Source organism: Chitinimonas taiwanensis DSM 18899, assembly GCF_900119825.1.
Classification (GTDB): Bacteria; Pseudomonadota; Gammaproteobacteria; order Burkholderiales; family Chitinimonadaceae; genus Chitinimonas; species Chitinimonas taiwanensis.
In genome coordinates this window covers 1-211,757 of sequence record NZ_FPKR01000009.1, presented here as the reverse complement: position 1 = coordinate 211,757, position 211,757 = coordinate 1, and the positions used below count along the sequence as shown (strand labels likewise).

Below are 211,757 nucleotides of genomic sequence, written 5' to 3'. Positions count from 1 at the left end.
ATTGTTGCGACAGAGGGTTAATGCCGGGCTCCCTTTTAAAATAGTGCCCTTGAGATCGAATGAGCCACCAGAGAGCGCAAGACACTTGGAAACACACTTGCCGCCCTGGTTAATTTCGCCGGGAGGGCAATCGACAGCGGTTTTAAGGCGGCGACAATAATCCTTATACGGGCTACTAAAATTTCCAAGCGCCCAGCCTTGAGATGTATCGCAAGAAGGACTGGCGTTGTAGTAAAAAACAATGACCTTGTTTTCATTAACAAGGGCTTGTGAACGTTTATTAAAGAGACTGCCTATCCAGGGCTGAAGTGTAGTGTTTTGGTATGCCGGGGGCTTTTGGCAAGGCTTTGTATCATCAGGGGATGGGCCGCCGCAATTGCCATAGACAAACCAATTTGGCTGATAAATATATTGGTAATTAGGGTCTTCTGCGGCAAGCGCAAAACCCAAAAACGCAAAGGCAAGAAATAAATAACGCATAGCCAATACCAAAATAAAAGGGGCCGAAGCCCCTTGTGTCACGCGCTGGCCACCTGCCAGAGGGCCGGCAGGACCATCAGGAGGAAGAAGTAGCCTTCCACCTATTAACGGCCACCGAAGGACAGCACCTTGGCGAATGCAGCCTTGGCCAAGTTCATGCCGAGCTTGGGCAGGAAAAGCGCGCCCATCAGGCCAACACCCCAGATCACCCAGGTATCAGCTTCAGCACCGGCATCAATTGTCGGCGGGGTAACTGCGGCCATAACTTGGCCGGTGGTAACGGTTGCGAAGGTGGCAGCAGCTGCCAGGGTTTTTACGAACTTACTCATTGCCTTGAGACCTTTCTTTCGAGAAGTCGAGCACTTGACGCATTACGGAGCCAATGAACCAAAGCAAGGCACATGCGGCTGCGTAAGTCCCCGCCTGCTCGACGGATAGCGGGGGTAAGCCTGAATAAGGTTGTTCGCCCGAGGCGTAGACGATGTAGCCGGTGCAAGGCTGCTCGTCTGTGAAGCGGGCGAAGCCATCGACGGTTTCGATCACGCATCTAGGCATGGTCGCCACCTGCCGCCATGTGCGGCGGCTGAGGCCGCCGCTCACGGCGGCAGCTGGCTGGATGAAAGGCAGACATTAGGCGGCCTGCCTGTCTGCCCAGAGGTCGAGCTGGTTGGTGTTGTCGACGACTAGGCGGAGCTTGTGTTGATGCGGCCAGTACCAGTCGGGAGCCCGGTCGATAGGCTTGATCTGGATGACGTTGATGGTGATCGGCTGGTAAGGCACAGACGGATCGTGCGGCTGCATGATGTCGATGCCGTAATCGCGCAACATCTTGGCGTGGCGCCAAAGCGTGGTACGCGACAGGAATGTTGAGGGAATGCCACCACGCAACCAGCTGTCAGCAGTGGCGCGCACTTTGGGCGGCAAGGTGGTTAAGTCGATAGATGCAACATCCGCTTTGGTGCGGCTCAGGATTTCGATCTCGTCGTGATAAAGGGCTTCGAGCTTGGACATGGTGATGTCTCCGAGGTAACGCAGGCCTGCATCGCGCAGCAGCAGGCGCTTGGCTTTAAGTTCGGCGCGCAGTACGCCGTTTTGGTGGCAGTACTGGTAAACGGGGTCTTCGAGGATTTCGGTTTTCTTGCGGCCGTGTGGGTGGGCCAGCATTTCGGGGGCTTTGAGGTAGAAATCCACCTTCTTGCGGGAGTTCTTGCCGCCGCCGAATGAGACGGTGGTAGGCCCTCCCCTGCCCTTTTTCACGTGCGACATGGACTGCGTGTTGAGCCAGTCGATTGCGGCCTGTGCAGCGGCCATCGAGCCGCATTCATGGTTTTGGGTGAGGTGGAGTTCGGAAACGACCGCGCCAGTCCAGGCGAAGAGAAGGCCGTGCTTCAGGTCGTGCTTGCTGGGATTGGGCGCCATGGCCATCTGGCCGGGCGTGAAAGGCGGCAAGCCGTGGAGCGCGCACAGGCGGTTGCAAAGGTCGATGGTGCGATCAAAGTCAAAGTTGAAGACATTGTCGGGGCGACCGTAGCGCCCGATATTGCCTTCAAGTGTGACCTTGTAGCCGTCGGAGTGAAGTACGACGAGGCTGTCAAAGCTGCCTTCGATATGGCGGCGGCTGGTGCTCTGCCACTCGCAATCAAGCTCGCCGGTTTCCTCGTCGCGGGTGTACTTGGTGACAAAGCCGGAATCGACGCGCGGGAAGGCCGGGCCGAATTCGCCGGAGTCGTTACGCACGCCGGGGTGCACCTGACTGATGCGGATGAAATCGACAAAGACGGTCATGACGCACCACCAGTTTTCCCATTTTGGGAAAAAAGACGGGGGGTCAGCGAGGGTGAAGCAGTCTCAAATTGAGAAAAAAGACGGGGGTTAGGTGACTGAAAACGGGGGGTCGAAATGGGGGCTTCTGTTTCAAAATGAAACAAAAGACGGGTGTTACCAGTCACCCGTCCAAAAACCGGCTCCCGGTTCTCGTGACTAGTCACGAAAACCGGTTGCGCGGATTGGCGGCGGCAGGTGCCGACGATGCGGAGCATGTCAGGCGGCCTGCAGCGCACGAATGCCGGACGAAGCCGACCAGTGCGACAAATCAATCGGGGCTTCAAGGTGCAGGCGACGATAGTCGCGCTCTCCGCTCAGCAGCTTTTCAGCGTCATTGGCGCAGGTCAGGCAGCCGCACAGGTCGCCACCGCAGGAGCAGGTAGCGTTTTCGTTGCTGGAGGGCTCAGAGATAGCCAAGCAGTCTTGGCAGAGCAGGTGCTTGGACATGTCACACCGCCTTTGCTGCTGCCGGAACCGCAGGGGTAGCCAGCGTGGCGTTAACGGCCTTCTTGCGGGTCTCCAGGGAGCCGCGGCGGCCTTTCACCATTTGTTCCTCGATCTGGACATCGAGGTCGCAGGGGTACGGGAAACCGTAGAACTTGGCGGCGAAGCTCGGCTCGACGTCGAAGGCAACAGCTTCCTTGCCGAAGGCGAGGCGCTGCATGTTGGCGTTCTGGTTGCCGCTCATATCCAGCTCAATCATCAGCTGGGCGAAGTCGTATTCCTTGCCAGTCTCTTTGGCCTTGCCCTTCATGTGGACGAAGCCGCGGCAGTGGAGGCGCATGGTAGTCATTGGTGTTTGCTCTCTGTGGTGTGGTCAAAAAAAGACCCGGGGCTTATGCCGGGTGAGTAGGAGGAAGCGTTTCAGGGGGAAAGAGCGGTAGACTTCGCAAAAACCGGTGTCAGATTTTCCTTTCGGAAGAAAAATCTGACGGAAAGTTACACGGCAGAAAATTCTTACGCAATGAAAATCTTACGGTGCGGACATGCAAACCCTGAATGACCTGCTCGAAGCGGCAGCGAAAAAGCTAGGAACAGACGAGAAGCCAATCAGCGAAAGTCGGCTTGGCGACGAGCTGGGGGCGTACAAGCAGAAGCTGTACGACTGGAAAAACGGACGAGGACAGCCGGACACCTATGCGGTGTGGCGCTTGGCTGAAATCCTGAAGATGAACCCGCTGGAGGTGTCGGCGATCATTGAGGCCGAGCGGGCAAAGAGCGACGAAAGGAGGTCATTCTGGGAGGACCAGGTGAAACGATTTCGGTCGTCGATTCAGGCGGTTCTTTTGGGGCTAGGACTGCTGATGGCTTACGGAACACTGCCCCACTCTGAGGCTAAAGCAGCTTTAATAACAAATGGTTATCAAACCGTTACCCCTAATAAGCAAATGTTTATTATGTCAAGTCGTGTACCTGGATAGAACCTTAAATCACCGAGGTGTCCGGCTTTGTAAACGCGCTTCTCCTACTCCTGAGTTGTTGTTCGCAGCAAAGCGAGCAATGAGTTTCCTGCGCCTGGGTTGCTTGGCCTGCTCATCTTCGCTATGCAGTGCGCTGTAGACGATCGTGCCCACCCTATGTGTCTTCCCCAGCGCTAAGTGCGCAGACTACCCGATGCAAATTTAGCGCACATGAAAAGCCACGACGGCCAAGGCCGTCGAGGCTTGCTTCACTTGCGCGTTGACTAAGCCAGCAATCAGCGCGACTACAGTGTTTCCAGGAAAGCAACCAAGGCGGCGCGATCTGTTGCTGGCAGCGCTTCAAACTTCCTGCGCGTGGCTTCCGCTTCGCCGCCGTGCCAAAGGATGGCTTCCATCAGCGTGCGGGCGCGGCCGTCGTGCAGGTAGCGTGCTTTATCGGCGCCGCCCTGGGTGAACTTCAGCGTGCCGACGCCCCATAGCGGCGGCGTGCGCCACATGGCGGGCATGGCCTTGTATTCCTGCACGGTGTCGGCCAGGTCCGGGCCCATATCGTGCAGCAGCATATCGGTGTACGGCCGTATGGTCTGGTTGCGCAGCTCCACAAAGGGATGGGTGTTGCCGGTCTTCAACTGTGCCGTATGGCAGCTGGTGCAGCCCGTGCTGTTGAAAACAGCTGCGCCGCGTGCCACGACTACTGGATCGACATCGTGCTCGACCGCGACCCGCATACCGGCCGGATAGCCGCTGCGAACGCTACGCTGCGCCGGCACGCCGAGCAGGGATAGATAGTGGGTCAGGCGCTGCAGCTCCGCTTCGCTCACGGCTGGCGCACCAGCACTGCTACGACAATCGGCTGCGCCACGCTGGCAGCTGTGCTTGGGGTAGCTGGTGGTGGTCACGCTCATATCGTTCATCAGCGCTTCGGCGGCCTGGTGGCGGATGCTGGCCTTGCCGGCCTTCCAGCCGAAACGTCCTACGCGCGGCTGGCCGGTATCCGGGTCGGTGACCAGGTTGAACACGCCACGGATGCCATCGCCATTCCTGTCGTCTGGGTCGGCCATGGCCACGATGGTCTGCTCGGGTAGCGCTTCCAAGAGGCCCATGCCGATTACCTGTGGCGCCTGGCGCACCGACATCAGCGCTGGCCGTGCGCCCTTGAATGCATACACCGGCTTGCGCAACTCTACCTGGGTGCCGTCCGGCAGCGTGCGTAGCTGAGTGTCGTACTGGATGATGCTCACGTCATAGTCATTGGCCTTGCCGCCATTGGCATGGTGTTGCACGTTCAAGCCGTAATCGGGGTGCGCAACGCGACGGCCTTCATTCATGGCGGTGCCGGTGGCAACCAGCATCATGTCCAGCGGTGAGCCAATCTCGGCTGCGCTGCTCCGCCCATTGTTCACATGGCAGGCAATGCAGCGTTCCTGGTTGAAGCGCGGCCCAAGCTGGCCGATATGGGCGCTGAATACCGGATTGGTGCGGTCGTGCTCGGAATGCGTGCCGTCCTTGAATGAGGTGTGGAACAGGCGACGGCCCTCCACAAAGCGTTGCAGGTTCTTGATGCCGATATTGTTGGCTGGCTGCTGGAATACCCGCATCGGCTCATCGGCATAGTTGTACGAGATGCTGGTGTCGCCACCCAGCAGGGTGTCATCAGGCAGCGGCTCGGAATCCAGATTTGGCGCAATCCCATACCAGGGACGCATGCCCTTCCCTACCACATAGAGCTGCTCCAGCGAGTAATAGCGGCTACCGCCGCCATCGATGATGGCCTTGCCACTCTTGGCCGGGTCGGTGGTGGCTTGCGAGTAGTAGCGATTGCCACTCTGCAGCGGCCAGCCAGCCTTCTTCGGGTCTTGGTTCATCTCCCAGCGTGCCAGACGCACGGCCGGTGCCAGCTCGATCTTATCGCCGATCTTGAGCGGGCTATGCGGATCGGTGCGCCAGTTCGAGGTGAACTCGATCATGCAGTCTTCTCGCGGCTGATCGGTGTGGCAGAAAGGCAGGCCCTTTTCGGTCGGATTATTGAAGCCGGTGTTCATCGACCAGCCGTAGTCGCGCACTTCCGGGTTCTGGATATTGCGGAACAAGCTGAAGGTGGTGCCATCGAAGCTGCCGCCATTGGCGCGCAGGAAGATCTGTATCTTGTTGCCGCCGGCCGGAATGGTGTCGCGGATTTCCAGGCCCAGGGTGCGGTTCTGGAAGTAAAAGGTCGGGAAAGTGAAATAAGCGCCCGGCCCACGGTCCGCCTCGAACCAGCCTTCGCCGCGCTCACGGGCGTGCCGGTCGGTAGTGCGAAAGCCTGCCAGCGTCACCAAGGTGCCGTCAGCCTCGCGGTACTGCAATTGCTCCAGGAATTTGGTGCCTTCGGGAAAGAGCGGCACATAGCCGTCTGCCGTGACCGTGCCCTTGCCGGGCACGCCCTCATTGGGCGTTGCGCCTATCGGTGTGCTGGTGCCTGGCGCATCCCCTCCTCCGCCGCCACAGGCGGAAAGCAGGCCAGCGCCCAGCAAGGCCAGCAGTGCGCTGCGACTTAGATATGCCGGTCTACTTCGGCCGGCCGTATGTAATGTGTGCATCGTCTTTCCCTCTGCCAGAGATTAGAAAGCCCCGCATCACTTCCCCTGATGAACTGCTTGATTTTATGCGGGCGGAATATACGCCAGCTCACTAGTAAAAACTCTAAAAGCAAATCAATTTTTGCTAATTTGTCGTTTTCCTACCCGTAGCCCGACCGTGGCGACTACAGAAAGGCCTATGTTCGCCAACTAGTCGAGCTGGAAACGGCGCGCGGCCTGCTCCAGGCGCGCCGCGCCGGCGCTCAGCCCGCTAGCTTGCCGCAAGGTGGCCTGCATCTGCTCGGCGGTGTCCTGCGCCAGGCTGTTGATTGCCTGTACATCCTGGCTGATCTGCCCGCTGGTTTGCGATTGCTCGCGCGTGGCCTGGGCAATGCTGTCCATGCGCTGCTGTACCTGCTCGGCCATGCGCTCGGCCTGCTGCATCAGCTGGGCAATCGTTTCGACTTGACCCAGCTCCTCCACCGCCAGCGATTCCGCCTGATCCATGGCCTGGTGGGCCTCATCCATGCTGGTGGCCAAGCCACTCAGAATCGTGCCGATTTCGCCGGTCGCGCCGGCGGTGCGCTCGGACAGCTTGCGCACCTCATCGGCCACCACGGCGAAGCCGCGCCCGCTCTCGCCCGCCCTGGCAGCCTCGATGGCGGCATTCAAGGCCAAGAGATTGGTCTGGCTGGCGATGTCCTTGATCAGTGCGCTGACGGCCGTCACCTTGCCCATGGCGCTACCCAGCGAAGTCAGCGTCGTACGGGCGCGCTGTACGCTGCCTTGCAATAGCTGCATATCGTGTAGCGCCTGGCCGCTGCGTTGTTCGGCCTGGCGTGTGAGCTGATTCGCGGCTTGCGCCGCCTGGTCCGCCGCCTGCGCAAAGCTGCCCACGGTATGCACCGACCCTGACAGCTGCGCGACCGCCGCGCCGATTTCACCCACCTCACGGCTTTGCTGGGTGGTGAACTGGCCGACCTGTTCGGCGCGCGTGCTCAGCTGGCCGGCTTCATGGCGGGTATGGGCCACTTCCTGCTGCACTTCGCGCAGCAGCTGGCTTAGCACCGTCACAAAGCCATTGAAGGCGCGCGCGAGCTGGCCCAATTCATCCTCGCCCTCGGGCAGACGATGACGCAGATCACCACCCTGCATGCGCAACGCCTCGGCCTCCATCTGCTTGAGGCGCCGCTTCAGGCGGCTGGCCAGCAAGAACTGGCCAGCAATCACCACCAGCGCGGCCAGCAGCAGCGGAATCAGCACGCCACGGAAAATCTGCTCGGTGGTCTGGACGATGCGGGCCTGCAACTGGGCGGCATGCTGGCGCTCGCGCCCCACCAGCGCATCCAGCGCGCTAATCATTGGTGCCAGCTGCAGTTGGTAGATCTGCTCGGGAATGCCCAAGGCATCCTGCGGGCTGCTCTCGGCGATGCGGGTCGCGCTGCTGAACTGGCGTATGTACTCAAGCCAGAATTGGTCGATCAGCCCCTTCACCTGCTTGGCCTCGGCATCGGACAGCAAGGGCTGCAGTGCTTGCGCCGCCGTACGCACGGCCTGGTCGGTGCTGGCCAGTTGCGCGGCGGTCTCGGCCAGGATGGGATCGGCGCGCGCCACCGAGAGGGCGCTGGCCTTGATCTCCAGCAGCAGATTCACACTGCGCTGCCCGGCCTCGTAGTGGCGGAAGTCCAGCCTGAGCGTACTCAGGCTCCAGCCGGTGAGCGCCAGAACTAAGCCGAGCGCCAGAGTGGTGAACAGATTCAGCAGCAACAACTGCCGGGATAAGGTGAGGCGCATGGCGATGTCGAGGGCTGATAAATTAGCCATCGATAATATGAATGCTCTGTGGCAGGGCGATGACAAGTGCCGACCGTTGATCGCCTCGGCATCGCCCTGCACTTTGCCTAACTGTGCGCCACACTCAGCGTGGGGCGCGGCGCAAACCCCGCCGCAGTTAGCGCCTCAGCCAGTTGCGCCTGTGTCAATTCGCTGACGATGGAGACCCGCCCCTGGGCGCGATCGACGTTGACCTGGGCGTCAGGATCGAGCTGATCGATGGCGCGCTGGATCTTGCCTACGCAACTGGCGCAGCCCATGCCCTCCACATTGAACTCATACATATCGCTACTCCTGTGTTTGCGGCCGGCTTGGCCGTCCACACAGGCTGGGGCTTGCTGCCGTGGCAAGGTCAAGCGTCGTGCGTATCGATGCTGTTGGGCAGATGTTCGTTGATCAGCTGTTCGAGCATCTGCGCGATGCTGAGCCGGGCTGCACGAGCCGCCTTGCGCAGGCGCGACAGGCTGATGGCATCCAGCTCACAGGAGAACGGCGTGGGAATCCGCGCTTGCAGGTCCTTTGATTGCAGACCGGCCAGCTTCTGCTGCGCACGGCTGCGTCGCTTGCGTTCGGCACTACTCATTGCCTGCTCGCCCAGGCTGGGGCGACCGCGGCGCGGTTTGGTGGGTGGGGTTGAGGTGGCGGGCTGCGACATGGTGGGCGTGGTCGATAATCGTTATGCGCAGTCTAGCCTTATTTTGTGACATGTCACATTAATTGCGACGTCCCTAGTCCAAACTCAGCGCTTGGGCGTATCAAGCCCATAGAACTTGAGCTTGCGGTACAGCTTCATGCGCGACCAGTTCAGCGTGCGCGCCACTTCCGATTTATTCCACTGGGTATCGATCAACAGGCTGCTCAGCTGACTTAGCTCATCCTGTGCTTGCGGTCGGCTGCTTGCCCAGCGCATCAGCTGTGGTGGCAGGTCGCTCAGGCCGATCTGTTGCCGCTCGCAATTGATGGCGGCGAGCTCAATGGCATTGCGCAGCTCGCGCACATTGCCGGGCCAGTGATAATCGAGCAGGGCTTGGCTCGCTTCTGCCCCCAGCTTGAGCGGCCGGCCGATGCGCTGGCAGCTCTCGCGCAGGAACTGCTCGGCCAGTAAGCCGATGTCCTCGGCACGTTCGCGCAGGCTCGGCAGTTCGATCGGGGCAACATTCAGGCGGTAATACAGATCGAGCCGAAAACGCCCCTGGCGGCATAGCTCGTCCAGAGGCTGATGGGTGGCGGCGATCAGGCGCACATTGCTGTGCTGTGCGCGTGTGCTGCCCAGGCGGAAGTACTCCTGATTCTCAATGACGCGCAGGATCTTGGCCTGTGCGCACAGCGGCATATCGCCGATTTCATCCAGAAACAATGTGCCGCCCTCGGCCGCGGCAAACTTGCCGGCCTGGCTGCTGTGGGCGCCGGTGAATGCACCGCGTTCGTAGCCAAACAGCTCCGATTCGACCAGTAGATCAGGCAGGGCTGCGCAATTGATGCTGATCATAGGCTGGCCACGGCGTGGGCTGGCGGCGTGTATGGCATTTGCCACGCATTCCTTGCCAGTGCCGGTTTCGCCGCTCAGCAGCACCGTGCTGTCATAGGCGGCAATGCGCTGTACGCGCTGGCGCAGCTGGCGCATGGCAATCGATTGCCCAAGCAGTGCGCTATTGCCGGCTGCTTCCGAGCCATGGCGCTGGCTGTGCTGGCGACACCAGCTGTCGAGCTCGCCCGGCCAGGCAATCACATCACCCAGGCCACGGCGCAGGGCCAGGGCGTAGTGGGCGGCTTCCGGTTCCGGGTGGATCAGCACCATGCCCCTGCCCTGCCCGGCCGTCTGCAGGCCCAGCTCATCGAACAGACGGCCCAGGCGCTCGGCGCTGGTGTGGCTGATCAATGCATCGCAGCCCAGGCTGTCGCGACCGAGCGCCTGTTCGCGCAGCTCGACCGCGCAGCTTTGCTTGCGCAGGCTGCGGGCAACACGGCCCGCCAGCGTCAGATCAGCCTGGGTGGCGGCCATCAAGGTGAATGAAGCGTTGTAGTGCGCAGCCATCGTGGCGGCCCTCACACGCGGCGGTTCTTGGACCGTTGCTTGTCTATCGTCCCCGCTGGGCCGGCAGCGCCTTGTTAGCGCCCTGTTCTGCCTGACCGCGGGCTTCCTCCTGCTCCGTGATGCATGCACCACGGCGAGACAAAGTGTCACATCGCCTGTTACAGCGCCGGCAGTACGCAAAGCCCCGCTGGCGAAAATATATAAGTTTTATGGCGTGTTTTGATGTTACACCCCGTCGTCTCAAATGCCATGACAATGCAATTAATTTTTGCGATTTGGTTTATTAACATGCTGATTTATTTGACATAGAACCTGTTGGTATCTTGCTTGCTAAGTAACGATCATGTCCGGGATGCATGGTCGTGAAAGCCATTGAGACGCCGCTAGCCCAATACGCCAACCAGTTCCGCATCGGTCACAACCAGAATGAGTTCGTGATCGAGTGCTGCCAGCAATATGCGGGCAGCCAGGAGGCGGCGCTGGTGTGCCGTCTGGTGCTCACCCCTACCTCGGCCGAGCAGTTGCGCGCGGTGCTGGACGACAGCCTGCAGCAGCATCTGCGTCTGATCAGCAAGCAAAAATCGGGGGGGCAGTAAGTCTATGTCGGGCTTTGCGGGCATCGCCGCAGTGGGAAAGAGCATTGAGCGTTTGCTCAATCTGGCCTTCAACGAGCGCCAACCGGTGAACGGGCACAACACCCGTGCAGTGCTGATCCGCACCGAAGACCTGATGCACAAGAACGTCCAGCAGGCGATAGGCACGTATGCGCTGTCCATCTATCTGTACCGCGTGGATTTCAACAAGGCCATGCGCGCGGCCTGGTCGGCGGTTGGCTCGGCCGACGGCAAGGGCCATCTGGCCCTGGACCTGCATTTCCTGCTGTCCGCCTGGGCCGATAACGCCGAGCACGAACACCTGATCCTCGGCCGTGCCATGCAGGCGATCGAATACACACCGGTACTGTCCGGCCCGCTGCTGTATGCGCCGGCCCTGGCGCCCGCGCTCGATGATGAGCCACAGCCTGGGGCCAGCGAAGCCGTGCAGCTGCTGCTGGAGGAAATCTCCACCGAGGCGCTGATGCGCACCTTTGATTCCCTGCCGGCCGATTACCGCCTGACCGTGCCCTATGTGGCGCGCGTGGTGCGTATCGATACCTTCGAGAGCCGTGCCACGCCGCCGGTAACCGATGCCGACATCGCCTTGCGGGTATCGGCATGAACGACATCCTGACCCTTGAACAGACCGTGCCGGTGATGAGCGTGCAGCACCGCCTGGCGCTGGGTCTGTCGTGCATCGATGCGTTGGCGCAAAGCCCCGCACATGGTGGCTTGCGGGTCGAGCTCGAGTCGATTGGCCCCTATCCGCTGCCCTACACGCTGGAACGCCATCGCGCCGACCGGCACGCCGCGCGCTATGCGGGCCAGATCAAGCGCGTGATGGCGCATGCGCTGGCCGAGGGCGTCGATACGCACTGGGTGCTGCGCGTATTTGGTGGCGCACTGGATGGCAAGCCCGCTTACCGGCCGGAAAGCGATGCGCGCCGCTATGTGCCGCGCCGCCTGGCCATTGAATTGAGCATGGATGGGCCGCTGCCGGCCGCCACGCCGCTGAATATCCGCACGCCCTGGCTATGGCCGGCGGCCGCCTATCCGCTGCCCGGCACGGTCAGCGCCGTGCGTGGCCGTGTGCTGCGTGGTGCCAGCCTGGCCAGTGGCCTGGCCGTGCCCTGGGCGCGGGTCATCGCCACCGTGCCGGCCGAGCAGGCTGATTTCACTTTGGCCAGCCGGGTTGGCCATGCCCATGCCGATGCGCAGGGCGAGTATGTGCTGGCACTGGATGCACGTGCGGTCAGTGGCGCAGCACTCAGCAACCCGGTGCGTGTGCGCCTGTGGGCGTTCGCGCCCGTGGCAGCCGTACCGGCTGACCCGCTCGACCCGCTGGCCGCCTTGCCCATCGAAGCCTGTGGCACGGCCAGCATCAACGATGTCTTGCGCGGCACCGCCGTGCCGGCGGCTTACACCGCCTCGGTATCCACAACTGCACAACTCAGGCTGGGCGAAGTGCTAAGCGGCAATGGCGCGGCGCTCCTGTTCACCTAGCAGCTCGCGATCGAACCGGAAATAAGGAGAAAGGCAATGCCAGAGTATCTTGCCCCTGGGGTCTACGTCGAAGAGGTCAGCTTCCGCTCGAAGTCGATCGAAGGCGTGCCCACCAGCACGACCGGCTTTGCCGGCTTTACCCGCTTTGGCCCGGTGCAGTATGCGGGCGGGCCCGCCAATGTGGGGCCGCGGCTGATCACATCCTTCACCGAGTTCGAGCGCGTGTATGGCGGCCTGGAGGAAATTGGCTTCCTGAACGGTGCACGCACCAACTACCTGGCCCATGCGGCGCGCGCCTTCTTTGCCAATGGTGGCAAGCGCCTGTATGTGTCGCGCGTATTCAAGGATGCGGTGGACGACCTGGCCAGCAGCCATGTGGCCAGCCTCAATGTGCCGCTCAGCACCGGCAGTGCCGACTGGCGCGCGCGCTGGCCGGGTGAGATGGGCAATGTGCTGGTCGATACCCGCGTGGTGCGCAGCAAGAACCTGGCCTTTCAGCATGCCGACGACCCAAACGACATCCTGAACCGCGATAGCTGGGGTGTGCAGGTGCAACGCGTGCGGCATGGCTCGGTGGTCGAAGTGCTGCCCAGTGCCGGGCCCTTCCCCAAGGACAACGACGCGCTGAACGAGGCCAATCTCTTCGTGGTGCAGATCGATAGCGATGGCCGGCAGACCTTCGCAGCCGTGGGCGGCGGTGTACCGGCGCCCTTCCCCTTCCTGCTCGGCGAGCGGGTGATCTTCCTGGTCGAGCTGCGCGTGCTGGTTTACGGCCCATCCGGTCGGCTCGACAGCTACGAGGAGCTCGGTGCCCATCCCGCCCAGCGGCGTGATATTGCCAAGGTGCTGGAAGCCGACGACCCGGAAGACGAGAACGCGATGGTCTACCTCGACTGGGCCTACGACCCGGCCGATCTGTTCGGTCCGGCACGGCTGATGGCCGGCTTGCGCAGCGTGCCGCAGAAGCGCCTCAGTGGTGGGCGCGATGGCAATCTGCCCGGCCCGGATGAGCTGGCTGGCAAGGAAGCCGACCCCGACCACGCCAATGTGCGTGCCACGGGCCTCGAGGCGCTGGCCGAGATCGAGGACATCGCCATCGTGGCCATGCCTGATGCGGGTGCCTATGAGGATGCCGATGTGCGCAAAGCGGCCGCCGACAAGCTGATCAGCCATGCCGAGCGCTGCCGTTACCGGATTGCGGTGGTCGATGGCCCAAAGGCCAGCTCGATCAGCGAAATCCGCGACTTCCGCGGTCAGTTCGACAGCAAGTACGCGGCGCTCTACCACCCGTGGATCGAAATCCTCGATCCGCTCTTCCCCATCGTGCCAGGCACGCCGCCGCGCAAGCTGCTGCTACCGCCTTCCGGCTTCGTCACCGGCATCTATGCGCGCAGCGATATCGAACGTGGCGTGCACAAGGCGCCGGCCAATGAGGTGGTGCGCGGCCTGACAGCCTTCGAGATCAATATCAACAAGGCGCGCCAGGATGTGCTGAACCCAGAGGGCGTGAACTGCCTGCGCTTCTTTGAAGGACGCGGCAGCCGGGTATGGGGCGCGCGCACCATGAGCTCGGACCCGGAATGGAAGTATGTGAATGTGCGCCGCCTGTTCATCTACATCGAGCATTCGATCGACAAAGCCACCCAGTGGGCGGTGTTCGAGCCGAATAACGAGCGGCTGTGGGCGAATATCCGCCGCACCATCGAAGACTTCCTCTTGGTGTTGTGGCGCGATGGCGCGCTGATCGGCGAAAAGCCCGAGCAAGCCTACTTCGTGCGCTGCGACCGCAGCACGATGACCCAGAACGACCTCGATAACGGCCGGATGATTTGCCTTGTGGGCCTTGCGCCAAGCCGGCCGGCCGAATTCGTGATCTTCCGCGTGGGCCAATGGACGGCCGACGCCAAGTCCTGAGCTGATTCAAGGAGCAGATGATGGCAACGCTACGCGACAACCCCTACGGCGCCTTCAATTTCCTGGTCTCGCTCGGCACGGGCGACGAGACCAGTGTGGTGGCCGGCTTTTCCGATGCCAGCGGCCTCGGGACCGAGATCAATTATTCCGAGTACCGCAATGGCAATGAGCAGTTCAACACCGTGCGCAAGGTGGCCAATACCTTCAAGCAGGAAGACGTGACGCTCAAGCGCGGCCTGGTCGGCTCGACCGATCTGTTCGAGTGGGTCAAGCAGGTGCGCGAAGGCGCCACCCTGCCGCGCCAGGTCACCATCACCGTGCTCGACGAGGCGCGCAAGCCGGTGCTGAGCTTTCGGCTGCGCAATGCCCAGCCGAAGAAATGGGTTGGCCCCACCCTGGCTGCCAAGGGCGGTGGCGAGGTGGCCATGGAGGAGTTGCACCTGACCCATGAGGGGATCAGCTACGAGTAAACCCGGTTGCCGGGCGGTCGACCCGGCACCTGCCTCGGAAGCCCACCATGCTGACTACACAACGCGCCCCGCTGGCCGCCCCCGGCGTCTATGCCCTGCCCGATGCGATTGCTGCCCGGCTCAACCCGCAGCATATGGATGTGTGCGCGTTTGTCGGCGTGGCACCGCGCGGGCCGGCCTATGTGCCGCTGGTCGACCATCAGCACCCGGCCGGCTGGCAGACCATGGCCGATCTGCAACGCCCACGCCTGCGCAGTGTGGCGGTGGCGGTACGCAGCTTCGATGAATATCGCCAGCTGTTCGGCGGCTTTGAAGGGCCAGGTCTGCTGCCCTATGCGGTGGCCATGTATTTCGAGCAAGGTGGACGCTTGGCCTGGATCTGCCGCATCGTGCCGCGCCAGAGCGGCCCGGCCGTGCCGGGTGAGCCACCCAATCTGGCCGGCCTTGCGCGGGGCGAGCTGCTGGGTGCCACCAGCACGGCGCTGCCGCTCTTGGCACGCAACCAGGGCAGCTGGGGCGACAGGCTGGCAGTCACCCTCGGTTTCGCCACCCAGGCAGTCGGCTTCAGTGCCGGCCCGATGCAGCAAATCATCGTCACGCGCGCGGGCGCCGTGCCCAGCGGCAGCCTGCTGCGCATCGTGGATAGCCTGGGCAACCGGCATCTACGCTTCTGCCGCGGCACCGTCGAGCAGCCCGATGCGTTGCTGCCGCGTTCGCGCTGGATGGTGCAGCTTGATGCACCGCTGCCCGCTGCGCCCGCGCGGCTTGAACTGATCAGCGCTTGGTTGGCGGTGGATGACGGCGACGGGCGCAGCGAGCGTTTCGAACAACTGGCGCTCAGCCCCAGCCACCCACGCTTTATCGCCAGCGTGCTGTGCGATGAGTCGCGCCTGCTCTGGCCAGCCAGCAGCTGGGCTGGTGCCGAGCTGTTGCCGGCCAGCCTGAATGTGGAAACCCTGCAGGGCCGCAGCCAGGGCTTTGGCGGGGGCGACGATGGCTATGCCGCACTCGGTTTCGACGACTTCTTCGACAGCAGCTGGTCGCCGGCCGAGGAAGGGCCGGGCGAAGGCATTTGCGCGCTGGCCGGCCTGAATGGCGTGAGCCAGCTGCTGGTGCCCGACCTCTATCTCCCCAGCCAGTGGGCGGGCGAGGAAAGTCTGCTAGAAACGCTGCAAAGCGAGGCTGGGCCGAGCTTTGCACGCTGCGTACATAGCCAGGCACAGCTGGCGAGCGTGAATGTGGCGCCGAATGCCCTGATCAACCTGCTGCTCGACCCGCGCAAGGCGGGCGACTTGCAGCAGGTGGCCGATTTGCAGGCACGCGTGGTCGAGTTCTGCGAAGCCACCCAGAACCTGATCGCCCTGATCGATGTGCCGCCCGGCCTGTCGCAGGGCCAGTTCGAACGTTGGCGCGCGCGCTTTGACAGCAGCTGGTGCGCGGCCTACCACCCGTGGCTGATCGCCTCGCGGCGTGCCTTCAGCTTGGATAGCCAGCGCACCGACAGCCTGCGGCCGATTCCGCCCAGTGCGGTGGCGGCCGGCATCGTGGCGCGGCGCGAGATCGCCTTTGGCATCCAGCATGGCCCGGCCAATGAGCTGGCGCGTGAAATCGTCAACCTGGCCGAGCCGCTCAGTGCCGAGCAAGTCGCGCAGCGCTTCCCACAAGGCGGCAACTGCTTTGTGCGCGACCCGGACGGCATACGCCTGAGCAGCGCGCGCACGCTGGCGCGCGATGTGCAGTGGCGCCAGCTATCGGTGCGCCGGCTGATGCTGATGCTGCGCCGCACCCTGCTGATCGAGACCCAGTGGGCGGTGTTCGAGCCGAATGGTCCCAAGCTGTGGCAGGACCTGCGTCACGCGATCGAGCATCTGCTGCGCCGCCTGTTCCGCGCCGGCGCCTTCGTTGGGAATAACGAGGGCGAGGCCTTCTTTGTGCGCATCCGTAACGAAGCGCCGCGCCTATTGAATGGCGAGCTGCTGGTCGAGATCGGCGTGGCACCGGCCGAACCGCTGGAATTCATCCTGCTGCGCCTGCGCCGTGATGGTGACGGCACGCTGACCCTGGAGGACTGAGCGATGGACAGCCTGCTGCTGAGCACCTTCAAGTTCGAAATCAGCCTGATCCAGTCGGCCCAGGTGGTGGCCGGCAGCCAGCGCCTGCACGATGGGCGCGACCGCAATACGCCGCCCAGCGGCCAGCAATTGCTTGGCAATGGCGCGTTCCAGGAATGCAGCGGGCTGGAAGTGGAAATGGACCTGCAGGACTACCAGGAGGGCGGGCGCAATAACGGCGTGATCCGCCGCGCCGGGCGGGCCAAGTTTCAGCCGCTGGTGCTCAAGCGCGGCATGTTCTACGAGGCGGGCGACGGCGAACAGCGTGCGAATGCTGAGCTCTGGCAATGGATGCAGGACGTGATCGACGGTGTGCGGCCGATACGGCGCTACGACGGCATCGTGTATGTGAAGAGTGCGGATAACCAGGTACGCGCCACCTGGGCGTTCGAACGTGGCCTGCCCGCCAAGATTCGCGGGCCGGAACTGAATGGCAAGACTGGCGAGCTGGCGATCGAGGAGCTGCATATCGCCCACGAAGGCCTGCGCCTCTTGATGCCCAATGGAGCGACTGCCTGATGGAACTCGCCAAGGCCAGCCTGTGTGAGATCAGCGCCGACGAAGCCTGTCGCCATGTGGGCGACCCGGTGGCGGTGCAGTTCAACCCGACCTCGCTACGGGTCTCGATCAGCAATCGTAGCGCGGGCGGCCAGCAGGCTGGAGCCCAGGCGCGCCAACGCCCCGGCACCGGCGAAATGCAGGTCAGCTTCGACCTGGTGTTCGATACCGCGGACCTCGGCAGCACTGAAAACCCGGTGCCGGTGACCGACAAGACTGTGCTGGTGGAGAAGTTCGTGCGCCCGCGCGGCAATACCGCCGCCCAGCAGACCCCGCCGCGGGTCGAATTCGCCTGGGGCAGCTTCCTGGTGCAGGGGGTCATGGAGAGCGCGAACATCGAGCTCGATCTGTTCTCGCACAATGGCACGCCCTTGCGCGCCAAGGTGGCGGTCAGCATCAAAGGCCAGGACCCGCGCTACCAGTACCAGCCCTCGCCCGCAGCCTCGGGCGCGCCGGCCAGCCAGAATGCGCCGGGCGCCGCCCTGCCGGCCGATACCCCACCGGGGACGCCGGGCACGCGTGGTAACCGGCCGGCGGCCGATGAATCGGGCACCGTGGCGCAGGCCATGCCGGGCGAGAGCCTGCAGCAGCTGGCGGCGCGCAATGGCCTGGACCCGGCGGCCTGGCGCGCGCTGGCGGCCAGCGTGGCCAATCCCCTCAATCTGCCGGCCGGTTTCGAAGTAGCTTTGCCAGCGGCACTCAGCCTTGGCGGCAGCGCTGGTGGCCAGGACGTGGCGGCCCAGGCCGCGCAACTGCCGCTGCTGGCCAGCCGCAGCAGCCCGCTGAACGATGCTACCGAACCAAGCAGTAAACCAGCCCAGCACAGTGCCGGCGCGGCCAGCCTGCGCGCAGGACTGGCGCTGAGTGCCCAGGGCGGTGCGCAAGGCGCCATGCGCCAGTTGCAGGGCCAACGCGAACAGGCCAGCCAGCAGACAAGCAAGCTGGGTTTTGGCATGGCACCTACATCCGCGCCAGCAGCGCAACCCTCGCCGCGCCCCTATGGCGCAGGTCTGCCCTTGCGCAGCCTGTATGGCGACGCCGATGACCGTCTGCCCGTCAGCAGCGACCCGACCCGTCCCGGCTGGGAGGCGCTGGCGCCCACGCCGGCTCAGACCAGCCGCGCGCTCGATCGCCTGCAGCCGCGCGACCCCTGCCGCTGCAACTGCGGCCCACGCAAAGCCTGAGGAGCAAGCCATGCCCGTCAATATCGATCAAGTCAGTGCCGAGGTGGAGGTGGCTGAGCCGCCAGCACCCGGTGGGGGCGCCACCCGCCCCTTGGGCAGCCAGGATGAAGCACAGCGCTGGCGGCTGGCCGAGCGCCGCATTGCACTCGACGAGGCCCGCACCCGGGCCGTGGACTTTGACGACTGAGGCAGACTGCCATGAGCGATTCGCGCGCCCCGTTGCTGTATGACTCGACCCCGGCCATCTCGGTGGGCGGCAGCGCACGTGGCGAGCTGAGCCGCGATGTGACCGAGCTGCTGATCGAGGAGGATGGTCAAGGCCTGCGCCGGCTCAGCATGCGCCTAAATGCAGTCGGCCCGCAGCGCCAGGGGCGCGATGAACAGCTGCTGTATCTGGATGGCGCGGTGCTGGACTTTGGCAGTGAGCTGAAGGTGGCACTCGGCGCCGGCGCGACCACGGTGTTCGAGGGCAAGGTCAGCGCGCTGGAACTGAGCATGACCCAAAGCGAAACGCCCGAGGTACGCGTGCTGGCCGAGGACAAACTGATGCTGCTGCGCATGCGCCACCGCTTCTGCACCTATGAGGACATGAGCGATGCCGACATCCTGCAGCAGATTGCCGGCCAGCATGGCCTGCAGGCCCAGGCCGATATCAGCGGGCCCAGCTATAAGACCGTGCAGCAGTGGAACCAGAGTGACCTCGCCTTTCTGCGCGAACGCGCGCGCCGCCTGCATGCCGACCTGTGGCTGAGCGGCAGCACCCTGCATATGGCGGCGCGGCCGCAGCGCAATGGCGGCCGCCTGACCCTGATCCAGGGCGCCGAACTGCTGGATGTGGAGATTCGCGCTGACCTCGCCCACCAGCGCAGCGAGGTCAAGCTCGGTGGTTTTGACGAGGTGGGCAAAGCGGCGATCGACGAATCCGCCGATGCCGGTGCGGTGGCCAGCGAGGCGAGCGGCGGCCGACATGGGCCGGGCATGCTGGCCAGCGCGCTGCAGGACTGTGCGAGCTACAGGGTGCGCGAGATGCCGTTTGCCACGGCCGAGGCCAGTGCGCTGGCCAAGGCCGAGCTGCAGCGCCGTGCGCGGCGCTTTGTCACCGCACGCGGTGTGACCAGTGGCAGTGCCACGATGACGGTGGGCAGCCAGCTCAAGCTCGAACGGGTGGGTCGTTTGTTCGAAGGCGATGGTTATTACGTGACGCGCGTTCAGCATCGTTTCGATCTCAAGCATGGCTTTCGTACCGAGTTCGAAGCCGAGCGCGCCTGGCTGGGGAGCGCGGCATGAGCATGCGCAACGACGGCGAAGGCGCCCGCTGGTTCGGCCTCTACCCAGCCTTGGTCACCGATCTGGTCGACCCGGACGGACGCGGCCGCATCGAGGTGAAATTCCCCAGCTTTGGCGAAGCGGGCCAGAGCGTGCGCGCCTGGGCCACCCTGCTCTCGCCCTATGCCGACAAGGACCAGGGCCTGCAGATCCTGCCCGAGGTGGATAGCCAGGTCGTGGTCGGCTTCGAGGCCGGCGACCCAACCCGGCCCTATATCGTGGGTGCCTGCTGGAATGGTCAAGCCAGCCTGCCCGAGACGGCCCAGGCGCCTAATAACAAGCGCCTGATCAAATCCCGCGCCGGCAGCCTGTTCGAGTTCGACGACAGCCAGGGCGCGGCCAAGGTCACGGTGTCGATGCAGAGCGGCCATGAGTTGGTGCTCGACGACGCGGCCCAGTCGGTCACCATCAAGCACAGCAATGGCTGCGAAATCGTTATGAATATCGCCGGCCAGGTCAGCATCACCGCCAATGCCACGGTGGAGATCACCGCCTCGGCCGTGAACGTGCATGCGCCCACCGTGATGTGCGACGGCATCGTGCAATGCACGACCCTGATCGCCACCTCGGTGGTTTCGTCCAGCTATACACCGGGTGCGGGGAATATATGGTGAGCGCCGCTCAAGCCCATCCCTGGAAGCTGGTCGGCCCCTGGTATCGCTGGGAGCGCGCTGCCCTGCCCAGTAGCGGCCGGCAGAGTGCGCCCGCGCTGCAGAAGTTTGCCGGTGGCGAGTTCATTGCCGACTTCCTGGCCCAGCCGCAACGCTCGCTCAAGTTCGACCCGCAGGTCGATGTGGTCTCGCATATCGGCCTCTTGCCGGCTGGGGTGGGTGCCGGCCAGCTCAAGGACAAGCTCAGTGCCTTGTTTCTGAGCCAGCTGAAGACCGAGAACGGCAAGACCCGCGAAGTGCCGATCAAGCCCACCGATGTGACGGCGGCGATCCTGAAGAATATCTACCGCAGCCGCCTGGTGCCCAGCACGCTGCGCAAGCTCTACCTGCCGCTGCACGACCGCCATTATCTGGTGGTGTGCGAGCTGCATTGCGATGTACCGGGCTTCCCCAGTGTGGCGCGCAATGAGGTATGCCAGGCCGGCTTCGTGGTGCGCCGCCGCCAGCGTGTGGTGCCGGCGCACAAGGCCAACCAGGCCGCCGCGCTGGCCCAGGCGGTGCGGGTTATCGAGGCTGAGCTGGCTGAACTGCAGGAACTGGCCCCGCTGCGCGACGATCTGGCCATGAAGCGCAAAGCCGCCATTGCCGCGCTCAAGCAGCTCGGGCAGTTCGAGGCGGTGCTGGCCAAGCTCGAACAGCAGCGTGCCGAGGCGGAAGCCACCATGCAGGCCTTCTTCCAGCAAGCCGGCATAGGCGTGCGCATCGAGGGCTGGTATCCGCGCTGCCAGGATGGGAAACCGAGCAAGACGCTCGGGCGCTGGCAGCTGGCCGAGGAAGCAGCGGCCGAGGGCGCGCTGGCCGGTGACGAGCATGTCTTCCCGCTCTTCCCGCTGGTGCCCGACCCGCGTGAGGCCGGCCACGACGCGGCCGGGCGCACCATTTACTACGGCGTGGTACCGGCCGATGCGCTGCAGTACGAACCCGATGGTCGCAAGCGCTTTGACGATGTAGCCACCTACCAGATCCAGTGCTTTGTGCGTCGCCACAAGCCGGGCCTCGCCAAGCATGTGGGCGAAGCCAAGTACTGTTGCTGCGAGCGGGTCTGGAGCGCGCCGACCGAGCCCTACCGGCTGGCCGCCAGCTTCGACAGCCTGGGCTGCGCGAATCGACCCATTACCATCAAGATGCCCGATCTGCGCGAGCTGGCCGCACAGGTGGCGGCGCGCCCGCGCGGCAAGCTATCGCCGGTGCGCATCATCCAGCCCCAGCAGCTCAAGCCCAAGGTGTCCGATACCTCGGTCAGCGGCGGCAGCCTGGAAGGTGCGGCGATCTGCTTCTTCTCGATTCCGCTGATCACCATCGTCGCGCTATTCGTACTGCATATCTTCCTGCCCATCGTGGTGCTGATCTTCCAGCTGTGGTTCCTGCTGCTGCTGCGCTTCTGCATTCCGCCGCGCATCCAGTTCGGCGGCGCGCTGGATGCCAAGCTGGCCGCCCAGCCACCGAGCATGGATTTCGATGCCGACTTCAGCGTGGCGATGAGCAATCTGCCCGCGGGCGATGTGGATTTTGACCTCAATGGCCAGGTGCTGGATGCGGCGGCGCTCAATGCGCGCCTGAAGACCCATCTGATCAAGCGCATGGCCGAGGACGGCCAGCTGCCCGAGGCCAAGATCGCGCTCGATGCGTTCTCCAATAACGCCTTGGTGCCACTAAACCAGAGCTACGAGGACGCCAAGAACCAGCCGCAGGATCCCGAACAGGCACCGGCCGGCAGCGATTTTGCCGCCGGGCTCGAATACGAGCCGCGCCGTGAACCTGAATGGGTACTGCAGGGAGGACGGGGATGAACAATAGCCTCGACAGGCTGGGCCGCGGCTGGGGCATGCCGCTCTCGCCCGATGGTCAGGGCCGCCTCGCCTGGGTGGCCGGGCCGGAGAAAGTACGCCAGGCCATCTTCATCATCCTCGATACCGAACCGGGCGAGCGGGTGATGCTGCCCGAGTTTGGCTGCGGCCTGCGGCGCTTTCTGATGGCGCCAAACAATGTTGGCACCCGTGCGCGCATCCAGCGCGAGGTTATGCAGGCCCTGCTGCGCTGGGAGCCACGCATCGCCGTCGCCAATGTGGATGTGCTGGCCGGCGAAGACCCGGCGCTGATCCTGGTCGAGATCCAGTACGCGCACACCCGCGATGGCCGGCGCGACTCGCTCGTCTATCCCTTCTACCTGGAGTAGCCGCCCATGCCGCTGATCGCACCCATCCTGGACGACCGCAGCTTCGAGCAGCTGCGCAGCGAATTGCTGGCGCGCATTCCGGTGTTCAACCCGGACTGGACCGATTACAACCGCAGCGATCCGGCCATCACCCTGCTCGAGCTGTTCGCCTATCTGGGCGAAGGCCTGCAGTTCCGCTTCAACCAGATTCCCGAAGCCAGCCGCATTGCCTATCTGAAGCTTTTGGATGTGCCGCTCTACCCGGCCCGACCGGCCCGCGCGCTCTTGCGCTGGGAGAGCCAGTATCCGGGCGGCGTGCAGCTATATGCGGGCGACCAGGTACGCGCCGGCAAGCTGCGCTACACGCTGGATGCCGATGCCCAGCTCTGGCCGCTGGACTGCGTGAGCATTGCGCGCCAGCGCGAAACCACCGCGCCCGAGCTGCTCGGCCCGGAATTGCAGGACACGCTGAAAGCCACCATCGACGCGGTCGCGCATGCCTATCCGCAGGCCGGCTCGGCGCTCGCCTACCGCTGTGTGCTGCTAGAAAGCGATGGCAGCAGCCCGCCGCTCGACTTCAGCGGCACGGTTGACCAGTCGGTGTGGATTGCCGTGCTGAAGGACCCGGCCGTGTCGCTGCAGCTGGCGGCTGGACAGCGTCTGAAACTCAATCTTGGCTATTCACCCGCCGCCAGCACACCCAGCCTCGATGCGCTGAGCCCCTGCCCCGGCGAGGCCAGTGCACGTGGGCCTGGCCTGGAGTGGCGTGCCAGCACGCCGCAACTGGTCAACGGCCAGCCACGCTATATCGCGCTGCGCCAGTCGGCCGACACCTCGCTCGGCTTCAGCAACGAGGGCGTGGTGCGCTTGGAGTTACCGGCCAATCTGGCCGAGCTGGGCCTGCCGCCCGCTCCGGACGGACTGGCTGGCACCGGGGATTTCCCGCCGCCGCTCGATGATGAGCGCGCCGAGCAGGTCTGGTTCTGGCTACGTGCCTGGCGCAGCGATGGCAGTGCGATTGGCCCAAGCCGGCTGATCTGCCTGAACGCGGTGGCTTGCAGCCAGACGGTGGCCGCCGGCAGCGAGTTGCTCGGCAGTGGTTCGGGCCAGCCCGGCCAGCAGTTTGCACTGAGCCAGCTGCCGGTGCTGCTCGACCCTGCCTGGCCCTGCCAGTTGCAGGTCGAGGAAGCCGGCGCCTGGACCGACTGGCAGCGCGTCGATAATTTCGATGCCAGCAGCGAGCGCGACCGCCATTACAGCGTGGATGCCGAAGCGGGCCTGGTGCGTTTTGGCGCGCGCTACCCGCAGATCGGCCAGCGCGTGCGCATGCGCGCCTATCGCCATGGCGGCGGCGCGGCCGGCAATGTGCCGGCCCAGGCCATCAATAAGCTGGGCGATCTGATCACCGGCCTCGAACCCACGCTGCCGCTCAAGCGCTTAGGGGCCGAGCAGGCCAAGTGCAGCAACCCGTTTCCCGCCAGCGGCGGCGTGGACAGCGAAAGTCTGGAAGCTGCACTGGCACGGATTCCGGGCGAGCTGCGCCGGCGCGACCGCGCGGTGACCCGCGATGACTTCGCCGAGCTGGCCCTGCTGACCCCGGGCGTGGAGCTCGGTCGGGCCGAATGCCTGCCGCTCTTCCATGCACCCGACCGCGTGGCGCCGCGCGCCGGCACCGTCAGCGTGGTGATCTGGCCGGCGCGCGACGCGCTGCACCCGAATGCGCCGCTGCCCGATGCGCTGCAGCTGAAGCGCGTCTGCCAGTGGCTGGATACGCGCCGCCTAGTCACCACCGAGCTATTCGTCATTCCGCCCAGCTACCGCCAGCTGGCCATCTCGCTCTCGCTCAAGGTGCGCGATGGCTATGGCCTGGATGCGGTGCGCGACTGGGTGGAGCTGTTGCTGCGCCGCTATCTGGCCCCGCTACCACCGTATGGGCCGGATGGGCGTGGCTGGCCGCTGGGCCGACGTGTGCTCGACCGTGAGCTGGCCGGCGTGGCCATGCAGGTCGAAGGGGTTGAATACGTGGCCGAACTGCGCCTGGCCGGGCGCAACGATGCCGGCAACTGGCAGGAAGCCAGCGTGGTCAGCATCGCCGCGTGGGAGGTGCCTGAAGTGGCAGCCATCGCTATCGTGGACGAGGGCAGCGCCCTGCCCGCCCCTGGCCAGCTGGTCGCACCACCCGCGCTGGGCATGGCCGTGCCGGTGCCGGTATTGCGCGAGGAATGCTGAGATGAACAGCCTGCGCGCCTCGCTAAGCCCTGCTGCCGAAGGCCTGCGCGAAATGCGTGGGCGCAGCCATTGGCTACGCTGCGGCTTTGTGCAGACTGCGCTGCAGGATGAAGTCGTCACGCTGGCGCCCGATGCGCTGGGTGCGCAAAGCCTCGATAGCGCGGCGTCGTTCAGCGGTGGCTTCGCTGGCCTGAGCTTTGATCGCCATTGCCGGGTCTTTCACCCGCTGGCGGACGGCCAGCTGGAATGGCTGGCCTGGGGTAAGCAGACCCAGCTTGGCATTCCCGCCGATATACCCAGCCCTTACCCGCTCAGCGGCGCGGAAAGCGAGAGCGGCGACTTCGGCAGCGCGGCACCGCTGCCCAAAGCAATCGTCGCCCTGGCCTGCGACGAGGCGGATTATCTGTATGCGGCCGATCCGCTTACCCCGGCCATCTGGCTGATCGACAGCTGGCAGGCCGAGATCGCCCGTCAGATCGCCACCAGCGGCAGGCCGCTCGATCTATGTGCGCAGCAGGGTCGCGTATATGCCCTGCTCGATACGCCGGCCTGGCTGTCGCTCAGCCCCTGCGATGCACCGCAGCTGCTGCCCTGGCCCCTGAGCCTGCCGGCGGCCGAGCGGCTGGATGTGGCCAGCGATGGACGCGCCTTCGTGCTGCTGCAGGCCGGCACCGCGAATGCCGAGCTGCGCTGCCTGCACGACCTCTCACTCAAGCTGCCTGTACCTTTCTGTACCGACTTCCTGATCGAAGCGCCCGAGGCCGAGCTTGGCATGCGCATGGTGTTTGCGCGCCGTCCGGGCGAGGACTTTCTGTGCCAGCGCCTCTTGGGTCGGCATTTCTCGCCGCTGCCCGGCCTGCATGCAGCCGGCTACGACGGACGCGGCATTGCCCGTGCGCCGGATGGTCGGATCGCCTACTGGACTGCGCGCGGTCTGCGCCATGCTGCACCGGCTCGTGCGCGCTATCACACCCAGGGGCGGGTATTCGGCTTTGCGCTCGATAGCGGCCTCGAACAGACCCGCTGGGGCTTGATACGCCTGCAGGCCTGCATCCCGCCCGGCACCAGCTTGCGCGTGCGCTGCTATAGCCGCGATGAGCTCGATGATCTACAGCCCTTGCTGCGCACGCCCCCAGCCGGCGAGGCGCTGCAGCCGATTGCCGAACCGGCACTGAGCCCGCTGCCCGAGCAGGCCATGCTCGATAGCGATGGCGGGCCAGGCCAGGCGCTCTATCTGGATAGCTCGGCCCGCCCGCTCAGCGCGCCACTGCCGGACGGCTTTGCCGATTACGAAGCGCCGGTCTGGTGCGCGCCAGGGCGCTATCTGTGGCTAGTGTTCGATCTGAGTGGCACGCGCAGCAAGACGCCGCGCCTGCGCCGCGCCCAAGTTGAGTACCCGGGCCATGGCCTGCTTGGCCAGCTGCCGCGCACGCTCTGGCGCGAACCGAGCGCGCAGGACTTCCTGCAACGTTATCTGGCGCCCATCGCCGCCATGCTGGGCGAATGGGGCGCTGTCAGCGAAGGGCGCCAGCGCCTGCTCGACCCACGCGTGGCACCGGCCGAGGCGCTGGATTGGCTGGCCAGCTTCGTGGGCTTGGCGCTCGACCCGGTCTGGCCCGAGGCGGCGCGCCGTCGTTTGATCGCCGAAGCGGCCGCGCTGTTCCGCCGCCGCGGCACGTTGTGGAGCTTGCAGCGCATGATTGAACTACTGATCGGTGCCCAGTCGGTGCTGATCGAAACCTACCGTCTGCGCGGTGGCGGCGTGGTTGGCAATGCCGAGGCGACCGCCTCGCGCTCGGTGCTGGGCAGCGGCTTCCGCGTGGGTGGCAGCATAGGCCGCGATGGTGAAACCGCCCTGCCGGCCGCGGCCGAGCAGCCCTTCGAAGGCTTTGCCCACCGCTTCAGTGTGACCGTGCTGGCCGATCTGGACGAGGAGGCACTGCGCGCAGTGCGCAAGCTGATCGAAACCCATAAACCCGCGCACACCCTGTTCGATGTGTGCACGGTGGCAGTGGGCACCCGGGTTGGCGTCGGCCTGCATCTGGGCCTGGCCTCGGTCATCGGCAAGAGCTCGGGTTTCGACCCGATGATTCTCGGCGACGCGGTGCTCGGCAAGGGCTATACCCTGGGCCGGCCCGAGCTGGATCGACGCGCGCCAGAGGCTGGTAGTTGGCAGGGAGACGGCCCATGAATACCGTGCAGATTACGCGCTGGCACAACCGCTATCGCAGTAGCACCCCGCTGCCGGCCGACAAGCTGGCGCGCTGGAATGCCGCCCTGGCGCAGATGGATGCCGAATTCGAACTGGGCATCGCGCCCGAGGAATACGTGCTGATCCGCCATCTGGCCTTGCGGCTACGCTGGGATGCCGAGCGCGGCGAGCTCGAGGCACGCAGCGACTGGCAAGCGGCCCTGCAGCGTGCCTTGCAGACTGCGCTGCGCGAAGGCGGCGACTCGGTGCTGCGCTACCCGAATCGGCGCACTGCGCTGGCCGATATGCTGTATCGCGCCGCCTGCAGCGATGGCAGCCGCAATTGGGCCTGGTGTCAGCTCGGCTGGTTGAGCAGTGCCGAGACCTCGCCCGCCCAGCAAAGACTGGCTGCCGTGCAGGCCCTGCTGGCCGAACCCGAGGCGATCTGGCCAGTACTGGCCCGCCTGATCGAGGCTGAGGACAGCAGCGGCGCGCTGAGCGCGCTGCTGCACAGCCTGCCCGCCGAGGCTTGGCTAACCCTGCTGGCCGCCTGCCCGCTGACCGAGGCCTATCTCCCCTTGCTGCCCCCGCTGGGCCGCCTGCCGGCACTGCTGCCGCCGCTGCCCGAGCAGCGCTTACTCTTGCGACTGCGAGCCTGCTGTCAGCGCAATCCTTGGTTGGCCCAGCGCCAACAGGCCGTGCTGGCCTTGCTGCATATCGCGGCGGCCTGGCCGCTCAGCCTGCCCAGGCATGCCGCTGGGCGGGATGCGCTATTGGCCGCGCGCGTGGCCAGCGCTTGGCTGGCCGTCCTGCCCGAGGCGCGATCGGGCGCGCCAGCCCGTGCCTCGGCGCGGGCCGCAAGTGGCTTGTCTTCCGGAGCCGGGGCAGAAGCCGGCAGCGCCCTTACGGCGCAAGCCTCCCACGATCTCGTCAGAACCATAGCGCCGGCGGAGTCAGTGCCCGCAGCCAGTACCGCGCCAGAAGCCATGTTGGACGATGCGCCCGCGGCCATCAGCGTCGATCTACCCAGTTTGCCGCCGCTGCCCGACGGCGCCGAATGGTGCGACAGCCAATGGGGTGGCCTGCTCTTGCTGCTGAATCTGCTGCCGGCCTGCGGCCTGCTCGAGCCGAGCAGCGCGCCCGGCGCGGCCGAGCCCGAGGATGTCGTCCTGCAGCGCCTTTGGCACCTGGCCACCGCGCTGCTTGGCGTGCCACCGGATGAGCCGGTGCTGCGCGTGTTCTGCGCGGGCTGGCGGCCGGAGACGGCCGAGCAGCCGCTGGATGTACAGACGCTCGACACTGCGCTGCAGCCGATCTGGACCCGCCTGCAAGCCTGGTTCGCCAGCGAGCTACCTACGATTGCGCTGCCTGCCCTCTGCCAGCGTCCTACGCGTTTGCGCATCGAAACGGCCTGGGTTGAGGCCTATTTTCCGCTTGATAGCGTGGACACCGCGGTGCGGCGCGCCGCGCTCGATATCAATCCCGGCTGGCTGCCCTGGCTCGGTTGCGTGCTGAGTTTTGTCTATGAATGACCGCGTCTCCAGCCAGCTGGCCAGCCAGCAAGGTCTACGCACCCGCACCCGCCTAGCCGCCGCGGCGGTGGCCCTACGCCTGGCCCAGACCGTGGCTGCGCGCGAAGGCCTGCTTGCCCAGCTTGATCCGGCGGCAGAAGCGGCCAGTGGCGGTCTGCCCGCCGCCTTGCAGTTCGTGCGCCGCCATGCGGCGGCACAGGGCTTGGCACTGTCCGAGATCACGCAATGGCGCGCGCAACTAGCCGAGCTGCAGCGCGCTGACCTGGAGCACCCACTTGCTCGCCTGCGTGCACTGGCCGCTAATGCCGATGAGGCTGCGTTGATCAGCGACCTGAGCCTCTTGGCCTGCCTGCCAGAGCTGCACGAGGGCTATGCCAGCCTGTTGCGCGAGCTGCACCCGAGCGGCCAGCCCTATGCCAGCGTGACCCTGGCCCTGAGCTGGCTGGAAGCGGAAAACCCGGCCGATGCCGGCCTGCGTGACCGGCTGGACAGCCTGTTGCATGACACGCCGCTGGCCAGCCTGGGCCTGCTGCGCCTGGAGGGTGACGGCCCCTGGCATGGCCGGCTGCTGCGCCCGGGCCCCGCGCTGTGCGAGGCCTTGCTCGGCAATCCGCCCCGCCTGGCCCAGGCCGAGCTGCTGCCCGGTTTTCGCGAAGTGCCGGGTCTGCAAGACTGGTTGGCCCAGCCCGATAGCCAGCGCGCGATTGCCGCCCTGGCGCGCGGCGAGGCCTGCGTGATTGCCCTGCTGGGCAGTAATGAGGCGATGCGCCACACGCGGGCGCGGGCGTTGCTGGGCGCGGCGCGCGTGGCAGCCCTGTATGGCCGCCTGCCCATTCAGGTGCCCGAACAGGCCGAGGCCCAACTGCGTGATCAGTGCTGCGCCGCGCTCGCTCATGCGGCCGTGCCCTGGCTGGCCCTGGGGGATGGCGAGGACAGCGCACCACCACCTGGCGGCAAGCGCCTGTACTGGCGCTTGCCGCTGCTGCTCGACGCACGTGCCGAGCAGGCGCTGCCCAGCTTCGCGCTGCCGCTGCTGACCCTGCGCGTGGAGGCGCTGCCGGCCACCGCGCGGCGCGCGATGTGGGCGAGCCTGCTGCCCAATCTGGCCAACCGCGCCGGCCTTTTGGCCGCCCGCTACCCCCTGGAACCGGATGAGGCGCGCGGCATTGCCGATGATCTGGCACTGCGCCAGCGCATCGAGGCACGCGCACTGGATTTGGATGATGTGGCCGACAGCCTGCGCGCACGCGTGGCCTGGCGTAATCGGCCCGGCGTGCAGCGCGTGCAGCCGCAAGCCGCCTGGCAAAGCCTGCTGCTACCTAGCCAAGGCCTGGCTCAACTGGAACAGGCGGTGCGCCGCGTGCACCAGCAGATTACCGTGCTGGACGACTGGGGCTTTGCCCAGGGCCGCGCCGGGCGGCGTGGGCTCAAGCTGCTGTTCCACGGCCCGCCCGGCACCGGCAAGACACTGGCGGCCGAAGCCATGGCCAAGGCGCTGGGCATCGACCTCTTGGTGGTCGATATCGCCAGCCTGGTCTCGAAATGGATAGGCGAGACCGAGAAGAACCTGGCGGCCGTGTTTGAAGTGGCCGAGCACGCGCGCGCACTGCTGCTGTTCGATGAGGCCGATGCGCTGTTCGGCCGGCGCAGCGAGGGCGGCGATGCGCATGACCGCTATGCGAACCTGGAAACCGCCTACCTCTTGCAACGCCTTGAGCGTTTCGAGGGCGTGGCGGTGCTGACCACCAATCTGCGCGCCAATCTGGATGCGGCGTTTACGCGCCGTTTTGACCATATCGTCGAGTTTCCCGAGCCCGACCTCGCCACCCGCTTGCAGCTATGGCGCCTGCATCTGCCCGCTGATGCGCCGCTGGCAGCCGATGTGGACCTGGCTGAGCTTGCTGACTGGTATGCCATCAGCGGTGCGCAGATACGCAATGCCACGCTGGCCGCGGCTTTTCTAGCCGCCGCCGACGCTGGGCAGATTGCCCAGCGGCATTTCCTGGCGGCGATTGCACGTGAATTCGAGAAGGCCGGGCGTGCCCATCCCGGCTTTCCCGCGGGGCGCCAGCATGGCTGAGCGCTCGCCCACCCAGGCCACCACGTTCCGCCCCGCCCTAGGCGCTGCGGCCCTGAACTGATAGCAATAGCAGGAGGAAGCATGCCCACCCCTACCACCCTGAATGGCTTCTGGAGCGAGGAAGTGGCGCGGCAGCAAGCCAGCCTGGCCGCGGCCCGCCTGCAGCAGATCCAGACCCAGACCGAGGAGCAGGCTGCGCTCGCGGCCTTTGCCGCCAGCGCCAGCGCGCTGCAGGCGGCCAAGGACAAGGTTGAAGCCTGCCGCAAGCAGCTGGCGGCCATTGCGCTGCCGGCCGATAGCGCGCCCGTGCTGGCCCAGATGCGCGCCGCGCTGATTGCCGCACGCCAGGCCGCGGCCAGCCATGTGCGCAATGCGGCGGCCCAGCGCCGCCTGGCCGAGCAGCGCCAGGCCCAGGCCGTGGGCGTGACAGCGGCCGAACAGGCGCTGGCCGCCGCCCAGCAGGAGAAGCAAGCGGCTGAAGCCGCCAGCGCCGTACGTCAGCCCTGGCTGGCTGGGGCACTGGGCGGCCTGAAAACCAATGCCCAGGCGGCGCTGACTGATCTGGAGACGGCCGCCCGCGCCAAGGTGGAGGCCGATCTGCCCAGCCATGCCAATGATGCCCGCAGCCTGCTCAAGCAGGCGCGCCTGCGTGCCGCGCTGGCCGCCACAGCCCAGACTGGGCAGGCCGAGCTGGCCGCCGGCGTACAGGACGCCAGCGCTGACTGGCAGGAAGCCAGCGGCCGCAAGGCCGACAAGCTGGCACGCCTGGCGGCCAGCTTTGCCTTGGCGGTGGCGGCGCTGGGTCGCTTTGCCCAGAGCCAGCCGAGCATCGATCAGGCGCGCGCCAGCCTGCAAGCACTGGCCAGTCTGGCCGGCTCGGCGCTGAGCGCCGCCCAACAGGCCGAGCTGTTCGACCCGGCCCAGCTGGCGGCACGCGAGGCGGCGCTGGAAAAACTGGCGGCCTGCGACGACAAGCGCCGCCTGCGCGATGCGGCGGAGAACGCCTACCAGGCCGGCTTGTTCAGTGCACGCTTTGCCGCGCCCGATAGCAGCGAGGCCGATCTGCAGGCCTTGCCACCGCTCAAGCCGCTGTTCGACGCGCGCAATACCGCCCAGGGCCAGCTCGATAGCGCTGAAACCGCGCTGGCCGCCGTGGCTGGCGTGCTGGAAAGCTGGTTCGCCGCCGTGCCCGAGCCGGTATGGGAGCGTCTGGAACAGCTCGATGCGGCGCTGGCCACGCTGAAGGCCATCAAGGACAGCAATATCACCGATCTGAAAGCGGCGGTCAGCAATGGGGAAAAAGCGCTGGCCGAGGCGCTGGATGCGGCCAGCCTGGAGCGGCGCCAGCTGGCCGTGCTGCACGACGCGCTGGCGCGCCGCGAGGCCGAAGCCCGAGCCGGCATGGATCTGCTGTCTGGCCGGCAAAGGGCTGCCCTACGCTTTATTGCACCTGTTTGATGCATGACTGAGACCCAAACCGGGTCTGGCTTAAGGAGAGCACGCGATGGGATCAGCCGAAATCACAGCCTCTGGTTGCGCCTGCGGCGGCAGCTGTGACAGCTGCGCTGGCAGCCTGCCCGATGCGCCCGACTGCGCCATCCACTACCACTTCGGCATGTTGCTGGGGGTGGAGGACTTTCGCGCTGAGCAGGGCTTTCACCTCGGTCATGCGCGCCGCCACCAGCGTGCCTTGCATGGCTATGGCGTGGTGTATGGCTACGCGGTCGAACACGATGCGGCCAAGCAGGAACTGAAGGTGCTGCCCGGCCTGGCAGTGGATAGGCGCGGGCGCGATCTGGCCCTGGATGCCGCCCAGTGCCTGAGTCTGCCGGCCTGGTGGGACAAGCATCGCGGCGACGATGCGTTTGCCGAGCTGCCCAATCTGGACGATGTCACGCTCGACCTGGAGGTGGTGCTTTGCTACGCCAGCTGCCTGTCGCGCCCGGTGCCCGCGATTGCCGACCCCTGCGCGGGCGACAATCAGCCCGGCATCGCCTATTCACGCATCTGCGAAGCACCGAGCCTGAGCCTGCGCCGTGCCCAGCCCGCGGCCGCCGCCAGCGCCCCGCCCTATCGGCTGTTGCGCGTGCTGCTGGGGCTGGCCGCGCCCGAGCCGGCCGATAGCTGGCTGAGCACCGCCCAGGCCGATATCGCTGCCCTGCCCCCGGACGAACGCGCGCCGGCCGAGGCTGCGCTGTGGCAGGCAGTGCTGGCGCGCGCCACGGCCCACACTGCCGACCCACTGGATGCCCTGGCCGATGATGACCCGGGTTGCCTGGTATTGGCCCGCTTGCATGGCCTGCATCTGTTTAAGGATGCGCAAGGCTGGCAAAGCAGCCTGGCGGCCGCGCCCGATATCGACCAGCGCCCTAGCCTGCTGCCCAGCCAACTGCTGCAAGCCGCCTTGCTGCGACCCGGCGTGGCTGCACCTGGCATCCCCCTGGGCGGACCAAGGTTGAAGCCGGGCGGGCTCAGCCGCAGCGGCACCAGTCTGCGTTTGGACTTCGACCAGGACCTGGCCGCCGCCAGCGTGAGCAGCAGCGTCTTCAGCGTGCAGGCCTTTGGCCCGGCAGGCTGGAGCCCGCTCGCCTATAGCGATCCACCCAGTTACAGCCCAGCCAGCCGGCGCGTGACGTTGAATCTGAGCGCCCCCGTGCCGGCCGATGCCAGCCTGATCCGCGTCACCGTGCGCGGCAGCGGCACCACACCGCTGCTGGGCGCCAATCTGCTGCCAGCCGGCGCCCCTAGCCCAGACCAGGATGGTCTGGATATTTCCAACCAGATTGCCGGGAGCTGACCATGCCCAACGACAAGGATACCCAGGCCCTCGCGGCCGCCGCTGGCGTGCAGGATGGCGTCGCCCGCATCGAACAAGGCACGCCGCTGACCCGGCTGCACTATTTCGATGGCAAGTTCCTGCGCGCCGATGCGCTGACCCTGGAGCAGGACTACCACCGCAAGCTCGTGCAGCTGAGCAATCTGGCCGGCGGCTGGGGCGTCGTGCATGGGCTGGGCATTAGCCTGGCCCAGGGCCAGCTGGCGCTCAGCCCCGGCCTCGCCATTACGCCCACCGGCAGCACCGTGCTGCTTAACCAGGGTTTCAGCGCCAGCCTGGCCGAGCTGATTGCTGCGGCCCAGCCCGCCCCCACGCATGGTCAGGATGACTTTGCCGACTGCGACTGCAGCGCGGGGCCGGGCGACGAGGGCAGCGCGGGCGAAACCTATTACGAGATCACCGTCGGGCCGCTGCAGGGCCTGTGCGGCAATGAGGAGGTGTATGGCAAGCTGTGCGAGGACGCCTGCGTGACCGATACCCAGCGCCCCTACTGGCGCGAGGGCCTGGTGCTGCGCCTGCGCCCATTCAGCCTGCCGCTGCCCACCAGCAGCAGCCAGCCCCTGGCGGCCATCCACGAGCGCAACCGGCTCGCCTCGGCCTATTTCAAGGCCGAACCCTGGCTGCGCGCCTCGCTGCTGTCGGCCAGCGGTCTGTCCGGCCCGCTCTGGTGCAATCCGGCCAGCCTGTACAACTGGGATGAAGTGCCGATTGGCCTGCTGGCGCGTCAGGGCGACAGCATCCGCTTCATCGATGCCTGGAGCGCGCGGCGCGAGCGCATGGACAGCCAGGCGCGCGGTTACTGGCAGGGGCGCATGCGCATGCGGCCATGGAATGTCTTCCTTGCCCAGATATTGCAGTTCCAGTGCCAGTTATCGGGCGTGTTCAAACCCGAGAGCGGCGACTTCGACCCCTTGGACGACGACTGTCGGCGCCTGCGCGAACTGCTGCTCGACACGCGCCGCCAGCTTGAACTAGCGCGCCAGCACTATGCCGAGGGCAACCAGCAGATACTGAGCATGCTGGGCGAGGAGTCGGTGAAGATCGACAGCGCGCTGAAGAAGCTCAAGCAAAGCGATAAGCAACTTGGCCACCTGGCCGAGCAGCTTGGCGATGGCAATGAGGCCGGCATGGCGCTGCCCAAGCAGCGCATGCTGCTCGGCGCGGGTTTCGTCGAGTTGCCGCCGGCCGGCTATCTGCCCGTGCAGCCTGGCAAGCAGCCGGTGAACGAGCAGCTGCAACGCATGTTCGGCGAAGGCGTGCTGCTGCACTTCTGTGCCGCGCGGCCCGATTTCATCCCGCACGAGGTGGAAGCCGCCCAGCATATGGAGCGCATCTCGCTCACCCGCGGGCTGGATAACCCGAACCAGAAGGAAGAGGTGGAGATCTTCGTGCCGAATGGCGAGGTGCTAGCCGCCCAGGGTCAGGCCGATGGCCTGTACTGGTTCGCCGATATCGACCTCAAGTTCATGGATGCCTTCAAGGTGGACAAGGCCGCGAGCGCGCTGAACGGCGAGCTGAAGGAAGCGGCCGGTGCCGCACCGATCTACAGCAAACGCATGCAGAGCATGGCCAGCCAGGCCGAGGCCGTGGATACCCAAACCGGCCTGAGCGGGCTGGCACGTAGCCGGTGCAAGGACAATGGCGGCGCCGAATTCACGCTGATCTGCCAGCAGAAAGTGCTGTTCAGCCGCAGCGTGGCCGCGCCCAAGGGCAGCACGGCTGGCGGCGCCGACGGCCAGATCGAGATGTGTGCCGGCCTGCCCGGCTTCTACCTGGGCCTCGATATCGATAGCGACCCGTTTGCGCGCCGCGAGGGCGAGATCGTCGGCGGTGATTTCGAGGCCAGGCTGGGCATGTCGCTGACCCTGGAGCAGCAGGAACGGGTATTCGGCTACACGCTGCAGGGGCCAGCGCGTCTGCGCATAGAAAGCGTGTTCCGTGCCGCGGCCGATGTGGATGCGGTGGCGGGCGAACTGAGCCTGTTCCCGCAGATGCTGGCCTTCAAGCAGGGCGAGGCCGACCCGGATGATGAACCCGACCAGCCGATCACGCTGGCCGTGCTGCTGTTCCGCCAGGGCGATGCTGGCCAGGGCCGGGTATGGATAGAGATCGATCTGCCGGCCGTGCAGCGCTTGGGTCTGCGCGGCGAGGCAAACTGGGGTGGCCAGCCCCGTCTGGCCGAAGTGGGTCTGCGCCGCCGTCTGGCCGCGCGTGAGCAGTACCAGGCCACGCATTACGCGAGTGGCTACACGGCTGGCCAGCAGCGCATGCTGGATGAGGATGGTGTATTCGCCCCCATCCTGACCCTGCGCGAGATGGCGGCACTGCCGGCAGCCGAGAGCCCGCTGCGCCTCGATGCGCTGAATGCGATTGCCACCCTGGCCGATTACACCGCCAACCCGGCCTTCCTGGCCCGCGCCAAGGCCAGGTTGTTTCCGAATGTGCAGGCCAGCGGCCCCTTGTTGGTGCGCGCCAGCGAGCCCTGGGTGATGTTCCGGCGCCGCCGCCACAGCAGCTGCGATAGCTGTTGCACCGCGGCACCGGCCAGCACGGTGGAAGCGTTCCAGACCTGGCATCTGCAGCTGGAGGACCTGGGCCAGCTGGCGGCACTGAGCGAGGCGATAGATCAGAACGATGTGGCGGCGCTGAAGGGCTACAAGTTCAAGCGCGTCAATATCCTGCACTACCTGGACGAATCGCAGACGCCGATCGAGCTGCAGCAAAGCGTGCGGGCCGACTGGAAGAAGGCCAAGCCGGCGCCGAATGTGCTGCTGGGCCGGGTATGGGAAAGCGCGCCGCGTACTGGCCAAGGCTGGCAGAACCACTACCGGCTGCGCCGCCTGGTCGGCTGGCTGGATGGTCTGCTGCAGCCACCGCAACGCGACACCATCCACGCCCTACCGCGCGCGCCCGGTCCGCTCGACGACAGCCAGTTTGATGGCGGCATGTTGTTGGTGACAGGTGGAAAAATACCGACTGAGCCCGTGGTCACCTTGCATCGCGTCATCCTCGTCCAGCAGGAGATCTATGCACGCGTACAGGCGCAGCTGAAGGCGAAGGACACGAAAGCCTGGGTTGAGTTGACCACGCCCATCTCACCCAAGCTCTTACGTGAGCTGACGGTGAAATTCATCGATGGCCAGTTGCCCGCGGCCGAAGCGGCAGCGCTGACTACTTTTGCTGCTGCGGCGGTGGGCATGGACGATGCCGTGCTGGTGCGCGATTCGGCCCTGCCGGCAGCTCAGATGCAGGCGGAACATGAGGCCATCATCAAGGCGCTGGATGCGGCTGGTGGCGGGGGCAACTTTGACCTCAATCTGGCCAATTTCGGCCAGCCCAGGGTCGCAACCCTGTTCCCGGTCGAGGGCCTTAACTAACCGAGCGCATCCACAGGCGCTGAGCGTGCAATATGAGGTAATGCCATGGGCAGCCAAGTCGCAAGCGAGGCCAAGAAGCCGGCCGGCAAGGCGGGGGGCGCCAGCCAGCCCGCTGCCGCCAAGGGAGGCAGTGACAAGGCCGCAGGGCCTGCCGGCAAGGCGGATGCCAAGTCGGCAGATCAGGCTGGCGCGAAGGCGGGCGGCGCCGGCGCCAAGGCAGCTGATGCCAAGGCCGGCGCGGCCAAGGGGGCGGAGGCCCAGCCTGGTGCGCAGGGCCCTGCAGCCAAGAGCGAGGGCGCGCAGCGCTTTGACCGTATGGCGGTACGCGCCAAGCTCAGTGTGAGCGAGCCGGGTGATGCGGTGGAGCGCGAGGCGGATGCCGTGGCCGACAAGGTGATGCGCATGAGCGAGCCAAGCAGCAAGCCAGCCGCCACCAGCAGCACGGCGCCGCAGCTGAACCGCGCCCCGGCCGCGCCCGACACCGCCGCCGGCGGCGCCAAACCGGCCAGCGCGCCGGCTGGCGGCGCAGCTGCCGCGGCGGGCGATAAAGCCGCCGCACCTGCTGCGGGCAAAACGCCTCAAGCCCCCAAGCCGACCAGCACCGGCGGCACCACGGGTGGCCGCGCCACCCAGGAGAATGCCGCGCCCGATATCCGCCGCGCGGCCGCCAGCGACAGCAAGGCCGATGCGCCCAGCGTGCCGGCCGACTTTGCCAGCAAGCTGGGCGAAGGCCAGGCGCTCGACCCGAATACGCGCAGCTTCTTCGAGCAGCGCCTCGGCCATGATCTGGCCGATGTGCGCATCCACCACGATGCGCAGGCCGATAGCGCCGCCAAGCAGATTCATGCGCGCGCCTTCACCTATGGCCGACATATCGCCTTCGCCGCCGGTCAGTTCCAGCCGGGCAGCCAGGAAGGCAAGCAGCTGCTCGCACACGAGCTGGCCCATGTGCTGCAACAGCGCCAGGACGTGGTGCCGCGCCAGATCATGCGCAAGCCAGCCGCCGCAGGCAGCGTGGATGTAAAAGGCGTGGCCATACCCGGCTTCAAGGCCCAGCACTACAGCGGCAAGGAATTCACCCGCCCGGCCGGCTACAACCGCAAGGAGGAAGGCTCCAAGCAGATATCCACCTGGCGCAAGGCCACCAAGGGCGCGCGTGACAATTTCGCCAAGGACCTGGGCCTGAACGAGGCCGGCATCTATGTGGCCGTGCCCAAGTCCAGCAAGCTCGACGCTGACAATAAGGAGGTGCTGGTCGGCCCGCCGAAGGAGATCGGCGAAATCGCGCGCAAGCCGCGCTGGGACGAGAGCGGCAAGGGTGAATCCTACGATGTCGACCATATCATCGAGCTGCAGATAGGCGGGCCCGACCAGGACGTCGAGTCGAATCTCGAGCTGCGCGATGCGTCGAGCAACCGCTCCTCAGGCTCCAGCATCGATGCCTCCATCACCGGCATCCTGAAAAAGATGAGCGATAAGGAAGGCGGCGACCCGGAGAAGATCAAGGCCAAATACGACCTCAAGTATTCCGACTTTGCCGCAGGTGCGGCCGGCGGCAAGAGCAGCTGCTGGAGCATCAAGCAGATCAACGACCAGGAGCCGGCCAAGAAGGGGCTGAATATCTACGACCCCGACCTGGCCGCACCCAGCGGCAGCGCCCTGCCCTGGCCGGCCGGCGTGGACAAAGAGCCCTTCTTCGGCGGGCCCGATCTGTTTGTGCTCTACCCGAGCAAATCGGGCGGCGCACCCAAGCAGATCAAGCTCGATGCGAGTGGCAAGCCCAAGGACAAGAGCATCCTGAATGCGGACTGGATCAAGGGCGTCAAGCTGTCGAGCTTCGATCTGAATTTGTCTGGTGGGGCGGAGAACGCTGGCAGCCTGAAGGCGCAGATTGATATCAGCCAGCTGCAGAACCCGAATGGCGGCAATGAGATCGACCTGACCATCAAGCGCCTGCCCGGCAATGGCGCCAGCCTCAAGCAGGCTGGCTATATCAATGTGATCGGCGCGGCAGGCAAGATCGCCAAGGCCTTCGCGCTGAAGGAAATGAGCCCGATCGATATCGTCGAGTTCGATATCCTGCCCAGCGGCCTGTTCATCCAAGGCGTGGTCAATCCCAGCCTTGGTCTTTTCCAGGGCACCACGCTGGACCTGATCGTGGAAGGCACCGATCTGCGCGTGCAGAAGACCTTCACCGGTGACGAGATCAAGCTGCCCGGTCCCTTCAGCATCACCAGCAGCAGCCTGACTGTGGCTCTCGGTACCAAGTCGGGTTTCAGCGCCACCGGCATCGTGTTCTTCCTGATCAAGGGCCTGGGCGAGGGCTCGCTCAAGGCCACCGGCAAGATGGCCAGCTTCGCCATCCGCGGTGATTTCGAGTTCGACAAGAAGCTGTTCGACGCCCAGGCCAAGCTCAGCCTCAGCTATGTGAAGGAAGGCGAAGCGGGCAAGTTCAGCGGCGAGGCCGATCTGAAGATCGGCAAGGACAAGATCAAGGGCATCAAGAGCGCCACGGTCAACGCCAAGGTCGAGAACGAGATCTTTACTGCGGTGGGCAAGGCCGAGACCGATATTCCCGGCATCAAGTCGCTGGGGCTCGCCATCGATCTGAAAGACCCTGAGCATTTCTCGGTGCAGGGCGATGGCGAGCTCGAGAAGCTGCCCGGCATACAGAGCGGCACGCTGACCATGAAGCTGGAGCGTAATGGCGAGAACTGGTCGATTTCCGGCGCAGGCGATATCTCGCCGGCCATTCCGGGCGTCAGCAGCAATATCAAAGGCACTTACAAGGACGGCATCGTCTTGCTCAAGGGCCAGGTCGGCTTCAAGTTCGGTGCGGGTGACCGGCTCAAGGGCGATATCACCATCGGGGTGACCAATGGCACGGTGGATGAGGCCGGCAATGTCTCGGGCGAAGGCGGCAAGAGTTTCAAGGCCTTTGGCAAGGGCGACCTGACGCTGAAGATCAGCGATGGCATCAGCGGCACGGTGACCCTGGTGCTGAAGGAGGATGGCTCGGTCGAAATCGGCGGCTCGGTCACCGTGGCCGACCGCGAGCTGTTTCCGCAGATTCCGGCCGGCGACAAGGCCAAACACAATCTGCTCACCATCAAGACCCCGGAAATTCCGCTCTGCGGCATCACCGTGGCCGGGGTCGGCGTGGCCATCGTCTTTTATGCCACCGGCTCGGTCGATGCCGAGGCCTCGGTCGGCCCAGGCAAGCTGAAGAACACCTCGCTGACCATTGCCCCATTCAACCCGGCCAATATCAGCATCGATACGCTCAAGCTATCCGGCAATGCCGACTTCGAAGTCCCGGCCAAGGCCGGCATCGCGCTGACTGCCACCGCCAATATCTCGGCCAAGGCTCTGGTGGCCGAGCTGGGCGGCGCGATCGGCATTACCGCCGAGGCCGGCATCCCGGCCGACCCGCCGCTGGTGAAGGCCAATGCCAAGTTCAGCTGGAGCCAGGCCGAGGGCTTCGACCTGGAAAGCTCGGCTGCGCTGAATTTCCAGCCACAGCTAAAGTTCTCGCTCAGCGGCGAAGTGTTCGCCAAGCTCAATGTGGTGGTCGACACCATCACGGTATGGAGCCGCAAATGGGAGCTGGGTAGCGCCTCCTTCAAGCTGCCGCTGTCGGTCACCGCCTCGGCCAAGCTCGGCTACAACAGCAAGACCGGCCTGCGCTTCGATCCGGCCAAGGACATCTCCATCCCCAAGCCCGAGCTGTCCAGCGACGACTTCCTCAAGCTGCTGAACAATGAACCGGCCACCGAAACGATACAGAACGAGCCGAAGGGCGATGGCCGTACGGTTCCGCCAGCCGAGGTCAGTGCGCCAGGCGCCACGCCCGACAGTGCCACGGATGGCAGCGCCAGTCGGCAAGTCATGCGCTCGGAAGCAGCGGCCAGCGGAACTGCTGATCTACCTACAGGTGTGGGTGAAAGCGATTTGGCGGCACTCGGTGATGGCCAGCCACTGGACCCGGATACGCGCAACTTCTTTGAGACACGCATGGATCAACCGCTGGATCAGGTACGCATCTATCTGAGCCCAGCGGCCAATCGTCTGGCGCAGAGGCTGGATGCGCGGGCCTTCACCGTCGGTCACCGGGTGGTCTTCGCTGCCGATGCCTACCAGCCGCAAGATCCGGCCGGCCAGCGCTTGCTTGCACATGAGCTTGCGCATGTGGTCCAGCAAGATCACGGCGTGGCACGCCAGATCATGCGTAACCCACCAGGCCACGGTAGTACTGGGACTTCGAGCGCCGGCGGCACAGCAGGCACGGCTGAGCCGCCTCCAACCGTGGAACAGGCGCAACGCCGCCTGACGCGCCTTGAATTGCCGGCGGGCAAACAGCGCCATATGCATCTGTATCGCCGCTGGAAGGACGAGGGGAAACTCAAGAATGGGCCCAATTATGATCGCGATAGTCACCCTTCGGCCCAGGTCAGTAAGTGGAATACCGCGGTTGGTAATCTTGATAGCTTGCAGACGGAATTCGACCGGCTGGGATTTAGTGGCCGCACCGGTACGACCCAGCGCACCTTGACGTTTAGCGGTGGTCATCAGGAAACGAAGTCGCAGACTGACTGGATCGACTTCTTCAAAGTGCCCAAATGGAACCGCCAGGGCGAATGGCAGACGCATCGACTGGAGGTGGATCATATCGTTGAGCTGCAGTGCGCGGGCTGGCATACCGACCCCTCCGGCGATACCGCGGAAAACTACGAGCTCTTGAACAAAAGTGTGAATGGGGATTCCGGTCGCACCATGTATCGCAGCATGGTGAACAACAAGCTTGATCTGATGCAGGCCGAGTGGCGCGCGGCGCGCGCGGCGGGTTCCAGTACCGGGGGCATGCCCACTTACGCACAGGCTCGCGAGCAACTGCGTACCGATGGCATCGTGTTCACCGATGTGACGGGTGGCGGTGGGCGCGGCGATGCGGGCACCACCTTCTTTACCGTGGACGATATCCGTAGCGGCGAACAGCTACGGGTGATCAATGCCGCGCCACCCCCGGCTGGCGCGGCCGGCTCGGCCACCAGCTTCGTGCTGGTGGCTGGTATAGGCGGAACCCAGATTGCCAGCTTCAGCAAAACTGCCAGCCAGACCAGTATCAATGTCAATGGCGTCGCCAAGCGGCGCTTGGCCGGTGTGTCTATCGATACCATTACCCTGAATGCCGACTACAGCTCAGCTGCCGCCAATCAGCAGATTGGCCAGCTCAGTGGCAATTGGGTCTTGCCGGCGGGCTTCACGCCGCAGAATGCCCCCTGTACCTTCAATCTCAATTCCGCCAGCCAGTACTCGGCCTATGTGGTGCCCACCGCCACGTTGGCGGTGGAAAATGCGGCGCTTTCACCCGTCCAGTTCAATGATATTTCGGTTGATGGCAACAGCATTGCCGCGCAGGGACAGCTCACGCCCAGCATTCCTTTGCTTGGCACTACGCCGATTGAGGTGATCTGGGCCAATGGCGAGATGGAGTTCGGTAAGACCTTTACGGCCAGCGATCTGAATTTCAGTTTGCCCGGCATGACCATCGATGAAGCAAGCTTGGGGGTGTTTTTCAGCCGCAGTGGTTTTCGTGCGGAAGGCGGGCTGGACTTCACCCTGAACCAACTCGGGCGCGGTTCGCTCAGCGCCGGTGTGGATAGTCGCGGCCGCTTTTCAGCGGAAGGCAGCATTCAGGTGGATAGCACCGTGTTTGACCAGGCCAATCTGCGGCTGTGGTACCGGGAAGGCCAGTTCGGGGGTAGTGGCACGCTGGCCATCACGCAACCCGGTCGTATACGCGGGGTCAATGGCGCAAGCGTCAATGTCACGGTAGAAGGCAGCCATATCAATGCCCGCGGTGATCTGCAGCCGGCCATCCCGGGAGTACAGAACGCCGCACTGACCGCCGACTACCAGGCCGAACGAGGGCTGACCGTGGCAGGTGATCTGGTTTTGCAGGACTTGCCAGGCATACGTCAGGGAAATGTTCATGCTCAGCTGGCACAAGATGCCGGGCGCTGGAAAATGTCGGCCAGCGGTACGGCAATTCCCAATTTGCCTGGGGTGGACTCAGAAATCACGGTCAGCTATGAGGACGGCGCCTTCGACGGTCAGATCAGTGTCGACTACGCGCGCGGTATTTTCTCTGGCAATGTCAGTGTGGGTCTCACCAACCGGGCGGTATCCAGCGATGGCGAGCTAGAGGGCGGCGCAGCGGAAGGAGATGCCGCTACAGCCACCGACACGCTGAAGATCTACGGTGCAGGCTCGGTCACGGCTCGGCTCACCGAGTGGTTGCAAGGCGGCGTGGGTGTCAAGGTGCGACCGAGTGGCGATATGCTGATCAGTGGTCATATCGGTTTGCCGGAACCTTTGACCGTGTTTGACCAGTATCCCTCCCCCGAAAGGGCGAGGCGCGAGCTATTCCGTATGCCGACGGTGTCAGTGCCGCTGATTGGCTTGGCAGTGGGCGGCAACACCGTTGGGCTGGCGCTCACGATCAATGGCCGGGTCAATGGCTACGCCCATATTGGTCCCGGCAGGCTGACCCAGACCGAAATCCGTATCGAGGATTACAACCCTGCCGAGCCGGACAGCCTGCATATCACCGGGGATGCCCAATTCAATCTACCTGGCGTGGCTGGCGTGGAGGCCTCACTCGATGCAGGGGTCTCGCTCGGCGCAGCCATTATTCGGGCTACCGCCGGGATCAATGTGGCGGCAGCAGCAGAGGTGCGCGCTGACATTAGCCCCGCGGTAAACCTGGACTGGACCCCCGCTGCCGGTCTGCATTTGCATGCCGACCTGTCTGCCTCGCTGAGCCCGCAACTGCGCTTCGGCCTAAACGGCTATGCCGAGGTGGTGGCCGATGCCTTTGTGACCAGCTTCACGCTATGGCGCAAGGACTGGAATCTGGCCGAGCGCAGCGTGGGCAGCAGCCTGGCGCTGGGACTGAATGTGCCAGTCGACTACTACAGCGATGGGCGTGGCGTGGTGTTCGACCCCGAACAGGTCAGCTTCCAGGTGCCCGAGCTGAATGCCGACACCTTTGCACAACTATTGAACGAGGGCGGCAGCGAGCGCAGCGAACGCGCGCCGGCTGACGAAGCTGGGGAGCGGCGCGCAGCTTGATACGCCTTGGTCGGGCGACCAAGCCGCTTACGGTCAGTAGGCGCCGGGGCGTACATCGACCGGCGCGGTGGGCAGGATGGCATGCTGGGCATGGCGCGCCACGATGTCCTGAATCACTCCACGCCGCTGTAGACGCTGAATGGCGTGGCTGAGCGCAGGCAGATGCTGGCTGATCGGCTTGCCGCGCGCTGCGGCGATATGGATCGCATCGACCGAGAATGGCGTGCTCAGCACCTCCCAGCGGCCGATATCCCCCCAGCGCAGATTCAGCTGCTGGGTGTAGTCCTTGCTGGTCTGCTGGGTCGAGGCCGACAGCAGCAGATCAACCCGGCCTTGCGCGAGCATGCCCAGGCGCGCACGCAAGGTGCCCGCCTCCTCTTCCACCTTGAACAGCTTGTCGCGCTGAGCCATGAACTCGCCGCCATATTGCGAGCCGCGCGTGATCGAGACCGTCTTGCCTCGCAGGTCCTGAATGCTACGGTAAGCAAAGCGCTGCCCCTCGGGCACGATGATCCAGACCGGGGTGTTGAACATGGGCGCCGAGAAGGCAAACACCCGCGCGCGCTCGGGTGTACGCACCACGCCCCAGAGTAGGCCCTCGCCGCGCTCAGCCAGCTTTTGTGCGCGCCGCCACGGGTAGTAGGCAGTCTGGATATCCAGCCCACTCTCCTTGGCCAGCGCGGCAATCAGCTGGCTGGTGCGCCCGCTATCCGCGAATTGCTCGCCCTGCCTGCTCACCCGTTCCGGCAACAGGATGGTGAGCGTTGGGCCATGTGAGGCCAGGACCGGCCAGCTGAATGCAAGTAATAGCAGGTAGAGACTGAGCAGGCGCCCAGCCAGACCCAGCGCTTGGCTGGCGCGGCGATCACGCATGATAGATCTCCACCTGCAGGCCGGACGCGCTGATCTGGCCGCGGTACATGCCTTCGGTATTGAAGCCGAAGTAGACCTGGCCCTGGGCGTCGAGACTGATCACGCCGCCCTCCCCGCCACGCTGGCGCAGGCAGCTGTCCAATGTCTGCTCCACTGCGCTGGGCAAATCTTGCTGCTGGTACTTGATGCGGGCGGCGATATCGTAGGCCAGCACGCCGCGCATGAAGAATTCACCGGTACCGGTGCCGGAGACGGCCACCACGCCGTTTTCGGCATAGCAGCCGGCGCCGATGATGGGGGTATCGCCAACCCGGCCGAACTGCTTATTGGTGAGCCCGCCGGTAGAGGTGGCGGCAGCCAGATTGCCGGCCGCGTCGAGCGCCACGGCGCCCACCGTGCCGTATTTATGATCATTGAGCGCTATCTCGAACACCGCGCCCGCGGCGCCCGGTGCACTATGGTCGAGCAGCACCGCGCTCTGCGCGCGCGCCTGCTGTAGTTGCTGCCAGCGCCGTTCAGTATGGAAATAGGCGGGCGCTTCAAACGCCAAACCCTGCGCCAGGGCAAATTGCTCGGCGCCCTCGCCGATCAACAGCACATGGCGGCTCTGTTCCATCACCCGCCGCGCGGCCAGCACCGGGTTGCGGATATGGCGCACGCCGGCCACTGCACCGGCCAGGCCGCTGCGCCCATCCATGACCGAGGCATCCAGCTCGATCAGCCCATTGTGGGTAAAGACCGCGCCGCGCCCGGCATTGAACAGCGGGCAGTCTTCCAGCACCTGGACGGCCGCCACCACCGCATCCAGGCTGCTGGCGCCTTGCTGCAGCAATGCATAGCCGGCTGTCAGTGCCTCGGTCAGCGCAGCACGGTATTCGGCCTCCTGCGCGGGGCCGAGTAAGGCGCGGGTAATGGTGCCGGCACCGCCATGGATGGCGAGGCAGGGTGAGGTGATGCGCGTGGGTCCGGCCATCAGTCGCAGCCACCTATCGACATGCAGTCTTCCTCGCTCTGCTGCTGCAAGCGGCTTGTGCTGCACTGGCTGCCGGCCGCATCGCACTGCAAGGCATAGCGGCTGGTAGTGCGGCGCACCGGGCCGCCGACCTCGCACTGCCGCGGCGAGTCGATGGCCTCCTCTTCCACCAGCGTGTAGTGCAACGCCGGCTCGCCGGCCGTCTCATCCACGTCCAGATAGAGGCTGTGTTCGGGTAACGCGATCTGCCAAATCGGCTGCCCACTAGCAAGATGCATGAGCTGCATGCTGCCTACGGGGGAGCGCCCCATGCAGCTATCGCGGCTAGGAATGGCGAGGCGCAGCTGCGGATGGCCAGGCATCGGGTAGGTCGGCCCGGCGCTGTAGCGCGCTTCGGCCGCCGGCTGCTGTTTACTGAAGAACAAGCTGTGCCAGCTATCGATGCCGTCATCGATCCCATCGCTATGGTCGCGGTCCACTACCTGGATATCGAGCTGGAAATACTGTGGCAGCTCTTGCAGCGTGATCTGGCTATAGCCGGCGGGCGGCAAGGCGCCATCGCCGAGGGCGCTGTCGGGCGGGCTGACACGGTAGCGGCGCTGCTGCGCCGTGTTGTAGCGCGCAATCTGGCGGGCCAGCCGTGGGGGGGTGAAGTCGGCGGGCTTGAGCTGGCTAAAAAATGCGCGCGCGGCCGGCGGTAAGGCGGATCGCGCCTCGAAGGGCAAGTCGGCCGCAGCGGCAGGCCATGCCAGGCCGCTTATCAGGCAGCCGCACATCAGGGCGTGATAGCCACGCATTTCCCTCTCCTGCTTGGTCTTGATCTTGTGGATTGTTCCGGTCCGTAGCGCCGAGCCCAAGCACTGGTGCAGCGCCAGCAGTCTGGCCGGCCAGATCATACCGAGGCCGCCCTGGCTTGGGCTAGGCATGCTGCGCAGCGGCCTTGCGCGGTGAACGATCGTTCTCCATAATGTGAGAACGATCGTTCACCGGAGAGCATCATGCAGGCAGCCCTGACCGAGGTACTCAAGCACCCCGCCATCTGGCGTGGTGACGGCTTTTCGCATGCGCTGCCCGAGGTGATCGATTGCCAGCATGCCGAGCTTGCGCCCATTCTGCCCGGCGGCGGCTGGCCCAAGGCCGCCGTGACCGAGCTGCTGGCCAGCCGCGCGGGCTGTGGCGAGCTCAAGCTGCTGCTCCCGGCCCTGGCTGCGCTGACCCAGGCTGGCAAGCAGGTGGTGCTGATCGCCCCTCCACATATCCCTTATGCCCCGGCCTGGCAGGCAGCGGGCGTGGACCTGCGCAAGCTGACCTGGGTGGTGCCGGACACCGAATTCGATGCGCTGTGGGCCTGTGAGCAATCGCTGCGCGAACCGGCCTGCGGCGCAGTGATCAGCTGGTTCAAGCAGCCGCTGAGCGACCGCAATGCGCGCCGCCTGCAATTGGCCGCGGAAAAAGGCGGCGGCAGCGGCTTCGTGCTGCGCGAGGCCCAGCACGACGGCCAGAGTTCGCCCTTTGTATTGCGCCTGGGCGTGGAATCGGTAGCCGGCGGGGTAGCGGTACGCGTGCTCAAACGCCGTGGCGCGCCCCATCTGCGCCCGGTCTTCCTGCCCCATGCCACCCCGGCCCGCCGACCTGTTTACGGAAGAAACCATCATGTTGTGGCTGGCACTGCATCTGCCCCAGCTGCCGCTCAACGCGCTGCATCTGCACCCTACGCCTACGCCGGCTGAGCCCTGGGCGGTCATCGACCGCCAGGGCCGGCAGGAGAAAGTCCTGCTCGCCAATGCGGCGGCGCAGACGCTGGGGGTGAGAAGCGGCCTGCGCCGTTCGGCTGCCCAGGCGCTGGCAGCCCAGCTGCAACTGGCTCGCCGCCAGCCCGAGCAGGAGGCCGCCCTACTGGCCAATCTGGCCACTTGGGCACTGCAGTTCACCCCCACGGTCTGCCTAGACCCGCCGGCCGGCCTCTTGCTGGAAATCGAAGGTTGCCTGCAATACTTCCAGGGCCTGGAACGCCTGCGCAGCCTGATCAGTGCAGGCTTGGCAGAAATGGACCTGCCGGTTCGCCTGGGCCTGGCACCGACGCCGCTGGCCGCCAGCTGGTTTGCGCTGACGGCGGATGAGGCTGCGCCGCCCTGCTTCGATGACTGGCAGCATCGCTTGCAACAACTGCCCCTGGCCGCCCTGCCCTGGCCCACCGCCTGGCAGGACAGCCTGCGCGAGCTGGGTTTGCGCCGTCTGGGCGAGCTACTGCAGCTACCCCATGCCGAGCTGGCGCTGCGCTTTGGCAGCGACTTCACCCAGATGCTGGCCCAGGCCTGCGGCCAGCAGCCCGATCCACGCCGCCCCTTTATACCGCCCGAGCACTTTGCGCGCCGCCTGGAGCTGAACTGGCATATCGAGCAGGTGGAAGCGCTGGGCTTTATTGCGCGCAGGCTGCTGCAGGAGCTGGCGGCTTTTCTACTGGGCCGAGGCCTGGGTGTGCAGCAGCTGCGCTGGCAGCTCGGCCATGAAGGCGGGCAGCGCAGCGAACTGCTGGTCGGTTTGGGCCAGCCTACCCGCGCAGCGGAGGCGATGCTGGCGATTACGCGCGAAAGGCTGACGCGCTTTACGCTGCCGGCCGCCGTGCACAGCGTGGCGCTGCTTGCCGATAGCCTGCATCGGCTGGATGGCGAGGCGCTTGGTCTGTTTGGCCAGGGCCAAGCCCAGGCGGATTTCCAGCTGCTGCGTGCCCGCCTGGCCGCCCGCCTAGGGGAGGACGCGGTGCGCGAGCTGCACTGCGTCGCTGACCACAGACCCGAGCATGCGTGGAGCAGCCGCCCGCCCGCTACCAGCGCACCTAGCCTGCGCAGCGAACGACCGGGCTGGCTGCTGCCGATGCCACTGGCGCTGGAGACCCGCGCCGAGCGGCCCTGGTATGGCGAGCCGCTGACCCTGCTCGGGCGGGCCGAGCGCATCGAATCCGGCTGGTGGGATGGGGCAAGCGTGGCGCGTGATTACTGGCAGGCCGAGGGGCCGTCCGGGCGGCGTTACTGGCTCTACCAGCAGCGCCTGGATGGTGCGTGGTTCCTGCATGGTCTGTTTGCCTGAGCGCCGCGGCCCATGCTGCCCGAATACGCCGAGCTGCACTGCCTATCCAATTTCAGCTTCCAGCGCGGCGCCTCCAGTGCGCCCGAGCTGGTGGAACGCGCGCGCACGCTTGGCTACCGTGCGCTGGCAATCACCGATGAATGCTCGCTGGCCGGCGTGGTGCGTGCGCACGAGGCAGTCAAGGCGGCACAGGCGGAAGTCAGCCAGGACCCGAGCCAGCCAGCACCGCCTGCGCTGATCATCGGCAGCGAGTTCACCTTGCAGGACGGCTTGCGCCTGGTGCTGCTGGCGCCTGACCGGGAGGCGTATGGCGATCTGTCCGAGCTGATCACCGTGGGGCGGCGCCGTGCCGATAAGGGCAGCTACCAGCTCGACCGCGCCGATGTGGCACGCCTGTCGTCGCGTGTCCTAGCGCTATGGCTGCCACCGCGCGCAGCGCAGCTGGCCGATGCGCACTGGTTTGCCCACACCTTTCCCGAGCGGGCCTGGCTGGCGGTCGAGCTGTTTCAGCAAGCCGATGACCGCCAAGTCCTGAGCGAATTGCAGGCGCTGGCTGAAGCGGCCGGCTTGCGCTGTGTGGCGGCGGGCGATGTGCACTACCACCTGCGCTCGCGCCGCATGCTGCAGGACATGCTCAGCGCAACGCGCCTGGGCAAACCGGTGGCCGACTGCGGGTTGGCGCTGTTCCCGAATGGCGAGCGTCATCTGCGCCAGCGCCTCGCGCTCGCGCGGCTCTATCCCGCCGAACTGCTGGCCGAAACCCTGCACATCGCCGCGCGCTGCCAGTTTTCCCTCGACAGCCTGCGCTATGAATACCCGCTGGAACTGGTGCCCGCGGGCCAGACGCCGGACAGCCACTTGGCCAAGCTGGTCGAGGCCGGCCTGCGCCGGCGCTATCCGCAAGGCACACCCGACAAGGTGGCCGCGCAGATCGAGAAGGAGCTAGGTCTGATTGCCGAACTTGCTTACGCGGCCTTCTTCCTGACCGTGGAAGACACGGTACGTTTTGCGCGCAGCCAGGGCATTCTGTGCCAAGGGCGTGGCTCAGCGGCCAATTCGGCCGTCTGTTATGCGCTGGGGATTACCGAGGTCAATCCGGACGAGGGTAATCTGCTGTTCGAACGTTTCCTGTCCAAGGAGCGCAATGAGCCGCCCGATATCGATGTGGACTTCGAGCATGAGCGGCGCGAAGAAGTCATCCAGTATCTGTATGCGAAGTACGGGCGCGACCGTGCCGCGCTGGCGGCCACGGTGATCTGCTATCGCACCAAGAGCGCCTTGCGCGATGCGGGCCGGGCGCTGGGCTTCGATGAGGAACAGCTGGACCGGTTGAGCGGCACGCTGGCCTGGTGGGACAAGCGCAGCGATCTGCCCGCCCGGCTGCGTGAAGCCGGCTTCGACCCGGAGGCCCGGCCCGTGCGTCTGCTGCTGCATCTGGTCGAGCAGCTGCGCGGCTTTCCACGCCATCTGTCCCAGCATGTGGGTGGTTTCGTGTTCTCACGCGGGCCGCTGGCGCGGCTGGTGCCGATAGAAAACGCCAGCATGCCGGCGCGCACGGTCATCCAGTGGGACAAGGACGATCTGGAAAGCCTGGGCCTCTTGAAAGTGGATGTACTGGCACTGGGCATGCTGAGCGCGCTGCGCCGCACGCTGGCGCTGGTGTCGGACCTGCGTGGCCGGACCATAACGCTGGCCGATATCCCGCGCGAGGACCCGGCCACTTACGCGATGATCTGCCGCGCCGATACGGTGGGTGTGTTTCAGATCGAATCGCGCGCGCAGATGTCCATGTTGCCGCGACTGCAGCCGCGCACCTTCTATGACCTTGTGGTGGAGGTGGCCATTGTGCGACCGGGACCGATTCAGGGTGATATGGTCCATCCCTACTTGGCTAACCGGCGTGCCGGCACTTGCGATCTAGCTGATATTGGCGAGGGTGAAGGCATTGAGCAGGTGCGCGCAGTGCTTGCACGCACGCATGGGGTGCCGATCTTTCAAGAACAGGTTATGCAGCTGGCCATCCATGCCGCTGGCTATGCGCCGGGCGAGGCCGACCAGCTGCGTCGTTCCATGGCGGCTTGGCAACGTAGCGGCAAGTTACAGCCACATAGAGAGAAATTGCTCAATGGCATGATTCAGCGCGGCTATAGCCCGGCATTTGCCGCGCGTATCTGGAAGCAGATCGAGGGTTTCTCGGACTATGGCTTCCCCGAATCGCACTCGGCCAGTTTCGCCCTGCTCGCCTATGCCTCGGCCTGGCTCAAATGCCATGAACCGGCCGCCTTTGTATGCGCATTGATCAATAGTTATCCGATGGGTTTTTACGCACCCAATCAGCTGATCCAGGATGCGCGTCGCCATGGCGTGCTGTTTCACCCGGTGGATGTGCAGCACAGCGCCTGGGACTGCACGCTGGAAGCGAGCGGACAGGTGCAGCCCGCGGTGCGCCTGGGGCTAAGCCTGGTACGCGGGCTGAGCAAGACCTTGGGCGAACGGATTGCGCAGGCACGCCCCCACGGGGGCTATGCCAGCGCGCAAGCCTTGCAACGCGCAGCGCGGCTGGATAGTCGTAGCCTGCAGCTGCTGGCCGATGCTGATGCGCTGGCGGGCTTTGGCGGCAACCGCCGCCAGGCACGCTGGCAGGCCGCCGGTCTCAGTACGGTACAAGATCTGGCCGACGCGCTGCCCGAGGCCGACAGCCTGCCCGCGCTACCGCTGGCCCGGCCGGGTGAGGAGCTGCACAGCGATTACCAGCGCCTGGGCCTGAGCCTGCGCGGCCACCCGCTGGCCCTACTGCGCCGAAGGCTGGCCAAGGAGCGCCTGCTGAGCGCGGCCGAAATCCGCCAATGTCAGGATCGCCAACCGGCGCGTGCCTGCGGTCTGGTCATCGGCCGGCAGCGCCCAGGCACGGCCAGCGGGGTGGTGTTCCTAACCCTGGAGGATGAGACCGGCAATGTGAATGTGATCGTCTGGCGCGATCTGGTTGAGCGCCAGCGCAAGGAGCTGCTCGGCGCGCGACTTTTGGCGGTGTATGGCGTGGTGCAGCGCGAGGGCGAAGTGGTGCACCTGTTGGCCAAGCGCCTGGCGGATAAATCCGAGCTGCTGGGCGATCTACCCGTCGTGAGTCGCGACTTTCATTGAATGCCGCAAAGCCGAGTGGGCGTCTATTCCGCCAGAGGGCGTATTTCCAACCCCGGCACTTCGGACGTGGCTGGCGGCGTGCTGTCGAGCGGCGCATTGGGCGTGACCGCCGGCGCTACCGGTGCGACGACGGCGGGTTCGACGACTGCCGGGGCAGCCGGGCTGGCCGGCTTATCGGCCGTGGCAGCATCAATCGCCCAACTGCCGGCCTTCACCGCGCCTTTACCGGCGGCGACCGCCACATCGGCCGTTACGCTGACCGCGGTGGTGGCCACACTGGCTGCTGCGCCGGCAACGGTAATCACGGCGCAGCCGTGCAGGAGGGGGAGGCCGAGCAGCAGGGCCAGGGTGGCAAAGCGTGTCATACGGTTTACTTTCGGTATCAGGCCAGCGTCAGCACGAGCTTGCCCAGGTTATGGTTGCCTTCCAGCCAGGCATGCGCGGCGCGCACCTCGGCCAGTGGAAAAGTGCGGTCCAGGGTCAGCTTCAGCTGGCCTTTTGCCAAGGCTGGCACGATCGTATCGCGTAAGGCAGTGCTGAGCCTGGCCTTGACCGCCTCGGGCTGCGCGCGCAGCGTCGAGCCGCGTAGGCTCAGGCGCTTGACCAGCAGGCGGCCCAGATCAAGCGGTGCGTTGGCGCCCCCCATCAGGCCGATCACGATCAGGCGGCCATCGCTGCGCAGGCTGTGCAGATTGGCGTCCAGATAGCGCGCCCCCACGCAGTCGAGGATCAGGTCCACGCCGCCCTGGGCCTTGAGCTCGCAGGCAAAATCCTGCCTATGGTATTCAATTGCCCGCTGCGCGCCCAGGCCACGGCAGAACGCCGCCTTGGCCGCGCTACCCACCGTGCAGGCTACCTGGGCGCCGTGCAAGCGCGCGAGCTGAATGGCCGCGGCCCCTACGCCGCTGGCGCCGGCATGGATGAGCACCTGCTCATTCGCCTTGAGTTGGCCTAGTTCGATTAGATTGAACCAGGCAGTCATCCAGGCCTCGGGCAGGCTGGCCGCCTCGGCATGGCTGAGATTGTCCGGCTTGCGTAGCGCGCAGCTGGCATCCAGCATCGCGTATTCGGCATAGCCACCGCCGCCGACCAGGCCGAACACCGCCTCACCCGGGGCAAAGCCGCTAACGCCCGCACCTACCTCCACCACTTCGCCCGACACCTCCAGGCCCAGCAGGGGCGAGGCGCCAGCCGGCGCCGGATAGCGCCCTTCCCTTTGCACGATGTCGGCGCGGTTGATGCCGACCGCATGCACACGCAGTAGCAACTGTCCTGGTCCAGGCTGCGGGCGCGCGGTTTCGCCCAGATAGAGCGTGCTGGCGTCGCCGGCCTGGGTCTGCAGGACGGCCAGCATCAGTGTGCCGAAGTCAGCTTGAGGCCGACGATGCCGCCGACCACCAGCAGCACGCAAAGCAGGCGCGGCCAGTCGCTCGATTCATTGAACAGCACAATCCCGGCCACCACGCCGCCCACCGCGCCAATGCCGGTCCAGATCGCATAGGCGGTGCCCATAGGCAGCACTTTCATGGCCTTGGCCAGGCAGGCGAAGCTGGCCGTCATGGTCAGCAGGGTCAGCGCGCTCCAGCCGGGCTTGCTGAAACCTTCGCTGTACTTCATCCCGATGACCCACACCACTTCAAGCAAGCCTGCAACCAGCAGATAGATCCAATGCATAGGGCTTCCTAAGTCAGAGCGACCGACATGGCCGCGTCCTTGGTCTTGCCTGCCTCGTGCGGCAGGGCCAGATAGTCGGTCGACTGCATCTCGGTCAGGCGGCTGGCGGTGCGGAAGAATTCATGCGCAAACGCGCCCTCGGTATAGATGCCCTCCGCCGGTGTGGCGGCCGAGATGATCAGCTTGACCCGGTAGTCGTAGAACACATCCACCAGCCAGGTCAGCCGGCGCGCGGCCGACGATTCCTTGGCCGTCAGCCTCGGCACGTCGGACAGGATGACCGTATGGTACTGGCGTGCCAGCCACAGATAATCGGTCTGCGAACGTGGACCATCGCATAGCTCGGCAAAGCTGAACCAGACCACGCCCGGTGCATGACGGCGAGCGGTTACCGTGCGCGACTCAATCACCATGGCCGGCGGCAGGTCATCGGCAGTGGCCAGCTTGTCGAACACCGCATTGAGTTCGGCATCGGTGTCGGCGGCTATCGGGCTGATATAGGTGCGGGCCTGGGTCAGCGTGCGCATGCGGTAATCATTGCCGCCATCCACATTCACCACCTCCACATGCTGCTTGAGCAAGGCGATGGTGGGCAGAAAGTTCTGCCGCTGCAGACCGTTCGGGTACAGGTCGTCAGGCGCGTAATTGCTGGTGGCGACCAGCACGAGGCCATGCTCGAACAGATGGGTGAACAGGCGGCCAAGGATCATCGCATCGGCGATATCCGAGACATGGAACTCATCGAAGCACAGCAAGCGCGTGTGCTCGGCAATCTGGTCGGCCACCTTGGCCAGCGGGTCGACCTCGTTCTTCAGCGCGCGCAGACCGTCATGCACCTCCTGCATGAAGTGATGGAAATGCAGGCGACGCTTGCGCTTATACGGCACACAGGCAAAGAAGCCATCCATGAGGAAGCTCTTGCCACGCCCTACCCCGCCCCAGAAGTACAGGCCGCGCGGCACATCGGGCATGGGCAGCAGGCTGCGCCCGAATAGGCGGTCACGCTTGCGCTTGAAAGTCAGCAGCTCGTTGTATAGGCGTTGCAGATGCTCGATCGCCTCGGCCTGGGCTGGATCGCGCTGGAAACCGGGCTGGGTCGCGGCGATTTCGTACCACTCTTGTGGCGGCGTGCCAGGCTGGATATGGGCGGTAAAGACGTGTTGAGACATGTCAAGAATCGTGAAGAGGTGTTGCGGGATTATACCGATGCATAAGCACAGGTCGCGGCGTAACAAGACTGGAGCAATTACACGGTATATATTTCAGAGCACCGCAATAAGACGAATTCACAAGCGGTGTATCCAAGCACGCAAATCAGGAGAAATAAATTATGGCCAGAATCGCACTCGTCACCGGCGGCATGGGAGGAATTGGTACCGCCATTTGCCAGAAGCTCGCCGACAGCGGGCATACCGTGGTGACAACCTATAGCAGGCCCGGCAAGGAAGTGGCCTGGTTGGCCGATCAGAAGGAACAGGGTTATCTGTTCCACGCCTATCAATGCGATGTGGCGGATTTCGAGTCCTGCCAAGCCATGGCCGCCAAGGTCGTGGCTGAAGTAGGCCCGGTGGATGTGCTGGTGAACAATGCCGGCATCACCAAGGACACCACCTTCCGCAAGATGAGCAAGGTGGACTGGGACGTGGTACTGCGCACCGATCTCGACTCGGTATTCAATATCAGCAAGCCCTTCGTGGACGGCATGGCCGACCGTGGCTTTGGCCGCGTCATCAATGTGTCCAGCATCAATGGCCAAAAAGGCCAGTTCGGCCAGACCAACTACTCAGCCGCCAAGGCCGGCATGCATGGTTTTACCAAGGCCCTGGCGCAGGAAGTGGCGCGTAAGGGTGTGACGGTAAATACGGTCAGCCCCGGTTATATCGCCACCGAAATGGTGATGGCGGTGAAGGAAGAAATCCGTCAGAGCATCATCGCCGGCATTCCGGTCAACCGTCTGGGCAAGCCGGAGGAGATCGCCGACCTGATCGCCTTCCTGGCCAGCGATCATGCGGGCTTTATCACCGGCTCTAACATCGCCATCAACGGCGGCCAACATATGTTCTAAGTGCCGCGCAGCTTGCCGAAAGGTAAGCTGCCAAGAGAAACGGCGATGCCTAGGCATCGCCGTTCTGTTTTCCGTGCTGGCAGGCTGTGGCCCCGGTGAATCGGGGCCGGGCTGCTTAGAACTTGGTACCGACGCCGAGGCCGATCACCAGCGGATTGATCTTCAAGGTGCCCAGATCGGCGCCGCCTGCGGTGCTGACATCGGTCTTGATGTAGATCTTCTTAAGGTCCAGGTTCACAAACCAGTCCTTATTGATCGCGTAATCGGCGCCGATCTGCAGGCTGCCGCCAAAGCTGTTCTTGTCCACCTGCAGACCGGGCAGGTCCACATTGTAGAAGCGCGTGTAGTTGACGCCGACACCTGCATAGGGGCGGAAGGTTGCTTCCGGGGTGAAGTGGTATTGCAGCGTCAGCGTCGGCGGCAGGTGATTGACCTTGCCAAGGCTGGTGCCACCGGCGCTCACCTCATGGCGGGCCGTACCCAGGATCAGCTCGGCACCCAGGTTGTTGGTCAACATATAGGTGAAATCGAGCTCAGGAACGACCTGCTTGTCCACGTCCACATCCAGCGTGGCCAGCGCGCCGGTGGTGGATACGCTGGGCGCAACCTGGATCAGGCGGCCGCGTACCAGCCAATCCCCTTCGGCGGCAAAAGCCTGGCTGGCGAAAAGCAGGCTGGTCAGGATGGCGAGGGTCTTGCCTTGCATGATGCAGTTCTCCGTAAACTTGCCGCACCGATTGGTGGGCTCGCAAACAGATTACGGCGACTGCTGCAGTGCAATATTGCGCTGGATCAGAAAACTGCCGGATTGCCGCGTGCACTGCGGAAAACCGAGAGCGCGATGCCGAACTGGCCCGCCCAGTAAGTCAGAATGACCGCCAGATTGGCGCCCGGCCACGGGGTATAGAAACGGTTGAAGGCCAGGATCGTGTCGGAGATGCCAAACAGCAAGGCGCCCAGGCAGGCCGCCCACTGCCAGCGCGCGGCGGGCTGGTCGAGCAAAGCCAAGGCGCGCCAGAGCATGGCGCCGATCACACTCACGTAAACCGCTACCGGAATCGCCAGTTTGCCGAGATGCGGATACAGCAAGGTATAGGCGCCGCCTACCCAGATCAGCACCGGCAGCGCACGCAGCCAGGCCTTGCGCGCTGCCGCGCCCGCAAAGGCCAGCACATAGCATAGTTGCGCACACAGAAAGGCCAAGAGGCCCCAGATAAAGAAGTCGGGTGAGACTTCCAGCAAGAGATCGCCCGCCAGCGAGAACACCAAGCCCACACGGATCAGCTTGGCGTAGCGGCTGTCCTGGCCGTGCAGCCAGACAATCATGCAGGCGACCGGAATTGCCTTGCTGATGAATTCCACCGCGCCCTGCCCGGCCAGCTGGGCCCATAAATGCACGATAAGACCAGCGAGGCCAAGTATGACCAGTAAGCGATGGCTAAGATTTTTTTGCAGATGCATGTGCTTGTCTCCCGTTTTTTACTTTGTTTTCGCGCTGCGCCGAACATGAAAAGCTATTTGCAATCAAGGCATTAAATAATTTCAAATTGCTGCCTGCCCCTGCCTGGCGGTATCCTGCCGTTTTGCTCAGCCCGTGCTAGCTATCATGACCATCGTCATCAAGACTCAAGAAGATATCGAAAAAATGCGCATTGCAGGCCGTTTGGCCAGCGAAGTGCTCGATTACATCACCCCTTTCGTCAAACCCGGCGTGACCACCGCCGAGCTGGACCGGCTGTGCCATGAGTACATGGTCAATGTGCAAGGCACAATCCCGGCCCCGCTCAATTACTGCCCGCCCGGCTATACGCCTTACCCCAAGGCGATCTGCACCTCGGTCAACCAGGTGATCTGCCACGGCATCCCGAACGACAAGGCGCTGAAGAACGGCGATGTGGTCAATCTGGATATCACCGTGATCAAGGATGGCTACCACGGTGATACCAGCCGCATGTTCGAGGTCGGTACCGTGGCCTCGCATGCCTCCCGCCTTGCGCAAGTCACTTACGAATGCATGTGGCTGGGCATCGATATGGTCAAGCCTGGCGCGCGCCTCGGCGATATCGGCGCGGTGATCCAGCGCCACGCCGAGAAGAACGGCTACTCGGTGGTGCGCGAATTCTGCGGCCATGGCATCGGCAAGAAATTCCACGAAGAGCCGCAGGTGCTGCACTACGGCAAGCCTGGCACCGGCGTGGAGCTGAAGGCCGGCATGATCTTCACCATCGAGCCGATGATCAACGCCGGCAAGAAGGAAATCCGCGCCATGCCGGACGGCTGGACCATCGTGACGAAGGATAGATCGCTGTCTGCCCAGTGGGAGCACACGGTACTGGTGACCGAGACGGGTTACGAAATCCTGACCCAGTCGGCCGGTACACCGGCACGCCCGGCCCTGCCGCAACCGGCCGCCGTCGCCGCCTGACACACCGCGACTCAGCAGTCAGCCACCACAAGACGCCGCCTTGCCGGCGTCTTGTTGTTTCCACAGCCACAGGACGCCAGCCATGTTGCATCACCTCGACCTGCACGATGCCTTGCAGGCCGCCGAACTCCTGGCTCTGCAGCGCCTTGCCTACAGTCAGGAAGCCGAGCTGATTGGCTATGCGCAGCTGCCCCCGTTGCGGGAAAGCCTGCCCGAGCTGATGGACTGCGGTGAGCGGGTGCTGGTCTGGCGCGAAGCGGGCGTGCTGCTCGCCGCGCTTGGCTATCTGCACGATGCTCAGGGCCTGGACATCTGCCGCCTGATGGTCGCGCCCACCGCGCAGCGCCGCGGCCTTGGTCGTCGCCTGCTGGCCGAATTGGCCAAGCAGCAGCGACCGATGCGGGTGATGACGGCGGCCGCCAATCTGCCCGCCATCGCGCTCTATCAGCGGGCCGGCTTTGTGCTCAGGCGGGAAATCGTCTTGCCGGATGGGCTGAAACTTGTTGCTCTGCAACATCCGTGAGCAGCAGGCTTTGCGCGGCTGCGCAAAGCAGTGAGAATGACAGTCTGCTTACGCGAGACTGCCGCCATGAATGCCCCCTTCCCGATCGCCGACCTGCGCCGCCAGCTACAGGCGGCCCGTGCTGCCGTGCATCACGATTACCACGACCCGGAACATGCCCTGCCCCTGCTTGAGCAGGAAGCGCGGCTGGTGGATGACTTTCTGGCCCAGCGCTGGCAGGAACTGGATATGGAAGCCGGCGCCGCCCTGGTGGCAGTGGGCGGCTATGGGCGCGGCCAGCTGTTTCCCTGCTCGGATATCGACCTATTGCTGCTGCTACCGGAAGGCGCGGCGCAAACCACCTTGGACAAGGTGGAAAGCTTTATCGGTCTGTTATGGGACCTTGGCCTGGAAGTCGGCCATAGCGTGCGCACCTTGGCCGAATGTCTGGAGGAAGCCGGGCGCGATATCACCGTGCAGACCACCCTGCTGGAAACTCGTCTGCTGGCTGGCAGCGAGCTTGCCTATGCCGAACTGGTCGAGGCGGTGTTCAAGCAGCTTGATCCGCGCAGCTTCTTTGAGGCCAAGTTGCTGGAACAGCAGCAGCGCCATGACCGCTATCAGGGCTCGGTCAATAAGCTGGAACCGAATGTAAAGGAAGCACCGGGTGGCCTGCGCGATCTGCACCTGGTGCTCTGGCTGGCACGCGCCTGCCATCTGGGCCAGGACTGGAACAGCCTGCACAAGGCTGGCCTATTGACCGGTCAGGAGATGCGCAAGCTCAAGCGCGCCGAGCAGATGCTGTGCTCGTTCCGCATTGCCCTGCATCTGAGCGCTGGACGCCGCGAGGATCGCATCCTGTTCGACTTCCAGAACACGCTGGCCAAGCGCTTTGGCTACGAGGATACCGAGGCCAATCGCGCCAGCGAACAGCTGATGGCCGTCTACTATCTGTCGGCCCGCATCGTCGCGCAGCTGCAGCCACTGCTGATCCAAGCCTTCCGCAAGCAGCTGTACGGCGACACCCAGCTTGAGCCGCGCGTGCTGAACGAGCGCTTTGTGGCGCGCGGCGCGCTGCTGCAGATCGCCCATCCCGAGGTGTACGAGCAGCAACCGTCGGCGATTCTGGAAACCTTCCTGCTCTTGCAACAGCACCCCGAGCTGACCGCCATTGGTGCCAGCACCCTGCGCGCGATGTGGCATGCGCGTCCGCATATCAATGCCGCCTTCCGGCGCGATCCGGTCAACAAGGCGCTCTTCATGCAGATCGTGCGCCAGCCTTTCGGCACCACGCGGGTCATGCGGCGCATGAACCAGTACGGCGTGCTCGGCCGCTATATCCCGGCCTTCGGCAAGATTGTCGGGCGCATGCAGCACGACCTGTTCCATGTCTACACGGTGGACGAACATATCCTGATGGTGCTGCGCAATCTGCGCCGCTTTGCCACCCCGGCTTTCAACCATGAATACCCGGTCTGCTCCCAGCTGATCGAAGCCTTCGAGCGCCCCGAGGTGCTCTATCTGGGCGCCCTGTTTCACGATATCGGCAAGGGCCGTGGCGGCGATCACTCCCAGCTCGGTAAGGTCGATGCGCGCGAGTTCTGTGAGGGCCACGGCCTGGATGAGGCCGATACCGAGATGGTGGCCTGGCTGGTCGAGCAGCATCTGACCATGTCCAGTGTGGCGCAGAAGCAGGATGTATACGACCCGGACACAGTGGCGAGCTTTGCCCAGCTGGTGGGGGATGAACGCCATCTGATCGCGCTCTATCTGCTGACGGTGGCCGATATCCGCGGCACCAGCCCCAAGGTGTGGAATGCTTGGAAGTCCAAGCTGCTGGAAGACCTGTTCCGCGCCACTCGCCGCTATCTGAATGGCGGGGCGCAGAACACCAGCGATGCGCTGGACGAACGCCGCGAGGAGGCGCTGCGCCTGATGCGCTTGCACGGCCTACGCGACGACGCGCACCAGCCCCTGTGGAAGACGCTCGATGCGGTTTACTTCCTGCGCCACGATGCATCTGAGATTGCCTGGCATGGCCGCATTCTGTGGGGACGTTTCGACAAGGACGAGGTGGTGGTGCGTGCGCGGCCGAGCGAGAGCGAGGAAGGCCTGCAGGTGCTCGTCTACTGCCCCGACCAGCCCGAGCTGTTCGCACGCATCTGCGCGTTTTTCGAGCGCGCCGGCTACAGCATCTTCGACGCGAAGATCTACACGACGCTGAAGGGCTATGCGCTCGACAGCTTCTATGTGGATATTGCCGATGGGCGCGAGGCCGAGTACCGCGATCTGATCGGCTATATCGAGTTCGAGCTGGCTCAGCTACTCAAGCAGGCCGGTCCATTGCCCGCGCCGCTCAGCGGCCGCCTCAGCCGCGCGCTCAAGCATTTTCCCCTGCCACCGCAGCTGCTGATACGCGAGGATGACAAGCAGAAGCTGCACATCCTGTCGCTGGTGGCGGGCGACCGGCCGGGTCTGCTGTCGCGCATCGCGCGCGTGCTATCTGCCCACGGGGTGGAAATCCATTCCGCCAAGATCATGACCCTGGGCGAGCGCGCCGAAGACACCTTTACGATTTCCGGTCCGGCCCTGGCCGACCCGAAATCCATGGTGCGGCTGGAAGCCGATCTGCTGGAAACCATGCGCATCTAGGCGGCAGCGCAGCCGGCGCGCGCGGCTGCCGGCTCAGGGAAGCCAATCAGCGCGCGCGGCCTCAAGCGCTGGCCGGTTCGCCATGCACGCCGGCCTGCACCTTGGCATGGGTGCGCTGCGCATACTTCAACCATTTGCGCTGCTTCCAGCGCCGGTACATGAGCATGCCGCGCAGCCACTCATCGGCAGCCATGGCGATCCACACCCCGACCAGTCCAAGGCCAAAGAAGGTGCCGAGCAGCCAGCTGCCGAAGGCGAGCACGCCCCACATCGAGAATGCGCCGATCAGCACCGGGTAGCGCGCGTCACCGGTCGCGCGCAACGAGTTGATCACCACGATATTGAACACCCGCCCCGGCTCCAGAATCAGGCCAATGCGCATCAGCAAGGCGCCAGTGGCGATGATGGCCGGGTCAGAGGTGAAGATGCCTAGCAGCAGCGGCGCAAACAGCGCCACCAGCGCGGCCACGATCAGCGCGATGCCAAAACCGACCCGCAGGCTGCGTAGCAGCTGGCGATACGCTTCATCGAACTGACCGGCGCCGACCAGATGGCCGATGACAATCTCGGTCGCCAAGCCGATCGCCACGCTGCATAGCACCACCACCCACACCAGCTGCATCGCATAGGACTGGGTAGCCAGTGCTTGATCGCCCATACGCGCGGTAAACGCGGTCACGGTCATGAAGGCCAGATACCAGCTGATCTGTTCGCCAGCCGCAGGTAAACCAATATGCAAGATGCGCGCGAGCCGCTCGCGTGAGACATCGAAGAAATCACGCGCGCGTACGCTCAGATGAATCCGGTATTCGAGCAAGGCCCACATGACGAGGCAAGCCACCAGACGGCTGAACACGGTGGACAGCGCCACGCCAACTACTCCCATCTTGGGTGCACCGAACAGGCCGAACAGCAGCACGGCATTGCCGATGATATTGAGGATGTTCTGGCCGATCGCTACCAGCATCGGGTCACGCGTATGGCCGTGTGCGCGCAGCACGGCCGAGATGGCCAGATTCATCGCCTCGAGAAATAGCGTGCCGCCCATCAGGGCCAGGAAGGGCAAGGCGTATTCGCGCAGCGCGGGTGAGAGCTGCATCAGCTTCAACAACGGCTCAGCAGCAAAGTAGACAAACAGGCTGGCCAGGAGCCCAAGCCAGGTATTGACCCCGATGGCCGTGGCAGCGATCCGATCCGCCCCTGCCCTATCGCCGCCACCCAGATGATGGGTGACCACCACGCTGGTGCCGATGCCGACAAAGCCGAATAGGATCACGAACAGCACGACGATCTGGTTGGCCGTGCCGAGCGCCGCTACTGCGTCGTCCGAGATATGGCTGACCATAAAGGTATCGACCATGCCGGTGGTCAGGTGCAGCAGCTGTTCGATGAAGATGGGCCAGGCCAGCGCCAGGAGGCTGGGCTTGACGGCCGAGGTGGTGGTACGGGACATGGTGCGGGCTCGGATGTTTCAGAGCTGAAACCGTTTTCAGCCCTGCGCCATTTTGCCGTGAAATGCCCAAGTAGCGGGCAGCTGCCCGACTACAAAGCAAGATATATAAACGCCGATGGCCACCTTTGCGGGTGGCCATCGGCGTTCAACAGCGTGGGAATCAGTTGCCGAATAGCTTGCTGATATCGCGCGCTTCCCAATGCGGGAAGTGCTTGCGCACCAACTGGTTCAGTTCCAGCTCAAACGCGCGCAGGCGAGCCAGCTCGTCCTGTGCGAGCGGGTTTGCCTCCGCCACGGCCGCCGCGGCAATCATGCCGGCACCGGCGGTAGCATTGGACAGGCGGTCGATCAGGATAAAGCTGCCGGTGCCGCGGCATTCGCGGTAGGCATCGAACACCACGGGCGCGTTCACACTGATGCGGCACAGGCCGATCTCATTCAGCGCCAGCTGCTCAGCCTCGGATACCGCCAGGCTGTTGACATCCACGCGCTGCAGAATGCGCTCGACGCGGCCGAATACCTGCTTGCCGGCCAGTTTGAACGCGTATTCCTTACCCAGCAGCAAGGGCTGCTCATTCATCCACACGATGTGCGCGTCGAAGGCGGTCGATACATTCGGCCGGGTTTCGCTGGCCTTGACCAGCATATCGCCGCGCGAGACATCGATCTCATCTTCCAGGGTCAGCGTGATCGCCTGGCCTACTTGGGCAGACGCTTGCTCCCCCTCATAGCTGACCACGGCCTTCACGCGACTTTGCTTGCCCGACGGCAAGGCCACCACGCTGTCCCCCGGCTGGATGGTGCCGGCGGCAATCGTGCCGCAGAAGCCACGGAAGTCGAGATTGGGCCGGTTCACATACTGGACCGGCAGGCGGAAGGCATCGAGGTGTACATCGTGATCGACCTCGACCGACTCAAGCAGGCTCATCAGGGTCGGACCTTGGTACCACGGTGCCTTGGCGGATGGATTGACCACATTGTCGCCACGCAGGGCCGAGATCGGCACAAAGCGGATGTCGGGAATGGCCAGCTGCTCGGCAAAGGCCAGGTATTCGGCCTGGATGCGCTCGTATACGGTCTGATCGAAGTCGACCAAGTCCATCTTGTTCACCGCCACGATCACATGCTTGATGCCCAACAGGCTGACGATAAAGCTGTGGCGGCGGGTCTGAGTCTGCACGCCGCGGCGCGCGTCGATCAGGATGATGGCCAGATTGCTGGTGGACGCACCGGTCGCCATATTGCGCGTGTACTGCTCGTGGCCCGGGCAGTCGGCAATGATGAACTTGCGTTTGTCGGTGCTGAAGTAGCGATAGGCGACATCAATGGTAATCCCCTGCTCACGCTCGGCCTGCAAGCCATCCACCAGCAAGGCCAGGTCAATCTCATCCTCGGTGGTGTTGTACTTCTGCGAGTCGCGCTGAATGGCGGCCAGCTGGTCTTCGAAGATCAGCTTGGAGTCATGCAGCAGGCGGCCGATCAGCGTGGACTTGCCATCATCGACATTGCCGCAGGTAATGAAGCGCAGCATGTCCTTGTTCTCATGCTGCTTGAGGTAGGCCAGGATGTCGCTGGCGATCAGATCGGATTGGTGAGACATAGCGAAGGGCCTGTAACAAGTCACGCTCTCGCGTCAGCGAGGCTCCCTCGCGGCGGCGAGGGCGGGGGGAGTGGAGTCAATCAAGAATAGGCCACTTGCTTGACCCCGGTCGCTTAGCGCCCGGCTTGGCCGGGCGGGGCTCAGAACTCAGCCCTGACAATGCAATTTACGCGTCATCAGAAGTAGCCTTCCATCTTTTTCTTTTCCATCGAACCACTGGAATCATGGTCAATGACACGCCCCTGCCGTTCGCTGGTGGTGGTCAGCAGCATTTCCTGGATCACCTCCGGCAGCGTGGCGGCCGTCGATTCCACCGCACCGGTCAGTGGATAGCAGCCGAGGGTACGGAAACGTACCGAGCGGGTCTGAATGCTGGCCTTCTGCTCCGGCGTCAGATATTCAAGAATCCGGTCGTCATCAATCATCACCAGCGTGCCATTCAGATTGACCACCGGGCGCTCGGCCGAGAAGTACAGCGGCACGATCTCAATGTTTTCCAGAAAGATGTACTGCCAGATATCGAGCTCGGTCCAATTCGAGAGCGGGAAGACGCGGATGCTCTCGCCCTTGTCGATCTTGGCGTTGTAGACATTCCATAGCTCGGGGCGCTGGTTCTTCGGATCCCAGCGATGGTGCTTGTCGCGGAAGGAATAGACGCGCTCCTTGGCGCGGCTCTTCTCCTCATCGCGCCGTGCACCACCAAACGCGGCATCAAAGCCGTATTTGTTCAGCGCCTGCTTGAGACCCTCGGTCTTCATCACATCGGTGTGCTTGGCACTGCCGGCGGTGAACGGATTGATGCCCGCCTTCACGCCCTCTTCGTTCACATAGGTGATCAGGTTCCAGCCTTCGGCCTTCTGCTTTTCGCGCAGCTTGTACATCTCCTGGAACTTCCAGGTGGTGTCCACATGCATGAGTGGGAACGGTGGCTTGCCTGGCGCGAAGGCCTTCTTGGCCAAGTGCAGCATCACGGCCGAATCCTTGCCGATCGAATACAGCATGACCGGGTTGTCGAACTCGGCCGCCACTTCGCGGATGATGTGGATCGATTCGGCTTCCAGCTGCTTGAGGTGCGTCAGCCTTTGGGGGGAAATCGTGCTCATGGTGAAGACATCGCTTGATCGTTGTGGAGCGGCCACGGCCGCCAATCTCAGGCAGACGTTTTACCAGAAGGCCGCAGCGAGCAGAAAAACCGAATTGGCATATGGTTATCAAGTCGGCGCGTAGGCGGCGCTCGGGCTAAAATCCGCCCTCACCTCTCAAGTCTGCTTCCCATGCTCAGTTATCGCCACGCCTTCCATGCCGGCAACCATGCCGATGTGCTCAAACACTATGTGCTTGCAAGCATGCTGGCTTACTTGAACCAGAAGGACAAAGCCTACTGGTATATCGACACCCATGCCGGTGCCGGCTGCTATCAGCTCGACAGCCAGTACGCCGCAAAGAACGCCGAGTACGCGACCGGCATCGCCCGCCTGCTGGGCCGGCAGGATTTGCCGCCCGGTCTCGCCGAGTATGTGCAATTGGTGCGCGAGCTGAATCCGGATGGGCAGCTCAAGCTGTACCCAGGCTCACCCTGGGTCGCCCTTCAAATGCTACGCCCGGCTGACAAGCTGCGTCTGTTCGAGCTGCACCCGACCGATTTCCCGCTGCTGGAAGAAAATATGCGCGAAGCGGGCCGTCAGGCCCTGGCCCAGAAGGGCGATGGCTTTGCCGGTCTGAAGGCCATGCTGCCGCCGCCGCCGCGCCGCGCGCTGACCCTGATCGACCCGCCCTATGAGGATAAGAAGGACTACCAACGCGTGGTGGTGGCGCTGGAGGATGCGCTCAAGCGCTTCCCTACGGGGGTATACGCACTGTGGTACCCCTTGCTGCAGCGTAGTGAACCACGCCAGATGATCAGTCAGCTCAAGCAACTGCCGGTGAAGAGCTGGCTGCATGTGACCCTGAGCGTGCATCAACCGCGCGAGGATGGCTTCGGCATGCACGGCAGCGGGCTGTTTATCCTCAACCCGCCCTGGATGCTGCATGACGAGCTGAAGGCCAATCTACCCTATCTGCGCGATGTGCTTGGCCTCGATCAGGGCGCCAGCTACGTACTCGAACAGCAAGCCGGTTAAGTACTAGTCGCCAAGCTGGCAAGCAAAAAAGCCAGCGGAGTAATCCGCTGGCTTGAAAAACTGCTGCACAGTATCCGGGGGCTTAACTACGCAGCAGTGACAGGACTTGATTCGGCAGGGCATTCGCTTGCGAGAGCATCGCGGTGCCAGCCTGTTGAAGAATTTGCGCGCGGGTCAGGTTCGCGGTTTCGGCCGCGAAGTCGGCATCGCGAATCCGCGAACGGGAGGCCGACAGGTTTTCCGAGGTGACCTGCAAATTGGTGATCGTGGCCATGAAGCGGTTCTGCAGGGCACCGAAGGCGGCGCGCTGACCACTGATGGTGGCCAAGGCACTATCCACGATGCGCAGCGCTTGGGTAGCACCATCCACGGTGCTGATATCCAGCGTGCTGACCGAGGCGAGCGTCGAACCGATGCTGGTACCCGAATTCAGGAACAAGCCCGAGGTGCCGCCCAAGGTATTGCCCGAGGAAGTCAGCGTGCCGCTCTGCAGACCGAAGCTGCTGGTGCCGATCGAGTAGCTCTTGTCCGAGTCCAGGGTGACCTGGCCACCAATCTTCAGCACGCTGCCGGATGTCTGGGTCGCCCCACCTGCCGCGCCACCCGAGCCGTTCGCCGTGATGGTGAAAGCCTGGCCAAGCGGCGTGCCGCCGAGACCACCGGTAGACAGCGAGATGGTGCCGCACACGGCGCCATTCTGCGTGGTCGAGACCGATTGCAGCATGATGTCGCTGCCGTCGTCATTGGTCAGGATCAGGCCGTCGGCGGTATCGTTCAGACGCGCGGTGATGCCGGTCTGCGAGGAGCGGTCATTGAATGCCTGTACCGCTTCCTGCAGACCGGATGCCGTGCGGCCGTCCTTGACTTGGAAGGTCACATTGACCGGACCGGTATTCGCGCCGGTCACATTGATCGAGTAGGACAGGCCGGTGGTGGCGGCGAACTGGATATTTGCCTGGTTACGTGCCGTGGCACGCACGCCGGTATTGGATGCATTGATTTCAGCAGCCAAATCGCGGGCGCTGGATGCCGAAGTCAGTGTGCTGATCGTTGCGCCACCATTGCCGCCGTTGATGACCAGGCTGCCCGATGCACCACCCGAGCCGGCAATCACCGTGCCGCCGCTGCTCAGCTGACCGCCGAAGGCAGTACCGGTAAAGCTACCGGTAACCGCGTAGGTAGCAAACTGGGTGGTGTTACGCACCTGGAAACTGCCGTAGTTATTGGTGCGGAAGTTGGCGGTGGTCGCGGTAATCGTCTGGTTGGCATTCGCGCCAACTTGGTAAATGGCCGCGCCATAGCTGCCATCGAACAACTTGAGGCCGTTGAAGTCGGTGGCTACTGCGAAACGATCGAGTTCGGCGGTCAGCTGGCTGACTTCGGAATTCAGTGCGGCGCGATCCTGCGGCGAGTTGGTCGCGTTGGCCGACTGAACCGCCAGCTCGCGAATCCGCTGCATGATATCGCCCATCTGCGACAGTGCGCCCTCGCCGACTTGAGCCAGCGATACACCGTCGTTGGCATTGCGGCGCGCCTGGTCCGAGCCACGGATCTGCGAAGACATGCGCTCCGAGATGGCCAGACCGGCAGCGTCATCGCGTGCCGAGTTGATGCGCAAGCCCGAAGACAGGCGCTGCAGGGAAGTTTCGAGACTGCCCTTCGAGGTATCCAGATTCCGCTGCGCATTCAGCGACGGAATATTGGTGTTGATGACTTGCATGATTGCTCTCCTATGCCGATTGCCCTGGGTAGCAGGACGCGGTTAGTGCTGATAACCGAATGGAAACTGTGGCTTTTGCCGTTTTAAATTTCCCCACGATTGCTACCCATGCCCCCGGGCAACAAACCGACTTATGAAAGACACGCCAGGCATTGCTGCCCTGGGTGCGGGAGGTGTTGGCGTCGCTAATGCGCATCCATACCCCACCCCGCTTTCATGTCCCGTCCAAGCCCTCGCCTGCCCTTTATCCGGCATGGTCGACAAACTACCTGTAATTGATTTGGTCTCGGCTTGGTCATCTCTGACCCCCTTGACGGTTTGGACGCGGGAGTTAATGCAAGGGGTGTGCCAGCACGAAATTCAAACTTAAATAATTGATTTTTAATGATTTATTTTTTACCTGAAGTGAATTTTCTGTTTTGCTAGCGAGGACTGGCCGTGGTGGGCGGCAAGAAATCGCCGCCCAAAAACAAAACCGGCAAATGTCGTACAGACATTTGCCGGTTGTTTAGTGCGGGCGGCGCTTCTTGCCGCATCGGGTAGTTAGTGTTTAAGTAGCTTATACAAGGCCGAAGAGTCGCTTTCCGCCCACTCGCCATGCGCCAGCGTCTGCATCTTTTCCCCCACCAGCTCGGTACAAGGCAAGGTCAGGTCATGCGCAGCCATGCCTTGCGCGACGATGCGCATATCCTTGGCATGCAGGGTGGCTTTGAAGCCGGGGCGATAGTCATCTTCCAGCATGCGCCGACCATGAATATCAAGAATCCGGCTACCCGCAAAGCCGCCCAGTAGCGCCTCGCGCACCTTGCCGGCATCCACACCATGCGCCTGGGCAAAGGTCAGCGCCTCGGCCACCGCCTCGATCGTGACGCCGACCACGATCTGGTTGCAGGCTTTGGCGACCTGCCCGGCACCGTGGCTGCCGACATGGACGATATTCTTGCCCATCAAGGCGAAGAAGGGCTTGATCGCTTCAAACACCGCCGGCTTACCACCCACCATGATGGACAGGTTGCCCTGTATCGCGCCTACCTCGCCGCCGGATACCGGAGCATCCAGCATGTCCACCCCCTTGGCGGCCAGCAGTTCGGCAAAGCGCCGAGTCGCTTCAGCCGATGCGGTGCTCATATCGATCACGATCAGACCAGGCCGCGCACCGGCCAGAATACCCTGCTCAGCAAACAGCACCGCCTCGACGTCCGGGGTGTCGGCCACGATGGTAAACACTGCTTGCGTGGCCGCCGCCACCTGAGCCGGGCTGGCATGCACGGTAAAGCGTGGGTCGGTCTCGATCGCCTGCAACGTTTCTGGCCGGCGCGCCCAGACATGCAACTGGTGGCCGGCCTGGGCCAGATTGCGCGCCATGGGCAGACCCATGATGCCGAGTCCGATAAATCCGATATCTGCCATTGTTCACCTTGCGAGTCGAGAATGTGAGAGGCACGCCAGCCAAGCCGGCGCGGGGTGGGATTGTCTCAGTTCTGGCCCTGGCTTGGCGATGCTTCGCCCAGCTCGGCCAGATCGAACTGCGGTGGCGTTGCCTCGATACCGCGCTCGAGGAAATGAATGAAGGCGAGCAGTTCGGCCACGGCGCGATAGAGTTCGGGGGGTATATGCTGGTCGAGATCAACCTGCATCAGCAAGGCCACCAGTTCGGGTGACTCATGTACATAGACACCCGCATCGCGGGCTTTCTCGATAATGGTTTCGGCCATCAAGCCGCGCCCTTTGGCCACCACCCGCGGGGCATTCACCCCATCGCGATAGGCTAGCGCCACCGCCTGGGGGGCGGGTGGACTGCGACGGTACTTGGCCACCTCAGTTGTCCTCGGCCACGATCACGACCTGGTTGGCCTGCAAGGCAAGGCCGGCGGCTTCAAGCTGCAACTGCAGACGGCCCTGCTCGGCGCGAATGCGCTCGGCGGTCTGGGCCTGTACCACCTGGAAACCGACTTCGAGACGACTGCGGTCATACAGAGTCAGCAGTACATCCACACTACCCAGCTTGGGTAGATTCATTTGCACACGGGTACGCCAGACCCGTGCCTGCTCACCCTCTTCGCTGTACCGGTTGGCGCCGTCCTCTTCCACTTCCCAGCGCATCTCCTGCCCTGGCCAGACTTGGCCCTGCCAAGCCAACTGGCGCTGGTCGAGCAGTTGCAACTGCTGCTGCACCATCTGCCGCGCACTGGCCGGCATGGGCTCCAAATCCTGCGACAATGCCTCAAGTGAAGCCGCTGTCGCCTGGCGGGTGGCATCCTCACTACGCTGTTCCATCTCGGGACGCCCTGCCAGCAAGCCGGAAAGCCGGGCTTCTATGCCCTGACGCAATTGGCTCGCGCCATCAGCGCCCCCCCTATCGGCGGGTTTGCCGGCTTGTTCCGCGCTGGTCTGGGTCAGTAGCTTGGCCAAAGGCTCTTTCAAGAGCTGCTCGAGAGAGCGCTCCCCTTTTACCCATTCGGCCAAGTGCGACTCATAGAACAAGCCGCCCGCGCTGATTGCCTGCTTGAGGGTTTCGGTCAGCTTGCGGGTATCCAGCACCTGCTCGGCCGAAGAAAGCAAGGTGGCGGAGGCTTGGGTGGCATTCGCCTTGGCGGGCTGATCAGGCTGGCCGGCAAGTTCGGCCAGCAAATCACCCAGAAAACGTGCCGTGCCACTCAGCGCGACATTGCTGGAGCGATCAGGCGATGGGGGATTCGGCGTGGCCTGGGGGGCGGACAGCAGCTGCCGGGGTAGCAGAAAGGTCAGTCGCGGCGAGTTGGCGATGACCTGCATGTCAAAGGCCGCGCTCTCCTCGGTATTTCGCGGCAGATTCAGGTCGAGCAACTGATCCTTGACCAGCACTGCGTAGCGCCCATTCGGCAATAAGCCAGTGACCTGAGCACGTACCTGCTCACCGATGGTGAACAGGCGCTGCACCTCCTGCACGGCATTGACCACCTGGATCAGTGGCGTTTCGGCAGTCTTGACCTGGGCCTGCAGGGGGGGGACGAGGGCATTGGCGGGAATCATGGCCGCCTATCGCCTCAAGGGCGCTGCGAAGCGCGATAGAGCGCAACGATCAGTTCGGCCTCACCACGCGAGATGCCGCAGCCGGCGGCTACGGCAGAAGAATCCATACCCTGCTTAGCAAGGCGGATGGCTTGGGCATACGCGGTCTCGGCCGGTTCGGCCGCTTCCGGCTGTGGTTGGCTCGCATCGCTCAGTCCTGCCAGTTCGCGCCGCAGCGCCGTCAGCTGATCTTCAAACAGATCCATGCGGGTGAGCAGCTGGGCATTGGTCGCCGCCGCCATGCGCAACTGGCGCCATAGCGCCACGGTCAGCCCCAGGCAGCCCAGGGAAAGGAGCAAGCCAAGCCACCATTGCCAGCCAATCTGCCACCAGGCATTCATGATGCGCGTCTCCCATTGCGGCAACTCATGCGCCGTAGGCTCGATGCAGGCGCTGGGCGTTGGCGCGAGTCGAATCGATTTCATCCAGAATCGTCGCCACCTCGGCACGCCATGCCGCGATGCGAGTCATCGTTTCCTTGTTCGCTGCCTCCACCTGCTGGAGCAGATCGACCAGTACTTCGCGCTGCTCAGCCGGCATCTGCTGCAGATTGGGTGCGGCGGCCTCTATCGCCTGTTGCGCCGCCTGTTGACGCGGCAATGCTTCAAGCAAGGCGTCCCACTCCTCCTGTCGGGCCAGGGTCTGCAACTCCTGCGTGCTCAGCAGCAGGTCGCGATAAGCCATCAAAAGCGTCAAAGTATCAGACACGGCCGTAACTCAGAGGTTGCCGACCCGATTGCGGCTGAGCTTCGCTGGTCGTTGCCGGGCTGGCTTCCGTACTTGACTTCTCGATCGACTCCCAAGACTCCTTCAGCTGCGATAGCAAGGTCTGCACTTCCTCAACAGCCGCCACATCATTCTCGAAGTTGGCCTGCAGCAAGCGACGGCTCATATAGTCGTAAAGTGCATCCAGATTGGCCGCAATCTCAGTGTTCTTGTCGGCATCAAGGCTGGTACGCAAGCCCTCTTCAATAATGGCAATTGCCTTGGAGATTGCAACGCCCTTCGGACCGATTTCTCGGTTTTGCATATGCAGCCTAGCCATGAACAATGCCTTAATGGCACCTTCGTAGAGCATGCAGATCAGCTTGTGTGGCGAGGCGTGCTCGACATCCAGCTCAACGCTGCTTTGCCCATAGGCGTTCAAGGCATTCTTGATGTTGGCGGCCATATGCCTCCATCCTTGCTATCTGATCAGTTGCCGGTGGAAGCCGACAGTGCTGATAACTGCTGGGTGAGAAAGGAGCTAGTGTTCTGCAGACGCGAGATGGTTACATCCAGCGCAGTGAACTGCGCACGATAGCGCTTTTCCAGTTCCGTCATGCGGGTGCTCAGTTTGTCGAGCTGGTTGGTCAGGTCATCCAGCGACTTGTTCAGCGAGTTCTGGCGCGTGGTCAGGGCGCCAGTGGTGGTCTGCATGGACGAGATCGCGTCGCCGATCTGCACAGCGAATCCACGGCTGAACGATACCGTGCCTCGCTCGCCGGCATTACCGCCAGTAATCTGGACTCTGAGGCCAGTCGCGGCGCCGGTACCGGTCAAAAACTGCCCGTCACCCGTTGCCGGCACATTACCGATGCTGCCGGCGACATTCAGACCGGCCGTACCGGCATCCGCAGTGGATAAGCCCAGCGCAGTCTGCAGATCACCGCTGATGGTGCTGACGGCCACCGTGGAGTTGGCGCCAAACTTGTTTGAAGTCAGGTTGAACTTGCCGGTGCCGGAGTCGAATGAGACCGTAACACCAATGCCAGCGCCCTTGAATACGGAGTTACCGTTGATCTTGGACTGGATTTCCAGGGCCAGATCATTAGCCGTTGCGTAATTGGCTGCATTCAGCGTGATCGTGCCCGACGACACGCCATCAATCGTCAGCGCCAGAGTGTTGGTGGTCGAAGTCAGATCGATATTGGTGGTCGCCGCAGCGGCAGCACCGGCCACCAGCTTGCCCTGAGTGGCCACTTGGGTGATGTTGATCGCGTATTTGCCGGCCTTGGTGCTCGAGCCACCGCTGAAATAAGACACTTGGCTGTCACTGGCCACGCCATAGCTACCAAACAGCGCAGCGACCGAGGCCGCATCCTTGCTGACGGCACTATTGAACTTGCTGCTGTCGTACAGCATGTTGCCGGACTTGTCGAAGCTGATGCCGACATCGGACAGGCGGGTGAAGGTGCCCGCAGGGGCGGAACCATTGATCAGCGTGCGCAGTTGGCTTTCGATGGTGCGGATGACCGACTCGCCCTGCAGTGCCCCCACCGACTTGGTGGCCGCATCAAAATACGACGTGTCCTTGATAGTCTTACGCAGCTCGTTGTAGGTCTTGACGAAGGATTCCAGGCCTTTGCCAGCGGCGCTTGCATCGCGCGTCACCGAGATGGTGACTGGCGAGGTGGTAGTCTTCAGCAGATTAAAGGTCATGCCCGCCACCACACTGGTCGCGGTATTGGATTCGGACGTGACGGCGATGCCGTCCACGGTAAATTTCGCGTTTGCGGCGGCCTGGACCTGAGACATATTCTGCCCGTACGGCGCAGCCGGATTGGTCGCCTTTGGGCGGGTAACGTCATAGGCGAGCTGGGATAGACCGGTCAAATCGGTACTACCGGAAATATCGTCGCTGACCGTGATGCGCATCGAATTCGACTCGCCCGACTCGGTCGAGGACAGCACCAAGCGGAAACCGCCACCGTCATTGATGATGGAGGCGCTGACCGGGCCACCGGCGGCATTGATCGCATCACGCACACCGCTCAGCGTGTTGTGCTGGCTGTCGATGGTAATTGTCAGCGAATCCTTGCCGGTGTTATTGCTGAACTTGATGTCGGTATCGTCGTAGTAGCCATTGGCGTCCGGCGTGGCGGCCGAACCATCCAGCTTGGTGATCTTGCCAAAGTCGATGATCAGCTTGCCGGTGCCGATCACATCGTTGGCTGAGCTGAAAACATTGGTCTTCAAACGCTGGTTCTGTGCCAGCTGAGAAACAGACAGCGTATGGTTGCCCAGTTGGGCAGCCGACGAGGCGCTGGCGGTGATGCTGGCGGAATCCGTCGAATTGGCCAGCGGCTTCACATACTGACTGCTGCCTTCCAGTGCACGTGCTGCGGATTGGAAGGCCGACAAAGCGGCGCTGACGGTACCCAAGGCCGATACCTTGTTGGTGATCGCTGTGCCCTGAGACTGGATCTTCTTCGTGATCGGGTCGCGCTCGGCAGAAACCAGCTTGGAGATCAGGCCTTCAATATCCAGTCCGGACCCGAGTCCGGTCGATGTAATCGCCATTATCTTACCCTCCTGCCCAGGCAGACACGTCCGACCCGTCTCACGTCAAAGCTTAGGCCTTGTCGCTGAACAGCAAACCCTTGAGCTTGTCGAAAGCCTGAGCGATTTCAATGACTTCTTGGGACGGAATCTGCCGGATCACTTCCTTGGAATTCACATCCACGATTCGAACAATATTGCGGCTCGTATCGTCATCGATGCTGAACTGGATGCTGCGGTTGAACACCGCAATCGTCTCATTCAACTTCTTGACTGACTCTTGCACGCTACGCTGGTTTTCGCTGGCCTTTTCCGCCGCCGTGACGGTTGACGCTTCGGCGGTGGCCTGCGGCTTCACGTTGACCTGTGCTTCTACCGCGCCAGCTGGGGCTTTGGCTTGGCCATCACCCTGCCCCTGCCCGACCAAAGTCGGCATCGGCGATACATTGGCAGCCTGTATTCGCATGATCGCTCTCCTAGGCAAACGCCCCGGCACGCCTGCTGGCACTGCCGGGGCTTAACTCACGCTGAGTGATTCAGTTTAGAGGTTAACCACGCAGCAGGGTCAGAACTTGGTTCGGCAGCGCGTTGGCCTGGGCCAGCATCGCAGTACCTGCCTGTTGCAAGATCTGTGCCTTGGTCAGGCTGGCCGTTTCCGAAGCGAAGTCGGCATCCTGGATACGCGAGCGGGAAGCCGAGATGTTTTCCGACGCGGTTTGCAGGTTGGCGATCGTGGCTTGGAAGCGGTTCTGCAGGGCACCGAACTTGGCGCGCTGACCGTTCACCGCAGCCAGGGCGCTATCGACGATGCGCATGGCCTGGTTCGCACCTTCCACGGTGGACACATCCAGCGTGTTCACGGCGGTCAGGTTGGAACCGATAGCGTTACCACCCGACAGCAGGGCTACGCCCGACTGCGCGCCCAGCGTTGAGCCAGAGGTGGAGAATGCACCCGACACGGCACTGGTACCAGAGATGGCCGACAGCGAGTAACCCTTGTCGGAGTCGAGGCTGATCGTGCCGCCGATACGCATCACTTCGCCGCTGACCGCGGAACCACCAGCTGCGCCGCCAGAACCGTTGTTGGCATTGATGAAGGCTGCCGAAGCGAGCGGGATGTTACCGCCGCCAGTCACCAGGGCCACCGTACCGCCCGAGGTGTTGGTCACGGTCTGCAGCACGATGTCTTCACCTGCGTCGTTAGACAGGATGATACCGTTCTGGGTGTCGTTCAGACGAGCCGTCACACCGGTTTGCGAGGAACGGTCGTTGAAGGCTTGCACGGCTTCGGCCAGACCAGCAGCAGTGCGGGTGTTACCCACAGTGAAGCTGACGTTGACGATAGAGTTGTTCGAGCCGGACAGGTTCAGCGAGTAGGACTGACGGCCGGAAGCGGTCACGTTCGCGTCGGTGTAGTTGGCGAACTGGATATTGGCCGCGGTGCGGGCGGTGGCACGTACGCCAGTATTGGCGGCGTTAATCGCAGCAGCCACTTCAGCAGCGGTCGAACCGGAGGTCAGCGAACCGATGGTGGCGCCGCCGTTACCGCCGTTCACGATCAGGTTACCCGAGGTGTTGGCAGCGTTCGAATTGATCACGGCGCCGCTGGCTGCAGCCAGGTTGGTGCTGGTCAGCACGCCCGAACCCAGACCGGTCACACCAACCATGGACAGGCCTGGAACGTTGCGAATCTGGTAACTACCGAAAGCGTTGGTGCGGAAGTTAGCGGTCGTCGTCGTCAACACTTCATTGGCATTGGCGCCAATTTGGTAGGCCGCCGTACCGAAGGAGCCGTCAAACAGCTTCTTGCCGTTGAAATCGGTGGTCACAGCGAAACGGTCCAGCTCTGCAGAGAGCTGAGCGACTTCGGCGTTCAAGGAAGCGCGGTCGGTCGCCGTGTTGGTGCCGTTGGCGGACTGAACAGCCAGTTCGCGGATACGTTGCAGCAGGTCACCCATCTGACCGAGGGCACCTTCACCCACTTGCGCCAGCGACACGCCGTCGTTGGCATTGCGGCGGGCTTGGTCCATGCCGCGGATCTGGGCGGACATGCGGGACGCAATGGACAGGCCTGCGGCGTCGTCCTTGGCGGAGTTGATGCGCAAGCCGGTCGAAAGGCGTTGCAGCGAAGTGCTCAATGCGTCAGAAGTTTTGCTGAGGTTTCTTTGGGCGTTGAGCGACGGGATGTTGGTATTGATGACTTGCATGATCTCGTCTCCTACTAAGGGGGGGCTGAGGTTGAATTAACCAGGCGGTCAACGCCTTGCTCCCTTTATCGACGAGTTCTGATAGAACTTTAGTGCGGACCGGCAAAAATTTCAGTGCACTGCAATTTTTGCCGGTCGGTCAGACATTTACTGCCGCTTAAAACTCGAACCAGGCCGACATCCACTCCGGCAGATGGTCATGCAGCAGCCAGTGGTCAATCACATGCTGGCGCAAAGCATCGCCACGGCGAGCGGTCTCGTCCAGATCATTGATGTGCTCACGGATCGCCTTCACCCAAGCCTCGGTGCGATTGTCGACCAGGGTGATCGGGTAATCGCCCTGATACGGCGTGTAGTTGGTGGCGATCATCGGGTAGCCGAGGATGCCGTACTCCAGCACACGCAGATTGCTCTTGCACTCATTGAAGGCATTGAGCTCCAGCGGCGCAATCGCCAAGTCCAGATTCAGGCTGGCCAGGTGGGCTGGGTAGTCCTTGAACGGCACACCGGCCTGGATATCGGCGATGTACTGCCGGATCGGCTCCGGCGCCATGCCAAAGAACACCCAGTCGACCTCATCGGCCAGCTGGCGCACCACCTCATAGATGATTTCCAGATCGCCACCGTGGCTGACCCCGCCCGCCCAACCGACACGCGGCTTCTTGCCGGTGCGGCGCTTCGGTTTGAGCTCGCCCCAGATATCGAAATCGATGGTGTTCGGCACCACGCGGATATCGTGATGCATATCCGAGAAGGCTTCCTTCAGCGGCACCGTGGTGACCAGGAAGCGATCACAGAACTCCAGCGCACGGCGCATCTTGTCGCCCAGGCCGCGTGGCAGATCGGCACGATGCAGGCTCTTCTTCGGCACCTCGGTCATCAGGTCATCGGCTTCGAAGACCAGACGGATATTGCGCTGCTGCTTGTACTCGCGCAGGAAGGGCAGCTGGTGATCCATCATCTGGCGCTGCAGCACGATGGTGTCGGGCTCCATGCGGCCGATCTCGGTCATCAGATAATGATCGAAGGATTTCCAGCCCTCAATCAGGCCGGCCTTCACCGCCGCGGTATGCGGCTGAATTACCCGGTAGTTGCCACAGCCCCATTCATCGCCGGGGATAGACAGGAGACGTGGCAGCGGCTTCCAGGGCAGCGCGCGCTTGGTCAGCTGCGGACGAGACTCAAGCTCGAACACACCGCCGTGCAGAATCAGATTGCTGTTGTAGGCCGGGTCGAAGGACAGCTGTTTGAGCCAGCGCTGATACAGCAAGGCCTGGTTGGCATCCTCGCGCGCCTTGTGCTCCTCGGTCGGCACGATCTGGGTATCCAGCATGCTGCCGCCACGGCTGTGCACGAGGTTCGCATACGGGGTCCACAGCACGCGGTAGCCGGCAGCCAGCGTACGCAAGCAGAGATCGTGATCGGCCTGGTAGAGGTCGAACGCCTCGTCCATGCCGCCCACCTGCTGGAACACCGAGCGACGGACCAGCAGACAGCTGCCCGATACGGCCGAATAGTTCTGCACGGTCTGCAGGCGGCCGTAGTAGCCGGCCTCGTCGAAGCGCAGACCCAGGAAGGGGCTTTCCGCCACGCCCATCAGCCCCAGAATGCGGCCGGCATCGTCGATGGTGCCGTCCGGACGCAGCAGGCGCGGCCCGACGATGCCGACTTCGGCGCGCTGCGCCTCGGCCATCATCTCGCTCAGCCAGCTCGCATGGATAGGCGTCGCATCATTATCGAGGAAGAGCAGGTATTCGCCGCTCGCCTCGGCCGCAGCCTGATTGCGCAGCTTGGCTAGATTGCCAGTATCGGTGACACGGTAGACGCGCAACCGGTCATCGCCCATATCGTCAAGGCCGGTCAGATAGTTGAGTACCAGCGGGTCTTCGCTGCCGGTGTCTAGGATCAACAGCTCGTAATCGGGCCAGTCGGTCTGGTTGAACAGGCCTTCCAGCGTGCGCTGCAGCTCGGGCAGATGCTCGCAGGTCAGCATGATGACGGACACGCGCGGCTGGCGCGCATGCCGGTAGCGAACCCGATAGGTGCCGGGCAGATTGCCCGACCGAACCTCAGCCTCCACCTTACGACGACGCAGCGAGTCGGTCAGCGCTACTTGGCCAGCGGCAATGCTCTCGCTGGTCGGCAGGGTATCCAGGCTGCGCTTGTCGGCACGGTGGTAGAGCACATCGGGCACATGACCGATGACCTTGTTGCCGCACTCGTCCACCACGCGCAAGAGCAGATCGAAATTGCTGGCGCCCAGCGCCTCGGGCGAGAAGCCGCCCAGGCTGGCAAAGGTATCGCGACGGATCAGGAAGAAATCGCCGATATAGGGCAAAGACTGGAAGTAGTCAGGGCAGAAGTCGGGCTTAAAGTAAGGTGCGCTGTACTGCCCGCTCTCCTCGCGCCGATCCTCGTCGGTGTAGATCACACGCCAATCCGGATTGCTGTAGGCCGCTTCCATCATGTACAGCAGCGCATGCGGGGCCAGCTCGTCGCCCGACTGGATCACGCTGACCCAATCGGCATCGCTATCGGCCAGCACGGCATTGATGGCGGCATTCGGATGACCATCGACCGAACGCCATTGCATGCGTTCGTTGTCAACGAAGCCATCCGGCCGATCACCCGGCGCCAGGATGGTAAAGCGCACGCGGTAATACAGCTGATTGGCCAGCGACTGGATGGTGGTGGCGATATGCGGCAAGGCTTCGGCGCTGGCCACCACCACCGCATGCACGAGCGGCTGATGGCCCCACTGGGCGATACGGGTCTCGTAATGACCGAGCTCGACCGGCGTCAGCAGGTGCGAGCGTAGGAATTGCTGATAGCTATCGCCAGGCAGCACGGCCGGCAGGGCCACCGGGTTGTAATCGCTGAGCGCCTCGGCGCCAAGCTCGGCCACCGAGTAGAACTGTAGCGAGCACAGCTCGCCCAGCTCTTCCAGCGTCACGCCCTTCATCACCATCTTGCCGCAGTCGATATCGCAAGGCACCTTGGGGGCGAACAGGTCGTAGAGCGACTTCAGGCGTGGGTCGATACCGTTCACCGAGCGGACGATGTGATAACCGGTCTCGTGGAAGAAGCGCTTGATTTCCTTGAAGGTAAAGAAGCGGATATGGGTGATGTCGAGCAGCCCCCAGGCGTCATAGCGCCAGTAGCCGCGCGCCAGATCTTCCATCAGGCCGATATTGCGGGTGTTCGGGATACTGGTCACCACCTGGCCGCGCGGCGACAGTAGTGGCTTGAGCTTCATCAGCACATCCCAGGGGTTGTACATATGCTCAAGCACGTCGGCGATGATCACCGCGTCCAGCGTGCCAGGCTCGATGCCTTCGGCCACCAGGTCGAAGTCCTCGAACTTGCCGCATAGCACCTTATCCAACCGCGTGGCGGCCTTGGCTGCCGCTGCCTGGTTGATCTCGATACCCCAGGCCTGGGCATCCGGATACTTTTCCTTGAACGCAAGGCCAGTGCCACCAGCCGAGCAACCGATATCCAGCAGCAGCTTGGGCTGGTTGGTGAACATATTGACGAGGTCGGGGCGACGGCCGTCGTGGTAGCCGGTGGCGTCGATATGCTCGACGTCCAGCAATTCCTGCCAGATATAGCGCTGCTGGGCCTTGCTCTTCAGCAGCTGGCGCATCAGCTCGGCCACACGCAGATGAGCCTGGCCGTCCACGCCGGTGTTGTAGCGCGGCGCGGCCTCGCGGGCCTTGGCGCCCAGATGTTCGCGGGTGGCGGGATTGGTAATCAGGTGGGCCAGAATCGGCGCGAGTTCCTCGGGCGCGATTTCCACGACGCCGCTGTCCACATCAAAGCTTGGCCCAAGGCGCAGACCGAACCAGTTCATCAGGTTGACGACTGGCTTGGCGGCAATCATCGCCTCGACCTGGATGTTGGAATCAGTGCCGATCACTACATCGGCGGCCACCACCCAGTGTTCGGCCGCCGCCACGCTGTAGCGGTAGGCCGATTTGGGCAGACCAAGCTCTGCAGCCATCTGGTCGAGCATGGCTTCGGCATTGAGCTGAGAACCAGCGCGATCCTTGATGATGAACTCGGCATCCACGCCGGCTTCGTGTAGATCGCGCACCGCCAGCATGAACTGCTGCAGGCAGTGCTCGAAGGCGCTGGGGTCGCCCAGCGCGGTCAGATTGGCGGCCCAGGTGGTGGCGAACATCACCCAGGGCTTGGCGGCGTCGAGCTGGTGCATCTCGGCCAGCTGGGCGCGGTAGGACTCACGCTGAGTCAGATGATGCGGATAGGCATCCCAGGCCGGGTTACCGGTCACGAAGCAACGAGCGGGCTCCACGCCCAGGTCGAGATAGCTCTCCAGGCCGCGCTGGCCATACACGGCCAGCGAATCGGCAAACAACGCGCCGTGCACGGTGTAAGGCTTGCACAGTGCTACCCCGTGCATGACCTGCAGGCTGGGGATTTCCGCGCGCTTGGCCCAGATCACCGCGGTCTTGGCATTCGCGGTCACGTCTTCGCTCACCACCAAGAGGCGTACGTCAAACTGCTCGTGCGCCAGTTGTAGGCCCTCGATCAGCTGCACCATGCCGGGCACTTCGGCGTCGGCACGCGCCTTCAGCAGCGGCTGGAAGCGCGCCTCGTCGAGCTCGAGCTGCACGCAGCCATCTTCCCAGCCGGTGGTGGTGAAGTAATGGGCGAGCTTGGTCAGGCCAATATTCACGCCATCATGCACACGCTGCTCGGCCGGACCGTCGAGCAGGCTTTCCAGCTCGATCAACTGGCTGCCGTGCTGCGCGAGGCGAAAGCCAAGGCCTTCATCGAACTGCGCACGTGGGGTGATTACCACCATGCCCGGTTCCTGGGCACAGAATGCCTCGATGGCATTGTGATAGCGTGGCCAAAGCAGGGAAACGATTGCGCCTTGCTTGATGGTCATTATTGTTCTCCCTGCTGAAACACATCGAGGTAGGTGGTAAGGATGTCGCGTACCAGGTGGTACTCCATGCCGGGGCCAAAGGGCACACCCGCATGTTCGAACTTGGCGCCAAAGCCGCCATTGCGGCGCCAGTCGCCGGCCACGCGCAGGCTGAACTGGTCGATATCGCTCTGCAGATGCCAGTCCGAGAACAGCTGGACAAACTCGTCAGGCAGATAGCGATCAAGCGGCAAGGCCGGGAAGTGGCGCAGCGCCACATTCAGCAGCTCGTACATCAGATAGGTATTGCGCGGATGGATCAGGTGCTGCTTGAGCGCCTGCAGGCTGGTGGCATCCAGGGCCGGCAATGCGGCCAGGCTATCGCCTGCACGCCAAGCTGCGTTCAGCCGTCTCTGCTCGGCCAGCCAACGCGCATTACCCTCGGGGTCGGCCACCTTGTCGAGCACCACCATGAAGCGACCGGTACTCGTACACGGCAGCTTCCACACCACCTCGGTTTCCAGCCATAGCGCGAAGTCGAACAGCTTCTGGTCGGCCGTCATCCAGCCCAGGAGGCGGTTCCACCAGTGCTTGGTTTCCAGATCGGCCAGCCAGTGGTTACGGGTGCTGACCACAAAGCCGCCCACCGGCACGATGGCCTGCACGCGATAGCCATGCTCATCGGCCCAGGCCACGAGGTCGGCCGAGCGCGCATGCGACATATAGCTGCCCACCGCCGATTCATTGGCCTGCAGGATCTGCTGGGTCTTCTCACCCGGGCCATGCACGGCTTCCAGATGGTCGAGCGAATGGATGTCGAACAGGATGCGCCCGCCCGGCTTAAGCACGCGATCCCACTCCAAGAGGATGTTCTGCCAGTGCGGGAAGTGCACCACCACATTCAGCGACAGCAGGAAGTCAAAGCTGCTGTCCGGCAGCGGCAAATTGGCCACATCGCCCGGCAGCAGGGTCATCGGCGTATCGCCAGCCAGGCGGCGCGTCTCGTCCAGCATGGCTTGCGAGCTATCGATGCCAGTCACGTCCAGACCGCGCTGGGCGAGCGGAATCGAGCCACGCCCGGTGCCGCAGCCCACGTCCAGCACCTTGGGGCCGGTCGCATAGCGGCTGATGAAGCGCATCTCGAGATGATGCTTGAGCTGGTTGGTGCCGCTGTTCTCGAACATCCGCTTGGAATACCAGGCCACCATATTGGGGTCCTTCCAGGCGTCGGTCTTCCAGTCGATCAAGGCTTGTTGGTTCTCGCTCATGTCGCCATCCCTGTCATTCAATTCGTTGAGTTTTCTTGCCGCGCCCATTCGGACGCGAGGACTGCAAATTCGATTACGTCGACAAAACGGCCATCTTTCCAGGCTGCCTCGCGGCGCCGGCCTTCCTCACGCATGGCCAGCCTGGCCGCCAGCGCGATCATGCCGGCGTTGTCGGCAAAGGTGCCGCAGTAGATGCGGTGCAGGCCCAGCGCACTAAAGCCATGCGCCACGATCAGCCGCGCCGCCTCGCTGGCCACGCCCTGCCCCCACACCGCCTTATCGCCCAGCAAGATGGCGAACTCGGCCGAACGGTGGCGCGGGTGGATCTGGTTCAGCGCGATGTTGCCCACGTGACGCCCGTCGGCCGCCAGCTCGATGGCCAGGGTCAGCGCATCGCTGCGCTCATTGGCGCTGCGGATGAAATCGCGCGCGGTATCGCGGCCATAGGGGAAGACATGGTGGCTATTGCCCGCGCACACCTCGGCATCGTTCAGCCAACCCACATAGGGGCCATCGGCATCCGCCTCGGTCAGCGCGCGCAAGCGCACCTTTTCGCCGGCCAGGAAGGCGGGCGCGCTCATCGCGCCTCCCGCAAGGCATCCAGATTGCCAAGCACCTTCACCCAGGCATCGGCAATGCTGTCCACATCGGCCTCACTGAGGCTGGCGTGGATATAGTCGGCATAGATCAGCGACTCGAAGTGCATCTGCTCGCAGGTCGGGCAGATACCCCGTGCGTAGTTCAGGCTGCCCGCATAGGCTGGCAGGTTGAAGGGGAAGCCATCTCGGCCAATGGCGATGCGCTGCTGGTACATGGGCTGCAGATAGAGCGGCTTCACATAGCCTTCTGCCGCCGGAATCCCCTCGGCGCGCAGCGCCTGGACCAGCTTGGCGCGCGGTACGCCGGTCGCCTTGGCGTCGTATTTGATTGCGTACACATACCAGCCATGTTCGGCATCGGCGCGCACCTTGGGCGGCGTAATGCCGGGCAGACCGGCAAGGCGCACAGTCAGACGAGCGGCATGGCTTTGCCGGGTGGCCAGCAGGGCCGGCAATTTTTTCAGCTGCTCGCCGGCAATTGCGGCCTCAATCTCGGTCATCCGGTAGTTGTAGCCAACCAGGTTGACCAGATCAGTCTCGCCCTTGGCCTCGGCCACCGCTTCGGCATGGTTGCGGATCAGGCGCAGCTTTTCCGCCAGGCGTGCGTCATTGCTCACGGCAATGCCGCCTTCGCCGCTGTGAATGGTCTTGTGATAGTTGAGGCTGAACACGCCGATATCGGCCAGCGTGCCGCTGTAGCGGCCGTGGTAGCGCGCACCGGGGCCTTGGGCGTTGTCTTCGATAACCTTGAGACCATGCTGGCGTGCCAAGGCCATGATGGGTGCAAAATCGGCAGGCTGGCCGAAGATGTCGACCACGATGATGGCGCGCGTGCGCGGCGTGATGCAGCGGGCAATCGTCTCGGCGGTTAGGCAGAAGGTATCGGGGTCGATATCGGCAAACACCGGCACCGCGCCATAAACCAGCGCAGCAGCGGCCGAGGCCGACATGGTGTAGGGCGACACGATCACCTCGTCGCCCGGGCCGATATCGAGCGCGCCGACGGCCGCGTACAGGCAAGACGTGGCCGAGTTCATCGACACCGCATGCGCCACGTCGAAGTGGGCTTCCCAGGCGCGCTCCAGCTGCTGCACACGCTGGCCGCCGTAGAAGTCGGGCGTCCAGGCCCCAAGGAATTGCGATAGCACGCCGCTATCCATGACGGCGTTCACGGCAGCCCGTTCCTCGGGCCCCAGGGTGTTGTAGGCGGGCAGCGGCGTCGTACGCACCGGCTGGCCGCCTAGCAGGGCGAGTTGCTCAGTCATGCTGATTCCTGTCTGTTTTCTTGTGCCGTGATCTGGTAAGCCATCTGCTCAATGATGCGTTGCGCGGCCTGGCCATCGGGCTTGGGCGGGCGCGGCAGGCTTTCCGTCAGTGCCCGCTTTAGCATGGCGGGCAAGGCTTCTGCGGCTGCACAGCGCCAACTCCACCCTGCCCGGTTGCTCGGCAGCGGGTCATCTTCTGGCGCTAGCCCCGCTTGGTAGCTAAGCACCCGGCACCCCAGTTGGCAGGCCTCGAACAACATCATCGAGTGAATACCGATCACGATATCGGCACATATAAGCAATTCATGAGCCAGCACGCTATCCGGCACCAAACGGCTATCCGGCCAGACCTGCCCGAGTTCGGCGAAATCGGCGCGGCTTTCACGCGGGTGCGGTTTCACACGCAGCGCAATCGGCTCGCCCAACTGCGCCAGCACCTGCTCAAGCGCGAGGCAAGCCTGCTGCTCGTCAATGGCGGCGGGCTGCCCCAGGCGCTGCGCGATCATGCGCAGGGGTTGCGATACCCATAGCGCCAGCTGCTGCCCTTCCCGCACCCCACAGGCTTCGCGCAGCGCACGGCGACGCGCGGGCGATAGCGGCATGATGCTGGCCAGCCTATCGAGCGCCGGCTGCCCAGTGATATGCAGACTAGCCGCATCGAAACCCGCGGCAATCATCTCCTCGCGCGCCAGCGCATCGGGCACGGCCAGCGCATCGGGCAAGGTGGTCTGGCCGGCTTTTTGAAAGCGCGCCAGGTAGTTGCTCCAGAAATCGAGCACCGCAAGGCTGGGGATACCCTTGGCGCGGGCCGCAGCCAGCCAGTCCAGCTCGTACATCTGGGCATTGACCGAGGTCGCACAGATCAATCCACCTATGCTGTCCACCTGCAGCTGTTCCGCCGGGCGTACCGGCCAGCCGCGCGCGGTCCAGTTATCGAGGCTTTCGGCATAGGCATACAGATGACACGGCCATTGCAGCGCATCGAGCAGCTCTACCACCGGCACCAGCGCGGCACCGCCGCCGGGGTCGCCGGCCACGATGGCGAGGCGCGGTTTGCTGCTCATGGCAGGGCCTCGGCTTGGCCAGATTGCAGCGAGCGGCAAGCGGCTTCGGCCGCCTGCAGGGCCGCCAAGCCATCCTCGCCGCTGCAGCGCGGCACACGCACAGCGAGCACCGCGTCGCGCAGGTCCTGCACCGCATGCAGCAGCAGGTCGCGCATGCCCGATTCATCCACCTCGGCCAGCTGCGGCAGCCGGTAGCCCGCGTAGTAAGGACTGTCGGCCACGCGCTGCCAGATCACTCGGTGGCCGCTTTCCAACAGTTGCACGCGGCCATGCTCGGCCACGATGTCCATTTCAAACAGGCTGTAGTCGAGGTGGTTGCTGGCTTGCAGATGCGCGACCAGGCCCGAAGCCAGCACGATGCGCAGGTCGGGGCTGGGGTCGCCCTCGAAGGCGGCAGCGCGGCTGGGCCAGGCTTGTACGCTGGCTAAAGGGCCAAAGAAGTGGCGCAGCAAATCCAGCCAGTGGCTGCCGTTATGGCGCACGCCCTTGCCGTAGAAGCCGGTGACCGTCTGCACACGCCCCAGCTCGCCCGAGTCCAGCGCCGCGCGTACGCGCGCATGGGCCGGGCAGAAGCGGCGCGAGTAATTGACCGCCAGCGCGATGCCGCGCGCCTGGGCAGCCGCCACCACCGCCCTGCCCTCGTCCAGCGACAAGGCGAGCGGCTTTTCCAGCAGCACGCCGCGCACCCCAGGCGTGGCCATGGCCTTCAGGGCCAAATCGGCGTGGAAGCGGTCGGGTGCGGCAATGCTGATCAGGTCCAGCCCGCCCGCCGCCAGCATGGCGTCGGCGCTGGCATAGCAGCGCTCGGCCGGTATGCCGTAGCGCTCAGCAGCCTTGGCTAGCTTGGCCGGGTCGGCATCGGCCAGCGCATGCAGGCTCACGCCTTCGGCCGCGCGGTAGGCGGCCGCGTGGGTGTAGATGCCGATGCGCGCCGCATCGTCGTCGAATTCGCAGCCGATGCGGCCGCAGCCGATCAGCCCCGCGCGCATCATCCGAGCAAATCCCAGTTCAGCGGCGTGCCGCGCTTGATGGCCCGGCCGGCGCGCTTGCCCAGCAGGGTGTCGAGGAACTTGGGCGCGAGGCCGAGGCCCGGCCGAATCGCGCGCACATTCTCGGCGGTAAAGGTCTCGCCAGCCGCCATGTCCTTCACCACGTACAGCGAGCGGCGGAACACCAGCGATTTGGTCTCGGCCTGGGTGGCGCCGTACTGCACCTGGCCCATGGCCTGCCAGGCACGCTCGGTTTCGGTCACCAGCATGGCCAGCTCTTCGGGCTCGAGCGAGAAAGTCGAATCCACGCCGCCATCGGCGCGGCGTAGCGTGAAATGCTTCTCGACCACGGTGGCGCCAAGCGCCACGGCCGCCACGGCCGCGCCCACGCCCATGGTGTGGTCGCTCAGGCCTACCTGGGTGCCGAACAACTCACGCAGGTGCGGAATGGTGCGCAGATGGGTATTGGCCGGGGTGGACGGATAGGTGCTCGTGCACTTGAGCAGTACCAGATCGCGGCAGCCAGCCTCGCGCGCTGCGCGCACGCTTTCGTCCAGCTCGGCCACGCTGGCCATGCCGGTGGAGATGATCATCGGCTTGCCGGTGGCCGCCACCTTGCGGATCAGCGGCACATCGGTGTTTTCGAAGCTGGCGATCTTGTAGGCCGGCGCACCCAGCGATTCAAGAAAGTCCACGGCGCTTTCATCAAACGGCGTGGAGAAAGCCAGCATGCCGTGCTCGGCCGCGCGGTCAAAAATCGGCTTATGCCATTCCCAAGGCGTGTAGGCCTCCTGGTAGAGCTTGTACAGCGAGGTGCCGGCCCACAGGCTGTTCGGGTCGCCGATATGGAACTCGCCCTCGTCGAGGTCCAGCGTCATGGTGTCGGGCGTGTAGGTTTGCAGCTTGAGCGCATGCGCGCCAGCCTTGGCCGCGGCATCCACAATCGCCAGTGCACGGTCGAGCGACTGGTTGTGGTTGCCGCTCATCTCGGCAATCACAAAGGGAGGGGCATCGGCGCCGATGCGGCGCTGGCCAATCATGAAGCTGTGCATTCTGCTTTCCTTTTGCTGCTTGATACGCTCAGGCGGGTAAAACCCGCGCAAACCCGCTGCCATGCTCAGCATACCCGGCCTGGCGGAACAGTTTCAGCGAAGCCGTGTTGCCGGGCAAGACCGTTGCGTCGATGAAGCGCAGCGCCGGCCATTGCCGGGCAATGGCCGCGTCGCCCGCCGCCAGTAGTGCGCCCCCCCAGCCCATGCCTTCGCGCCCGGCAAACAGGTAAATGGAGACTTCGGCGCGCTCGGGCAAGTGCGGCTGGCGGTCGTAGCGCAGCACGCCTACCGGCCCGTCGGCGCTTTCGGCAATCCACAGCTGCCGGTCCGGGTTGGTGAGCGTGCGCGTCAGCCACGCGATATGCGCATCCCAACTGATCGGCTCGGGGCTCGTCGACCAGCGCCGCACGCTATCGGCATTGCGGCCCTCGAACAGGCGCTGCGCATCGTCCAGCGTGGCCGCGCGCAGCTGCAGGCAGGCGTGCAACATGGCCGCCGCCACGCGCCGGGCGCCCTGCCCGTCCACCAGCGCGCGCGAACGCTCGGCGTATTGCTGGCGGCGCGGCGCGTCGTTCAGTAAATCGACCAGCGCGGCGCGTACTTGTTCAGCATCCACCATGCGGTCGCGGCCCAAGTAGTAGTGCACACCGGCCGCATGCAGCGCGCGCGCATTCGGCTCCTGGTTATCGGCCACCGCAATGCACAGCGTAGGCAGGCCCAGCGCCGCGCGCTCCCAGCTGGTACTGCCGCCCGCGCCCAGAAACACATCGGCCCTGCGCATCAGGCTGGCAAAGTCGGCCACATGGCGGTGCAAGGTCCAGCCGGTTTTGCCCACTGCTTGCGCCTGCAACGCATCCCAAGCCGGGTTGGCGCCGCCCGCCACGATATCGGCCTGGACAGGCAAGCCCGCCAGCGCCGCCATGGCCTTGAAGGTTTCGCCGCCCGCGTCCACGCCACCGAAGTTCACCAGCACGTGCTCCGCCTGCGCGCGTATCGCGATCGGCGCGGCGCTGAACTCGGGGCGCAACAGTGCATAGCGCGGGCCAAGCAGGCGCTGGCAATTGGCCGGCAACAGGCTGGCATAGGCCTCGGGCGTGGCGGTCAGGTTCTGGTCGAGCAACAGGTCGGCGTCGTGCGGGCGGTTGGCCAGGTCGTCGATGACGGCAATGCGCGCAGCCAGCGTGCGTGCGCCGCGCTGCCATTGCGCATCCAGCCCATAGTGGTCGACCAGCAGCCAATCGAACTGCGCCGCTTCGCCCAGTACGGCGTGCAGCGCGGCCAAGTCGGCCTGCCAGGCTATTGCCGCCTCGGCGCGCTGGGTAGTTTCGCCCGGGTAGTGGGCGGGCAGGCTGTGGCAGGCAAAGCCGGCCGCGCGCACCTTGTCCTGCACATGGCCGGGCAGCTCACGGCAGGCAAAACTGACTTGCGCGCCATGCGCTTGCAGCTGTTGGGCCAGGGTCAGGCAGCGCAGCACATGGCCGGAACCGATGCTCAGCGCGGCATCGGCGCGTATCAGTACCTTCACGCCTTACCATCTCCGCCAATTTCACCGCCGGCCAGCAGCGCGCCATACAGGTATTCGGCGCGCCGCCAGTCTTCCGGTGTGTCGATGTCCTGCACCAGATAGCGAGGCAGAACCACCGGCAGGCTGGCCGGGGAAAAGATCACCTCGCCGCGCAACCAGGCTTCGGCGCGGCCCCAGTAGAACTGGCCGGCATCGTGGAAGGCCTCTTCCAGGTCTTGCGAGCGGGTGTTGCGGTACTGCGGGTAGAGCGCATCCACGCAGCCCTCCTCGTTCAGGCGAATCGCGCGCTGCACCGGGAAGGGGAAGCTGGTCACCGAAAATGCATAGGCCTTGTCGGCGCGCCGGCTCAGCAGCTCAAAGCCCTCGCGCAGATAGCGCGGCTGCACAAACGGTGCGGTGGCGTAGATGCAGCAGGCCATGCTCACCGGCTCACCCGCGGCTTGCAGGGTCTGGATGGCATGCTGAATTACGGCAATCGTGGTCGTGTGGTCATCGGCCAGCTCGGCGGGCCGCACAAACGGCACCTCGGCACCCAGCTCGCGTGCCAGCGCCATGATCTCGGCGTCGTCGGTACTGACCACCACGCGGTCGAACAGGCCGCTGGCCTGCGCCGCGGCAATCGAATAAGCGAGCATGGGCTTGCCATGGAAGGGCTTCACATTCTTGCGTGGAATGCGCTTGCTGCCGCCGCGGGCGGGGATGATGGCGATGTTAGTCATGGTCGCACTGCTTTCTTTCGCTTGGGCTTCATGCAATCAAGCTCCGTGTGTATCCGCTGAAACCGCGCTGGGGCTTGCTAGCCCTGTAGCACCGCGCCTTTTGCCAGTAATAGTTCACGCAAGACCGCGCGATGGCAACGCGCTTCGTCCTCGCAATAACACCCTACCGAAAAGTTGGTCTGGTGCGACAAAGCCGCCAGCAAAGCCAGATCATGCGCCGCAGCCGGCTCAGCCATTTCGGCCTTATAACGCTTCACAAACGCCGCCCAGTCTGCCGGGCTTTCGGCGGCTTGGCCCAGCTTCATGGTTTCGGCACTCGGCGCAAGATTGGGAAACCAGAGGTCGTACCAGTTTTGCGATGCGAATTCGGTTTTGGGTACGCCGCGTGGTGGGCGGCGGACTGTGCCGAGGCGCAGGCCTTCACCCTGAACGCGGGCAGTACCAAGTTGAACTATCTGAATGGGCATTCCCACACCAAAAATACTTTATGAATAAATGACTCAGTCATTAGCTATACTAGCCGATGGCTTTGGTACACCATTGGCAACAATGACTGTGGGCGCGCGCTTTCCTGAACTCATTACGAGCTCTCTAAAAGCTTGCCAACGTCCATCGCTGATCCCATCATTTTGGATAACGAGATATATGCCCTTATAAGCGGATTCAGCCTTTTGATATATAGGCAATTGCTTTTCAAAACCATGCGCCAGCTGTAAGTTACTCGTTAGCTTTATCTCAACAAGCACTTTCCCACTAAATCCTGAACTGATTTTAAAATCAACCGGCCCTCTGCCGCCGTCACTCTCTGGGGATAAATCGAGATCGTTTGCCTCACAATATGCAGCAGCAACACCAAAAAATAAGAGCTGCGCCGCTGATTCGTGCTTTCTTTGACCATTTTTATCATACAAGAGCTTACACAACTGATTGTCTTCAATTAGTTTCTTAAAGTGTAAACATATTTTCTCAACAACTGCGTATACGTCATCTGACGTGGGCTTGATTGGAAGGCTAAGCTTTAAATTCAACTGACGAGGTAGCTTTTTCGACGCCCGATACCAAACTGTCTCCCCTGCACGATCATCATTGAAATCGTAAAAATTTGCACCCTCCTGCTCGTAAGCAGCAATTACTTGCTTCAGCAACTCTGGATGATCGATGAATGCATGCTTAACTCGATCCTTTCGCTCAGCAGGCGTCAAGGATCGAATTGATCCAACGATAATTTTATTTAACTCTTCCCTGACAGCCTCGTTATGCTGAGTTATCCAATCTATATCGGCAAATGTCTCAGCAACAGGGAGATCCCTGAGGATTTGCTTCGGGATTAAAATTATAGGTTTTTTTGTATTTGGATTAAGCGGCAAATCATCAGGCTGAAGACCCTTGGAATAATGCGTCATCTCCATTGGAATGCCAAGATCGCTGCACACTCGCTGAGTAAACAACACCAAATCAGCCATAATTATTTTAGCAATCATGTCGCTAATCAAATCAGGGCCAACCCCCTCCTCAAATGCGCCAACAAGCTCGAAGATTGCAGCATCTTCATTCCCTGCCCTGACGATCTGCGTAATGGTTGAGAGAAGGCGCTTTCTTTTTAGTGGACCAGTCCCCTTGCCAGCGACTCCTTTACTTGAATATCCAATACACAAGCCTTGCACCTCTGGAAATTGAAGTAATTTATCCGCTCTCCGCCAAAAAACATCATCCTCCCTACTTATATTTCGCACCAGTCTTATTACATTTGCAAAATGCTCCGAAACTTTCTCGCGACTCTCAGCAAGCTCAGGAACGGTAGTGTGCCGCAATAAGCTTGGGTCAATAAAAAGGCGCGTATCTACACCTAGAATTGGGTCAAGCGCCCCAGATTCCTCGAATAGTTTTGGGTCAACTCCGTGGAAGTCACCAAGACTTGTTACCATTTTCCACCTGACAATTTATTGAGGAAATTGCATTGCAAAAACGCAATAAAAATTAACCACCCAATACCTTGCGAGCAGCCAAAACAATTACCTCCAATTGCTGATTGGACAAACCCGAAAACATCGGCAAACTCACCGCCTCGCGGTAATACGCTTCCGCATTCGGAAAATCGCCATCCTTGAAACCCAGCGCGCGGTAATACGGCTGGGTATGCACCGGGATGTAATGCAGGTTCACGCCGATGCCGGCGGTGCGCAGGCCTTCGAACACTTCGCGATGTGTCTTGCCGATCTGGTCGAGCTTCAGGCGCACCACATACAGATGCCAGGCCGATTCGGCGCCTGCCTGGCGCGTGGGGAGCTGCAGCGGCAGGTCGGCCAGTAGCTGGTCGTAACGCGCAGCCAGTTCGCGGCGGCGGGCCACGAAGGCGTCGAGCTTGTGCAGCTGCGACAGGCCCAGGGCAGCCTGGATGTCGGTGATTCGGTAGTTGTAGCCGAGCTCGGTCTGCTGGTAGTACCAGGGGCCGTGGCTGGGTTCGCTCATCTGCGCCGGGTTGCGAGTAATGCCGTGGCTGCGCAGGCTGCGCAGGCGTTCGGCCAGCTCGGCGCGGTTGGTCAGCACCATGCCGCCTTCGCCGGTGGTGATGATCTTCACCGGGTGGAAGCTGAAGATGGTCATGTCGGCATAGTCGCCGCAGCCCACCGGGCGGCCCAGGTAGCTGGCGCCCACGGCATGGCTGGCGTCTTCGATGACGATGAAGCCGTAGCGCTGCGCAAGCAGCTTGATGCGCGCCATATCGCAACTCTGGCCGCTGAAGGCCACCGGCACCACTACCTTGGGCAGGCGCCCGGCCTGCTCGGCGGTGATCAGCTTGGCTTCCAGTGCGTCGGCACACAGGTTCCAGGTGTGCGGGTCGATATCGACGAAATCGACATTTGCGCCGCAGTAGCGTGCGCAGTTGGCGCTGGCGACAAAGGTATTCGGCGTGGTCCACAGCCAGTCGCCCGGCCCAAGGTCCACCGCGAGGCAAGCAATATGCAGGGCGGCGGTGGCATTGCACACGGCCACTGCATGCTGGGCCTCATGGCGTGCGGCCATAGCGGCTTCGAAGCGCTCGATGCTCGGCCCCTGGGTCAGCCAGTCGGATTGGAGGACTTCGACAACGGCGTCGATATCGGCCTGATCGATGCTCTGGCGACCGTAGGGAATCATGCGGCTTTCCTGCTTGCGAAGCGGGCCGGCGGGGTGCCGGCCCAGCGGGTTAGGACGGGCGTTGGCATTACCGGGCTGGAATCAGGGCGTGGCCTTGTCCAGCGCGGCCAGCTCTTCAATCGTCAGGTAATGCGGGTTGCTGTCGGACACGTATTCGAAGCCCTCGGCCACCCGCTGGCCCTGCGCACCGAGCGCATTGGTCTGGTAGTTACTCTGCACGATGAAGTTGATGGCCGGCGCGATCACATAGTGGTCGGCGAACTCGAAGGTGTGCTGGGCGTCGTCGCGCGAGATCATCATCTCGTGCAGCTTTTCACCGGGGCGGATGCCGACGATGCGATGCGGCAAGCTCGGCGCAATCGCGCTGGCCATATCGGTAATTCTTGCCGACGGAATCTTGGGCACGAAGATTTCGCCGCCCTGCATGCGCTGGAAGTTGTTCAGCACGAAGGCTACACCGTCGTTGAGCGTGATCCAGAAGCGGGTCATGCGCGCATCGGTAATCGGCAACGAGTCTGCCCCTTCGGCGATCAGCTTGCGAAAGAAGGGCAGCACCGAGCCGCGCGAGCCGACCACATTACCGTAGCGCACCACGGAAAAACGCGTCTTGTGTCCGCCGGCAATGTTATTGGCCGCCACGAACAGCTTGTCGCTTAAGAGCTTGGTGGCACCGTACAGATTGATCGGGCTGGAGGCCTTATCGGTGGACAGCGCGATGACCTTCTCCACGCCGCATTCGATGGCGGCGTTGATCACGTTCTCGGCCCCGCCCACATTGGTACGGATGCATTCGGTGGGGTTGTATTCGGCGGCCGGCACCTGCTTGAGCGCAGCGGCGTGCACCACATAGTCGATGCCGCGCATGGCCTGGCGGATGCGGTCGGCATCGCGTACATCGCCGAGGAAGTAACGCATCTGCGGCGCGTTCAGCTCCTGCTGCATCTCGAACTGCTTGAGCTCATCGCGCGAGAACACCACCACGCGGCGCGGCTGGTGTTCTTTCAATAGCGTGGCAATGAATTTGCGCCCGAAGGAACCCGTGCCACCGGTGACCAGAATGGCCTTGTCCTTGAAAAAATCCTGATTAGCCATGGCCGCTCGCTAGATAGAGGTGAAGAAACAAAACTGACCGATTTACTGAAAGTCCACTGTCTCGCGTCAGCGAGGCTCCCTCCACGAACCGTGCAACGTGGACTTCCGTCGCGGCGGCGAGGGCGGGGGGAGTGGGATCAATCAGCAATAAGCCGTTGATTTGCGCTTGTCGATTAGCGCCCGGCTTAGCCGGGCGGTGAGCTGTTTTCAAATGCTTTGGCAACACGTGCTAAGCAAATAACCTGCCAATCACTCGTCCGGCAGATCGGCCATGCCCAGCGCATCGATAAAGCCAAAGGTGCGCAGATCGCGGATGCGCATCGGGTAGAGCATGCCGAACAGATGATCACATTCGTGCTGGGCCACGCGCGCATGAAAGCCGCTGACCGTGCGGTCTATCGCCCTGCCCTGTTCGTCCTGGCCCTGGTAGCGCAGCTGGGTGTAGCGCGGCACCACGCCGCGCATGCCCGGCACGCTCAGGCAGCCTTCCCAGTCGTCGGCCATCTCATCGCTCAGCGGCGTAAGCACCGGGTTGCACAGGATGGTGTAAGGCACTTCCTCGGCATCCGGGTAACGCGGGCTCTTGAAGCCGCCGAAGATGGTGATCTGCTTGGATACGCCAATCTGCGGCGCGGCAATGCCGGCACCATTCATGGCCACCATGGTGTCCTTCAGGTCCGCGATCAGCGCGGCGAGTTCGGGCGAGCCAAACTCCTCGGCCCGAATCGGGTCGGCCGTGCGCAGCAGCAGCGGGTCGCCCATTTTTACGATGCTACGAACCGCCATCTCAGTCTCCGTCCACTTTCACCAAGGCTTCCAGCATGCGGTGCACATGCTCGATCGCATCCTGGAACACGGTTTCCGCCGCGGCGAGGTCGACGTGGTGCTTGCTGTCGCCACGCCCGGCCGCCCAGTTCGACACCACGGCAATCGCGGCATAACTGAGGCCCGCCTCGCGCGCCAGCGCGGCTTCCGGCATGCCGGTCATGCCCACCATATCGCCGCCATCGCCGGCAATGCGGTTGATCTCGGCCGCGGTTTCCAGGCGCGGGCCCTGGGTGGCCGCATACACGCCATGTTCACGCAGCTGCTGGTGGCTGGTCTTGGCCGCCTTGATCAGGCGCCTGCGAAGCTTGGGGCAATACGGTTCGGTGAAATCGATATGGGTCACCGGCTTGTCGCCGCCTTCGAAGAAGGTGTGCCGGCGGCCCGAGGTGTAGTCGATGATCTGATCGGGCAGGACCAGGGTGCCGGGCGACAGGTCTTCGCGTATGCCGCCCACGGTGCATACCGACACCACGCGCGAGACCTTCTGCTCGGCCAGCGCCCAGATATTGGCGCGGTAGTTGATCTCGTGCGGTGGAATCGTGTGGCCGTAGCCGTGCCGGGCAATAAAGACCACGTGGTGGTCGTTGATCTCGCCGAAGGTCAGCGCGCCGGACGGTTCGCCGTAAGGGGTGCGTATCACCTGGCGGTGGGTGATCTTGAGGTTCTTCAACCGGGTGAGCCCGGTTCCGCCGATGATGGCCAGCATGCGCCTTGTCTCTCTATGGGTTTGTTCTGCACCCATTGTAGGCGCGAAACCGGGCTGAAAGGCAAGCGGGGCGCGGCTTCGCGCCCGGTTTCACTCGCTGTGCAGCGGCAGCGTGTAGTAGCGGTAGACCTGATCGAGCTGCCAGCCCTGCCGCGTGTACACGGCCTGGGCGCGCTGATTATCGTGCGCGGTGGACAGCATCAGATAGGCGGCACCGCTATCCAGCCCCAGCTGGCGGGCGGTCTGCAGCAGCGCATCGGCCACGCCGGTACCGCGCGCCTCGGGCGCCACATACAGATCGTTGAGCACCCAGATCGGCGCCAGCGCCAGCGAGCAGAAGCTGGGGTAAAGCAGCATGAAGCCAACCGGCTTGCCGGCCAGCTCGGCGATGAACACCTTGGCCTGCTCGCTCTGCAAGCGCATATGCAGGTAGATGCGCGCGGCGCCAAGGTCGCTGGCATAGCCGTAGAACTGCCTATAAGCATCGAACAGCTTGCTGGGCGCTTCCAGCGCGTCGCCGGGCAGCAGTGGGCGGATCTGCATCACGACACCTGTGTGCGGCAGAAGTCGCGCAGATAGGCGTTGAAGTCCGCGCCGACCTCGGGGTGCTGGCAGGCATAGGCGAGCGTGGCCTGCAGATAGCCGAGCTTGGAGCCGCAGTCGTAACGGGTGCCCTCGAAAGGCAGCGCCAGTACGCGTTCTTCTTCCAGCAAGGCGGCAATCGCGTCGGTCAGCTGAATCTCGCCGCCCTTGCCGGGCTGGGCATTGATCAGGTGGCGGAAAATACGCGGGCTGAGGATGTAACGCCCGACCACGGCCAGCGTGGACGGGGCATCTTCGGGCTTGGGTTTCTCGACAATGCCGCTGAGCTTGAGCAGGCCTTCGTCATTGGGCTTGGCCACCACGATGCCGTAGGAACCGGTATCGGCGCGCGGCACTTCCTGCACCCCGATCACCGAGCTTTGCGTCTGCGCATACAGCTCCACCATCTGCTGCATGACTGGCTTCTGCGCCGCGATCAGGTCGTCGGCCAGGATCACGGCAAACGGCTCATCGCCAATCAGCGGACGCGCGCACAGCACGGCGTGGCCAAGGCCCAGCGCCTCGGGCTGGCGCACATAGGCGCAGCTCACGTGCTTGGGCAGGATATTGCGCACCAGCTCAAGCAGTTCTTGCTTGCCCTTGGCTTCCAGCTCGGTTTCCAGCTCATAGGCCTTGTCGAAATGGTCTTCGATCGCGCGCTTATTGCGCCCGGTTACGAAGATCATATCGGTAATGCCGGCGGCGACCGCCTCCTCCACCGCGTACTGAATCAGTGGCTTATCGACCACATTGAGCATTTCCTTCGGGCTGGCCTTGGTGGCCGGCAGGAAACGGGTGCCGAGGCCGGCGACGGGGAATACGGCCTTGCAGACCTTTTGCATAGTGCTGTCCTGTTAGCGCCAACAAAGCGGCGGGGAAATCGGGTGCGGACTCAGTCGTCCGCGCGGGCTGCGCCATCCTGGCCCACCAGGGCCAGCAAACCAGCCTCGTCCAGGATGGTGATGCCCAGCTCCTGCGCCTTGTCGAGCTTGGAGCCGGCGGCTTCGCCGGCCACCAGATAATCGGTTTTCTTCGACACCGAGCCGGCGGCCTTGCCGCCGGCCGCCTCGATCAGCGCCTTGGCTTCATCGCGGCTCAGCGTGGGCAGGGTACCGGTCACCACCAGGGTCTTGCCCAGTAAGGGACCGGCGGGCACTGCCTCGCTCGGTTCGAACTCGGGCCATTGCACGCCAGCCGCGCGTAGTTGTTCGATCACCTCGATATTGTGCGCTTCCAGAAGGAAGTCACGAATCGACTGGGCGACCACCGGCCCCACATCGGGCACCGATTGCAGCGCAGCCAACGCGGCGGCCTCATCCTCGCGGCAGGCGGCTTCCAGCAGGCTGTCGAGCTTGCCGAAGTGGCGCGCCAGATCCTTGGCCGTGGTCTCGCCCACATTGCGTATGCCCAGCGCGTAGATAAAGCGTGCCAGCGTGGTGTGACGGCTTTGGTCTATGCCGGCGAGCAGATTGGCAGCCGATTTCTCGGCCATGCGCTCGAGCGCGGCGAGCTTGAGGATGCCAAGCTTGTAGAAGTCGGCCGGTGTGCGCACTAGGCCGGTATCCACCAGCTGTTCGACCAGCTTGTCACCCAGGCCCTCGATATCCATCGCGCGCCGCCCGGCAAAATGCAGCAGCGCCTGCTTGCGCTGGGCGGTGCACACCAGGCCACCGGTGCAGCGATAGGCCGCTTCGCCCTCTTCGCGCACCACATGCGAGCCACACACCGGGCAGCTGCTAGGCATCTCGAAGGCCGCGTAGCGCGCCACGCTACGCGTCTCGACCAGGTCGATCGCTTCTTCGACCATGGGCCGGCGTTCGAGCACCACGTCGACGATCTCGGGAATCACGTCACCGGCGCGGCGCACAATCACCGTATCGCCCTGGCGTACATCGAGCTGCCGGATGCGGTCGATATTGTGCAAGGTGGCATTGGTGACGGTGACCCCACCCACAAAGACGGGCGCGAGGCGCGCCACCGGTGTGATGGCGCCAGTACGGCCGACCTGCACATCGATGGCTTCCACCGTGGTCAGCATCTCCTGCGCCGGATATTTGTGCGCGACTGCCCAGCGTGGCTCACGGCTGACAAAACCGAGCTGTGCCTGTAAGGCGCGCTGGTTGACCTTGTAGACCACGCCGTCGATATCGAAGGGCAGGCTGTCGCGCTTGGCGGCAATCGCAGCATGGAAGGCAATCAGGCCCGCCGCGCCCTGCACCGTGGCGCGGTCGGCGCAGACGGGCAGGCCCAGCTTGGCCAGCGCATCGAGCAGCGCGCTATGGCTGGGCGGGATATCCCAGCCGTCCACCTCGCCCAGGCCATAGGCAAAAAAGCTGAGCGGACGTTTGGCGGCAATCTTGGAATCGAGCTGGCGCACCGCGCCGGCCGCGGCATTGCGCGGGTTGACGAAGGTCTTTTCCCCGGCCGCCAGCTGGCGCGCGTTCAGCGCATCAAAGTCGTCACGGCGCATATACACCTCGCCGCGCACTTCCAGCACCGGCGCCGTGCAGCCTGCCAGGCAGAGCGGAATCTGGCCGATGGTGCGGATATTCTGGGTGACTTCCTCGCCAGTCTCGCCATCGCCACGGGTAGCGGCACGTACCAAGAGGCCCGCCTCGTAGCGCAGGCTGATGGCCAGGCCATCGAACTTGAGTTCGGCCGCGTATTCGACCGCTGGCGCGGCCTCATCCAGGCCCAGATCGCGGCGCACCTTGGCATCGAAGTTCTCCGCCCCGCCCGCGCCCGAGTCGGTCTCGGTGCGGATGGACAGCATGGGCACGCTGTGGCGCACCGGCGCGAACGCATCGAGCGCGCGCCCACCGACCCGCTGGGTAGGCGAATCAGGCGTCAGTAGTTCGGGGTGGGCTTTTTCCAGCGCCTGCAGTTCCTGAAACAGGCGGTCGTACTCGGCATCGGGCACGCTCGGGGCGTCGAGTACATAGTACTCATGTCCATAGCGGTTCAGCAGCGCACGCAGTTCGCGCGCGCGGGATTCATTGGGCAACATCATCAGGCAAACAGGCGCAGGGCGGCGACGCTGCCAGCGGCAATGCCGCGCTCGTCCATGCGGTCATAGATATCGACCAGCTGCTTTTGAATGGCAGCGAGGTCGGCGGGTTTGAGCGAGCGATTGTCGTCATCGACCAGATCACCGCCCAGGGTCAGGGCCATTTGCTGGGCAAGGTCGGCCATGCGGTCGAAGGCTTGCTCGCCACCGGCCACGCGCGGCACGTCCAGCAACAGGGTCACTGACGGTGTGTCTTCCAGCGCGTCAAACGGCCGATGGTGGCGGTCGGCCAGCGTGAACAGCGTCTTGCCCGAATCGGAGCGCGCGTGAAAGGCGCCATCGCTTTCCAGCACCAGCCCGGCGGCCTCGGCCATGCTGCGCAGGCGGCCCACCGGGAAGGGGCTGCGGCTGGACATCACATTCAGGCCAATCTGCATGTCCACATCGGCGCAGAAGGCATCGAGCTGCTGGGCCACGCGCAGCTTGTCCTCGCGACGCGGAAAGGTTGCCACGCCGCCCGCGCGCTCAGCCATCGCCGTCACCTGCTCGCAGAACAGCACCATCTGCGCCTCGCTGAGCGGGCCTTGGCGGTCCACCAGCTGCAGACCGATGCGTAATTCGCTATAGCTGCCGCCAGCACGCACCAGTTCCCACTCGTCCGAGGTGGACAGGCCAAGCATCTTGACCCGCTTGCCGACCTCGATCGGGCTGATGGCCGCGAAGTCTATCGTGTCGCCCGGATGCAACTCGGCAATGTAATCGAGGGCCGGATCAAGCACCGACACCGCCAGTGCCAGTGAATCGCTAAGCTCCACCATCTCCGGCTCGCCGGTAGCGGGCTCGCCCAGCACCGGGGCCGCGGCAGCGGCAGGGGTCAGCGAAGGCTCGAGGCGCGCGCTGACTTCGCCCTGACGCACCATATTCTTGGGCGTATCGAGCAGCACATCGGGGTGACTGCGCGCAAACGCGGCCGCAGCACGCTTCTTGAAGCGCCATTCCTGCCAGGCATTGAAACCCCACACGCCAAACACGAGCGCGAGACCGAGGCCGAGGGTGATCCAGTGGAATTCAGTCATATTGGATATCTGATCGGGTGGCAGCCGAAGAATGAGGCCGCAGCGGGAATATGGGGCGCGAGCTTAGCGGAACGACCGCAGCACGCCAAGCCGCGCCGGCTATATCAGTGCTTGCTGACAACCCGGCGCAAGCACGCGTACGACTGGTGCGTGGCAGCGCAGGAACAGCGCCATGGGGCGAGTAGACATCGCTCAGGCTGCGGCGCCCTCGCGCATCTGCAGCGCCTGCTCGATATCCACCGCCACCACGCGCGACACACCCTGCTCCTGCATGGTGATGCCAATCAGCTGATCGGCCATCTCCATGGTCAGCTTGTTGTGACTGATATACAGGAACTGGGTGCGGTCGGCCATGCGCTTGACCATCTCGCAGAAGCGGCTGGTATTGGCGTCATCGAGCGGCGCATCCACTTCGTCGAGCAGACAGAACGGCGCGGGATTCAGGCGGAACAGCGAGAACACCAGGCTCAGCGCGGTCAGCGCCTTCTCGCCGCCCGACAATAGATGGATGGTGGAGTTCTTCTTGCCCGGCGGCTGGGCCATGATCTGGATGCCGGCGTCGAGGATTTCGTCGCCGGTCAGGATCAGCTCAGCATGGCCGCCGCCAAACAGCGAGGGGAACAGCTCCTGCAGGCTGCCATTGACCGCGTCGAAGGTGTTCTGCAGCAGGGTGCGGGTTTCGCGGTCGATGCGGCGGATGGCCGATTCCAGCGTTTCCATCGCCTCGGTCAGGTCGGCTGCCTGCGCATCCAGATAGGATTTGCGCTCACGCGCGGCATTCAGCTCATCCAAGGCCGCCAGGTTCACATTGCCCAGCGCATTGATGGCCTGGCCGAGCCGGCCGATTTCGCTGACCAAGCTATTGACCTTCAGACCGTTGCCGATCAAGGGCAGCAGCGCGGCCACATCGGCCTGGGCATCGAGCAATTCCTGCTCGAAGCGCTCAAGCGCCAGGCGCGCCTCCTGCTCCTTCAGGCGCAGCTCACCCACCTTGTCGCGCAGCGGGTCGAAGCCCGCCTCGATCTGCTGCTTCTCCAGCTCCTTCTCGCGCAGCGCATTGGTGGTGGCATTGGCGGCGTCGCGGGTGGCGGCCAGCGCGCGCTCCTTCTCGGCGCGCAGATTCACCGCTTCCTGAAAGCCGATATCGAACTCGCCCTCGTCGATGCCTTCGAGGTCGAAGCTCGCTTCCTCTAGGCGCAGGCGCGCCTCTTCGAGCTGATTGGCCAGCTCCTGATTACGCCGCAACAGCTCGGCCAGACGTGCCTCGGCCGACTGGCGCGCGAAGGCGGTTTCCTGTGCCAGGCGTTCTACCTGACGCAGCTTGCTGCGCTGGATATCCAGGGCGGTTTCCGCCTCGGCACGGGCGAGTTTGCTGGCCTGCACCAGCGCTTCCAGCGCCGGCAATTCGTGCAGCGCGGTTTCCGCCTCGCCGCGCACGGCTTCCTGCTCAATCACCAGCTCGGCCGCTTCCTCGGCCAGCTCGGCCTGTTCGCGGGCCAGCACCTCGGCGCGCGCCTTGGCCTGCTCGGCCGCCTGGTTCAGGCGTGCCACTTCCACCTGGCGCTCACCACGCAGCTGGCGCAGTGCATCAAGCTTCTGGCGCGCGTGCTTGAGTTCATTGTGCAATTCAACCAGCTGCTGCTCGCTGGCATGCAAGGCCTGGCTGGCAGCCTCCAGCGCCGGGACGATCTGCGCCAGGCGCTCGCCCAGCTCCTGCAAGTCCTTCTCGCGCTGCAACACGCCCGATAGCGCATTGTCTGGGGCATGGAAGTGCAGCGCATGGCGGCTGGCCGCATGGCCGGAACGCGCCACCACCAGCGCGCCCGGTGCCAGCGTGGCCTGACTGGCCTTTAGCTCGGCATCCTGTTCCACGCAGCTTACGCCGGCCAACCAGTCCTGCAGCGCCGCCTGCACGGCCGGGTGGCTGCTGCGCACCTTGTGCAGCAAGGCCTGCGCAGGCAGCGCAGGCAGCGCGGCGCTGGCGGCCGGCGACAGCACGCTCAAACGGGCCGGGGCAATGCCGCCAGCGGCCAGCTGGCCGATCAGCGCATTCATGCGCTCGCGCAGCACGGCCTCCACGGCGGTTTCCCAGCCCGCTTCGATCTGCAGCTCGCGGAACAGGCGCGGTGCGTCGTGCAGGCCCTGCTCGCGCAGCCAGGTATCGAGCGCCTTATCGGCACTTGCCTGCGCCTGCAGCTTGCTCAATGCCTCTTGGCGCGCACCCAGCTCGGCGCGTTCGGCGCGCAACCGTTCCACTTCCTGGCGCTGGCTGGCCCGTCGGCCTTCGGCCTCATGCAGCTCGCCTTCCATGGCCATCAGCCTGCCCTGCGCATCCTCCAGCGACAGACTCAGTTCTTCGAGCTCCAGGCGCTTATCGGCCAGCAGGTCGGCATCGGGCACCACCAGATTGCGCGCCTCGCTGGCCAGCTTGTCACGCCGTTGCTGCAGCTGGGCCAAGCTGCGCTCGAGGTGTTGCAACTGCTGCTCGGCCAGCTGGCGGGTCTGGCGTGCATGGGAGAAATTCAGCTGCGCCTCGCTCAGCGCGGCATCCTGCGCCTTGTACTGCGCCTCCAGGCGCGGCAGCGCATCCTGTTCATTGACGAGGTCGAGCTGGGCGTCTTCCTGCGCCAGTACCGCCTCATCGCGTCGGAGCTGCCACTCGTCCTGCTCGGCCGCCAGATTCTGTTGATTGCGTCCCAGCTCGTCGAGGCGCTGGCGTGCCTGATTCTGCTGCTGGGTCAGGCGCTGACGGGTTTCGCGCAGATGCAGCAGCTTTTGCTCCATGCGCGCGACGGTGGCGCTCGCATCAGCCAATGCGGTCTGCGCGGCGCTGACCTTGTCGCTGGCCTCGTAATGCTGCTCGCGCAGCAGTTCGATGCTGGCCTCGGTATCGCGCAGACGGCTGGTCTGCGATTCCAGCCCGGTTTGCGCGGCGGCGATCTCGGCGCGGAAATTCGCTTCATCGCGCTCGGCATCCAGCTTGCGTTGCAAGGCCAGTAGATTCTGCCGCTCGGTCAGGCGGGCCTTCAGCTCATGGAATTGCGCGGCCACACCGGCCTGGGTTTCCAGCTTCTCCAGCTGGCCAGCCAGCTCCGTGCGGATATCGTCCACTCGCTCAAGGTTTTCGCGCGTGTCAGCAATGCGGCTCTCGGTTTCCTTGCGGCGCTCCTTGTACTTGGACACGCCGGCCGCTTCTTCGAGAAAGGCGCGCAATTCCTCGGGACGTGCCTCGATGATGCGCGAGATCATGCCCTGCTCGATCACCGCATAACCCTTGGTACCGACCCCGGTACCAAGGAACAGGTCGGCGATATCGCGCCGCCTGCATTGTAGATTATTGATGTAGTAGGACGACTCGCCCTGGCGCGTCAGCACCCGCTTGATGCTGATTTCGGCGTATTGCGACCAGGCACCGGCCGCGCGGCCCTCAGCATTGTCGAACACCAGCTCCACCGAGGCGCGGCTGACCGATTTGCGACTGGTCGAACCGTTGAAGATCACGTCCTGCATCGATTCGCCGCGCAGCTGCTTGGCGCTCGATTCCCCAAGCACCCAGCGCACCGCATCGATCACATTCGACTTGCCGCAGCCGTTCGGCCCCACCACGGCCACCAGCTGGCCCGGTACCGGAATCGCGGTCGGGTCGCAAAAGCTTTTGAAGCCGGCAAGTTTGACGTGGGTAAGGCGCACGAGGCAGTCCTGCAAAAGGTAGGCGGCGGATTGTAAACGATGCCAGCGAGGCTGCTAGGATCTGGGCAATTCAAGCTAGGAAGCCACCATGCCCGTATTGCGCCATCTTTGTCTGCTCTTGCTCATTGCTCTACTGGCCGCCTGCGGTCAGCAAGCCACGCTGCCGCGCCTGACCGATGGCGCGACCATCCTCGCCTTTGGTGATTCGATCACTTATGGCACGGGCGCCACACCGGAGGAAAGCTACCCGGCCCAGCTCGCTAAGCTCAGCGGGCGTGTGGTCATCAATGCCGGCGTGCCTGGCAATACCAGTGCTGATGGCCTTGCACGCCTGGCCGACACGCTGGACGAGCAGGAGAGCAAACCGGCGCTGCTGATTCTGGGTCTGGGCGGCAATGATTTCCTGCGCCGCCTGCCCGAAGCCGAGACGGTGGCCAATCTGCGCGCAATGCTGGATGAAGCCAAACGACGCCAATTGCCGGTCTTATTGCTGGCCACACCCAAGCCAGGATTCGGTCTCAAGGTGCCTGATTTTTATCAGGAATTGGCCAAGGAATATGCAATTCCCCTTGAGGATGAAGCCTTGGCCGATATTCTCGCCGACAATCAAAGCAAGAGCGATTTGATTCACCCGAATGCGGCTGGCTACCAGCAGCTGGCGGCCGCCGTGGCCGAGGCTTTAAGGGATGCGGGCGCATTGAAATAGCCGGGCGATAATATAAACATGCTCGCTTTATTACTTCGTCATGCGATAGCGCTGCATGTATATGTCATTATTTTCGTGATTTGACAGTTTCTAATTAAAATTGTGGCAAGGCGCGCTATTCATGCGGTTTTATTCGCATCAATAGGCATGAAACAGCGTCAATATCGTCTAAGTTGAATTGGTCACTTTTGTCGGCCCTGCCTGTTGCGCCGACTAGAACGACAAGAAAGTCACCAATGCCCAAGCACCCTGCCCGATTTGTCTGTCCACCCACTCGCATCGCACTCTATTTGGCCCTCGCCGGCCTGCCCGCCTTAGCCAGCGCGGTCGCGCTAGGCGAGATGAAACTGACTTCCCATCTTGGCGAGGCATTCGCCGCCAGCGTACGCATCAATGCCCTGCCCGGCGAAGTGATTGCGCGCGAATGTCTAAGCGCCAGCCTGCGCGATGGTGGCGATGACGGTACGCCACGCCGTGTGCTGCTCGATTTCCAGTCCGATAAGCAAGGCGGCCTGCTCAGGCTGCAGGGGCTGGACAGCCTGTTCGAGCCGGTCGCCACGCTTAGCCTGCGCGTGCAGTGCGCAGATGGCGCCCAGATGCGTCGTGAATACACGCTCTTGCTCGATCCGCCCGCCGACCTGGCTCCTACCGTACCGCCCCCCGCGCCCGCCTTGCCGCTGGCCATGCGCAGCAACCCGCCCCCCACCCCGCTCACACAAGTCAGCTCAAGCGCCCCGGCGCGAATAGGCAGCCTGGCCAGTCTGAATGGCGAATGGCTGACCCGCGCGGGCGAGACTTATCGCTCGATTGCGCGGCAGATTTTCCCCGGCCAGCGCGAACAGCAGGATGCGCTGATCGCCGAGCTGCGCCGCCTGAATGCGCACCTGCCGCCACGCGGCAAGAAGCCCCTGGCCGAAGGTGTACGCCTGCGCCTGCCCAAAGATCTCCAGGCGCCCAAGGCGGCGCAGCCCAGCAAGCCACGCCAGGAACAACTCGTCGCCGCCACACCGGTCAGGCAGGACAAGCTATCGCTCAGCGAGGTACAGGACAGTGAGGCAAGCCCGCCGCCGCCCGAGGAGCTGGCTGCTTATCAGCAGCGCGAACAGACCTTGCAAAACCAGCTCAGCCAGCAAACCGCCCAACTGGAGGATGCACAGGCCCGCATTGCCAAGCTGGAAGCGCAAGGCCGGCAGATGCTGGCTGCCCTGAACCAGCGCAATGCCGACATCGCCAAGGCCGAGCAGCAAGCCCAGCGTCAGCAGTGGCTGGGCGTAGGTGGCCTGATCGCCCTGGTACTGGCAGTGGCAGCAGCATTGGCCGCCCTGCTGCTACGCAGGCGCAAACCGGCGCCGCAGCCGTTCACGCCGGCGCTGGCTGCCGATAGCCAAGCCGCGCCAGAGGCCGAGCTGCCCGATTTCTCGCCGGCCATTCAACGCACCGCCAGCCCGGCAGCCGAGCCACCCCCGTTTAGCGATGAGCCGGTAGGTCGCCGCTACCACGACGATCTGCAGGACAGCGATATGGATGTGGTGATGCTCAGCCATGTCGCCAGCGAAGCGGCCGTGCTGGCCGCCCACGGCCATTACGACAAGGCGGTGGCGCTGCTGCAGGATGAGCTCGAGCTGCACCCCACCCATCTGGTGAACTGGATGCAGCTGCTCGAGCTTCACTACACGCACCAGGATGCCGAGCGCTTCGTGCCGCTGGCGCGCGCCTTCCGCGAGCAGTTCGCCAGCACCGCGATGTGGGAAAAGGTGGCGCGTCTGGGCGCCCAGCTGCTGCCCGACGAGCCGCTGTTCGGCATGCATGCCAAGGCCGAGGAGGATGCGGCCGATGAGCTGACCCGCATGCTGGATGGACTATCGGCCAGCGCACCGGGCGAAGCCACGCCTCCAGCGACCGAGCTGGCCGCAGCGGCATCAGCAACGATTGAGCTGGAGCCGCTGGTGTTCGAACTTGGTACACCAGCGCAGGGCGCGGATACGCCGCCGCTGGCACTGGACCTGATCGAGGTGCCGCCGATCGAGCCGGTGTCCGCGTTGCCGGCCGGCTTGAAGGTGCCGGAAAGCGGGCGTGGCAAGCTGGAGGAAGCGAGCCAGCTGATTGCGGATGGTGAGTCGGAAGCCGGCGCGGCCATCCTTGAACATCTGATGCTCAAGGGCAGCCAGGAAGAGCGCATGGCTGCCGCGGAACTGCTGGTACGCCTGACCGCACCGCGCCAGGGCTGAACAGGCCGCCGCGCGCATAAAAAACGCCCCGCATCGCGGGGCGTTTTTCATCGATTCCAGCTTAGTTCTCGCCATGCAGGCGCTTGTGCTTGATCGAGCTCCACATCGCCCAGGCGATCAGTGCTAGGCCAATACCGCCGGTGATCACTTCCGGAATATGGATGGACACGCCGAGGAACATGATGGAGGCCAGCGCGCCGATGGCCCAGAACGCGCCATGCTCAAGATAACGGTATTCAGCCAGCGTGCCGCGGTCAACCAGCATCAGCGTAAAGGAACGCACGAACATGGCACCCACGCCCAAGCCGAGCGCGATGATGAACAGATTGTGCGACAGGGCAAACGCGCCGATCACGCCATCGAAGCTGAACGAGGCATCGAGGATTTCCAGATACATGAAACCGGCAAAGCCCTGCTTAGCCGTGCTGCTGGCCGCATCCTCGGCGCCCAAGATGGCACCGGCGCCATCAGCCAGGATGTAGGTGATGATGCCCCACAGACCCGCCACGATGAAATCGCCTTGCTCCGCCAAGGGCACAGTACGCGCGGTCAGCAGGATGACCAGCAGCGTGATGCCGATCTCCACCGACTGCAGCTTGCCCAGCTTGGTCAGGCGCGACTCGATGGGCTTGAACCAGTGGGTGTCCTTTTCCTGGTCGACGAAGAACTTGAGGAAGACCAGCATCAGGAAGGCGCCACCGAAGGCGGCGATCTGCGCATGGGCGCTGCTCAGCACCTCGGCATAGCGATGCTCATCAAAGATGGCCAGGCGCAGCACTTCAATCGGGCCAAGGCTCGCGACCACGCCGACGATCAGCAAGGGGAACACAAGGCGCATCAGGAAGACGGCGATCAGCATGCCCCAGATCAGGAAACGCCGGCGCCAGACCGGGTCCATATGCTCGAGCACCTTGGCATTGACCACCGCATTGTCAAAGGACAGCGAGGTTTCCAGGGCGGCCAATACCAGCACGATCCAGGCGGCCGGCCAACCACCCAGTAGATATCCAAGCACCAGCGCGATCAGGGTGAAGACGATGGAGCCGGTGTAATACTTCTTGATCATGAACGATCACTCCGCAGGAAGGCTGCAATCAGAAAAAAAGCGCGCGACTTTAGCACGAGCTTGGGCGGACTATCCGGTAAAATCAGCCTCCTTTGCAGCCTACACCGTGATACCGCCATGAGCACCATGCAAGTCATCCTCGCCAATCCCCGCGGCTTCTGCGCCGGTGTGGACCGGGCGATCGCCATTGTTGAACGCGCGCTCGAACAGTTCGGTGCCCCGATCTATGTGCGCCATGAAGTGGTACACAATAAGTTCGTGGTCGAAGATCTCAAGCGCAAAGGCGCGATCTTCATCGAGGATCTGGCCGATGTGCCGGCCGGCTCCACCCTGATCTTCTCCGCCCATGGCGTGCCACAGTCGGTGCGTCAGGAGGCCGAGCAGCGCGGCTTCAAGGTCTTCGACGCGACTTGCCCCCTGGTGACCAAGGTGCATATGGAAGTGAAGAAGCTGCGCGAAACCGGCTTCGAGATCGTCATGATCGGCCACAAGGGCCACCCCGAGGTCGAAGGCACCATGGGCCAGTCACAGGGCGGCATGTATCTGGTCGAAGACGCGGCCGATGTGGCCAAGCTGCAGGTGAGCGACCCAAGCAAGCTCGCCTACGTGACCCAGACCACGCTGAGCGTGGACGACGCCGCCGTGGTGGTGAATGCGCTCAAGCAGCATTTCCCGCTTATCGTCGGGCCGAAGAAGGACGATATCTGCTACGCGACCCAGAATCGCCAGGATGCGGTCAAGCAGCTGATCACCGAGACCGATGTGGTGGTGGTGGTCGGTTCGGTCAATAGCTCCAACTCAAACCGCCTGCGCGAGGTGGCCACCAATGCCGGCCTCGATGCCTATCTGGTCGACAATGCCAGCGAGCTGAAGGCCGAATGGTTCGCGGGCAAAGGCCGAGTGGGCGTCACCGCCGGCGCCTCGGCGCCCGAGGTGCTGGTCAAGGAAGTGATTGCCCGCATTGGCGAGTTCGGCGGCCAGGATGTACGCGAGATGGATGGCACCATCGAAGGCATCGTGTTCTCGCTGCCCAAGGGCTTGAACACGGTGAGCGCGGCCTAAGCCACACCGTGGCCAGCATGAAAACACCCCGCCAAGGCGGGGTGTTTTGTTTTGGGCCGGCTGGGCTTACTTGCGCTTGAGCGCAGCAAAAGCTGCCGCCATCGCGCCACCAGCTTCCGGCGCCGGCTTGTTGTCCTGCTGGCGCGGGCGACCGCTGCCCTGGCGCTCCTGGCTGGTACGCGGCGCGCTGCCAGCTGCCGGTGGCTGGTCGTCCATGCGCATGGTCAGGGCAATGCGCTTGCGCGCCACATCGACCTCCAGCACCTTGACCTTGACCACATCGCCGGCCTTCACCACCTCGCGTGGGTCCTTGACGAATTTGTTCGCCAAGGCCGACACATGCACGAGGCCATCCTGGTGTACGCCGATATCCACGAAGGCGCCAAAGGCGGCCACATTGCTGACCACGCCCTCCAGCACCATGCCGGGGCGCAGGTCCTTGATGTCCTCGACCCCGTCCTGGAAGGTGGCGGTCTTGAACTCGGGGCGTGGATCGCGGCCGGGCTTGTCGAGCTCGGCAAGAATGTCTTTCACCGTCGGCAGGCCGAAGCGCTCATCGGTGAACTCCGCCGGGTTCAGCTGCTTGAGAAAGGCCGAATCACCGAGCACCTGACGCATCTCGCGCCGGCTCTTGGCCAGAATCTTCTCCACCACCGGGTAGGCCTCCGGGTGCACCGAGGAGGCATCGAGCGGGTTGTCACCATTCATCACGCGCAAGAAGCCGGCTGCCTGCTCGAAGGTCTTGTCACCGAGGCGCGCCACCTTCAAGAGATCGGCACGGCGACGGAACGCGCCATGCGCATCGCGGTGCGCCACGATATTGCTGGCCAAGGTCGGCGTGAGGCCCGACACGCGCGCCAGCAAGGCGCTGGACGCCATATTCACATCCACACCCACCGCGTTCACGCAGTCTTCCACCACCGCATCAAGCGAGCGGGCCAGCTCGCCCTGGTTGAGGTCGTGCTGATACTGGCCCACGCCAATCGCCTTCGGATCGATCTTGACCAGTTCGGCCAGCGGGTCCTGGAGACGGCGGGCAATCGACACCGCACCGCGCAGGCTCACGTCCAGATCGGGGAACTCCTTGGCCGCCAGCTCGGAGGCCGAGTAGACCGAGGCGCCGGCTTCCGACACCACGATCTTCTGCATGCGTGCCTCGGGCAACAGCTTGATCAGCTCCTGGGCCAGCTTGTCGGTTTCGCGGCTGGCCGTGCCATTACCGATGGCGATCAGCTCAACCTTGTGCGCTGTGCACAGGCGCGCCAGCGTGCGCAGGCTGCCATCCCAGTCATTACGCGGCACATGCGGGTAGATAGTCTCGGTGGCGACCAATTTGCCAGTGTTGTCGACCACTGCGACTTTCACGCCGGTACGCAGACCGGGGTCCAGACCCAGGGTGGCGCGCGGGCCGGCCGGGGCGGCCAGCAGCAGGTCCTTCAGGTTGCTGGCGAATACCTTGATCGCCTCGACCTCGGCCGCCTCGCGCAGCCGATTGGTCAGCTCCACTTCCAGCGAGAGGAAAATCTTGGCGCGCCAGGCCAGGCGCACGCCATCGAGCAACCAGCGGTCGGCCGCCCTACCCTGGTCGCGCACATTGAAGCGCAGCGCCACGCGCGCTTCGCCGGCGCTCTGGCGGCCAGGCTGTAAGTCGGCATCTTCCGGCAGCTGCAGCGTGAAGTTCAGGATGCCTTCGTTACGGCCGCGCAGAATCGCCAGCGCGCGGTGCGAGGGGGTTTTGGCCAAGGGCTCGCGATGATCGAAATAGTCGGCGAACTTGGCCCCCTCCTCGCGCTTGGCTTCATCGGCGAGGCTGACCACCAGCTCGGCACGGCTCCACAACAGCTCACGCAGCTCGCCCAAGAGGCCCGCGTCTTCCGCGTACTGCTCGATCAGGATGTGGCGCGCGCCATCAAGGGCGGCCTTCACATCGGCTACCGCCTTCTCTTCCGACACATAGGCGGCCGCCTCGGCTTCCGGGTTCAGGGTCGGGTTGGCCAGCAGCGCCTCGGCCAGCGGTGCCAGGCCTGCCTCGCGGGCAATCTGGGCGCGAGTGCGGCGCTTTTGCTTATAGGGTAGGTACAGGTCTTCCAGGCGCTGCTTATTGTCGGCACCCAGCAATTCGGCGTGCAGCTCGGGGCTTAGCTTGCCCTGTTCCTGCACCGAGGCAATCACCGCACTGCGCCGCTCTTCCAGTTCGCGCAGATAGCGCAGGCGCTCTTCCAGTGTGCGCAGCTGGGTGTCATCGAGGCCGCCGGTCACTTCCTTACGGTAGCGGGCAATAAAGGGCACGGTAGCGCCCTCGTCCAGCAGGGTCACGGTGGCGGCCACCTGGTTGGGGCGGCAGTTCAGTTCCTGGGCAAGGCGGATTTCAATCGTGGGTAGCATGGTCTAGTTCTGCGCGGCGGCCAGGCCGCCTTGGGTGGCAAAAAGCTGTTGGTGGAAGAGATGGACAAGCAGATCGGTTTGGCTGATCAGGCCGTACAGCTGGCCGGCGTCATCAAGCACGATGCACAGATGCGCTTCGCTGGCGCTCATCCGCGCGAGCAGCTCGGCCACCGGCAGGCGATGGGCAATCTGCAGCGGGCTGCGCTGCATCAGCTGGCTGACCGGTTTGGCGTGCCAGTGTTCGAGTGCCGCTTGGGCCAGCTCAAGCGCGGGCGCATCCTGCAGCATTTCACCCGGCGCGAACAGTCCGATCACCCGTCCAGCCGCATCCAGCACCGGCGCACTGCCGACATCGCGCTGATGCAGTAAGCGCCAGGCATCGCTGGCCGGCAGGTCGTGGGCCAGACTCAGCACATCGCGCGAGGCGATATCGGCGCACAGCAGGGGGCCGGCCATACGCCGTGCGGCATGGCGCTCGGCAGCCAGATACAGCTGTTCGAGCTCGGCTGGCGTCAAATCCACCAGCACATCCTGTTCGGCCAATGCGCGCGCCATATCCACCTCGCGCACTGGGCCGCGTGCCTGCGAGGCCGGGTCGCGCGCGCCGTGCTTGCTGTTCAGGTGCTTGCGCAAGGGGTAGTGGCGGCCGGACAGTAGATTATTGAGCAGCAGCCCCATCAGCAGCACCGCGAAGGCGCCGCTGAGCACCGGATGCAGCAGATAGGTAAAGCCGAGCTCATGGATGGCTGCGCCGCCGATCACCGCAGTCAGCGCCGTAGCGCCACCGGGTGGGTGGGCACAACGGCAGGCCAACATGGCGATGATGGCCAGGCCTACCGCCAGCGCGGCAGCCAGATGCGCTTCGGGGATCAGGCGCTGGCATAGCACACCAACCAGGGCCGAAATCAGATGCCCGCCGATCAGCGGCCAGGGCTGGCCGAGCGGACTGGTAGGCAGGCCGAACACGATGACCGCCGAGGCCCCCATCGAGGCGGCAATCAATAGGCCGGCCGTGCCTGGCATCAACGTGGCGGCAAACAGGCTGACCAGCAAAATAGCCAGTGCACCGCCAATACCGGCGCGCAACCGTTCCGGCCAGCTGACCGTGGCAGGATCGGGCAGCCAGTCGCGCCAGCGGGAAGAGGAATCGGACATGGAAGGCAGGCAAGACGGCGGGGCGGCCAAGGCCGCCCCGGGAGAGAACTACAGGCTTACTTGTCGAGCAGGATGCGCAGGGTGCGGCGCAGCGGCTCGGCCGCGCCCCACAAGAGCTGGTCGCCGCAGACGAAGGCGCTCACGTATTCCGGGCCCATGTTGAGCTTGCGCACGCGGCCAACGGCAATATCGAGCTTGCCGGTCACGAAGGTCGGGGTCAGTTCCTTGACCGTGGTAGCGCGATCATTGGGCACAAAGTGGGTCCACGGTGTGCTGCCCGCGATCAGCTGTTCAATCTCGGCCAGCGGCAGATCCTTGTTCAGCTTGATGGTCAGCGCGAGGCTATGGCAGCGCATGGCGCCGATGCGCACGCACAGGCCATCCACCGGCACCTTGGTTTCATTGCCAAGAATCTTGTTCACCTCGGCCTGGCCCTTCCATTCTTCCTTGGACTGGCCATTGTCGAGCTGCTTGTCGATCCACGGGATCAGGCTGCCAGCCAGCGGTGCACCGAAGTGCTCGGTCGGCAGCTTGTCGTCGCGCATGGTGTCGGCCACGCGGCGGTCGATTTCCAGAATGGCGGAAGCCGGATCAGCCAAGAGGTGGGCTACCGAGCCATGCAGCGCGCCCATCTGGGTTAGAAGTTCGCGCATATGCTGCGCACCGCCGCCCGAGGCAGCCTGGTAAGTCATTGAGGACACCCAGTCGACGAGGCCAGCCTTGAACAGACCACCCACACCCATCAAGAGAATGGAATTGGTGCAGTTACCGCCGATGAAGTCCTTGCCACCCTTGGCGACCGCGCCCTTGATCTGGTCGAGGTTGACCGGGTCGAGCACGATGACGGCGTTGTCTTCCATGCGTAGCGTGGAGGCCGCGTCGATCCAGTAGCCAGTCCAGCCAGCCGCACGCAGCTGCGGGTGGATCTCGGTCGTGTAGTCGCCACCCTGGCAGGTGATCACCACATCCATGGCCTTCAGGGCTTCGATGGACTTGGCGTCCTGCAGCGGTGCGGCGCCACGGCCAACGTCCGGGCCATGGCCGCCGACATTCGAGGTGGTGAAGAAAACCGGATCAATATGGGCGAAGTCGTTCTCTTCGCGCATGCGCTGCATGAGCACGGAACCAACCATGCCACGCCAACCGACCAAACCAACTTTCAACATGATGTTCTTCCTGGGGAATTAAGTAATTTGCTGCGGAAGAAGGCCAGGGCTCAGGCGCGCCATCAGGATCACATCCTGGTAACTGCCATCGCGGAACGCGAAACCGCGTTGCACGCCTTCTTCGACAAAACCGAATTTCTGGTACAGACGATACGCCGGCGCGTTCTTGGCGAACACACCCAACTCGATACGCAAGACCGCCAACCAGCGATCGGCCGCATCGATCAGCGTCTGCATGAACAGGCTACCGATGCCCTGCCCCTGCGCGGGCTGCGCGACCGCGATCAGCAGCGTGCGCGCATGACGGCGGCGCGGGCTTTTAGCGGCGGCCATCAAGCCGGCAAAGCCGAGTAGCTCACCGTCGCGCTCGGCGACCAAGAGCAACTCGTCCATGCTCACACTCTCTACCCAGCTACGCCATTGCGCAGCGGTGGAGTGCGGCAGGCGCAGCAGATTGCCGAATACCGACTCGTCGGCCGCGATGCGGGCCAAACCCTCGGCGTCGGCCGGCACGGCTGCGCGGATCAGCACACCGTCGGCCATTACAGCGCCGCGACCACCGCGTCGCCCATGCCCGAGCAGCTGACCTTCTCGGTGCCCGGCTCGTAGATATCCGCGGTGCGATAGCCCTTTTTAAGGACAGCCTGCACGGCGCCTTCGATGCGCTTGGCTACATCCTCACGAGCAAAGGTGTAACGCATCATCATGGCCAGCGAAAGGATGGTCGCCAGCGGGTTGGCCAGGTTCTTGCCGGCGATATCCGGGGCCGAACCGTGGCAGGGCTCGTACAGGCCCTTGTTATTGGCATCGAGCGAGGCCGAGGGCAGCATGCCGATCGAACCGGTCAGCATCGAGGCTTCGTCGCTGAGGATGTCGCCGAAGATATTGCCGGTGACGATCACGTCGAATTGCTTGGGATTGCGCACCAGCTGCATGGCGGCATTGTCCACATACATATGGCTGAGCTCGACTTCCGGGTATTGCTTGGCCACGTCGATGACGATTTCCTTCCAGAACTCGGTGCATTCGAGCACATTGGCCTTGTCGACCGAGCACAGCTTCTTATTGCGCTTCATGGCGATATCGAAGGCCACCTTGGCGATGCGGCGGATTTCCGACTCGCTGTAGCGCATGGTGTTGAAGCCTTCACGCTCGCCGTCGGCATTCACATGGATGCCGCGCGGCTGGCCGAAGTAGATGTCACCGGTCAGCTCGCGCACGATCATGATGTCGAGGCCAGCCACCACTTCGGGCTTCAGGGTCGAAGCACCAGCGAGTTCCGGGTAGAGCATGGCCGGGCGCAGATTGCCGAACAGGCCGAGGTCCTTGCGGATGGCCAACAGGCCGCGCTCAGGGCGCTTGTCGCGCGGCAGCGTGTCGTATTGCGGGCCGCCCACGGCGCCCAAGAGGATCGCATCGGCAGCGCGCACCGCATCACGGGTCGCATCCGGATAGGGCTCGCCATACTGGTCGTAGGCCGCGCCACCCAGCGGCACGGTCACGGTTTCCACCGGCAGGCCATCGGCCTTCAGTTTGTCCAGCACGCGCACTGCCTGCGCAACGATTTCCGGGCCGATGCCGTCACCGGGGAGGATGGCGATTTTCATGGTTTTTCCTGGGGAGTGGGGCCTTGCGCCAAGAGCGCACTGGCCACGGTGTAACAATCGTCAATATGCTTGCGGCCCAGCCGGGCCACGATCTGATAACTGAGGCCGGCGGCCACTGCCTGGCCAGCCAGTGGCACGAAGCGCAGCACAGCCTTACCCAACCAGCGCGCGCCCATCTTCTTGATCACCAGCATGGCCAGCTGCTTGGTGACCAGCTTGCCGATCAGCTCACTACCGAGCCTACCGGCCGCCAGCAGCACATAGCTGCGCGTATTCGGGTCGAGCCGGGCGATATCGGCCTGCGACAGGCCAAAGCGTGCATTGATGGTTTCCAGCATCTCGGAGAACACCGCCACATCGGCCAGCATGTCCATGCCGGGCAGCGGCACCACCGCCACGCCGGCCGAGATGCTGGCGCGCTTACGCACCAGCTGCAGGCAGTCGCTGCGTATCTGTTCCAGCTCGGCCAGGCTCTGCGCTTGCGCCATCGTTCAGGCAAACAGCCAGGGTTGCTGGGCGCGGCGCGCGGCTTCGAAGGCGCGGATCTTGTCGGCGTGGTTCAGGGTCAGGCCGATCTCGTCCAGGCCATTAAGCAGGCAGTGCTTGCGGTGGCCGGTGATCTCGAAACCGAACTGGCTGCCGCCCGGCGTGCGGACGGTTTGCGCGGCCAGATCGATCTGCAGGCGGTAGCCTTCGCTGGCGGCGGTTTCCTGGAACAGCTGCTCGACCGCCTCGGCCGGCAGCACGATGGGCAGCACGCCGTTCTTGTAGCAGTTGTTGAAGAAGATATCGGCGAACGAAGGCGCGATCACCACGCGGAAGCCATAGTCTTCCAGCGCCCAGGGCGCATGTTCGCGCGAGCTGCCACAGCCGAAGTTCTCACGCGCCAGCAGCACCTGTGCGCCGGCATAGCGTGGGAAGTTGAGCACGAAGTCGGGGTTCACCGGCCGCGCGCTATTGTCCATGCCCGGCTCGCCATGGTCCAGATAGCGCCATTCATCGAACAGATTGGGACCGAAGCCCGAACGCTTAATCGACTTCAGGAACTGCTTGGGGATAATGGCGTCGGTATCGACATTGGCGCGGTCGAGCGGGCAAACCAGGCCATTCAAAGTGGTAAATGCTTGCATGCTTGTCTCTCTATCGGCCTAGGCCTTAGCTGGCGGCCTTGTCGGCAGCGCGCTCAATCGCTTCGCCGCCCTTCTTGATGTCTTGTCCCAGGCCCTGCATGGTGTTGCAGGCACTCAGCTGCACGCCCATCAGCAGGGTCAGCGCAATCAGGCTCAGTCGTTTCATCGCAGCGCTCCTTGAAAGGGTTTCAGCTGGGAAGCCCGGCTCAGGCAAAAGTTCGCACATCGACAAAGTGACCGGCGATGGCGGCAGCCGCCGCCATTTCCGGGCTGACCAGATGGGTACGCCCGCCCTGCCCTTGCCGGCCTTCGAAATTGCGGTTCGAGGTCGAGGCACAGCGCTCGCCCGGCTCCAGCCGGTCGGCATTCATGGCCAGGCACATCGAGCAACCGGGCTCGCGCCATTCGAAACCCGCCTCGATGAAGATCTTGTCCAGGCCCTCGGCCTCGGCCTGCACCTTGACGAGGCCCGAGCCCGGCACCACCAGCACCGCCTTCACATTGGCGGCCTTCTTGTGACCCCGGGCCACGGCCGCCGCGGCACGCAGGTCTTCAATGCGGCTATTGGTACAGGAGCCGATAAACACCTTATCGACCGGAATTTCATTGATCGGGGTATTGGCTACCAAACCCATATAGCTGAGCGCGCGCTCCATGCCGGTCTTGCGGGTCGGGTCGGATTCCTGCGCCGGATCGGGCACGCGGTCATTGATGGTGACCACCATCTCGGGCGAGGTACCCCAGGTCACTTGCGGCGCGATGCCGGCCGCATCGAGCTCGACCACGGCATCGAACTGGGCGCCCGCATCGGACACCAGGCTGCGCCAGTAGGCCACCGCCTTGTCCCAGTCCGCCCCTTTGGGTGCAAACGGGCGGCCTTGCAGATAATCAATCGTGTTCTGGTCCACGGCCACCATGCCGGCGCGCGCACCGGCTTCGATGGCCATATTGCACAGGGTCATGCGCCCTTCCATGGACAGGCCACGGATGGCCGAGCCGGCGAATTCGATCGCGTAGCCGGTGCCACCTGCGGTGCCGATCTTGCCGATGATGGCCAGCGCCACATCCTTGGCGGTAATGCCGCGGCCGAGCTGGCCTTCAACCTTGACCAGCATGGATTTGGATTTCTTCGCCACCAGGGTCTGGGTGGCCAATACGTGTTCGACTTCCGAGGTACCGATACCATGCGCGAGGCAAGCGAACGCACCGTGGGTGGAGGTATGGCTATCGCCGCATACCACGGTCATGCCGGGCAGCGTGGCGCCCTGCTCGGGGCCGACCACGTGCACGATGCCCTGGCCTTTGTCCTTGAAGGGGAAATAAGCAAGCGCACCGACTTCGCGGATATTCGCATCCAGCGTCTCGACCTGCTGGCGCGAGATCGGGTCCTTGATGCCTTCGTCCCAATGATCGGTCGGGGTATTGTGGTCGGCGGTCGCCACGATGGACGAGATACGCCAGGGCTTGCGGCCGGCCAGCTTCAGGCCTTCAAACGCCTGTGGGCTGGTCACTTCATGCACGAGGTGACGGTCGATATACAGCAGCGCGGTGCCGTCTGCTTCTTCGTGCACCACATGGCTCTGCCAGAGCTTGTCGTAGAGGGTCTGCGCCATCGTCATTCCACAGGCTGTTGCGTTCGGGGGATGACGACCATATCACGCGCTTGTGCGTAGCAGCAACCGGCGCCGGGGAATAAGCAAATGGCCGCGCGAGCCTGTATCAGCGCGACTCGCGGCCGCTCAGTTGCGGCCAGGCCATGCGCAGGTAATAGCCCATCGACCAGAGCGTGAGCAGCGCGGCCACAAACAGGCATAGCGAGCCGATCTGCTGCAGATCGATGCCAGGAATCAGGTTCTCGTGGAGCAGCAGCATGGTGATGGCAGTCATCTGCGCGGCCGTCTTCACCTTGCCGACAAAGGACACCGCCACGCTCTTGCTATTGCCCAGCTGGGCCATCCATTCGCGCAGCGCCGAGATGGTGATCTCGCGCCCGATGATGATGGCCGCGAGCCAAGCATCGGCGCGCCCGAGCTGTACCAGCAGGATCAGCGCCGCCGCCACCATCAGCTTGTCGGCCACCGGGTCGAGGAAGGCGCCAAAGGCGGACAGCTGGTTCCATTTGCGTGCCAGATAGCCATCGAACCAATCGGTGATGCCGGCCAGCATAAATAGCAGCGCACCGGCGATATTCTTGTGGGCCGGGGTCATCCAGCTATCCGGAAAGTAGTACACGCCCAGGATCAGCGGAATCATCAGGATTCGCGCCCAGGTCAGCAGATTGGGAAGATTAAGGGGCATGTCGCCAGTCGGAGGGAGGTGGACCGCTGCAGCCCTACGCGGGCTGCACAAGGGAAAACGCCGTCAGTGTAATGCTTGATAGATTTTTTCGGCCAGCGCCCGATTGATGCCGTCCACCTGGCACAGCTCATCCACGCTGGCGGCCTTCACGCCCTGCAGACCGCCAAAGCGGGTCAGCAGCTTCTGGCGTCGTTTGGCACCGATACCTTCGATCTCCTCCAGGCTGGAGGACACCCTGGCCTTGCCGCGCCGCGCGCGATGGCCGGTGATGGCAAAACGGTGCGCCTCGTCGCGTATGGTCTGGATCAGGTGCAGGGCGGCCGAATCGCGCGGCAATTGTAGCGTTTGCTGGCGCGAGGGAACAACGAGCTGCTCAAGGCCGGGCTTGCGGGTTTCCCCCTTGGCCACACCGACCAGCAGCGCATCCTGCAGACCGACTTCCTCAATCACCTCGACCGCCACGCCAATCTGCCCCTTGCCACCGTCGATCAGGATCACATCAGGCGCCACACCGTCGCCCTGGGCGATCTTGCCGTAGCGACGCGTCAGCACCTGGCGCATGGCAGCGTAATCATCGCCCGGAGTAATGCCGGTGATGTTGTAGTGGCGGTATTCCTTGGGCTGCATGCCAAGTCGGTCATAGACCACGCAGGAGGCCACGGTGGCCTCGCCCATGGTGTGACTGATATCGAAGCATTCGATGCGCTGGGCGGTATCGGGCAGGCCGAGCGCCTCCTGCAATGCCTCGATGCGCCCAAGCTGGGTCGATTCCAGCGACAAGCGCTGGGCGATGGCCAGGCGGGCGTTCTTCAAGGCCATCTCCAGCCACACGCGCCGCTCGGCAATCGGATTGGACACGATGGCGATCTTGCGCCCGGCCTGAGCGCTGAGCAGCTCGACCAAGGTGGCATTGTCGCTACTGCTATTGCAAACGATGACGGGCGGAATGGTGCGGTCCAGATAGTGCTGGGCCAGAAAGGCCTCCAGCGCGGTCTGCGCGTCATAGTCCTCGCCATGGGCAGGGAACAGCGATTTGTCGCCCACATGGCGGCCGCCACGAATCATCACCAGATTCACGCACACCAGGCCGTTCTCGACCGCGCAAGCGACGATATCGGCATCGGTCTCGCTGGCATTGCTGGAAACGAATTGTTTTTCCTGCACCTTGGCCAGGGCCTGAATCTGATCGCGATAGGCGGCTGCCTCCTCGAACTGCCAGGCGCCGGCTGCGGCGCGCATTTTCTCATCCAGATCGGCCAGCAGGTCGTGCGCCTTGCCTTGCAGGAACTGCACGGCGTTATGCACGTCGGCGCGGTACTGCTCCGTACTGATCTCCTCGGTGCACGGGCCGCTGCAGCGCTTGATCTGGTAGAGCAGGCAAGGTCGCGCACGGTGTTCGAACACCGAGTCCTCGCAGGTGCGCAGCTTGAACACCTTCTGCAGCAGCTGAATGCTTTCGCGTACCGCGTAACCGTTTGGAAACGGGCCGAAGTACTGGTTCTGCTTGTCCAGCGCGCCACGGTAGTAGGCGAGGCGCGGATAGGCGTGGCCGCTAAGCACCAGATAGGGATAGCTCTTGTCGTCGCGGAACAGGATGTTGTAGCGCGGCGCCAGCGCCTTGATCAGATTGTTTTCCAGGATCAGCGCCTCGGCTTCCGAGCGCACCACCGTGGTCTGGATATCGGCCACCTGGCTCAGCATCAGCCGTATACGCGGCGACTGGTCGTTCTTCTGGAAATAGCTCGACACCCGCCGCTTCAGATCGATGGCCTTACCCACATACAGCACATCGCCCTTGGCGGACAGATAGCGGTAGACACCGGGTAGATTGGGCAGGCTGGCGAGGATGGGCTTGGGATCGAAGGTCGACATGGCGCCATTTTAGCGGCAAGACCGCCTACGTTCGCGCCGGCATTTGTTGTGGAGGCGAGCAGGACTTTCAGAACTGAAGTTCTACTACCGTATACGCCAGCCACTCTGAGCCCAACGCCACACAGCCCCCCAAAAAAGGCCTGCTGCGGCTCAATCCAGCACAGGGGGACGCAAAACTGAGTGCAGATTCATCTCGCCATCCGCGTTGCATTACTACATTTATCGCATCAAATCAGCGACTTCATTGTGCCAAGCATTGAAATGCACAGCAAAACAGAGCGGCGCTCACCCTATCGCCAGGTATTGGCGTACGGTGTTAGCGAATAACAGTCATTTTCATTTGAACCTGGGCGGTTTTTCGACCACGCGCATTGCAGCGCAATATGGGGGTGTTGGCCAAGTAGTGAGCCATAACGTCCGTGGCAACGCACAGAGCAGCCGCCGCAACGCAACATTTTATGTTGTTGAATTCCTTCAGTTTCGTCCTTTTACTACGCACACAAAAATGATTAACGCCGCATGGCGTGCGAGTGAAGACAAGCCAGTCCCTTCCGAGCAGCTGGACCTAGCCACGCTAGCGCCCAGCCTGCCTGCACCGCTTTTGCGCGCCAACAGTGTGGAGTGCGCAATGACCGTTCCTTTTGGCCTCGCTAGCCGGCCATGCAGCCTCAGGCTGCCCGACCGCCCTGCCCCGCCTTGCCTCCTCAAGCTGCGCCCACTTAGACAAGCTTGAACGCTTTCCCGGCCCGGTTTGCGCCAGAAGCGCACCGCGTGTTGCCCCCTGTGCGCCCTGCCGCCCAGGCGCTGCACACCTCAGGCCATCTCATTACGTGGTCTGCGCCCTCACCCGTGGCGCTGGCGGCGTAGCCGCAGGGAGTGAAGCGGGCAAAGCACGCCACATAGGCGTACTGCCCGGCAATGCAAAACCACAAGAATGGAGATTGACCTCAATGCCTACCCCCCGTATGCGCCCACTCGCCCTGTCAGTGGCGCTGCTGTTTGCCAGCGGCCTGCCGCTGGCCAGCCAGGCAGCTATCCCGGCTGCCCATGTCTATCACAACCATATGCCTAACTTCTGGCCCTTCTATGGCGTAGATGTGGCGGCCACCTATAACGCCACGCCCGTGGGCGCACCGATTCGCTACACCTACGACGGCCAGGTCATCAATCTGAAGAACAATCCACCGGCCGGCTACACCTACTTCCTGCCCAGCTCGGCCGGTGGCGGCATCATGCCGCACGACGATCTGGTCACTTATTACAGCCACCACGCCAAGACCGGCGCCTACATGAGCTGGCCGATGCAGGTGGCCAATGAGCTGCAGGGCTGGTCGGGCGGCAAGGGCCAAGTCCATGTGACCATGTCAGGCGCAGTGGTCAACAATGTGCAAAGCCTGAACGAGCTGCAGAATGTCTCGGGCTACAACAACCCAAACTGGGGCCAGGGCTGGGCGAATACCTTTGCCAATCTAAAGACCAGCAATAACTTCCGCACCCTGGACACGATTGCCTTCACCGGCCACCACACCATGGGCCCGCTGGTGGGCAGCGACTATTTCCTGAAAGACCTGATCTACCAGCGTGCCACGCTGGCCCAGCCCTATTTCCTGGGCAGCAACTTCGTCAAGTCCAAGGGCTTCTTCCCCACCGAGCTCGGTTTTTCCGATCGGCTGATTCCCACCCTGGCCAAACTGGGCGTCGAATGGTCGGTGCTGGGCAATAACCACTATTCGCGTACGCTGAAGGACTACCCGTTCACCAGCTATGACGCGACCGGCGACACCCTGACCTCGCCGCCCAATCGCGCCGATCTGCGCAATACCTCCAGCATCGGCAGCTGGGTGTCAGAAAACATGGCACACGAGCAGCAGGTGGTGGTGAACAAATTCCCGTTTGCCAGCACCCCGCATTGGGTGCGCTATGTCGATCCGGCCAGCGGCACGGCCAACAAGATCGCCGGCATCCCGGTCAGCCAGAATGGCTCCTGGGAGGAAGGCTGGGAAGGCTCAATCACCGTGGATGAGGTGGTGCCTTACCAGGCGCTTGAGCCACGCCAGTTCTTCGTGATCGCCCACGATGGCGACAACTCGTCTGGCCGCGCCGGTTCGCTCGACACCTGGCAGGCTGGTTACAACACCACCTGCAGCGGCAATGGCTACTGCCTGGGCATAGACGAATACCTGAAGGCCTTCCCGATTCCGGCCAATGATGTGGCCCATGTGCAGGATGGCTCCTGGATCGATACGCGTGACTCCTCGTCCGACCCGACCTGGTATCACTGGCGCCTGCCCTTCCTGATCTGGAAAGGCCAGTTCGCCGCCTTCAATGCCGCCACCGGCATGAATCTGGCACCAAAGACCAATCTGAAAGGCCAGCAGGAAGGCGCGACCGTGTCGCTCGAATATGGCTGGCATTATCTGGAGCGCAATTTCGCCCTGCTGCAGGCCGCGCAGAACTATGCAAAGACCGCCGAGCAGATCTGGCTGGATGCCAACCCCAATCACTGGTCGCCAAGCACCAGCCTGGACAATCAGATCACCTATCCAGGCAATCAGCTCAATCCCTGGATGTTGTCCTACCCGGTGAAGGGCAATGCGGCGAACAACTACGCGGGCGGTGCCAACCCGGCCGAGCTGGCCTGGTACTTCCTCTTGCCGGCCATGGATTCCGGCTTTGGCTATTACGACGAGAACAGGGATGACAGCGTGAAGCCCACGCTGGCCTTCAATAACTCGCTGGCCTTCTCCAAGCCCTATGTGAGCGAACGCCTGGCCCAAGACCGCACCGGCCCCTCGGTCTGGTGGCCGCAGCGCTACCCGTACAACCCGGGCTCGGTGAATGGCTCGAAGGCCGAGGGCTGGACGGTTCAGCACTTCAGCCGTGACTTCGCCATCTACACCTATGCCTTCGATGCCTCGGGCATTGCCAGCGCCAAGGTCAAGGTACGTGTGCATGCGAGCAACAATATCGACGCGAGCGACGATACCTACAAGCTGTACGACCCGGCCGCTCACGTCGGCAAGCCCGGCCTATCGGTCACGCCCAGCAAGGTCGGCGCCTGGCAGGAATATCCGATGCAGCTGCGCGATCTACGCCCGGATATGAATGGCGTGGCCTGGAATCCGGTCACCCGTGACACTCTGGCTAAGGTGCCCGCGCAGGAGATCGGCAATCTCTACTACAGCTATCTGTCCAACTACCGCAATCAGCTGCTCGACTATTACATCGAGATGACCGATAGCAAGGGCAATGTCACACGCTCGGAAATCCAGCAGGTCTTCGTCGGCGCCGGCACCTACAGCGCCAGCAGCACAGGCTCGGGCTATCTGGAGGATATGAATGGCACGGTGCAGGGCGTGTATCCCTTCCTGCGCATCGATACCGAGGCACCGAGCCGCCCCGGTGCGCCGGTAGCCGGCACGGTCACCGACAGCTCGATTGCACTGAGCTGGAGTGCGGCCAGCGACAATATCGGCGTCAGCAGCTACCGTGTCTTCCGCCATGGCAGCCAGATTGCCACCGTGAGCAGCCCAAGCTATATCGACAGCGGCCTGAGCGCCTCGACCAGCTATATCTACACCGTAGTCGCCAATGATGCGGCGGGCAATAGCTCGGCGCTCAGCCCGGCCCTCACGGTGAGTACCCAGGCACCCGATACCCTTGCGCCTACCGCTCCCGGCCAGCCGGTGGCCGGTGCCGTCAGCGCAGGTTCGGTGAGCCTGAGCTGGACGGCCGCCAGCGACAACTATGGTGTGGCCCAGTATGCGGTGCTGCGCAATGGTGTACAGATCGGCCTCGTCAATGCGCTCAACTACACCGATAACACTGTGCAGCCATCCAGCAGCTACAGCTATACCGTGGTGGCCATCGATGCAGCCGGCAATCGCTCGCCAGCCTCGAACCCGATCAGCGTCAGCACCCCGCAGGGCAATCTGGCCAGCGTGTATTACAAGCCGGCCAGCGCCTGGAGCAGCGTGAAAATCCACTTCCAGCCCACGGGCGGCAGCTGGACCACCGCGCCGGGTGTGGACATGAGCGCCGCCTGCTCAGGCTGGTTCCTGTACAGCGCCAATCTGGGCGCAGCCAGCGGCCTGAATGCCACCTTCAATAATGGCGCGGGCAGCTGGGACAATAACGCTGGCGCCAACTATGCGCTGGGCAGCGGCATCTCGGCCGTCACTGGCGGTAGCATCAGCACTAGCAGCCCCTGCGTGGTCGATTCGCTCGCCCCGACCCAACCAGGCACGCCCGTGGCCAGCAGCGTCAGCGCCAGCAGCGTCAGCCTCAGCTGGGCAGCCTCAAGCGACACAGTCGGCGTCAGCGGCTACAAGATCCTGCGCAACGGTGTGCAGATCGGCACCAGCGCCACAGCCAGCTACACCGATAGCAGCGTGGCGGCCAGCAGCGCTTACAGCTACACGGTGCAAGCCTATGACGCAGCGGGCAACCAGTCGACGGTGAGCGGCGCACTATCCGTCAACACGCCGGCCGGCAATGCGGCCAAGGTTTACTACAAGCTACCCTCGGGTTGGAGCAGCGCCTACATCCACTACCAACCCACGGGCGGCAGCTGGACCACGGTGCCGGGTCTGGCCATGACCGCCGCCTGCACAGGCTGGCGCAGCGCCACCCTGAATCTGGGTAGCGCCAGCGGGCTGGTGGCCGCCTTCAATAATGGCAGCGGCAGCTGGGCCAATAATGGCGGCAATAACTACAGCCTGGGCAGCGGGGTATCGCAGGTCAATGGCAGCGCCATCACGGTAGGGGGCGACCCTTGCGGGCCGGATACCCAGGCACCCAGCGCACCCAGCGACCTGATCAGCAGCAATGCCAGCGCCACCGCCGTCAGCCTGCTCTGGGTGGCGGCCAGCGACAATGTCGGCGTGAGCGGCTACCGGGTGTATCGGAACGGGGTGGAGATCGGCCAGGCATCAGGTGCCTTCTACAGCGATAGCACGGTGGCGGCCTCGAGCAGCTACAGCTACACGGTCAAAGCCTTCGATGCAGCCGGCAATCTATCGCCGGCCAGCAATAGCCTGAGCGTGACAACGCCAGCGCCAGGCTGCCAGGTCGCCTTCAGCATCGCCAATGCGGCCACGGTAACTGGGCAGACGCTGTATGTGGTCGGCAACCAGGCAGCACTAGGCAGCTGGACGCCCGCCGCAGGCTTTGCCTTGGCCATCCAGGGCAGCGGCGCCAATGTACCGTGGACCGGCACGCTAGCCCTGCCGGCCGGTAGCACCGTGCAGTACAAGTATGTGAAGTGGAATGGCTCGAGCGCGGTCTGGGAGGGCAATCAGGCGACCAATTCGGGCAATCGCGAACTGAGTACGCCCACCAACTGCAACGGCCTGATCAGCCGCAGCGACGGCAACTTCAAGTTCTAAGCAGTTTGTTCCGCATGAACGGCAGTCAGGCTCCGGCCTGGCTGCCGTTTTTTATGGAACGTGCCTTGGCCACGCCCAAGCCTTGCCGGCCAAGCCAATAGCCGGATGCCGGGAAATCAGGGATTGCTGGTCGTTGTGACAGGCGCGCTGGGCGCGGGTGTCGGGCTGGCAGCTACAGCAGCGGCGGCCGTTGCCGGACTGCCGCTGGGTGGTGCGGCCGCAGGAGCGGGTGCCGAAGTGGATGCAGGAGCGGGCACTGGCGCTGCCACGGGTGGCTTGGCGGCGGGCGGGGCAATCGTGGCGGGCTTCGGGTCGAGAATCTGGAAGAACACCTCGTCCTGGCGCACCATGCCCAGCTCATTGCGCGCGCGCTCCTCAATCGCATCGGTGCCGGTCTTCAGATCGCGTACTTCCGCCTCCAGCGCTGCATTGCGCGTGCTCAGCTTCTGGTTCTGCAATTGCTGCTCGCTCAGCTGGCTTTCGATCTGCCATACCTTGAGCCAGCTGCCCTTGCCTATCCAGAGAGGCCATTGGAGCAGTACGACACAGGCAGCGAGAATAAGGGCAAGAAGACGCATGGGCGCGATTGTAGGCGGGATCAGGGTAGGCCGGCAAAACAACAGGGGCGAAATGCTCGCCCCTGTTGATTTGTTACATAACCGCCAGCTTACTTCTTCAGCTGGTAGAAGGCCGAGCGGCCCGGGTAGTAAGCGGCATCACCGAGTTCTTCTTCGATACGCAGCAGCTGGTTGTACTTGGCCATGCGGTCCGAACGGCTGAGCGAACCGGTCTTGATCTGCATGCAGTTGGTGGCCACGGCGAGATCGGCAATCGTGCTGTCTTCAGTTTCGCCCGAGCGGTGCGACATCACCGAGGTGTAACGGTTGCGCTTGGCCAGATCCACAGCTTGCAGGGTCTCGGACAGCGAACCGATCTGGTTGACCTTGATCAGGATCGAGTTGCAGATGCCCTTCTCGATGCCTTCGGCGAGGATCTTGCTGTTGGTGACGAACAGATCATCACCGACCAGCTGCACGCGCTCGCCGAGGCGGTCGGTCAGCAGCTTCCAGCCGTTCCAGTCACGCTCGCCCATGCCGTCTTCAATCGACACGATCGGGTAGTTGTCGGCCAGACTAGCCAGATAATCGACTTGCTGGGCGCTGCTCAGCGAGCGCTTGTCGCTCTTCTTGTACACATAGTTGCCGGTTTCCTTGTCGTAGAACTCGGAAGCCGCGCAGTCGAGCGCAATGCAGATGTCCTTGCCCCACACATAGCCAGCCTTCTCGACCGCAGCACGGATCATGTCCAGCGCTTCTTCAGCATTCTTCACATCGGGCGCGAAACCGCCTTCGTCACCAACCTGGGTGGGCAGATGCTTGTCGTGCAGAATCTTCTTCAGGGTGTGGAACACTTCCGCACCGTAGCGCAGCGCTTCGCGGAAGGTCGGCGCGCCGACCGGCACAATCATCAGTTCCTGGAAGTCCAGGCTGTTATTGGCGTGCTCACCACCGTTGATTACATTCATCATCGGCACCGGCAGGGCCATCGGGCCCGAACCACCGATATAGCGGTACAGCGGCAGACCGGCTTCTTCGGCGGCGGCCTTGGCCACGGCCATCGACACGGCCAGGATGGCATTGGCGCCCAGGCGCCCCTTGTCCTCGGTACCGTCCAGTTCAATCATGGTGCGATCAATGAAGGCCTGCTCGGAGGCGTCCAGACCGATGATGGCTTCGCAGATTTCGGTATTGATGTGCTCGACGGCCTTCAGCACGCCCTTGCCCAGGTAACGGCTCTTGTCGCCATCACGCAGTTCCAGCGCTTCGCGCTCGCCGGTCGAGGCGCCGCTCGGTACAGCAGCACGGCCCATCACGCCACTTTCCAGCAGCACGTCAGCTTCAACAGTCGGATTGCCACGCGAGTCGAGGATCTCGCGGGCGATGACTTCTACGATTGCGCTCATCGGTATATTTCCTTGATGCGATGTGGGAGATTCGGTTCGGTGGATGTTGACCGAGCCCGCGCTTCGTAGGCAAGCACGGCCAACATTCAAGCGGCTGCTTTACAGCGTGTTCTCGTGCAGCGGCTGGTGCTTGACCAGCTCATCGATGGCCTTCAGCACGCTCAGCAATTCCTTCATGCGCGGCAGCGGCCAGGCGTTCGGACCATCGGACATCGCGCAAGCGGGATTGGGGTGGGTTTCCATGAACAGGCCGGAGATGCCGACCGCCACCGCCGCCCGCGCCAGCACCGGCACGAACTCGCGCTGACCGCCCGACTTGTCGCCCTGCCCGCCAGGCAGCTGCACCGAGTGGGTGGCATCGAACACGACCGGGCAGCCGGTGTCGCGCATGATGGCCAGCGAACGCATATCGGAGACCAGATTGTTGTAGCCAAAACTCGCACCACGCTCGCAGGCCATGAAGTTATCTTCCGGCAGGCCTGCATCGCGTGCAGCTTCGCGCGCCTTATCCATCACATTCTTCATATCGCCCGGCGCCAAGAACTGGCCCTTTTTGATATTGACCGGTTTGCCCGATTGGGCGCAGGCGCGGATGAAGTCAGTCTGACGGCACAGGAAAGCCGGGGTCTGCAGCACATCGACCACGTCGGATACCGGCTTGATCTGGTCGATCTCATGGATGTCGGTCAGCACCGGTACGCCGATCTGTTCGCGAACCTTGGCCAGGATGCGCAGGCCTTCGTCCATGCCGGTACCACGGAAGGACTTGCCGCTCGAGCGGTTGGCCTTGTCAAAGCTGGACTTGAAGATGAAGGGAATGCCGAGTTCGCTGGTGATTTCCTTGAGCTGGCCGGCGACATCGATGGAGAACTGTTCGCCTTCGATCACGCAGGGACCGGCGATCAGGAAGAAAGGCTTGTCGAGACCGATTTCAAAACCGCAGAGTTGCATGGTGTTACTCCGTGAGGAGTGAGGTGGAGGTGTGAGGGGCAGCCGCGCCGCTCACCTCACACCTCACACCTCACGGTTAGATCAGCAGCTCAGGCCTTCGCGACCGTGGTCGCGTGCATAGGCAATGGCCGCTTCCACATAGGCCTTGAACATCGGATGGCCATCGCGCGGGGTCGAGGTGAATTCCGGATGGAATTGGCAGCCGAAGAACCAGCGATGCTCGGGCAGCTCGATGGTTTCGCACAGATGGTTGGGGTCGGTGGAACGACCGCTGACCTTCAGGCCAGCCGCTTCAAGTCGCGGCAAATAGTAATTGTTCACTTCATAGCGATGACGATGGCGCTCGGTGATGCGGGTGGCGCCATACACCTTGGACGCCAGCGAACCGGCTTCCAGATCGCATTCCTGGCTACCCAGGCGCATGGTACCGCCCAGATTCGAGTTCTCGTCGCGCTGTTCGATCTTGCCGTCATGGTTGACCCACTCGTCGATCAAGGCCACCACCGGGAACGGCGTTTCCAGCGTGAACTCGGTCGAGTTCGCGTCACTCATGCCAGCCTTGTGGCGCGCATACTCGATCAGCGCCAGCTGCATACCGAGGCAGATGCCGAGATAAGGCACATTGTTTTCGCGTGCGTATTGAACCGCGCGAATCTTGCCTTCCACACCGCGCTTACCAAAGCCGCCCGGCACCAGAATCGCGTCCATATTCTTGATCTGGTCGAGATTGCCGCCCTCGAGCTCTTCCGAATCCACATAGTGGATCTTCACTTCGCTCTGGGTGTGAATGCCGGCATGGCGCAGCGCTTCGATCAGCGACTTGTAGCTCTCAGTCAAATCGACATACTTGCCGACCATCGCGATATTGACGGTCTGCTTGGGGTTCTCGATCGCGTTGACGATATTGTCCCAGACGGTCAGATCCGCCTTGGGCAGGTCGAGCTGCAGCTGCTTGCAGATGATGTCGTCGATATGCTGTTCGCTCAGCACGCGCGGGATCTTATAGATGCTGTCCATGTCCGGGCAGGACACGACGGCCTTTTCGGCCACATTGGTGAACAGCGCGATCTTGCGGCGCTCATCATCCGGCACCATGCGGTCTGCACGGCAGATCAGCACATCGGGCTGAATGCCGATTTCGCGCAGTTCCTTGACCGAGTGCTGGGTCGGCTTGGTCTTGATCTCGCCGGCAGCGGCGATATAGGGCACGTAGCTGAGGTGCACGAAGCAGGTGTTCTCGCGCCCCAGCTGTACGCCCATCTGGCGGATGGCTTCCAGAAAGGGCAGCGATTCGATATCGCCCACCGTGCCGCCCACTTCGATCACGGCCAGCTCGGCATCGGCCGCACCGAGGCCCACGAAGTGCTTGATCTCATCGGTGATATGGGGAATGACCTGCACGGTCTTGCCCAGATAGTCGCCGCGGCGTTCCTTCTTGATCACCGACTCATAGATCTGGCCGGTGGTGAAGTTATTGGCCTTGCGCATCTTGGCCTGGATGAAGCGCTCGTAGTGACCAAGGTCGAGGTCGGTCTCGGCGCCGTCTTCCGTCACGAACACCTCGCCGTGCTGCAAGGGGGACATGGTGCCCGGATCCACATTGATGTAAGGATCGAGCTTCATCATGGTGACCTTGAGACCGCGCGATTCAAGGATGGCTGCAAGTGACGCGGCGGCGATGCCTTTCCCCAGAGAGGAGACAACGCCGCCGGTAACGAAGATGAACTTGGTCATGGCTGAAAACGCACAGTGGTAATTCCGTATTCTACTCCGACACCCCCTGCTGCCTCAATCTTGACAAAGCCAATCAGGCAAAGAAAAAAGCACCCGCAGGTGCCTTTTTCTTCATGCGCCGAAGATCAGCCCAGTTCCTTGGCCAGGTAAAGCCAAGTTTCCACCACGGTATCCGGGTTGAGCGAGACGGTTTCGATACCCTGCTCGACCAGCCACTTGGCGAAGTCCGGATGATCGGACGGCCCCTGACCGCAGATGCCGATGTACTTGCCCTGCGCACGGCAAGCCTTGATCGCCATCGACAACAAGGCCTTGACTGCCTCATTGCGCTCATCGAACAGATTGGCAATCGGGCCGCCCGAATCGCGATCCAGCGCCAAGGTCAGCTGGGTCATATCATTCGAGCCGATCGAAAAGCCATCGAAGTGCTCGAGGAACTGCTCGGCCAGAATCGCATTGGACGGGATTTCGCACATCATGATCAGACGCAGATCGTCGCGACCACGCTCCAGGCCCTGCTCCTTGAGCAGCTCCACCACCTTGCGCGCTTCATCCAGGGTGCGAACGAAGGGGATCATCACCTCGACGTTCTTCAGCCCCATCTCGTTGCGCACCTTCTTGATCGCGCGCGTTTCGAGCTCAAAGCAATCGCGGAACGATTCGCTGATATAACGCGACGCGCCGCGGAAGCCGATCATCGGGTTTTCTTCATGCGGCTCGTAGTTCTGGCCGCCGATCAGGTTCGAGTACTCGTTCGACTTGAAGTCGGACATGCGCACAATGACCTTCTTCGGATAGAAGGCGGCTGCCAGCGTGGCAATGCCTTCCACCAGCTTTTCCACATAGAAGTCGACCGCCGAGGCATAACCACCGATGCGCTCATCCACTTGTTGCTTGAGATCCCAAGGCAGGTTCGGATAGGCGAGCAGTGCCTTCGGATGGATGCCGATCATGCGGTTGATGATGAACTCGAGACGCGCCAGACCCACGCCTTCATTCGGTAAGTGACTGAAGTCGAAAGCCAGTTCCGGATTACCGACATTCATCATCAGCTTGACCGGGCTCTTGGGCATCGAATCGAGCTTCAGGTCGATGATTTCGATGGCCAGCTGGCCTTCATAGATATTGCCAGTATCACCCTCGGCGCAGGACACGGTCACATAATCGCCGTCCTTGAGCGCACGGGTCGCATCGCCGCAACCCACCACGGCCGGAATGCCCAATTCGCGCGCGATGATGGCCGCGTGGCAGGTACGGCCACCACGGTTGGTCACGATGGCGCTGGCGCGCTTCATCACCGGCTCCCAATCCGGGTCGGTCATATCGGTGACCAGCACATCGCCCGGCTTGACCGAATCCATCTCGGACGCATCCTTGATCAGGCGCACCACGCCCTGGCCGATCTTCTGGCCAATGGCGCGACCGGAAGCAAGAACGGTGGACTTGCTGTTCAGGCGGTAGCGACGCAGCGTGTCGGCACGCTCGTCCTGCGACTTCACGGTTTCAGGACGGGCCTGCAGGATGTAGAGCTTGCCATCCACGCCATCGCGACCCCATTCGATATCCATCGGGCGCTGGTAGTGCTTTTCGATGATCAGCGCATAGCGAGCCAGCTCTTCGACTTCCGCATCGCTGATCGAGAAGGTATTGCGCTCCACATCCAAGACATCGACGGTGCGCACCGACTTGCCGGCACGGGCTTCAGCGGTGAATTCCATCTTGATCAGCTTGGAGCCACGGTTGCGGCGCAGAATGGCCGGCTTACCAGCCGCCACATTCGGCTTGAACACATAGAACTCGTCCGGGTTCACGGCGCCCTGCACCACGGTCTCGCCCAATCCATAGCTGGAGGTGACGAACACCACATCATCAAAGCCCGACTCGGTATCGATGGTGAACATCACGCCGGCGGCGCCCTTGTCCGAGCGCACCATGCGCTGGATACCGGCAGACAGCGCGACGTCAGCGTGCGCAAAGCCCTTGTGCACACGGTAGGAAATCGCGCGGTCGTTATAGAGCGAGGCGAACACTTCCTTGATCGCGTGAATCACATTGTCCACGCCGACGATATTCAGGAAGGTCTCCTGCTGACCGGCAAAGGAAGCATCGGGCAGGTCTTCGGCCGTGGCGGAAGAGCGCACGGCCACCGAGATGGTGGTGCCGGAATCAGCTTCCATCTTGGCGAAGGCGGCGCGGATATCCGCATCGAGCTGGGCCGGGAAAGGCTGGTCGATCACCCACTGGCGGATCTCCTTGCCCACCCGCACGAGTTCGGTGACGTTTTCCACGTCCAGGGCCGTCAGCGCCGCATCGATGCGGGCAGAGAGGCCATCGTGCGCCAGGAAGGTCCGGTAGGCGTCGGCTGTAGTCGCGAAACCACCAGGTACACGTACGCCCGAGGCGGCCAACTGGCTGATCATCTCGCCGAGCGAGGCATTCTTGCCGCCTACGCGCTCTACGTCGGTCATGCGCAGTTCGTCAAACCAGATGACGTTGTTCTCTGCCATTTTTGTGCTTCCTTGCAGGGGATTTGGGAGTCGAGTACGCGATTCTAGCCTGTTGCCCGGCCCCTTGCAGCCGGGAAAACACCCTATGACCGCGCTGTTTTTGCGCAATGCAACACAAAGGCACTTGTTGCGTAGGCGAAAAATGTAGTTTGCTGCGCCTAGCTACAAGTCAATGCGCCCAAACCGAGCAAAAGCTCGCATGTTGCGTTTGCACAACCGGCTCGCAGGCGGTGCGCGCCCTGTGGCAACATGGTCCGAAAACCCCGCTCCCCGAAAGCCCGATATGCCGAATCATCGCACTGTTTTCTTTATCTCCGACCGCACCGGCATCACCGCCGAGATGCTCGGCCATAGCCTGATTACCCAGTTCGAAGGCATAGACTTTAAGCGCGTCACCCTGCCCTTCGTGGATACCGCCGACAAGGCACATCAGGTGGCCGACCGGATTCGGCATACCGCTGCCAGCGAGGGCGTGCGCCCGCTGGTGTTCTCAACCTTCGTGAAGACTGAGATCCGCGACATCATCCATATCCCGGAAGCCCATGTGGTCGACTTCTTCGAGGCCTTTATCGAGCCGTTGGAGAATGAGCTGCAGCAGGAGTCCTCGCACACGGTGGGTAAGAGCCACAGCATCGAGAACTTTCACGAGTACAACACGCGCATCGAGGCGGTCAATTACGCCATGGCGCACGATGATGGCATCAAGCCAGCCGATATGGATTCGGCCGATATCGTCCTGGTAGGTGTATCTCGCTCGGGCAAAACACCGACCTGCTTGTATCTGGCCCTGCAATACGGCATCAAGGCCGCCAACTACCCGCTCACGCCGGATGATTTCGGCCAGCCTGGCCTGCCGCGCGCCCTACTGCCCTTCAAGCACAAGCTGTTCGGGCTGACCATCAGTCCGGATCGCCTCGCCCAGATCCGTTCCGAGCGTAAGCCCGATAGCCGCTACGCCTCGGTGGACAACTGCCGCTTCGAGGTAGCCGAGGCCGAAGCGCTGTACCGCAATGCCGGCATTCCGCATCTGAATACCACCAGCAAATCGATCGAGGAACTTGCCTCGACCATTCTGCACAAAGCCAATCTGAGTCGGAAAATCTACTAGGTCTCGATGTTGAATGGCTTTTCCCTGTCCGAGTATCTATCGGACCGCACGCTGATGGCCGATGGCCTCGCTTCCCTTGGCCTGCTGGCAGTACTGATTCTGGTGCGCTACAGCCTAGGGAAGCTGATCAGCCACAATCCCAACTTCAGTCTCGAACAGCGCCGCCGTTGGCAGGTCAGCCTGCGCAATGGGCTAATCGTGGTGTTTATACTGGGCCTAACCGTGGTCTGGGCCAGCGAGCTGCATGCGCTGCTCGTGTCGCTAGCGGCGTTCGCCGTGGCACTGGTGGTGGCCGGCAAGGAGCTGATCCTGTGCGTTTCCGGCGCCATGCTGCGTAGTGGCGGGCGTCTGTACGAGGTCGGTGACCGTGTCGAGATCGGCCAACATCGCGGCAGCGTGGTTGATATGAATATGTTCTCGACCACGCTGATCGAGGACGACCCGGAAAGCCATCAACGCACCGGGCGTGCGATTGCCATCCCCAATAGCCTGCTATGGAACCATGCGGTGGTGCGCGACAGCCTGCTGGGCGATTTCGTCATGCACCAGTTCACCGTGCCGATTGCCCCGGGTCAGGACTGGCAGCAAGCCGAGCAGAAGCTGCTCAAGCTCGCGCGCGACGCCTGCGCGAATTGCCGCCCGGCCATGCTGGCCTCGGTGCAGCAAATGGCGGAAAAACACGCGCTGGAGACCCCGCAACCGGAACCGCTGGTTACGCTGCAGTTCAAGGAAGCGGACAAACTCGCCCTGATCGTGCATGTGCCAACCGAGTCCAAGCAGCGCCACGCGGTCGAACAGCGCATTCTGCGCGCCTACCTGAACCCAGCCAGCGTCTAAAGCGGCTGCTTGCCCGCGCGCCAGATCGACCAGATCAGCCACAGGCTGTTCAGGAAGGCGATCAGAAAGCCGATGAAGCCGAAAGCTGGCAGATCAAACAGACGCGGCCCGGCGGGCACCGTCATCACGATGCTGGAGCCGATGATCAGACAACCTGTGACGATGCCTAGTGTCAGCCGGCTGGCCGCCCGATCGATCTGCAGGCCGAAATGGTCGAGGCGCTTCAGATCGAGGTCGATCTTGACCTTGCCGCGTCGCGCCGCCTTGACGAGGCGCGAGACATCGCGCGGCAAACCGCCTACCAGCGAGAGCAGCTCCCAGGCATTGCGGCGCCCCTTCTTCAATAGCGCCTTGGGCGCATAGCGCGCCAGCAAGACCTGGCGCACGAAGGGCGTCAGGTGCGGCACCATCTGGAATTCCGGGTCGAGCTGACGTCCCAGGCCCTCCAGCGTGATCAGCGCCTTGAACAGCAGGGTCAGATCAGCCGGCAGCGTGATCGCATGTTCACGCATGATAGCGATCACATCATTGAGCAGCTGACCGAAGCGAATGTCCTTCAGCGTCAGGTTCTCATAATTGAACATGAACTCGGCCAGATCGGCGGCCAGTTTCTCCTCGTCCACTGCGACTTCGCCAGTCCAATCGAGCAAGACATTCAGGATGCCGCGCTCATCGCGCGCGGCCAGCGCGGCCAGCAAGTCGACGATCTCGTCCCGGCGCGGTGCCGGCAGGCGCCCCACCATGCCGAAGTCGATAAAGGCGATGCGGTTATCCGGCAGATAGATGACATTGCCCGGATGCGGATCGGCGTGGAAATAGCCGTCAATCAAGATCATCTTCAGCACCGCATCGGCGCCGCGCTGGGCCAGGATGCGCCTATCCAGCCCCGCGGGCTCAAGCAGATCGAGCTCATTGCCGGGCACGCCGTCGATAAAGGACTGCACATTGACGATCTCGTTCGTGTATTCCCAGTACACGCTGGGAATGACGATATGCGGATCGCTAGCAAAGTTCTCCACGAAACGGCGGTGGTGCTGCGCTTCCTGGGCCAGATCCAGCTCACGACGCAGTGACTTGGCGAACTGCTCGACGATGCGCACCGGCTGGTACTGACGGCTATCGGGGAACTCGAACTCAACCAGGCTGGCCAGGTGATGCAGCACGCGAAGATCGGCCTCAATCTTGCCAACGATATGCGGGCGGCGAATCTTCAGGATCACATTCTGGCCGTCCGGCAGCTTGGCGCGATGCACCTGGGCAATCGAGGCCGAGCCGATCGGATGCGGATCGAGTTCACTGAAACGTTCCGCCGGCGCCTGCCCCCAGACACGGGTCAGCTCGGCTTCCAGCTCAGCAAAATCTGTGGCCGGCACACTCGACTGCAGCTTTTCGAATTCCGCGATCCATTCGGGCGGAAACACATCGACCCGGGTGGCCATCACCTGACCCAGCTTGATAAAGGTCGGCCCCAGTTGCTCGAGCGCCATGCGGGCGCGTACCGGTGGATCGAGCACCGGCGGCGCATCTTCGCTGGGCATTTCCAGCGATTCCCCCGCCCGCTCGAAAGTGCGTTGCACATTCAGGCGGCGAACCAAATCGCCAAATCCATGTCTGGCGAAGACCCCGATGATTTCGCGGATGCGCGGCAAGTCGCGCATCAGGCTGATTGTCTCTTTGAGCATGGTCTCAATTCTAGCTGACGCACTGGCGAACACCGCGCGCAGCGCAGCTGACTCGCCATCTCAGCAATACGATGCACCGAGTTTGGCCGGATCGCGCCATTCTTTACAGCAACCCTGATCACCTTTTACAGTGCCGGGATGACATTGAAATATCGCCATCTACTTCTTATTCCGCTGGCTTGCCTGGCCCTGGCCAAGCCCGCAGATGAAACCAGCCCCGCTGCCACGAGCCATGAGCCAAGCGACGCCCTGAGTGAGTTTGAAGGCGACGCCGGTACGCGTTTTTCCCAGGACATCATGCTGCAGGCGCTTGGGCTGATCGGTGTGACCTACCGCTGGGGCGGGAATTCACCCGAAAGCGGCCTCGATTGCAGCGGCTTTATCAAGTACGTATTCCAGCAGGCGCTCAATATCGCCCTGCCCCATAACGCCTTGGCCATCAGCCGCTTGGGCGAGGATATTGAGAAAGAGGCGCTCAAGCCGGGTGATCTGGTGTTCTTCAATACCCTGGGGCGCAAGTTCTCGCACGTTGGCATCTATCTTGGCGATGATCGCTTTATCCATTCGCCGCGCGCAGGTAGCAAGGTACAGATCGTCCGCATCACGGATGCCTATTGGGCCAAGCGCTATAACGGTGGGCGGCGCGTTACGCAGGAGAGTGTGGCCGAACGTGGCCCACAGCTCGAGCAATTGCTGCAGCAGGCGCGCGAGGTCAGCAAGAAGAAGAGCAGCCGCAAACCCGCCAAGAAGAAAAGCTCGCGCAAGAAGCGAAGCTAAGAAGGAAAAATAAAACCGGCACCAGGGCCGGTTTTATTTTGTCTTGCTTTGCATTCAGTCGGTGTAGAACACCAGTATGCCGTTGCTGGTTAGCCCGATATTGAAATGCTGGTCCAGTTTGCCGGCCTGATCAGGCTGCTCGGTATTGCGCACGATCTCGTGCAGCAATTCCAACTCCTTGAACTCCTCCACCAGCTCGCCATCGCCATTGAGCAAAACTTCGATGCGTTCGCGATCGGGATGGCTGCCGACCACCTTGATCCGACTGCCCTCGCCCCACCACTGCAGCTGCACAGGTGGCGGCACCGGCACGGCCTGGCGTTCAAATAAATCAGCCAGCACTTTGCCGTAAGCCGCGAGGTTCGCTGCAGCCTTGGCCCGAATCGCATCGAGATTGACACCGGCTTTGTCCGGTGCAATGCCGAAGATACGCGCCAGACCCTGATCGAGGCGGCTGTCCTTCACTGCGTCCATATTTGCTTCGCTCCAGAAATAAAAAAATGCCGGCGCAGCCTCGCGTCGACCTGTTCATCATTCTGTACTGTTATAGCCTGGCTGAGAACGACTTCTAATTGAAATTTTCGATGGGCTTTGTAAATAAATCCGACAGCCCACTCAGGCCCGCGCCAGCCGGCTAAGCTCATAAAGCAAATCCAGTGCATCGCGCGGCGTCAGGCTGTCCGGATCGATAGCCAAAAGCTTGTCCTGCAGCGGGTTCGTCTCCGGCTCGGGTAGCTCCAGCACCGGTGCGGCAAACAGATCGCCCTGCCCGGCCTGGCTGGCACGCTGGTTCTCCAGCTCAGTCAGGTAACGTTTGGCCTGCCTTATTGTCTCGCGCGGCACACCGGCAAGCTGCGCCACCTGCAGCCCATAGCTCTGGCTGGCCGGGCCCTCCTCCACGCTATGCAGGAAGACGATCTTGTCCTTATGCTCAACGGCATCGAGATGGACGTTCGCCACCTGCTGGTATTCGATAGCCAACCGGGTCAGCTCGAAGTAATGGGTGGCAAACAGCGTGTAGCTGCGATTCTTTTCGATCAGTGCGCGCGCAATCGCCCAGGCTAAGGCCAGACCGTCGAAGGTCGAGGTACCGCGCCCCACCTCGTCCATCAGCACCAGCGCGTGCTCGCCGGCATTGTTGAGGATATTGGCCGTCTCAGTCATTTCCACCATAAACGTCGAGCGACCACCGGCCAGGTCATCACTAGCGCCGATACGGGTAAAGATGCGATCCAGCCGACCGATGGTGGCCGCCTTGGCCGGCACGAAACTGCCAATCTGGGCGAGCAGCACGATCAGCGCGGCCTGGCGCATATAGGTCGACTTACCGCCCATATTCGGGCCAGTGATCAGCAGCAACTTGCGGCTGGCATCGAAATGCAGATCGTTGGCGATAAAAGCCTCACCCGCGCCATCGCGAAGCTGCTGCTCGACCACCGGATGGCGACCGGCCTCGATGCTGAGCACGGTTTCATCGCGGAAACTTGGCGCCACCCAATCGAGCACGCGGGCGCGTTCGGCCAGGCAGGCCAATACATCGAGACCAGCCACCGCCTGGGCCAAGAGCTGCAGGGTCGGCACTGCGGGGGCCAGCGCATCAAGCAGGCCTTCATAAAGCGCCTTCTCCAAAGCCAGCGAGCGCTCCTGCGCCGACAAGGCCTTGTCTTCGAATGCCTTCAGCTCCGGCGTGATATAGCGCTCGGCATTCTTCAGGGTCTGGCGGCGTCGATAGTCATCGGGGATCTTGTCGCCGTGCGAGTTGGTGATTTCGATATAGAAGCCATGCACACGGTTGTACTCGACCCGCAGATTGGGGATACCGGTACGCTCGCGCTCGCGCGCCTCCAGCGCCAGCAAGAAGTCACCATGATTGGTCTGAATCGCGCGTAGCTCATCCAGCTCCGCATGAAAACCGCTACGGATCACGCCGCCATCACGGATCACCACCGAAGGCTCGTCCATCACCGCACGCGCGAGTAGATCGACCACTTCCCGTGGCGGCTGCAACTGCTGAGCCAGTTCGTCCAGCAGGGCATTGGCAGGCAGCTGCGGCAGCAAGGCCGGCAGTGCGCTCAGGCTATCGCGCAGGCTGGATAGATCACGCGGCCGGGCCGAGCGCAAGGCCACCCGGGCGGCAATCCGTTCGATATCGTGAATCTCGCCCAGCTGCGCGCGCAGACCCTCCAGATCATGCACCTCGACCAGGGCTGCGACCGCATCGCGGCGGCGCACCACCTTATGCTGATTACGCAGCGGATGATGGAGCCAGTGGCGCATCAAGCGGCTGCCCATGGCGGTCGCGCAGCTATCGAGCAAGGAGAACAATGTGGGCGCGGGTTCGCCACGAATGGTCTCGGTCAGTTCCAGATTGCGGCGTGTGGCTGCATCCAGCGCCAGATACTGACCTGCCTGCTCGACCGAGAGTGTATTCACATGCGGCAAGGCACCGCACTGGGTCTGGCGCGCATATTCGAGCAAGGCGCCGGCCACCCCAACCGCCACACCCGGCTCATCCACGCCAAAGCCACTCAGGTCCTGGGTCTGGAACTGGCGGGTCAGATTGCGCAACGCGGTTTCAATATCGAATTGCCAGCTGGCGATACGCTTGACGGCATAACCGGCCGCAGCCGGTAGATCCAGATTCAAGTCCTCGGGCAACAGAACCTCGGCGGGTTTGAGTCGCTCAAGCTCGCTGGCTAGTGCTTCCGGCACGGTCTCAAGCAGGCGGAAGTCCCCGGAGGCGAGCGATATCCAAGCCAGCCCAAGGCGACCTTTGATGGCATTTACCGCCAGCAGGAGGTTTTCGCGCTTATCGTCCAGCAAGGCTGCATCGGTGAGCGTGCCGGGCGTGACAATGCGCACCACGCGGCGCTCGACCGGCCCCTTGCTGGTGGCCGGGTCGCCAAACTGCTCGGCAATGGCAACCGACTCCCCCAGCTTAACCAGCTTGGCCAGATAGCCTTCCGCCGCGTGGTAGGGGATACCGGCCATCTTGATCGGCATGCCTGCCGTCTGTCCGCGACTGGTCAGGGTGATATCGAGCAGTCGGGCAGCCTTGACCGCATCATCAAAGAACAGCTCATAAAAGTCGCCCATCCGGTAAAACAGCAGCTTATCGGCATGCTGGGACTTCAGCGCCAGGTACTGTTGCATCATCGGAGTATGGGCGGGTGTATTCATGGCGCGGTCGATAGAGAGAATGAAAAGCCCGGCGGATCAGGCCGGGCTGGCGATTATAAGAGTTCGCGCGGTTATCCGTAGCAAATGTCCGGCACGGCCTGCTGCAGGGCTAAGCCTGGGTACGGCTGCTGGTGCGCTGTTTGGCAACACGGCCTCAAGCAAGCACCGATCTCTGAGCTTGGCGAACAAGTACGGCCTAGCACGGGTCTGCATGCCAGAAAGCGTAGCAAGACATCCACCGGTCTACCGAGCCGACTTCTCCAGATCGCGCTGGGTCAGATAGAGGCGCAAGTCGAATTCCAGCTGGGCATAGCCAGGCTGCATATGCTCGCACAGCTGATAGAAGGCTTTGCTGTGCTCGCGCTCCTTCAAGTGGGCCAGCTCATGCACAACGATCATGCGCAAGAACGCTGGCGCTGTTTCCTTGAACAAGGACGCAATACGGATTTCCTTCTTCGCCTTCAGCTTGCCACCTTGTACGCGCGAGATCGCGGTATTCAGGCCCAGCGCCTGGTGGATCAGATCGAGCTTGCTGTCATACAGCACCTTGTCCAGCGGCGGTGCCGTGCGCAGATATTCCTGTCGCAGCGCCTGAGCGTACGCATACAGCGCCCTATCGGTCTGCACTTCATGCTGCCCTGCGTAACGTTTGGCCAGATGCTCGCCCAGTTGATCGCGCGCAATCAGCTCGCGCACCTGGGCTTGCAGCGCAGGCGAATAGGCACGCAGGTATTTGAGCTCTATCACAGTCATTACGGGAAAAAGAAGCGGCGCGCATTGTAGCGTCTGTTGCGGCCTATTAAGTACCGCCCAGAAGGAGCGCGCATCTCGATATCCTGGATTGCCCGAGTAAGCCAAAGCGCTGAAAACGCCAACGGCGCCTAGCGGCGCCGTTGCGAAAGCATAAGCAGAAAAGCCAGCAGTTCAGAACACCTTACGGCGACGCAAGGCCACCACACCCAACAAACCTAGGCCAGCCAAGGCCAGCGAACCCGGCTCTGGCACCTTGATCGTCGGCGGCACATCGCTAGTGACCGAGGCAATCTTGATGTAGTCGTAACCGCTACCGGTAACGGCGCCGCCATTTGGGTTGGCCAGCGGGTTGTAGGCCCCTACCAGCCAGTAGGACGACACCACCTTGTCCGCATTGATCGCCTTGGTAGCGGTATCGCCGACATCCGAATAATTACCGATGGAGGCCCAGCCGGTCAGCTGATCGTAGCGTTTGCCAACCAGAGTCGGAATATCGTTGCCGGTATAAGCCATGACCGTGATATCCGAGTCATTGCTGAACCAGCCCAACTTCACGCCGGTCAACATTACCTCGGCCGTGAAGGACAGCAAGATCATGTCGTAACGCTGCTGGTTATCGACTGAGTGCTCGGGGTTGTTCGCCTCATTCACATCGCAATAAGAGCCACTGGTGCAAGCATCGGCATTGCGCACCCCTACACCACCGCTGTACCAGTTCACCGTGGCGGCCTGTATGGTTTGCAGCGCGCCATTGTTCGCGGCATTGGTCGAATTATTGGTACCGCCAGTGTTGGCATAAGCCGATACCGTCATGCCCGGCGTAGAGCCCAATGTCCAGGTGGTTGCGGCCATGGCCGGCAGAGCGAACATCGCCAATGCACTGAATAACTTGAGCTGGATTCTCACGATCAAACCCTCGGTGAAACGTTTCATTGCTCTTTTGCTAGCAAAATACAAGCCAGAAAAATTCCCTTTAACTTACATGCACTTACAAATCATCAATACTTGCACGCGCATAGTGTGTAAAGAAAATCGACATTTCTTACAAGCCTAGTTCCTTGGCCAAGGCCGCATAAGCAGCGGGTTCGGATTGCACACCACCACTATCTAGCGCCGCTCGCAGTTCCTCGCGCGCTTCGGCCTTTCGGCCACTCTGGGACAGTGCATAGGCCAGGTGGTAGCGCACATCTGGGCTCTCTGGATTACGCAAGCGGGCCTCGCGCAGATAGCGCAAGCCAGCCTCCAGCTGCCCCTGCTGCACGAGTACCCAACCCAGGGTATCGGCATAGGCCGGGTCGTTAGGGGCCAGCTTCAGCGCCTGCTCTGCATAAGTGCGCGCGGCCGGGTCCTTCAACTTGAGCAGCAAATTGCTGTAATTGTTCAGTGCAACCGCATCGTTGGGCGTCAATGCAAGCGCCCGCGCATAGTTCTGTTTGGCAGCCTGTAGCTGCCCGGCACGGAATTGCATTTCTGCCAGGGTTTTCAGGGCAAGGATATCGTCCGGACGCTTGCTCACCCAGTTGCTCAGCAGTTCGGCAGCCTTGCCAGGCTGCCCCATGGCCAGGTGAGCCTGAGCCAGTTTATGCAGATTGGCAGTATTGGCGGCACGCTGCAAAGCCTTGCTGTAGTGGGTGACGGCAAGTGGGTACTGCTCGCGCAACATGGCCAGATCCCCTGCAGCCAGGGCAGTCAACACATGGTTGGGGTGGGCCACACTGAGAAGCTTTAGCGCCTCATCCGGACGACCTTTTGCGCCGCGCCGCAGCTCAATCTCGACCAGCAGTGCAAGGGCAGCGGGGTCACCCGGCCGCCCCTGCAGGGCCTTCTGAGCGCTGTAGTAGGCAGCGTCGGTTGAATTGCTTTGCAAGTACAGGCGCGCAATCTGCAACTGCATATCGGCATTGAACTCCGCCAGCCGGGTTGCCTCCTGCAGCACGCTGCGCGCATTGGGCAGATCGGCAAGAGCAAGATGCACGCGCGCCAGCGTCAGCAGCACTGGCAGCTGATCGGGATAACTGGTGCGCAAACTCTTCGCGCTACCCAAGGCGGCCTGCAACTGGCGCTGGGCGAGCTGGATCTCGATCAGTGCCATGCCGGGACGGGTGTCATTGCGCTGCAACGCATTGGCACGCTGTAGCTGGCGGATAGCTTCTGCGGGCCGGCCGGCCTGGAATTCCAACAAGCCCAGTTCGAACAAGGCATCGGGATGATCACGCCGCTTGGCCAGAAAGCTGTTCAGGCGCTGGCGCGCCTCGGCAAAGCGCGCCTCGCTGACTTCCAGCTTGGCGAGATTCAAAACGGCCGAGGGGAAGGCAGGATCCTTGGCAAGAATGGCCTGAAATGCGCTACGTGCGCCTGCCTTATCGGCACTGGCGGCCTTGAGCGAGCCCAGAAAGTTCAGCACGGTCAAATTGTCGGGCACGTACTTGACCAGACTTTCCGCCGTTGCCAGTGCAGCCTTGATCTCGCCGCGGCGCATCTGCAAGGTAGCCAGCGCCATGCCAGCCTGCGCATCGGCCGGGTTGGCCGCCAAGGCACGCTGCAGGCTGGCACGCCCCAGCTCGCTCTGCCCTTGCCCCAGCAGGCTGAAGGCCAGCGCGCGCGTCAACTCACCGGAGTTCACCCGTGTAGCGGCCTGCTCGAGTAGCTCGGTCGCCTGCTGATAGTGCTTCATGGCCATATGCACCGAGCCCAGCAGATACAGCACCTGCGGGTCATTGGGGAGATCGCGTTTCAAATCACCCAGCAAGGTCAGCGCACGGCTGAAGTCGCGCTTCTGCGCATAGATCCCGGCCAGGAGCTTGCGCGCCTCGGTATTGTGGCTATTGCGCGTGAGTATGCTGCTTAGGTACTCGCGCGCCTTCTCCAGATTGCCCTGTGCATGGTGCGCGAGCGCCCCCACCATCAGGAGCTGCTCACGGCGCGCCAGCCAGGCTGGGCGCAGTGCGTCGATCAGCTTGACCACCTCGCTGATTGCCTGATTCGCCTCTGCCATATCGCCTTGCTGGCTAGCCAGCAAGGCGCGCAGATAGGCCGCACGCGGCTCTTCTGGCGCATCCTTGCGTAGCTGCGCCAATTCCTGACGGGCTTCGGCATCACGGCGCATATCAACTAGCAAAGCAGCTTTGGCCACTCGTGCATCGACATATTTGGGTTGCAGGCTCAGTGCGCGCTCATAGGCCTTGAGCGCGCCAGGCAAGTCCAGCGCCAGATGCAAGACCGAGGCGTGCATATTCCAGGCCTGCGGATTGTTCGGCGCCAGCTCGATAGCCTGCGCGGCAAGGCGGCGCGCCGACTCAAGCTGGCCGCTGCTGAGCTGCAAAGGGACTTCCGCAATCAAGGGCAAGGGTGAGCGCGGATCGAGCGCACGTGCCATTTCGAAGGACTGGCGCGCCTGCAGAGACTTGCCCAACTCGGCATAAGCCGTGCCACGCAAAGACAGTAATTCCACCTGCACGCGAGCTGGCAGGCCGGCTGCCGGCACCTTGGCCAATACCTGCTCGGGTTTGCCCAGCGCCAGATAGACCTGGGCCAACATCGCCATCATCTCGCTGGGGCTAACGCCCTGCTGCAGCGCCGCCTCTAGCGCAGCCTCTGCTCCGTTCAAGTCGCCATGCTGCAGCAAGGCCTTACCCAGTAGCAGATGGGCGGGCAACATCTTGGCATCTTGCTGCAGGCTGTTCTTGAGCTGAATGATCGCGCCGGGCAGATCGCCCCGCTCATAACGGCTCAGCGCGTCTTCATAAAAGCGCCCCGCCTTGCTGATATCGGCCTGCGCAGGCAGCCAGCACATCGACAACACTAAAGCACCTTGGCAGCCCAGCTGCGTAATGCGCCAAGGCTTGATGACTTTCCGCATGAATCGGTCCCGGTTTCCCATCTACAGCTCCAACCTTACCTAAGCTGGCGTTCACTCTGCTCGTTCACCAAGCGTTTTGCCGCCAAGCAGGGTCAAATGACAACGGCCGCTACAGGAGCGGCCGCTACCAGCACGCCGCGCACGAAGCGGGCCAGCCAAACATCAAGGCAGATTGATGGTGATATGCGCCGCCTGAGGCGGTGCCTGCAAGAGGCTATCGAAAGGCTTCATCTCACCGTTCAGCTTGTGGCCCAGCAGTGCCTGCAAGCCAAGAAAAGCCGCCAAACCAATCGCTGCCATGCCAATCAGGATGTAGGTGAGCGGCATATCACCCTTCAGCAGATGATTGACCTTATCCGGAATCGCCCAGAACGGCGCAAAGCCGTTGCGCTTGCCGCGCAGGAAGGCGATTTCATCGCCCAGGCGCGCAGTCAGCAGCGCCAGCTTCTCCGGCGCTTCCAACATGTACTTGCCCTGGAAGCCGAGCAGCAGGCAGTAATGGAACACTTCCAGCGCCTGCAACGATGCTGCGCCATTGCCACGCAGCTGATCGAGCTTGACGAAGAAGTTCTCACCCGCCAGCTGGTCACCAAAGAAGGCCAGCTGCAGCGGGCTGCGTCCCCACTCATCACGGATATCGAAAGCGGAGCCGAGTACCGTTTCATCCAGCAGCGCGCAGAACGCGTACTTGGCCGAGAACACATCATCGGCACTGGCGCTCATGCGCCGCGCATTCAGTTCAAACGCATCCAGCAGCTCACGGATCTGACCGCGCAGGTGCTCTGCACTCTTGGGTACATAGCTGCGTTTGAGCAGAAAAACCAGGTAGAAACCATCGTAAAGCAGTTCCAGCATGGACTTACCACCGCTGGCCGACGGCGTCGTACGCGCGCCCTGCGGGCCGATGGCGCCACTGGCAAACAAGGAGGGAGTTGCAGCCGTATTCATTGGGTTACCGCCAGTAGTTCAAGTTTGATATCCGGGAAACCGGTCGGGATATAAATCTGCAGCGACTGGGCCTGCAGCATGCGCTCGTAGAGCGAACCGCGCGGCTCCAGCTCAAAATAGTAGGAGCCAGGGCGCACCGGAATGGCACTCGGCACTAGCGGGGTATGCACGAGCCGCACGCCCGGCATGGCCGACAGCACCAGCTTCTCCACATCATCGGGCGCGCCGATCTTGAATCGCATCGGTGCATTGTCGATCAGCTCGGCCGCGGGCACGGCACTGGAGACCGCCAGATAGAAGCGCGTCTGCGCATCAATCTTGTCCGAATCGAGCCGGCCAGCCCAGAACGAGGGTTTGACCTCGCTGAGCGCGATGCTGAACACCCGGGTGGAAATCACGGTTTCCAGCAAGGCACGGATCATCTCATCCAGCTTGTGAAACGCACTACCAACCTCCTGGTGCGAGTAGACCGGCAGATCGCTCAGGCTGTAAGCCTTGGTGAAGGTCATCAGCCCCCCCGCCAAGGTCAGCAGCTGATGAAACAGGCGCTCCGGATGCAGCAACGGGTGCTGGTGCAGATGCAACAGACTCGCATAGGCCGTAGACGCCGTATGCAATAGCCAGAAAGAGGCTACATCACCGGAACGGAATTCGATGACGTTCTTGCCTGGTTCGCGATGATGCCCATAGAGCGCACTGACCTTGGCCTGCAGGATGTCCAGCAAACGCCGCAACATGGCCTGCAGCGTGCTCGAAGCGGCAATATTCAACACTGGCGGGATGTAGCTGCTGTCCAGCTCGAAACCACCGGTCTGGCTACGCTTCACACGCGCCAGCGGCAGGGTGACCCAACCATCCAGCGACTGCATGCTGGTCAGCAAACGGACCTGACAGCGCAGCACCGAGACCGGCGCGGGCGTGGCATTGGTGAACAGATCCCATGCTTCGGTTTCATCAATCGCGAAGCGTGTCGCACGCCGATCGGCACCGCCCTCAGGCTGCACATTCTGGGCACCTGGCCGCATAGGCGGCAATCCGGCATAAACCATGAAGTTATCGGGCAGATCCGGCATGGCGGAAAGCTGCAGGGCTTCTGGCAGCGGATCACATGCGGGACTGGCAAAGGGCTCGCGGTCAGGAAAGACCAAGTTGATCTCTTGCGCGATCAAGACGCCGGCAGCCAGCGCCTCCAGGTCAAACTTGACCGAACGCACCCCCCAGGCATAGGGGTGCAGCAACTGGCTGACCTCATTCAGACGGGCATCATGGTAGGCATCTTGCTGCTGGAAATGCTGCGGGCGAAGGAACAAACCTTCGCCCCAGAGAACACGCGGGACATTCGACATCGTCAATTATTCACAGTAAGTGCCCACACCCCAATTTCACTGGGTAAATCGAGGCGGGCTAAGCATTTGATCAAGTTTGAAACTCGAGCCAAGTGAGCGCAAACCGCACTTAGCCACAACTGGCACTGCCAGCACGCGACAGCACCTTCAATAATTCCTTATCCGACAGACCATCGGTCACCGTAAAGCTGCAGCGGTGCACGCCTAGCACCATGGGGCGATCGCTCAAGGCCGCCACCGGAATTGCTGCGCGCCAACGGGCTGGCTGCGGACTCTGAAATAGCATCACCACACCGATGTGCGAAGCTTCAGCGGGGAGTACCTCGTCGAGCCGGTATTGTTGCCCCGGCATCAGGATCTGCTCCTTGCCCGCCAAGACATCCTCTTTCAGCCCCTCCGGCACCACCGCTGCACCATTCAAAGCCTCGCGCGACAGGGATAGAAAGCTCTCCGCGGCCTTCAGCTTGTAAAAGCGCACGACAAGTGCATTCCCACGCCCTGCATTGTCACTATTCACACTCTCACCGGCAGAGAGGGTGAGTTGGACTTTTTTCCCCTTGGCCGCGGCCTCTTTCTCCACCACCCCAACGAGCTCGAGCGCCGATTTCCCTACGTTGCCGACCGCTTCCACCAAGGGTGACGCGCATCCTTGCAGCAATACGGCGGCAATGATGGCAGACAAAGCACCAAGTTTCATCCCCATAAACCTTCCTCACCAAAGCAATATATTAGCAACAGTTAACATGTGAATTATTTGGCAGAGATTTCGTTGCATTAAACACCCTGGAGAGCTTAGCATTGCGAAATTACTTTGTCATAAGTTGTTTATTGGAGGCTAATATAAATGAGCACCAAACGAGTCTTATCCCCCAAATGGATGAAAAGCGGACTGATTTGTGCAGTTATAGTAAGCGGGCTGACGGCATGTGGCACTAGCCGCCCGCCAATTACTTCCGATGCATTGATGCAGCAGGCGAATGAGGCCATGAGCTCTGGCGCACAGGACAAAGCCGCCGACTTGCTGGTGCAAGCCAGCAAGTTGAATCCGACCAGTGATGCGATCTGGGTCAAGCTCGCGCAAGCCCAGTTCGAGCGTCAGGACTACCCAAAGGCGATCGATGCGGCAACCGAGGCCCTGGCTCGTTCGCCGAACAGCGCCGAAGCACGCAGCATTATCTTCGTTTCGAGCATGCGCCTTGCGGTGAGCAGCCTGAGCGAGATCCGCGCCGATACGCCGCTGAGCGAAGGTAATAAGACCGAGGCCGAGGTGCTGGTCAAGGAACTGCGCGACACGCTGGGCGAAGCAATCTTGATCCCCGGCGCCAAGCCACTGCCCAAGCCCGCTCAGCGCGTACGCCCTCGCCCGGTTGCCAAGGCAGCGGAAGCACCTGCCACCGCACCTGTAGCAGTCCCAAAGCCCCAGCCAGCACAGAGCACGGCAGCTAGCGATCCATTCGGCGCATTGCGTTGAAATGACTATTCAATCCTTATAGAGAATCGACTCATGGCAAAACGTGAAAGCATTCAAAAGAAACTACAACGCGTACGTCCGCCACGCGTTCAGCTCACCTATGACGTTGAAATTGGCGATGCCATTCAGCAAAAGGAATTGCCCTTTGTGATGGGTGTGGTCGGCGATTTTGCTGGCGATTCCGAAATTGCACAGCCAAAACTCAAAGACAAGAAGTTTGTGAATATTGACGGCGATAATTTTGACGAAGTGATGTCGGCAATTGAGCCGCGCGCCAAATTCCGCGTTAGTAATAAATTAACCGATAAAGGTGGTGAATTTGCCGTTGATTTGGCCTTCCGCTCCATGGAAGATTTCCGCCCAGAAGAAATCGTTAAACAAATTGATCCACTGAATCAATTGGTAGAAGCACGTACACGCCTGGCCGATCTGCGTAACAAGATTGCTGGTAGCGAAAAGCTGGAAGACCTGCTGAACGATGTGCTGCGCAATACCGAGAAACTGGAAAAACTGGGCCAGGAAACCGGCCGCGAGGAGGAATAAATGAGCGAATTGCTGGAACAAGCACGCGCTGGCGCGGTAGAGACCACCCAGGAAAACAGTCTGCTCGATCAAATCGTGCAGGAAAGCCGCGTTGCCAAGTCGGATTCCGAACATGCCCGCGCCAAGGACTTGATCTCGGAACTGGTCAAGGAAGTCATGCAGGGCACCGTGGTGATGTCCGACAATCTGTCGGCCACCTTGGATGCGCGTATCGCCGAGATCGACGAACTGATTTCCGCTCAGCTCAGCGCCGTCATGCACGCACCGGCCTTCCAGAAAATGGAAAGCTCCTGGCGCGGCCTTCAGTATCTGTGCCGTGAGACTAGCACCGGCCCGATGCTGAAAATCAAGATGCTGAATACCACCAAGAAGGAATTGGTGAAGGACTTCCAGACGGCGATCGATTTCGATCAGAGCGCTTTGTTCAAGAAAGTCTACGAAGAAGAATTTGGCACCTTCGGTGGCGCACCGTTTGCCGCCCTGGTCGGTGATTTCGAGATTTCGCGCCAACCGACCGATATGTACTTCATCGAGCAGATGTCGCACGTTGCCGCAGCGGCGCATGCGCCCTTCCTATCGGCGGCCTCGCCTGAGCTGTTCGGCCTTGAGTCGTTCACTGAACTGGGCAAGCCACGCGATCTGGCCAAGGTGTTCGACACCCTCGAATACATGAAGTGGCGTTCCTTCCGCGAGTCGGAAGATTCGCGCTATGTAGGTCTCGCCCTGCCTCATTTCCTCGGTCGTCTGCCTTATGACCCGAAGGATGGCACAACGGTCGAAGGCTTTAACTTCGTTGAAGACGTCGACGGTACCGACCACAGCAAATATCTGTGGGTGAATGCCGCCTATGCCTTCGCTGCGCGCCTGACGTCTGCCTTCGAAAACTACGGCTGGTGCGCAGCCATTCGTGGTGTGGAAGGTGGTGGCCTGGTGGAGGGTCTGCCGACCCATACCTTCAAGACCGATGACGGTGAAGTTGCGCTCAAGTGCCCAACGGAAATTGCCATTACCGACCGGCGCGAGAAAGAACTGAGTGACCTGGGCTTCATCCCCATGGTCCATTGCAAGAATACCGACTATGCCGCCTTCTTCGGCGCGCAGTCGACGCAAAAAGCCAAGAAGTACGATAGCGATGCGGCCAATGCCAATGCGGTGCTGTCCTCTCAGCTGCAATACATCATGGCGGTCTCGCGCGTTGCGCACTATCTGAAGGCCATGATGCGCGACAAGATCGGCAGCTTCGCCTCTGCAGGCAATGTGCAGGACTTCCTCAATAAGTGGATCTCGCAATACGTGTTGCTGGATGACGGTGCATCGCAGGAAGCCAAGGCGCAATTCCCGCTGCGTGAAGCATCGGTTGAAGTGGCCGAAGTACCGGGCCGCCCTGGCGTCTACAAGGCTGTTGCCTTCCTGCGCCCGCATTTCCAACTGGACGAACTTTCAATCTCTCTGCGACTGGTAGCTGAACTGCCGCAGTCGGCCAACCGCTAAGCGGTCTGGTCGAGGGGAGGAGGAATGATGCACTCCATAACAAAGTCATCGGGCCATCAAGTGGGCAGCCTAGCTGCCCGCTTATGTGGACCCGACACCGACCTACACCCGAGCCTTGCGGTAGTTTCATCGCCGCCAGGGCGAAAGTGTCCCGCTCGCGTATCGATCACGCGACTCGATCACTAAGGCGCTATCCCCTCAAGAACCTTGGTCTGGCTTGTGCAATTGGGCAAGCCAGCGGGCGGTGTATTGCCATAAATCTTTAATCTAAGTGCTGCGGCACGATCAGGAGCTAGGGAAACATGAAGGACATTTACGTCAAATTCAACGGCAAGTTCAAAATCGATGGCGAGTCCAACGACAGCGAACACCAAAAGTGGCTGGAAGTTGAGAGCTGGGCACACCAGATCAAGCAGCCGAAGTCGGCCACTGCTTCGAGCGCCGGCGGTCACACTGCCGAGCGTTGCGAACACGGCGATATGCAGTTCCAGAAGTTCCTGGACCTGACCAGCCCGAAACTGTGGGAAGCCTGCTCGGCCGGCCACACTTTCGACGAAGTGGTGATCGACTTCATGCGTGCCGACGGTGCCAAGCGCGTCAAGTACCTGGAAATCAAGCTGAAGCACGTGATCGTTTCCAGCGTTTCGCCTGATGTGTCGGGCGAAGGCGTGCCGAGCGAGCGTTTCTCGCTCAAGTACGCTGCCATCCAGTGGACCTATGTTGCTCAAGCCATCGCCGGTGGCCAGAAGGGTAACAGCACCGGTGCCTGGAGCTTGGCGAAGAACACCAACCAGTACACCGCTTAAGTCGTATCTGTTTGAAGGGCGGCGCCTGCGCCGCCCTTTGTTTGCTGGCCTGATTCGCCCCGCGTGGCGGATTTGGAGAAGAAATGCTGGATCGCAATCTGTCGCGTGGCTTTGCCCCGACCCTGTTCGAAAAATTGTTCGATGACCAGCCCAAGGTGCAAAGCGAGACCAATCCGCTGCGCCGGCTCAGCATCGAGCAACTCAAGGAATCGGTCGCCAACGACCTGGAAGCCTTGCTGAACAGCCGCCGCGGTCCGGAGGGCGCGCTGGCGGAATACCCGCTCGCCAATCACTCGATCCTGAGCTTTGGCATTCTCGATTTCGTCGGTATGAGTCTGGCCAACCCGGCCGACTGCTACCGCATCTGCCGCACCCTGGAAGAAACCATTCTGTGCCATGAGCCTCGCCTGAAGAATGTGCGCGTGCATCTCGAAGCCGATCAAGGCTCGACCAATTCGCTGCTGTTCTCGATCAGTGCGCTGCTCGTGGTTTACCCGGCCCAGGAGCCGGTCAGCTTTGATGCCATGTTGCAACCCACCATCCAGCAGTACTCGGTCAATCAGACCCGACGCCTGAAAGCCAGCTGAGCACCATGGAAGAATTGCTGCCCTATTACGAACGCGAGCTGGCCGTACTCAAGCGCCATGCCCGCGAGTTCGCCGAGCAATACCCGAAGATCGCCGGCCGCCTGCTGATGTCGGGCGAGGCGGTCGAGGACCCGCATGTCGAGCGACTGATACAGTCCTTCGCCCTGCTCGCCTCGCGCGTGCACAAAAAGCTGGACGATGAATACCCGCAGCTGACCAATGCGCTGTTCCAGACCCTGTATCCGCAATATCTGCGCCCCTATCCAGCTTGTTCGATTGCTCGCCTGGGTGGCGCAGTCGCCCAGCTGAGTGCGCCGGTCACCATCCCACGCGGCACCCAACTGCAATCGCGGCCGGTCAAGGGCGTGGCCTGTAAGTTCCAGACCAGCTTTGATGTTCGCCTGCTGCCCTTGTCCATCGAAGATGTCGCCTACGCGACCGACTGGGTGCCGCCAACCGGCACCCAGATTCCGCAGAACACCAGCGCGGTCTTGAGTCTTAGCTTGGCTGGCCTGTCGGACCAGCTGCCGCTCAACCAGGCGCTCACCCAAGCAGTACGCGTGTTCCTCGATGCCGAGCCCTCAGTCGTCGCCCTATTGCGTGAGGCCTTGCTGCAACGCTGCATCGGTGTAGCCATCGATACCGGCTATGGACCCTGGCAGCTGACTCAGCAGGCCCTGGTCAGCGCGGTCGGTTTTGCCGCTGACGAGGCACTGGTGGAGGACGATGCACGTAGCCACTCGGCCTATCGCCTGTTGACCGAGTATTTCGTCTTCCCGGAAAAATTCAATTTTATCGATCTGAATTTGGCCGGCATTCTGAGCAAGCTGCCTGCCGCCACGCGCAAGCTCAAACTGCATTTCCTGCTCACCACCGAGCGCGATGACCGACGCTTCGATCGCCTGCTCGACAGCCTGGGAGTGGCGAACTTCCAGCTGTTCTGTACCCCAGTGGTCAATCTGTTCAAGCAGCATGCCGAGCCAATACGGCTCAGCCACAAGCAGGTGCATTACAGCGTGCTGCCCGATGCGCGCCGCCCACAGGCCTATGAGGTCTACGCGGTCGAGCGAGTGGCCCAGGTACGCGAAAACGCCGACGGCGCCGTGGTACACGCGTTTCAGCCCTTCTACTCGCTCAAACACGGCGCGCCGACTGCCGATGGCCGTTACTGGCAGCTGATCCGCGATGAGAACCTGATCGAGCGTAGCCCAGGCTTCGAATATCAGATCACCATCGTCGATCCGGATTTCAACCCGGCGGCCGAAGACGTGGAAACGCTGAGCATCGACCTGCTCTGCACCAACCGCGATCTGCCCTCGCAGCTGCCGATTGCCCAGGCGGGCGGCGACTTGTTTGCTGAGGGCGTGTCGGCCCTGAAGACCATCCAGCTGCTGCGCAAACCCACCGCCCCGGCCCGCTTCAAGCACAGCGGCGATGGCGCCTGGCGCCTGGTGTCCCAGCTCACCCTCAACCATTGGTCGGTGGCGGAGGATGGCGGCGATGGCCTGCGCGAGTTACTGACCCTGTACGACCTGGTGCGTTCGGGCCAGAACCGGCGTGCCATCGACGGGATTGCACAAGTAAGCAGCAAAGCCTGCTCGGCCCGCATGGCCGGCAACCCCTTCCCCACCTTCATCCGTGGCGTGGAAATCCGTATCGGCGTGCATGCCGACCATTTCGTCGGTAGCGGCATCTGGCTGTTTGCCGAGCTGCTGTCACATGTTTTTGGTCTGGCCGTGAATCTCAATAGCTTTACCAAGGTGGTGCTCGAAGACGCAACCACCGGAGAGGTACTCAGGGAATGCTCGCCGCGCAACGGCCTCCGTCCTATCGTCTGATCGACAAGCTGCTCGCCCAGCCACACCAGTACCAGTTCTTTCAGGCGGTACGGGTCTTGTCACGCCAGTTGCACATGCAGGAAGGGCTGAGCCAGGAACGCATCGTCGGTGAACGCATCCGTTTTGGCAGTTCGCTCAGCCTTGCTTTCCCCCCCAGTGAGATCGAATCGCTGAGCGGCCCGAAGGCCGACACGGACAAGACCAGCCCCTATCGGCTGGTGCCGGCCTTCATCGGCATGACTGGTCCGAATGGCGCCATGCCGCGCTTCTATACCGAGCAGCTGGCCGAGCGTCAGCAGCTGCATCGCGATACCAGTGCACAGGCCTTCATGGATGTGTTCAACAACCGCATGGTGGCGCTGTTCTACAAGGCTTGGCAGAAGTATCGCCTGCCGCTGCGCCACGAAAGCGGTCAGCGCTTCCTGCCCGAGCTACTCAGTCTGGCCGGCAAACAGCTTGGCCTCGATACACTGAGCCATGACGAAGACGAGCAGGCGATCGAGCCCTATGCCGCCTATGCCGGCCAGCTGCGTAACCAGACCGTGTCGGCCGATAACCTTGGCCGGGTGCTGGCCGACTACTTCAAGGCCCAGGTCGAGGTCGAGCAGTTCATCGGGCAGTGGTTCGATATCCCGCCCGAGCAGCAGACCCGCCTGGGCGGCAGCGTGGCCGTGCTGGGTGAAAGCGCCTGCTGTGGTGCCCGGCTGTGGGAGCGGCAAAGTCGGCTGCGCCTGCGCTTCGGTCCGCTGCGCCTGAAGGCCTATCGCGCCCTGCTGCCGGATGGCAAGGCCTCGAAGTCGCTGCGGGAATTACTGCAGTACTGGTGTGGCATCAGTGTGGAGTTCGAGGTGCAACTGGTCTTGCACCGCGACGATGTACGTCCGGCCAAGCTGGATGGTTTCAGCGGCCAGCTGGGGCGCGATATGGTGATGTGTAGCCGTAGCGTGGACCGGCATGTGGACGAGGCGCGTTATGTCTTGAACTAAGGCGCCCCGCCCTACCCTGTTTGACAAAGCTTATTCATAACTCTTATTCAGAAAATTCAAGGAAATCTCATGGCTAGCAATCTCAAGGCGCTGATCGCCAAGCTCACCCCCACCGCCCGCCTGGCTGCCGAACGCGCCGCCAATCTGTGCATGACGCGTGGTCATTACGAAGTTGATCTCGAACACCTGTTCCTGGCTCTGCTCGAACAGACCGGCTCGGACTTCGTGCAGCTGTGCCAGCGCTTTGATATCAGCCCCACCCAGCTCGAGCGTGATCTGAACCGCGAGCTGGAGAGCTTCAAGACCGGCAATACCCGCACACCGGTGTTCTCCATCCACCTGCCCACCCTGCTCGAACATGCCTGGCTGCTGGCCTCGATCGAGGGCGGCACCTCGCTGATCCGTACCGGCCATATTCTGCTGGCCCTGCTGACCGCCCCGGACCTGGTGCAGCTGGCCAAGCGCGGCTCACCGCTGTTCGGCCGCTTCCCGCTCGATACACTCAAGCACAAGCTGGCCGAGCTGACCGTGAAGTCGCAGGAAGCCGGCGAAGCCATCCAGAACCCGCCCGCCAGCGAAGAAGCCGTGCCCGGTGACACCGCTGCCAGCGCCGTGGCCAAGACGCCCGCGCTCGACCAGTTCACCAGCAACCTGACCCAGCGCGCCCGCGACGGCAAGATCGACCCGGTGATCGGCCGCGAAAGCGAGATCCGTCAGGCCATCGACATCCTGACTCGTCGCCGCCAGAACAACCCCATCCTCACCGGTGAAGCCGGCGTAGGTAAGACCGCGGTGGTGGAAGGCCTGGCGCAGAAGATCGCCGCGGGCGATGTACCGCCGCCGCTGCAGAACGTCGCCCTGCATGTGCTGGACCTGGGACTGCTGCAAGCCGGCGCCAGCGTGAAGGGCGAATTCGAGAACCGCCTGAAGAATGTGATCGACGAGGTGAAGAAGAGCCCGCACCCGATCATCCTGTTCATCGATGAAGCGCACACCATGATCGGCGCCGGCGGCCAGGCCGGCCAGAACGATGCAGCCAACCTGCTCAAGCCAGCGCTGGCGCGCGGCGAGCTGCGCACGATTGCAGCCACCACCTGGGCTGAATACAAGAAGTACTTCGAGAAGGACGCCGCGCTTGCCCGCCGCTTCCAAGTCGTCAAAGTCGACGAGCCTAGCCTCGACGTGGCTGCCAGCATGCTGCGCGGCATGGCCGAGCTGATGGAAAAGCATTTCAATATCCGCGTGCTGGATGAAGCGGTCGTCGATGCAGTACGCCTGTCGGCCCGCTACATCACCGGCCGCCAGCTGCCCGACAAGGCGGTCAGCGTGCTCGACACCGCCTGCGCCCGCGTGGCGCTGGCGCAAAGCGCCAAACCGGAAGCGATTGAGCTGGCCGAGAAGCAGCTCGAGCGCACCGATGTGGAAATTGCGGCCCTGCAGCGTGAAGTGGCCTCCGGTGGCAGCCATGCCGCCAAGCTGAAGGAGCTGAACGAGGCGCGTGCCGCCTTGGCTGCCGATATCGAGGGCCAGAGCGCACGCTGGCAGCAGGAGCTAGGCTTGGCCCGCCAGATTGGCGAGCTGCGCCAGGCGCTTGAGCAAAAGCATGCGGCCGACCCGGCTGCCGAGCTGAAGACCGAACGCGCCGAGTTGGACAAGCTGAAGGCCGAGTTGAAAGCCCTGCAGGGCGAGTCTGGGCTCGTGCCGACCTGCGTGGATGGCAGCGTGGTGGCCGACATCATTTCCGCCTGGACCGGCATTCCGGTCGGCAGCATGGTCAAGAACGAGATCAAGGCGATACTTGGTCTGGCCGACACCCTCAAGCAACGCGTGATTGGCCAGGACCACGCCATGGGCGCGGTAGCCCAACGCGTGCGTACCGCGCGCGCCAATCTGGAAGACCCGAACAAGCCCAAGGGCGTGTTCCTGTTCGTCGGCCCTTCCGGCGTGGGCAAGACCGAAACCGCGCTGGCCCTGGCCGATGCGCTGTATGGCGGCGAGCGCAATCTGATCACCATCAATATGAGCGAATACCAGGAAGCGCATACCGTGTCCTCGCTCAAGGGCTCGCCCCCCGGCTATGTCGGCTACGGCGAAGGTGGCGTGCTGACCGAGGCGGTGCGTCGCAAGCCGTATAGCGTGGTGCTGCTCGACGAGGTCGAGAAGGCGCACCCGGACGTGATGGAGATGTTCTTCCAGGTATTCGACAAGGGCGTGATGGAAGACGGCGAAGGTCGCGAGATCGACTTCAAGAACACCCTGATCATCCTGACCTCGAATGTCGGCTCGTCCACCATCATGCAGGCCTGTCTGAACAAGCCGGCCGAAGAGCTGCCGGAAGCCGACGCGCTGGCCGAGATGATCCGCCCGCAGCTGTTCAAGGAATTCAAGCCCGCCCTATTGGGGCGCATGAAGGTGGTGCCCTTCTATCCGATCTCGGACGACGTGCTGGAAGCCATCATCCGCCTCAAGCTCGACCGCGTGGCCAAGCGCGTGGCCGCCAACCACAAGGCCGCCTTCGTCTACGACGACAGCCTGGTGGATGCCGTGTTCCAGCGCTGCACCGAAGTCGATAGCGGTGCACGCAATGTGGATCACATCCTCAACGGCACCATCCTGCCCGAGATCGCCGGTTCGGTGCTCGAGCGCATGGCCGAAGGCGAAGCGATCCAGAAGATCAAGGTCGGCGCGACCAAGACCGGCAAGCTCACCTACAAGGTCAGCTGAACACAGGCATAGCAAGGCGCTGGCCCAGGGCGGCCAGCGCGAGGGAGAGGAAATACCATGCAAGACAAAGACAGCCTGCTGCAGGCATTGGGCGGCCCGGGTGGTTGTGGCGAAGACCTGAGCTTCTCCACCGAGTTCGACCGCATCCGCGAAGCGCGACGCGAGGACGACGCCAACCTGGCCCAGGGCGAATGGATTGCCGACGTCAAACAGGCCGACTGGGATGCGGCTAGCGACCTGTGCATGCAACTGCTGGCCGAACGCAGCAAGGATTTGCGCGTGGCCGGCTGGTATGCCGAGGCAGAAGCCAAGCTGAACGGCTTTGCTGGCCTGGCCCATGGCTGCGAGGTCATGCAGGGCCTGATCGAGCTGTATTGGGAGAACATCTACCCGGAAGCCGAGGATGGCGACCAGGAGCTGCGCATTGGCACGCTGACCTGGTTCGTGACCCGCTCCAATGAGCTGATCCGCCAGACCCCGCTGACCCAGAGCAGCAAGGGCAGTTTCAGCCTGGCCGACCAGGAGGCCGCACGTGCCTTTGAAGCGGCGATGGAGAAAAACCCCGATCTGCGCGACAACATCCCGGAGGGCAAGCCAACCGTGGCGCGGGTCAATGAGGCGCAGCGCAGCACGCCAAAAGACTTCTACCGCCAGCTGCAGGACGAGCTGCAGGCAGCACGCGATGCCTGGGAAGCACTGGCCAGTGCCATCGACGCCAAGCTGGGCGTGGATGGCCCGTCATTCCGCGAAGTGTTCGACAGCTTCGACGCGGTCAACAATCTGGTGCAGCGCGTGGCGCGCGAGCAAGGCGCGGTGAGCGCCGGCAACGCCGTGGCAGGCGCTGACGCGGGCATGGCGATTGCGGTCCCCGGTGCCGCGGTGGCCTTTGCGGCCCCCATGGTGGCCGGCGCCATCCAGCACCGTAGCCAGGCCCTGCAGCTGCTGCGCCAGGTGGCCGATTTCTTCCAGCAGACCGAGCCGCACAGTCCGGTCACCTATCTGGCCCGCAAGGCCGCCGACTGGGGTGATATGCCGCTGCACGAGTGGCTGGCCGCCGTGATCAAGGATGGCGGCGCCCTGGCCCAGGTGAACGAGATGCTGGGCGTACGCGCCGAGCAAGACAGCAACGAATAACACAGGCCTGGCGTGGCCCTAGGTCTACTCGGCATACCGAGCAGACCCAAGACCGCGCCCTTGCAGCCCTAGACACTTGTCACTGGACACCATGTCACTACTCTCTACCTTCGCCAGCAACGCAGTTTCCCAGCTCAGCGCAGCCGCCACCGGTGCCGTATCGGCCGCCGTGGCCCAGCTGCTCGGTAATCTGGGCCTGCAACAGCATGCGCGGCTGATTCGCCTGGAAGGCACGCCGCTGCCAGTACTGGTGGAACGCTTCGAAGGCCGCGAAGGCCTGGACCAGCTGTTCCGCTTCGATGTCGATGTGATCGCCGAGCTGGCTGGCATCGATGCCAGCGAATGGCTAGGCAGGGAATTCCAGCTCAGCCTGATCGACGCTGCGGGCCAGACCGTGCCGCGCCATGGCCGCGTGGCTGCGCTGCAAGATTTGGGTAGCGACGGCGGCTTCAGCCGCTATCGCCTGACCCTACTGCCCTGGGCCGCTTGGCTGGATAGCCGGCAAGACTGCTGGGTATTCCAGGACAAGACCGTGCTGGAGATCGCCAGCGAGCTGCTGGCCGATTACCCGGAAGCCAACTGGCGCCACAGCGTGAGCCGCACGCTGCGCAAACGCAGCCTGTGCATCCAGTACCAGGAGAGCGACTGGGCCTTTCTGAGCCGCCTGTTGGCCGAGGAAGGCCTGAACATGGTGTTCGAGCACCGCGAAGGTGAAACCGACGGCACGCTGTCGCGCTGCCAGCTGCATGTGTTCGACCAGGATGCCGAACTGAAGGACGCTGGCAACCTGCGTTTCGGCCAGATCAGCGCCAGCTTCAGCGATGACAGGCTAACCGCCTTCGAGCACCAGCTGAGCGTGCAGCCGCGTAGCGTGCAACGCAGCAGCTGGGACTACCGCCAGCTGCATGCACCGGCCGGCACGGCCGAGTCGCGCCAGGCCGATGGCGAAGTGGGCTTGCTGGAAGACTATGATGGCAGCGCCGCCTACCGCTTCGATAACGCCGAGCACGCCGCACGGCATGCCGAGCTGCGCCAGCTGGCCCATGATGGCCGCGCCGAACGTTTCAGCGCCGAGGGCGCCGTGCGCGCGCTACGCCCCGCGCAGCGCTTCACCCTGCTCGATCATGCCGACTACAGCGGCCGCGCCTTCGTGGTACGTCAAATCCACCACCAGGGCGCCAATAATCTGGAAGCGAATGTAGCCGACTGGCTGCAGTCCGCCGTGGTGGAAGCCGGCAGCTATCGCCATCAGCTCGAATGCCAGGCCATCGAACGCCCGCTGGTGCCGGATGCCCTACCCAAACCGAGCGCCCAGCCCCAGCATGCGCTGGTGGTCGGCATCGAGGGCGAGCCGTTGCGCAGCGACCGCAACCACCGCATCAAGATCCAGTTTGCCTGGCAGCGCGGCCAGGCGCCGAATGGCGGGGGTCTGGCCCATGCCGCTGGCGACAATGCGCCAGGCAGCGAAGCGGGCTTCACCTGGGTGCGCGTGGCCGAATGGCTGGCCGGCCCGAACTGGGGCACGCAATTCACCCCGCGCGTGGGCGACGAAGTGCTGATCGACTTCATGGAAGGTGATGTAGACCGCCCGATGGTGGTGGGCAGCCTGTACAACGACCAGGCGATACCGCCCTATGCAGCCGGCCACGATGGCCCGGCCAACCACGCTGGTCATCTGAGCGGCTTCCATAGCCAGACCCTGGACGGTGCCGACTACAGCCGCTGGGTGATGGATGACACCCCCGGTCAGCTGCGCAGCCAGCTCAAGACCAGCCGCCAGGAGACCGAGCTCAACCTCGGCCACCTGGTCACTCAACCCGCCTTTGGCGCCTACCGCGGCCGCTATCGCGGCGAAGGCTTCGAGCTACGCAGCGATGGTTGGGGCAGCTTGCGCGGTGAAGCCGGCCTGCTGTTCAGCAGCCATGCCCAGCCCCAGGCCAGCGATAGCCAGCTGATCACGCAAGCCACTCAGTCGCAGGCCAAGGCCGCCGAGCAACTGGCCCAACAGCTGGGCGACAGCGCCCTCACCCACCAGGCCCTCGCCAATCACGGCCAGGAGAACATCGCCAAGCTGCATGCTCGCCTCAGCGAACATACCGGTGCCGTGAACGGCCAAGCCGCGCAGAAGCCCGACAGCGGCGGCGATGGCCGCCAGCTGAAGGACCCGGTGGAAACCCTGCAGGACAGCCCGGCCGTGCTGGAAAGCCCGAGCGCGCTGGCCGCCGCCACCGAAGGCAGCAATGTGCTGTACGCCGGCAGCGATCTGCAAGCCAGCAGCCACGCCGATGCGCAGCTGACCGGCCAGCAGACGATGACCGTGCAATCGGGCAATCGCCTGAGCCTATTCACCCACCACGGCGGCATGAAGCTGATCGCCGCCGAGGGCGAACTGAACATCGCCGCCCACACCGACCTCCTGCACCTGGCCAGCGAACAGGCCCTGACCATCACCAGCACCGAGGACAGCATCCACATCGTGGCCAAGGACAGCGTGAAGCTGTTCGGCGGCGGCGCCGAGATCGAGCTGAAAGGCGGCGATATCACCTTCAAGGCGAGCGGCACGTTTGAGGTGAAGGGGAATTCGGGGGCGATGGGTGGCGCGAATGTGGCGAGGACGCCGGCGAAGCTGCCTGATACACGATTCAAATGGTTTGATGAGCAGTTCAGGGCGGTGGACAAGGTTTCGGGAGAAGCGATCTGCGGCCTGCCCTACCTCATCTACCTGCCTGATGGCAGCTATACATCCGGCACGACGGATAGCGACGGCAAAACAGAACGTATCGCCACGACCGACCCGGCCAAGCTACGGATCGTATGGGGTGTGCAAGAACTGGAAGTCGGACAAGTCGGCAGCGGTGTAGTGGAGGAGTGTTGAGATGGCAAGAGAACAAAGCAACACGGCAACGACGAATGCCCAAAAGGGCAGTTGCGTGGATTGCCCGGTGAGTGTGACCAGGCGGGTGTCATATCGATTTGAAACCGGACTTTGGGATCCTCACATCCCTTCTGAGAGGACGCTCAATATTCCTTATGCGTTGGCGATTGATGGCAAGGCCGACAAGGCTTTTTCCAAAAAGGCGGCTGTGCTCAAAGCTTATGTGGCCAAAGACGACATCTTTGTCGAGCCCGGACAGACCGTGGCGCTATATCTGAACAGCGATGCTGCGCCAGCCAATCGCAAACATCCTGTATTCGCGGTTACTCCCAAAGAGCATGATATTGAGGTGGTTATCAAAGAAAGGCGCGGCCAACTCGGTTCAGATGACACACCAAAATTGAAAGGAACCAAAGAAATCACGGATGCGCGCGGCAACAAACGCAAGGTAGACGTTTACGAGGCCACGTTAACCGGCGATATCTGGTTCAAGGTGTCATATAAATACACGCTCGATGACGCAAAAAGACTCATGCCACCCGAAACTGTGGCCGAAATCAGGGCAGCAGTGCTGAGTATTTTTGATGGCTCTCTGAAAGGTGAGCTAACAGTGAATGCACCGAATGATCAAGGCGTGATGCAAAAGACGATCCTGACCTTTCAGAATGCTGATAATCCGGTACAGAACATTGCCAATTTCGATATGTATCGAGATGGGCTACCACGCGTACACCCTCATGCATGGCTGGCATTAATTGATGCAGCACTTAAAAGCGGCATCAAAAAAGTGATCACAACGTCTGGTTGGCGCCCGATGTATGGCAGCATTTCACATCGCACGGGATTGAGTCTGGATGTTGGCTATCTGGATAATGTCCTTCTCAACCGCCAGGAGCTGAGAGGTGGGCGGCAGGACGTGAAATGGGTGAGTGACGCTGAAAAGCAGCTTTTCAAAGAAAAGGAGCTGGCGGATAAGGCGGTGAAAGCTGCTGAAGATAAGCGCGACTCGCTCATTAAAGAGCAGAATAATCTTAATCGACTTAAAAAATCCAATCCCGGTAAGGTTGATCCTTTGCGTGAGCGGGCGCTTGAGAATGAGTTGACTGATTCAATAAAAAATCTAGAGGCCGCAAATCAAGCCAAAGTCACGGCAGATAATGCATGGAATAAAGAACGCGATTTGCACGAGCCTACAATAGTCAAGTCGTTTCGTACCAGTTTATCGCAATGTAAATGCGTTAGCCAGGTTTTTGATCCTTGGTTCATGGATGACAATACGCGAGACCAAGTACCCTCGAAGCCAAATCTGCAGATATCCAGCAATGAAAAATTGCACTCCCACCATCTGCATATCACCGTCTACGACCCAAGCCTGCCCACAAAATGAAAATGCAGACCAGATTAATTTTTAATAGCTTCTTAGCATTGTTATGCGTTATTACTTTTGCTAAAGAAGATGGTTCCCGCGTGTGGATAGAACGACCGTGGGAATATAGATTTATTTTGCTGATTGGTGATCCAGCATCATTTTCGGCCAAGAGCGAGCTCGGCAAGAGAATTCTTGCGACAGTCGATCCATCCGAACCGCAAATTATTCAATCTATTCTTCCTGATGCCACCATTATCCGTACCGATTCACCTAATGCACTGCTGGAAATGGATAAGGCCGTGGCTTTTCAGTTGATCCGGTTCAATGAACAAGGCGAAGTCATCTCCCCCTATCACTGGACCCAGAAGCTAAGCGGAAAGATAAACCGCATCCGCTCACTTATTCTGGCGCCGGGCAATGCCCCGGCAGACCTACAGTTTCATTTGGGGTATTGGTATACCGGTATCAGCAGCGAGGAGTCGGCTTATATTCCAGCCATCTGTTCAATGGGAGATATGGAGCGCCGCTATAAACCTGGCTTCAAGGCGGCTTACACGCATGGCAACTTTGGCTGCCGCGAATGGGGCTATTACTTACAAAACGATCAGTTCCCATACATCGATGTCACCTCGTATCAATGGGAAGACGATTACGACAAGCCGACTAACAAGAAGGGGGAATACCCTCAAATGTTGGTTGCGCGCATTCTCCCCGTTATCGGTTGGGGGCGGTTTGACGTTCCGTCGAAGCCAGTAATCGGTAAACAGATCGACACTTGGGTCTGCCTGCACGAATGCCCCGACAGCGAAGCCCCTGGCATCATCCCCGATATCAAGGCCTGGGCAGCCAAACGCGGCTGGCCGGTTCCCCTGCCGCCCGAGAAGATGCCGCTTTTCCCCGACCGCGAATATCAACGCGGGGAGTTTATTGATTAATCCAGTGCGCCTGCACATCCCTACCATGGGTAGGCGCCGTGAATAAAGTCGGATTCGAATATCACTCGCCGCACTGTTGATCCGATAAACATTCAAATCGAGATATGCATGTTAATTGGACAGAAGAATAAAACTATCAAAGGCTGTGTTGCCTTACTGTTTTTTGGCCTTGCTGCCACCAGTGCATGGGCAATACCGCCGAGCAGCTTTAATGCTTATATGGAGAAGCTGATGTTCCCGAGTGAATCAGAGGAACGGGTTTCTTTTTCTACGCGCTTATGCACCCAGACCCCTTGGCCAGCACTGACTGCCGCAGCAGCAGAATCGGGTGTGCACCAGCCTGATGATTTCATCGTCGCTCTGCAGGATCTGTACTGCCGCGAAACATTCCCCGACCAATTACTGCGTCATCGCTTTTTAGCCATGAGGCGAGACTTAAGCGGGCCAGGCTCTTCCAACGCGCAACGTCGTACCCAAGCCCCAGCCATGGGCCTCGGCCTTCCATCACCACAAGCACTCTGGATTCGCGTTGAAGCGCGAGGGAAGCGGGTTGCTGTCGGCGTCGACAGAGAGGGTGGCGGTGACGATTTCACCCTGATTTTTCGTCACCAGCGCTGGCAATTCAAAGAGATCAACCGTGGTGAATCATGCTGAACGATGCAATACAACAAGGCAGGCTTGCCACGTAGCTCACAACGCCATAGCGTAAGTTTCCACACGCAGGTGTGGTTCTTCTATATGCCAACCACGCCAATAAAAACTATTGAGCACGGCGTTTCTACCTAGGTACGCCGTCGTCTCACCTTGGCGGCCGAACTAGTTAGAACTCCCATGGGTTTCTTTTCCCGATTATTCCGCAGCAACGCCCCCGCCGTCAGCCCGACCACGCCCAGTACGGTTTCACCACACAGCGCGGCTGCCAGTAGTCCAAACACCGAGCTCTCCGCAGCCCAGGCCGCGCTGGCCTTGGATGACTTCAGTGCGGCGCTCGCTCATGCCGAGGCGGTGCTGGATGCCGAGGACAAGGCCTTGCGTAACGAAGCGCTGCAGATTGCGCTGACTGCCGCGCGCGAACTGGGCCAGTGGCAGCGCGTGTATGACTACAGCCAGAAGGGCTTTGAGCAGGCGCCGACCGCGTTTCATGCCTTGCAGCTCGCACTGGCGGCCATTCAGCTGCAGGACCTGCGTCGCGGTGAGGCCTGGATGGAGAAGGCGGTGGAGATCAATCTGCGCCGCAAGGACATCTCGCCCATGCTGCTGCGCGTACGTTTTGTGGAGGCCTTGTGCCAGAAGCAGCTGTTCAGCCAGGCCCTGCCCCATTTGGACTGGATGAAGTCGCTCTACTTGCCTTTTCATCACACTGACCCTGCCACGCTGGGCCTGCGCGGCTGGCCGAGCTTTGCCGACTTCCTGGCGCAAAGCTGGCCGGTGGTATCGGCCGCGCTCGTGCCCAGCCAGGTGCAGGTCTGGTACGCTAGCATGCTGCCCTATGTGGATGCCGCCGGTCAGACCGCAGTGCGGGAGTGGATGGCTGCGCATGGGGTTTCCATCGTCTGATCGGTCGCGTATGCGATTTGCTGGGTGCTCAAGCAAGCGTAGTTGCCGTTTTGCACGACGCGCTACCTTTGCTATCCAGCTGGCCCATGCCGCTGGCGACAATGCGCCAGGCAGCGAAGCGGGCTTCACCTGGGTGCGCGTGGCCGAATGGCTGGCCGGCCCGAACTGGGGCACGCAATTCACCCCGCGCGTGGGCGACGAAGTGCTGATCGATTTCATGGAAGGCGATGTGGACCGCCCGATGGTGGTGGGCAGCCTGTACAACGACCAGGCGATACCGCCCTATGCGGCCGGTCACGATGGCCCGGCCAACCACGCCGGTCATCTAAGCGGCTTTCATAGCCAGACCCCGATGTACTGTACTTGAGGCAAAAGCAAGTGAAAGCATTGGCGTTGCATATGGAAATGGTAAGAAGCGAGTTAAACGAGGTGGTATTCCAGAGTTGAAAGGCTTAAGTCCGAGCATGGAACTACTTCATTACCTACTTAGCGACTCATCCGATAATGGCGGAACTCAGACCCCACTAATGCAAATGTCTGTTGGATGGGTAGATGACAGAGCCAAAAAAGAAGGGCTTCACTCGGACGTAGTTAAAAACCTAGCCGAAAGGAACTCAAAAAAGTACGAGCGGAGCGTTGTTTTAGTTACATTTGAGTCCTCTGGTGCGCTAGACCATGCTAAAGCCTTGACAGATATCCATCAGGGAAAATTGGGCAAGGATATTCAGCCCCATACAGAGCACGGTATAACTCACGAATGAAATGCAACAGAAATTGACATAGTTGACAATACCCGCCAACGTGCGCACCAGTCAAAGAAGTCATCGACACCCGCACCACAAGCAACACGCTCGCGCCAGGCAAAAAATAAATAACCCAAGGGTAAATTGATTTATGACCGAAGCCAATTTTAGGAATCAACGCAGACAAAAATTTCTGACTGAGAAGTACTTTCAGCTGAATTACGCATTCTGCAAGGATGAAATAGCACAAAATACTGCCACTATCAATTCTAAGCAATTTCTGCCATCTGAAATTCCTTACTCAGGCATACCGGGAAGCTCCTTTAAGAATCAATTAAAGCTCATACGTTTAACATTTACCTCCGGCGCAAGTATTGACTCACTACATCAACTCTATACTGATGCAGTTAATTTTTTTGAAATTTGGCATCAGACCTATCGAGAATACATTGCCGAGCTAGCCCGCACGGGCGAAGAAGAATTGCGTGATGACGGTTCTCCCTGCTATTTTGAAGATCTATTTCATTTCCAACTAGTCTTAGAGATCATCAGCCTAGGCGTTCTTTTAGGCGAATCAGATAAAGTAAGACAAATAGTCACTTGGCTTAGTCGCTATCGCCACACAGATATGATGTTTGAATCAATCGTTGAGCAGTATGTAACAGACCCAAGTAAGACTGAGACATTCTTTCATGAAGCACCTTACGGCCTCCTGCTAGACGCTATATATACCGCACAAACATCCGAAGAAGCTAGGGCATATGTCCAATCATATCTTGACAGTTGGTATAAGTCCTTTGAGGGGGTGCCTTGGCATAATGGCCATCTAGTTCAAACAGAAGAGTATTCGAACTATGAGGGCTATTGGGCCTTTGAAGCCGCCGCAGTCTGCGTGCTATATGGCATTGATGACACATCATTCAGAGACCACTTGGTTTACCCGAAAGATTTAGCAGACTGGGCTAGAGCCAATCATGTTCTGGACAGAGTTAACGCAGTAAATCCTAGCGATATAAGACTGCGTTGCGAAGCCGGCCAGCCCTGCCCGCAAGCCGGCTACTGGTTCACCCCCGCCAAGGTCGACTCACGCCGCACTTTCAAGCAAGGCGATATCATGCCCGCAGTTGATAGCGCTTACGGTGCCACGATTTGGCAGTGGGGTGCTGACCAGCAGAACTAAAATACGGGAATACTGAATTCAGTATGCGGTAATTGCAGCAGCGATTACCGCGTTTTATTTCCCGATTTATCATCATTTTATTTATTCGCAGATTTCCATGGGTTTCTTTTCCCGATTATTTCGCAGCAACACTCCCGCCGTCAGTTCGACCGCGCTCAGTACGGTTTTACAAGACAGCGCAACCGTTAGCACGCCAAACACCGAGCTCTCCGCAGCCCAGGCCGCGCTGGCCGTGGATGACTTCAGCGCGGCGCTCGCCCATGCCGAGGCGGTGCTGGATGCCGAGGACAAGGCCTTGCGTAGTGAGGCGCTGCAGATTGCGCTGACTGCCGCGCGTGAGCTGGGCCAGTGGCAGCGCGTGTATGACTACAGCCAGAAGGGCTTTGAGCAGGCGCCGACCGCGTTTCATGCCTTGCAGCTCGCGCTGGCGGCCATTCAGCTGCAGGACCTGCGCCGCGGAGAGGCCTGGATGGAGAAGGCGGTGGAGATCAATCTGCGCCGCAAGGACATCTCGCCCATGCTGCTGCGCGTACGTTTTGTGGAGGCCTTGTGCCAGAAGCAGCTGTTCAGCCAGGCCCTGCCCCATTTGGACTGGATGAAGTCGCTCTACCTGCCCTTTCATCACACCGACCCCGCCACGCTGGGCCTGCGCGGCTGGCCCAGCTTTGCCGACTTCCTGGCGCAAAGCTGGCCGGTGGTATCGGCTGCGCTCGTACCCAGCCAAGCCCAGGTCTGGTACGCGAGCATGCTGCCCTACCTGGATGCCGCCGGTCAGACCGCAGTGCGGGAGTGGCTGGCAACGCATACGGAGACCATTGTCCGATAGTCAGGTCTTGAACTTGCCAAGTGAACAAGCCGTCCCCTTTCAACCCTACCCGTTTCGCAAGGCCTGAGCGCACCGGCACCAGCTACACCGCAAGCCCTCGTTGCCGCACCACCTGTGGTGGTCACCGAGGTTGCAGCCATTCAACTGGGTTACCTCGTGAAGCCGAACAAGAGTGCGGCGGAAAAGATGTACGCCACCGATCCAGAAAGCCAAAAAATTAAAGGTCTCCGTATGCCCGAGATTGACTGAATCGTGCTGGCCACCTCCCAAATTGGTGAGAGTAACTTCGGCTAAGATGGCATTGAAAATGGGCCGACTGATCAGGTGAAAGCGGTTAACTGGCCGAGTATGCTCAAGCCGATGTTGAAGAGCGTAGCAGGATTTAGTGAGGTGGAATCGACGGGGCTGACCTTGCTTGGTTTGCCAATTTAAAAGTCACCCTTGGGTCAATTGCATGACTGGGCATCCGATTCCGACTTGGAAGACTTGCTGGAAATTGAGCGCAAATACCAGCAGGGACAGGAAATATTGCTCATGGTGGACATGAGTCTGATAGGTGGTGACGCGGGATACAATATACAAGATCTATTCCGTGAATCTCACTGGGTGACCTACGAAGGGCTCTGCGTATGGTGAACCAGCATGGAAACCCAACCCAAATTTTAAGTGAGGTTGAAACAGTTTTCTTTGATGTTCAAACTTGGGGATCAGACCCGAAGTCCGGGAATTACTTTACTGTGCCCGACGAGATAGAAGTCATCAATCATTACGTAGACACACTTAGGACAAGTGGCGTCAAAATCTCCTCATGGAAAAGTAACCACTATGGCTACCTCAGCGCGTATTAAGCTGCAATTCATTCTTGCACTTATTGCTCTGTATTCGACACCCAGCTGGGCTGACTGTTCAGACAAGTTTTCTGGAGCGCTATCAATTCTTGACTGGAAGGATGATGTGCCAACCTTTGCCATCTTATCAAAATATGAAAAGGGCTCGAACTTCAAAAGAAAGTACGGAAGCGATTCTTCTGAATTCATCGCAAAAAAGCTGCTCACCCCATCAGGCCGGCCCTACTTACAATTGAAGTTCAACGAATATAGATCACTCTCTCATAGATATGATTACAAGCTCACTCTTGATAACAAGATTGAGTTCAATATATATAAAATAGAGCCCACAAACCAAGGCACATGGGGATGCCAAATGGATTCCGCCAAAGTTAACAACTGCGAAGCCAATGCGGGGCATGCGATCTCTTTCGAAAAGAAATGTGAAATTCTCCTGAAAAACCAATCTCACACCTCAATTATTAATCGCATTAACAATCACTAATTAACAGATGAATTTTCCACTAGCAAGTAAGGCCAGCCTACTACTTACCTTACTCTTTTTTTATTCAAGCCACTCATATGCTGCCTGTCCAAAGAAATTTAGTGGGGAGCTATTGATAGCTGGATGGGATGAGGAAGAACCCAAGGAAATTACACTTGAGCGCCATAAGGAAAACAGTGACCTCAAAAAGCCAGAAGAAGTTCTCTCCTCGAACTTCCAAGCAAAGAAGTCAACAAATGAAGCAGGCAGATCATTTTTAAATATCAGCTTTAAAGATCACATATTTTTACCCTTGGGTTTTGATTACAGACTAAGACTGAACAATAAAGTGGAGTTTCTTATTACAGAAATCACTCCAACAGGTGTGGGCGCATGGGGGTGCCCGCTAGAATCATTCAAAGTAAACAATTGCCCGACCACTTTTGATCGAGCAATCACTCTTGATTCTGCCTGCGGCAAGAAAATAGAAAATTAAAAAATTTAATAACCATCTTAGCCTGAGCACAATTACCCAGTGAGCGTGATTTTCAGAATCTCCTACTGAGTGCCGCCGAGAAGATGTATTCTATCGACCCGGCAGATAGTGATTTCGAGAACCTAAAAATGCCCGAGGTTGACTGGATAGTACTGGCAAGTTCAAGAAGTGGAGAAAGCAGCTTTGGCTATGATGGTTTGGAGAATGGTTCTCTAGATCAGTTAAAGACTGTCAATTGGCCCAGTATGTTGAAACCCATGTTGAAAAGTGTGGCGGGGGTCAGTGAGGTGTAGTCGGAGGGTCTGACTTTGCTTGGTTTACCGATTAAGAAATCCCCTTTGGGTCAGTTGCACGACTAGGCATCCGACTCTGATTTGGAAGACTAGCTGGAAATTGAAAGAAAATACCAGCAGGGACAGGAAATATGGCTCATGGTGGATCGAGATCTGATTGGCAGAGAAGCTGGCTATAAGACCAAAGATCTATTTCTTGACTCGCAGTGGGTAACCTACGAATGAGGGTTGCGTATGGTTGATCAGTTCGGCAATCCCGCTCAGGGAAAAAGTGAGGTTGAAACTGTCTTTGTTGATGTTCACACTTGGGGAGCAGACCCCAAAACTAGCTACTCATTCCCTATGCCATACGAAACTAGAGATCTCAATGATTCCGTAAAGAACTTCAGATAAAGGGGAATTAAAATCACCTCATGGAAAAACAACTACTATGGCTATCTCAGCACATATTAAACTGCATCTACTTATCGCACTGGCAGCCCTTTACCCATCACTAACCTGGGCTGCTTGCTCCGATAAATTTACTAGATCTCTGATGGTCCTTGACTGGGAGGATGAAGTTCCAAACTCTGCCATCCTATCGACATACAAGAAGGGCTCTAATTTTGAAGACCCCGCCGAGTCATCTTCTTCCGACTATTTCGGAGAAAAATTAAAGACCTCCTCCGGACGGAGTTACCTTAGAGTTGTATTCAAAGATCAGAGCGTGCTTTCTCACAAGTATGACTACAGATTAATTATTGACAATAAAATTGACTTTAAAATTTATGAGATCACACCTTCAGCGCGACGAGTTTCGTCTTGCTCTTTAAAGTCAGCCAAAGTCAACGACTGTGAAGCCGACGCATATCACTGGATTACTTTTGAAAAAAAGTGTGGCAAATTACTAGAGAACTAAAATTTAGGACCAAGCCTTTCCAAGGCCGGCTATTATTCTTCGCCCTTTATATTGAAAATATCAGATATAGTTAATTCATGGAAGAGCAATTATTATGGTTATCTCAGCGTGCATTAAGCTTAACCTTGTGGCCTTACTCGCCTGTGCATACCCCCTGCCAACCTGGGCTGGTTGCTCTGACATATTTAGCGGGTATTTTTTTGTTCTTGATTGGGAAGGGGATGAACCAAAGTCAGCCAGCTTATCAAGATATGAGAAGGGCTCCGGATTCCTCTCACCAAACGAGACCTACTCACTCGACTATACCGGCGAGAAAGTAACCAGCTCCTACGGAAGAACCGCCCTTAAAGTTGTCTTTAAAGACCATGAAATACTCTCCCACAATTATGACTACAGATTGATAATAAACAGAAAAATTGAGTATAAAATTTATGGAATAACACCTACAAACAAAGGAACCTGGGGCTGCCCTTTGGCGTCAGCAAAAGTGAATAGCTGTAAAGCCATTGCAAATAGTGGCATTCAATTTGAAAGCAAGTGCGGAAATCTTTTAAACGATTAACTATCGCAGCTTCAGGGCATAAAAACGAGCCAGTCGCATTTAAAACCTTCCGCACTGAGCTATCGCGCCGTAAGTGCATCAAGCAGTTATTTGATCCTTGGTATATGGACATCAATACGCGCGACAATCAATCCGCTACTGATAATCTAAAGAACGATAGCAATTCCCAGTTACATGCCAATCATCTACACCTGATGGTATTCGACCCAATCCTGGCCACAACATGAATGCCATGAATTCAATATTTCGCCCACTGGCAGTCATCCTATTTTGTATGACTGCAAATGCTCAAGAAGATGGATCACGCGTCTGGATAGAGTGCCCTTGGGATTTTCGTTACATCCTCAAAATTGACGAACCCAGCCGCTTTGAAATTCGGAGAGAGCTAGGAAAACAGGAACTCGCAAGAACACCGCTCGACTTCGGGCGCAGCCATCTGCTTGAAACCATCATCCCCCCAGTACAGGTATTTGATATACCGAATGAATACTGGGAAGCGAACAACAAGGTCGCCACCTTGCTGATGACTTTTGATGAGCAGGGCCGACTCGCCTCTCCCTACGAGTGGCCGTTTACGTTGAGCGGTAAACTCAATCGCCTGCGTTATCTGATACTGGCGCCCGGCAATGCCGCGAATGATCTGCAGTTCGATATTGGCGAATGGTATACCGGACGTAGCAGCGACGAAGTGGCTTACATTCCAGCCATCTGCTCAATGACAGATATGGGAGAACGCTACCGCAAGGGCTTCAAGGCCGACACCATCGATGGCAACTTCGGCTGCCGCGAGTGGGGCTACTACCTGCAAAGTGATCAATTCCCATACATCGTTATCACCTCGTATCAATGGGAAAACGATTACGAGAAGCCCAAAAATAAAAAAGGTAAATATCCGCAAATGCTGGCAACTTACATCCGTCCGGTGATCGGCTGGGGGCGTTTTGATACGCCGCCCAAACCTTTCATTGGTCAGCACGGCAAGAACTGGGTTTGCCTGCATGAATGCCCGGATGGCGAAGCACCCGGCATCATCCCAGACATCAAAGCCTGGACTGCCAAGCGTGGCTGGCCTTTACCCAAACCACCCAAGAAACAGCCCATGTTCCCTGATCGTGCGTATCAACGCGGGGAGTTTATTGATTAATCTAATGCCACACAAGAAACAAACCAAACTAGAGATAGCATATTGACTGAAGCTGACTTCCGCATTAAACGCAGGCAGCAATTCCTGACAGAGAAGTATTTCAGGCTCAATCAGGCAATGGAAGTTGCCAATATCGATAGTAAAAAATCGGCCATACAGGAGGGCCACATCCCTTCTAGCGATACGGCCTATACTGCGGTAAGAGGCGGAGCATTTAAAAGTGCATTGAAGCTAGTACGTCTGCACTATACAGCCGGTCAGAACATAGAGTCGCTTCATTCCCTATACAGTGAGGCTATGAATTGGTTCGAGGCATGGCATAAGTCTGAGCACGAATTCGCCATCGCGTTAGCCCAAGAGACGGGTCAAGATTTACAGTTGGATGCTACACCTTGTGAATTCGAGGATCTCTATCATTTCCAGCTAGCGCTGGATGTTGTAAGTATTGGCATTTTACTTGGCGAAGCAGATAAAGTGCGTAGTGCTGCAAAATTGATGAGCAGCAGTAGGCACACAGATATGCTTTTTGAGTCTCTAATTGAGCGCTATGTACCTGATACTAGTCAGACGGAAGAATTCTTCCATGAAGTACCCTATGGTCCACTCGTGGATGTAATTTATACAGCACAAACTGCAGTTGAAGCCAGTGCGTACATGCTAGAGTATTTGAATGGCTGGTACTCTGCCTTTAAGGAAACACCTTGGTACAATGGCCATCTGGAGCAAACAGACGAATACTCCAACTATGAAGGCTATTGGGCTTTTGAGGCGGCCGCAGTCTGCGTGCTATATGGCATTGATGACACATCATTCAGAGACCACTTGGTTTACCCGAAAGATTTAGCAGACTGGGCTAGAGCCAATCATGTTCTGGACAGAGTTAACGCAGTAAATCCTAGCGACATAAGACTGCGTTGCGAAGCCGGCCAGCCCTGCCCCCAAGCCGGCTACTGGTTCACCCCTGCCAAGGCCGACTCACGCCGCGCTTTCAAGCAAGGCGATATCATGCCCGCAGTCGATAGCGCTTACGGCGCCACGATTTGGCAGTGGGATGCTGACCAGCAGAAATAAAATACGGGAATAGCAAATTCATTACGCGGTAATTGCAGCAGCGATTACCGCGTTTTATTTCCCGATTTATCATCACTTTATTTATTTGCAGATTTCCATGGGTTTCTTTTCCCGATTATTCCGCAGCAACACCCCCGCCGCCAGTTCAATCGCGCCCAGTACGGTTTCACAAGACAGCGCAATCGTCAGCACACCAAATACCGAGCTCTCCGCTGCCCAGGCCGCGCTGGCCTTGGATGACTTCAGTGCGGCGCTCGCCCATGCCGAGGCGGTGCTGGATGCCGAGGACAAGGCCTTGCGTAGCGATGCGCTGCAGATTGCGCTGACCGCCGCGCGTGAGCTTGGCCAGTGGCAGCGCGTGTATGACTACAGCCAGAAGGGCTTTGAGCAGGCGCCGACCGTGTTTCATGCCTTACAGCTCGCGCTGGCGGCCATTCAGCTGCAGGATCTGCGCCGCGGTGAGGCCTGGATGGAGAAGGCGGTGGAGATCAATCTGCGCCGTAAGGACATCTCGCCCATGCTGCTGCGCGTGCGCTTCGTGGACGCCTTGTGCCAGCAGCAGCTGTTCAGCCAGGCCCTGCCCCATTTGGACTGGATGAAGTCGCTCTACCTGCCCTTTCATCACACCGACCCCGCCACGCTGGGCCTGCGCGGCTGGCCGAGCTTTGCCGACTTCCTGGCGCAAAGCTGGCCGGTGGTATCGGCCGCGCTCGTACCCAGCCAAGTCCAGGTCTGGTACGCAAGCATGCTGCCCTATGTGGATGCGGCCGGGCAAAGTGCGATCCGCGAACTGCTTGTAGCGCGCTGCAGCGGTATTGCCGTTTAAGCGCAGGCTGATCTGCGCAAGAATCCAGGCTTGACAGTAGGCGGGCTAAGACTTGGCCTGTTGCGGCGCGAGGGCGGCCAGACGGGCCAGCGCGTTTTTCACTGCCTTGGCCGTGGTAGCCGGCTGCTCGAAGGGGAAAAGATGCCCGCCCTCGATCTGCTGGATTTCAATGCCGAAATGCCGCTGCATATGGTTCAGATCGGCACGGCGCACATACTCGGAACTGCGTCCGCCGATGAAGATGGTGGGCACGCGCAGCTGGCCGCGAAAGCGCGGGAAGATATGCGGCAGGCCGCAGTAGATATCGTGTTCGACCGCCGGGTCGAATTTCAAGCTAACGCCCTGCGCGCTCGGCTCGGTGCCAGCAAGCACATAGTCGCGCAAGCAGTCGGGGTCAAAGCTGGCGAACATGCCGCGCCCCTGGAAGTGCCGGTAAGCATCCTCCACCGATGGCCACTCACGGCGGCGGCGCAACGTGCCGCGGCCGGGGGTGATGCGATCGATGAAGCCCAGCCGTTTGCCCAGCCACAACATGCTGGATACGCGCCGGCTGAAGATAGGTGAATCGAGCAGGATCACGCCGCGGAACAGCTCGGGGCGGCGCAGCGCGCACATGAAGGACAGAAAACCGCCCAGCGAATGGCCGAGCCCGATTACCGGCTGGCTGTAACGCGCTTCGATATAGGTGAGCGATTCTTCCACCAGCGCCGGCCAGCAATCGCTGACCAGGAAATGCGGGTTATGCCCGAGCATTTCGATGAAGCCGAGGTCGTAATCGGCCTCGAAATACTGGAGGAACTTGCGATAGCTGCCGGCCGGAAAGCTGTTGGCGTGCGAGAAATGCAGGGCGGGCTTTTCGTGCTGACTGAGTTCGCGCATGAACATAAACTATCAATCGCTTGCTTGATTAAGCGCAAATCTTAACCGAACTTCTCCCTGTGTGGTTTTGCGCTGGTCTGAAAAAGCTAGTTGGCGCCAGGCAGTTGGCCCGGCTCGCGACGCTGCAGCAGCGACTGCAAAACATAGGCGGGCTGCGGGCGACCTAGCAGATAGCCCTGGGCCAGCTCGCAACCGGCATCGCGCAGATAGGCGAGCTGCTCGGGCGTCTCCACGCCCTCGGCCACCACTTTCAGGCGCATCTTGCGGGCAATCGCGATGATGGTTTCGGTAATCGCCTGGTCGTCCTCGTCGTTAGGCAGGCCCTGCACGAAGCCGCGGTCGATCTTCAGGCTGTCGAGCGGGTACTGCTTGAGGCTGACCAACGATGAGTGACCGGTGCCGAAGTCGTCGATGGACAGCACCACGCCCCGCTCGCGCAGGCGCTGCAGCAGGACGGCCGCCTCCTGCGGGTTCTGCATGATGGTGCTCTCGGTGATCTCCAGCTCGAGCATGGCGGCGGGCAGCTGGCTATCGAGCAAGGCTGCGTCCACGGTATCCAGCAGGTCGCCGCTGGCGAACTGGCGCGCGGACAGATTGACCGCGATATGTTGCAGGCCAAGGCCGGCATCCAGCCAGGCCCGCCCCTGCCGGCAGGCTTCTTCCAGCACCCAGCTGCCTATCGCAACAATCAGGCCGTTCTGCTCGGCCAGCGGGATGAACTTGGCCGGACTAAGCAGGCCCAGCTCGGGATGGCGCCAGCGGATCAGGGCCTCGACCCCGACGATCTCGCCGCTCTGGGTGGCCACCTGGGGCTGGTAGTGAAGTTCGAATTCGCCGCGATCCAGCGCATGACGCAGGCTGTTCTCCAGCAACAGGTGCTCGAAGGCCTGGGCATTCATCGCCTTGTCGAAGAACTGATAGGTACTGCGGCCACGCTCCTTGGCCTGGTACATGGCGATATCCGCATTCTTCAGCAGCGTCTGCGCATCGGCGCCATCGCCCGGATACAGCGCCACACCCACGCTGGCGGTGACGAACATCTCGTGGCCATCGATAACAAAGGGCTGGGCCATGGCACGCACCACTCTTTGCGCGACCTCGACCGCCACTTCCGGCCCGGCGATCCCGTCCAGCACCACGGTGAACTCGTCACCGCCCAGCCGGCCGATCAGATCACGGTTCTTCAGCTGATAGCGCAGGCGCTCAGTGGCGGCCACCAGCAGGCGGTCGCCCGCACCGTGGCCTAGCGTGTCGTTGATCGCCTTGAAACGGTCCAGATCCAGGAATAGCACGGCCAGCTGCTCGCGCTGGATACGCGCCTGTTCGACCTCGTGGCGCAGGCTGCTCAGCAAACCGTGCCGATTCAGCAAGCCGGTCAGGCCATCATGGTTGGCCAGGTAGTGCAGGCGGTTCTCAGTTTCCTTGCGGCTGGTGTAATCGGTAAACACGCCGACGAAATTGGAGATCTGCCCGGCTTCGTCGCGCACGGCGGATATCGACATCCAGACCGGATACCACTCGCCATTCTTGCGCCGGTCGCGCATCTCGCCCTGCCAGTAACCATCGCGGAACAGGTGCTCACGCATGTCCTGGTTGAAGGCCGCGCGCGAGCCCTGCCCCATCAGCATGCGCGAATGCTTACCCAGCGCATCGGCAGGCTCATAGCCGGTAATGCGGGTGAAAGCCGGGTTCACCGCCACAATGCAATTATCGGCATCGGTAATCAGAATGCCCTCGGAGGCCGATTCAAACACCCGCTCGGCCAAGCGCCCCTGACGCTCCGACTCCACACGCTGGCTGACATCCAGCGCGGTGCCGATCACCGCTGGCTGGCCCTCGTAGTCGAAATGGCGACCATGCGCCTCCAGCCACAGCGCATGGCCGGCGCAGTGTTCAAGACGGAAGGTGTAGCGCAGGCTGTCCGGCTCGCCGGCGGTGTCCAGACTGCTCAGCGCACTCAGCGTGCGCTGCGGTAGCGCATCCAGGCTGGCATAGCCAAGCATCTCCAGCAGCTTGGGGTTGGCATACACAAGCCGGCCGGCCTGGATCACGAAGATGCCGACCAGCGATAGCTCGACAAAGGCGCGGAACTTGCGCTCCGACTCTTGCAAGGCGCGCTCGGCTGCCTTGGCCTGGGATAGATCACTGAGTATGGCCACATAGTGGGTGACCGCCTGCTCGGCATTGCGCAGGGCACTGATGGACAGCATGGTGCTATGGCGCAGGCCCTGCCGGCTCTGCAGGCAGTATTCGCCCTGCCAGCGCCCGGCCTGCTCGGCCGCTTGAATGATCTGTGCCAGCCCGGCAGAGGCCGCGTCCGCCTCCAGACTCAGCGCAAGCTGGCCGAGCAAGGCCTCGCGCGGCTGGCCGGCCAGGGCCTGCATGGCCGGGTTGAGCGCCACGATGCGCCCGTCGGCCGTGGTCACCAGCATGGCCTCGCCGCTGGCCTCGAAAGCGCGTGCATAGAGCGCCAGCTCCTGCTGCGCCTCGGCTCGCTCGCTCACGTCTATCATCACCCCGACCACCAGCGCACGCCCCTGCATCTGGGTGACCCGGCTATGTACCTCGCAATGGCCAAGCGTGCCGTCGGCGCGCAGAAAGCGGAAGCCGTAGCGCAGGCTGCGCAGCTCGCCGCTCAGGCGGCGGCGCACATTCTCACGCACCAGGTTCAAATCGGCCGGGTAGATGATCTGGCTGAGCGGCAGATCGCTGAGCGCCTCGCGCGCGATGCCTAGCATATCGGCCATGGCCTGGTTGCCGTAGATGATGCGGTCCGCATCAAGTAGATAGACACCAACCAGCGATTGCTCGACAAAACCGGCCAGATGATCGAGCGCGCCGGCTTCCGCTTGGGCCGAACTGCCCTTGGCCACACCCCACACCGCCAAACCCAGGCCCAGCGCCAGGCCACCCAGCAACCACCAGGGCAGCCAGGGCGCGGCCAGTACGGCAGCCGTGGCCAGCAAGCCTAGGTAGGCCGCCGGCAGAGGTCGGTTCATCTTCTCCATCGCGCTCTTGTGTCGGATCCGGCAGTCATGGCCGCCAGACCTCGGTTTTATGTCTCGGGCTGGGATTGTATGTGAAATAGGCAGCCGGACCAGCCGATCTTTCTGCTCAGGCCGGCTATCATGCGGACAGGCAACATAGGAGCTGCGCGCTTGGCCCATTCCGCCCCATCCGAAGCCGAAACCGACCAAGGCGCAAGCCTGACGCGCTGGCTGCCGCCCAGCCTGATCTATGTGCTGATCGCGCTGGCCTGGATTGCCTTTTCCGACCAACTGCTGCGCTGGGCGATTCCCTCGCCGGCCATGCAGTCCTGGCTGCAGACCTTCAAGGGCTTTCTCTTCGTGCTCGCGACTGGCGCCACGCTGCACTGGCTGATCCGGCGCGTACAGCGCCGCAATCAGCAGGACAGCCAGCGCATTGCCGCGCTGAGCAGCTTCTACCAGGCGCTGTCCACCGTCTCGGCCGCGGCCATGCGCGCCGAAAACCAGGCCCAGCTGTTCGAGAGCAGCTGCCGCGCGCTGCTCGACCATGCTGCGGTGCGAGTGGCGGCCGTGGTGCTGCTCGATGCCAAGCAGCACAGCTTGACTCCGGCCTGTGCGCTGGGGCCGGCCGCCGCACTGTACGAGCAGGCGCTCTCGGCCGATCCGAGCTCGCCGGATGCCGCCACGGTGTCGCTGCGTGCCGTGCTGGCGCGCAGCGCCTGCTTTTGCGATGACCTGCACAATGAGCCCGGCTTCGAGGCGTTTCGTAGCCGCTATGCTGCGCATGGCCTGCAGGCATTTGCTGCGCTGCCGCTGTACTGCCATGGCGTACTCATCGGCACGTTGACCCTGGGCTGTAGCCAACCCCAATTCTTCGATGCCGAGCGGCGTCAGCTGCTGCTGCAGCTGGCCGAGACGGTGTCCTTTGGCCTTGGGCATCTGCAGCGGCTCAAGCGCCTGCGTCTGATGGACAGGCTAATCGAGCGCGCCAACGATGGTGTGATCGTTACCGATGCCGCCGCACGCATCGTCGCAGTCAACCCGCGCTTTTGCGAGATCACTGGCTTCAGCGAGGCCGAAGCGCTCGGCCAGACCCCGTCCCTAATCGCCTCGGGCCGGCACGGGCGCGACTTCTACCAAAGCATGTGGCAACGCCTGCATCAGTCCGGCCACTGGCGCGGCGAAATCTGGAATAAGCGCAAGAGCGGCGAGCTTTATCCGGAATGGCTGACCATCTCGGCGGTACGCGGCGAGCGCGGCGAGATCGAGAACTATCTGGCGGTGTTCAGCGACCTGAGCGAGCGTCTGGAGGCCGAGCAACGCATCCGCGAGCTGACCTCGATCGACCTGCTGACCGGCCTGCTGAATGCCGAGGTATTCCGCGCCCGCCTGGTCGGCCTGCTGCAGGAGGTGCGAGCCCACAAGGGGCGCGCCGCCGTGGCCGTGCTGAATTTGAACCGCCTGCGGGTGATCAACCAGGTGTATGGGCGGGAAAAGGGCGATGTACTGCTCAGCCAGATCGGCCAGCGCCTGCAAAGCCTGAACCTGAAGGGCGCGCTGATCGGCCGCCTGGGCGGCGACGAGTTCGGTATCGCCGTGCCCGGCATGCACACGCTGGAAGACGTGCTACGGGCCGCGCGCAGCGTATCGGCCTGTTTCAACGCCTTGTTCCTGCTCGACAATGACACGCTGATGATCCGTCCCAGCATCGGCGTGGTGTGTTTCCCCGAGCATGGCGAGGATGCGATCAGCGTGCTCAGCCATGCCACGGCCGCTATGCAGCGCTGCAAGCGCGAGGGCACCGATACGCTGCGCCTTTATACGCCCGATCTGTCGCAGGACGTCAGCGCACCCTTCGAGCTCGAACAGGACCTGCGCCGCGCGATCGATAATGGCGAGCTGTGGCTGGCTTTCCAGCCGCAGATCGATATGCGCAGCGAACGGGTGATCGGCATGGAAACCCTGCTGCGTTGGACTCACCCCACCCTGGGGCCGGTATCGCCCGCCAAGTTCATTCCGGTGGCCGAGGAGTCCGGTCTGATCCTGCCGATAGGCGAATGGGTGCTGGCCGAAGCCTGCCGGCAGGCCGCGCGCTGGAACCAGGGGCGGGCCAGGCCACTACGGGTGGCGGTCAACGTCTCGGCCGTGCAGTTTCAGCGCCAGAACTGGCCCCGCCTGGTGGAAAAGACCCTGCACCAAACCGGCCTCGCCGCGGAATGCCTGGAGCTGGAAGTGACCGAGAGCGTGGTCATGCAGCATATCGATGCGGTGGCCATGCGCCTGCGCGCCCTGAAGGCGCTGGGCGTGCAGCTGGCCATCGACGACTTTGGCACCGGTTACTCCTCGCTTGCCTATCTGAAGCGCCTGCCCATAGACCGGCTGAAGATAGACCAGAGCTTCGTGCGTGGCCTGCCCAGCGATAGCGGCGATATGGCCATCTGCCGCGCCATCGTTGGCCTGGCCAGCAGTCTGGGCTTTTCCTTGATCGCCGAAGGCGTGGAAACCGCCGAGCAGGCCACTTGCCTGTTCGATATGGGCTGCTGCGAGGCGCAGGGGTGGCGCTATGCGCGCGCCATGCCCGGCGATGAATTCCTGACCTGGCTACAGGCACGCCCCTAGCTACTACTCATTACTCCCCAAGGAACACCCCATGTACCGCATGCCACAGCGAGGCTGGACCCGCCTTGCGCTTGCTTTCAGCTGCAGCCTTCCCATGCTCTGCCAGGCCAAACCGCTCAGCGCCGCTGAACAGGCCTTTGTGGGTGAATACAAGCAGTCTTCGGTCGACACGCTGGCGCAACTGCTGCTCACGGACGACCACACCTTCTGCTACAGCTTTATGGGCGGCGCACGGGATCGTCTGCTCGCTGGCCATTGGCAAGCTGTGCCAGGCCAGGCAAGCCGCATACGGCTAACCGAGCAGCGCGCCAGCCAACCGCTGTTTCCGGTCTTGCTCAGCGCCACGCCGGGCGAAGCGGGCAAGGTGCAGTTCGATTTTCACGGCTACTCATTGTCGGAAGCCAATCGTCCTGGCTTTGCCATCGGTACCGATGAGAACCTCCCTGGCGCGCTGCGCCCGCTCTTTGTGGAAGACAAGTCGAGCTGGTCGGAGAGTTACCTGACCCCGGCCCTGGCGAAGGCACAGGCACGCTACTTCTACCTCGGCCAACTTGAACTCACGCCATCGGGTCAGCCCGGCCTGCTCAAGGTCAGCCAATACCCACTGAAGCCGGGTCAGCAACTGCGTGTGGGCTTCGACGCCGCGCAGGCCGAGGCGCTGCTGGATGCAGAAGCGGAACTCAAGCGCGACACGCTGTATATCCAAGGTGGGCGCTTCGGTCATCGGCAGCCTGCGAAGGCGGAGCTGGTTGCGCAAGCACGCGAGTCCTGCATCCAGCCCATACTGGCCAACAAGCCAGCGCCAGATTCGGAACCCGACAGCGGCACTGCGGGCCAGATGCTCAAGCCGCTGCGGCAATTCACCCTGCCCGCCTCAGCCTTGCAAGGGGCAGTCTGGTTTCCCGAGCAAGCCGAGTAGCCATAACAGGACCGCGGCCGACCAGTCGAAAGGACCTGACGTTTTCGCCTGAGTAAGCCCTGGGTGATCAAGGCACATCAACAGGCGTCGTGTCAGGCCTCATGCCCAGAGAATGTCGCCGCGCGGGCTACACAAAGGCAATGCGGACAAGCCACAGGGCTATAATCGCCCGCTTCTGCCGTCAACCGTCGTCCGCGCCATGCCGTTGCTGCCCTTCCCTACGCTCCCACCCGCCGGTCAACGCACCCGCCTGGCATTGCCTGCTGGCTCCGGCGATGCCAGCCTGCTGGCCGATCTGTGCAGCAAGGTACGCCCGCTGGTGGTGCTGAGCGCCGATGCGCAGACCGCGGCGCGCCTGAAGGATGAGATTGCCTGGTTCGCGCCCAATAAAAGCGTGGTGCTGCTGCCCGACTGGGAAACCCTGCCCTACGACAGCTTCTCGCCCCACCATGATCTGATCTCGGAGCGATTGGCCACGCTATGGCAGATACGCCAGCATGCGGCCGATGTGGTGATCGTGCCGGCGCAGACCGCGCTGATGCCGCTGCCGCCGGTTGAGTACCTGACCGCCTACACCTTCATGCTGCGCGCCAAGAGCAAGCTGGATGTAGAGAAGCTGCGCGCCGACTTGACCTTCGCCGGCTACAACCATGTGACCCAGGTCTATGGGCCGGGCGAGTTCTCGATCCGCGGCGGACTGATCGACCTATTCCCGATGGGCTCGCCGCTGCCCTACCGGCTCGATCTGTTCGATGACGAGATCGAGACCATCCGCACCTTCGATGTGGATACCCAGCGCTCGATCTACCCGGTACCCGAGATCCGCCTGTTGCCCGCCCGCGAGTTTCCGCTCGATGACGGCGGGCGTGCCAAGTTCCGCTCGCGCTTTCGCGAGGTGTTCGAAGGCGACCCGAGCAAGTCGCGCGTCTACAAGGACATCTCCAACGGCCTGATCCCGCCTGGGGTCGAGTACTACCTGCCGCTGTTCTTCGACCACACCGCCACCCTGTTCGACTATCTGGGGCCCGACGCGCTGCTGGTCCAGCATGGCGAGCTGATGGAGGCCTGCGAGCGCTTCTGGGCCGATACCCAGAGCCGCTACAAGATGCTGGCCGGCGACAAGGACCGGCCGCTGCTGCCGCCCAATGAGCTGTTCACCGCCACCGACCGCTTCTTTGCGCTGATGAAGCCCTACCGGCGCCTGGAGCTGCAGCTGGGCGGCCCGGCCGTGGAAGACGCGACCGACACTGCCTGGCGCGAAGCCAGCCAGGCCCTGCCCGATCTGCGCGTGGACCGGCGCGCCGAGAACCCGATCGCCAAGCTGAAAGCCTTTGTTGACGGCTTCGAAGGCCGCGTGCTGCTGCTGGCCGAATCGCTGGGCCGGCGCGAGACGCTGAGCCAGTACTTCAATGAATACGGGCTCGCCCCCAAGCTGATCGAAGCCTGGGGCGATTTCTTCGGCAAGCACGACCGGCTGCTGCTTGGCGTGTCGCCACTGGCGGCCGGTTTCATCGCTAAGCAGACCGCGCTGATCACCGAGGCGGATCTGTACGGCCAGAGCAGTACGCTGAGCCGGCGCAAGGCGCAGAAACGCAGCAATACCGAAGGCATGCTGCGCGACCTGTCCGAGCTGAAGATCGGCGACCCGGTCGTGCACGAGCAGCACGGCATCGGCCGCTACAAGGGCCTCGTCAGCATGGACCTAGGCGAGGGCAGCACCGAAATGCTGCACCTGGAATATGCGGGCGGCGACACCCTGTATGTGCCGGTCTCGCAGCTGCATGTGATCAGCCGCTATGCGGGCGGTGCCGAGGACAGCGCACCGCTGCATAAGCTCGGCTCGGGCAGCTGGGAAAAAGCCAAACGCCGCGCAGCCGAGCAGGTGCGCGATACCGCGGCCGAGTTGCTCAATCTGTATGCACGTCGCGCCGCGCGCGAAGGCTATGCCTTCGGCTTCAAGCAGCATGATTACGAGGCCTTCGCGGCCGGCTTCGGCTTCGAGGAGACCGCCGACCAGGCTGGCGCCATCGAGGCAGTGATTGCCGATATGACCAGCGGCAAGCCGATGGATCGGCTGATCTGTGGCGATGTCGGCTTTGGCAAGACCGAGGTCGCGCTGCGCGCAGCCTATGTGGCGGTGGCCGACGGCAAGCAGGTGGCGGTGCTGGTACCCACCACGCTGCTGGCCGAGCAGCACTACCAGAACTTCGCCGACCGTTTTGCCGACCTGCCGGTGCGGGTGGCTGAACTCAGTCGTTTCCGCTCCAAGAAGGAGGTGGACGCAGCAGTGGCCGGCATGGAAAGCGGCAGCATCGATATCGTGATCGGCACCCACAAGCTGGTGCAGGACGGGGTGAAGTTCAAGAACCTCGGCCTCGTCATCATCGACGAGGAACACCGCTTTGGCGTGCGCCACAAGGAACAGCTGAAGGCGCTGCGCAGCGAGGTGGATGTGCTGACGCTGACCGCCACGCCGATTCCGCGCACCCTGGCCATGTCGCTGGAAGGCCTGCGCGACTTCTCGGTGATCGCCACCGCGCCGAACCGCCGCCTGGCGATCAAGACCTTTGCCGCCAACTGGAGCGACGGGGTGATCCGCGAGGCGGTGCTGCGCGAACTCAAGCGCGGCGGCCAGGTGTTCTTCCTGCATAACGAGGTCGATACGATTCTCAATATGCAGGAGAAACTATCTGCCCTCTTGCCCGAGGCGCGCATCGGCATCGCCCACGGCCAGATGCGCGAGCGCGATCTCGAGCAGGTGATGCGCGACTTCAACCAGCAGCGTTTCAACCTGCTGCTGTGCACCACCATCATCGAGACCGGCATCGACATCCCGAATGCCAACACCATCATCATGAACCGGGCAGACAAGTTCGGCCTGGCCCAGCTGCACCAGCTGCGCGGCCGCGTAGGTCGCTCCCACCACCAGGCCTATGCCTATCTGCTGGTGCCGGACATGAAGACACTGACACCCTCGGCGCAGAAGCGTCTCGAGGCGATTCAGCAGATGGAGGAACTGGGCTCCGGCTTTTATCTCGCCATGCACGATCTGGAAATCCGCGGTGCGGGCGAGGTGCTGGGCGAGGGCCAGAGCGGCGAGATGCAGGAAATCGGCTTCTCGCTCTATTCGGCCATGCTCAATGAGGCGGTGAAGGCACTGAAGAAGGGCGTGGAGCCCGATCTGAACGCGCCACTCGGCGTGGCCACCGAAATCAATCTGCACAGCCCGGCCCTGTTGCCCGAGGACTACTGCCCCGATGTGCATGAACGCCTGGTCATCTACAAGCGCCTGGCCAACTGCGATAGCAATGATGAGCTCGACGATATGCAGCAGGAGCTGATCGACCGCTTCGGCCTCTTGCCCACGCCGGCCAAGATCCTGCTCGACTGCCATCGCCTGCGCCTTCTGGCCAAGCCCATGGGCGTGCTCAAGCTCGATGCCTCGGAAGTGGCGATCTCGGTGCAGTTCGGCGCACAGAACAGCATCGATCCACTCAAGGTGATGAAGCTGATTCAGAGCAAGCGCAATTACAAGCTGGCCGGCCCCGACAAGCTGCGCGTGGAAAGCGCCCTGCCCGACCCGGCCATACGTGCGGTGCGGGTGAAGGAACTCTTGCACGAGCTGATGTAAACCCGGCGTGAGCCAGATGCCCTCGTCGCCCCCAACCCTGCGCTGCGCAAGCGCAGCCATTCGAAAGACCACCATGGCCAAACACCGTAGCCTGCGCCTGCAGAAAAAACTGCATGTCGGCCCCTTCCAGCAATTTGGCTTTGCATTGAGCGTGAGCCTGCAAGCCGGCACGAATGCCGCAGCCGCGGAGGCGCTGCTCGAAGACTTCCTGCGTGAATGTGTGGATGCACAGCAGCTAGTATTTGGCGGCGGGCTGGACAGTGGCTGGATCGATTATGACGGCCATGCCTCGGCCACCGAGGCGCATCGCGGCCAGGTCGCGGCTTGGTTACGCGCGCGACCGGAATGCGCAGCCGTCGAAGTCGGCCCGCTGACCGATGCCTGGTACGGGCCTTTCGACGCGCTGTAAGTGGGTGCCTGCCGCCCTGCGCTGCTGAGCAAAGCGCAACAGCCGGCCAGGCCGCTTTCGAATCAAAACAAGCACTTCCATGCAGCGCGGCTGAGCGACACGAAATCGTCATGCCGGCCTGCTTGTATGACACCCTGATTTTCACCACAATCAAATCAAACCGGAGGACGTAATGACTGCAGTCCCTGCGCTTTCCCTGCCGATGACCGGCGAGCAGACCTTCGACACCCACGCATTGGCCGGCACGGCCTACGTGCTTTACTTCTACCCCAAGGACAATACCCCCGGCTGTACCGTGGAGGGCAGCGACTTCCGCGACCAGCATGCGGCTTTTGCCGCCGCTGGGGTCAAGGTGTTCGGTGCAAGCCGCGATAGCCTGAAGTCACACGAGAACTTCAAGGCCAAGATGAGCTTCCCCTTCGAGCTGGTGTCCGACCCGGACGAAACACTGTGCGAAGCGTTTGGCGTGATGAAGATGAAGAATATGTATGGCAAGCAGGTACGGGGCGTGGAGCGCTCCACCTTTGTCATCGACGCCAAGGGGCAGATCGTGCGCGAGTGGCGCGGGGTCAAGGTGCCCGGCCATGTCAGTGAAGTGCTGGCCTTTGTGCAGGCCATGAAATAAGCGAAACGCCCGTCCCTGCGACGGGCGTTTTGCATTGTGGGCCGGTGTGTAGGGCCGGCCCGGTTGCGATGTCGGCTCCGCGCCGACCTATCACCTAGCCCGAGGAAGAAGATGGCCGCCGCCCGTAAAGCCAAAAGCAGCAAACTCTTTGTGCTGGATACCAATGTGCTCATGCACGACCCGACCAGCCTGTTCCGTTTTGAAGAGCACGATATCTGTCTGCCCATGGTCACGTTGGAGGAGCTGGACGGGCACAAGAAGGGTATGAGCGAAGTGGCGCGCAATGCGCGCCAGGCCAGTCGCTTCCTTGACGATATCGTCAGCGGCAAAGAGGCACAGATCGTGGACGGCGTGTCGCTGGCCGGCCCCTCCAAGGGCATGGCCACCGGCAGCCTGTTCCTGCAGACCCAAGCCACCAAGATCGAGCTGCCGGCCGACCTGCCGGTGGGCAAGGCCGATAACCAGATCCTGACCGTGGTCATGCAGCTGGCTCAGCAGCACCCGAAGCGCGAGGTGGTCCTGGTGTCCAAGGACATCAATATGCGCATCAAGGCGCGCGCGCTGGGCTTGGCCGCCGAGGACTACTTCAACGACCAGGTGCTGGAAGACACCGATCTGCTCTACACCGGCGTGCGCGAGATCGAGCAGGACTTCTGGGAGAAGAATGGCAAGGACATGAAGAGCTGGCAGGAAGGTGGTCGCGCGCTGTACCAGCTCAAGGGGCCCGACTGCAGCAGCCTGCTGCTCAACCAGATGATCTGGCAGGACGGCAGCGACAAGCCCTTTCTGGCCATGGTCAAGGCGGTAGAGGGCAAGACTGCCGTCCTCGAGTCGATCAAGGACTACAGCCATCCGAAGAACGCGATCTGGGGCATTACCGCACGCAACCGCGAGCAGAACTTCGCCATCAATCTATTGATGAACCCGGACATCGACTTCGTTACCCTGCTGGGCCAGGCCGGCACCGGCAAGACCCTGCTCACGCTGGCCTCGGCGCTGATGATGACCTTGGAGGAAAAGCGCTACACCGAGATCATCATGACGCGCGTGACCGTGCCGGTGGGTGAGGACATCGGTTTTCTGCCAGGTACCGAGGAAGAAAAGATGATGCCGTGGATGGGCGCGCTGGAGGACAACCTCGATGTGCTGAACCAGACCGATGGCGAATCGGGCGAATGGGGTCGCGCCGCCACACGCGACCTGATCCGCTCACGCATCAAGGTCAAATCGCTGAACTTCATGCGCGGGCGCACCTTCCTGAACAAATTCCTCATCATCGATGAGGCGCAGAACCTGACGCCCAAGCAGATGAAGACGCTGATCACGCGTGCCGGCCCCGGCACCAAGGTAGTCTGCCTCGGCAATATCGCCCAGATCGACACACCCTATTTGACCGAGGGCAGCTCGGGCCTCACCTATGTGGTCGACCGCTTCAAGGGCTGGAGTCACTCCGGCCATATCACCCTGCAACGCGGCGAGCGCTCGCGCCTGGCCGACCACGCAGCCGAAGTGTTGTAAGTCTGCCAGCCTTGGCCCGGCCAGATCCGCACTGGCCGGGCTTTTCATTGCAGCAAGCAGCGGATGCGCGGCTACACTAGAGCCAGCCCGAGCCAGCACTGTTCAACCAGAAAAGCGCCATGACCGTTATCGCCGTGTTCAATCAAAAAGGGGGGGTGGGCAAGACCACCACCACCGCCAATCTGGCTGCGGCCATGGCACGCAACGGCATGGCCCCCCTGGCCATCGACCTTGATCCGCAAGCGCATCTGACCACGCTGTCCGGCCTCAAGCCGCGCGTCGAGCGCACCGTCTACAGCTTCTTCCATAGCCAGACCCCGCTGTCCGAGCTGGTCACCGAGCTGCCCAATCAGGTCAATCTGATCCCGGCGCATATGGAGCTGGCCAAGGTGGACATGTTGCTCAGCCAGAACCGCCGCGATCTGCGTCGCCTGAAGAAAGCCATGCAGGACGAGATGCTGGCGGCGGGCGGCACGCCGGTGCTGATCGACTGCTGTCCGATGCTGGGCGTGCTGTCGCTATCGGCCCTGATGGCCGCCGACGTGGTGCTGGTGCCGGTCACCGCCGAATACCTGGCCATGAATGGCGCCCAGCAATTGGACCAGACCCTGAACGGGCTGACCGCCATGGGCCTGCACCGGCCGCGCAAGGTGTTCATCAACCGCTATCAGCGCGGGCATATCACCTCCGAGCATGTGGCGGCCGAACTGGCACATCGCTATGGGCGCGACTTCTGCCGCACCCGCGTATTCGAGAGCCAGAGCGTGATGGAAGGCAGCGGCAAGAATCAGGACGTGTTCAGCTATGCGCCTGATTCGGAGAGTGCCGAGGACTTCAGCTATCTGCTCGATGAGCTGATCGAAAGCCAGTTCATCCGGACCGGCCATTGATGATGCTACGCCTGGGCCTGCTGCTCGGTCTTGCCACGCTCGCGCAGGCGGCAGATATCGATGCGCTATGGAATTACGACCGGCCCGACCAATCCGAACAGCGCTTCCGCGTCGAGCTGATTCGCGCCGAGCAGGCGAGCGACGCGGCCAGCGCGACGGAAGTCCTGACCCAGCTTGCCCGCGCCCAAGGTCTGCAGAACCGCATGCCCGATGCCCATGCCACGCTGGACCGCGTGCGCAGCGAGCTGCCCGCCAGCGCGCCTTATCTGTGCGTGCGCTATGTGCTGGAACGCGGCCGGCTGTGGAATAGTGCCGGCGAGCGCAAACGTGCCTGGCGCTGGTTCCGCGCCGCGCATCTGCTCGCGGTGCGCCAGCAGCTCGACTATCTGGCCATCGATGCCCTGCATATGCTGGCGATTGCCGAGGGTGGCAAGGCGGCGCTGGAGTGGAACCGCAAAGCGCTGGCCGCGGCCGAGCGCAGCAACGACCCGCGCGCGCAGCGCTGGCTGGGTTCGCTCTACAACAATCTGGGCTGGGTGTATTACGACCAGAAGGACTACCCACAGTCGCTCGCCTATCTGCAAAAAGCCCAGGCCTGGCATGAGGCACGCCAGACCGGCCGCCCGCTGCTGATTGCACGCTGGAGCGTGGCCAAGCTGCAGCGCGTGATGGGGCAGCCGGAAGCCGCGCTGCGCACCCAGCTGGCGCTTGAGCAAGCCTGGCAGGGGCTGGGCGAGGAAGATGGCTATGTGTACGAGGAAGTCGCCGAGAACCTGCTGGCGCTCGGGCGCGGCGAGGACGCGCGACCCTATTTCGGGCGCGCCTTCAATCTGCTCGCGCGCGACCCCTGGGTGCTGAAGAATGAGGGCGACAAGCTGCGCCGCCTGCGCCAGCTCAGCCAGTAGCCGGCTGCCTGGGCCGGGGCATGAAAAAGGCGAACCGCGGTTCGCCTTTTTGTTTGACGGTGAGCCCGTGTGTAGCGCTTATTCGCCGTCCGACCAGCCGCCATGCGCGGCATTCTCGAAGCGCGACCAGTGGCCAAGGAAGGTCAGCCGCACCGTGCCGGTCGGGCCGTTACGGTGTTTGGACACGATCACCTCGGCCAAGCCCTTGTCGGGCGAATCCGGGTTGTAGTACTCGTCGCGGTACAGGAACATGATCAAGTCGGCGTCCTGCTCGATGGCGCCTGATTCACGCAAGTCAGACATCATCGGACGCTTGTTGGGGCGCTGTTCGACCGAGCGGCTGAGCTGGGACAGCGCAATCACCGGCACCTTGAGTTCCTTGGCCAAGCCCTTGAGCGAACGCGAGATTTCACCCACTTCGGTGGCGCGGTTCTGATCCTTGCCCGAGCCCGACATCAGCTGGATATAGTCGATGACGATCAGGCCAAGCTGGCCGTCGAACTGACGTGCCAGGCGGCGTGCGCGCGCACGCAGCTCCAGCGCGGTCAGGCCGGGGGTTTCATCGATGAAGATATTCGCTTCCGAGAGCTTGCCGGCGGCGTAGGTGAGCTTCTGCCAATCATCATCCTCGAAGCGGCCGGTCTTGATCTTGTGCTGGTCGAGCCGGCCCACCGAGCCGATCATCCGCATCGCCAGCTGGGCGCCGCCCATTTCCATCGAGAAGATGGCCACCGGCTTGCCGGCATCGATGGCCACGTTCTCCGCGATATTCACCGAGAAGGCGGTCTTACCCATGGACGGGCGGCCAGCCACAATGATCAGGTCGCCCGGCTGCAGGCCGGAGGTCTTGCTGTCGAGGTCGGTAAAGCCGGTCGGCGTACCGGTCACCGCATCGGGGTTCTCGCGGCTGTACAGCTCATCGATACGGGTGACCACTTCCTTGAGCAGCTCGGGCATGGCCAGAAAGCCCTGCTTGCCGCGCGCCGACTGCTCGGCGATCTCGAACACCTTGCCCTCGGCCTCATCCAGAATCGCCGCCGCATCACGCCCGCTCGGATTGAAGGCGGAATCGGCAATCTCGGTGCCGATGGTGGCCAGCTGGCGCATGATCGAGCGCTCACGCACGATCTCGCCATAGCGCTTCATATTCGCCGCGCTCGGCACGTTCTGGGCCAGGGAGGCCAGATAGCTGAGCCCGCCCACGTATTCGAGCTGGTTATTGTTCTCCAGCGATTCGGCCACCGTCACCGCATCGGCCGGCCGGCCCGATTCGATCAGGCGGGTGATATGGCGAAAGATGACCCGGTGATCGTCACGATAGAAATCGCTTTCGGTCAGCACGTCAGCGATGCGATCCCAGGAACGATTTTCGATCAGCAGGCCGCCCAGCACCGACTGCTCGGCCTCGACCGAGTGCGGTGGCGTACGAATCGATGCCAGCTGGGCATCGGGTTCACGTTCTTCCGGGATAAAATCGAAGCTATCGTCTTGATCGAATTGCATAGGTTCCAACAGGGGCTTAGCATGCGCGGCCGAGCGGCGGCGCGAGGAAGATCGCATTCTATCAGCCGCGCTGCCCGGCAGCCCCACTCATCTCCGCAGAGCATCATGCACCAGGTCCGTAAATCCGTACTCGTCCCCCACCCCGCCGCGCTGATGTTCGATCTGGTCGACAAGGTCGAAGATTACCCGCGCTTTCTGCCCTGGTGCGGCGATACCAAGCTGCATCTGCGCGATGCGGAATGGACGGTGGCGACCATCGGCATCGACTACCTGGGCCTGCGCTCAGCCTTCACCACCGAGAACCGCAAGGATGGCATGGTGATCAGCATGGAGCTGAAGGACGGCCCCTTCCGCAGCCTGAGCGGCGCCTGGCGCTTTCATGCGCTGCTTGAGGACGCCTGCAAGGTGGAATTCGAGCTCGACTACGAATTCTCCAGCGGCACGCTGGAAAAGCTGGTGGGGCCGGTATTCAGCAAGATCGCCGGCACCTTCGTGGATGCCTTTGTCAAAGAAGCCGACCGCCGGCATGGCTGAGGAAACACAGATGCAAATCGAAGTCGCTTACGCCGAAGCGGAGTTCCAATACCTGATCAGCCTTAGCTTGCCCGAAGGCAGCAGCGCGCAAGATGCGATCCGCGCCTCGGGCCTGCTGGAGCAATTGCCCGGCCTGGACTTGCAGATCAACAAGATCGGCATCTTTGGTCGTCCCTGCACGCTGGATACCGTACTACGCGAGCAGGACCGGGTGGAAATCTACCGCCCGCTACAGGCCGACCCTAAGGTAGTACGCCGCGAACGCACGGCTGCCGGAAAAACCATGAAGAAAGGCGGCGGCACCTCGCGCTACCGCGTGGCACGCTCGGCCCAATCCGATAGCTAGTTTCAGCCCAAGCGGGCCTTGGGCAGACACATCGTCGACGATGAGCCCACCCGCTTTCTCCTAGATCAAGCCTTCCCCGCCGCCATCTTCTGGTAGGCCGCCAGCGCATCGGCAATGCCCTTGCTGCTGCCCGCATCGCCACTGCCAAACTCAGCCTGCAAGCTGGTTTTGTTGGTCTTCAGGTAGTCAATCACCCGACCTAGATTGGCCAGGCGGTTCTGGATGAAGTTGTTGTCGGCATTCAAGAGCGTGGCTGCCTCGGCAAAGTGCGCGCTGAAAGCGTCGATGGTAGCGACCGCGCCGCTGCGGTTATCGGCCAGCGCGGCATCGAGTGCGGCGGGGTCGAGGCGCGCGCGGCCGCTGCCGGGGTCGATGCTCACACCCAAGGCATTCATGCCGCGAAAGCCGTCTGCAGCGCCAGTAAAGGAATTCTGGATGCTCTGCTCAAGCTCGTAGCGCGACATGCGCGCGGCGTTGGAGTCGGCCAGCGCGCCGCCTGCACGGGTTTCTTCCTGGTACTCATCGCGCCAGGCGTTGTACTCGGCGACAAACTCTTCCAGCTCGGCGCGGATCTGCGCATTGCTGCTGCTCACATCCAGCTCGGCCAGCTCCATGCCCTCGGCGCGCATCTCGGTCACATCGGCGCCCATCTCGGTCAGCGCGGCAAACTCTGCCTGGTAGTTGAGTTCGCGCTGATTGATCACGCTCATCATCCGGTAACCCGACTCCGGGTCAAACAAGCCGAGATTGCGCCCATCCGCACTCAGCCCCTGCCCGCCCGCGCTGTCCTGGCCGGCAAACAGCGGGTTCGTGTCGCCCTGTTCGGCGCCGAATATCCCTGCCGCGCCCGATTGGCCGTCCGCGCTGGCGCTGAGCAAGGTATTCAGGGTTTGCGTCTGGAATTGCGCGAGCTGTACCGCGAAGGCATTGCTCTTGGGCTTATCGGCCGATTCGTGGCCAAGATTCAGCTGCTGGAACTGAAAGCCGCTGGCTGGGGTTTGCTTGATGCTCATGATGGCCTCCGGTGCGGGGAGAAACGGGAAGTGCCTGATTCAAAGCAAGAAACAGGCCCTGGCGCATGAAAAGGTCACCATTGTCCCAAGGCAAGGCTGGGCGCGGCACAGTAGCGTGAGAACACCGGGCGGCAGCGCTGGTTTACGGCGCGCTTGCCGGCAAATGCGGCAGGGTTTGCCAGCGGCAAGCTGCGTGATGCCACTACGCCGCCGGGACGCGCAGCCGCTCAGTCGTTGGCCAGCACCGATTCGCTCGGCAACACGGCCGGTGCGCCCGGCTCGTCGAAGCGCACATGCTCGATCTCTACAAAGCGCTTGCTGATCTTCTCGCTGGAAATCTGCACCTGCTGCGCGTCTTCGTGCGCCTGGCGGATATGGGTGGCCAGGTTCTTCATGCGGGTATCGAAGCGGCGGAAGTCTTCCGACAGGCGCGACAGCGCCGCCTTGATGATATGCACCTGCTGGCGCGTCTCCACATCCTTGATCACCGCGCGTGCGGTATTGAGCACCGCCATCATGGTGGTGGGCGAGACGATCCACACCCGCTTGCCCATCGCGTACTGCACGAGCTCAGGGTTATAGGCGTGAATCTCGGCAAACACCGCCTCGGCCGGGATGAACATCACCGCCCCATCGGCGGTTTCGCCGCTAATGATGTATTTGTCGGCAATCGCGTCGATATGCTTTTTCACGTCGAGGCGGAACTGGCGCTGCGCGGCGGCACGCTCGGGCTCGGTCACCGTGGTACCGAACATGCGGTGGTAGTTTTCGAGCGGGAACTTCGAGTCGACCGCCACCATGCCGGTCGGCTCGGGCAGCTTGAGCAGGCAGTCGGCGCGCGTGCCGTTCGATAGCGTGGCCTGCAGCTGATAGCTGCTGGTGGGCAGCACATTGCTGACCAGGTGTTCAAGCTGCACTTCACCAAAGGCGCCGCGCGAGCGCTTGTCACCGAGCAGTTCCTGCAGGCTGACCACATTGGTGGTCAGGCCGTCGATCTTCTTCTGCGCCTCGTCGATGGTGGCCAGGCGCGCCATCACGCTGGCGAAGGTCTCGTTGGTCTTCTTGAAGCCCTCGTCCAGACGCTCGGTCACCTTGCCGGAAATCTGCTCGAGGCGGCCGTCCACGGTCATGGTCAGCTGGGCAATCGTCTGGGTCAGCTGCTCAGTGGTGCGGCGCAGGGTATTGAGCAGCAGTTCCTGCTGGGCGCGGCCCTGCTCGCCCACCAGCTTGCTCACCGTCTCCAGCACCTCGGTGCGCAGCTTGTCCTGCTTTTGCTGCACGGTCTGCGAAATATCGGCCAGCTGCTTGGCAATCGCCTCGCGGCTGTCGGCCAGGGCCTGGGCCTGGGTCAGCTGCATCGATTGCAGCGCATTGGTCTGGGCAATCTGCGCGGCCTGCAGCGCCTCGGTCTGCGAAGCACGCAGGGTATCCAGCCCCACCCGCGTGTCCTTGAGCTCGGTGCCCACCGCCTCGCGCAGCCGGTCAAAAGACTGGCCCACGCTATCGCGCAGGCGCTCGCCCGACTCGGTCACGCTGCTGCGCAGGCGCTCGCTTTGCTCGGCGAAACCATGGCTCAGCGCCTCGGACTGCCGGCTCAAGCCGGCATGCAGATCTTGCAGCATGGCGCGGTGCTTCTCTTCCAACTGGGCGGTCAGCAAATCCAGCGTGGTGCGCTGCGCCTGGGCCAGCTGCCCAAGGCGTACCACCACCAGGCCGCCGGCCAGCAAAACAACCAAGGCAACGATGCCAAACAAGACTTCAAGCATGGGGTTATTCCAAAAGCATGTTTATTCAGCCGCGATGATACGCCGAAGCCAGCCGTTTCAGCGTAGCGCTTCACATCAACCGGTGCTTGCCTGCCGTCCAACACGCATGCAAGCTGGGCCCAATTTCCAAGCAAGGTCTACACCATGCATCTACTGATACACCCAGGCTGGCAGGATTCCGGCCCCAGCCACTGGCAAACCCATTGGCAGGCCACACTGCCCCATGCCCAACGGGTTAGCCAAGCCGATTGGCTGCAGCCTGAGCTGGATGACTGGGTCGCCAGCCTGGATACACAGATAGACGCTGCAGCGGGCCCGGTGCTGCTGGCCTGCCATAGCCTGGGCTGCCTGAACCTCGTGCACTGGGCGCAGCGCTATCCGCACAAGGCCGCCAAGGTGGCCGCAGCTCTGCTAGTTGCCCCGGCCGATGTGGAACGGCCCGATGCGCCGCTGGCGATTCGTGGCTTTGCGCCGATTCCGCGCCAGCTGCTGCCCTTCCCTTGCACGGTGGTCGCCAGCGATAACGACCCCTTCAGCCAGCTGGCCAGCAGCCGTGCGCTAGCGCAGGCCTGGGGTGCGGAACTGGTGGTGCTCAAGGGTGCCGGGCATATCAATAGCGATGCGGGCTTTGGGCCCTGGCCCGAAGGCCAGGCGCTGCTGGACAATCTGCGAGCCCGTGTGGCTTGCTGAAAGCCGCATGCAGCTTGCGTTTCCGGCAAGACGGTTCCACACTGGAAAGCCCAGCGTCATAAGTAGCCCACCGATGTTGCGCAGTGCATTCCTCCTCTCGCTGCTCTTGGCTCTGCCCACTTGGGCCGAAGAGAAAGTCCAGAGCCTTGAAGCGATCAGCTCGGCCGCCAGCGATTTCCTGGCCGAGCAATTGGCCAGCTATGGCGACCGCGCCAGCTTTCAGCTCGGCCGGCTGGACAAGCGCCTCAAGCTCGCACCCTGCCAGAAACTGGACGTGCTGCTGGTGCAGGGTAATCGCCTGGTCGGCAATACCAGCTTGCGCGTGCAGTGCGGCAAGGGTGCCAAGTGGTCGGTCAATCTGCCGGTGGCGATTTCCATCCAGGCCGATTACTGGGCCAGTGCACGCGCCCTGCCCGCCGGGCACGAGCTGAGCGAAGCCGATATCGAGAAACGTAGCGGCGACTTGGCCCAGCTGCCGGCTACCGTGATTACCGACCACACCCAGGCCATAGGCCGCACGTTGATTGGCGGCACGCCAGCCGCCGCGCCGCTGCGCAGCGATCAGCTACGTGCGCCGTTTGCGGTACGCGTGAACAATGTGGTCAAGGTGATCGCCAGCGGCAATGGCTTTGAGGTGGTCAGTGAAGGCCGCGCGCTGGGCAATGCAGCCGAGGGCCAGCAGGTCAGCGTGAAGATGGTGTCCGGCGCCACGGTGCAAGGCGTGGTGCGCGCCGATGGCACGGTGGACGTGCGTTACTGAGCCCAACAGCCCGGCGCGCTTTGGCGCATTGCAGCAAGTCGCCTAGACCCCCACGCCCCCCGCAAGTAGAATCGCCGGTCTTCCCACGCCGGTTTCACAATTCAATTCATGCAGGTATTTCGCGGCGCCCCCTTTCGTCCCGCTGGCCCCTGTGCACTGACCATCGGTAATTTCGATGGCCTGCACCGCGGGCACCGCGCCATGCTCGACCGCCTGGTCGGCGAGGCCAAGCGGCTTGGCCTGCCGGCCGCGGTACTCACCTTCGAGCCGCATCCGCGCGAGCTGTTCACACCCGATGCGGCGCCGGCACGTTTGTCCAGCCTGCGGGAAAAACTGGAACTGCTGCGCGATGCCGGCATAGACCGCGTCTACCTTGCCCATTTCAACCGCCCGTTCGCCAGCCTCAGCGCCGAGGATTTCGCCGGCCAGATCGTCGCGCAGCAGATCTGCGCGCGCTATGTGCTGGTGGGCGACGACTTCCGCTTTGGCAAGGCGCGTAGCGGCGACAATGCACGTCTGGCCGAGCTTGGCCACCAGTTCGGCTTCCTGGCCGAAGCCATGCCCGAGATCAGCGTGGATGGCCGGCGCGCCTCCAGCACCGCGGTGCGCGAAGCGCTGGCGCGCGGCGATATGGACAGCGCCAACCAGCTCTTGGGTCGCCCCTACAGCATCAGCGGCCGGGTCAAGCATGGCCGCAAACTGGGGCGCGAGATCGGCTTCCCGACCGCCAATATCCAGGTCAAACACAACCGCCCGCCGCTGACCGGCATCTTCGTGGTGGAAGTGCACGGCCTGGGCGCCCCCATTCTCGGCGCGGCCAGCCTAGGCCTGCAGCCAACGGTCGACCAATCGGGCCGCATGTCGCTGGAAGTGCATCTGCTGGATTTTACGGGCGATATCTACGGCCAGCATCTGCGCGTGGATTTTTTGCACAAGCTGCGTGACGAAGTGAAGTACGCAGGCCTTGAGCCCCTGGTCGCACAGATCAAGCTCGATGTGGAAAACACCCGCGCCTACTACCGCGAGCGCCATCACAGCGAACGAATTAGTGACCCTCGTCCGTGAGCGGGCGAGGGTTCTGCAAGCTGCCCAATACCCCCACCGCCAAGGGCGCGCCCTCTGCGTGCTTTGCGGTTCAAAAATTAGCCGGAATACACAGCCATCATGTCTGAAGACAATAAATACCCCGTCAATCTGCTCGATACGCCCTTCCCCATGCGCGGCGATCTGGCCAAGCGCGAGCCGGGCTTTCTGCAGCGCTGGCAGGACCAGAAGCTGTACGAGCGCGTGCGCGCCCACAGCGCTGGTCGGCCCAAATTCATCCTGCACGATGGCCCGCCCTATGCGAACGGCGACATCCACATCGGTCACGCGGTCAACAAGGTACTCAAGGACCTGATCGTCAAGACCAAGACCCTGGCCGGTTTCGATGCGCCCTATGTGCCGGGCTGGGACTGCCACGGCCTGCCCATCGAGCACCAGATCGAAAAGATCGTGAAAAGCGACAAGGCTGCGGTGGCCGCCAATCCGGCCATCCACGCCAAGATCGTCGCCTTCCGCAAGGAAAATGGCCTCGACGAGAAGGCCACCCATCTGCCGGCCGACTTTGTGCGCACGCTGTGCCGCGAGTACGCCGAGATGCAGATCGAGCGTCAGAAGAAGGACTTCATCCGCCTGGGCATCACCGGCGACTGGGGCAACCCCTACAAGACCATGGCTTTCGAGACCGAGGCCAATATCATTCGCACCCTGGGCGAAGTCCATCGCCACGGCTATCTGGTCAAGGGCCAGAAGCCGGTGCACTGGTGCGTGGATTGCGGCTCCTCGCTCGCCGAGGCCGAAGTCGAGTACGAGGACAAGAACAGCCCGGCCATTGATGTGGCCTTCCAGGTTTTGGACATGGCTGCGCTGGCCAAGGCCTTTGGCCTGCCGGCCGAACGCCTGGCCGGTGTGCCGGCCTATGCGGTGATCTGGACCACCACGCCGTGGACGCTGCCAGCCAACCGCGCCGTCTGCGTGCACCCGGAACTCACCTACGACCTGATCGAGACCCCCAAGGGTCTGCTGATCCTGGTGCGCGAGCTGGCCGAGAGCGCGATCAAGCGCTTCGGTTTCGAATCGGTGGAAGTGGTCGCCCAGGCGCATGGCAGCAAGCTCGAACATCTGCAGCTCGCCCACCCCTTCTACGACCGTGTCTCGCCCATCATCCTTGGCAACCATGTGACCACCGAGGCCGGTACCGGCCTCGTGCATACCGCGCCCGCGCACGGCCTGGATGACTGGCTGGTCGGCCGCCACTACGGTCTGGACGAAGACAATCCGGTCGGCAATGACGGTCGCTACAAGGCGGGCGTCGCGCTATTCGAAGGCAAGACGGTGTGGGAAGCCAACCCGCTGGTGATCGAGAAGCTGGCCGAGCAGGACCTGCTGCTGGCCAATGTGCGCCTCAATCACAGCTACCCGCACTGCTGGCGTCACAAGACGCCGATCATCTTCCGCGCCACCGCGCAGTGGTTCATCAGCATGGAAAAGCCCGGTCACGCCGGCCAGGCCCTGCGTGCCGTCGCGCAGAAGGCCGTGGACGACACCGAGTTCTTCCCGGACTGGGGCCGCCCGCGCCTTGAGGCCATGATCAACAACCGCCCCGACTGGTGTGTATCGCGCCAGCGCAACTGGGGCACGCCGATGACCTTCTTCGTCCACAAGGTCACGGGTGAGCTGCATCCGCGTTCGCTCGAGCTACTGGAACAGGTCGCCCAGCGCGTGGAGAAGTCCGGCATCAATGCCTGGTTCTCGCTCGATGCGGCCGAACTGCTCGGTGACGAGGCCAAGGATTACGACAAGCTGAACGATACGCTCGATGTGTGGTTCGACTCGGGCTCGACCCATTTCGCCGTGCTCAAGCAGCGCAGCGAACTGGCCTGGCCGGCTGATCTGTATCTGGAAGGTTCGGACCAGCATCGCGGCTGGTTCCAGTCCTCGCTACTGACCGGCTGCGCCACCCAGGGCCGCGCACCTTACAAGCAATTGCTGACCCACGGCTTCACCGTGGACGGCAAGGGCGAGAAGATGTCCAAGTCCAAGGGCAATGTGGTCGCGCCGCAGAAGGTCATCGACCAGTACGGCGCTGACATGCTGCGCCTGTGGGTGGCCAGCACCGATTACTCGGGCGAAATGAGCATCTCGGACGAGATCCTCAAGCGCGTGGCCGATAGCTACCGCCGCGTGCGCAATACCCTGCGCTTCCTGCTGGCCAACCTCAGCGATTTCGATGCTGCCCGCGATCTGGTCGCCCCCGACCAGCTGCTGACCATCGACCGCTATGCGCTGGTACTGGCCCAGCAGGTGCAGGACGAAGTGACCGCCGACTACGCGCGTTACAGCTTCCACACCGCCATGCAGCGCATCCACCACTATTGCGCCGATGACCTGGGTGGTTTCTACCTCGACATCCTCAAGGACCGCCTGTACACGACGGCGGCCAATAGCCCGGCTCGCCGCTCGGCCCAGACCGCGCTTTATCACATCACCCGTAGCCTGGCCCTGTTGCTGGCACCGGTACTGAGCTTCACCGCCGACGAGGTATGGCGCACGCTGAACGGCGCCGCGGATCCCAATGGCGAAGACAACACCCTGCTGCATACCTGGTATGCGATTCCGCAGGCTGGTGACGCCGCCAAGCTGGCAGAGGACTGGGCCAAGGTGCGCGAGCTGGTGGCCAACGCCAAGAAGGAAATGGAAGTGCTGCGCGAAGCCGGCAGCATCGGCTCCAGCCTGCAGGCCGAGTTGACCATCACGGCCGATACCACGCTCTACCCGCTGTTGGCGGCGCTCGGCGACGACCTGAAGTTCGTGCTGATTGTCTCCAAGCTCAGCCTCGCCCAAGGCGCGGAAAACAAGGTGGCAGTAGCCGCTTCCAGCGCCGCAAAGTGCGAGCGTTGCTGGCACTACCGCGCCGATGTGGGCAGCCATGCCGAGCACAGCACGCTGTGTGGCCGCTGCGTGAGCAATCTGTTCGGTTCGGGCGAGGTGCGCGCGCATGCTTAAGCACGGCATGGCCCGTTGGCTGGGCCTGGCGGCCATCATCGTGGTGCTGGACCAGATCACCAAGCAGGCAGTCGAGCGCAGCCTGAATTTTGGCGACAGCATTCCGATTACCGGCTTTTTCAATCTGGTACTCACCTACAACCCCGGCGCGGCCTTCAGCTTCCTGGCCGATGCCGGCGGCTGGCAAAAGCACTTCTTCACTGGCCTTGCGCTGGTGGTGTCGGCGGTCATCATCCACATCCTGCGCAAGCAGCACGGCGAGACCCGCTATGCCCTGGCGCTGACGCTGATTTTGGGCGGCGCCATTGGCAATGTGATCGACCGGGTCATCTACGGCCATGTGATCGACTTCATCCAGCTCTACTACGGCCGCTTCTACTGGCCTGCCTTCAATGTGGCCGATTCGGCCATCTGCGTGGGCGCGGCACTCATGGTGCTGGACAGCTTCCTGGCCAAGCCCAAGCAGGCTTGAGTACAGCCGATGCAGATGCAAAAAGGGGCCACTGGCCCCTTTTTGCATACTGGCGTGCGGCAGCCTAGCCGCGCATAAAGCGCAGCACGCTATCCACCACCGCTGCGTCCTTCAGGATGCGCCGATGACCGAGGCCCTCGGTCAGCTGCAGTTGGGCACCCACCCAAGCGCTGGCGATGCCGATGCCCGCCTGGGCCGCCACCTCCTTGTCGCCACGGTCATGCACGATCAGCGCCGGCTGCTGCAACTCGGCAGCGCGGTGGATGGCATTCAACTCGTCCCACTGCAGGCCGAAGCGGGTTTCCATGCGTGTGCGTAAGCGTGCCTGCAGCTCGCAGGACAGACCCAGCATGCCCGATACCTGACGCGCCCATACCGCCACATCAGCGCTCGGCGCGATCAAGGCCACCCGTCCCACCGGCAGGCCTTCGCTGGCCAGCGCGTAAATGGACGCCGCGCCGCCCAGCGAATGGGCGATCAGGCCATCGACCGCGCCCTCATTGCGCACCAGACGGGTCAGCGCCTGCGCGAAATGAATCAGCGAGGCGCGCTTTCCGGCGCTAGCGCCATGGCCGGGCGCATCAATCGCGATTACCTGGTAGCCCGCATCCAGCAAGCCGGGCAGAAAGGCCTGGAACTGGGTGGCACGGCCGCCCCAGCCATGCTGCACCACGATCTTGCCGCGGCGTGCCTCGCCCCAGCGGTAGCTGCGCATCGGCTTGCCATCCCACTCGGGCACCGGCATGCCAGCCGTGTGCAGGGTGCCTTGCTCGGCCCGCGCCAGCCATTCGCGCTCGGCCAGTGGCCAATCGTGGCGCGGCGGGGTGAAGAACAACTTTTCCGTCCAGGCCAGCGCCAGCTCGGGCGATAGCCGCGCGGTGGTGGCAAGACCGGCGCGCAGGGAATTCAGGGCGATATAATTACGAACGTTCGTGCTATTAAATGGCAAGCTGGCGGTGGTCATGGTCAGGCTCCTAAGGCGACAAGGGCGGAACTAGGCGTTGTGCCGTGGCGGTGCAACGATCAGGCGCTCCAGCCCACGTCGGGCCGAGGCAAGGAAATGCGCGTCATTGAGCAGGCGCACATGGTGATGGGTAGACAAAATCAGGCCAAACAATTCAAAGGCGAACTGCTCGCAATCGGTATCGGCAGGCAGATCGCCGCTGTCGATGGCGAACTGCACGGTGCGCCCCAGGCCCAGCAACCAACCACGCTGCTGCTCGGCCAGGAAGTCGCGCACGGGGCCGGGTACATCGTCAAACTCGCTGGCCGCGGCAATCATCAGGCAGCCGCCCGGTTGGCGCTGGGCAGCGGCCCAGCTCAGCCAGCGCTCGAACAAGGCACGCAGGCGTTCCACGCCGCGTGGCGCCTGGAAGGCGACTTTGGACACCTGCTCATCAAAGCGCAGCTGCGCTGCTTTCAGGGTGGCCAGCTGCAGCTCTTCCTTGGCGCCAAAGTGCGCGAACAGGCCGCTCTTGCTCATGCCCACCCGCTCGGCTAAACCACCGATGGTCAGCGCGCCCAGCCCCACCTCGCGTGCCAGCGCAATCGCGGCATCGAGAATGGCATCACGGGTGGCTTCACCCTTGCTGGCGGTACGGGACATGGTCGGTGGTTATCCGGTTTGAAAGACGACAGCGAGAATTTAGCACGACCGTTCGTTTTAATGCATGGCCGTTCGTCGCTGCAGGGCAAGCGATCCCACCTCCCCTGCCAATCGATGCCCTACTCCTTCGTGCAAACCTCGCTGCAGCGTCCTCTTCTGGCGTCCCTGGCCTTCTGCTACCGTACGCCGCTCAACCCTACCAACACTCGCAGCGAGCCAGCCCAGCCTGTCTCCCCCTTGCTACCGTGATTGCCGCCCGATATTTGCTTCTGCTGCTCGCCACACTCGCCGCGCTGGCCTGCCGGGCGGATAACACCTGGGTATGGGCTTGGGACCGCCCGGAAGACCTGCGCTGGCTGCCGCCCGGCGTCGGCGTGGCGTGGTTTGCCGCCCAGTTCGATGCCCAAGACGCCCGCTTTCAGGTCCGTCCACGGCGAGCCGTGCTCAAGCTCAGGCCAGATACCCGCTTGCTGCCGGTACTGCATATCGAAGCCTTCCATCCACGTCGCCCTGCCGCGTTGGGGCCGGAGGCCGTGACCTTATGGGCCAACGCACTGGCGCGCCATGCCGCCTTGCTAGACAAGCCCGAGGCACCGCTGCGCCGCCTGCAGATTGATTTTGAAGCGCGCAAAGGCCAGCAGGACTTTTACCTGGCCGTGCTGCGGGCGCTGCGTGCCAAGCTCCCCGCCAGAACCTGGCTCTCGGTCACCGCCCTGGCATCCTGGTGCGGGGATGAGGCCTGGCTACGCAGCCTGCCGGTGGACGAAGTGGTGCCCATGTACTTTCGCATGGGCCCTGCCGAGCGCGGCCTATGGCAGCAACGGATGCTGACGCCAAACGAGTTGCCCGAGCGCTGCCGCCAAGCAGCTGGGCTGGCCACCGACGAGTGGCATGGCCAAGCCGCATCACTTGGCCACCAGCCGCTGGCTGCCTTTGCGGATAGACAACTTTACTTGTTCGCACCGCGTCGCTGGCAGCCAGAAACACTCAGTAGCCTGCCCGGTTGGTCAAACCATCACACAAAAACACCGTAACCGAAGCGAGGAAAACCATGCCGATTCGCCGATACCACCTATGCCGCCGTCCGGCCTGGCTTGCCGCCAGCCTCTTGCTGGCCCTGAGTGCAGCCACCCAGGCATCCGGTGGCTATAGCGATGAGCAGCGGGTCGGCACCTCCCGCCTGCAGCCCGAACCTGCCGCGATGCCGCGCTTTCTGAATGGGCAGCTAGGCGTGCTCTGGCCCAGCTATGAGCGATCCTATTTGATGCTGGCCTATCGCCAGACACTGGGCCTGAAACCGGCCCATGAGGAGGCCCTGGCGGCGCTGCTTAAGCCGACAAGCCAAGACGCACCGAGCACAACGGGCAGCGATGCCAAGCCTTACGGTGCGCAAAACTGGATTGAAACGCGCCGACAGTTTGGCCTGCGCGACACGCCCTACCCGATCGAAAGCGGGATACGCGAGCAAATCAGCTACGTCTACAGCGAGAACTGCCAGCCCGGCGCCTTTGAACTGGCGGCGCGCACCCTGGCGCAGCGCCAGCGCGACCACGGTCAGGCCGACGACTGGGTCAAGCTGTGGGCACAGGGCCAGGATGCCGTCTTTTCCACCTGCGACAAGCGCAACACCGCGCTGAGCTTGCCCACCCTGCCCGCCAACGCGCCGCGCTGGCTGCAACAAGACCAAGCCTACCAAGCCGCAGCCATGCTGCTCTACCAAGACAAGCTGGCAGAAGCCAGCCAGGCCTTCGACAGCTTGGCGGCCGATACGGCATCGCCCTGGCATGAATGGGCAGGCTATCTGAGTGTGCGCAGCTGGTGGCGCGAAACCTTCACCGAACCCGCCGCCTACGCCACGCTGCGCGAAACAGCTCCCAGCTGGGCAGAACACCCCATGGCGCAGCGGCTACGCCACACCGTGCGCAACGCCAAGGACGAAGAAGTGCGCGAGGCCGCGCAAGAGCTGTACGACATTCTGGCCACGCGCTACGCCCCCAAGGCCGCACACCTTGCGCTATGGCAGCAGATGAATGAGCCGGAACCCGTACCCGACCTGGACGGCTGGATCAGCAGCGCACGCTGGCTATGGGCCGTGATGGGTGAAGCGGACTATGCCGACGACTGGTTATTCCAAACCCGCAAAGCCGCTACGGCCGGCATCCGCTCGACCAGCAGTGACGCCGCCCAAAAGCTGATTGCCGGCTGGCAGCGCACGCAATCGCCGATTTGGCTGGCCAGCGCACTGATGGCACTAAGCGGCAAGTCTAGCAGCGACCTCAGCCAGGCCGATCTTGACACTCTGATAGACGCATCACGCCAGTACCAGCCCGAGCACCCGCTCTACCTGCACTTTGCCTGGCAACGCGCACGGCTGGCTTTGGCGCGCGAGGATTACCCCGGCGCGCGTAAGGAATTGGCCCAGGTCGCACCACAGCTCAAGCGCGAGAGCCTCGGCACGCGGCAAGCCTTCGATCAGTTATCCATGCTGGCCGCCGCCGACTTGCCCACACTGGCTCGCTACCTGGTGCGCACATCGCTCGGAAAAGAGATCATCGACAGCGACTTTGCCCAGTTTGTGGCCGAAGAGCCCACCCCACTCATCGAACAGGCAAGCCGCAGCTGGCTGCTGGCAAACCTGAATGGTGAGGACTTGCTCAGCCTGGCCAAGATCAAAACCCTGCCGGACGCAATACGCTTGCAACTGGCTGGCGAGGCATGGCGGATGGGCGCCTTACTCGACCAGCCCAAGCTCGAAAAATCGGCTTACGAGACCTGGTCATCCCTTTCCAGTCAGAAGATTGCACCCGCCGCACAACGCTTCCACCTGGCGCGCAGCATGCTGCTGAAAGCATTGCCACGCCTGAATCAAAACGAAAGCGGCGTCGCCGCAACCGGATACCACAGCTGGACACCCAGCGAGCAACCCGCCGACTACCGCTGGGAAACCCGCCCGGCGTTCCAGAACACTGCACAACGCGCCGCCCAGCAGACCGACCTCAACACGCTGCGCGAACGCAATGAAACCGAGTGGCTGGGCCGGCAAATACTGCCCTGGCTCAGCACACAACCGAAATCGGCCGAGGGCCCGGCCCTACTGGAAAAACTAGTATGGGAATCACGCCGCGGCATGCGCCACACTCCCACCTCGCGCGCAGCCTTTCAACTACTGCACAAGCAATACCCCAACAGCCCAGAGGCACAGCGCACGCGTTACTACTACTAAGGCGAATGGCGATACCGCTTGGTGGGGCAGCACGTAAAGGATAGCTCCACCTAAAAACAGAGGCAGTCAAACTGGCCTAGGCCGAAGCTACCGCTAGCGCTAATCGGTAGAACTTTGAATCCACTGCCATAAGGGGAAATGACTCAGGCAGAGACGACTTGTCCACCTCGATAAAGCCGTTCTTCTCATAGAACTTGTGCGCCGCTAAAAACTTGGCGGTTGTGCCCAAATAGATGTTTTGCAGCCCCTGCCGCGCACTCCAGGCTAGCAACTCACGCAAGAGATGCTTGGCCACGCCGAACGCTGGGCCGCGATATGGCGCGGCGACGAACATCTTGCGCAGCGCTGCGTCCCTATTGCCTATGTCCAGCAGGGCAATGGTGCCCACAGTCTGGCCATTCAGCTCGGCAATCCAGAAATTGCCTGAGCCCTTCTGGTAAAACCCACCGATATCCCGCAGGTCGGGCTGATCATCAAGGGTGATCGGAATACCGAATTCAGCTTGCTGGATGGGTAGGATGACCGCCGCAACAGAGGAGGCATCAGCTGGTTCATATGGACGAATGTGCATGATGGATAGGGATGTGCCACTTAATATTGGAAATCAGCTGCGGCCATAAGACCGCAGGCATGGAGAGAAACCAAAGCGTAGTTTTGGGCTGCCCGAAGTAATCCACATGCGCAGCATGTGGATTACTTCGCTGACGGCCTGCTCATGCTGGAGGCAAGACAGAGGCAATAAATGTGGCCTTCGCATCCCGGCATGCCTCATGACTCAAGTCTGCTGCGTTTCGTTTGATGTCGTTGTATTGATCAACGAGAGAAGGATTGGCACGCAGTGCGTCGCGAAACTGCATAAAGAACTCGAAGCGCGAACCCTCTGCAACCACTTGCAGCGCCAAATCAATGTTCGTACTTGGCATCAACAACATGCAGAGTTCGGGTGTTCGCAGCGTGTCGGCTTTGACAACGTAGCCCGCCTGTTCCAAAGCAGCGACGGCATCGCGGTGGGTATGCGCGGGGACGACAACACAAACATCGACGTCACCCTTCGATATCGCGCCCGGGATGGCCGATGAGCCAACGTGCTCGACACGACAGCCAGGAATCAGTTGCGACAGTTCTTGCGCGACCTTTTCCACCACTTCCACAGCAACGGATTGGTATTCGCTCGGATCAAATAGGTGCATGCTGGCTTAGGGATTGAGATAAGAGGCGGCGTCGTACTTCCAGAGCGACGCCCGCTCGATCAAAGGGTTGGAAGACTCGCTGATTAAGCAAGCAGTCCGCCATCGACCACAAGGCTGTGCCCTACAACATAGGACGACGAGGCAGAACTTAGCCAAACAATGGCATTTGCAATTTCCTCTGCCTTGGCAAGGCGCCCGATCGGGATGGCCGGTGAAAGTGCCTCGATCTGTTCAAGCCGTTCTTCTGGACTCAGCTTGGCCATCCGCCGCTCGCGTCTGGGGGTGTCCGTCGCGCCGGGACAGACTGCATTGATGCGAATCCCGTGCGCAATGTATTCCTTGGCCGCAGAGCGTGTCAGTCCGATCACCGCATGCTTGGCCGCGCTGTACACGGCGGCCGTTGGGGTGCCGCTCAGGCCATTGATGGAGGAAACATTGACGATGGTGCCCCCTCCGCTCTTGAGCATCGCCGCTATTTCGTACTGCATGCAGTGAAAGACACCCAGGAAGTCCGTTGAGACGATGCCTGCGGCCTCATCGTGAGGCATTTCATGTGCGACCGACGGTTGTGCGTCGGAGGCGGCGCTATTCACCGCACAATCCAGTCGTCCAAAGTGCGTAACAACGCCTGATATCAGCTCCGCAACGGCAGCGGGATGGCTGACATCAACGGGGAAAAAGATCGCATTCCCGCCCAGCGCCTTGAGTTCGCGTTCAGCCGCTAGCCCCTGCTGTACGTTTCTGGCCGCAATGGCCACGCTTGCGCCAAGCTTCACGAGTTCTTTTGCGGTGGCGAAGCCAATGCCGGTGGTGCCACCGCAAATCAGCGCAACTTTGCCAACAAAGCTTTGCATATGTGCCTGCTAAGGTTTGACATGAAAGGCCCAAGCCGGCTTACCGTGGCGGGCCTCTTAATGGAAGGGCTTAGGCACTGCCACGCACAGCAGCGTCGCCTTGCTTGCACTGGGCGCGCGCAAACCGCCACCTTTGAATCTTCAACCTGCCCACTAGCGCTTACTCACGCATTGCTTCAGCTTAGTGCGCGCTGCCAAGCCACCGGTCCAATCGATATCAGCAACCGCACGCCCGTCCATTTCAACAATGAAATGCTCAACATCCAGCATCGTGTTCAGCGCCGCATCAATGTTTGGCACGGTCAGGCCGATTGCACCGGCCTGAATATTCGGCACCGAGAAATTCAACGCATTCACCGACTGTGCTGGATATTTCGATTGTTTAAGCGTCACTGCTACCGTTTGCGTGGTCGATGGCCGAGGAATATCCGCGCTCCAAAAGATCAACATACCACCCTGATAGGCTTTTCCGGGGCCGACAATACTGACCGTGCCATCCTTTTTTCGCCAAGTAGCAACGCAGTTATCTCCGGGTGCCGAGTCTTTCTTAGATTGAAAAATTTGCCATTCACCCTGCATATAGCGCAGGTAAGCCGGATTCGCTTCCAGCTGCTTTATCTCTTTAGCCAAGTACTCCTTCTCTTTTGCTTCGTGTTCCAACATCTTCTTTTGGATTTCTAACGTTCTGACGCGCTGCCTTTCGTTCTCGATGGCGGTGCGGATAGCCTCCTCACTAGGCGGGCTGTTAGGGTCGGTAAAAATATTGCAACCAACACATCGATAACCCGCATACCCGCCTCCAGCGACCCCACCCCCACCGCTACCAGCCTGCCTACCGGTTTGCACACACAGAGGCACAGCAGCAATCCCATGCGAGCCGCCGCCAACGCCGATTTGCTGTTCGCCAGGCCCAGGGCCAGCCGGGCACGGATAGCTCGCCAATGCCGGTTGCGCGATCAAAACAAGCGCCGCAAATGCAAAAAATAGATACGGTTTCATGGTGGATTTAATACTCCCGTCATTATGTGGGCTGGTGCAGACGCTGAATTAAAGGGAGGTAGAACCCACGCCTGTGTTACCTGCCGCCGCAGTTGCGCAGGCGTGGCGAGGGAAGCGTTCATTCTTCGGCACCAGATGGCACCAAATCCACGAGGCGATCTCGTGATGTGTTCCGGAAACAGGAAAGTAGTTGGACATGGTTTCGCCTCACCAAGGAGATGACATGATAGACAGCGCTCAGGTGGTTTTATTGCGGGAGGCTTTGACTGCCTTGTAAAACTGGAAGGTGCATGCACCAAGCGGGACAAACGTAAAGACAGCAACGAAGATGGCAATGTAGTGCCAACCGTCCCCATATTGCGTGGGCCAGATGAGTGCAACGGTGCCGGCGAGACCCAAAAGGTAAAAGGCAAAGGCTTGCCATTGAAGCACGGTGCCGAACTTCCGGACGGCAGCAAAGCGCTTGAGGAAGGTGCCAAGCATATTCAGAAGCAGCGCGGCCCAGCACAGGCCTGCAATCACTAGAAATACTTGTACTTTTTCCATCACGAATGTCTTTTGATGTGCGATTCAGGATTGAGACGACTAACGCTAAAATACGCGGCGTCGCGTAGCGACGTCCGGCGACGAAGGCATGAACTTGATTGACGTGTTATGCGGCTTTTGCACACTAATTCTTCTTTTCAACGTCTTTTGCCCAGAAGGTAATTGAGCCATGCGCGGCCTCAAAGTCTCCAACATATACATTTAGTGAATCTAGCCCGTGCTTTGAAACGTCTTCGATGTACATGCCGCCTGTTGCGTAAGGAAAGCCTTTTTCGATTTGCAAATCTCTAGGCCCCCAAAATCTCAATTTACATTCTTCGCCGCCCTTTTTTAGGTGAAGGTCAATATAGGACTTAGAGTTATCTTCGTCGTCAAAGCCATAGGCGAAATATTCAATATCGTATAAATGTGGTGATTCAACCACGGTGGAATATATTTTTTCCATGTTTTACGCTGGGGTAATGTAGGCAAAATGCGCACCTCAACTTATGGGTCTTTGCGGTGAGGCTCACTATGGGCGAGCCGGTATGAAATAGATTCGCATGCCATAACCCTCGCCGCTAGCATACGGTTCAACGGTGGTCTCTACATTCCAGTTCCTTGTGGAATAACTCCCACTCCTGGCGCCTAAGATTAGCTTCTTGAGCAATACGGATGATTCGCCTGTTAAGGCTCTTGACAGTGCTTGCGCTACTCGATTGAGTTCGGCGTGTGCGCTAGTGTGTTCGGCTGGATTTAAAACTTGAAGCGACAACCAGATTTGCTTTCTTTTGTATGCGTGACCGAATCTGGTGAAAAAGGTAAGATGATTTTTGAAACCAGAGGTGCCGATCTCGGCGCCGACTATTTTTTCCTCGCCAACGCAGCTACCTGTTTCAACCACATACTGCGCTGCATGGCCAGCCTCTTCAAGGATATTGCAGTACTTGACTGGGTCCAGGTTGTTCGGCAATTGCTTTGCGCACAAATTGGGGCTGGCTAGGACCAGGAACGATGCAGCGGATATCAGCCCGATGGATGTAGAGGTGAACGACATAGAAGCCTAACGAATAAAAGGGACTTCCCCGTCCCGGATGAGCGGCGAAGCCGCAACGGCACCGCAGTGCCACGATGGCGTTTCCACCCGTCATCGCCAAC

At 62.1% G+C, this 211,757-nt stretch carries 170 protein-coding genes; 78 read left to right on the top strand and 92 right to left on the bottom strand.

Translation table 11 applies throughout. The annotated features are described in order from the left end of the window. From BT173_RS19360 to BT173_RS12635, 6 genes are all read right to left on the bottom strand, one after another. Positions 1-480: hypothetical protein (locus BT173_RS19360; protein WP_139256150.1), on the bottom strand; the 480-nt coding region annotated here is incomplete at its 3' end. A gap of 104 nt (positions 481-584) precedes the next feature. Beyond that, entirely contained in the window at positions 585-809 is a 225-nt protein-coding gene (locus BT173_RS12655) for a hypothetical protein (protein ID WP_072429025.1), read from the bottom strand. Continuing rightward, positions 802-1,023 carry a hypothetical protein gene (locus BT173_RS12650; protein WP_139256149.1) on the bottom strand — a complete coding sequence of 74 codons (222 nt, stop codon included), beginning with the start codon at positions 1,021-1,023 and terminating at the stop codon, positions 802-804. The genes BT173_RS12655 and BT173_RS12650 overlap by 8 nt, the downstream gene beginning before the upstream one ends. A gap of 87 nt (positions 1,024-1,110) precedes the next feature. Then, a complete protein-coding gene (locus BT173_RS12645; protein WP_072429023.1) occupies positions 1,111-2,265 on the bottom strand; it encodes a phage/plasmid replication domain-containing protein in 1,155 nt (384 codons plus the stop codon). A gap of 255 nt (positions 2,266-2,520) precedes the next feature. Continuing rightward, complete coding sequence (locus BT173_RS12640; protein ID WP_072429022.1) at positions 2,521-2,751, bottom strand: hypothetical protein; 231 nt, start codon at positions 2,749-2,751, stop codon at positions 2,521-2,523. A gap of 1 nt (position 2,752) precedes the next feature. After that, complete coding sequence (locus BT173_RS12635; RefSeq protein WP_072429021.1) at positions 2,753-3,097, bottom strand: hypothetical protein; 345 nt, start codon at positions 3,095-3,097, stop codon at positions 2,753-2,755. 193 nt (positions 3,098-3,290) lie between these two features. Between BT173_RS12635 and BT173_RS12630 the strand changes: the two genes are divergently transcribed. Continuing rightward, positions 3,291-3,725 (top strand): hypothetical protein, encoded by a 435-nt coding sequence (locus tag BT173_RS12630; RefSeq protein WP_072429020.1) that lies wholly within the window; start codon positions 3,291-3,293, stop codon positions 3,723-3,725. Between the two features lie 284 nt (positions 3,726-4,009). Here the strand turns inward: BT173_RS12630 and BT173_RS12625 are convergent, their stop codons facing one another. From BT173_RS12625 to BT173_RS12605, 5 genes are all read right to left on the bottom strand, one after another. Then, entirely contained in the window at positions 4,010-6,304 is a 2,295-nt protein-coding gene (locus BT173_RS12625; protein ID WP_072429019.1) for a di-heme oxidoreductase family protein, read from the bottom strand. A gap of 189 nt (positions 6,305-6,493) precedes the next feature. Further along, on the bottom strand, positions 6,494-8,077 hold the full coding sequence (locus tag BT173_RS12620; RefSeq protein ID WP_072429018.1) for a methyl-accepting chemotaxis protein: 1,584 nt from the start codon (positions 8,075-8,077) through the stop codon (positions 6,494-6,496). A 107-nt stretch (positions 8,078-8,184) separates the two neighbouring features. After that, entirely contained in the window at positions 8,185-8,400 is a 216-nt protein-coding gene (locus BT173_RS12615; protein ID WP_072429017.1) for a heavy-metal-associated domain-containing protein, read from the bottom strand. Between the two features lie 68 nt (positions 8,401-8,468). After that, positions 8,469-8,771, bottom strand: a complete 303-nt coding sequence (locus BT173_RS12610; RefSeq protein ID WP_072429016.1) for a hypothetical protein — start codon at positions 8,769-8,771, stop codon at positions 8,469-8,471. 84 nt (positions 8,772-8,855) lie between these two features. After that, entirely contained in the window at positions 8,856-10,166 is a 1,311-nt protein-coding gene (locus BT173_RS12605) for a sigma-54 interaction domain-containing protein (protein WP_245794172.1), read from the bottom strand. A gap of 347 nt (positions 10,167-10,513) precedes the next feature. Between BT173_RS12605 and BT173_RS12600 the strand changes: the two genes are divergently transcribed. The 21 genes from BT173_RS12600 (at position 10,514) to BT173_RS12505 (ending at position 44,018) form a co-directional block, all read left to right on the top strand. Next, a complete protein-coding gene (locus BT173_RS12600) occupies positions 10,514-10,747 on the top strand; it encodes a DUF3467 domain-containing protein (RefSeq protein WP_175545599.1) in 234 nt (77 codons plus the stop codon). Between the two features lie 4 nt (positions 10,748-10,751). Continuing rightward, positions 10,752-11,369, top strand: a complete 618-nt coding sequence (locus BT173_RS12595; RefSeq protein WP_072429014.1) for a Pvc16 family protein — start codon at positions 10,752-10,754, stop codon at positions 11,367-11,369. Further along, a complete protein-coding gene (locus BT173_RS12590; RefSeq protein ID WP_072429013.1) occupies positions 11,366-12,250 on the top strand; it encodes a hypothetical protein in 885 nt (294 codons plus the stop codon). Before BT173_RS12595 ends, BT173_RS12590 begins: the two co-directional genes overlap by 4 nt. A gap of 36 nt (positions 12,251-12,286) precedes the next feature. After that, a complete protein-coding gene (locus tag BT173_RS12585) occupies positions 12,287-14,164 on the top strand; it encodes a phage tail sheath family protein (RefSeq protein WP_072429012.1) in 1,878 nt (625 codons plus the stop codon). 20 nt (positions 14,165-14,184) lie between these two features. Beyond that, entirely contained in the window at positions 14,185-14,634 is a 450-nt protein-coding gene (locus BT173_RS12580; RefSeq protein ID WP_072429011.1) for a phage tail protein, read from the top strand. Between the two features lie 47 nt (positions 14,635-14,681). Next, positions 14,682-16,706: a phage tail sheath C-terminal domain-containing protein gene (locus tag BT173_RS12575; RefSeq protein ID WP_072429010.1), complete on the top strand. Its 2,025-nt coding sequence runs from the start codon at positions 14,682-14,684 to the stop codon at positions 16,704-16,706. Between the two features lie 3 nt (positions 16,707-16,709). Then, a complete protein-coding gene (locus BT173_RS12570) occupies positions 16,710-17,264 on the top strand; it encodes a phage tail protein (protein ID WP_072429009.1) in 555 nt (184 codons plus the stop codon). Further along, positions 17,264-18,487: a CIS tube protein gene (locus BT173_RS12565; protein ID WP_072429008.1), complete on the top strand. Its 1,224-nt coding sequence runs from the start codon at positions 17,264-17,266 to the stop codon at positions 18,485-18,487. Before BT173_RS12570 ends, BT173_RS12565 begins: the two co-directional genes overlap by 1 nt. 10 nt (positions 18,488-18,497) lie before the next feature. Beyond that, positions 18,498-18,674, top strand: a complete 177-nt coding sequence (locus tag BT173_RS19660) for a hypothetical protein (protein ID WP_175545598.1) — start codon at positions 18,498-18,500, stop codon at positions 18,672-18,674. An 11-nt stretch (positions 18,675-18,685) separates the two neighbouring features. Continuing rightward, the gene (locus BT173_RS12560; protein WP_072429007.1) at positions 18,686-19,774 is read left to right on the top strand and encodes a phage late control D family protein; all 1,089 of its coding nucleotides are present in this window, start codon (positions 18,686-18,688) and stop codon (positions 19,772-19,774) included. Next, entirely contained in the window at positions 19,771-20,427 is a 657-nt protein-coding gene (locus tag BT173_RS12555; protein ID WP_072429006.1) for a phage baseplate assembly protein V, read from the top strand. Before BT173_RS12560 ends, BT173_RS12555 begins: the two co-directional genes overlap by 4 nt. After that, positions 20,424-22,274 carry a hypothetical protein gene (locus BT173_RS12550; protein WP_139256148.1) on the top strand — a complete coding sequence of 617 codons (1,851 nt, stop codon included), beginning with the start codon at positions 20,424-20,426 and terminating at the stop codon, positions 22,272-22,274. Before BT173_RS12555 ends, BT173_RS12550 begins: the two co-directional genes overlap by 4 nt. Next, positions 22,271-22,660, top strand: a complete 390-nt coding sequence (locus tag BT173_RS12545) for a GPW/gp25 family protein (RefSeq protein ID WP_072429004.1) — start codon at positions 22,271-22,273, stop codon at positions 22,658-22,660. Before BT173_RS12550 ends, BT173_RS12545 begins: the two co-directional genes overlap by 4 nt. 6 nt (positions 22,661-22,666) lie before the next feature. Next, positions 22,667-24,868 carry a putative baseplate assembly protein gene (locus BT173_RS12540; RefSeq protein WP_072429003.1) on the top strand — a complete coding sequence of 734 codons (2,202 nt, stop codon included), beginning with the start codon at positions 22,667-22,669 and terminating at the stop codon, positions 24,866-24,868. A 1-nt stretch (position 24,869) separates the two neighbouring features. After that, positions 24,870-27,059, top strand: a complete 2,190-nt coding sequence (locus BT173_RS12535) for a phage tail protein (protein ID WP_072429002.1) — start codon at positions 24,870-24,872, stop codon at positions 27,057-27,059. Next, a complete protein-coding gene (locus tag BT173_RS12530; protein ID WP_072429001.1) occupies positions 27,056-28,591 on the top strand; it encodes a hypothetical protein in 1,536 nt (511 codons plus the stop codon). Before BT173_RS12535 ends, BT173_RS12530 begins: the two co-directional genes overlap by 4 nt. Next, entirely contained in the window at positions 28,584-30,671 is a 2,088-nt protein-coding gene (locus BT173_RS12525) for an AAA family ATPase (RefSeq protein WP_072429000.1), read from the top strand. Before BT173_RS12530 ends, BT173_RS12525 begins: the two co-directional genes overlap by 8 nt. A gap of 81 nt (positions 30,672-30,752) precedes the next feature. After that, on the top strand, positions 30,753-32,129 hold the full coding sequence (locus BT173_RS12520) for a hypothetical protein (protein WP_072428999.1): 1,377 nt from the start codon (positions 30,753-30,755) through the stop codon (positions 32,127-32,129). 46 nt (positions 32,130-32,175) lie between these two features. Next, positions 32,176-33,468 carry a hypothetical protein gene (locus tag BT173_RS12515; RefSeq protein WP_072428998.1) on the top strand — a complete coding sequence of 431 codons (1,293 nt, stop codon included), beginning with the start codon at positions 32,176-32,178 and terminating at the stop codon, positions 33,466-33,468. A gap of 2 nt (positions 33,469-33,470) precedes the next feature. After that, positions 33,471-36,884 (top strand): hypothetical protein, encoded by a 3,414-nt coding sequence (locus BT173_RS12510; protein ID WP_072428997.1) that lies wholly within the window; start codon positions 33,471-33,473, stop codon positions 36,882-36,884. Positions 36,885-36,929: 45 nt separating this feature from the next. Continuing rightward, entirely contained in the window at positions 36,930-44,018 is a 7,089-nt protein-coding gene (locus BT173_RS12505; protein WP_072428996.1) for an eCIS core domain-containing protein, read from the top strand. Positions 44,019-44,051: 33 nt separating this feature from the next. On the opposite strand, the gene BT173_RS12500 is transcribed toward BT173_RS12505, so the two are convergent. The 3 genes from BT173_RS12500 to BT173_RS12490 are packed head-to-tail and all read right to left on the bottom strand — an operon-like array spanning position 44,052 to position 46,661. Further along, positions 44,052-44,891, bottom strand: coding sequence for a substrate-binding periplasmic protein (locus tag BT173_RS12500; RefSeq protein WP_072428995.1), 840 nt, complete (start codon positions 44,889-44,891; stop codon positions 44,052-44,054). Beyond that, positions 44,884-45,864: an isoaspartyl peptidase/L-asparaginase family protein gene (locus BT173_RS12495; RefSeq protein WP_308417580.1), complete on the bottom strand. Its 981-nt coding sequence runs from the start codon at positions 45,862-45,864 to the stop codon at positions 44,884-44,886. Before BT173_RS12495 ends, BT173_RS12500 begins: the two co-directional genes overlap by 8 nt. Further along, positions 45,864-46,661, bottom strand: a complete 798-nt coding sequence (locus tag BT173_RS12490; RefSeq protein WP_072428994.1) for a hypothetical protein — start codon at positions 46,659-46,661, stop codon at positions 45,864-45,866. Before BT173_RS12490 ends, BT173_RS12495 begins: the two co-directional genes overlap by 1 nt. A gap of 201 nt (positions 46,662-46,862) precedes the next feature. Between BT173_RS12490 and imuA the strand changes: the two genes are divergently transcribed. Genes imuA through BT173_RS12475 form a run of 3 tightly spaced genes read left to right on the top strand, consistent with a single transcriptional unit; the run spans position 46,863 to position 52,092 of the window. Beyond that, the gene (imuA, locus tag BT173_RS12485; RefSeq protein ID WP_072428993.1) at positions 46,863-47,594 is read left to right on the top strand and encodes a translesion DNA synthesis-associated protein ImuA; all 732 of its coding nucleotides are present in this window, start codon (positions 46,863-46,865) and stop codon (positions 47,592-47,594) included. Continuing rightward, positions 47,518-48,951, top strand: coding sequence for a Y-family DNA polymerase (locus BT173_RS12480; protein ID WP_084658535.1), 1,434 nt, complete (start codon positions 47,518-47,520; stop codon positions 48,949-48,951). The genes imuA and BT173_RS12480 overlap by 77 nt, the downstream gene beginning before the upstream one ends. Before the next feature lie 12 nt (positions 48,952-48,963). Then, positions 48,964-52,092, top strand: coding sequence for an error-prone DNA polymerase (locus BT173_RS12475; RefSeq protein WP_072428992.1), 3,129 nt, complete (start codon positions 48,964-48,966; stop codon positions 52,090-52,092). 23 nt (positions 52,093-52,115) lie between these two features. Here the strand turns inward: BT173_RS12475 and BT173_RS12470 are convergent, their stop codons facing one another. The 4 genes from BT173_RS12470 to zapE are packed head-to-tail and all read right to left on the bottom strand — an operon-like array spanning position 52,116 to position 54,935. Next, a complete protein-coding gene (locus tag BT173_RS12470) occupies positions 52,116-52,457 on the bottom strand; it encodes a hypothetical protein (RefSeq protein ID WP_072428991.1) in 342 nt (113 codons plus the stop codon). A 17-nt stretch (positions 52,458-52,474) separates the two neighbouring features. Continuing rightward, entirely contained in the window at positions 52,475-53,446 is a 972-nt protein-coding gene (locus BT173_RS12465; protein WP_072428990.1) for an NAD(P)H-quinone oxidoreductase, read from the bottom strand. Next, positions 53,446-53,766: a DMT family transporter gene (locus tag BT173_RS12460; RefSeq protein WP_072428989.1), complete on the bottom strand. Its 321-nt coding sequence runs from the start codon at positions 53,764-53,766 to the stop codon at positions 53,446-53,448. The genes BT173_RS12465 and BT173_RS12460 overlap by 1 nt, the downstream gene beginning before the upstream one ends. A gap of 8 nt (positions 53,767-53,774) precedes the next feature. Continuing rightward, a complete protein-coding gene (gene zapE / locus BT173_RS12455) occupies positions 53,775-54,935 on the bottom strand; it encodes a cell division protein ZapE (RefSeq protein WP_072428988.1) in 1,161 nt (386 codons plus the stop codon). A gap of 158 nt (positions 54,936-55,093) precedes the next feature. Here zapE and BT173_RS12450 point away from each other — a divergent pair, with 158 nt between their 5' ends. Then, positions 55,094-55,831 (top strand): beta-ketoacyl-ACP reductase, encoded by a 738-nt coding sequence (locus BT173_RS12450; protein WP_444542032.1) that lies wholly within the window; start codon positions 55,094-55,096, stop codon positions 55,829-55,831. 115 nt (positions 55,832-55,946) lie between these two features. Here the strand turns inward: BT173_RS12450 and BT173_RS12445 are convergent, their stop codons facing one another. Both BT173_RS12445 and BT173_RS12440 read right to left on the bottom strand, forming a co-directional pair. After that, positions 55,947-56,537 (bottom strand): OmpW/AlkL family protein, encoded by a 591-nt coding sequence (locus tag BT173_RS12445; RefSeq protein ID WP_072428986.1) that lies wholly within the window; start codon positions 56,535-56,537, stop codon positions 55,947-55,949. A gap of 86 nt (positions 56,538-56,623) precedes the next feature. Next, entirely contained in the window at positions 56,624-57,292 is a 669-nt protein-coding gene (locus BT173_RS12440) for a lysoplasmalogenase (protein WP_072428985.1), read from the bottom strand. A 145-nt stretch (positions 57,293-57,437) separates the two neighbouring features. On the opposite strand from BT173_RS12440, the gene map reads away from it, so the two are divergent. From map to BT173_RS12425, 3 genes are all read left to right on the top strand, one after another. Continuing rightward, positions 57,438-58,256: a type I methionyl aminopeptidase gene (gene map / locus BT173_RS12435; protein WP_072428984.1), complete on the top strand. Its 819-nt coding sequence runs from the start codon at positions 57,438-57,440 to the stop codon at positions 58,254-58,256. 82 nt (positions 58,257-58,338) lie between these two features. Beyond that, positions 58,339-58,779 carry a GNAT family N-acetyltransferase gene (locus tag BT173_RS12430; protein ID WP_072428983.1) on the top strand — a complete coding sequence of 147 codons (441 nt, stop codon included), beginning with the start codon at positions 58,339-58,341 and terminating at the stop codon, positions 58,777-58,779. Positions 58,780-58,845: 66 nt separating this feature from the next. After that, positions 58,846-61,410 carry a [protein-PII] uridylyltransferase gene (locus BT173_RS12425; RefSeq protein ID WP_072428982.1) on the top strand — a complete coding sequence of 855 codons (2,565 nt, stop codon included), beginning with the start codon at positions 58,846-58,848 and terminating at the stop codon, positions 61,408-61,410. Positions 61,411-61,471: 61 nt separating this feature from the next. On the opposite strand, the gene BT173_RS12420 is transcribed toward BT173_RS12425, so the two are convergent. The 3 genes from BT173_RS12420 to cysD form a co-directional block, all read right to left on the bottom strand. Continuing rightward, positions 61,472-62,863, bottom strand: coding sequence for an MATE family efflux transporter (locus BT173_RS12420; RefSeq protein WP_072428981.1), 1,392 nt, complete (start codon positions 62,861-62,863; stop codon positions 61,472-61,474). A 160-nt stretch (positions 62,864-63,023) separates the two neighbouring features. Further along, complete coding sequence (gene cysN / locus BT173_RS12415) at positions 63,024-64,463, bottom strand: sulfate adenylyltransferase subunit CysN (protein WP_072428980.1); 1,440 nt, start codon at positions 64,461-64,463, stop codon at positions 63,024-63,026. 176 nt (positions 64,464-64,639) lie between these two features. Beyond that, positions 64,640-65,566 carry a sulfate adenylyltransferase subunit CysD gene (cysD, locus tag BT173_RS12410; RefSeq protein WP_072428979.1) on the bottom strand — a complete coding sequence of 309 codons (927 nt, stop codon included), beginning with the start codon at positions 65,564-65,566 and terminating at the stop codon, positions 64,640-64,642. Positions 65,567-65,737: 171 nt separating this feature from the next. Between cysD and BT173_RS12405 the strand changes: the two genes are divergently transcribed. Then, positions 65,738-66,583 (top strand): 23S rRNA (adenine(2030)-N(6))-methyltransferase RlmJ, encoded by an 846-nt coding sequence (locus BT173_RS12405; protein ID WP_072428978.1) that lies wholly within the window; start codon positions 65,738-65,740, stop codon positions 66,581-66,583. A gap of 82 nt (positions 66,584-66,665) precedes the next feature. Here BT173_RS12405 and BT173_RS12400 read toward each other — a convergent pair whose 3' ends face one another. The 30 genes from BT173_RS12400 to smc form a co-directional block, all read right to left on the bottom strand. Further along, a complete protein-coding gene (locus BT173_RS12400) occupies positions 66,666-68,303 on the bottom strand; it encodes a flagellin N-terminal helical domain-containing protein (RefSeq protein WP_072428977.1) in 1,638 nt (545 codons plus the stop codon). A gap of 543 nt (positions 68,304-68,846) precedes the next feature. Next, on the bottom strand, positions 68,847-69,713 hold the full coding sequence (locus BT173_RS12395; protein ID WP_072428976.1) for an NAD(P)-dependent oxidoreductase: 867 nt from the start codon (positions 69,711-69,713) through the stop codon (positions 68,847-68,849). A gap of 65 nt (positions 69,714-69,778) precedes the next feature. Then, positions 69,779-70,120 (bottom strand): EscU/YscU/HrcU family type III secretion system export apparatus switch protein, encoded by a 342-nt coding sequence (locus BT173_RS12390; protein WP_072428975.1) that lies wholly within the window; start codon positions 70,118-70,120, stop codon positions 69,779-69,781. Position 70,121: 1 nt separating this feature from the next. After that, positions 70,122-71,315: a flagellar hook-length control protein FliK gene (fliK, locus tag BT173_RS12385; RefSeq protein ID WP_072428974.1), complete on the bottom strand. Its 1,194-nt coding sequence runs from the start codon at positions 71,313-71,315 to the stop codon at positions 70,122-70,124. A 14-nt stretch (positions 71,316-71,329) separates the two neighbouring features. After that, entirely contained in the window at positions 71,330-71,779 is a 450-nt protein-coding gene (locus BT173_RS12380; protein ID WP_084658532.1) for a DUF2802 domain-containing protein, read from the bottom strand. Further along, on the bottom strand, positions 71,721-72,038 hold the full coding sequence (gene fliT / locus BT173_RS12375; RefSeq protein ID WP_072428972.1) for a flagellar protein FliT: 318 nt from the start codon (positions 72,036-72,038) through the stop codon (positions 71,721-71,723). Before fliT ends, BT173_RS12380 begins: the two co-directional genes overlap by 59 nt. A gap of 16 nt (positions 72,039-72,054) precedes the next feature. After that, on the bottom strand, positions 72,055-72,525 hold the full coding sequence (gene fliS / locus BT173_RS12370; protein WP_072428971.1) for a flagellar export chaperone FliS: 471 nt from the start codon (positions 72,523-72,525) through the stop codon (positions 72,055-72,057). Between the two features lie 23 nt (positions 72,526-72,548). Beyond that, on the bottom strand, positions 72,549-74,636 hold the full coding sequence (fliD, locus tag BT173_RS12365) for a flagellar filament capping protein FliD (RefSeq protein WP_072428970.1): 2,088 nt from the start codon (positions 74,634-74,636) through the stop codon (positions 72,549-72,551). A 52-nt stretch (positions 74,637-74,688) separates the two neighbouring features. Beyond that, on the bottom strand, positions 74,689-75,081 hold the full coding sequence (locus BT173_RS12360) for a flagellar protein FlaG (protein WP_072428969.1): 393 nt from the start codon (positions 75,079-75,081) through the stop codon (positions 74,689-74,691). An 82-nt stretch (positions 75,082-75,163) separates the two neighbouring features. Next, on the bottom strand, positions 75,164-76,822 hold the full coding sequence (locus tag BT173_RS12355) for a flagellin N-terminal helical domain-containing protein (protein WP_072428968.1): 1,659 nt from the start codon (positions 76,820-76,822) through the stop codon (positions 75,164-75,166). 157 nt (positions 76,823-76,979) lie between these two features. After that, positions 76,980-81,737 (bottom strand): glycosyltransferase, encoded by a 4,758-nt coding sequence (locus tag BT173_RS19045; RefSeq protein ID WP_084658529.1) that lies wholly within the window; start codon positions 81,735-81,737, stop codon positions 76,980-76,982. Further along, positions 81,737-82,984, bottom strand: a complete 1,248-nt coding sequence (locus BT173_RS12340) for a class I SAM-dependent methyltransferase (RefSeq protein ID WP_072428967.1) — start codon at positions 82,982-82,984, stop codon at positions 81,737-81,739. The genes BT173_RS19045 and BT173_RS12340 overlap by 1 nt, the downstream gene beginning before the upstream one ends. Before the next feature lie 17 nt (positions 82,985-83,001). After that, positions 83,002-83,565: a GNAT family N-acetyltransferase gene (locus BT173_RS12335; RefSeq protein ID WP_072428966.1), complete on the bottom strand. Its 564-nt coding sequence runs from the start codon at positions 83,563-83,565 to the stop codon at positions 83,002-83,004. Continuing rightward, positions 83,562-84,848 carry a DegT/DnrJ/EryC1/StrS family aminotransferase gene (locus BT173_RS12330; protein ID WP_072428965.1) on the bottom strand — a complete coding sequence of 429 codons (1,287 nt, stop codon included), beginning with the start codon at positions 84,846-84,848 and terminating at the stop codon, positions 83,562-83,564. The genes BT173_RS12335 and BT173_RS12330 overlap by 4 nt, the downstream gene beginning before the upstream one ends. Next, positions 84,845-85,912: a CDP-glycerol glycerophosphotransferase family protein gene (locus BT173_RS12325; protein ID WP_072428964.1), complete on the bottom strand. Its 1,068-nt coding sequence runs from the start codon at positions 85,910-85,912 to the stop codon at positions 84,845-84,847. The genes BT173_RS12330 and BT173_RS12325 overlap by 4 nt, the downstream gene beginning before the upstream one ends. Continuing rightward, a complete protein-coding gene (locus BT173_RS12320; RefSeq protein ID WP_072428963.1) occupies positions 85,909-86,904 on the bottom strand; it encodes a Gfo/Idh/MocA family protein in 996 nt (331 codons plus the stop codon). The genes BT173_RS12325 and BT173_RS12320 overlap by 4 nt, the downstream gene beginning before the upstream one ends. After that, the gene (gene pseI, locus BT173_RS12315) at positions 86,901-87,953 is read right to left on the bottom strand and encodes a pseudaminic acid synthase (protein WP_072428962.1); all 1,053 of its coding nucleotides are present in this window, start codon (positions 87,951-87,953) and stop codon (positions 86,901-86,903) included. Before pseI ends, BT173_RS12320 begins: the two co-directional genes overlap by 4 nt. Before the next feature lie 28 nt (positions 87,954-87,981). After that, the gene (pseG, locus tag BT173_RS12310; protein WP_072428961.1) at positions 87,982-89,478 is read right to left on the bottom strand and encodes a UDP-2,4-diacetamido-2,4,6-trideoxy-beta-L-altropyranose hydrolase; all 1,497 of its coding nucleotides are present in this window, start codon (positions 89,476-89,478) and stop codon (positions 87,982-87,984) included. Beyond that, positions 89,475-90,197, bottom strand: a complete 723-nt coding sequence (gene pseF / locus BT173_RS12305) for a pseudaminic acid cytidylyltransferase (RefSeq protein WP_072428960.1) — start codon at positions 90,195-90,197, stop codon at positions 89,475-89,477. Before pseF ends, pseG begins: the two co-directional genes overlap by 4 nt. A 77-nt stretch (positions 90,198-90,274) precedes the next feature. Then, entirely contained in the window at positions 90,275-90,664 is a 390-nt protein-coding gene (locus BT173_RS12300; RefSeq protein ID WP_072428959.1) for a DUF488 domain-containing protein, read from the bottom strand. 33 nt (positions 90,665-90,697) lie between these two features. Then, positions 90,698-92,122, bottom strand: coding sequence for a DUF8370 family protein (locus tag BT173_RS12295; protein ID WP_072428958.1), 1,425 nt, complete (start codon positions 92,120-92,122; stop codon positions 90,698-90,700). Positions 92,123-92,174: 52 nt separating this feature from the next. After that, positions 92,175-93,335: a UDP-4-amino-4,6-dideoxy-N-acetyl-beta-L-altrosamine transaminase gene (pseC, locus tag BT173_RS12290; protein ID WP_072428957.1), complete on the bottom strand. Its 1,161-nt coding sequence runs from the start codon at positions 93,333-93,335 to the stop codon at positions 92,175-92,177. Between the two features lie 81 nt (positions 93,336-93,416). Further along, the gene (gene pseB / locus BT173_RS12285) at positions 93,417-94,427 is read right to left on the bottom strand and encodes a UDP-N-acetylglucosamine 4,6-dehydratase (inverting) (protein WP_072428956.1); all 1,011 of its coding nucleotides are present in this window, start codon (positions 94,425-94,427) and stop codon (positions 93,417-93,419) included. 249 nt (positions 94,428-94,676) lie between these two features. Further along, entirely contained in the window at positions 94,677-95,213 is a 537-nt protein-coding gene (locus tag BT173_RS12280; RefSeq protein ID WP_072428955.1) for a peptide deformylase, read from the bottom strand. Between the two features lies 1 nt (position 95,214). Beyond that, positions 95,215-95,961, bottom strand: coding sequence for an S-methyl-5'-thioinosine phosphorylase (locus BT173_RS12275; protein WP_072428954.1), 747 nt, complete (start codon positions 95,959-95,961; stop codon positions 95,215-95,217). A gap of 90 nt (positions 95,962-96,051) precedes the next feature. Next, complete coding sequence (locus tag BT173_RS12270) at positions 96,052-96,504, bottom strand: GNAT family N-acetyltransferase (RefSeq protein WP_072428953.1); 453 nt, start codon at positions 96,502-96,504, stop codon at positions 96,052-96,054. Next, entirely contained in the window at positions 96,504-97,385 is an 882-nt protein-coding gene (gene galU, locus BT173_RS12265; RefSeq protein WP_072428952.1) for a UTP--glucose-1-phosphate uridylyltransferase GalU, read from the bottom strand. Before galU ends, BT173_RS12270 begins: the two co-directional genes overlap by 1 nt. Positions 97,386-97,435: 50 nt before the next feature. Continuing rightward, positions 97,436-99,553 carry an NAD-dependent DNA ligase LigA gene (ligA, locus tag BT173_RS12260; protein ID WP_072428951.1) on the bottom strand — a complete coding sequence of 706 codons (2,118 nt, stop codon included), beginning with the start codon at positions 99,551-99,553 and terminating at the stop codon, positions 97,436-97,438. Further along, positions 99,553-100,626: a cell division protein ZipA C-terminal FtsZ-binding domain-containing protein gene (locus BT173_RS12255; protein WP_072428950.1), complete on the bottom strand. Its 1,074-nt coding sequence runs from the start codon at positions 100,624-100,626 to the stop codon at positions 99,553-99,555. The genes ligA and BT173_RS12255 overlap by 1 nt, the downstream gene beginning before the upstream one ends. Before the next feature lie 192 nt (positions 100,627-100,818). After that, positions 100,819-104,316 carry a chromosome segregation protein SMC gene (gene smc / locus BT173_RS12250; protein WP_072429034.1) on the bottom strand — a complete coding sequence of 1,166 codons (3,498 nt, stop codon included), beginning with the start codon at positions 104,314-104,316 and terminating at the stop codon, positions 100,819-100,821. An 88-nt stretch (positions 104,317-104,404) separates the two neighbouring features. On the opposite strand from smc, the gene BT173_RS12245 reads away from it, so the two are divergent. Beyond that, positions 104,405-105,022, top strand: coding sequence for an arylesterase (locus tag BT173_RS12245; RefSeq protein ID WP_072428949.1), 618 nt, complete (start codon positions 104,405-104,407; stop codon positions 105,020-105,022). A 341-nt stretch (positions 105,023-105,363) separates the two neighbouring features. Next, the gene (locus BT173_RS12240; RefSeq protein ID WP_072428948.1) at positions 105,364-107,250 is read left to right on the top strand and encodes a type IV pilus assembly protein FimV; all 1,887 of its coding nucleotides are present in this window, start codon (positions 105,364-105,366) and stop codon (positions 107,248-107,250) included. Positions 107,251-107,311: 61 nt separating this feature from the next. On the opposite strand, the gene BT173_RS12235 is transcribed toward BT173_RS12240, so the two are convergent. After that, positions 107,312-108,316, bottom strand: a complete 1,005-nt coding sequence (locus BT173_RS12235) for a DUF475 domain-containing protein (protein WP_072428947.1) — start codon at positions 108,314-108,316, stop codon at positions 107,312-107,314. 117 nt (positions 108,317-108,433) lie between these two features. Here BT173_RS12235 and ispH point away from each other — a divergent pair, with 117 nt between their 5' ends. Beyond that, on the top strand, positions 108,434-109,378 hold the full coding sequence (gene ispH, locus BT173_RS12230; RefSeq protein WP_217651463.1) for a 4-hydroxy-3-methylbut-2-enyl diphosphate reductase: 945 nt from the start codon (positions 108,434-108,436) through the stop codon (positions 109,376-109,378). A 66-nt stretch (positions 109,379-109,444) separates the two neighbouring features. Here the strand turns inward: ispH and BT173_RS12225 are convergent, their stop codons facing one another. The 11 genes from BT173_RS12225 to uvrC form a co-directional block, all read right to left on the bottom strand. Then, a complete protein-coding gene (locus tag BT173_RS12225) occupies positions 109,445-111,763 on the bottom strand; it encodes a Tex family protein (protein ID WP_072428946.1) in 2,319 nt (772 codons plus the stop codon). Between the two features lie 3 nt (positions 111,764-111,766). Beyond that, a complete protein-coding gene (locus BT173_RS12220) occupies positions 111,767-112,918 on the bottom strand; it encodes an HPP family protein (RefSeq protein WP_072428945.1) in 1,152 nt (383 codons plus the stop codon). A 56-nt stretch (positions 112,919-112,974) separates the two neighbouring features. Further along, the gene (gene asd, locus BT173_RS12215; protein WP_217651462.1) at positions 112,975-114,084 is read right to left on the bottom strand and encodes an aspartate-semialdehyde dehydrogenase; all 1,110 of its coding nucleotides are present in this window, start codon (positions 114,082-114,084) and stop codon (positions 112,975-112,977) included. Between the two features lie 18 nt (positions 114,085-114,102). Then, positions 114,103-114,627 carry a GNAT family N-acetyltransferase gene (locus tag BT173_RS12210; protein ID WP_072428944.1) on the bottom strand — a complete coding sequence of 175 codons (525 nt, stop codon included), beginning with the start codon at positions 114,625-114,627 and terminating at the stop codon, positions 114,103-114,105. After that, on the bottom strand, positions 114,627-115,691 hold the full coding sequence (gene leuB / locus BT173_RS12205; RefSeq protein WP_072428943.1) for a 3-isopropylmalate dehydrogenase: 1,065 nt from the start codon (positions 115,689-115,691) through the stop codon (positions 114,627-114,629). The genes BT173_RS12210 and leuB overlap by 1 nt, the downstream gene beginning before the upstream one ends. Next, a complete protein-coding gene (locus BT173_RS12200) occupies positions 115,688-116,179 on the bottom strand; it encodes a hypothetical protein (protein ID WP_072428942.1) in 492 nt (163 codons plus the stop codon). The genes leuB and BT173_RS12200 overlap by 4 nt, the downstream gene beginning before the upstream one ends. A gap of 3 nt (positions 116,180-116,182) precedes the next feature. Beyond that, positions 116,183-116,821 carry a 3-isopropylmalate dehydratase small subunit gene (gene leuD, locus BT173_RS12195; protein ID WP_072428941.1) on the bottom strand — a complete coding sequence of 213 codons (639 nt, stop codon included), beginning with the start codon at positions 116,819-116,821 and terminating at the stop codon, positions 116,183-116,185. Between the two features lie 25 nt (positions 116,822-116,846). Continuing rightward, positions 116,847-116,987: an entericidin A/B family lipoprotein gene (locus BT173_RS12190; RefSeq protein WP_072428940.1), complete on the bottom strand. Its 141-nt coding sequence runs from the start codon at positions 116,985-116,987 to the stop codon at positions 116,847-116,849. Between the two features lie 40 nt (positions 116,988-117,027). Beyond that, positions 117,028-118,434 carry a 3-isopropylmalate dehydratase large subunit gene (leuC, locus tag BT173_RS12185; RefSeq protein WP_217651461.1) on the bottom strand — a complete coding sequence of 469 codons (1,407 nt, stop codon included), beginning with the start codon at positions 118,432-118,434 and terminating at the stop codon, positions 117,028-117,030. Between the two features lie 106 nt (positions 118,435-118,540). After that, on the bottom strand, positions 118,541-119,119 hold the full coding sequence (gene pgsA, locus BT173_RS12180; RefSeq protein ID WP_072428938.1) for a CDP-diacylglycerol--glycerol-3-phosphate 3-phosphatidyltransferase: 579 nt from the start codon (positions 119,117-119,119) through the stop codon (positions 118,541-118,543). A gap of 63 nt (positions 119,120-119,182) precedes the next feature. Next, positions 119,183-120,991, bottom strand: coding sequence for an excinuclease ABC subunit UvrC (uvrC, locus tag BT173_RS12175; protein ID WP_072428937.1), 1,809 nt, complete (start codon positions 120,989-120,991; stop codon positions 119,183-119,185). 950 nt (positions 120,992-121,941) lie between these two features. Here uvrC and BT173_RS12170 point away from each other — a divergent pair. Further along, on the top strand, positions 121,942-126,378 hold the full coding sequence (locus tag BT173_RS12170; protein WP_072428936.1) for a carbohydrate binding domain-containing protein: 4,437 nt from the start codon (positions 121,942-121,944) through the stop codon (positions 126,376-126,378). Between the two features lie 116 nt (positions 126,379-126,494). Here BT173_RS12170 and ftsB read toward each other — a convergent pair whose 3' ends face one another. From ftsB to ppsA, 5 genes are all read right to left on the bottom strand, one after another. Next, positions 126,495-126,956 carry a cell division protein FtsB gene (ftsB, locus tag BT173_RS12165; protein WP_072428935.1) on the bottom strand — a complete coding sequence of 154 codons (462 nt, stop codon included), beginning with the start codon at positions 126,954-126,956 and terminating at the stop codon, positions 126,495-126,497. 89 nt (positions 126,957-127,045) lie between these two features. Next, positions 127,046-128,341, bottom strand: a complete 1,296-nt coding sequence (gene eno / locus BT173_RS12160) for a phosphopyruvate hydratase (protein ID WP_072428934.1) — start codon at positions 128,339-128,341, stop codon at positions 127,046-127,048. Between the two features lie 99 nt (positions 128,342-128,440). Beyond that, the gene (gene kdsA, locus BT173_RS12155) at positions 128,441-129,292 is read right to left on the bottom strand and encodes a 3-deoxy-8-phosphooctulonate synthase (protein WP_072428933.1); all 852 of its coding nucleotides are present in this window, start codon (positions 129,290-129,292) and stop codon (positions 128,441-128,443) included. An 81-nt stretch (positions 129,293-129,373) separates the two neighbouring features. Continuing rightward, entirely contained in the window at positions 129,374-131,026 is a 1,653-nt protein-coding gene (gene pyrG / locus BT173_RS12150) for a CTP synthase (RefSeq protein ID WP_072428932.1), read from the bottom strand. A gap of 125 nt (positions 131,027-131,151) precedes the next feature. Next, positions 131,152-133,533, bottom strand: a complete 2,382-nt coding sequence (gene ppsA, locus BT173_RS12145) for a phosphoenolpyruvate synthase (protein WP_072428931.1) — start codon at positions 133,531-133,533, stop codon at positions 131,152-131,154. A 283-nt stretch (positions 133,534-133,816) separates the two neighbouring features. Between ppsA and ppsR the strand changes: the two genes are divergently transcribed. Then, positions 133,817-134,641 (top strand): posphoenolpyruvate synthetase regulatory kinase/phosphorylase PpsR, encoded by an 825-nt coding sequence (gene ppsR / locus BT173_RS12140; protein ID WP_072428930.1) that lies wholly within the window; start codon positions 133,817-133,819, stop codon positions 134,639-134,641. A 6-nt stretch (positions 134,642-134,647) separates the two neighbouring features. Then, complete coding sequence (locus tag BT173_RS12135; RefSeq protein ID WP_072428929.1) at positions 134,648-135,478, top strand: mechanosensitive ion channel family protein; 831 nt, start codon at positions 134,648-134,650, stop codon at positions 135,476-135,478. Here BT173_RS12135 and BT173_RS12130 read toward each other — a convergent pair. Next, positions 135,475-137,160, bottom strand: coding sequence for an ABC1 kinase family protein (locus BT173_RS12130; RefSeq protein WP_072428928.1), 1,686 nt, complete (start codon positions 137,158-137,160; stop codon positions 135,475-135,477). The genes BT173_RS12135 and BT173_RS12130 overlap by 4 nt on opposite strands. Positions 137,161-137,298: 138 nt before the next feature. On the opposite strand from BT173_RS12130, the gene BT173_RS12125 reads away from it, so the two are divergent. After that, positions 137,299-137,937: a C40 family peptidase gene (locus BT173_RS12125; protein ID WP_072428927.1), complete on the top strand. Its 639-nt coding sequence runs from the start codon at positions 137,299-137,301 to the stop codon at positions 137,935-137,937. A 54-nt stretch (positions 137,938-137,991) separates the two neighbouring features. Here the strand turns inward: BT173_RS12125 and BT173_RS12120 are convergent, their stop codons facing one another. From BT173_RS12120 to tssJ, 8 genes are all read right to left on the bottom strand, one after another. Continuing rightward, a complete protein-coding gene (locus BT173_RS12120) occupies positions 137,992-138,411 on the bottom strand; it encodes a hypothetical protein (protein ID WP_072428926.1) in 420 nt (139 codons plus the stop codon). Between the two features lie 141 nt (positions 138,412-138,552). Further along, positions 138,553-141,117, bottom strand: coding sequence for a DNA mismatch repair protein MutS (mutS, locus tag BT173_RS12115; RefSeq protein ID WP_072428925.1), 2,565 nt, complete (start codon positions 141,115-141,117; stop codon positions 138,553-138,555). Between the two features lie 243 nt (positions 141,118-141,360). Beyond that, positions 141,361-141,870, bottom strand: coding sequence for a M48 metallopeptidase family protein (locus BT173_RS12110; RefSeq protein ID WP_072428924.1), 510 nt, complete (start codon positions 141,868-141,870; stop codon positions 141,361-141,363). A gap of 171 nt (positions 141,871-142,041) precedes the next feature. Then, positions 142,042-142,803 carry an exosortase-dependent surface protein XDP1 gene (xdp1, locus tag BT173_RS12105; protein ID WP_072428923.1) on the bottom strand — a complete coding sequence of 254 codons (762 nt, stop codon included), beginning with the start codon at positions 142,801-142,803 and terminating at the stop codon, positions 142,042-142,044. 109 nt (positions 142,804-142,912) lie between these two features. Beyond that, complete coding sequence (gene prsT, locus BT173_RS12100; protein ID WP_072428922.1) at positions 142,913-145,729, bottom strand: XrtA/PEP-CTERM system TPR-repeat protein PrsT; 2,817 nt, start codon at positions 145,727-145,729, stop codon at positions 142,913-142,915. A gap of 162 nt (positions 145,730-145,891) precedes the next feature. Next, complete coding sequence (icmH, locus tag BT173_RS12095) at positions 145,892-146,677, bottom strand: type IVB secretion system protein IcmH/DotU (protein WP_072428921.1); 786 nt, start codon at positions 146,675-146,677, stop codon at positions 145,892-145,894. After that, positions 146,674-148,023, bottom strand: a complete 1,350-nt coding sequence (tssK, locus tag BT173_RS12090; RefSeq protein ID WP_072428920.1) for a type VI secretion system baseplate subunit TssK — start codon at positions 148,021-148,023, stop codon at positions 146,674-146,676. Before tssK ends, icmH begins: the two co-directional genes overlap by 4 nt. Before the next feature lie 109 nt (positions 148,024-148,132). Next, entirely contained in the window at positions 148,133-148,726 is a 594-nt protein-coding gene (tssJ, locus tag BT173_RS12085; protein WP_072428919.1) for a type VI secretion system lipoprotein TssJ, read from the bottom strand. Positions 148,727-149,008: 282 nt separating this feature from the next. Between tssJ and BT173_RS12080 the strand changes: the two genes are divergently transcribed. The 23 genes from BT173_RS12080 to BT173_RS11985 all read left to right on the top strand — a co-directional run bounded on the left by BT173_RS12080 (position 149,009) and on the right by BT173_RS11985 (position 175,689). Next, a complete protein-coding gene (locus BT173_RS12080) occupies positions 149,009-149,494 on the top strand; it encodes a tetratricopeptide repeat protein (RefSeq protein ID WP_175545596.1) in 486 nt (161 codons plus the stop codon). Positions 149,495-149,527: 33 nt separating this feature from the next. Then, positions 149,528-150,037, top strand: a complete 510-nt coding sequence (gene tssB, locus BT173_RS12075) for a type VI secretion system contractile sheath small subunit (RefSeq protein ID WP_072428917.1) — start codon at positions 149,528-149,530, stop codon at positions 150,035-150,037. Then, positions 150,038-151,528 (top strand): type VI secretion system contractile sheath large subunit, encoded by a 1,491-nt coding sequence (gene tssC, locus BT173_RS12070; protein ID WP_072428916.1) that lies wholly within the window; start codon positions 150,038-150,040, stop codon positions 151,526-151,528. A 302-nt stretch (positions 151,529-151,830) separates the two neighbouring features. After that, positions 151,831-152,334, top strand: coding sequence for an Hcp family type VI secretion system effector (locus tag BT173_RS12065; RefSeq protein ID WP_072428915.1), 504 nt, complete (start codon positions 151,831-151,833; stop codon positions 152,332-152,334). Positions 152,335-152,417: 83 nt separating this feature from the next. After that, positions 152,418-152,921, top strand: coding sequence for a type VI secretion system baseplate subunit TssE (gene tssE, locus BT173_RS12060; RefSeq protein WP_072428914.1), 504 nt, complete (start codon positions 152,418-152,420; stop codon positions 152,919-152,921). A gap of 5 nt (positions 152,922-152,926) precedes the next feature. After that, positions 152,927-154,759 carry a type VI secretion system baseplate subunit TssF gene (tssF, locus tag BT173_RS12055; protein WP_072428913.1) on the top strand — a complete coding sequence of 611 codons (1,833 nt, stop codon included), beginning with the start codon at positions 152,927-152,929 and terminating at the stop codon, positions 154,757-154,759. Continuing rightward, entirely contained in the window at positions 154,723-155,745 is a 1,023-nt protein-coding gene (tssG, locus tag BT173_RS12050) for a type VI secretion system baseplate subunit TssG (protein WP_072428912.1), read from the top strand. Before tssF ends, tssG begins: the two co-directional genes overlap by 37 nt. A 69-nt stretch (positions 155,746-155,814) precedes the next feature. Beyond that, positions 155,815-158,469, top strand: coding sequence for a type VI secretion system ATPase TssH (tssH, locus tag BT173_RS12045; RefSeq protein ID WP_072428911.1), 2,655 nt, complete (start codon positions 155,815-155,817; stop codon positions 158,467-158,469). A 57-nt stretch (positions 158,470-158,526) separates the two neighbouring features. Beyond that, positions 158,527-159,603, top strand: coding sequence for a type VI secretion system protein TssA (gene tssA, locus BT173_RS12040; protein ID WP_072428910.1), 1,077 nt, complete (start codon positions 158,527-158,529; stop codon positions 159,601-159,603). Positions 159,604-159,694: 91 nt separating this feature from the next. After that, complete coding sequence (locus tag BT173_RS12035; RefSeq protein WP_084658515.1) at positions 159,695-162,478, top strand: type VI secretion system Vgr family protein; 2,784 nt, start codon at positions 159,695-159,697, stop codon at positions 162,476-162,478. A 1-nt stretch (position 162,479) separates the two neighbouring features. Continuing rightward, entirely contained in the window at positions 162,480-163,865 is a 1,386-nt protein-coding gene (locus BT173_RS19040) for a hypothetical protein (protein WP_084658512.1), read from the top strand. Further along, complete coding sequence (locus tag BT173_RS12025; protein WP_139256143.1) at positions 163,862-164,782, top strand: hypothetical protein; 921 nt, start codon at positions 163,862-163,864, stop codon at positions 164,780-164,782. Before BT173_RS19040 ends, BT173_RS12025 begins: the two co-directional genes overlap by 4 nt. 108 nt (positions 164,783-164,890) lie before the next feature. Continuing rightward, positions 164,891-165,436, top strand: coding sequence for a hypothetical protein (locus BT173_RS19355; protein WP_139256142.1), 546 nt, complete (start codon positions 164,891-164,893; stop codon positions 165,434-165,436). 177 nt (positions 165,437-165,613) lie between these two features. Further along, on the top strand, positions 165,614-166,339 hold the full coding sequence (locus BT173_RS12020) for a tetratricopeptide repeat protein (RefSeq protein WP_139256141.1): 726 nt from the start codon (positions 165,614-165,616) through the stop codon (positions 166,337-166,339). 10 nt (positions 166,340-166,349) lie between these two features. After that, a complete protein-coding gene (locus BT173_RS12015; RefSeq protein WP_072428907.1) occupies positions 166,350-166,706 on the top strand; it encodes a phage baseplate assembly protein V in 357 nt (118 codons plus the stop codon). A 527-nt stretch (positions 166,707-167,233) separates the two neighbouring features. Then, positions 167,234-168,262 (top strand): PoNe immunity protein domain-containing protein, encoded by a 1,029-nt coding sequence (locus BT173_RS12010; protein ID WP_072428906.1) that lies wholly within the window; start codon positions 167,234-167,236, stop codon positions 168,260-168,262. 97 nt (positions 168,263-168,359) lie between these two features. Then, positions 168,360-169,088, top strand: coding sequence for a tetratricopeptide repeat protein (locus BT173_RS12005; RefSeq protein ID WP_139256140.1), 729 nt, complete (start codon positions 168,360-168,362; stop codon positions 169,086-169,088). Between the two features lie 825 nt (positions 169,089-169,913). Beyond that, positions 169,914-170,420 (top strand): hypothetical protein, encoded by a 507-nt coding sequence (locus BT173_RS19350; RefSeq protein WP_139256139.1) that lies wholly within the window; start codon positions 169,914-169,916, stop codon positions 170,418-170,420. A gap of 7 nt (positions 170,421-170,427) precedes the next feature. Next, positions 170,428-170,895 (top strand): hypothetical protein, encoded by a 468-nt coding sequence (locus tag BT173_RS19345; RefSeq protein WP_139256138.1) that lies wholly within the window; start codon positions 170,428-170,430, stop codon positions 170,893-170,895. Positions 170,896-172,180: 1,285 nt separating this feature from the next. After that, positions 172,181-172,648 (top strand): hypothetical protein, encoded by a 468-nt coding sequence (locus BT173_RS19340; protein WP_139256137.1) that lies wholly within the window; start codon positions 172,181-172,183, stop codon positions 172,646-172,648. 223 nt (positions 172,649-172,871) lie between these two features. Beyond that, a complete protein-coding gene (locus tag BT173_RS19335) occupies positions 172,872-173,792 on the top strand; it encodes a hypothetical protein (protein ID WP_139256136.1) in 921 nt (306 codons plus the stop codon). A gap of 42 nt (positions 173,793-173,834) precedes the next feature. Then, the gene (locus BT173_RS11990) at positions 173,835-174,863 is read left to right on the top strand and encodes a PoNe immunity protein domain-containing protein (RefSeq protein ID WP_072428902.1); all 1,029 of its coding nucleotides are present in this window, start codon (positions 173,835-173,837) and stop codon (positions 174,861-174,863) included. Positions 174,864-174,960: 97 nt separating this feature from the next. Continuing rightward, positions 174,961-175,689 carry a tetratricopeptide repeat protein gene (locus BT173_RS11985; protein WP_072428901.1) on the top strand — a complete coding sequence of 243 codons (729 nt, stop codon included), beginning with the start codon at positions 174,961-174,963 and terminating at the stop codon, positions 175,687-175,689. A gap of 45 nt (positions 175,690-175,734) precedes the next feature. On the opposite strand, the gene BT173_RS11980 is transcribed toward BT173_RS11985, so the two are convergent. Beyond that, positions 175,735-176,574, bottom strand: coding sequence for an alpha/beta fold hydrolase (locus tag BT173_RS11980; protein ID WP_217651460.1), 840 nt, complete (start codon positions 176,572-176,574; stop codon positions 175,735-175,737). A gap of 80 nt (positions 176,575-176,654) precedes the next feature. Further along, complete coding sequence (locus tag BT173_RS19655) at positions 176,655-179,567, bottom strand: EAL domain-containing protein (protein WP_217651459.1); 2,913 nt, start codon at positions 179,565-179,567, stop codon at positions 176,655-176,657. 159 nt (positions 179,568-179,726) lie between these two features. Between BT173_RS19655 and BT173_RS11965 the strand changes: the two genes are divergently transcribed. The 8 genes from BT173_RS11965 (at position 179,727) to BT173_RS11930 (ending at position 191,071) form a co-directional block, all read left to right on the top strand. Continuing rightward, positions 179,727-182,174 (top strand): putative bifunctional diguanylate cyclase/phosphodiesterase, encoded by a 2,448-nt coding sequence (locus tag BT173_RS11965; protein ID WP_072428900.1) that lies wholly within the window; start codon positions 179,727-179,729, stop codon positions 182,172-182,174. Between the two features lie 94 nt (positions 182,175-182,268). Next, positions 182,269-183,093 carry a hypothetical protein gene (locus tag BT173_RS11960; RefSeq protein ID WP_139256134.1) on the top strand — a complete coding sequence of 275 codons (825 nt, stop codon included), beginning with the start codon at positions 182,269-182,271 and terminating at the stop codon, positions 183,091-183,093. Between the two features lie 199 nt (positions 183,094-183,292). Further along, positions 183,293-186,724: a transcription-repair coupling factor gene (gene mfd / locus BT173_RS11955; RefSeq protein WP_072429028.1), complete on the top strand. Its 3,432-nt coding sequence runs from the start codon at positions 183,293-183,295 to the stop codon at positions 186,722-186,724. A gap of 73 nt (positions 186,725-186,797) precedes the next feature. Next, the gene (locus BT173_RS11950; RefSeq protein ID WP_072428898.1) at positions 186,798-187,133 is read left to right on the top strand and encodes a YggL 50S ribosome-binding family protein; all 336 of its coding nucleotides are present in this window, start codon (positions 186,798-186,800) and stop codon (positions 187,131-187,133) included. A 172-nt stretch (positions 187,134-187,305) separates the two neighbouring features. Continuing rightward, positions 187,306-187,758 (top strand): peroxiredoxin, encoded by a 453-nt coding sequence (locus tag BT173_RS11945; protein WP_072428897.1) that lies wholly within the window; start codon positions 187,306-187,308, stop codon positions 187,756-187,758. 111 nt (positions 187,759-187,869) lie between these two features. After that, on the top strand, positions 187,870-189,276 hold the full coding sequence (locus BT173_RS11940) for a PhoH family protein (RefSeq protein ID WP_072428896.1): 1,407 nt from the start codon (positions 187,870-187,872) through the stop codon (positions 189,274-189,276). A gap of 119 nt (positions 189,277-189,395) precedes the next feature. Continuing rightward, positions 189,396-190,166 (top strand): ParA family protein, encoded by a 771-nt coding sequence (locus BT173_RS11935; RefSeq protein ID WP_072428895.1) that lies wholly within the window; start codon positions 189,396-189,398, stop codon positions 190,164-190,166. Continuing rightward, positions 190,166-191,071 (top strand): tetratricopeptide repeat protein, encoded by a 906-nt coding sequence (locus tag BT173_RS11930; protein ID WP_084658501.1) that lies wholly within the window; start codon positions 190,166-190,168, stop codon positions 191,069-191,071. Before BT173_RS11935 ends, BT173_RS11930 begins: the two co-directional genes overlap by 1 nt. A gap of 78 nt (positions 191,072-191,149) precedes the next feature. Here BT173_RS11930 and dnaB read toward each other — a convergent pair whose 3' ends face one another. Then, entirely contained in the window at positions 191,150-192,574 is a 1,425-nt protein-coding gene (gene dnaB, locus BT173_RS11925) for a replicative DNA helicase (RefSeq protein ID WP_072428894.1), read from the bottom strand. A 105-nt stretch (positions 192,575-192,679) separates the two neighbouring features. Here dnaB and BT173_RS11920 point away from each other — a divergent pair, with 105 nt between their 5' ends. Together BT173_RS11920 and BT173_RS11915 are read left to right on the top strand one after the other, a co-directional pair. Further along, the gene (locus BT173_RS11920) at positions 192,680-193,108 is read left to right on the top strand and encodes a type II toxin-antitoxin system RatA family toxin (RefSeq protein WP_072428893.1); all 429 of its coding nucleotides are present in this window, start codon (positions 192,680-192,682) and stop codon (positions 193,106-193,108) included. Between the two features lie 10 nt (positions 193,109-193,118). Beyond that, entirely contained in the window at positions 193,119-193,454 is a 336-nt protein-coding gene (locus tag BT173_RS11915) for an RnfH family protein (RefSeq protein ID WP_245794171.1), read from the top strand. Positions 193,455-193,519: 65 nt separating this feature from the next. Here the strand turns inward: BT173_RS11915 and fliD (BT173_RS11910) are convergent, their stop codons facing one another. Then, positions 193,520-194,467, bottom strand: a complete 948-nt coding sequence (fliD, locus tag BT173_RS11910) for a flagellar filament capping protein FliD (protein WP_072428891.1) — start codon at positions 194,465-194,467, stop codon at positions 193,520-193,522. A gap of 227 nt (positions 194,468-194,694) precedes the next feature. Further along, positions 194,695-196,233, bottom strand: a complete 1,539-nt coding sequence (locus BT173_RS11905) for a DNA recombination protein RmuC (protein WP_072428890.1) — start codon at positions 196,231-196,233, stop codon at positions 194,695-194,697. Between the two features lie 144 nt (positions 196,234-196,377). Here BT173_RS11905 and BT173_RS11900 point away from each other — a divergent pair, with 144 nt between their 5' ends. The 5 genes from BT173_RS11900 (at position 196,378) to lspA (ending at position 202,202) form a co-directional block, all read left to right on the top strand. Then, complete coding sequence (locus BT173_RS11900) at positions 196,378-196,923, top strand: RBBP9/YdeN family alpha/beta hydrolase (protein ID WP_072428889.1); 546 nt, start codon at positions 196,378-196,380, stop codon at positions 196,921-196,923. A 73-nt stretch (positions 196,924-196,996) separates the two neighbouring features. Continuing rightward, complete coding sequence (gene flgA, locus BT173_RS11895) at positions 196,997-197,683, top strand: flagellar basal body P-ring formation chaperone FlgA (RefSeq protein WP_072428888.1); 687 nt, start codon at positions 196,997-196,999, stop codon at positions 197,681-197,683. A gap of 108 nt (positions 197,684-197,791) precedes the next feature. Beyond that, positions 197,792-198,748: a bifunctional riboflavin kinase/FAD synthetase gene (locus BT173_RS11890; RefSeq protein WP_072428887.1), complete on the top strand. Its 957-nt coding sequence runs from the start codon at positions 197,792-197,794 to the stop codon at positions 198,746-198,748. A gap of 99 nt (positions 198,749-198,847) precedes the next feature. Beyond that, on the top strand, positions 198,848-201,730 hold the full coding sequence (ileS, locus tag BT173_RS11885; RefSeq protein ID WP_072428886.1) for an isoleucine--tRNA ligase: 2,883 nt from the start codon (positions 198,848-198,850) through the stop codon (positions 201,728-201,730). Then, positions 201,723-202,202, top strand: a complete 480-nt coding sequence (gene lspA / locus BT173_RS11880; protein ID WP_072428885.1) for a signal peptidase II — start codon at positions 201,723-201,725, stop codon at positions 202,200-202,202. The genes ileS and lspA overlap by 8 nt, the downstream gene beginning before the upstream one ends. A gap of 64 nt (positions 202,203-202,266) precedes the next feature. Here the strand turns inward: lspA and BT173_RS11875 are convergent, their stop codons facing one another. Next, positions 202,267-203,166 (bottom strand): alpha/beta hydrolase, encoded by a 900-nt coding sequence (locus BT173_RS11875; protein ID WP_072428884.1) that lies wholly within the window; start codon positions 203,164-203,166, stop codon positions 202,267-202,269. Between the two features lie 30 nt (positions 203,167-203,196). Next, the gene (locus BT173_RS11870; protein ID WP_072428883.1) at positions 203,197-203,808 is read right to left on the bottom strand and encodes a TetR/AcrR family transcriptional regulator; all 612 of its coding nucleotides are present in this window, start codon (positions 203,806-203,808) and stop codon (positions 203,197-203,199) included. Positions 203,809-204,071: 263 nt separating this feature from the next. Here BT173_RS11870 and BT173_RS11865 point away from each other — a divergent pair, with 263 nt between their 5' ends. Beyond that, entirely contained in the window at positions 204,072-204,842 is a 771-nt protein-coding gene (locus BT173_RS11865; RefSeq protein ID WP_084658496.1) for a hypothetical protein, read from the top strand. Between the two features lie 17 nt (positions 204,843-204,859). Beyond that, positions 204,860-207,031 carry a hypothetical protein gene (locus BT173_RS11860; RefSeq protein WP_072428882.1) on the top strand — a complete coding sequence of 724 codons (2,172 nt, stop codon included), beginning with the start codon at positions 204,860-204,862 and terminating at the stop codon, positions 207,029-207,031. Between the two features lie 76 nt (positions 207,032-207,107). Here the strand turns inward: BT173_RS11860 and BT173_RS11855 are convergent, their stop codons facing one another. The 6 genes from BT173_RS11855 to BT173_RS19325 all read right to left on the bottom strand — a co-directional run bounded on the left by BT173_RS11855 (position 207,108) and on the right by BT173_RS19325 (position 211,065). Continuing rightward, positions 207,108-207,602 (bottom strand): GNAT family N-acetyltransferase, encoded by a 495-nt coding sequence (locus BT173_RS11855; RefSeq protein ID WP_072428881.1) that lies wholly within the window; start codon positions 207,600-207,602, stop codon positions 207,108-207,110. A gap of 142 nt (positions 207,603-207,744) precedes the next feature. Further along, entirely contained in the window at positions 207,745-208,221 is a 477-nt protein-coding gene (locus BT173_RS11850) for a GrpB family protein (protein ID WP_072428880.1), read from the bottom strand. Between the two features lie 83 nt (positions 208,222-208,304). Next, positions 208,305-209,075, bottom strand: coding sequence for an SDR family NAD(P)-dependent oxidoreductase (locus tag BT173_RS11845; RefSeq protein WP_072428879.1), 771 nt, complete (start codon positions 209,073-209,075; stop codon positions 208,305-208,307). Between the two features lie 153 nt (positions 209,076-209,228). Further along, positions 209,229-210,074 carry a hypothetical protein gene (locus tag BT173_RS19330; protein WP_139256132.1) on the bottom strand — a complete coding sequence of 282 codons (846 nt, stop codon included), beginning with the start codon at positions 210,072-210,074 and terminating at the stop codon, positions 209,229-209,231. Between the two features lie 237 nt (positions 210,075-210,311). Continuing rightward, positions 210,312-210,620: a hypothetical protein gene (locus BT173_RS11835; protein ID WP_072428877.1), complete on the bottom strand. Its 309-nt coding sequence runs from the start codon at positions 210,618-210,620 to the stop codon at positions 210,312-210,314. A 124-nt stretch (positions 210,621-210,744) separates the two neighbouring features. Next, positions 210,745-211,065, bottom strand: a complete 321-nt coding sequence (locus tag BT173_RS19325; protein WP_139256131.1) for a hypothetical protein — start codon at positions 211,063-211,065, stop codon at positions 210,745-210,747. Between the two features lie 297 nt (positions 211,066-211,362). Between BT173_RS19325 and BT173_RS19320 the strand changes: the two genes are divergently transcribed. Continuing rightward, positions 211,363-211,602: a hypothetical protein gene (locus BT173_RS19320; protein WP_139256130.1), complete on the top strand. Its 240-nt coding sequence runs from the start codon at positions 211,363-211,365 to the stop codon at positions 211,600-211,602. The last annotated feature ends 155 nt before the right edge of the window (positions 211,603-211,757 follow it).

Bases quoted from the DNA above. Each gene is read 5' to 3' on its own strand.
- BT173_RS12655 (WP_072429025.1), bottom strand. From the start codon at position 809: ATGAGTAAGTTCGTAAAAACCCTGGCAGCTGCTGCCACCTTCGCAACC.
- BT173_RS12645 (WP_072429023.1), bottom strand. From the start codon at position 2,265: ATGACCGTCTTTGTCGATTTCATCCGCATCAGTCAGGTGCACCCCGGC.
- BT173_RS12640 (WP_072429022.1), bottom strand. From the start codon at position 2,751: ATGTCCAAGCACCTGCTCTGCCAAGACTGCTTGGCTATCTCTGAGCCC.
- BT173_RS12635 (WP_072429021.1), bottom strand. From the start codon at position 3,097: ATGACTACCATGCGCCTCCACTGCCGCGGCTTCGTCCACATGAAGGGC.
- BT173_RS12630 (WP_072429020.1), top strand. From the start codon at position 3,291: ATGCAAACCCTGAATGACCTGCTCGAAGCGGCAGCGAAAAAGCTAGGA.
- BT173_RS12625 (WP_072429019.1), bottom strand. From the start codon at position 6,304: ATGCACACATTACATACGGCCGGCCGAAGTAGACCGGCATATCTAAGT.
- BT173_RS12620 (WP_072429018.1), bottom strand. From the start codon at position 8,077: ATGCGCCTCACCTTATCCCGGCAGTTGTTGCTGCTGAATCTGTTCACC.
- BT173_RS12615 (WP_072429017.1), bottom strand. From the start codon at position 8,400: ATGTATGAGTTCAATGTGGAGGGCATGGGCTGCGCCAGTTGCGTAGGC.
- BT173_RS12610 (WP_072429016.1), bottom strand. From the start codon at position 8,771: ATGTCGCAGCCCGCCACCTCAACCCCACCCACCAAACCGCGCCGCGGT.
- BT173_RS12595 (WP_072429014.1), top strand. From the start codon at position 10,752: ATGTCGGGCTTTGCGGGCATCGCCGCAGTGGGAAAGAGCATTGAGCGT.
- BT173_RS12590 (WP_072429013.1), top strand. From the start codon at position 11,366: ATGAACGACATCCTGACCCTTGAACAGACCGTGCCGGTGATGAGCGTG.
- BT173_RS12585 (WP_072429012.1), top strand. From the start codon at position 12,287: ATGCCAGAGTATCTTGCCCCTGGGGTCTACGTCGAAGAGGTCAGCTTC.
- BT173_RS12580 (WP_072429011.1), top strand. From the start codon at position 14,185: ATGGCAACGCTACGCGACAACCCCTACGGCGCCTTCAATTTCCTGGTC.
- BT173_RS12575 (WP_072429010.1), top strand. From the start codon at position 14,682: ATGCTGACTACACAACGCGCCCCGCTGGCCGCCCCCGGCGTCTATGCC.
- BT173_RS12570 (WP_072429009.1), top strand. From the start codon at position 16,710: ATGGACAGCCTGCTGCTGAGCACCTTCAAGTTCGAAATCAGCCTGATC.
- BT173_RS12565 (WP_072429008.1), top strand. From the start codon at position 17,264: ATGGAACTCGCCAAGGCCAGCCTGTGTGAGATCAGCGCCGACGAAGCC.
- BT173_RS19660 (WP_175545598.1), top strand. From the start codon at position 18,498: ATGCCCGTCAATATCGATCAAGTCAGTGCCGAGGTGGAGGTGGCTGAG.
- BT173_RS12560 (WP_072429007.1), top strand. From the start codon at position 18,686: ATGAGCGATTCGCGCGCCCCGTTGCTGTATGACTCGACCCCGGCCATC.
- BT173_RS12555 (WP_072429006.1), top strand. From the start codon at position 19,771: ATGAGCATGCGCAACGACGGCGAAGGCGCCCGCTGGTTCGGCCTCTAC.
- BT173_RS12545 (WP_072429004.1), top strand. From the start codon at position 22,271: ATGAACAATAGCCTCGACAGGCTGGGCCGCGGCTGGGGCATGCCGCTC.
- BT173_RS12540 (WP_072429003.1), top strand. From the start codon at position 22,667: ATGCCGCTGATCGCACCCATCCTGGACGACCGCAGCTTCGAGCAGCTG.
- BT173_RS12535 (WP_072429002.1), top strand. From the start codon at position 24,870: ATGAACAGCCTGCGCGCCTCGCTAAGCCCTGCTGCCGAAGGCCTGCGC.
- BT173_RS12530 (WP_072429001.1), top strand. From the start codon at position 27,056: ATGAATACCGTGCAGATTACGCGCTGGCACAACCGCTATCGCAGTAGC.
- BT173_RS12525 (WP_072429000.1), top strand. From the start codon at position 28,584: ATGAATGACCGCGTCTCCAGCCAGCTGGCCAGCCAGCAAGGTCTACGC.
- BT173_RS12520 (WP_072428999.1), top strand. From the start codon at position 30,753: ATGCCCACCCCTACCACCCTGAATGGCTTCTGGAGCGAGGAAGTGGCG.
- BT173_RS12515 (WP_072428998.1), top strand. From the start codon at position 32,176: ATGGGATCAGCCGAAATCACAGCCTCTGGTTGCGCCTGCGGCGGCAGC.
- BT173_RS12510 (WP_072428997.1), top strand. From the start codon at position 33,471: ATGCCCAACGACAAGGATACCCAGGCCCTCGCGGCCGCCGCTGGCGTG.
- BT173_RS12505 (WP_072428996.1), top strand. From the start codon at position 36,930: ATGGGCAGCCAAGTCGCAAGCGAGGCCAAGAAGCCGGCCGGCAAGGCG.
- BT173_RS12500 (WP_072428995.1), bottom strand. From the start codon at position 44,891: ATGCGTGATCGCCGCGCCAGCCAAGCGCTGGGTCTGGCTGGGCGCCTG.
- BT173_RS12495 (WP_308417580.1), bottom strand. From the start codon at position 45,864: ATGGCCGGACCCACGCGCATCACCTCACCCTGCCTCGCCATCCATGGC.
- BT173_RS12490 (WP_072428994.1), bottom strand. From the start codon at position 46,661: ATGCGTGGCTATCACGCCCTGATGTGCGGCTGCCTGATAAGCGGCCTG.
- imuA (WP_072428993.1), top strand. From the start codon at position 46,863: ATGCAGGCAGCCCTGACCGAGGTACTCAAGCACCCCGCCATCTGGCGT.
- BT173_RS12480 (WP_084658535.1), top strand. From the start codon at position 47,518: ATGTTGTGGCTGGCACTGCATCTGCCCCAGCTGCCGCTCAACGCGCTG.
- BT173_RS12475 (WP_072428992.1), top strand. From the start codon at position 48,964: ATGCTGCCCGAATACGCCGAGCTGCACTGCCTATCCAATTTCAGCTTC.
- BT173_RS12470 (WP_072428991.1), bottom strand. From the start codon at position 52,457: ATGACACGCTTTGCCACCCTGGCCCTGCTGCTCGGCCTCCCCCTCCTG.
- BT173_RS12465 (WP_072428990.1), bottom strand. From the start codon at position 53,446: ATGCTGGCCGTCCTGCAGACCCAGGCCGGCGACGCCAGCACGCTCTAT.
- BT173_RS12460 (WP_072428989.1), bottom strand. From the start codon at position 53,766: ATGCATTGGATCTATCTGCTGGTTGCAGGCTTGCTTGAAGTGGTGTGG.
- zapE (WP_072428988.1), bottom strand. From the start codon at position 54,935: ATGTCTCAACACGTCTTTACCGCCCATATCCAGCCTGGCACGCCGCCA.
- BT173_RS12445 (WP_072428986.1), bottom strand. From the start codon at position 56,537: ATGCAAGGCAAGACCCTCGCCATCCTGACCAGCCTGCTTTTCGCCAGC.
- BT173_RS12440 (WP_072428985.1), bottom strand. From the start codon at position 57,292: ATGCATCTGCAAAAAAATCTTAGCCATCGCTTACTGGTCATACTTGGC.
- map (WP_072428984.1), top strand. From the start codon at position 57,438: ATGACCATCGTCATCAAGACTCAAGAAGATATCGAAAAAATGCGCATT.
- BT173_RS12430 (WP_072428983.1), top strand. From the start codon at position 58,339: ATGTTGCATCACCTCGACCTGCACGATGCCTTGCAGGCCGCCGAACTC.
- BT173_RS12425 (WP_072428982.1), top strand. From the start codon at position 58,846: ATGAATGCCCCCTTCCCGATCGCCGACCTGCGCCGCCAGCTACAGGCG.
- BT173_RS12420 (WP_072428981.1), bottom strand. From the start codon at position 62,863: ATGTCCCGTACCACCACCTCGGCCGTCAAGCCCAGCCTCCTGGCGCTG.
- cysN (WP_072428980.1), bottom strand. From the start codon at position 64,463: ATGTCTCACCAATCCGATCTGATCGCCAGCGACATCCTGGCCTACCTC.
- cysD (WP_072428979.1), bottom strand. From the start codon at position 65,566: ATGAGCACGATTTCCCCCCAAAGGCTGACGCACCTCAAGCAGCTGGAA.
- BT173_RS12405 (WP_072428978.1), top strand. From the start codon at position 65,738: ATGCTCAGTTATCGCCACGCCTTCCATGCCGGCAACCATGCCGATGTG.
- BT173_RS12400 (WP_072428977.1), bottom strand. From the start codon at position 68,303: ATGCAAGTCATCAACACCAATATTCCGTCGCTGAATGCGCAGCGGAAT.
- BT173_RS12395 (WP_072428976.1), bottom strand. From the start codon at position 69,713: ATGGCAGATATCGGATTTATCGGACTCGGCATCATGGGTCTGCCCATG.
- fliK (WP_072428974.1), bottom strand. From the start codon at position 71,315: ATGATTCCCGCCAATGCCCTCGTCCCCCCCCTGCAGGCCCAGGTCAAG.
- BT173_RS12380 (WP_084658532.1), bottom strand. From the start codon at position 71,779: ATGAAATCGATTCGACTCGCGCCAACGCCCAGCGCCTGCATCGAGCCT.
- fliT (WP_072428972.1), bottom strand. From the start codon at position 72,038: ATGGCTTATCGCGACCTGCTGCTGAGCACGCAGGAGTTGCAGACCCTG.
- fliS (WP_072428971.1), bottom strand. From the start codon at position 72,525: ATGGCCGCCAACATCAAGAATGCCTTGAACGCCTATGGGCAAAGCAGC.
- fliD (WP_072428970.1), bottom strand. From the start codon at position 74,636: ATGGCGATTACATCGACCGGACTCGGGTCCGGACTGGATATTGAAGGC.
- BT173_RS12360 (WP_072428969.1), bottom strand. From the start codon at position 75,081: ATGCGAATACAGGCTGCCAATGTATCGCCGATGCCGACTTTGGTCGGG.
- BT173_RS12355 (WP_072428968.1), bottom strand. From the start codon at position 76,822: ATGCAAGTCATCAATACCAACATCCCGTCGCTCAACGCCCAAAGAAAC.
- BT173_RS19045 (WP_084658529.1), bottom strand. From the start codon at position 81,737: ATGACCATCAAGCAAGGCGCAATCGTTTCCCTGCTTTGGCCACGCTAT.
- BT173_RS12340 (WP_072428967.1), bottom strand. From the start codon at position 82,984: ATGAGCGAGAACCAACAAGCCTTGATCGACTGGAAGACCGACGCCTGG.
- BT173_RS12335 (WP_072428966.1), bottom strand. From the start codon at position 83,565: ATGAGCGCGCCCGCCTTCCTGGCCGGCGAAAAGGTGCGCTTGCGCGCG.
- BT173_RS12330 (WP_072428965.1), bottom strand. From the start codon at position 84,848: ATGACTGAGCAACTCGCCCTGCTAGGCGGCCAGCCGGTGCGTACGACG.
- BT173_RS12325 (WP_072428964.1), bottom strand. From the start codon at position 85,912: ATGAGCAGCAAACCGCGCCTCGCCATCGTGGCCGGCGACCCCGGCGGC.
- BT173_RS12320 (WP_072428963.1), bottom strand. From the start codon at position 86,904: ATGATGCGCGCGGGGCTGATCGGCTGCGGCCGCATCGGCTGCGAATTC.
- pseI (WP_072428962.1), bottom strand. From the start codon at position 87,953: ATGCACAGCTTCATGATTGGCCAGCGCCGCATCGGCGCCGATGCCCCT.
- pseF (WP_072428960.1), bottom strand. From the start codon at position 90,197: ATGACTAACATCGCCATCATCCCCGCCCGCGGCGGCAGCAAGCGCATT.
- BT173_RS12300 (WP_072428959.1), bottom strand. From the start codon at position 90,664: ATGCCCATTCAGATAGTTCAACTTGGTACTGCCCGCGTTCAGGGTGAA.
- BT173_RS12295 (WP_072428958.1), bottom strand. From the start codon at position 92,122: ATGGTAACAAGTCTTGGTGACTTCCACGGAGTTGACCCAAAACTATTC.
- pseC (WP_072428957.1), bottom strand. From the start codon at position 93,335: ATGATTCCCTACGGTCGCCAGAGCATCGATCAGGCCGATATCGACGCC.
- pseB (WP_072428956.1), bottom strand. From the start codon at position 94,427: ATGGCTAATCAGGATTTTTTCAAGGACAAGGCCATTCTGGTCACCGGT.
- BT173_RS12280 (WP_072428955.1), bottom strand. From the start codon at position 95,213: ATGGCGGTTCGTAGCATCGTAAAAATGGGCGACCCGCTGCTGCTGCGC.
- BT173_RS12275 (WP_072428954.1), bottom strand. From the start codon at position 95,961: ATGCTGGCCATCATCGGCGGAACCGGGCTCACCCGGTTGAAGAACCTC.
- BT173_RS12270 (WP_072428953.1), bottom strand. From the start codon at position 96,504: ATGCAGATCCGCCCACTGCTGCCCGGCGACGCGCTGGAAGCGCCCAGC.
- galU (WP_072428952.1), bottom strand. From the start codon at position 97,385: ATGCAAAAGGTCTGCAAGGCCGTATTCCCCGTCGCCGGCCTCGGCACC.
- ligA (WP_072428951.1), bottom strand. From the start codon at position 99,553: ATGATGTTGCCCAATGAATCCCGCGCGCGCGAACTGCGTGCGCTGCTG.
- BT173_RS12255 (WP_072428950.1), bottom strand. From the start codon at position 100,626: ATGACTGAATTCCACTGGATCACCCTCGGCCTCGGTCTCGCGCTCGTG.
- BT173_RS12245 (WP_072428949.1), top strand. From the start codon at position 104,405: ATGCCCGTATTGCGCCATCTTTGTCTGCTCTTGCTCATTGCTCTACTG.
- BT173_RS12240 (WP_072428948.1), top strand. From the start codon at position 105,364: ATGAAACTGACTTCCCATCTTGGCGAGGCATTCGCCGCCAGCGTACGC.
- BT173_RS12235 (WP_072428947.1), bottom strand. From the start codon at position 108,316: ATGATCAAGAAGTATTACACCGGCTCCATCGTCTTCACCCTGATCGCG.
- ispH (WP_217651463.1), top strand. From the start codon at position 108,434: ATGAGCACCATGCAAGTCATCCTCGCCAATCCCCGCGGCTTCTGCGCC.
- BT173_RS12225 (WP_072428946.1), bottom strand. From the start codon at position 111,763: ATGCTACCCACGATTGAAATCCGCCTTGCCCAGGAACTGAACTGCCGC.
- BT173_RS12220 (WP_072428945.1), bottom strand. From the start codon at position 112,918: ATGTCCGATTCCTCTTCCCGCTGGCGCGACTGGCTGCCCGATCCTGCC.
- asd (WP_217651462.1), bottom strand. From the start codon at position 114,084: ATGTTGAAAGTTGGTTTGGTCGGTTGGCGTGGCATGGTTGGTTCCGTG.
- BT173_RS12210 (WP_072428944.1), bottom strand. From the start codon at position 114,627: ATGGCCGACGGTGTGCTGATCCGCGCAGCCGTGCCGGCCGACGCCGAG.
- leuB (WP_072428943.1), bottom strand. From the start codon at position 115,691: ATGAAAATCGCCATCCTCCCCGGTGACGGCATCGGCCCGGAAATCGTT.
- BT173_RS12200 (WP_072428942.1), bottom strand. From the start codon at position 116,179: ATGGCGCAAGCGCAGAGCCTGGCCGAGCTGGAACAGATACGCAGCGAC.
- leuD (WP_072428941.1), bottom strand. From the start codon at position 116,821: ATGCAAGCATTTACCACTTTGAATGGCCTGGTTTGCCCGCTCGACCGC.
- BT173_RS12190 (WP_072428940.1), bottom strand. From the start codon at position 116,987: ATGAAACGACTGAGCCTGATTGCGCTGACCCTGCTGATGGGCGTGCAG.
- leuC (WP_217651461.1), bottom strand. From the start codon at position 118,434: ATGGCGCAGACCCTCTACGACAAGCTCTGGCAGAGCCATGTGGTGCAC.
- pgsA (WP_072428938.1), bottom strand. From the start codon at position 119,119: ATGCCCCTTAATCTTCCCAATCTGCTGACCTGGGCGCGAATCCTGATG.
- uvrC (WP_072428937.1), bottom strand. From the start codon at position 120,991: ATGTCGACCTTCGATCCCAAGCCCATCCTCGCCAGCCTGCCCAATCTA.
- BT173_RS12170 (WP_072428936.1), top strand. From the start codon at position 121,942: ATGCCTACCCCCCGTATGCGCCCACTCGCCCTGTCAGTGGCGCTGCTG.
- ftsB (WP_072428935.1), bottom strand. From the start codon at position 126,956: ATGCGTCTTCTTGCCCTTATTCTCGCTGCCTGTGTCGTACTGCTCCAA.
- eno (WP_072428934.1), bottom strand. From the start codon at position 128,341: ATGAGCGCAATCGTAGAAGTCATCGCCCGCGAGATCCTCGACTCGCGT.
- kdsA (WP_072428933.1), bottom strand. From the start codon at position 129,292: ATGCAACTCTGCGGTTTTGAAATCGGTCTCGACAAGCCTTTCTTCCTG.
- pyrG (WP_072428932.1), bottom strand. From the start codon at position 131,026: ATGACCAAGTTCATCTTCGTTACCGGCGGCGTTGTCTCCTCTCTGGGG.
- ppsA (WP_072428931.1), bottom strand. From the start codon at position 133,533: ATGGCAGAGAACAACGTCATCTGGTTTGACGAACTGCGCATGACCGAC.
- ppsR (WP_072428930.1), top strand. From the start codon at position 133,817: ATGCCGAATCATCGCACTGTTTTCTTTATCTCCGACCGCACCGGCATC.
- BT173_RS12135 (WP_072428929.1), top strand. From the start codon at position 134,648: ATGTTGAATGGCTTTTCCCTGTCCGAGTATCTATCGGACCGCACGCTG.
- BT173_RS12130 (WP_072428928.1), bottom strand. From the start codon at position 137,160: ATGCTCAAAGAGACAATCAGCCTGATGCGCGACTTGCCGCGCATCCGC.
- BT173_RS12125 (WP_072428927.1), top strand. From the start codon at position 137,299: ATGACATTGAAATATCGCCATCTACTTCTTATTCCGCTGGCTTGCCTG.
- BT173_RS12120 (WP_072428926.1), bottom strand. From the start codon at position 138,411: ATGGACGCAGTGAAGGACAGCCGCCTCGATCAGGGTCTGGCGCGTATC.
- mutS (WP_072428925.1), bottom strand. From the start codon at position 141,117: ATGAATACACCCGCCCATACTCCGATGATGCAACAGTACCTGGCGCTG.
- BT173_RS12110 (WP_072428924.1), bottom strand. From the start codon at position 141,870: ATGACTGTGATAGAGCTCAAATACCTGCGTGCCTATTCGCCTGCGCTG.
- xdp1 (WP_072428923.1), bottom strand. From the start codon at position 142,803: ATGAAACGTTTCACCGAGGGTTTGATCGTGAGAATCCAGCTCAAGTTA.
- prsT (WP_072428922.1), bottom strand. From the start codon at position 145,729: ATGCGGAAAGTCATCAAGCCTTGGCGCATTACGCAGCTGGGCTGCCAA.
- icmH (WP_072428921.1), bottom strand. From the start codon at position 146,677: ATGAATACGGCTGCAACTCCCTCCTTGTTTGCCAGTGGCGCCATCGGC.
- tssK (WP_072428920.1), bottom strand. From the start codon at position 148,023: ATGTCGAATGTCCCGCGTGTTCTCTGGGGCGAAGGTTTGTTCCTTCGC.
- tssJ (WP_072428919.1), bottom strand. From the start codon at position 148,726: ATGGGGATGAAACTTGGTGCTTTGTCTGCCATCATTGCCGCCGTATTG.
- BT173_RS12080 (WP_175545596.1), top strand. From the start codon at position 149,009: ATGAGCTCTGGCGCACAGGACAAAGCCGCCGACTTGCTGGTGCAAGCC.
- tssB (WP_072428917.1), top strand. From the start codon at position 149,528: ATGGCAAAACGTGAAAGCATTCAAAAGAAACTACAACGCGTACGTCCG.
- tssC (WP_072428916.1), top strand. From the start codon at position 150,038: ATGAGCGAATTGCTGGAACAAGCACGCGCTGGCGCGGTAGAGACCACC.
- BT173_RS12065 (WP_072428915.1), top strand. From the start codon at position 151,831: ATGAAGGACATTTACGTCAAATTCAACGGCAAGTTCAAAATCGATGGC.
- tssE (WP_072428914.1), top strand. From the start codon at position 152,418: ATGCTGGATCGCAATCTGTCGCGTGGCTTTGCCCCGACCCTGTTCGAA.
- tssF (WP_072428913.1), top strand. From the start codon at position 152,927: ATGGAAGAATTGCTGCCCTATTACGAACGCGAGCTGGCCGTACTCAAG.
- tssG (WP_072428912.1), top strand. From the start codon at position 154,723: ATGCTCGCCGCGCAACGGCCTCCGTCCTATCGTCTGATCGACAAGCTG.
- tssH (WP_072428911.1), top strand. From the start codon at position 155,815: ATGGCTAGCAATCTCAAGGCGCTGATCGCCAAGCTCACCCCCACCGCC.
- tssA (WP_072428910.1), top strand. From the start codon at position 158,527: ATGCAAGACAAAGACAGCCTGCTGCAGGCATTGGGCGGCCCGGGTGGT.
- BT173_RS12035 (WP_084658515.1), top strand. From the start codon at position 159,695: ATGTCACTACTCTCTACCTTCGCCAGCAACGCAGTTTCCCAGCTCAGC.
- BT173_RS19040 (WP_084658512.1), top strand. From the start codon at position 162,480: ATGGCAAGAGAACAAAGCAACACGGCAACGACGAATGCCCAAAAGGGC.
- BT173_RS12025 (WP_139256143.1), top strand. From the start codon at position 163,862: ATGAAAATGCAGACCAGATTAATTTTTAATAGCTTCTTAGCATTGTTA.
- BT173_RS19355 (WP_139256142.1), top strand. From the start codon at position 164,891: ATGTTAATTGGACAGAAGAATAAAACTATCAAAGGCTGTGTTGCCTTA.
- BT173_RS12020 (WP_139256141.1), top strand. From the start codon at position 165,614: ATGGGTTTCTTTTCCCGATTATTCCGCAGCAACGCCCCCGCCGTCAGC.
- BT173_RS12015 (WP_072428907.1), top strand. From the start codon at position 166,350: ATGCGATTTGCTGGGTGCTCAAGCAAGCGTAGTTGCCGTTTTGCACGA.
- BT173_RS12010 (WP_072428906.1), top strand. From the start codon at position 167,234: ATGACCGAAGCCAATTTTAGGAATCAACGCAGACAAAAATTTCTGACT.
- BT173_RS12005 (WP_139256140.1), top strand. From the start codon at position 168,360: ATGGGTTTCTTTTCCCGATTATTTCGCAGCAACACTCCCGCCGTCAGT.
- BT173_RS19350 (WP_139256139.1), top strand. From the start codon at position 169,914: ATGGCTACCTCAGCGCGTATTAAGCTGCAATTCATTCTTGCACTTATT.
- BT173_RS19345 (WP_139256138.1), top strand. From the start codon at position 170,428: ATGAATTTTCCACTAGCAAGTAAGGCCAGCCTACTACTTACCTTACTC.
- BT173_RS19340 (WP_139256137.1), top strand. From the start codon at position 172,181: ATGGTTATCTCAGCGTGCATTAAGCTTAACCTTGTGGCCTTACTCGCC.
- BT173_RS19335 (WP_139256136.1), top strand. From the start codon at position 172,872: ATGAATGCCATGAATTCAATATTTCGCCCACTGGCAGTCATCCTATTT.
- BT173_RS11985 (WP_072428901.1), top strand. From the start codon at position 174,961: ATGGGTTTCTTTTCCCGATTATTCCGCAGCAACACCCCCGCCGCCAGT.
- BT173_RS11980 (WP_217651460.1), bottom strand. From the start codon at position 176,574: ATGTTCATGCGCGAACTCAGTCAGCACGAAAAGCCCGCCCTGCATTTC.
- BT173_RS19655 (WP_217651459.1), bottom strand. From the start codon at position 179,567: ATGAACCGACCTCTGCCGGCGGCCTACCTAGGCTTGCTGGCCACGGCT.
- BT173_RS11960 (WP_139256134.1), top strand. From the start codon at position 182,269: ATGCTCTGCCAGGCCAAACCGCTCAGCGCCGCTGAACAGGCCTTTGTG.
- mfd (WP_072429028.1), top strand. From the start codon at position 183,293: ATGCCGTTGCTGCCCTTCCCTACGCTCCCACCCGCCGGTCAACGCACC.
- BT173_RS11950 (WP_072428898.1), top strand. From the start codon at position 186,798: ATGGCCAAACACCGTAGCCTGCGCCTGCAGAAAAAACTGCATGTCGGC.
- BT173_RS11945 (WP_072428897.1), top strand. From the start codon at position 187,306: ATGACTGCAGTCCCTGCGCTTTCCCTGCCGATGACCGGCGAGCAGACC.
- BT173_RS11940 (WP_072428896.1), top strand. From the start codon at position 187,870: ATGGCCGCCGCCCGTAAAGCCAAAAGCAGCAAACTCTTTGTGCTGGAT.
- BT173_RS11935 (WP_072428895.1), top strand. From the start codon at position 189,396: ATGACCGTTATCGCCGTGTTCAATCAAAAAGGGGGGGTGGGCAAGACC.
- BT173_RS11930 (WP_084658501.1), top strand. From the start codon at position 190,166: ATGATGCTACGCCTGGGCCTGCTGCTCGGTCTTGCCACGCTCGCGCAG.
- dnaB (WP_072428894.1), bottom strand. From the start codon at position 192,574: ATGCAATTCGATCAAGACGATAGCTTCGATTTTATCCCGGAAGAACGT.
- BT173_RS11920 (WP_072428893.1), top strand. From the start codon at position 192,680: ATGCACCAGGTCCGTAAATCCGTACTCGTCCCCCACCCCGCCGCGCTG.
- BT173_RS11915 (WP_245794171.1), top strand. From the start codon at position 193,119: ATGCAAATCGAAGTCGCTTACGCCGAAGCGGAGTTCCAATACCTGATC.
- fliD (WP_072428891.1), bottom strand. From the start codon at position 194,467: ATGAGCATCAAGCAAACCCCAGCCAGCGGCTTTCAGTTCCAGCAGCTG.
- BT173_RS11905 (WP_072428890.1), bottom strand. From the start codon at position 196,233: ATGCTTGAAGTCTTGTTTGGCATCGTTGCCTTGGTTGTTTTGCTGGCC.
- BT173_RS11900 (WP_072428889.1), top strand. From the start codon at position 196,378: ATGCATCTACTGATACACCCAGGCTGGCAGGATTCCGGCCCCAGCCAC.
- flgA (WP_072428888.1), top strand. From the start codon at position 196,997: ATGTTGCGCAGTGCATTCCTCCTCTCGCTGCTCTTGGCTCTGCCCACT.
- BT173_RS11890 (WP_072428887.1), top strand. From the start codon at position 197,792: ATGCAGGTATTTCGCGGCGCCCCCTTTCGTCCCGCTGGCCCCTGTGCA.
- ileS (WP_072428886.1), top strand. From the start codon at position 198,848: ATGTCTGAAGACAATAAATACCCCGTCAATCTGCTCGATACGCCCTTC.
- lspA (WP_072428885.1), top strand. From the start codon at position 201,723: ATGCTTAAGCACGGCATGGCCCGTTGGCTGGGCCTGGCGGCCATCATC.
- BT173_RS11875 (WP_072428884.1), bottom strand. From the start codon at position 203,166: ATGACCACCGCCAGCTTGCCATTTAATAGCACGAACGTTCGTAATTAT.
- BT173_RS11870 (WP_072428883.1), bottom strand. From the start codon at position 203,808: ATGTCCCGTACCGCCAGCAAGGGTGAAGCCACCCGTGATGCCATTCTC.
- BT173_RS11860 (WP_072428882.1), top strand. From the start codon at position 204,860: ATGCCGATTCGCCGATACCACCTATGCCGCCGTCCGGCCTGGCTTGCC.
- BT173_RS11855 (WP_072428881.1), bottom strand. From the start codon at position 207,602: ATGCACATTCGTCCATATGAACCAGCTGATGCCTCCTCTGTTGCGGCG.
- BT173_RS11850 (WP_072428880.1), bottom strand. From the start codon at position 208,221: ATGCACCTATTTGATCCGAGCGAATACCAATCCGTTGCTGTGGAAGTG.
- BT173_RS11845 (WP_072428879.1), bottom strand. From the start codon at position 209,075: ATGCAAAGCTTTGTTGGCAAAGTTGCGCTGATTTGCGGTGGCACCACC.
- BT173_RS19330 (WP_139256132.1), bottom strand. From the start codon at position 210,074: ATGAAACCGTATCTATTTTTTGCATTTGCGGCGCTTGTTTTGATCGCG.
- BT173_RS11835 (WP_072428877.1), bottom strand. From the start codon at position 210,620: ATGGAAAAAGTACAAGTATTTCTAGTGATTGCAGGCCTGTGCTGGGCC.
- BT173_RS19325 (WP_139256131.1), bottom strand. From the start codon at position 211,065: ATGGAAAAAATATATTCCACCGTGGTTGAATCACCACATTTATACGAT.